Below are 230,686 nucleotides of genomic sequence, written 5' to 3'. Positions count from 1 at the left end.
TAAGACTCGCGCTATCATACACGCTCAAGTTATTGACGTGGCGTTAGACATGTTCCTGGAAAATGGTTTTGATAACACGACTATTGAACAGATAACAACAGCCGCGGGCATCTCAAAGCGATCATTCTTCAGATATTTTGGCACGAAAGAAGATCTCGTCCTTGGTGATATAGAAAACCAGGGGCGAATACTGGCTGAGGCGCTTATCGCTCGACCCATAGAGGAGGATCCCTGGATTGCTCTTGAGCGTGCATCTGCATCGTTACCTTCCTCGAAATATTCTGATGAACGAGCTTTCGCAATCGCGAAACTCGTACTTGAAACCCCTTCACTTCACGCAAGACATGCACAAAAACATGCCGAATGGCAACGGGTGCTTGTGCCAATTATCCAGGAAAGAATGGGTTATACTGGCTCACTACCTGATATCAAAGCTACTGCAATCGTTGCGTGCGCGATTGCATGCCTGGACGCGGCAAGGAACGTATGGGTTCGAGGTGATAGAAAAAAGAGTTTTCCTGATTTATATGCCGAAGCGATTGATACTGTACGTGGAAGGTGAAGTACTCACAGCCATAGCTCTGATTCTTACCCACATCTTTTTAAGATGGCTTGAGAAGCATTTCTCCATTGATGGACTTTCAAATAACTTCCATTGGCGGCAAGCCTCTAAGGCCATTCCATAACTCACGTTACAAAGAATTTCTTGACCACTTTTTAAAACAGACCATACCCCCTTGACCTAGAGCGCTCCAGGTAATGCATAATGCATCTATGCTATCTGGAGCACAAGTGTGTGTTCTGGAAAGCGATCCAACAAAGCGATGACGTGCAAGTGGAGGCGGTCGGTGAGATCACCTCTGGCCCAACTAATCGTTAAAGAAAATGGATATACTCTTTAGAAACGCAGGGTGCAAGGCGTCTTTGCCTTATGTGCATCTTATGCCACAAAACAGCTTTCCACGAAAGGATACGCTCATGACTAACTGGACAATCTCCGACATGCCTTCTCAGAATGGCCGTTCTGCTGTCATTACCGGCACCGGGGGGCTTGGATTCGAGGATGCCTTGTCCTTAGCGCGGGCTGGTGGCGAAGTCATCATTGCGGGCCGCAACCCTGAAAAGGGGGCGGAAGCGGTTGCGAGAATCCGCGCCAACGTGCCGTCTGCGGCTGTCTCATTTGAACAGGTCGATCTTGCCAGCCTCACGTCTGTAAAGGATTTCGGAGCGCGGATGCGGAAGCAAAGAGACCGTCTTGACTTGCTTATCAACAACGCCGCCGTTATGACGCCGCCAAAGCGGCAGGAAACCTCGGATGGCTTCGAGTTGCAGTTCGGCGTCAACTATCTCGGTCATTTTGCCCTCACGGCAGAACTTCTGCCGTTGTTACACGAGGGGAAGAATGCACGCGTGGTCACGCTGTCGAGTATTGCCAATCATGCAGGCAGGATAAACTTTGATGATTTGCAGGCGATGCGGGGCTATACCCCAATGCAGGCCTATGGTCAGTCGAAGCTTGCGTGCCTGATATTCGCCTTTGAGCTCCAGCGACGCAGCGATGCGGGTCAGTGGGGCATCACCAGCATTGCCGCACACCCCGGGATTTCGCGCACAGATCTGTTGCACAATGCTCCAGGTCGTCGCAGTGCTGCTAGCATGATGCGGACGTTTCTGTGGTTCCTGTTCCAACCCGCATCGCAGGGCGCGCTCCCAACGCTTTTTGCTGCAACTTCGCCCCAGGCGGAGGCTGGTGCCTATTACGGACCGGACAAGATGAACGAAGTGCGTGGTTTTCCGACATTGGCGAAGATTCCTCCACAGGCAACAGTCTTGTCCGACGCTGAACGACTCTGGCGCGTGTCTGAACAACTCACCCGGGTCTCTTTCCCAACAGAGGTGTCAATTCCAGAATGAAACAGTTTAGATTATGCACCTTGTTTGGTAAAGCGTGTTAAGAAATCGGCAATAGTTTCAAGCTCTTGATCCGAGGAGCTGGCCATGAGTTAAGGAGCCAATAAGCATTCGGATGAGCAAGGTATCTAGAATAACTTGTTGTCCTGAATACTTATTAGCAACTGATTGGAGATATTTTTATTAAAATTCGTCAGTGAGCGGTGGGCCAGTTACCACCATACCATACTTTTCCGCGATGGCCATCGCAGCGGGTAAGTCTAATTCCGGTGCCAGGTAGAGGGGGCGGATCTCTTCAAAAAATCCACGCAAGCCCCCTGGAATATAAGTAAGTAGAATCTTCCCGGCATTTTTTCCGATACAGCGCCAGGCATGTGATACTCCGGCTGGGACGCGTACGAAATCCCCGGCAGAAACTGTAAATACGTGATCGTCCAGCTTCATCTTATAGTCACCTGCCAGAAAATAGAATAATTCATCCTGGGTATGCGTGTGCTCTGGTGGTCCGGAGCGGGGTAATGTTACCAACTCTACCTGATCATACTTGCCATTGGTGGTTTCTCCTGTAGCTTTCCACGTCAAAAATTCGCCGCTAGCTAGAAAAATGGAATCGCCTTCAGCAGCCCGAATAAGCAGGCTGGAAGTATCGAGAGACATGTTTTTACCTCGCTTTGGTGATGTTACGATAAAACGACGTTGGCTCGTATCTGATGAAGAGTATTAGTCATTGGAGCCTTTCGTCTTTGCTTTGGTCTTGACGCAGGTATAATAGTTCATAGCCGGGAGACAAACTAGGAACATCTTGCTGTGTTGCGGTAACTTTTGGGTGTTATTAAAAAGTGGCGTTTAAATTGCTGAGCGAAGTGGGATTGATCAAAAAAGCCAGTTTCGTTAGCCGCATAACCAACGGTACATCCTTGCGCCAGTAGTGCCTTGGCGTGTGCCAAGCGAAGTTGCGTTTGATAAGCGTGAGGAGGCAGACCAACAACCTGGCGAAACGTTCGGGCGAGATAAAATGGACTCAGGTGAGTCACCTTCGCCAAATCTTGGAGTGCAATCTCCTCTGCATAGTGAACGTGCAAATATTCTTTTGCACATTCGATAGCAGGATGTTGCCAAATTGTTTCCTGAGCTCTGCTGATATCCTGAGTGTAGGGAAGTAGTAGTCGCGTAAGCAAGTGCAGAAGTATTCCGTCTTGTTGCAGATGAGAAGTAGGAGCAAGCGACTGAACGGCGAGGTCACATAATGCCTGACTTAAGACTGGATCAAAGAGAATCTGGTCGGGAAAGTGGAGCAAATATGTATCTTGTTGGAAGAACTCTGTCACGTTTTGTTGTAACCAGTCGGGATCAATCGAGAGGTGGTGGAAGACAACACCTTTTGGCTGGCAGATCCAGGTTTCTCCGGGTTCGATGACGAGGAACATGCCATTGACTACTTGACCGCTTATATAGGCCTTGCGATATTTTAAGTCTACGGTCCCTGACTGTATCGAGATGATGGTATACTCTGGCGTAAAATGTTGTTGGCAGGGAGTAGAGAAGGCAACACCCTGGAAAAATTCAAGCTGCTTGAACTGCCATGGACGCCACACTTTAAGGCTGCCCTCGACTGGCCCAGAATACTTCCTCATTGTGTGATTCCTTTCATTTCTGGATGCTGAAGCTGTGCATACCAGCAGTCGTGCATGGTATTTGTATTGCCTTTATGCTTGATCACCTTCTTGATCGGTCGATATATATTTCGGTAGTTTTAATGCGTGGGCAATCGCTGTGGTGGTTCTTCCTATAGCCTCAACTTGCCGATCATCACCACTGTCAACAGCCTCCCAATATTCTATTTTGCTTTTCACATATTTGAGCCTGAGTTGCATATAGTGGACTTCTTTCGCAAGGTGTTGCTCTTGTCCTTTCAACAACTCAATTTGCTCACGAGCACCTTTGGCTCCAAGCTCTCGATTCTTCAAATACGTACGCATATCTTCGATAGACAAGCCGGTAGCATTGAGACAAGCGACGGCAACCACGAGGTTTACATCATCCTCGCTATACACACGATATTTGCTGCTACTATCTCGCTGTATAGGATCAATCAAGCCGATAGTTTCATAGTACCTGAGCGTACTTTCAGGAAGTCCAGAAATTTGCGCAGCTTCTTTGATGGTATAGGTTTTCGTCTTATTCATCTCAATGCTCATCCTCGTCTACTTTTTTGGATTTAGCCCAGGCGGCTGAATAACCTTTTTACGAAATCGGGATCTTCGTGATTAACAAGGTGCGTATTCGTATCAAGGCTGGCAATTTTACTCATGTCTTCTTCAGACAGCGCAAAATCAAAAATGTCAAAGTTCTCTGCGATGCGTTCTTTACGCACAGATTTGGGAATAGCCACAATACCTTGTTGAATATGCCAACGCAGCACTACCTGGCCGATACTCTTTCCGTAACCTTGAGCGATTTTCCCTAAAGTCTCATTAGTGAATATATCGTGATAGCCCTCTGCGAATGGTGCCCAGCCTTCGTGAGCTATACCGTATTCTACCATGATCTTTCTCGTTTCGACCTCCTGATTAAACGGATGTGTTTCAATTTGATTGACCATTGGAGCGGTGTCAATTCCGAGCACTTTACGATTGGTAAGCACAAAATTGGCTAGCTTAGCACTACTGAAGTTTGATACACCAATTGCTTTCACTTTGCCAGCTTCGTAGAGTTCAACTAAAGCCTTCCACGCGCCAAAGATATCTCCGAATGGCTGGTGCAAAAGATACAGGTCGAGATATGCCAGATCCAGTTTATCCAGTGACGTTTGATAAGCTTTTTTAGCTCCCTCGTAGGAAGCATCAGCAATCCAAAGCTTACTCGTGACAAAAATCTCATCCCTGGGCACGCCACTTTGTTTAATACCACGGCCTACCGCTTCTTCATTTTGATATGAAGCTGCCGTATCGATTGAACGGTAGCCTGTCTCTAATGCGGTAGCAACGCTGTATGTGGCCTCCTCGGCACTCATTTGAAAGACACCAAAACCTAAAGCGGGCATTGTATTCCCGTTGGATAACGTGACTGTCGGCACTTCTACCATGGTGACTCCTCTTAAAGGTATTAACTAAATTTGTATTCATACTAGTAGTCTAAAACCTTAAAGTGCTTTAATGCAATGCCTTGTCATGGAAGAAATCTTTTAAGAAAGGATCAGAGGTGGAGTGGTTGAAATTATGTCTATATTTGTGCAGAGGCTTGAAAAGGAGCTCCGTGAGAAAAGGGAAGGCTCAATTTTATATGTTCCTTCCCTCTTGATTAAGTGAAAATCGACTGGAGCATCTCCCGTTGTTACATGATAGCTCGGGGGGACTGTGAATCGTGATCACGATTGCTAAACAGTGGCTCTAGCATAACCCGGCATAAATGCTCTCTATCAGGTTTTAAAAAGAACCGATAGCACCTGAGGGGAAATCTTGCACTTTTGGTTCTAGAGCATCACGTCTGGCCAAATAATCATTATTTTGTGCATCGTATGCATTTCTTCTGTCTGATAAATCTTTGTGACGAGCTGTCAGGCCGTTTGTTTCGTCATGAACTTTCTGGTCCACGTTCCTATACTCTCTTGCTAATGCAGGCTCAAAATTCTCCAGAAGTGTCTGTGTATCGTATCTGCGATTTAAAGTATTTACCTTTGCATACTTTTTCTCAGGATCAGATGCACGCCAATCATCGCGCAGACGCATAAGATCCCTATGACAATCTACGTCTATCTGACGCTGGGATTCCCGTGCATTTTCGCGATGTTCAGCTCGCTCAGTACCAGTGGCAGTCTGGAGCTGTCGCAAGGCACTATTACGATCTGCAACATGCCCTGCAACAGTGTTTTGAATCTCATCAAGCCGGGTTCTATAACTTGTCAGTGTCTCTAATCTCTGGGGATAATAACTACTGTCCTTGGTATACTTTGCCTGATCTCTGTCCAACTTGGTTTTAGTTTCTCTTAGATTGTTGCGGATAGCTTTGAGATCAGCAGCTTCTCTTCTCAAGCTTGAGAGTGATTCTCCTCTCTCCTCGGCACGTGGGGGGGAATCGTAATAACTTGTTTGGTGAGAGTCTCCTCTTCCTTGAATAGGTATAGCTCCGAACCGTGAGGGGGATTCAAAACTTGGAGGGTTTATTCCCATATCTGTATAACCTGGAAGGACACCTCGGTCCGAAGGTGAAGGGGTGAAGTTCAAATCCTCTTCGCTAAATCCGCCCTGGTGTCTTCCTGCCGTTTGTCGTAAGATGTTATTATCTCGGCTTGTGCCATATCCGTGCTCCACATGCTGATTATCGTTTGTTCCGGTATGTTCTCTGTTCCTTGGCATTTATTGCTCCAAATTCCCATTCTTTGTAGGCATAGATCAATTTAGCTTGTAGGAAACTTTACTTGATCAGACCGCTTTACAAGTCTGGGGATCTTTTGTTCTGTTTTGTCTAACCGTCAATTAAAGTAGTTATATATTGAATTCCACTTTTCTGTAATGTATAGATGGAATTATTGTTATTATATCAATATAGGTCAAGTTTAGTAGAAAAAAGTCCCTATTCTGTCATTAAGCAAATCACATACCAATTATCAGAGATGGCGATGTCCCCTTATCATATTAACTTTTAGGAGAAAAATATAATTGTGTTGAAGAAGATGCCTACAGTTGCCGTTGAGGGAAGAGGAGCAACGTGTCAAGAGCGAAGGATGAGAAGTACCCTATCTGGAGATCACTACGACTCTATTCCTACAAGGTGTCGCTCTGGAGTGGAGCAGGAGCCTCTGGAGGTAACGATGGCAATAAAGGAGTGAGCTGCAGGCGAGTTGCTTTGGTCCTGGGATGGTCTGGTCCAAGCACCTGTTCATAGATGGTAAGGGCCTGGTGATAGAGCTCAAGCGCTTTCTGGTGGTTTCCCTGTTGCTCCTGAAACGTGGCAAGATCACGCAGCGTCTCTGCTGTATCAGGATGCGTCGCTCCCAATCCTTGTTCTCGAAGCAGCAGGGCTCGTTGGAAGAGAGATCCCGCGTCGTCATACTTGCCAAGCTCTTTGTACAGGTTTGCCAATCCATGAAGTGGATGCGCCACTTGTGGATGCTCGGAACCCAGGCTTTGCTCCCAGATGAGCAGTGCTCGCAGGTAAAGAGGTTCGGCGTCGCCATACTTGCCAAGCTCTCTGTACAGGTCTGCCAATCCATGGAGCGGATAGGCTACATCTGGATGGTCAGGGCCGAGGCTCTGCTCCCTGATTCGCAATACGCGCAGGTAAAGAGGTTCGGCGTCGTCATACTTACCCAGCTCTCTGTACAGGTCTGCCAGATTGGTGAGTGGAAGTGTGACCTGTTGATGGTCAGGGCCGAGGCTCTGCTCCCAGATGCGTATGGCTCGCAGATAGAGAGGTTCAGCGTTTCTATACTTGCCCAGTCCTTGATAGAGGTTTGCCAGGTTGGTGAGTGGATATGCTATCTGGGGATGGTCAGGGCCAAGGCTCTGCTCCCAGATGCGTATGGCCTGCAGGTAGAGAGGTTCGGCGTTTCTATACTTGCCCTGCTCAAAATAGATATTTGCTAATCCACTGAGCGGATATACCACCTGGGGATGGTCAGGACCGAGGCTCTGCTTCCTGATCTGCAACGCTCGCTGGAAGAGAGGTTCGGCGTCACCATACTTGCCCTGTTGAGCGTACAGAGTCGCCAGATTGGTGAGTGGAGTTGCCACCTGGGGATGGTCAGGACCGAGGCTCTGCTCCCAGATGTGTACGGCCCGCAGGTAGAGAGGTTCAGCGTCACCATACTTGCCGAGCTCTCGATAGGTGTTTGCCAATCCATTGAGTGGGGCTGCCACTTGTGGATGATCAGGACCCAGGATCTGTTCCCAGATGCGTAAGGTTTGCTGATAGAGAGGTTCGGCTTCCCCATATCTGCCGAGCTCTCTGTACAGGTTTGCCAATCCATAAAGTGCTTCCGCCACTTGTGAATGGTCAGGATCAAGGCTCTGCTCCCAGATATCTACAGCTCGCAGGTACAGCGATTCCGCGTCGCCATACTTACCCTGCTTGTGGTAAAGCTCAGCCAGATTATTCAAGTTTTTTATGAGTGGCGCTGGCTTGTTCACTCCCATGAGTTCTCGAATGGATAAGGCTTGCAGAAGCAGGGGCTCGGCCAGAAGATAGGAGGCTCGTTCCCTTAGATAACTCCCGGCCCATTCGAGGACATCGGCCGCCTCAGCAAACAAAAAATGATGCTGCTGTATCTGTTTCTCGCACGCCAGTGCTTGCTCCAGGTAACGCTGGCACTGTGACCAGGTAGTGGCGTCACTGCCGTTACCCTCGGGCAAGATTATCTGCACCGCACGGATCATCTGTTCTGCCCATTGCTGCTGCTCCTGAGGGGACATACGCAGCGCTTGTACCAACTGTACGAGGCGATGAATACTGAGCATCTGCTCGTGCGGCAATCGCTTTACGAGCGAAAAACGCAAGAGGTCTTCTAAAATGTGATTCAAATGAATGGGGTTAACGACGGCATCATGGAGCGCTGGGGGCCACTGATCTGCGCCTTCGCTGAGCAGTTCCAGAGGGATATGATCAGGGGCAAGCAAAGCACACAAACGTAAGACATCAGCGGCCGCAGGATTCATCTGTTCAATACGCTGAAAGGAGAGTGACCAGGTGGTCATCACCGACTCGGGATAGTCAGTCGCCTGTATGCCTCGGCGCGCCAGCAACGTATACTGATCCTGCTGATAGAGATGAAGATATTCCTGTATCTGACACCCTGTCTCCTCAAGATAGGCTCCCGCTTGATCAAGTGCCAGAGGAAACTGTCCAAGCATTTGAACCAATGCGCTGGCCTCCCGGCGATCGCGCTCGGAACTCTGGCGCTGTGCTCGTCGTAGCAGGAAATCGACGCATTCCTCGACCTCCATCGTATCAACTCTGATGGAGGTGGCCAGAGAGCCTACTGCTGTGGATCGGGTGGTGAGGAGAACATGTCCATTCCCATGATGCGGAAGATAGGGGACAAGAAAAGAAAGGTCATCGATATTGTCAAAGACCAGCAGCCAGGGCCGTTCAGACTGCTCAAGCCAGCGGATAATAGCCGTGGCAAGACTGTGCTGATCTGTCTGTTTCCGCTCTCGAAAGGCGGGTAAGCGCTCGGCAAGCACCGAGAATTCTGAGAGAAGTGCTTCTTCGTTGGCCGCCGTTATCCAGATAATTGACTGATAGCGGCCCTGAACAGAAGCCCGATATGCATATTCAATCGCGATCTGCGTTTTACCAATACCTCCCAGTCCTGTCAATGCCCAGGCGTGTGTCGAGGCAAAGGAAAACGCGTTCCCTGATTGGTTGACCGATAACGCCTGTTCAAGCCGCATCAATATGTCAGCACGTCCAGTAAAATGAGGATTACGGATATAAGGTACTGTCCAGAGGAGTGTATCCTCAGAGCGCTTATCAGAGAGCAAGGTCACATTTTCTCCATGCTCACTTTGTTGGGGGGAAGGTACTTCCTCCATGTCAAAGCCAAGCTCGTCAGCTTCGAGCCCAAAGAGTTCACAGAGCTTGATGCGGTAATACATACTGGGCTGCTGGCTACCTCGTTCCCAGCGTTTGACTGTGGTTATCGTTGTGTCAAGCTTATCAGCGAGATCGGCCATGCGCCAATTACGCAAGATACGGTGTCGTCGCAACGCTTCATTCCGTGGCATACCACCTCCCAATCAATAGGCATATATATCAAGCCAGGATTTTTATCAGGATTTTTATAAGGAATCGCTTTTTCCCTCACTGTACCAGATCAGCGTTTTATTTGCAATTCAGCTCCAGATAAACAAACATGTCCATTACTCTCTTCGTTGAATCTCGTGATCGCTGTTCTCAATGCAGTCCTATGCTCCTTAAAAAGCCCCAGATGCAGCCACGTGAGTCTGGACAACAAGCTAGAAAAGGCTCCTTTCTCGTGACGGATGCAGGTCTGTCAGGTAGGTCGTACGGTACTCCCCCGGAGTTTGACCCGTCCAGCTCCGAAATGCCCGGAGAAATGAGTTACTATCCTGGAAACCGAGTAAATAGGCAATTTCAGCAAGCGAGATAGAAGAGCGCAACAGGTAGGAATATGCCAGTTCTCGTCTAGTGGCATTTAAGACCTCCTGGTAATTGAATGACTCCTTCGCGAGCCTACGTTGCAGGGACCGCTTGCTCATGCCCAGACGGTTAGCGGCCTCCTCTATCGAACTGCGACCTGCTGGCAGCATTTCTGAGAGCGCACTTCTGACCCGCTCTTGCATGCTGGCCTGGATATCCAGGTCAGACAGTTTCTTTGAGAATCCAGCCTCGAAGAAGCCCCATATAGCGACATTCTCGGTCAGAAACGGATAAGCGGCATCATGAGCGGAAAAGGTCAGGCGATTGGTCGAACCTTGCGAGAGCGGCACACCGAAGAACTCCTGATACGCTCCTGGCTCATCAGGCAATTGTATCAACTCTGCCTGCAATGGCACAATGTGCTTACGCGTTCCCAATCGTGCCAGTTGTGTGAAAAGTATCAGTTCTGCCGCTGCCAGACTGCGAGGAATCAGTTTGGTATTTCCTGCACAGTCGAGCACGGCATTTGTCTGATGCGCCGTGATCTCGACATGAAGGGTCAAGGGACCAATCAACTGTTTGAACTGCGAGAGCCGCTGGAGTGCGGTGTTTAGGTCTGCGCTACAGAGGCTCGCAAAGATCGGCGGATCAAACGCTTCCACAGAAAGGTGCTGGCCGATTTTCAGGGGCAACACATCAATTCCCACTGCTTGCTCCAGGCCGTGCCAGAGGCGGAAGTAGTCAGCCGAACTCAAAGAGGAATCCTTGCGGGCAAACAGGTCGGCGGGCAGCCGCGCAAGCTTCAGAACAAGCGTAGGGCTGGCACCTAGATCCGTGATCATCACTTTCCAGCTTGGCTGTACACTAAAACGGGTAGCCTGCTTCATCGTTTCCTCCTTGAAGGTAGTGTAACATAACCGCCGAGGACATGGAGAGCGGTGGAGATAGGCCAGTCGATTATGACGGCACGCCACTGGCTCGGAGGATGAAGGCATCGAACCAGCGGTTGGGTAGGACATTGTGCAGAAAGATGATAGGTTTGGCACCATATCCGACAGCGTAGCGGGTTCTGGGGTGCCGTGCGGTAACAGCCTTGACAATGGTTGTAGCGATCAGTTTGGGCGGCGATGAGCGACGTTGACCAGTTTCGGAACCGAGTGATGTGGCCACGGCGTTGCCTTGTAAAGCGTAAGGACTGGCGTTGGAGACAGCACGGAGCTTTTCCGCAGCGATGCGCCCCCACGCGGTTTGAATGATGCCGGGTTCGATCACCACGACATTGATATTGAAGGGCTTGAGTTCCATACGCAGGCAGTCGCTGATCGCTTCGAGGGCAAATTTGGTGGCATGATACCAGGAGCCAAGTGGTGTGTAGATCTTGCCACCCATGGAGGTGATATTGACAATGGTGCCCGCACGCTGCTGACGCATCTGAGGCAGGACGAGTTGGGTGAGCCTGGATGCGCCAAAGACATTCACCTCGAATTGAGAGCGGGCTTCAGACAGAGGTACATCTTCCAGTGCTCCGTAAGAACCATAACCAGCGTTGTTGACCAGAATGTCGATGCGGCCTTGCTCTGCCACGATCTGAGAAACGGCAGATTGCACGGATTCCTCATTGGTAACATCCAACACGAGTGGTCGAATCCCATGCTCTTTAAGATGTTGCATCCTCTCAACTCGTCGTGCGCCAGCGTACACTATATACCCTGTTTGGGCGAGAGCCAGGGCAGTTGCTTCACCGATACCGGATGAGCCCCCCGTGACGAGGGCAATGGTTGTCGTCATTATTGTGGCCTCCTTGTGCTTCGTTCTTGCAGAAAAACATCTAGCGACATCATAGAGCACCACATCCCAGGCGTCACTAGCAATTGGCGCCATTTTCTCTGCAATTGACGCCATTGGGAGCGCTGAAGACGACAGAAGAGTGGCAAGTAAGCGATGGAATTTTAATCGTCATTTCAAACGACCTTGAAACGACCCCTGATGATCTATCTAACATGAACCGTCGACGATATCATTAATCTATCTAAAGGATTCGCATTTGGTCAATGTGCGAGGTTCGATTGGAAGAGAAAGCTTCCGGGCATACTGAGAAAACAATTGCCTGTGATTGGCGTGAGGCAATATAAGACGATCTACTCACTTATTTAGGCTTATAAGCGTTAAATAAATGAAAATCGTTCTATGATAGAAAAGAGACTTTATGAAAAAAATTGAACGCACTACTAGCAATGATGTTCCAGCCTCTTCCCAGGCTCAGCGATCGGCAGGTGGCCCTTCTGATGTTCTCCGTCGTCCAGAACTTCGGGGCGACAGAGATAGTCAGAGCCAGCGCGGCTCAAACTCCAGTTCGGACCCCTTTTATTACGATTCCGCCAAACAAGCAGCGCCAGCAAGAGGATCTGAGGCGATTCAGAGAGACCAGCTTAACCGCCGGATGAAGAGCGAACGTCGTTCTGCTTTTATTCCGGATAGTTACGATCCTGCCAGACAAGCAGGAGGATCTGGAAAGATTTATGGAGAAGAGTTTAATCGCCAGAGGCTGGAGGAGCACCGTGCTGCGACACTGAGCCGATTGGAAGGGGACGACCTATCGCCTCTGCAAATTCAAGCGAAATTAAAAGCATTTCATGAGATACAGACTGATACAACTAAGAGGGATTTCGCAAAGATAGATGCCTTGCGAGCGAGGCAGCAAGAGCGAGAAGCTGCACAACAAAACAGTAACAATAGGCAACGATTGGAACAGAGATCACCTGAGCCCCAACCTGAGGGTAGCCGTTTCAGTGATTAGGAGATCGAAGAAGGTTCTGCCACTGCTGTTGATCTCACTTGTTCATGTCTAATTTTTACTTGCCTATGAGATGGGCAGTAAGATGATCGTAAACTGGCCGCAAGAAAAACAGGAGTCTTACTTAGATGATTCTAAAACGACTCAATACGATTTTTCTATTGGTCATAATGAAAGAGTATACTTACTGTAGATTATAGAACTCTTCTTTTGCATATGGCTCGACCTATTGTAAAAGCAAGCGATTATCATACAAAAAACTGAGAAGAAAGTAGTTCACCGAATGGCTATAACATATAATTCAAGCGTATTCCAACTTGAAAAGATTCAGTTAGCGCAGAGTGAAGAGTATATTTTGCGTGGTGGTCGGCATCTTTTCCCATTGCTTCCCAAGGCATTTAAGGAAATTAAGCAGATCGCAATCATTGGGTGGTCATCGCAAGGGCCGGCTCAGGCACAAAATATACGGGACTCATTGCAGGGAACAGATATCAAGGTCGTGGTTGGCCTGCGTGAAGGTTCCAGCTCTTTTGCTCGCGCCGAGCAAGCTGGCTTTACACGCGAGAATGGGACACTGGGTGAGATGTATGCGGTGATCGCCGCTGCCGATATGGTTCTCTTGCTCATTTCTGATGCTGCACAAACAGAAAATTACCAGCACATCTTTGCGTCCCTCAAGCCAGGTGCCACACTAGGTCTCTCACATGGCTTCCTTGTGGGTCACCTCAAAAACGTCGGAGCCACGTTCCCCGAGCATATCAACGTCATTGGCGTCTGCCCCAAGGGAATGGGTCCTTCGGTACGGCGTTTGTACGAGCAGGGACGTGAAGTCAATGGAGCCGGTATTAATTCCAGTGTCGCGGTCGAACAGGATGTTGACGGTCATGCGCTCGATTATGCATTGGGCTGGGCCGTTGCATTAGGATCTCCATTCACCTTCTTTACGACGCTTGAGTCGGAATATCGCTCTGATCTCTTTGGAGAACGAGGTATTCTGTTAGGCGCTATCTACGGCATCGTCGAGAGCACCAATCGCTGGTTTCTTCAGCATGGCGTGTCAAAGGAACAAGCATTCATCCGGTCGACAGAATCGCTCACCGGGCCAATCAGCTCTCTTATCTCAAAGCACGGTATGGTCGCTGTCTATGAGCAGTTGGATGCACAAGGCAAAGAGGCCTTTCAGAAAGCATACTCAGCTGCATACCATCCAGTCTTTGAGATTTTACTGGAAATCTATGATGAGATCTTATCCGGTAATGAGATTCGCAGTGTGATCGACGCCGTTACTCGTCACAAACGTTATCCCATGGGAAAGATTGATGGAACTGAAATGTGGCAGGTTGGTAAGATTGTCCGTGCTCAGCGCGATGACAAGCGTATTCCCATTGATCCTACCACTGCTGGTATCTATATTGCAGCCATCATGGCCCAGGTTGACCTCCTAAAGGAGAAGGGACATCCCTACTCTGAAATTGCCAATGAATCGATCATAGAGGCGGTCGACTCATTGAATCCGTATATGCATCATAAAGGCGTCTCCCATATGGTCGATAACTGCTCGACCACCGCTCGCTTAGGTACACGCAAGTGGGCTCCACGTTTCGACTACATATTGACCCAGCTTGCATTCACGGCATTAGATCACAATATCCCTGCCGACCACGAGATCATCGAAAACTTTTTGCAGAACGATATCCACGAAGTCCTCAGTGTGTGTGCGACGCTACGCCCTTCCGTCGATATCGCAGTACTGGCTTAAACTCATTTGCCGAAGGATGGAGCGTTCCAATGTTTAAATTGATTGATCATGTAGGGATTGTTGTGCAAGATTTAGAAGCTGCCAGAAATTTTTTTCTGGCAGTCGGCTTTACGGTTGTTAGCGGAGGACCACTGCAAGGGCAATGGATCGATGATTTACTACAATTGCCGTCTGTCGATGCAGAATATCTGGCCATTCAGCTTCCTCACACACAAACTCACATTGATCTATTGAAATTCAATCACCCGGAAGGGTCATCGGGTAGTCCTGCTGGGGCGTCTAATCAGTTAGGCATTCGGCATATCTCTTTTGAAGTAAGCGATATAGAAAGCACGGTGGCTGAACTAAAAGGTATGGGGATCTCATTTTTTAGCGATATACAGACATATAGCAATCAAAAAAAGCTGTGCTACTTTACCGGGATCGAAGGCATTATTTTAGAATTAGATGAGTATCTTTGATTCTAGAATAGCATGATCTTTGTGTAATATTATTAGTGTTAAAGGACGTTTATCCTTTGACACTAATAATATGCTTATTACAGATTATCACGCTAAATGAGCGGATTATATTGAAAATTAAGTAATAAATGTTAAAGTATATGAAAAGGATCATTGAGACCTTCAAAAACGATTCTATACCTTCCGTAAATAAATCCATTTAATGAGATTTTGGGATATCCCGTTTCTAAAGCGACCCTTCGTTTCACGGCTATTGCCTTTTACTCCTCAAAGATGTAGTATAGCGGCAGATCATTACACTCTGCTGCTTTCACTACGATGTTACTACCAGGAATAGATATGCCACGAAATGAAGCGTTGCGACGACACCGTATCTTGCACAATTGGCGCATGGCCGACCTCGCTGATCAATTAGGGACGACTACAACCACAATCAAACGCTGGGAACGAGGGACCCAGCAGCCCAGTATGTATTACCGTGTCAAGCTCTGTGAGCTTTTTGACCTCAGTGCTCAGGAGCTTGGCTTTGAAGTTAAGCTTGAGCAGGAAGCTGTGGAACCACAGAATGATCTCGCCGAGCAGGTTGGGATCTGGACCGTTCCCTACATCCGCAATCCCCATTTCACCGGACGCCACGATCTCTTGTTGCTTCTGGAGCAATGGCTCCAGCCTGCAGAGATGGACCAGGTAAGTCGCCAGCGCCAGATACAAGCCCTCACCGGGCTGGGCGGCATCGGCAAGACACAGATTGCGGTTGAATATGCCTACCGCTCGTTCGCGCAAAAACGCTATCATTCGACTTTCTGGATCTCCGCAGCCACCGAAGAAGCTATCTTGATGAGCTTTGCTGCACTGGCTGAGTATTTACCAGATTTACCTTCCCGTGAAGAAACTGATCAGCACAAACAAGTGGCTGCAGTGATTCACTGGCTTGAGCAATCTATCCACCCCTGGTTGCTCATTTTTGACAATGTGGATGATCTTTCCGTGCTCCAGCCCTATCTTCCCAGATGTTGCAACGGAAGTATTCTCCTGACCACGCGGGTGCGAGCGGTGGGCTCGTTTGCTTCTGCCATCGAAGTCGGGGTCATGGATGCGCATGAAGGAACGCGCTTTTTGTTGCAAAGGGGGCAAGGCTCTGACTACGTGTCCACGCATGAGGCGGAGGATGCTCGCGCCCTGGCTCAGACACTTGGGCAACTGCCCCTGGCGCTCGATCAGGCTGGAGCATACATAGAAGAGACAGGATGCAGTGTGCATGAGTATCTTCAGCTTTACCAGGAACATCGTCTCGCGTTGCTAGAACGTCGAGGCGAACAGATCGTCGGGCATCCTGAATCAGTGGCGACGACCTGGTCCCTTTCGTTTCAGCAAATTCAACAGTGCCATCCAGCCGCCGCCGAGTTGTTACGGCTCTGCGCCTATCTCTCTCCCGATCATATCCCAGAAGAGTTGCTCACAGCAGGCGCATCGTGCTGGCCTCCCCTGTTGCAAAAGGCTGTGTCTGATCGCCTCGCCTTTAATCAGCTGTTAGAAGTCTTATTACAATTTTCTCTGGTGAAGCGTTTGACGAAGGATCGCCAGTTGAGCATCCATCGGCTGGTGCAGGCGGTGCAGATGGAGAGCATGAAACCAGGAGAGCAATGCCAGTGGGCTGAGCGGATCGTGCGGGCAGTCAACCAAGTATTTCCGGGTAATCCACGAGATACCGGGTGGTCGCAGTGCCTGCGCTATTTGGAACAGGCCCAGATGTGTACGATGCTGGTCCACAAGTACCATCTTCAGTTTCCGGAGGCAGCAGAACTCCTTGAGCGGATAGGAATATACCTGCATGAGCGGACATCATATAGCCTGGCAGAGCCTCTCTACCAGGAGGCTCTGCATTTCTGGGAACAGCAAGAGGAGCAGGACAATGCTCATATCGTTTCGGTCCTATCCAATCTTGGAGAACTCTGCAAGGCGCAAGGGAGGTATATAGAGGCCGAGTCGCTCTATCTGCGGGCAAATGTGATCTATGAACAAAGTGGGGAACAAGAAAATGGTCAGTTCGCGCTTTTGTTGCTCCGGCTGGCAATCCTCTATCGCTTGCAAGGGAAGTATAGAGAAGCCGAGTTGCTCTTGCAACGCGTGTTATATTTCCGAGAACAACAGTTGGAGCCAGAGCACGCCTATATAGGTTATCCACTCAATAGCCTGGCAAACCTCTATTTTGAACAAGAGAAGTATGCAGAGGCGGAGCAACTCTATCATCGTGTATTGCGCATCTGGGAACAACAGCTGGGACCAGAACATCCTCACGTAGCTATGGTCCTCTCTAATCTCGCCAATCTCTCCTTCAAGCAGGAGCAGTATACCCAGGCTGAGGAGCTTCATCTGCGAGCACAGTATATTAAGGAGCAGCAGTTAGGACCCGAGAATCCCACACTGATCAATTCTCTCCAAGGACTGGCCAACACCTATCAGAAGCAAGGACGGTATGTTCAGGCCGAGTCGCTCTATCGACGAGCGCTCTGTATTGGTGAGCAGCACCTGGGGCTGGAGCATCGCGATCTTTTTGAACCGCTCAACGATCTGGCATCCCTCTTCCTGCAACAAGAACAGTACGCACAAGCCGAGGTGTACTATCAGCGGGCCTTGCATATTCTGCAACAACTGGCGAGGCCAGGACAAGATCACCCCTATATGGTCTCTCCACTCTCTGGCTTGATTCGCATCTACACGGCTCAGGGAAATTGGAGTGAAGTGGAATGCCTTTCCCGGCGAGCCGAGTGTATCCATGAACGACGGGGAGAATACGCGCATCCGCAGATGGTTTATTGCCTCCACAGATGCGCATGCCTGGCTGCCCGGCAGGGGAAAGAGGCAGAAGCGGATGCTCTCTACCAGCGAGCACTTCAACTCTGCCAGGAGGTATTGGGAGCTGAAGATTGTGAGACCGCCGCGATTCTCTCCGATTTTGCCGAATTTCAGCAAGCTCGTGACTCTATCCTAGAAGCGATTGATCTCTCTCAACGTGCGTTGACGATTTACGAACGCGTGCTTGGAAAAGAGCATGAGCACACATGTACTATACTTACCCGCCTGGATAGCTTGCAATATCGCTCGATCCATCAGACAAAGCAAGCTTGAGAGACAAGCCTTACACGGCTTTAGTTACACGTAAATGCGGCCGTATTAACCGCGTAGTTTTGATCAGCAGCATTGTTGGGTGAGACGATCAGGTAATGAATCGGCTCAGGATCAGTCGCTTTGCTATATATAGTTGGTGGGACCTTGATATTGATCGCACAACTATTAGAGATATTACCGGTCCAAAGATCAATATGGTCCTGATGGCCTCGATCCAGGTCTTGCTGACAGGCTGCACAGGTATCTTCTGCATAGAAGTACTTTTCCAATTCAGGGATATAGATGATATTTCCTTGCTTGAATGTATGGCTATGCTGGGCGATAGCAAAGGTAATGGGATTTTTATAAGTTCCCGTTCCATGTGCATGCTTGTAATTATCGTATCCTGGTGGATCGTTACTCGCTGCGTTATACCAGGTATGTGTATCCGTTGGAAGTGTCTTGAACAGAGCCAGCGGCAGTGTTTTACTTTGCCCAGATGTCTCTCCCCCACCCGCAGGGACTTGATCTGATGGTGTTATCGTGGCAGACCTCAGGGTGGATAAAGAAGAAGTAATTACCACTGTGATTACGTGATCAATATAGGTATCTCGCAACTTCTTATCTGTGATGGCAGTGATAGTATTATATGCCTGTTGCGCTTTTTGTCCACTGTCGCTGGCTTGATGCGCCTGGAGATATGCTTTGATTTGGCTGTTATACTCATTTTCCACTATATTGACAGCATCAGTATATGCTGTCGATGGTTTTTTACCATTAGCTGTCTGTTCAGCATAGAGAATATCAACCAGAGTACCTGTGCCAAGACAACCGTAATACGCCTGCGTCAGCGTCGATGTGGATGATACGATATCGCAATTCGCACCATCTTTAGTATATGTCTTACTTTGGACGCTTGGCTTAAGATCTGTTTGGATCGCTCGAACTTCCATCTCATCTTGTTTCAAGAAATTAGCGATGAGCATAATTGTCGTATCGCTTTTTTCGGCATTCACATACGTTGCTTTTTGTGTGGATAGATCAACACTATACGTGACTAATGCCTCTTGCAAAAAAGGATTACTCTTCCACGTATTGATTGCATTTTGCTCTCTCCCTTTTTGGGCGGGATCGGTGCTAAGATGAGATTGAAAATATGTTGTGAGGGCATCTTCAACCTGTCTGATATCTCCTGCGGGCAGATTGTTGATATCAGTTCCTCGATCTGCTGGATGCGTGAGAACAACCAGATTGGTGGTCGGCCAATTTTTTTGTTGCTCCACCTCAGACGTACTCGTAGATGCATACGTTAATTTCGATGCTTGCAGATAGCCCTTTAGTTGGGGAATGAGTATCTGACAATCATTATACTGGGCAGCAGAGCCCGTTTGGAGGCTATTGGTTGGTACCTGATAAAAGGTGCGGCAAAAATCCGTCGCAGTGTCTCCATGCGTTGCCGTTCCTGACAATGTGGGAGTGGCTGATGGCTCAGGAGGAGCCGAGCCAGATGTACTATAGGCTCGCACGTAGTCAACTTTCATGGCCGCGCCTGACTGCGTTGATGATGTGGCGTTTCCTGGCCAGGAACCACCGATTGCTACATTTAGAATGATGAAAAAGCTATGATCAACGGCCTTCTTCCACGTCGTTGCATCCATCCCAGATGTATCCGAAGACACATGCCAGAACTCTTTACCGTCGAGATACCAGTGTATTTGCTCTGGTGAGGTACTACGATCAACGATGACCGTATAGGTGTGAAAATCAGCCTGACAGGTTGAGACAGTGCAGGGTGTGTGACCGCCAATGCCACCCTTTTCATGACAGGGACCACCAGATGCAATCCCACAGTGCAGCGTTCCATATTCCATGTTGGTGCCATTGGTATTTTCCATCACATCAATCTCACCAAACTTCGGCCAGGTTTCTCCACTGCGCTTATCTGCTCCCTCCATCCAGAATGCTGGCCAATAACCCTGGGCAGCCGCCCCTGACACATCTGGTAATTGAATAGAGGCAGTCACTTGTAACTCCCCGCCAACCGGGGCGGCAAGACTATCATTGGTCGTTTCAATGCGTCCAGAGGTCCAGCCATTATCATGAATAGCTTTAATTACAAGGTGGCCCGTACCATCTTGATAGATATTGCGTGTACTGTTGGTATCCTCTTCTTGCTGCTTGTTTCCCCAACCAGTCCCCAGATCAAATTTCCACTGAGAACTATCTACCGGGCTATTTGATATACCATTGAATTCGTCTCCCCATATTTGCTTCCAGGAGGCTGGATTCGCCGCTTGTGTCGAGGGGATTTTCCATTTTACGACGGCGGCAAGAATACCCGCAAGAATAATGAAGCTTGCTAATAGCACAAGAGCAAGCTTGTATGAAATTTTCAATACATTTCTCCATAAAATTCATGAACCGTAGAAAGAAGATAAAATTCCTACGCGAAGAAAAGAGTTGCCATAGTAGGAAAGCTAAATAAAAAAAGTGTGATACTCATGGAACAAAAAGTGCTCACAGTTCCTAAAGACCTAAAAAGAGCATACATTGATGCCTTCTGTTTTCATAGGTCGGCAGGGATCGTTAGAGGGTCGTTTTGAGCTTGACCCATGCTTCTCCCTTCGTTCATCATCTAGTAATCTTAATAAAACGACCCCTTGACGATCCTCAACGATCTTTCAGCCTGCTTGCGCTAGAAGTACACTTTGGAAAGTCATACTTTTACCTTTTTTTGTATCGATAGATTCGTAAGCGCATTCTCGCCTGTCTGTATCAAGTGTTGATACGTGCACATGTCTATAAATATCAATATTTTCTAATTAAGAGTGAGGTTTATTATGAGTACCGAGAAAATTACTGCTGCGCCAATTGATGAAATGCCGGTAGCCGTTTCATTATCTCCACCTGCCAATGTTGATGATGAGCATACTACAGAGCGTGAAATGGAGGCCGCCTGGAAAGTGTGGCTGCGGGCGACCAAAACGATTCTGCCAGTCTATCTGGCTATTCATCTGTCAGCTCTGGTGTGCAGTTGTCTGGTAAAGCTTTTTACTGTGGGTGATTATTCGACACGGAACTTTCCTATCAATACTATCTGGCAGCAGTGGAATCAATGGGATACGATGCACTTTATCTATATTGCGAATAATGGCTATTCCTTTCGCCGTACAGCATTTTTCCCTCTCTATCCTATCTTGATACGGATTGGCACGTTTTTTACTCATGGGAATGCTTTGATCTCTGGCCTGCTGATCAGTAACATCGCGGGTCTGGTGATGCTGGTGGTTCTGTACCAGCTGGTGGCTGAGGATTTCGGGGTAGAGCAAGCCCGCCGCGCTGTGTATTATATCTCTATATTTCCATCTGCTTTGTTCTTGATTGCGGCCTACAACGAATCTTTATATCTGTGTCTGGCTCTGCTCTTTTTCTATGCGATACGGCATCAATCCTGGTGGCTGGCTGGTATCGTGGGCTTTTTGGCTATGTTGTCTCGTTCCGCCAGTATTCTACTGATTCTGCCATTTCTGTATGAATATTGCAGGCAGCGTCAATTTCGGGTGCGCGAAATACGTGTCAATATCCTTGCTATCGTCTTGATTCCTGTCGCGTTGGCGCTTTATGCATGGTATTGTTATCATCGTTTCGGAGATCCGCTGGCTTTTTCGGATACACAAAAATACTGGAGTCGCTTTTTATCTGTTCCCGGCTATAATCTGCTGCTGGCTCTTAAGACGATTAAGCATAGCCCTGGTTTGTTAAGTTTCGCCTCGCTCCGTACCTGGTTGGATTTCATTCCTGACGTTATAGCCTTCGTCGCACTTATGCTCTTTCTGGTTGGGCCGTGGCGTTTGCGACGCTCCCAGATGGTGTATGTGATCTATGGGTTGAGTGTCTATATTTACGCGCAGATCTATCCTGTGATCGGGACCGGCCAGATGCCATTGGAGGCTCTGTCTCGATATATACTGGAGGTCTTCCCCGTCTTTATTATGCTGGCTATTCTGGGAAAAAATCAGATGCTTCATTACAGCTATGTCTTTCTCTCCAGTGGACTCTTCTTCTTTCTGTTGGCGCAGTTCTTGCTTGGCCACTGGGTCATCTAAACTTTTTCCTATGAAAAGGGGTTGAGGAAGAGGAGTGCTGAAAGCTCCTACCTTCAAAGCGAAGGTAGGAGCTTCTGTGTTCTCATTGTGTATTGGTCACAACTATTTGATTTGGGCGGCGACAGGTGTTGGAGACTCAGTGATATCAACGATTTTCAAAGCGTGAACGGCTGCCTCAAGCAGGGTATTTAAGGTCGTTGGAGTGACTGAGACTCCCGCGTCCTTGAGTAGCTGCGAGATAAGCACTTCGGCTTGTTTTTTCTTATCGGTTCCAGGCATCCCTGCAGCGGTCTGTTCAACGGCAGTGACGACCTCTCCGATGATCTCCTTGGCGGTGTCGCGTTGTGCGGCTGGCAGTTTCGTGAATAGATGTTTTGCGGCTACGGCGACAATTCCACTGACCACTGGGAACACTAAAATGACGATTTGTGTAATGGTATCTGCTGACATGGTATTACCTCCTTCATAATGGTGTGTAGTAAATTCTATGTGTTTTAATATGGGTAATTATTTTCCACATAGGTAAAATTCTTATAATCTAATGCAATCTTATTGTTTGGATGTAATGACGGACATTAGAAACGAGTCAAGTATAGCAATTTCTGCCTCATTCATCTTTGCCGCACCTGTAGAGAATAAAACTGTATGTATTGCTTCATCTCTTTTAGTCCTGTTGTACAATGTGAATGTTTCTCCTGAATCCTTAATTGGAAGCATTATGGAAGGATATGGCTTATCTAACCAGAGTGGACCAGTTACAATCGAGCCGCCCACCCCTATCGTTCCTGCGCCTGGACCACTCACGTCAATTTCTTTCGCATTGTTTCCAAAGCCAGAGAAAGAGAGGTATGCCTGGGTATAACTTACAAACATGCTTGCGCCAAAGTTTACATACCTAACCCAATTGCCATCAAAATCTTCGAAGTCTACTGGGGCGTCTGTTGAGAATCCTGTAGCGCTTCCCAAAGATATACCAGTACCTATAGACGCTTTTGGACCACCACCAAAGGCAAAGACCTTTCCTGTCATAGTCTGTTCCGATGTATCATTTGTTAGTGTTAGAAAGATCAAGTTTCCGGCAAAGCCCAATGCTCCTCCAGCTGTTTGATCGATGCTTACATGCCAGAACCTGGACTCTGTTGGCCGTTTAAGTAACGGTCGTGAAGCGCTAGCCTGGCCTTCAATAAACTGGCGTGAGTCGATGATCACATTGACTCTTCGTCGTTGTGGGGCATTATCGAAGCGGTCTCCTTTTGCCTCCAAGCGTGTATCGCTGCTCCCTCTGGCCTCAGTAGCAACTCCAACTGTATCATCTTGCTCTTCGTCTATAGCATCAATGTCTACGCTTGCCCCTGCAATCATATGTTGAGCCAGCAGTTTTTCAACCTCTGCACGAACAGCGTCAGCACGTTGTTGTGAGAGTTCGAAATTGCGATGATCTGCATCAGCAGTATTGTGGGCACCGCGCCATCGTGGGCTGGCATGAGCGATAATCCGCACACGAAAGCTCGGCACATGTGCTGTCTCTTCATGACCTGATTTCGTTTGAGGAGGAGCAGGCGTTGGAGATGGTGCTGGTACAGATGGGCTTCGTTGTACCATGGACGCAGCTTCTCCAGAGACAGAGCCATGCTGTTGAACGACATGTACTAGCTCATGTGCGAGCAACGCCCTGCCACTCTGTTCATGAGGTGCATATTGTCCTGCACCAAACACGATAGCTTGATCCACTGTATAAGCAAGGGCATTCATCTCCTTTGCTGATTGTTCAGCAAGTGCACTGGTATGCACTTGCACGTGGCTGAAATCATATCCAAAGCGTGGCTGCATAAAAGCGAGCGTCTCTGCATCGAGAGGTTGACCAGGCGAAGCCAATACGTCGTTGACGCTAGATGGAGCTTCACCTGACCCTTTGTTGCCTGTGTCGACACGCTTCATCTGTACCTGCTCCGTTTGTTCAGCTTGACAATCAGAACAGGTGCCTCCACAGGTGCATGTACGCTGGAGTTGTAGATCGGGCATGCGCATAACCTGTTCGGCGATGTGATCCGCCTCCTGCTCATACACATCTCCTGGCTGATTGATGGTCAGTTTCGTCTGCAACACTCCGGGATCTGCATGGGTCTCGACCATCCGTTGCACCGCTTGATTCCCAATTGTGTGCTGCAAATGGTGCAGAGGGTGCTCACGCTGTCCCGACTCACCTGTCGTCGGGTGAGGTCGGGCAGCGTTTACGAATAGAGGTTTCTGCATGGACTGATCTTTTTTGTGTATCTTATGCATACATACTCTTTTATGGCTAGCTAATCCATGTGATGAACTATTCAACACCGTGACATTAAGATTAGACTTTCGCCGTTTGCTCAATAAGATTCAGCTTATTCATCAGTGTCTCGATTGTTTGAGCGGCGGCTGTCGCTTGTAATTGCTTGACCTGCGTCTCCAGAGCGGCGACCTGTGATTGCAGCGGACTGAGCAATGGAGCGGCTCGACGGGCTAATACTTCTCCACCTTCGATGTGTGCTGGATAGACGCGTTTTTCTGGCTGCTGGCTATCGACGGGGGGATGGTCGTAAACTTTGTTAGGATCATAGCGGTTGGTGCAGCGCTCGTAGTCGACATCAACGACCTCTGGATGATGTTCTTTATCGACATGGATCTCTGCAGTCAGTGGGAGACCATGTGTAGAGACTCCACCGTTCCAGCGGAAGTATGTCAGATGCGCTCCGCCTAAAACGACTCCATTTTGTTTGCACTTCCAGGCATCGTCTCTGCCCGGAGCGACGCTCGTAAACCATGTCGATTGCTCTGCCAACGAGAGAAAATGATACATTTCTGTTGTTCCTTTCAAGTAGGCCCATAAATCATCCCAGGGATAATTTCCGGGACAGCGGGCGCGTGATTGAGGGTCAAGACTAAAGTGTCCGGCGATGCCACCATTGGCGTCAGCAGGCCTCATTGGGATCTGCCAGCGCTGGCAGAGGTCGTGGATGAGCTGAAAACTGGCTTGTTTTTGAGCCTGAGGTACCGGTGTACTGTTGTCAGTGGTAGGATCAACGTGTTCAATGGAGAACGTTACCAGATTCAGGTTGATGTCTGTGGGCCAGAATGCATCATGACCGGCTTCCAGCAGCCCATTGCCGCCGGCTCCGTCTGTCTCACGTACGCACTGGACGACGGTCCCATCGAGGCCAACCACGTAATGGACACTGGTTCTGGCAAATGTCCCATCTGCTTGTGGTGCGCCAGCTTGAAAGTAGCTGGCGACGTCTTGTGCTGTATGAAAGCCTGCCGTTTTGTGTAGGACCAGCCAGCGGCGAGTCTGTCCCTCACTGTCAGAAAAGACAACCTCGTCAGGCACCAGCATTTGTATGATATTCATTCCTTCTTCCTTTGAGATTCCTTCGAAGTATTTGCACTTCTCTTCGATAGATGTATTTACTATTGAGTATATAAGAATAGAAAGAAGAAGACATCTGTAAAATTACCTGCTTTCATTATCTATCGCTGGTAATTATGTTGTATGCTATTATTTGCAAAATCTGGTATTTTTACCAGATCATTGCAATCTTCTTTCACCAGGTTTAGCGATTACGATAAGCTGCAACGCCTAGCAAGCCCTGCGTACGTATGTTTGCGTTGATGATGCCCAGGTCATTCTCGAGTAGTTCCACGTGCTCTTTGAGTTGCACATCGAGATCCTGGACGAGCTCTAAGATCTGTTCGAAATCCTGGTAAGCCATAAAGAGATCTTCCATAGTCACTTTAGGCATCAGGGGGACCATTTCAGCAATCGCCAGCGAGGCCAGCATCTCATCACTTGCCATGACAGACTTGATAAGTTTGACTCCGAGTCGCCCATTTGTGACTATCTCATTCACCATGCTACTCAGTTGCCGTGAATAATCCAATTGGGTGGATACTGTGGTATAGGCATCTATGCAGAAATCCGAAAACTCATCGCTACCGGCCCCGGTCTGTGACTCCAAATCAAGCACAATTGCGTCGTTAAACATCTCCTCGAGTATCTGATGTTGACCGGCGTAGTCCTTGATAAGCGTATTGGCTGCATTGCGGATCTCTCTGGCAGACCTTACCTGCTCACTGAAAATCCAGCCATCTCCCGCAAGCTTCGAGAGGGTCTGGTTCATCTTTTGTAGTGCGTTCATTAACTCAAGTGCCGCGCTGATTGGAATCGCCACGGCTTTTGAGATAGTGGCAATACTGCTGATAATCTTGAGTCCCCTTGTGCGAAGGTTCCCTATTTTCGCCCGGACTTTGGCGAGATCTGGCTCAGGTCCGCCATGTTCTGTGGTACTTCTCAATTTCGGGGGGAGCTTTTTAGCGGACTCCCCCACTTTCGGGGTAATGGGCTTCTGCTCCTCGTCGCCAGATTTTACCTCTGGCGTGCTCTTTTTATTCTGGGTGGACTTTGGAGTTGCGCTCTTCCCACTGGGATCTGATGCACCTCCGGTCCCACCGCCGCCTCCCGGGGGGACTGATCCACGAGGTGGTCCTCCTGTCGAAGAAGCAGGGGTAAGTTTGAGGACCAGGCGAAAGTACTTAATTGGAATTGCATCTTTTGTGACAAATTCGGAATAAGCTCCTCGTGTTCCAGTGTTTCTAAAATGCTTTTCAAAGTATGCAAGATCAATCTTTAATTCGTATTTGTTAATGAGTTTACTATGGATCGGAGTACCCGTGTATTTTGTCACTTCCGCTTGTGTCGTAGCGATGTCACAGTCTGTGAGCCTTGGATAGCCAGGAGGTGAATTAAATGTTGCTCTTCCTTCAAGATCTCCATAATGGTACAAGACAACCGTTTCAGAAGTAGATGCAGATGCTCCAAGTACCTCCGTATTGGTCGGTGGTTCATCAGTACCTGCTGGCGAGCGTTGTATCATGTGAGCTTGTGAACCGGATTGCTGTACGACATGGGTCAGTTCGTGAGCAAGCAAGCTCCGTCCTTCACCTGTTTCAGGTGCGTGCCATCCCTTACCAAAAACCATGTCATGTCCAACAGTATAAGCACGAGCATTCACGTCCCGCGCTGATTGCTCGGCTGCTGTATCTGAATGCACGCGGACTGCGGAAAAGTCGTGACCAAAGCGTGGCTCCATAAAGGCCCGCGTTGTTGGATCGAGTGGTTGACCGGGCGAGCGCAAGACCTCGTTAACACTGGGCGGCGCAGTGGACTGTCCGGAGCCGCTGGCCTGGATGCTTTTCATTTGCAGATGGGTGTGTTCGTGCTCATCCTGTTCTCCCTGGCATTTTGAGCATGTTCCTCCGCAGGCACACGTGCGCTGTAATTGAGACTCGGGCATGCTCATAACCTGTTCGGCGACGTGATCCGCTTCCTGCTCATATACATCTCCTGGCTGATTGATGGTCAGTTTCGTCTGTAGCACTCCTGTTGCTGCATGAGCCTGCACCATCCGCTGCACAGCTTGATTGCCGAGCGTGCGCTGCAAGCGTTGGAGTGGATGTTCATGCCGATCCGGTCCACGTGTTGCCTGCTGAGGCTGAGCGGTGGATGACGGGCCTGGTGCCTGATGATGCATTTGTGTCATAGTTGGCAAGTCCTCCTTGCTTCACTCTCTGGTTGTATCGGTATGGCGAGCGTCTCTCCCAACCGGGAGAGACGCTCGCGTGACTTATATCTTGTCCTCGATGGGCTGATAGTTTTCATAGCCTGCTCGAATCCCCTGGACAAAGTAATCAAATTCGCCACTTTTGCCCTGGACTTCACGCACGACAATATGTGTTGTATCAACTTCTACGGCGTACAATTGTAACCATTCTCCACGCGGAGTCAGCTGAATCGTTAGATCTTGCTGATTGGTGACAAGTCGGAAATGCTCGGGGAGCTCAACCGTTGCTTTGCCGTCGACAAGTGTACCTTTTCCTCGAATGTAGGTACCCGATTCTCCTCCTTCCAGTGAGACATAGGCTATCTGCTTGTTCTCATTATCTGGATGTTGATGGACAAACTTTTTCTGGCCGGTAACGGAAAAGTTGCCTGTGATCACGACATTTCTAGACTGGTCGATGCTCATGACTTCGTTGTCGCCTGGATTACCGCCAAAGGAGAAGCGTAAGCGTCCCAGTGTGCGACCAGCTGGCCCGTTATCGATGTGGAACCAGGCGAATCCATCCGGCGGGAAGAAGGTGATTGCTCCAGCCGACGTGAAGTCAAGTCCGGTGGCGATGCGTCCCAGGACATGTAACGGTGTGCGTGGACTTGAGAGCCCTACGGCAAGCGTATTGGCGTTCAGGGTATTTGTCGCGATAGAGTTGCTGGCTGAGAGACTGCTCGCGGAGACAGAGCCACTGGCGAAGAGGCTGCCCGTCGAGACGGAACTGGTCGCTGAGAGACTGCTCGCGGAGACGGAGCTGGTCGCCGAGAGGCTACTGGCTTTGACGGAGCCGGTAGCCGAGAGGCTGCTGGCTGTAATTGTACCCGTGGTCGAGAGACTGCCAGCGGAGACAGCACCGGTAGTGGTAAGACTGTTGGCTGTAATGGGACCTGTACTGGAGAGACTGCCGACGGAGACGGAGCCGGTGGTTGCGAGACTGCCAGCGGAGACAGAGCCAGTAGTCGTAAGGCTATTGGCAGAGACAGAGCCGCTGGCTGAGAGCGTACTCGCAGAGACAGAACCGCTGCTTGAGAGGCTGCCAGCGGAGATGGGGCCGGTAGTCGTAAGGCTATTGGCCGTAATGGAACCTGTACTGGAGAGGCTATTGGCTGCAATTGCACCCGTAGCGGTAATGCTGCCTGCTTCACTATCGATAGTCACCGTCTCGTTCTTTGCCGCATTTCGTGCCACGATGTGCTCGGCTGCCAGTGAGACTTTGGCAAAATTCCCGCCGCCGTCACGCTCCATATGAACTTCGTCGCTGGGGTTGGGGACGGTGATGGAAAGCCCGCCGATTGTGCCGCTAATGACACCTGCTTCTCTGGTATCAACAACTTCAGATGAGCCGTTGGTGGCTGAGGAGAAACTCTTAAGCACATGGATACTACCAATGCCCATATCTGTCGTCTGTCGCTTATCTTGTGTGATGTTGGTAACTGACCCGTTGCTATCCAGCGAGATCGTTGCCAGAATGAGGCTCAGATTGTCACTGGTAAAATTTGCGACGTCTACCAGCCGTAGCCAGGGAGTGGAGATGAAACGAAACGAGGCTACTGGCTGAAGCGTTGATGGCTGCGAAGGCAGGGATGGTAGTGAGACCGGGATAGGGGTTTCCCATGCCTGGATAATGAGGTATTTGTTGCCACTGAGACCCGTGGTGGAAAGGTTGACACCGCCAGGACCCACGTTGACAAGCGACGCGGACGATGTTCCTGGTACGGCTGCGGTTTCAACGATCCCACCATCGCTCACAGAGATGTACTGACCGGTCGCATCAAGCGCTAGCCCTGGCAATACCGTGATGCCAGCACTTCCAACGGTGGCATTGACGCCTAATCCTGTGGCCACGCCGGGACCATGTACACTGACCTCTTGCGTCTTCTCAACGTGTCCGTTGGCTCGCTGGCGCATATCCTGTGTCAGAGAGAGGACCTGTCCGGCGTTAGGACCGCCATCGCTGGCGTTGGGATCTCCATCAAGGGTCACCTTTGCCAGAATAATACTGTTTCCGTCCTGAGGGAGATCGGCGGCCTTGACGAAGTGTAGCCAGGGAGAGTGCGTATAGAAGAAGGTGGTGCCATCGGTACCGAAGTCTTCGCTGAATTGCATGATCAAGAATTGATCGCCAATCAAGCCTGTGGTTGGCACGATGACTCCATTGGCACCAACCGTCTGAGGCTGAAGGTCGTCGGCATCGCCCACCTTGGCTGATCCATCGGGAACGATTAAGATGTGCAGCCCATTGCTATCGAGGGCAATACCCGGCTGCACTGTGACATCAGGACTGTGCAGCGTCGCTTGTACATGTAGACCAGCGGCGATGCCCGAACCATGCAAGGTTGCTCCGTGGAAGCGCTCCAGGGGTTGATAATACTGTTCCATATCCTGCCTGCTCTCCGCATGGAGCGCATTGCCTGTACGCGGTGTTCCGGAATTGGTGCGATAGTCCGTGCGTTGCAGGGGGACGGTCTGGCTTAAGAGTTGGGCGTCTGTTTGGCTGACGGGTTGATCAATCATTATCGATATCCTTTACTTTCTTTTGTGCATTTTTTCTATTTATTGCGATATACATAATCAGTCCCTCCACCATAACTGGGAGAGATGCTACATGGCTACAGCTTGTCCTGGATCGGCTGGTGATTCTCATGACCAGCTTGAAGCCCCTGGATCAGGTAATCAAATTCGCCATTTTTGCCCTGGGCTTCATGCACTACGACATGTGCTGTATCTAATTCCACGACATACAATTGCAGCCACTCGCCACGTGGCGTGAGCTGGATGGTCAGTCCTTGTTTGTGAGTTACGAGCCTGAAATGTTCCGGTAGCTCGACGGTGGCTTTGCCATCGCTGAGCGTACCAGTGCCACGAATATAGGTACCGGCCTCACCTCCTTCCAGTGAAATATAGGCGATCTGCTTGCTTGAATCATTGGGATGATCGCGCACAAATTGCTTCTGACCAGTGACGGATAAGTTCCCGGAGACCTTAACACTATTGGCGTTGAGGGTGATTTGAGCAATAGTTCCTACAGTGTCGCCACCTACGTTGAGTCCCAATTGGATCGTGCCGCTTGGATCGGGAACCCCAAGATGCAGGCTATTGTGCGTGGAACTGATGATAGCGTTGATGGCGTCTGGCTGCGAACTTCGGAAATCAGTCGCGAGGTAAAGAAAAGATGCCTGGACATACCCGGATTTGACGCCCAGCGCATTGAGAACAGATGTGGTGATTTGATTGTTGACGGTGATATTGTTGGACGCTGTGAGATTTGCCGTTATGATATTGTTATTTGATGTGATAGTTTCAGTCGTGAGACTGGTGACTGTTGTGATGCTATTGGCTTTGAGGATATTTGTTGCTACCACATTGCCAGTTATAGTACCTTCATTGTCGATAATCACATTCATAGCGGCAACCGGCCCTGGAATGACAACTTTGTTGGCGGCTAATAAAATTTGGGCACAATCACCACCTCCTTCAAGCTCCAGATGTATCTCATTGCTGGCATTGGGAACGGTCAGGGCCATCCCGGTAGCTGAGGAGTGTAGCGCTCCCGCTACGGTGCCTGCGTGGTTTAAAGAGATTGCGCCTGTCGCTAGAGAGGAACTGGTGATGGCGCCTTTCTGGCTATCAATAACCACACTCTCAGAACCATTCGCCTGTTGAGCCACTACTTTCGCTGCGCCAAGCAAGATTTTAGAACAATTGCCACCTCCGTCGCTGCCCAGGTGGATCTCGCTGTTTTGGTCAACGATCAGCGCCACGCCGTTGTCCAGGGAGCTGATCGTTCCCATCTCCTGCGTAGAGACTTCCTGACTGCTCGTCCAGTCTGAGAAGATGCTCTTTTTGAGATGGATACTGCCGACGGTCTGACCAGTTGTCTGTCGCTGCTCTTGTGTGATACTGGTGACTAATCCATTGGCGTCCAGCAGAACTGTTGCCAGCACAACACTGAGATTGTCGCTGAAAAAGTTATCGGCGTCTACCAGGCGTAGCCAGGGAGTAGAGGTGAAGCGAAAAGGAGCAATCGGCTGCAGCGTTGATGTTTGGAAGGGTATAGATGGCAGCTCAATCGGAATGGGTGTTTCCCAGGATTGGATGGTGAGGCATTTCTTTCCTGTGAGACCTGTTGTAGAAAGATCCACGCCAAGATAGCTCAGGCTTACCAGAGAATCGGGCGTGGCACCCGGTACAACTCCCGTCTCGACCGTATCTCCACCGATGAGTGCGATGTACTGACCGGTGCCATCAAGAGCCAGTCCCGGCGCTATCGAGAGATTGGCACTTCCAGGTATGGCAGAGACCTCCAGCCCCGTGATTACTCCGGGTCCACGCTCACTGACAGCGTGCGCCTGCTCCGCATGCCCGTCGGCTCGTTGTCGCATATCTTGCTGAAAATCTCTGACAATTCCTCCCTGGCTGGAATCCACGAGAATCCGCGCCAGAATGAGATTGCTCCCATCAAATGAAACATCGTCTTCTGTGACAAAATGGAGCCAGGGAGTGTGCGTAAAGAAAGCTACCGTACCATTGCTGCCAAAGTCTTCGCTGAACTGGATTACCAGATATTGATAGCCCTCCACGTTCGCGGTTGGTACGGTGACTCCATTGGTATCGACCGGCAGGGTTTGAAGGTTATCTGGATCGCCTACTTTGGCTGATCCACCGGGGATGAGCAAGATGTGCAGTCCGTTGCTATCGAGCGCAATACCGGGCTGCACAACGACATCGGGACTGCCGAGTGTGGCAAGCACATGTAAGCCTGCTGCGATACCCCAACCATGCAGTCCTGAGCCGTGGAAACGTTCCAGGGGCTGATAATACTGTTCCATATCTTGCCTGCTCTCCGCACGGAGCGCACTGCTATCGCGGGGTATTCCGTCCTTGGTACGATAGACCGTGCGTTGCAGTGGAATGGTCTGGCTGAGTGGTTGGATGTCTGTCGAGCTTGATTGTTGCTGATCTGTCATGATGTGATACTGCTACTTTCTGCTTGATGTTAATCCTGGACGCTATAGAGCATGGTCCAGGCGCTATGAGCTGGTTTTTCCTGGTTGACGATGTCGCTGATGTTTTGATAGATCTGGCGCTGATCCTGTGGGGTCGTCGAGCGCTGCGAAGAGAAATGGACTGCGACGCCAAATTCGTGCGGCTGTGTGCGCCAGGCACGTCGCATGACCGCAAGCAATTCGTCGGCCGACTCTCCATGGTCTGCGATATAAAGAGCTCCTTGCTTGTCCTGCACCATGCCGGTTGGATGCACTAGTGCTCCCTGGGTGGTCGCACGGAGGATCTTCTTTTGTGACAGGTCGACACTATAGATGACCGCTGCTTCAGCCATCTGACGTATGTATGGAAGTGACTGTGTCTGGTCCAGAGAGACGATGTATGGCTTGAGTCCCAGATCCAATACGAAAAGATGTGTATCGTCCTGACAGATGATTCCTACCGGCGTGATTAGTGGATTTCGAGCGCTGGCCTGCGAGTCTGTATTTAACAGTGGCGTTGCAACCCAGTTGGTGTTATTGCTGCGATCAACCAGGATAAGATCGGCTGGCGTGACGCTATCTTGTTCTCGTCCATCTCCGATGAGCAGATTCCCGTTGCTCAGGAGCGCCATCGAGAGCGGCTCGATGATGGTGTGAAGGGCATGCGTCCCGCTGAGGGTAACTGGGCCACCTGATGGGTCAATCTGTACATCAATAACGCTGGGCGAGGCTGGCGAATCAACGAAGGCTCCTCGGTCAAGAATGAGCAGATGCCCATTGATTAGCACCATGGCGATCGGGTAAACGAGACTCAATGCTCCTTTCGTGGCGATTGCCGTGACTGTTGTGAGTGCTGGCGCAGCGATACTATAGAGCACATTGGTTTTTGCCGTCGTGTTTGAAGTGAATGCGACGTTGTCAAGGACGTAGATGTGCCAGTTGTTCTGGGCTGTATCGGTGACAACAGCGGCCGGATTACTAAAGCTTGTGGTGCCGATACGCTTTGGTTTCCCCGTCGAGGCGTCTGGCGTGTAATTGCCGGATGGAGAGATACGCCAGATGCCTGCTCCGATTACAGGCGTCCACTTATCCGGCGTGCCGCTATCACCGACAATCAGGCTACCGTCTGGCGCAAGTGCAATACAATTGGGCGCGATGAGTCCATCGAGTATGACCGATGTGTCGCGTTTGTATGGCCCCTGGCTGACTAACGTCGTTATTTGCGCAAAGCGATCGGGTTGTGGGCGCGTGAAGAGTATTCTACTGCCATCATCTACGGCGATGCGCGGCCGCTTGTCGGCCAGCGTGTAAAGATTGAGGTACTGATTTAATCCTTCTTTGACGCCGCGTTGGTGATAGATTTGCATGATCTGGGCGATGGCTTTGCGCCTGAGGTATTCGTCCCAGGCCTGGATCGTTTGACCCTGTTGCGCGTTTCCGATTTTAGGAAAGGTCAGGTCCACGCAGGAAGCCAACCAATCCAGAAATTGGGTGGGCGTATGCCACGGATCAAAAAGCTGATACAGGTGGGCAATGACCTGCTCGATGGCCTGATACGTCTGGTCGCCACGCTGGATGACCTGTCCATCGTCGATGCCCGTCAGAATCTTTTCAAAGACACGTAGCATCTGTCCGAGAAGCGGGAACTCACCGGCCCAGAGTACAGGTGGTAGGTGACTGAGATAGCTGCTTACAGTGTTGTCGTCGCTCATGGTTTGCTCCTGATGCCTCCTTACTATACCGTTGAGGAGGCAAGTGTAATGCTGCTGCTTACCCCATAACAGACCAACTCATATTCCGCGACGTTCACCCAGACTGGTGAGATAGCGCCTGCTTGCGTTTGTTGCAAAGGACGTGTCGCCGGGGTGTAGAGTGGCGTATCGGCTGCTATGCTCAGCGATGTAATGAAGCCAAGATTTTCGTCGGGCATAATTGCCTTGAAGAGATCGGCAATGAATACGCTTTGTCCCACCTGCCATCCCTTGCCGTCCAGACCTCCATAAATGGGATGGAGGTAGCGCTGAAGCTTATTCTGCATCGTGGCTCTGACCTCCTCTGGATCACTGATCAATCCTTGCTTGGCAGCACGCTCCCACACACTCACGACCCCTGTGACCTTGATGGGCAGATAGTAAGGCCCACTGACGCGCAGGGCAGAGGTAAGAGGACGGCGCATATCGAGGTAGCTCTGCACCTGCTGGACCAGATCCTTACTGGGCCTGGGCTGAGGGATGGCGACTCCCTGGTTGGGTACGATGATCACGTTGACGTTACCCGGTGCACGGTTGATGCCCGCATAGGGCCAGGGATCTCCAACGCCAATGTGCACGTTCGGATCACCAACCTCAGCCAGATGCGGTGGCAGACAGCGTACGATGGCGACTTCATTGCTCGCCTCACTGGTCAGCATCTCATAATCCTCTACTGTCACGGCGCGATCGCGGCTCTTCAGCTCTAATGGGGCGCGCTGGAGTGTATCCTCGATCGGCTCTTCATTGACGGCATCAAAAGAAGCGGATAGATTGGTAACACCAGCGATACCAGCAATAGCCGTTGTTAGTGCATTGACGTTGCCGACTCCAACGTTCCCGGTCAGTCCGGCAGCTACGTAGCGGTATGTTGTGGCCGTGATCTGCGCACCTTTGCCCGGAATTGTGCCGTGCGTGTCGGGTTGCGCACGCGATGGGTCGTAGTTGCCAAAGTTGATCTCGCCAGTTACGGGATTGAGTCGGTAGACAGTGCCAGGCCCGGCGGGGAAGTCATCGGCTTGCGTCCAGGTCACGCCATCGACCTGAATCTCCAGATGGTTATAGGGTGTGTCGCTGTTGGGACGCTTGAAGAGAGGAAAGTTTTTGAGCTGGAAAACCTGCCAGGGAGTGCTTCCATCGCTCTGTCCCAACGGCTCTGGCTTGGGGATCGTCAGGGCGTTGTAGGCTGACACCGAGTTAAACAGGAGGTAGTTAAAACTGATCTGCACAGCTGGCGCTGTAGCACTGGGTGCGAGCACGTTGCGTAACGTGATGCCAATCCAGTTAAACGTAGCGGTGATCTGGTTGCCGGAAGGCGTTTGATTAAGAGTTGCCCATCCGGAGGGAGCCTGACTGCTCCAATCGGATGGAATGGTCACCGTGGCGATGCCATCATGTAGCAGGCCACTGGTGCGATCGATGACTTGCGGATTTGGCCAGTTGATTGGCTCGCTGGTGCCTTTTGAATAGGACCAGGTGACAGCTACCTGCGCCTGATCGGTTGCGTCTGTGGTCGTCATCTGTACCGGTTGCGAGAGGTGAATGCGCAACTGGATGGCCTGTGTCGTGGGCTTGTCGAATCCGAGCAGGAGCTGGACTGGCTGCGTCGATGGTGTACTGCCGGGTAATGTGACCTGATACCCACTCTCCAGCGAGCTTGCCAGCGTCGCAGTGATATCTGTGTATATGTAGGTGGTGACAGGGTTTCCTGCTGCGTTTGTGTTGGTCACCTGCTGCACCAGCAGTACGCTTTTTAAATTTATTGGCAGGATGCTCACGTCTTCGTCGGTCTCAAAGACAATGGCCGCTTCAGTCTCGCTGCCCTGGGTGTGTGCTTGCGTCTTCTGTGGTATCAGGATCGGCGTGTTGACCGCAGGCAGGGTGGTAAAGGTCAAAAAGGTATGCGCCGGTACCGCTGGATTACGGGTGATGCCCAGGAGATTCAAGAATGCGATATAGTTTTTTTCAGGGACACGATTGAGCCGATAGGTGAGTCCTTCAACGAGCCAGGCAAACAACTCAATGAGCGTTCTGCCTGGATCGCCAGGGCTATAATCGGTCCACTGCGGTGCATATTTAGGGATCAGAGCCACGGTCTGATCGACAAGATCCTGCCAGGTGCGGTCGTCGAGATCCGGTGGCTGGATACGGCCTCGATTAGATGTTAACATAGCTTATAATGCCTCCAGAGAAAATGGAATGGTGATGCCGAATACTTCTTGCGTTGCTCGCAGGCGATAGTGGATCTCGATCAGGAGCAGGCTATTCTGGTTGTCGTTCTCAACGAGTACCTCAAACACCTCGATCCGCGGCTCCCATTGCGTCAGGCCCTGTTGGACGTAGTAGCGAGCCAGATTAGCGGTCGCCTCGTTGTTGGGAGCAAACACCAGGCTCTTCAGGTTGCAGCCGAAGCGCGGACGCATCACACGCTCTCCATACTGCGTTCCCAGGATAATTCGGATGGATTGCTCGATCCTCTGCACACCTTCCGATTTGCGAATGCCGCCGCTGGTGCTGATCTGCACGGGATAGCCGACGCCGCTCCCAAAAAAGTTGCTGTTCACTCGATGTTCCTCTTTCTTTACACCGCAGTTAATTTGCTCTGTACTGTGCCGATGGTGATCATGTTCTTTCCCGCGGGGAATGCTGGTGAAAAACCATCGGTGAAGCCGGCGGTTGTGCCCTTGAGCATCACAGGGACGCCGCCGACCTTCAGTTTTGTTGCTCCTCCGGAGGTGATACTTTTTACTTGTGTGCACTGTTGCGAGGGAATGTTGGTGTTGGTGGTGATGGAGCAATTCTCCATCTTCCCTTGCTCGATGTCACCTTCCAACAGGACTGGAATTCCCTGTACTGTAAGTTTGTGTGTCACTCCTGTAATCGTTAACTGCCCTGAGTGGGGGCAATTGATGACACTACCGGTCGTCAATACATTCGAACCTACCATTGTTCATCTCTCTTTTCTTGTTATTGGACATCAACTCCCTGTGCTTTCAGGGTGATGTTTCCTTGCTTGGCCTCGATACTGATCGAACCGTTTTGTGAGGCCAGCGTGAGATCCGCCGAGGCGTTGATCGTGATACTTCCATCCTTATTCGAGGTATTGATTGTGATACTTCCATTATTGTTCATGGTAATTTGACTGCCACCCTTCGCACTGATGACGATCTTCTCGTTGTTTGCGGTATCGTCTAAGGTGATTGCATGTCCTGAGCGCGTTTTGATGAGGCGTATAGCATTCTGCCCATCGCTATTCGTGATGGGTGGGCGCTTTTTTCCGTTCCACAGGCTGCCAATGATAATAGGATTCGTCAGGTTGCCTTGTTCAAAGGCGACCAGCACTTCGTCGCCCACTTCGGGCAGAAAGAACATGCCGGCGTCTGCTCCGGCCATGGGCGTGGCGCAGCGTGCCCAGCTACTTTTGGCTTGCTCTGAGAACCAGGGATAGGAGACCTGAACGCGTCCCAGCGGGACGTCCCGCTGGCTATCATTGTTATCTATCACGATGCCTATCGCGACCCCATAGAAGCGCTCAGGCGTGTTGGGTGACGGAGACTCCTGGAGCGATTTGCGCAATAATGGCAATAGGTTGGCGTTGCTCTTCTGTGTGACCTCAAATTGAGTGCGATAGCCGCTCTCATCGATCGTGTGGGTGGCCTTGCGGATGCGATAGGTGCCGCTGAAACGCTTGCCGATCCCCTGAATAATGATATATTGTCCTGCTTGCAATGCAGGCATACCGATACAACTGCCAGATCCTTCATACATGCCATCCAGGATCTCCTGCATGAGGGATTGGGCGATGGTGAGCGCATCGCTGGTAGATGTGACCTTTTCACTGCGCTGAATGCGACGACCCAATGAGAGCAGGAGATTCTGACCCGCACTCCCCAGTTTGTCTAACTGATTGGCAGGATCGAAGTTGTCCGCTGTGGCAAAGGCGACAATGGTCTGTGCCAGTTCTTCGTTATAACTGCGCACAACCTGAGAGCCGGCCAGACCCGCGTTCGAGATGCGTGGCTCAAAGCTTGAAAGGTTCTTGCCCCATTCCAGTACGATCGCCTCCGTCTGTGGGCGCGGCGACTGAAAATAGAGCTTATCCCATTGCACATAGACCTCGAAGAAGTTGGCCTGGGCTAACGTCTTGAGCACTGCCATGTCACTGCTGGATTGCGGTACCGGATCTTTGTGAAAGAAGGATGATGCCTCTATCACTGGGATCAAGTTGGCTTCTCGGGCAATCGTTGTGACGATATCGCCATCGGTGTCGTTATCGAAAGTGCGACTGAGCTGATTATTGCGCATCTTATAAGAAAGGTCATAGCCAGAGATCCTGAGCGTCGGCACGCCTCCTTCAGGAAAGGATGGTTCGAGGGCTGTAATTTCTCCTAACATCATAGGGCTCAGATCGTTGCCGTAGCCCATGTAGACTTCAACCCTGGTGCCCAGATCGAAAAGCGCTGAATCCAGAAACTGGTTGTCGGGATTATACATGGTAATCGTGAACATCGAGGCCATATCCAGATCGCTCTCGAAGGTCAGGCTGATGATCTGGCTACTGACATCGGCAGTGAGTGTCAGGCCTGTCATACGGATATCGAAGCGCGGTGCGTAAAACATATCGATCATGACTAGCTCCCTCCTGGAATGCTGAGTGGTGTGCCGGAAGGGATATTTAATGGGTCATCGATGTTGTTGGCCTCGGCGATCTGTCGCCATTTGCCTGGATCACCCAGATAATTCGCCGCTAGCCCGCTTAATGTCTGTCCCTGGATGAATGTATGCAGTGCCGGTGGCCCGAGAAAGAGTCCCTGCTGCACGGCGATATCGATGCGCACATATTCCTGGAAGCGCACTGAGAGCATGGCACGTACAGGAGTGCCTTCGCGTGTGAACATCGTGAAACGTTGTCCCGCGTCGACCAGGACGCATTCGAAGGTGAAGCGACCCATGGTGAAAAGCAGCACTGGTGGTGCCTTCGTCTGTGGCAGCGTATTGAGCAGGTTGACAATCTGACCGGTGAAAACGCGTACGTCATCTCCACTATTGTAGGTATCAAAGAAGAGATCCATGCTCAGCATACGCGATTTTCCACGCACGTACTGAATAGGGGACGCATTTAGTCCAGGAATGCCCACCTCTGAAAAGTTGTTGCCTTGATCAAGTTTGAATTCTTCGGGATTATACATCACTGTAATCTTGTCGTTGGTTACGGTATTGATAATAATCGCCTTTGCCAGATTTGTAAGTGCCACAGTATTTTTTATCCTCCTCTCTCCTGATCCATCTTGATCTGCCGCATCAGATCGCGGTAGACTGCTCGCTTCAATGCCTGCATATCTGGCTGCACCAACGATGGAGTGTCATTTTCAAGGGTGCGATCGCTTGCCGCTCTCATGGGACGTTCCAGCAGCGCTGATCCTGTGGATGCGGCAGGTGATGTCGCAGGGCTGGTGCCTCTCTGAGGCACCGATGGTTTTGTGCTTCTCGGCAACGTCGATACTGGTGCGGATAATGGCGAGCGAGCTGATCCAGGTGGCGGGCCATTTTCCCATGATGCATTGCGTCTGGTTGCCAGTGCTCTCCTTTCAACATTGATGGCTTGCTGCTCTTCCTCCTGCATTCCGGTTTGTGTCGAGCGTCTCCACGAGCTTCCGGGAAGCATCGCTTGCACTACATGCGATGCCTCATGGGTTAGCAGCGCAAACCCATCTTCGTCCTGGGGACGAAAACGATTCTGGGCGAAAAAGACCTGTTGCCCTATTGTGACGGCATCGGCATTGTGAGCCTGGGCAAAGGCATGGCTTTCCGCGTCGTCGTGGATACGCATCTGCTCGCTTCCTATCCCCACGAAGTCCTGTACCCTCTGCTGGAGATGCGGTGCGAGTATGGCTCCGGTAGAACTGGCCTCCGATGATTGCGCTTGTGTCCTTGAATCTCCCATCTCAGTTGAGCGTATCGGTAATGATGGATTTATTTTGGCTGTGGGCCTCCTGTGTTCAGTGCTCCAGTTTGCAGATGACCACTTCTCTGCGTTGTCAGGGAGACGCATTTGCTCGCTCCCACTCCCTGTCAAGTTCTGGAGGTGCGGCTCGAACGTTGTTGCGCTGGATGCGCTAACTGCTCTCATCTCATTGGTTCCTGCTCGATACGGCTGTGTGTCAGCCTCTGCCTGGGTCTGAGCCAGGAAGAACGAGCGCTCTGGCTCAGATGTGAGATGTTCCCACGCCGGGTCGCTGACGGCGACTGGCAAGGTGCTGTTTCCTACCTGACCCTGCCGGTACGGTGCCAGCGATTGATTATCCAATGCCGTCCAGCCTGTCAGTGATGACCTCTGAAAGTGCTCATTCCTCTGTGTCGATGGACGTGTATCTGCAGGATATCCAGAGGACACAGAGTCGATGCGTTGAAAGCGCTTCTGTGTGGGCACTGGCAGAGCATTTAGATGTTCGATGGTTGCCTCCAGTGGTCGCAGCCAGGGAAAGACAGGCATTTTGCGACTCGCATTCTGGCGAGCCTCGCGTACCAGGCGTGCTCCTAGCGTAGGGAATGTCTGCCTCAAAAAAGGTCGTGCCGTCGTATCAACTGCTCCCTGCTCTTCTGTGTCCCGTTCGTCCATTATGACTCCTCTAATTGCGTGACGTGCTGAAGCCAGCGTTGTCGTTCAATATGGTCCAGATTGAGTAACTCTTCATGCGTCCAATGCAGGCGCGTGCCAAGGTAGGCTACCTCCTGGTAGACCCGTTCCAGAGGGTAGCCTACGATCCCCCCAGATAGGGAACCTCGACTTCAAAGGAATGGTCGCAATGAGGGCAGCGCAGCGTGGCTTGCTGCGCTCCCAGTCCGTTGACGCGATTGTAGAGATCTTGCAAGAAGGCCAGATCTTCGGCAAAGAGACCTTCAATCACAGCGGGATTGATCTGTGTCAGCTTCCCGAGCTTAATCACTACACGCGAGAGCAGGATCACGATCAGATAGGCCGGGAGGTTTTGCACCCGCGGATCTCTCATCGGAAAGATCTCATCGGCGGCCGTCGCCAGGCGCATGACTCCCTGCTGATGCAGATTGCCCTCCTTATCAACGTACCCTTTGGGCAATGTAAACTCGTGCTCGACACTAAACATCTTTATACCCTTATAATCCCTTCATGTGATAACGTTAAGGTGTTGATCGCGATGTCATTGCCCTTGGCATTGAAGGCAGGTCCTTCCATTTTGGAAGGCCATGCTCTGAAGAAGTTCCAGCGTCCAACCTCGGTGCTGTTGGCCAGGTCGTAGATGACAATTGAGCCATTTTTGTACACCACGTTGCCATCGATGATCTGCTGACGCCAATCCCATAATTCAGTGGCATTGGTCATGCCCCACTTGAGCACAATATCGCTATAGGTTGTTTTGCCCGCCAGCTTGACGACAGTGGTATTGTTGCCGCCCTCGCGTGTCTCGATTACCTCGGTGGTGGTGCCCAATCCAGAGCATTCAATAAAACTTGCCTGAGCGATGCCATCAAGCTCTACCAGAAAGTTAAAAATGCGGAATGGATCAACCCTTTGTCCTGTCTGTGTCATGAATGAATCTCCTTTTTATGTTGCTTATGCTTCGCTGGTCTGAGATGCTCCATCCCACATCGCGATACGTACAATTACAAATTCTGCGGGCCGTACGGGAGCGATACCGATCTCAATGATGACCTGTCCCAGTTGTCGCACGGCATCGGTATTTTGTTCTTCCGAAATGTTGACATAGAAAGCATCGCTGGCTTTCTTCCCGAAGAGAGCTCCAGAGCTCCAGACACGGGTGAGGAACTCGGTCGCGGTGCGCTCGAGTTTCTTCCAGAGCGTCGGATTGTTGGGCTCGAAGACGGCCCAGCGCATTCCCTGGATGAGCGATTGCTCAACGAAGATGAAGAGGCGTCGGACATTCACGTAACGCCAGGCGACTTGATCAGGCGTGGCGGTTGTACGCGCTCCCCATACAATGGGCGGCTGACCAGGGAAGATACGCAGTACGTTGATGCCAGAGGCGTTGAGTAGACCCTGGTCCGTATCGCTGAGCAGAGTTTCCAGTCCCTGGGCACCCGTGATGAACTCGTTGGCGGGAGCCTTGTGAACTCCACGCTGGCTGTCGCTGCGAGCATAGAGGCCAGCCAGATGTCCCGAAGGTGGAACAAGTAGGGTCTCGTTGCCAGTGGGTCCCGCTGGATCGTTGACGAGAATCCAGGGATAGTAGAAGGCGGCAAAACCGCGTGAGGAGACAAGCGAGCTAACCTGCGTCGTGAGATTATTGCTGCCAAGGATGGTTGATCCCTGCGCTGCATCGAGGATCGCAAAACGGTCTCCCATTGTCTCGCAGTGGCTGACGGCGTTGGCCTGAATTGCGCTGAGCACCGTTGGAGACATCCCATCGCGTACAGAGAGGCAGACCAGCTCGACATCGTTGATGGCGGTGAGGGCGTTCAGCGCGTTCTGGTATTGTGCGGCGCTAAATGAACTCGCCTGGTCGTCAGTGCCACCTGAGAGATTGGTAGGGCTGAGCGTGGCAGGCATATTATTGGGTGGTGCCTGCGTGTTTGGTGTGGATGGCAGGGTGATATTGACCAGTGCTGAGTTGATGACACGTCCAAAGTAGTGACTGTGTCTGGAGTCCATCGAGAGATTTGAAAACTGCTCGGAGATTGATTGTTGCACGACGGTCAGCGAGAACTCGGTCGTGGTGATATTGATGGCAGTCGCTGCCGCATAGGCTTTGGTGAGCCCACTACCACTCAATGTGACAAAACTGTTGGATAGGCTATCGACAACATAGGTATCTGTAGTTGGTGGTGTCGTCTGCACGACGAAATTGATGACACTCCCTGGCTCGATACCTGTGCTATTCACAATACGGAGGGTTTTCTGATTCGCGACCAGATCGGCGATGCGCACAAATGCGGTTGATTGGTATGTGCTGCTTAGATTGCTCGCGAGGGTGATCGTGGTGCCCTGTATCTGCACGATTTGCGTTCTCTCTGTCGTCCCAGCGGAGGCGGTGTCGATGGTGATGACGTCTCCAACGCGGAATTGGTTGCCGTCACTGGCCGTTTGCAAGGTGACGGTATTGCCGGATGCAGAGGCAATACTGACACGCGCTTTCGCGACACTGGCGTTTTTTGTGCTATCGACAATCTGAGCAGCCAGCACTCCTACCTGTATATTGTTCCCGGCAGCGCTGGAGCGTTGCGCCGTCACCTGCAACGTCGCTTTTGATCCGGAGCTGGCACGATCATTGAGACTGAGCGCGGCAGTCTGGGCTGTGCCAACGCGTACCATGTAGGCGGTCGTGCCTCCATTGCTGAAGAAACCACGTACGGCGTAGGGCGTAAAGAATCTTTGGGTCGGATCGAGCGGATAATCGCCAAAGATTGTTTTAAATTGTGTCCAGTTTGTGATTCTAGTTGGCACGTTGATTGGCCCAAACAGGGCAGGTCCGATAAAGGCCGCTGTGCTGGTACCAACCCCTGCGATTGGTCCGGTGGCCGGAATCTCTTCGATAAAAACGCCTGGTGTCGTATAATTAGGCATGTTTTTCTCCTCTTAGTAATGACTTATTGCGCTATAAGGTGTATGTCATGTCTGTACTGGATCATAATGATGCAAGATGTACGTCGTAGGAACCACTTTGTGTCGGCACGTTGATGCTACTGCTTCCTTCCCGAAAACCGATTGCGCGAACCGTCAACGTGTAATTGCCCGCTGCGATATGCTCAATCAGGAAGTATCCACGCTCATCGCTGACATTGATCTGCCCGGTTTGATCTAGCCGTACCCATGCAGAGGCAATGGGGTTTGGCGGTGTATTTGCATCCCAGATTCTCCCTCCAATGCTATAGAATGGTTGATCCCCGACCAGACCAAGGCTCAATGTGGTAACCATGGGACCACTTACGATTGGCTGGTAAGGTAGTGCAATCGTGACCTTGTATTCCAATGATGGCCTGAGCTGTCCTCCGATGGCGCTCCAGAAATCGCTGGTCGCTTTACTGCTATCAGGTAGGATAGCCGTGGTATACGGCAGAGGTTCCTGTCCCGCCAGCGAGCCCTGGAGCGTTGAGATGGGCAGCAAGGGATACTTTAAGAAGACTTGCAGCGCCAGGCTGAGCAGGCTATGCTCGTCGATGGCTGGCCCTCCGCCAGGAGATTCCTGGGCTGGACTCCAGGCTGTGACGCAATAGGATAACTTGACACGCGTTGGTGCAGGGAGCCGATCAATCGTGCCGTCGACATTGCGACGCAGGATCGGCTCCAGGTTGCGTAGCTCGCGATCTTCATTGATCTCGTAGAGATAACAGTTTAATGTGCTCCTGGTCTGGGAAAGCGGCTTAAAGTTCCTATCTGGGAGCGCAAAGCTGAGATCAAAGCTGAGCGGGTTCCCAAACTCAAGCAGGAACAACTCCTCCAGCGTTTTATCGAGATCACTGATAACCGTCAGATTGTTTATAACCATTGGTCTGCTCCGGCTGGCGCGGCTCGGTCGTGCAAAGCTGAATGACCTCCGCATACAGGGCTTATCCTGTGGATTGTCCCTTTATTGTGCCAGTTCAATTCATAAGTAAAAGTTGTTGCTGCACTACAGGATCAATAGTATGTTTGAAGCAGAGGGAAATATTCTCCAAAGATCGCTTCGGTACAGGTCTTGCCCGTTTTTTGGAACTCGCGTCTGGCGGCCAGGATGAGGTGTCGCATATGGATGCACTGATCCTGATCGGCGGCGGCCAGAAATGACGCGTTCAGGACGATATTTTTGATGTTGCCTCCCGCCAGCTTGAACTGTCGGGCTAGAAAGGTAAAATCGATGTCGTCGCTGAGCGGTGCGGCGGCCGGAAAATGTCCACGCCAGATGCGGTAGCGGTAGGATTCATCCGGGAAAGGGAGCTCAATACTGAACTGCAGGCGGCGTATAAATGCTTCATCCATATTGTTGCGCAGGTTTGTCGCCAGGATGGTTATGCCTTCGTACTCCTCCATTTTCTGTAGGAGGTAACCTACCTCAATGTTGGCATAGCGATCATGTGCGTCCTGCACCTGGGAGCGCTTCCCGAAGAGGGCGTCAGCCTCGTCAAAGAAGAGGATGGCATGAGCACTTTCGGCTGCGCTGAAGATGCGGTCAAGATTTTTTTCGGTCTCTCCAATATACTTGCTCACCATTTGTGACAGGTCGATTTTGTAGAGGTCGATGGCCAGGGTGTGCGCGATGACTTCGGCGGCCATGGTTTTGCCGGTGCCGGGAAGCCCGGAGAATAACACGTTGAGCGCTTTCCCCTGGGATAGCTTGCTCTCGAAGCCCCAGCGGTCGTAGACGATATGACGGTATTGGGCCTGGTCGCAGATCTCTTTCAATTGAGCCTGTTGATCGGGCGGCAAGACGAGATCATCCCAGGTGGAGCGTGGCTCAATTTTGCGAGCCAGCGTTCCTATCTCATGGTCGGATTGCTCACGAGCGGCGCTAAACAGATCCTCTGCTGTAAGCTGTCCTCCCCGCCGGATGGCTCCGGGTGGCATGGATGCACGTGCCGCTCTCCAGTGAGTCGTCTGCCGTGCTGCCACAACGGCATTGCGGATTTGCCCTGCCGTGAGCTGATAGCGTGTCGCTAATGTATCTAATAGCCCGCTTTCTTGTACCAGCGCGTCATCACCCAACTGGAGCTGCCAGAAGCGGCGGCGCTGTGTGAACGTGGGCAGCGAAAATGGCACCGGAAGCACATCAGCAGCCCTGTAGCGACTGTGTGCTGGCAGCGGGAGGCGCGACTGAGTACCCGCGAGAATAGTTATAATCTTGCTTTCTGAGAGAGCGGTCAGCAGACTTTGCAGGCCATCTTCATGGCTATGCAGTCCATCGAGGTTCTCCAGATAGAGCATGGCATCTTGCAACCATGCCTCGCGGAATAGGCTTTTGAAGAGCTCTGTACTTTCATGAGTAGCGTTGTAGGCAGCTGGCACATCGACGATCAACAAAGGCTTGTGCAGGCGTTCAGCTAATTTCTTTGCCACATGCAACTTGCCGGTACCATGTGGTCCATGGAAAAAGAAGCGTAAGGGAGATCCTTCCCGGCGTGGCTGGCGCACGCGTGTTGTGAGCGTGTCCACTAATGCATCCGGAATGCTATCATTTGTCTGCTCGGGCCGGTGCAGTCTGGCAAAAGGAGCCAGCGCTGCTGTCACTCCTCCCTGATCCAGCAGTAGATGCACGACTTGCTCGTTGATCTTCACATAATGCGAGAGGAGCGGCGATTGAGCTTGGGAGGCATCGGGTATGAGATGTAACAGACCATACCCGATGAGAGGCTCATCCAGATCAAAGCGTGAACGATAGGCCATTCGGATTTCCGGAGTAGCACACAAGAGGTTGAGTATCAGATCAATACTCGGTCGCTTGCGGCTTACATCATCCTGCAAATACGCATACAAGCGTTCATAGCGTAGATCGATATCGGGTGCCAGAGCAATCATCAGCACGTCGATATCAAAGGAGGAGAGGTCGCACTGCTCGATAAGCCATGGCAACGATCCCAGGGAATCCTCTGGCTCCAGGCGTGATGAGCGCTGGGAGTCCTTTACGTAGAGGAGAGAGGATGCCGGTGGCGTGGTCAATAACTGCTCTACCTCGACCGGGCTGATATGCAGACCTCGAAAAAGATCTGTCGTTCTCTCTGGTCCATAGACCACTTGCGCAATCAGGCACGCCTGTTCCAGGAGATTATTCAGCCGTTGTAATGCCTTGAGGAGAGAACTCCAATCGGCCCTTTGTTTATCGTTTTGCGTCATAGCAGGAAGCGTATCCATAAGGCAACTATTTTCTTTTCCGCATGTTCTTATTTTTTATGATTTTTGTGTTGTCACACTCGTATCAAGAAAAATATGTGTATGCATAGAATATTTTTATAAACTGGTTAATGTTTGATACGTTTAGAGCAGGGATAGATCAATGTGAAAGGCTCCATTAGAAAAATTCTTCTGGAAATGTTTCTGATGTGAGTATATCTGAGAAGAGGAAGAAGTATATCCGTAGAATTACTAGAATCTACTACCTATTGCTGAGGAGTAATATTAAGCCAGAAATGAAAAGAACCTGGTAAAACTACCAGGCGACCAGGATGGCAGGCTCAAAAAACCTGTGAGATGGTCATATGACATAAACAATTCCGGGTCGGCACTCGCGGAAAAGAACGAGCAGGTGAGCGCGATATAGATCTGCCAGCGAAGGGTTTGAGGGATGGTCCAAAGCTATCCCCCAACCCTTCTTACTCATCTCGTATGAAATGAGTGTGAGTACTCCTGTTATTAGATAAGATCTTCCTGTATCATCTTTGTGCGTTCTTTCACGTTATTTGTAAAGCGTGTTAAGAAATCAGTAATAGTTTCAAGCTCTTGATCTGAGTAACCGGCGATGAGCTCACGATGCGCCTGCTGAAGACCTGCAACAAATGGCCCCGCTGTCTTTGTATATTGCTTGTCGATCTCAATCACTACGCCGCGCCTGTCATGCGGATTGGGCACACGCCTGATGAAATTGGCTTTTTCCAATCTATCAAGCATCGCCGTTGTCGAGCCAGTGGTTAGACCAGTATAACGAGCCAGTTCGGTCGGAGTAGAGGTGCCTTTGATAGATAGAAGGCTAAGGCACTCAGAATCGGTAACATTTAGTTCTAGCTTTCTGCCCATGGCGTTGCGAAATAAAATGGCGCTGATGCCATTCTCGCGAGCAGCATTCATAACTTGTTTTTCTAAATCCTGCTTTGAATTCATGATCTTACCCTCTTGACAATAGCTTTAAAATCAAGTAACTTGATTATATAACAATATTGTTGATATGGCAATTGCATGGAGCCTTGTATACAAGCAAGCGACAAGGAGCTAACGAAGGAGGTATATGAATCCTGAACTTCGGCGGATGAGTATAGTCTTTCGTTTATCTTAAGTAGCCTTCAGGCTAATAATGTCTAATTGAGGAGGAGATATTATGTCCAGTACTATTCAACTCGTGGTTTTCCCGGTCAAGGATGTAAATCAAGCTAAAAAATTTTATAATGCGTTTTTAGGAACTGAACCGTATGTCGATAGTGCATACTATGTAGGTTATAAGGTGGGTGATCAGGAAGTCGGCCTGGACCCTAACTCTACTCTAGGGCCGATTGCGTATGTAGAGGTTGAGGATATTAAGCGTAGCGTCCAGGCAATGACTGAAGCCGGTGCTGAGGTTGTTAAGGACGTTCAGGACGTTGGCAGGGGGCTGTTGATTGCACAGGTTAAAGACGCTGTCGGTAATGTGGTTGGATTCAGACAACAGCCAAAGTAGCTTTTTATACTCCGCAAGAGGCTGAGCACGTTCGCGTGCGATGTTCCTGTAACTCGTATGAGACAGCAGCATCTTGGCGAGCCACGCGAGCGTGCCTGATCATACGTCGAGTGGGACATCGCACGCGAGCGTGCGACGCTACGGTGTCCTCGCTACGCTTGACACTTGTCGCGGCGTTACCCGTTGACAGTTGTCTGCTTGATGGGTAAAATAGAGGTAGGCGGCTCATAAGATATTAACTAACGAGGAACATGAGATTTGTATCCTCAAAAAAGTCTTGATGAGCTGCCACCCAAGCCTTCTTACCTGTGCTTCCCAGCTTGCTCTTTTTCACGTGATCACTGATAGGGTCTGCTTGTAACTCAGTTGTTTAAGAGCTGCATTACGTAGCGAGGTGCATCTGCACCAAAGTACTCGGGATCGGAACGATATCTGGTATATCCTAATTTTTCGTAGAATTGTATCACGTAATGTTTATCAGGATGTACGGTAAGCAAGATTTCCTGGCAATCATGAGTATAAAGCTGCGTATGAATAGTCGTCATTAACTGCTTGCCAATTCCTCTGGACTGATATTCTTTCCTTACTCCCAGGCTTAATACCCATCCTATATGATCATTGACTGATGTGATACCTGCCAGGGCATATCCTACCACTTCTTTATCTTCTGTTTCTGCTAAATAAAATAAATTTCTGAAGAGATCGTAATATTGACGCATATTGGCAAACGTATAGCCCTGACCAAATGCACTTCTTTCGACTTCTACCAGTGCTGCAATGTCATCTACGCGTGCCAGGCGGATGATAAATTCCGGCAATTTCTAATCCTTTAGTTTTAAATACATACAGGAGTCGCATGTAATCCAGCGGTCTCTTTTAAAGAAAGAGGCCTCTAAAATAGTAAATTTCCAGGATGTCTTCCAGGAGAGATATACATTATATAGTATCTATTGGAAAGTATAAATATCATCCTGTCAACGATCATTGCACCTCACGGAGGAGGAAATCAAGCGTAGTGTTGGACGCTATGACCGTTGACAGGATGATATTAGTTACACGTATTGCTCTGTCAAAACACAGAAGGACGTTGCGTGGCAAAGGAGGATGGCCCCTTGAACCAGGCGCTCAGGCTCGCCGACGTAGCGGCGCGGCTCCGCCGTGCTGTCACTTCCCGCACGAACACGTCCCATGTGCATCTGAAAGCAACGCAGACGAGACGATCCACGGTGGGAAGATCCCGCAATGGAACCCCATGGGGAGCGTGGTCGGACGAGTCACAGACAGCACGGCGGAGCCGCGCCGCTACGTCGGTGAGCCTCTCACCCCATCGACTTCTGGAGCTGTTTTGGACACACATCACCGATACCGCATCGGCGCGATGACCGTTGACCGAGTAGTATTCATGTCACACCAGGCTTATACTAATACTTTCGGAGGGGCAGAATGTAAGGTAGCATCAGGCTTCTCCAACAATGGTGCGTTCCCCCCAATAGCCAGAGGCTCGGCCACGTACGTAAATGATCCTTTTCCATCGGGAGTTGTTCCTTTGGCCCAGCGCCCCTGTCCACTTGTTGACTCGCTGGGTTGATCGGCGTAACTCAAAAAGGCAAAGGCATACTTACCATTTTCCTTATCTTGCGGAAAGTCAGCCGGTACAGGAAGTACGTCGGTCATCTTGCCAAATTCTTCAATCGCGGCCAGCCACTGGATCTGATGCATGTGGTCACGGGCAATCATAAACGAGAGCATATCACGTACGCCGCTATCTTTCGTCATCTCATACATGCGGCAGGCCTGAAGGCGGCCCTGCATCTCGGACATGGCGTTGGCATAAAGATCTGCAACGATATTTCCGCTGGCCGTTGGATAGGCTCCACTCCAGGGATTTCCATTACTGTCAGCAGGCATGGCACTGAGTCCGGAAGCAATCAAGTGTTGTGGATTCAATCCTCCACCCAGGGCAGCATGTACGGCTGGATTGCCTTTGGCCGCTTCCTCCTGTTGTTCCGGGGACGATCCGGTAAGCAGTAGCGCGATACATGTGGATAGCATTTCAACATGGGCAATCTCTTCTGTCCCCGTTTCAAGTAGCATATCTTTCACGCGGATTAAGCGCGCATCGCCTCCATCACCACGCATCCCCCATCCCTGGAAGAGATACTGGATCATGACCGTCATTTCTCCATATTTGCCACCGAGTAATTCCTGAAGCTGACGGGCATAGACTGGATCAGGTCGATCCACACGAACCGGATATTGCAGTTTTTTGCTGATGGTGAACATATGTGCTCCTCTTTTTCGTTGTATGAAGATTGCACGCATGATGCTGGCTTGAGAAGCAAGCTGTACGTGTAATCGTGTGGTAGGGATATACCAGCGTGATATCTCCTTCCTTGCCACGGCTGCCAGGATGAAAAGTTTCATGCACCCGCTTGAGGTAAGTTAACAAGGAAGATGATTTTTTTCTGCAAACTGTTACATCGATGTAGCCAGGATGTTACATCGATGTAACCTTTTTTTGCCTTAAATCCTCTATACTCCCTATGTAAGTTGAAACTTCCCCTACGGGAAGCGCGAAAAACTATTTTTAATCAACATGAAGGAGTCCTCAAAATGGCACAATCTATCGAGCAGGTCCGCGAGGCCGCATCAAAGATCGTCACCCGCATCAGTGCAGATCCAGAATTCCGTGCGCAGGTTGTCAGTGATCCAGAAAGCACCCTTGTCGCTGCCGGGCTCCCAACCGAGGCCGTAGCCGACTTCCTGGCCGAGGAGAATGCTGCTGAAGTGAGTGGCTATTTGCTCGTCGGTGACTGCACAGTGACATGTATTCTCACCAGCTGCACCATCACCTCACTTTAAGCGTAGTAGTATCATCCGACGCACATTTGATCATCATGTTTATCGTTACATATTTTCAATTACGATGAAGGAGTTCTCACATGTCACAATCCATCGAACAGGTCCGCGAGGCCGCATCAAAGATCGTTACCCGCATCAGTGCAGATCCAGAATTCCGTGCGCAGGTTGTCAGTGATCCGGAGAATAGCCTGGTTGCAGCAGGTCTGCCAGCCGAGGCCGTGGCAGACTTCCTGGCCGAGGAAAATGCTGGTGAAGTAAGCGGTTACTTGCTGAAAGACTGTACCGTGACGTGTATTCTCACTTCGTGCACGGTCACCTCTCTTTAAGTGCGGTAACACTGTGCTACAGAAGATTTACCATGTTTATGATTGGCTGTTTTTAACGACTACGAAGGAGTCCTGACATGGCACAATCTGTTGTACTGGCCCGTGAAGCCGCAGCAAAGATTGTCACGCACATCAACGCAGATCCTCTGTTGCGCGTGCAGGTGATGCGTGATCCAGAGAAGAGCCTGGTTGCAGTTGGTCTCCCTGCGGCGGTCGCCGACTTTCTCGATGCAGAGAAAGCTGCTGAAGCGAGTAACTACCTGCTCGGCGGTCGTTGTACCGTGACTTGCATTCTCTCGTGTCTATCTTCCGCTCTCTAAGCCCAGCGGGAAACGCCTTGCTTTGGGACAGTATGTCATAGAGAGCTATCACATCTGTCCCAAAGGCACCTGGGATACACAGTTCCCTTCAAACGAAGGATAAACGGTCCTTGAAAAAGGACAATCCATAACGCGATGTCTCTCCAATCAGTTGTAAAGGCAGGGCAGAAAGAGTATGCAAGTAGAATCTCCTCCCCAGTTCCTTACCGAGCTAGCTTTGTCGTTGGACGATCCTCTGGTCCAGGTTGTCCAGGATGCCTTCCTGGATGGTTTGCTCGATCTCGATCGTTATGAGGTGACCATTAATCCAGAACAAAGAATGTGGTTGCGCTTCCGCCTACGAGGAATTGATCTGCCGGCCCAGGGATGGAAATTACATGTGTCAGCCGATCAACTCTCGGCCGAGACGGTCCTACGCAGAGTACTTCCTGTGCTGCTGAGAGAGACGATTACTTTCAAGTGTACGGAGTCGCTCCTCAAACTCGATCTCTTGAATAAAGGAGATGCCGGAGAAAGTCAGATCGGCAAGTTTATCACCATCTATCCGCGCAGCGATCAGGAAGCGGTGGAACTGGCGAGCAAGCTGGATCAGTTGACGGACGCTCTATCAGGTCCCTGTGTTCCCTCCGACCAGATGCTCCGTCCGGGTAGCCTGGTCTTTTATCGCTATGGAGGCTTTGATCAAAAGGCACACGTTCAGGAAAGCAATGGACGTGTCTGGCCAGCGATCCGGACGGCGGATCTGCAACTGATCCCCGACACACGAGCGCTGAAGTATCACGCTCCCAAGCATGTCAACGATCCCTTTCTGGCGGCGGGCGTGGCGACCAATCTGCCCAGAGCTTCACGGGTCTTAGCGCAGCGTTATCTGATTATCAGCGTGATCTCGTCGGCTATCAACCATACTATCTCGATGGCCGTCGACGTGCAGGAGCAGCGCACGTGCATCATTAAAGGATTAGGCCATGCCTGGCAAAAAGTCTTACCCGCGCATGTACGCGCCGATTTCTATCGAGAAGCGACGGCGCTGCGTGAACTGGCCCCAAATCCGCGTATCCCCAGCCTGTTCAATCTGATAGAGCAGGGCAGCGATATGGCTCTGGTGATCAGTGATGTGCCGGGCGCAACGCTGATGGAAACGATCAGCAAGCAGCGCACCTGGGGGATGCATTCGATACCACAGGTTATCAGTTGGGCACGCGATCTGGCTGCGATCCTGGAGGCGATCCATGCTAAAGGATTTGTGTATGCCGATCTGAAGCCGACCAATATCATTATCGGTCCCGATGAGAAGCTGTATTTGATCGATTTTGAGCTGGCTGATCGCCAGGGCGCTCCAGGCTTTGCCACACGCGGGACTCGTGGCTATATCTCGCCACAGCAATATGCAGGCCAGCCGCGTAGCGTCACCGATGATGTCCATAGTTTTGGAGCGCTGCTTTATTTTCTGGTGACTGGAGCCGAGTCGTCGAATGCGCCCGACGCTACTAATCTCCTGGCGCGACCGCTCGAAGTATTCTGTTCCGACATCCCCGCTGCGCTGCACGCGCTCATCATTCGCTGTCTGCAAGAAGAGCCAGCCAAACGTTATCCCACGATGCGTGCGATCCTGGCGGAGCTCGACACTATCGGCGATGATGCTGAACCTTTTGTTCCTGTACATAAAGTGGGAGTCCTGACGGATAAGGATGTCTGTACCGTGCAGGCGCGTTCCATCGCCGTAGATCTGCTGCATACCTTGAGTGCGACCGCACAGGTAGCGCATGATGGTCAGGGCGTGATCTGGAAGACAGCGCATCCTCTGGCGAACAACTTTGCTTTGCGAGACGTCAATGTCGGACAGGCTGGAACCGTGCTGGCATTTGCTGGACTGCTCTCTCAGCTTGATGAGCCTGGGATGCACGAGCGTCTGGCGAGGAGCGCGACTAGCTTACGCTTGATGCCTCCTCATAGTGATCCTCCTCTGCCGGGGCTCTATGTCGGCGAGGCGGGCGTCGGAGCTGCTCTGCTGTTCGCGGGCCAGGTGCTCGATGATGCGGCGTTGATTGCCGCCGCTGCTGAGCGCGGACACTGTATCGCCTCACTGCCTCATTCATCACCCGATATCATGCACGGCACGGCTGGTCGGCTGGTCTTTCATCTGCTCCTCTGGGATGAGACGCATGAGCTGGAGCATCTCAATGCCGCTCTGGCCTGTGGTGAGCATCTGTTGCATACGGCTCAGGAGCGTGAGCCCGGCGAGTTTTGCTGGACTATCCCTGATAGCTATGAAGGTTTCAGTCAGCAAGCCTATCCAGGCTACGCGCACGGTGTGGCGGGCATCGCCGATGCGTTGCTCGATCTTTTTGAGGCGACCGGTGATGAGCGTTTCGTGCCGCTGATCCAGGGAGCCGCACGCTGGCTACAGCGCTTGGCGATTCCCGTGCTGGCCGATAAAAGTGGACTAAGCTGGCCCGCTAACGAAGATCAAGACAGTCCCTTTTTTGCCTTCTGGTGTCACGGCTCGACAGGCATTGGACGCTTCTTCCTCCATGCGAGTCGACATGCCTGGCTAGCGGGAACACGCGAGACGGCATTACGTGCGGCCAGTGCGGTCATTCAATTGACGAAGTATGGTGGACCGACGCTGTGTCATGGCCTGGCCGGCAGTATCGATTTCTTGCTGGATGTGTATCAGGAGACGCATGATCCATTTTATCTGGCGGAGGCGCGCATCTTCGGCAAGCTGCTGGAAGCCTTCTCAACCGAGCAGACAGGGAAGCGGGTCTTTTATTCGGATCAGTTGGGGATTGTTTCTCCCGACTATCAGGTAGGCTACGCAGGCATCGCGATCACCTTCTTGCGCCTGAGCGCTCCCGATCGCCTGCCGAGTCAGTTAAGTCGAGCGGGTTTTCGTGCGTACAAAATGTAGAGAGCGGCAATGAGTAGTGACAATCACTGTGATTATCAGACGCGCATAGCAGGAGAGGAGACGTATGGATTCATCATCCCCACAAGATCAGAACACATCTGATTCCGTGCTGCAAGAACTGCTTGGACAACAAAAGAGAGAAATTGAGCAGTTGCACCATCAGTTAAAACAGGAGCAGTTTGCCGAGGATCTACGGAAATTGCTCATGAGCTCAGCGGCGATTGGATTGGTGCTATCGCCTTTTAGTCGCTCGCACCTGTTGGAAATGATTGTACAGACGGCGGCCCAGTTCATTGGAGCGCGTTCCAGTTCGCTCTTCCTGATCGATGAAGCGGCAGGCGATCTTGTCTTTGAGGTAGCGATTGGACCGGCCTCCAAGGATGTGAAGAAGTTTCGTGTCCCGCTTGGACACGGTATCGCCGGCCTGGTCGCGGTGACCGGGCAGCCGATGGCGATTACCAATGCCCAGCAGGATGCCCGTCTGGCAACCGATATCGCCTTTGCAGTGAACTACGTCCCTGAAAGTATCCTCTGTGTGCCGCTCTTCTACGACGATCGGGTGATTGGCGTGCTCGAATTGCTGGATAAAGAGGCCAGCACTTCCTTCAGTCCCGACGATATGGATATCTCAGGACAATTTGCCAATATCGCTGCCGTGGCCATTGCGCAATCGAGCGCCTTCCTTGATCAGCAGACGTTTTTCCAGTCGATGATCCGCTCGTTTGGCGAGGATGATAACGAGCGTCGACAAACGCTCTATCGGGACGCCGCGATCTTTACCAATTGGGCCGATACGACCGATATGTTGAGCACGAAAGCGCGTGAGTTAGCGCTCTCGGTCCACGAGTTGATCCTGGATGGCGAGCAGAGCTGTGATCTCTGCCTCAATGCCCTCCAAGGGATGATCTCCCGCGTGCGCGAGCGCAAGAAATTACAGGCCAGTCTCACCGATTTCAGTTCGTTGTCGCTGGCATCGAGATAGTGAGAAGTTGTAGATAGCAAGCCGATAGATGTCATGCATAGCAAGAGAGTAGGAAAGAGAACAAGGATATGGGTACGCAAAAGCCCGCCTGGAGCTGGCAATTTACCTCCGATGCGCGGGTCATGCTGCCACCCAGCGCTCTCATCGATGCTATCACCTGGAGCCGCGCCTGTGGCGAGGGGACAGGGAAGGGAGTAAAAGTAGCGATCATCGATAGCGGTATCGACGAGACGCATCCCGGCGTCCTGGGACCGATCCAGGGCCAGGTCGCCATCGATGAACAACCCGAGGGTTTCGTCTATGCGACGGAACCTCATAGCGATATTTCGGGACATGGGACAGCATGCGCCAGCGTGATCCGTGCTCTGGCTCCAGAGTGCGAACTGTATAGTGTCCGCGTGCTCGGCAAATGGTCGATGGGACGCGGCGCGATCTTTCTCGCTGGTCTGCGCTGGGCGATCGAGAATGGGATGCATGTCTGCAATTTGAGCCTGGGCACCACCAAAAAGGAGTTCTTTGGTACGCTCCATGAGTTGGTCGATATGGCGTATTTTCAGCGTATCCCGCTGGTCACCGCCGCCAACAACATGCCTATCCCAAGTTTTCCATCGATGTATGCGTCGGTCATCTCGGTTGCGGCACATGAAGGAACCGATCCGCACTGCTTCTACTATAATCCCAATCCGCCGGTAGAATTTGGCGCGCCGGGCATCGACGTCAAAGTAGCGTGGCTCAATCAGCAGTGGATTACGGCGACCGGGAACAGTTTTGCTGCACCGCATATTACAGGGATCATCGCAAAAATTCTATCCTGTCATCCGGAGTTGACACCCTTTCAGGTCAAAACGGTCCTGCGAGCGCTTGCAAGTAATCAGGAGGTTTCACATGGATAGCCTGGCACAAAAGTTGAGTACTCTTCGCGTTGCCTATATGACCGGTCGGACGAAACCAGCTGTTTGGACCTCCGATCTGGATGCGCAGCAAAACCTTGAGCTGGAATGGACATCGGCGGTTACGGCCGAGGATGAGGTTGTGTTGCAGCAATGTAATCGCTATCGTGCGGCGGCACTCAAGGCGGCACGCGAGGGCAAGCTGGCGATCGCTGATTATCTATTTACCACGATCGATAACATCCTCGACACGCAGGAACTTTCTCCTGTTGCCACCTTGATTGCTCAATCGGCACATCAGGCGGCGGTCGCCTATTTTGATTATCGACGCCAGGACTTTGAGCGTGGAACGGCTCGCATCTATCGAGCTTTAGCCATCGATGAGACCCTGGAAAACACGTATGGATATACACAGTATCATATCCATCGTATTCGCCTGCTGCTCAATCTCGTGCGACTCAAAAGACGTCAGGGAGAACATGCAGAGGCGTTGCAGATGAGTATCGCTCTGATCGATTATCTGGAACAACATATTTCAGTCCTACCTTTTCCTACCGCCTGGGATGCCAGTCGCCTGGCATCGCTCCCGCCACTTCCCAGAAATTTCTTGTTTGAATTAACCATCGTTGAAATTATTTTTCTGGTTGCCGGTCAGGATGATCCATCTCATCGGCTCACCTATGATCTCAGCGCACACGTATCTGAGCGGGAGGACGAGCACTGCTCGCTTAGCCCGCGTGCGCACCGCTGGCTCCAGACGCGACAGGCTCTGCAAGCCGGCGATATGGCTCGTTATCTGGATCTCGTCCAGCCGATGCTGGCAGAGGGGGCGGGCGATATTGTCTTCCTCTGGTACGGGATCTTGATTGATCTGGTCAGTGTCTGCCAGCAACTGGCGCTGCCCGAAGCCGCTTATCTGATGCAGGATATCAGCGCCGATATGGCAAGCTGGCAATGGTCACGACTGCCGGCTAGCTGGCAACACATCTTTGAAATGCTCAAGCACGAAATGATCGTAATGTAGCACAGGAGATATGCCTTCGCCGTAGGTGCTTATGCCAGCCGACGTAGCGGCGCGGCTCCACCGTGCTGTCAGTAGCTCGTATGAAACGGCTCATGTTCGTCTCTCGAGGGAAGGCCGTCGCAATGGTGCCCCATGAGGAGCATGATCGTGCGGGACGTGACAGCACGGCGGAGCCGCGCCGCTACGTCGGCAAGCATTTGCGCCGGGGGGGAAGGGCATTTCATGCGTCTGTTTGTATTATTTCGCACAGGATATAAAAATCCTGTGCTACAGGAAGGATGACTCTCATTGAGCACGGTTGTCGCAGAGAAGCCACTTGTCGATAAAAAGAAAGTGCCTTTTTATATTAATCGCAACTACGCCTTTTTATGGGGTGGGCAAGCCATCTCCAATCTGGGTGATTTAATCTTTGATACTACGCTCACCCTTTGGATTGCTACCGTGATTGCCAGAGAACAATCCTGGGCTCCATTGGCGATCGGTGCCGCTGTCCTATGCATGTCGCTGCCTACGTTTGTCGTTGGGCCGCTGGCCGGTGTCTTTGTCGATCGCTGGGATAAGCGCAAGACGATGATCTCTATGGATATCATTCGTGCTGTGCTGGTGGGATTTTTGATCCTTGTTGCTGTGCCGCTACCTTTCCTGGCTGGAGGGCATGTGCCAGTTCTGGGACAACTCATCGCGATCTATGTGGTGATTGTGCTGACTACTACCTGCTCCCTGTTCTTTAATCCTGCGCGTATGACGATTATCCAGGATGTGGTCGAAGGACCCGAGTTGGAGCGGGCGAGCGGCGTGGCTTTGTTCACGCAAAACATTTCGCGCATCATTGGACCATCCATCGCGGCTCCATTGCTCTTTGTGCTCGGACTCCAATGGGCGCTGCTGATCAATGCGCTCTCATTTGTTGTCTCGGCCTACGCGGTGAAGTGGGTGCGCATCTCGGAGCAGAAGAAGACTGCTCAAGAGCAGAAGCGGGGCGGCTTCTGGCATGAGATGAATGAGGGATTACTCTTTTTGCTCAAGAACCGTCTTCTGCTGGTGATCCTGATCGCGCTCTCACTGATCCTGATCGGCGAATCGGCGGAACAGACGCTGGGCGTCTTCTTTATGCTCTCCAATTTGCATATTCCAACGGAGTTCTATGGTCTGATCGGGACGGTCGGTGGGGTCGGAGGGATTCTGGGAGCGTTGGGAGCATCCTATGCCGCCAGGAAACTTGGGGCTGTGCGCTCCTTCTGGATCGGCGTGACTCTCTTCGGTATCCTGTTCTTTTTCTTTTCGCGCATGACATCGTTTATTCCAGCGCTGGGGATTATCTTCCTGGTTGGCTTCCCTGTCGCGATTGCGAATATCGCTCTGGGTCCGTTGCTGTTGCGCACGATTCCACGCGAATTGCTGGGACGCGTGATCGCTGTCTTTACGACCTGCACCAGCGTAATCTCGATCATCGCTGTCAGTGCCGTTAGCACGCTGGCGAGTGCGCTGAATACCTTCCATGCTAACCTGTGGGGCGTTGCGTTTGGACCGTATGACACGATCTTTGCGGTCTGCGGCTTGCTCACCACGATTGTGGGACTTGGTGTCGCGCTGGCTATGCGAGGAGTCACCGTCAGTGTGCCCGGGAGTCAAGAACAAAGTTGAATGCCATACAAAAGAGGATGGGTGTCTGATGTCAGAATTGCCCGATGGAACTATCACGTTTCTATTTACTGATATAGAAGGTAGCACGATCCGCTGGGAGCGCTTCCCAGAGGAGATGCGCGCAACATTAGCTCGCCATGATGCTCTTTTACGAGCTATCATGGACGAGCATCATGGCGTTGTCTTCAAAACGGTCGGCGATGCTTTCTATGTCGCCTTTGCCTCCGCTGGCGAAGCCTTGTTGGCCGCTGTGAAGGCGCAACAGGCGCTAGCCGCTGAAGAGTGGTCCGAAAAGATCCGGCCGCTACGCGTGCGGATGGCTTTGCATACCGGCGAGGCGGAGCAGCGTGGCTACGATTATTTTGGACAGGCGCTTAATCGCGTGGCGCGTATCCTGTCCACCGGACACGGCGGACAGGTCTTGCTCTCGCAGACGACGCTGGATCTGGTGCATGGAGATCTCGCGGAGAGCGTCACATTTCGCGATCTGGGGAGACATCGCCTGAAGGATATCCAGTATCCGGTGCAGATCTTTCAGCTTATCATCGCGGATCTGCCCGAGCATTTCTCGCCGCTCAAGAGCCTGGATCTACGTCCCCACAATCTGCCGGCGCAGTTGACGGCCTGTGTCGGACGCGAAAACGAGTTGGCTGCGGTGCGCACGCTGCTGATGAGTCAGTCGCCACGCATGCTGACATTGATCGGCCCCGGTGGGATCGGCAAGACACGCTTTGGCTTACATGTCGCGACCAGCGTGATTGAAACATTTCCCGATGGCATCTGGTTTGTCGAGCTCGCTACGATCCGCGACGTAAACGCGATCGTTCCAGCTATTTTCCAGGCTATGGGCATCTACGAGAAGACGCAGCAGCTATCTATGGAGCAGCTTCAGGAGCGCCTGGATGGCAAAACACTGCTCTTCCTCGATAGCGTTGAGCAGGTCAGCGGCGCGGAGACCTTTATCGCTGAACTGCTTCAGGTATGCCCGCATCTCAAGCTGCTGGTCACCAGTCGCAGCGCACTCAAGTTGAAGCTGGAATATGTGTATCAGATCTTGCCGCTGGCTCTCCCGGATGCTCGGCAGGAGCGGCGGCGCACATTGGAACCAGAAGCTCTGCTCGCATATGGAGCCATCGCGCTCTTTGTCCAGCAGGCACAGATCGCCAAGCCAGGCTTCACCATGAATCGCTCCAATGCGTCGACCATCATGAAGATCTGTAAGCGTCTGGATGGTCTGCCACTTGCTATCGAGCTAGCGGCCGCCCGCATTAAGATCCTCTCGCTTCAGACCATGCTCAAGCGCCTGGATCGTCAGCTACAACTCTTAACAGGGAGCGGTCAGCAGCAAGCGCATCAGCAACAGACGCTCAGAGGAACTATCGCGTGGAGCTACAATCTGCTGAGCTCTGACGAGAAAGCTCTGCTGAGTCAGCTCGCGATCTTTCGTAGCGGCTGCACATTTGAAGCCATCGAAACCATCTGTACCGCCGTCGCTGAGATCGAGACAGATCTCCTCGATCTGCTCCGCTCCCTGCTCGATAAAAGCTTGCTTCGGCAGCAAGAGGGCGCAAGTGGCGAGCCACGTTTCCGTATCATGTATATCATTCGCGAATATGCGCTGGAGCAGTTGCGTAAATTCGATGAGACGGAAGATCTGACAGAACGTCACGCAGACTACTATTTGTCGCTTGTCGAGCAGATCGCTCCCACGCTGACCGGCGGCGAGCAGAGATCCGCGCTGGCAACGCTGGAAGAGGAGCAGGAAAATATCCAGGCGGCGCTGACCTGGTTCCTGGAGGAGGGTTCTCTCACCGGGGCGTTTCGGATGGTGGAGGCTCTCTGGCGCTTCTGGTGGATGCATGGTCATATTAATGAGGGCCTGCGCTGGCTGGATCTGCTCCTGAATGCCGATCAGATCGAGACTGTCGCTTCCACACTGCATAGTCGCGGATTGGTGATTGCCAGCCGTCTGGCCTCCAGCCAGAACGATCATGAGCAGGCCGCTCTGTTTGCCGCGCAGGCCCTGACGCTGAGTCAGAAAGCGGGCGATCAGCGCAGTCTGAGCTCTGTGTATACGACGCTGGCCGAAGTGGCCTTTCATAAAGGCGATTATGCTCAGGCAACCGGGCTGCTGGAGCAAAGTCTGGCGATCCAACGTGCCCTCGGCGAACGGCGCGATACCGCTAGCTTGCTTAACAATCTCGGTAACGTCGCGCTCCAGCAAGGCGATCTGACACGCGCCGCCACGCTGCAAGAGGAGAGCCTCCAGATCTTTCGGCGCATCAAGGATCAATGGGCGATTGCTACTGTGCTGAATAGTCTGGGAGAAGTCGAACGGCGCAAAGGAAATTATAAACGGTCAGCGATCCTCTATAAAGAAGCGCTCAAGCTCTGTCAGGCACTCGATTATACAGAAGGTAGCGCCGCCGCACTTGTCAGCCTGGGGGATATTGCACGGTATCAGGGCGATTTCGAGCAAGCCTCCGCGCTCTATAAGGAGAGTCTGACGCTTTTTCGCGAGCTGAAGAGCCGCGTCGGGATCACTGTCTGCCTGCAAGGACTGGCCGAGCTCGCCTACATCCAGGAGCAGCTCGAACTGGCGACGCGCTTATTCGCTCAGGCTGAGGTGACCGCCTATGGTATTGGTACATCTGTACTGCAATACGAACAGGAGACGCACAACGCTACCCTTGATCAACTGCGCCTCGCTCTCGATCGGGACTCCTTCGAAGGCTTCTGGACTACCGGGCAGTCGATGACTCTGGAGCAGGTTACGATGGAAGTGCTCGATGAGGACAACGATCAAGCGTGATAGCTCCAGCAACCATGCGGAGCCCGAAAGGAGGTGGTGATTTTTTGTCCATTGCCTGATCCTCTGCGAAAGGAGGTGAGATAAGTGCAACAACATGATCTTGAACAAGCGCGTGCGATTGCGCAACAGCTGGCGGAACGTGTCAGAACCGACGACGCGTTTAAAGAGCAGGTGCGTGAGAATCCCCAACTCCTGCTCGATGAAGGTCTGCCCGAGCTGGCGATGACGGATTTTCTGAATAGTACCGATCTACTTGACGTCTCCGGCTATCTCGGATGCGTTACGATCAGCTCTATTTAGCCGGTCGATTGTCAGAATGCCCATCAAACATTACAGCTTGATGGGCATTCTCTGCCTGGCTCACGGTATTCCATAAGGGCAAAAATTCTGCCTGTATCATCTCGTTTTTTTAAACGCCTTAATCAAATACGGATCAAAATGCCGTTCAACCAACTCGGTCATTTCTTCCCGAGAACGGCTGCCATCCACCTCATGCACTGTGAGTGAGAGTTTTTCCGCTTGCTGCTTCACATAGCGCGCTAACTGACAATCGCGTGCGATAATGTTGCTCTGACGCTGTTCAGGATCGTTTCCCTCATCGTAAACGCCATGGCGTTTTTGGCGCTGCGCCAGTTCAGCCCAACGGGCGCGCCTGCCCTGCTCACAAAAAGTGTCTGTCGGTACCAGCCAGATGGCCTGGTCTGGACTGGAGAGATACGGAGCAACACATGCTGGGAAAAAATTGCCTTCTGCGATGATGAACGTGTCCTTTGGTAGCGCCAGAAGATCTTCGATGACCAGAGAAAATGTTCTGGTCCACGATACAATGACCTCCTGGGCCAGTTCCTCAACTGAACGCTCTATCCAGCGTCGATTCATGCTCATCTTCAGAAAGGCTTCAGCCTCGGCATCTCCTGCGGCCACACGCCGGTTAAAATGATTGCGTGCCCAGGCATCGGCATGATAATCGATGAACACGTAGATGCGCGCAATCGTATGGCTAATAGTGGATTTGCCGGAGCAAGGGGAGCCGCCAATCCAGAGCACATGCGGAAGCGCTTGCGCCAGATGTTGCTGATCGAGCATTGTATCCTCCACGTGTACGGTTTGAGAGAAACAACTTCGCTTGAAAGTTCCTCGGCCTCTTAGAAAAATCCAAGAGGCCGATGGTGGTCCCTGAAGAGATCAGGGTCAGCTCACGGTATCCCATAAGGGCAAAAATTCCGCCTGTGGATTATCGACCACCTGCGAAACATCATTCAAGAGCATCGTCGTCCGATGGGTCAGGTCGTAGCGCGGCCAGTCGGCAGAGGCTGCGCTATTGGGATTGCCGCTGCGAATAAATGTGGCCCAGATCGTATGGACGCGATTGATCAGTGGTTGAATCTCTGTAATGGCATCACCAAGCAAGAATTGGGTCAGAGGGGTGTGAAGGTTATTCCATACAAACGGCATCTCAAGGCCGTGACAGGCACCAAGTTGTTCTCCCAAAGCGGGCGAAGCCCAATCAAAGCGATACATCCAGACTGGCGCGCCTTGTTTGATCTGTGCTTCCGCCTGACGAATAGCTGGAATACGGAAGACGCTATCTCCTTGCATATCGATCCAGGCAAGGTCCGGCGATGTATCTGCCCGACTTTTGGTGTAGATCTCGTGAACATGCTCAGTTGACGTGCCAAATAGCTGGCTCAGGTTCGCCTCTATCCTTTCTATGTTCCCTCCTAGCAGGACGGTGAAAAGACGCCATTCATCACGATTGCTGCCAATCAAAAGCGGAACCGGAGGACTTGCTCCTTCCGCAATCAGTTCCAGTGGATGTTTCGGTAGTGTGACTCCATCTATTACAGGTACGAACGCTCCAATTCCTCCCCATTCACGGTCAACCTCTTCCTGGACAGTGAGTAGCGTCTCTGCGGGCACCTCCGTGAGAGATAGGACTTGTGAGGTATGCAGATTAAGCTTCTTCAAAACGGTCTGAGCGATACTGGTTGCCTGCTCTCGTGTCAGCAGAATACTGCTGCAGGCTCCACTTTCCAGGATGGCACCATGAAAGAGTCCCCTGGCAGCAGGCATGGCCAGGAGGTTTCCGATAGACATTGCTCCTGCCGACTCACCCATGATGGTTACCCGGTTAGGATCACCACCGAAGGCGGCAATATTGTCATGCACCCATTGTAGCGCGGCGATCTGATCCAGTAAGGCGGCGTTTCCCTGGGCATAGGCGTTGCCTGCGAGATCGCCGAGATAGAGCCAGCCAAGCAGGCCCAGGCGATAGTTGCAGGTTACCACGACAAGATCGTGCTGTGTGGCGAAGGATGTTCCATCGTACGTTGACTCTGAACCAGAGCCGATGACAAAACCTCCACCATGGATATATACCATGACGGGTCGTTTCTGCTGGTCCGCTCCTGGCGACCAGATGTTCAGGCTCAGACAGTCCTCGCTGGGACTCCCATTGTCGGTGGAAGCATTCCCCAGGCGTGTGGATTGGAGTGAAGCTGGTCCGAACTGTGTGGCATCGAGTACGCCTGACCAGGGCTGGAGAGGCTGCGGTGGGAGAAAGCGACGGTGCGCGACTGGAGGCTCCGCGAATGGAATGCCTTTCCAGACCGTGATGGCTCCTTGTTCAAGTCCCTGTACTTTTCCAGTGGTTGTTTCAACGAGGGTTGTACTCACGCTTCATTGCTCCATAGGTGTTTATCAATTTTACGTCATCAATTCTTCTCTCTATTTTTGCATATTTTGCTGCTGCAGGTAAAGGGCCGTGCCAGCAATTTAACCAGTTGATTATGATGGTGCCCATCAAACATTTACAAACTGATGGGCATTATGATGGCCTTGACAATGCTTTAAGCGTTCCTCAGATGTAGTGACTGAAAAAGGTCTACGCGATCGTATCAAAAGTCGCATATTGAGCGAGGCAATTCCATTATAAACGTCGACTGTCAAAAGTCATCGCGCCGATGTGGTATCGGTGATGTATGTCCAAAACAACTCCGGAAGGCGATGGGGTGAGACGCTCACCGACGTAGCGGCGCGGCTCCGCCGTGCTGTCTGTGACTCGTACGACAACGTTGCCCATAGCGTTGCATTGAGAGACGCACCCAGGCCGAATCATACGAGTCACAGACAGCACGGCGGAGCCGCGCCGCTACGACTGTGGGCGTTTGTACTGTGAGTGAAGGGATCTCCCCCTCACTGAGTTTTGTTCGAGCGCTACTGTAAAGAAATTGCGTGCGTGGGCAGCGATGTTGCTCGGCTCTGATAGGCCGGGTTGCTAATCTGTTTTTCCATCTCGATGAGGCGGGCGATGGTGAGTGTAGCTTCTTGAAAGCGGCCTCGTTCGAGCATATATTCAGCGATTTTGAGTAGAAGGGTGGCGCTGACTATGTAGATTTGCTCCTGCGCTTGTCCCCTTATGTGACGCTCGACGTAGTCGATGCAGCAGAGGATGTGCGGGAGGAGTTGTTCACAGAGGGGCCAGGTGATGACTTGCTGCGCTGGGGTGTGTGGAAAGAGTTGTTCAAGTGTGTCGAGGGCGCGCGCAAGCCATAGATGTTTGGTGGGCAGGTCGAGTTGGTCGCGGATGATGCTCTGGACAAGGGGGTGCAGGGCGAGTTGATGCTTTTCAGGGTTGCGCTGGAGGATGGCTGAGGTGTTGAGGATGGCAAAGGCTTCATCCAGGTTCAGGAGGTCGATGGCGTCCGCGCCTGGCTGCCTGGTGCCTGCGATGATGAGTTGTTCGGGGATGCTGTGCGCCTGCATGAAGAGGCAGAGGTGGATGATGTCTCTGGCAAGCGGCGAGCGCTGTTGGATCTGCTTGAAGGTCTGTTGGACGTTGGTGGTGATGGCGCTGGACGATGTCCCGGGGACGTGTCCGCGTCGGCTGAGCAGATCCATGCGGCGCTCCTTGAAGCGTTCGAGGTAACCCGCCAGACTGCATCCTGTCTCTTCGATGTACGCGCCGGCCTGATCAAGTGCCAGGGTGAGTCCTCCGAGCTGTTCACAGAGTTCCGCCGCTCGCGTGCGCTGTTCGTCCGCCGCCTGCTCAAGTGTCTGCTGAGGAGTGAGCAGGCGGGCGCGGCGTAAGATGAAGAGCGCTCCTTCGGCGGTCGTCATGGCGTCGAGGTTGATGGGCCAGCCGTGATGGCCGGTGGTGCGCGATCTCGTCGTGATGAGGACGTGCCCGTTGGTCTCCTGTGCTGGCAGGAGGTCGCTGATGATGCTGATGTCTTCAACGTGATCAAAGATCAGGAGCCAGTTGTGGTTCTGGCTGAGCCAGTTTGTGAATGCCTGGATGCTCTGTTGCTCGCTCGACACCCCAGTGAGGTGTAAGAGTATGGCGTGGCGTGCGATCTCTGCATAGAGCATCTGGGGAGTAGCAGCGTGTAGCCAGAGTATCGAGGTGTATTCTGCGCGAAAGCGATGCGCATATTCAAGCGCAAGTTGCGTCTTGCCAATGCCTCCGATGCCGTTGATGATTAGGGGATGAAATGTCTGTACGGGATCATTGGTTTGTAGGGAGGTGTGGATCTGTTCCAGACTCGACGTTCGGCCCGTAAAAAAGAGGTTGCGTTTTTCCGGCAGCGACCAGATGGGTTGAGCTGGCGTTTCAACTTCACTATCTGTCGTCTCCAGCCCTAACTCCAGGCTGCTCATGCCGAAGGCTTCGCATAATAGTTCGCGATAATAGAGGCTGGGAAGCGTCTGCCCTTGCTCCCAACGCGCTACGGTGATCCGCGATGTGTTTAGACGGATGGCTAACGCGCTTTGTGTCCAGTTGCGTTGGACTCTTGCTTTGCGTAGAGCATCATTTGCCATCTCATGGCCTCTCTTTCTCTCTCAGCTTGCTTGTGATCTGCTACTTGTTTGTCTCTCAATGCGTGCTTTATGCCGAGCGAAGCGAAGACATCATGTCCCACTCGACGTATGATCAGGCGCCCCCACGTGGCGCGCCGAGCTCCAACCGTCTCGTACGAGTCTCTGGGACATCGCACGCGAGCGTGCGACGCTACGATGTTAACACTCCTTTGTCCTGGATGCTCAGAGCTCTGAAATATCAAGTCGGCCAATGAGATCCTGACAAAAGGCCGCAAGATCCTCGCTGCTGGAGGCACAGAGGGTCTCTCGCTCCTCATCGGTCAACTCGAAGCCATGTTGTTGGATGAGGCGTAAAGGATCGAGTTGAAATTCTTGCCAGAAAACTGGATCGGTCAGCGCAATCCCAAGAATCTGATTGATGGTTTTCCAGGACATGCTCCTACCTTTATCTACTTCATGTCTATCAATACCGCTTGGTTGTATTTTTACCTGTGGAGTGCCTGTTGCACGCTTTCGCTAACAGGCCGGCTAAAAGCATCAAGCTTATTCCGATGTTGGCCAGAGATCGATGGGGTCGTTTGATGTATATATATGAGTGTGCGGAAAGAGGTTGCTTTGCTGGTTTAATTGTTGCATCATAAGTTCAATCTCCTGTCAGTGATTATACAAAAAATTGCAAAAACACTTTGTGCGTGAGGCACTTTCTGCATCCCCAAAGCCTCTAGGTTTGTTCACTATAGCTACTAAGAACAGTATAAATGGAGCTTCTCAACAACTTCTCAGCAGCGTCTCAGCAGTATTCTGAGCTTTCGGGATGGGAATTTGACAGGAGGAGATACGCTCTTCTGGAACTGCATTCTGACTGTATTACTGTGATGCTTTACCCCTTCCAATAGTAGAAAAAGGCCTGTATAATAGAGTAGTTAGTTACTTTTATGGTAAGTAACTCACATACATTTATTCAAGCCAGGGTTGATTCTGCATCTCTTTTCTGTGCTCAAATCCAATTTTTGATGAGGAAGAGCAGTGCTTGCCCAGAAGGGATAAAACCGTGCCAGATACTTATGGGTTTAAAAAGTTTGTTAGTCCGGTCTTACCTCCAGTCTATTTTCACCGGGCTGCATTGGTCGAGAGACTCAACACTATCATTACTGGTACTTCGGGGGCTACTCATACCAACCTATCTGATCACAAACTTGTCTTACTTTATGCGCCCGCTGGATATGGTAAAACCGTTCTCCTGGTTGATCTTGCTCAACACTCAGATGTCCCTTTTTGCTGGTACACATTGGATGCCAGCCATGCTGACACTTCACTGTTTTTGAGATCGCTGATCGAGTGTTTAGGTCATCAGTTTGCGCAGCAGGAAGCTGATTTTTTGTCGTTGCTTGAGCAGATTGCTCTCGCTGCTCAGGGGCAAGCGCTGGCTAACGCGGCTTGCGATCTGCTACTCGATCGATTACTTGAGCTTATTAATACCCTGTCCATCAGGCGTTTTGCTCTCGTTTTGCGCGATTATCAACATGTGAACGAACAGCCTGCGATCGCGAGAATCGTCAACCGACTCTTGCGCTATCTTCCCTCCAACTGTATGCTGGTGATCGAGAGTAGAGTGATCCCCGAGCTCAACTTCGTGCATCTGCTGGCACAACGTGAAGTGTTTAGTCTGAACAGCAAAGATCTGCGCTTTACGGCCGATGAGGTGTACAATCTGGCGCACCTGCAAAGCGTCGATCCGCTTGACTATAGCGAAGCGGAACAGATCACACATGCTTTCGATGGCTGGATTGCAGGCATCCTGTTAGGGACACGTGTAGGAGGGGCGCAGTTTCTGCTGGATACACAGGTGGGAAAAAACAATCTTTCCCAGTATATCGAGAGCACCGTATTTAATCACGAAGAAGCTATGTATCATTTTCTCGCCGAAGCCTCGATCTTCCAACGCATTATTCCCCCGATCTGTGCGCAAGTGCTGGAGTGCGCAGATACAGCGCAACGATTGATGTATCTTGAGCGCCAGGGACTCTTTGTCACGCGTCGTGAAAAAGAGCAACACGTATTTTATCTCTGCCATCCCATCTTACGTGATATTTTTTATAAACATCTTCAAGAAGACTCGCCAGAACGTTTCATGCAGTTACATGCTCGCGCTCGCCAGATTTTTTTTGCGTCTCATGACTACGAACAGGCTATTTATCATGCATTGGAGGGTCGGGACTACGATATTGCCGTAGAACTGATCCTTGAGATTCGCGAGAATATTTATACTGAGGGACAGATCAAGATGCTCAAGGGATGGCTTGAAAAGCTGCCCGCTGCCAGCAAGAATCGGCACCCTCGTTTGCTGCTCATGCAGGCCAATACTGCTCTGATGCAAAACGATCACACGGTAGCCTTTGCATTGCTTGACCGGGCGGCTCAGATTGTATCCGAGCAGGCAGCAGTTGACCAGGATAGTTTATTTCAGCGCGAACTCGATCTGGCATGCAGCAAGGCACTTTTTCAGGCGGGGAACTATGCACAGGCGAGAGATCTGTGTCAGAGCGTAGTTGCTCATCTGCCGGCCAAAGAAGCGTCGATCCGCGCCGAGGCGTATATGCGTCTGGGCATCTGCTTAAATTTGTTGGGGGATATCTCGACGGGTATTACACATATGCAGAAGGCACTGCAACTCTGGGGAAGACATACGCTCAATCGTCATACGGCTGAGGCCCATAGTGCTCTCGCCAGTGCCTATAGCCTTCAGGGAGATTTCACGCTGGCTGAACATCATCTATCGCGCAGCATTGTGTGCCGAGAAAATCTGCACGATGAGTGGGGCAAGGTCACAAGTCTGATCCAGCGGGGAGCGATTAAGCAGCGTCAGGGCATCCTGGCGGAGGCCGAGCACGATTTGAAGGAGGCGCTCTCTATTGCTCGTGGACCCCTCCATTTCCAGCGCGGCGAAGCATATGCGCTTGCCAATCTTGCCGATCTTTTTCTCGATCAGAATCAATATGATCAGTGTCTCACCTTTGCTGAAGATGGTCTGGTACTGGCTCGCCAGTTGAAGGATAATCGTCTTGCTGTCTATAGCCTCTACAAGCTGGCGATGGCTTATCTGCTGCGTGGCGATGCCTCAACGGCACTCCTGTGTATCTCAGAGATCAGTTCTCCTGAAGATCACACGATCATCGATAGCTACGAATATAACGTCTACACTATCGCATATGGAACAGTTCTCCTGTATCAGCAGCGTTACGAGGAGGCGTGTGTCTTTTTCACCGAGAAGCAGACCGCCTTCGACGCTTTGAATGCACATCGTGAGCAGATCCAGATTCAGATCTCTCTGGCCTACTGTCGTCTGGCACTGGCTCAGACTGAGGAGTTCATCGCTTGTCTGGACGAACTCACAATATTTCTTAGCAAGCATGAAGGATATAAAAATTCGGCCCTGGTCGAGATTCGTCGCCATGCAGCTCTGCTCTCAGCTGTCGAGACTCTCCCGGAGGCACAGGCACTCAGGATATTACTCAACCTGGAAAAAGCCTCTCCGCCAACTGTAGTGGTTATGCCGTATAGTACGCAGGTTGTTACGCCGCCAGTGGAAGAGCATTTAACCTTAAAAATTACTGCCTTAGGTGAACCATCCATCATGATTCAGGGCAAGCCAGTCTCTCACTGGCGCATGGCACGAGCGATGGAACTCTTTTTCTTCTTTCTCCACGCTGGTCGTCCCCTGCGTAAAGAACAGATCCTTACGGCACTCTGGCCTGCGGTCGACGAGCAAACTGATCATACCTTGCACACCACTATTTATTATCTGCGCAAAACACTGGGTGACAATAAATGTATCACTACACGTGGCGGCACCTACGCACTGAATCTGTCTGCCTGCTATGGCGAATTTGTCTGGTACGATGTTGATGAATTTCAGCAGTATTACACGCACGCGCAGCAGGCTCTAATGCAGAAAAATATCCCTGCGGCCCGCTCCTCATTGCTTGCTATGATCAACCTCTATCAGGGGGACTACGTGCCCTCGATTTATAGCGATTGGTGCAACACGCGCCGCGATGAATTGCGTACGATCTATCTGGATGCCCGGCGTTCTCTCGGCCAGATCGCTCTGCGTGAGAAGACGTACGATGAGAGTATTATTCATTGGCAGCATATGCTTGCTCTGGATATTGCACAAGAGGAGGCTCACTACGGTCTGATGTATTGCTATACCCAGCAGGAGAAGCGTGGATTGGCTATTCGACAATATCAGCAGTGCAAAGAGATACTCTGGCAAGAGCTTGGGATCGAGCCAGGCGTAGCCGTAAAAAATCTTTATCAACGCCTGACCGCCATGTGAGTGCGATGAGCAACATGAACTGTGCTGGATCAAGCGTCTTGTCTCACTACTCGCTTGATCGATCAAGTGAGTAGTGAGATCGCATTTTAAGTATCAGGCCAAAGAGAACGATTATTCTGCTTGAGAAAATAGGGGCCGTAGTATGTGGGCCAGCAATTGATAAGAAGCATCAAGATCGAATGCGGGGTCCATAATCTTCTGCAAGGCTAATCCATCGTAAAGCGCGAGGAGCAGACCAGCCAGAACCGTTGGATCAAGATTGGCGCTTTCCGTTCCTTTCTGATTCTCTAATATCTTTGCCATGACTGAGCCAATTTCCTGTCGTCGTTGGGCCAGCCGTTCTCGCACCTCGGGTGCAATCACTGGATTGTGTAAGCCCAGCGAGAAAGATTCGTAGCGTAGGCGATAGACATCAGCTTCCTGCCCAACCCGTTCATGGATCAAAGCCAAGACGGCGTCGAGCGATTGCTCGCCAGGCACGTGCTGGACAAGATGGGTCATCTTTTGGTGGAACTGCTGGCCGGCAGTTTTCAGGGCCTCAACGAGTAACGCGTCCTTACCGCCAAAGTAATAATGCACCAGCCCCGGGCCAGCCTGGGCTTCACGTGCAATTTCCCGTAGCGTGGTCGCCTCATATCCCTTCTCCGCCAGGATCTTTGAGGCTGCGGCGATAATCCGCTCTCGTGTTTTCTGATTGTCCTCTGTTTTGTCAGAGGTGTTATATTGCTTGCTCATGCAAGCAATATAACATTTTTCATGAAAAATTGCAAGCCAATGATTATTATAGAGGATAACATTGCATGAGTGTTGGATTCAATGGCCCGAGGGCACGACGTTACTGTGTCCTCGCTTCGCTCGACAATTTTGTTCTTGTGCCAAAGAGTGGGTATATAATAAGTCAATTGGCATCGTTGCACTATAATTGGCATTGCAGCTCATCCCTTTTCAGTCCAGAGCTGCAATGCGCAAACCATGATGGTATAGTTATCCATCGAAAGGAAAACTTATTATGCATGCACCGTCTATCGGCTTTTTACTCCGTCGTGAGCATCCACCTGAGTCTGTATTGGACTATGCCCGCAGGGTGGAGGCGGCTGGCTTTGATGAGCTCTGGGTGGTTGAGGATTGCTTTTTCGCCAGCGGTATTGCTTCTGCCGCTACTATTTTGGCGGCCACAAAGAGTATCATGGTCGGATTGGGTATTGTACCGGCGGTCGTGCGTAATCCGGCCTTTCTGGCAATGGAGATCGCAACTCTGGCCCGTTTTCATCCCGAGCGTTTTATTGCTGGCATTGGACACGGCGTCACCGAGTGGATGCAACAGGTTGGAGCACTACCAGCTTCTCAACTGACGGCACTCGAAGAGGTGGTCGTGGCGGTGAGGGCGCTGCTACAGGGCGAGATGTATAGTGTTCAGGGGAAATATGTCTCGCTCCAAGATGTCCAGCTGTCATATCCGCCGGCGCAAGTTCCTCCGCTTGTTTTAGGTGTGCGCGGAGCTCGCTCACTCCAACTGGCAGGTCGCGTGGCTGATGGTACTGTCCTGGCCGAAGGAACGGCTCCCGCGTATGTTGCATGGACGCGAGAGCAGATTGCACGCGGTATGACTGCCGCAGGCCATGATGGACCGCACCATGTGACTGTCTTTGCCTGGTGTTGCCTGGATGATGATAGCGCTGTGGCAAGGCAGACACTGCGTCCGGCGATTGCATCTATGCTCGCTTCCGGCTCGGTACAGGTGCAGACAAAGCCATTAGGTATCAATGCGGAGATTGAGCGTCTGCTCCAGAGTGGTGGCGTTCAGCATCTGCAAGAAGCGATGCCCGATGAGTGGTTGGATCAACTGGCCATCGTTGGGAACGCTGAAGAATGTATCAACGCGATCAAACGACTTTCCGAGGCCGGAGCTGATTCGATCGTGCTCTTTCCTCTTGTTGAGCAATCATCGCAGCAACTGGACGCGTTTGCCCGGCAGATACTGCCACGCCTTTGATGATAAAATGCTACTTTTTTACTCTTCTCGTCTCTTTTGTTGTCCGGCAGCTTCAAATTCCAGTATATGTCCATCGGGATCCTGGACGGTGAAGTCAAACTCTCCCCATTTTTTCTGGGCCGGGAGCTTCACATGATCCAATCCCGAGGCGCGCAACTGCCGGGCAAATGTTTCCAGTTCGTCCGACGTTTCCAGCTCGAGATGAAATGGGGGCGCTGACGCCTGTTGGAGCAATCCCAGGCGGCCATCTCCAATTTTGAGCATCGCAAAGAGGCCAGGACGATGGACTATCACTTGCACTCCAGGCAGTTTGGTATAAAATTCCAAAGAGCGCTCTATGCTCTGTACTCTTAGTGTCATGCCAGCCAGCGAAAGCTGATGAGCGGTTTCTTGTGATGTAGACATTGTATGGTTCTCTTTCTTCTTTTTGTCTGAATAGTTAATGGTACCTGAGATGGTATGTTTCTCTTCATCTTACTTTACTCCTCAAGATGTGAGGTGAAGAGTTTGATGAGAAGAGTGTGCAGAGCTGTCTGCTCCTGGTCGTCAAGGGCAAGAAAGAACTCGTGATCTAGCGTGTCTCCTGCCTGTTGCATCTGCTGAATTGCCTCCCTCCCGGACGATGTGAGTGAGACCACATGACGCCGTCGATCACGCGGGTCCGCAGCCCGTTCAACGAAGCCTCGCTTTTCGAGTATATCGAGCACGTCGACCATATTGGAACGGTCGATGTTGAGCCGATTGGCTAGCTGCTGTTGGGAGAGCTGACCTCCTTCATTGAGAAGAAGGAGTACACCGTAGTGCGATGGATTCAGGTTCCATGAGGCAAGGATCTGGGTGAAGCGACGACGCACTTCGCGTCCAAGACGGCCCAGCACGTACGTTTTACTGCTGAGCTGCTGCGAGATAAGAGGGCGCATAGGCTCAGTATCCGTGAGACCCTGGGGAGATGAGTATTGTGCTGAGTCTTGATCATCTGTAAGCGAATGAGCCATTGGCGTGTCTCCCATCCCTTTTGTGTATGTATCAACGTACATACATTTTCCATCTGAGCCTTCCTACGAGCGGAAAGTTCAGATGGAAGCTCTTAATTCATTGGTATAAACAACAATTGTCTATACCAATGAATATAGCTCAAAGAATCCACGTTGTCAAGAGGCGATGGGGAATTTCGCTTCGGTTTTTCCTGGCGGGATCACTTATGATTTTTAGCCGCTGTGACCCTGGAGGTTTTTCTTGAGTGGAATTGTATACGACAAAGATTTACTCTAAAGGGATGGGAACATGGATTGATTTGCTATGACTTTTTGGATAGCCAGGACATCCTGAAAGAGTTTTTTCCCTCGAGTATCAAGTGAACATGAAACATCAGGGCTCGTTTGTAGCTCGAAACTAATGATGGTTGTGGTGGAAAAACTGGCACTTTTTAAGCAACCATGATTCACAGGCAAGCTGTTAAGCGCGTCCAGAGTATTCACATCGTTGAAAAAGATCTTAGTGAGACCGAGAAGAATATGTCGTTGGCCATAGAAATGACAATTGAAGAGTATGATTTCCCCTGTCGAGCTAACAACTAAAATTGATCCGCAAGCATTTGTGCTTGCTGAGATAGAAATGATAATCGTTTTTTGTGCATTAGGTGAAGGCAGTGCATGTCCTGTGTATAGTGGTATGCTCTGCTGATCTATTGCGTGTACAGCATGAACTTTCGAGCTTCCTATCGTAATGAGCTCGAAACATGCAAAAGCAAAAATTAGTATGATGTGTATGGTTTTATTCTTCAAGTGCTTCTTCTCTCAGTGATATAAAACGCGTATGGTTTTATTCTATATATAATTATTGTATAATCAGATAGAAATTGTACAATTAAATGTATATCTTTGATGTAATTGCCAACGGGATGGGACAATGAAACCTCATTTCTGAAGGATACATTGGCCACCATTGGTTTGCTCTCATGAGGCAGCGCTACCTCTTAGACGAGCAATTGTTTGTCAGTTATCTCCCAGAGTTCTTGAGCCACTTTTTCATTATAAGAACGGTGGGATGAGCGTCTGGATTTTTTTTTGTCAAAGTATTTGCCGCTGACCCCATCTACCTCTGATGATGTTGCCAGAAAGATTGTTGTTTGCGCGCCCTGATCTACATCGAGCGTAAACGGTTTCATCAGTCTGGCACCGACATCTACCCAACTACCCAGATTACTGTCGAAGGTGTCACGCAAAAGTCGCCTCTTGTACCTTAGTTCATTACCGTCACAGACAACACTCATGTAAACGGAGTTGAAATTCCTGGTTAATGTTGATGTCTGATCTTTTTTCTTAGAACAGGCGATGCTCAAACACATAGTATGTGGCTGCGCTACGCGATGAGACTTGAAGCTTGCGATAAATAGATGTCAGATGAAAGTTGACGGTACGATAGCTGATGACGAGCTGTTCGGCGATCTGAGCGTCACTGAGTCCTTGTGATGTCAGGCGGAGCACTTCGAGCTCGCGGTTCGTTAAATTTTCTCTTCTTCTCTGCTTGTGAGAAAGATGACTGGCTGGCTCAGAACCGGGCTGTTCCGGCTTGCCCTTTTCCATCCAGGCCGGATCGTATGCAATGCTCTGATACGTATGTATGGCCTCGCTTTGCTTCAGGTGCTCCTGAGCGAAGATACGGATCATTTCAGGCAGCATAAAACATGGCTCATCTAGCTCCTCGTCCCAGTGTACCTGTAACAAGTGCTGGTCAACCAGCGCGTGCACAATATCCCATAACGGTACAGACGAAGTCCCCTGCTGACTAGCAGGATAAACATGCTCAATTGCCGTGAAGGGAAAGTTATCCGCAACCGTGCTGAGCGCCTGGATGACCTGTCGCTCTGGTTCCGTCAGGAGGGAGAAGCTCCACTCCAGGCTTTGGGCGAGCGTTTGATGGCGTTGCGGCACATTGCGCATCTCATTTGTCAATGTGGATAGCCAGTCCGAGCTCTCGCGCAGGCGCTGGAGGAGTTCTTTGGGCGAGAGAAGCTTGCTGCGTGTGGCTGCAAGTTCCAGGGCGAGAGGCAGTCCCGCCAGACGTACACAGATCTCCGCTATCACTGCCATATTATTTGGGGTGATGTGAAAATTGGGATGAAGAGCATGTATGCTCTGCACAAAAAGTGCAATTGCTGTATACTGTAAAAGGTTCTCATGTGCGATTTGCGAGCTAAGATCAGGAAGTGTCAGAGGCGCAACAGAAAACGTATATTCCTCTTGAAGGCCCAGGCGCCTGCGGCTGGTGACTAAACATGTCAGATAGGGGCAGGCTTCGATTAAATGAGCTAAGTCTAGCGCCGCTGATATGACATGCTCCATGGTGTCGATGAGCAACAAAGCATGTTTCGTTTGCAAGGCAGATTGTAGCGTTTCCAGTAATGGTTGATCGTCTCTCTTTTCAATAGATAAAGCCAGAGCGATAGCTTCAAGCATTTGCTCCGGCTGGAGGATTGCAGCTAAAGAGATAAAGTAGATGCCGTCAATAAAGGTATCGCGCAACTGCGTCGCGGCGTGTAAAGCCAGTCGGGTTTTACCGACTCCTCCCATGCCAATCAAGGTCACTAATCTGGTCGCTGGCGCACATAGGATGCGTGAGAGAGTCTGAAGGTCTTGCTCGCGGCCAACAAGTGTTCCTGCATAGGTGGGCAAAGACAAAGGGCCTGGAGCTGTGATCATGTGCTGCCTGGTTGCCGCATACAGCGATGAAAAGTTCTCTGTCCCTACTTGATCAAGAGTGTCTTTGGATACCTGGATACTGGTATTTTCATGAGCAAAAAGTTTTTTGAGATGAGTTGTAGATGTTCGTTTTAACATGTATATCTCCTATTTAGAGAATTTAATCCTTTGCCACTGGGACATATATTTCTGGCTAGCTCTTATTAAGAGAATACTTGCATCTAAGGGCGAAATATATAGCACCGACCTATCATTCATCTATCAACTGTGTATGAAGGCGTCTCGATGAGAGAGCCTGACTAGAAAGAGGCGATTGTGGTTAAAAAGGCAATCCAGGCAAATCCCAACAATCTATTGAGAACAGCTCGCAAGGAGCGCGGTTGGACCCAGCAGTACGTTGCCGATCAGATAGGGGCGCCATTGTCGCTGAATGTGACGCGCTGGGAGAGAGGTACCGCTGCTCCCAGCGCCTACTATGCACAAAAGCTCAGCCAGCTTTTTGGAAAGTCGCTGCAGGAATTGGGGCTATGGGAGGAGGAACGGATTCCCTCTAACTCGGCGGGAGAGGAAGCCATCGAAGTTAGCGGACCTCTCTGGAACGTTCCCTATCGCCGCAATCCCTTCTTTACGGGGCGTGAGGATTTACTCGCGTTTCTCCAGCAACAGTTTTTCACGAACGCTACGGGAGCCCTGACGCAATCCTATGCGCTGCATGGTCTGGGAGGTATTGGCAAGACCCAACTCGCCATCGAGTATGTCTATCGGTACCGAGAAGCCTATCAGGCTATTTTCTGGATACGTGCGGCTAGTTATGAGACGTTGATTGCAGACTTCGTGCAACTGGCCATCTTCCTGCGTCTTCCTGGTTCAGACATCCAGGACCAGATGAGCATTGTTGACACTGTCAAACGCTGGCTGCATCAGCAGGATGGCTGGTTGCTGATCCTGGATAATGCGGATGAACTGGCTGAACTGGCTGATTTCTTGCCTATGAGCACGAGGGGACATCTGCTGCTCACAACACGAGCTTCAGCGACCGGGACAATTGCTCCCAGCCTGGCTATAGAGAAGATAAGCGAAGAAGATGGCTGTTTACTCCTGCTGCGACGAGCAAATCTGTTACCACCGACCGCTTCATTAACGGATATTCCCACTGAGATGCTGACTCAGGCTCGGGAACTTGTCAGGGCTCTTGATGGGCTGCCGCTGGCGCTTGATCAGGCGGCCGCGTACATTGAGGAGACTGGCTGTGGACTGATTGGCTACCTGGAACTGTATCAGCAATATTGTCTGGATCTGCTCCAATGGCAACGTAACGGACCATCCGAGTATCCGTATAGCGTTGCGAGTAGCTGGTTGCTCTCGTTTCGACAGGTCGAGGAGGCCGACCCTGCTGCTGCTGACCTGTTACGCTTATGTGCCTTCTTAGATCCAGATGCGATCTCGGAGGCGATGCTGATGGCCGGAGCCGATGCACTTGGCCCATTGCTGCGCTCGGCAATGACAAATCTCTTTCAGATGAATCGCATGATCGGCGTGCTGCGCCGTTTCTCTCTGGTCCAGCGTGATACCGAGTCCAGAGCCTTGAGCGTGCATCGGCTGGTGCAGGCAGTGCTCAAAGGCAGGATGGATGAGAGTACGCGGCGACAGTGGGCGGAGTATACAGTATGTATGGTGAATGCCGCTTTTCCTGAGGTTGAGTTGCAGACATGGTTCCTCTATGAGCGATGTCTTCCACATGTGATGAGCTGTGCCGCATTGATAAAACAATATCAATTAATCTCACGTGAAGCCGGGCGGCTACTTACGCACGCCGGTTGGTATCTGGGTGAACGGGGAAGGTATCCGCAAGCTCAGGTATTATTGTCCCAGGCGCTCACGCTGCGAGAGCAACTGTTTGGTCCTGAAGATCTTGAGACAATCACGACGCTGCTCTATCTGGGAGAACTGTATCAGCATCAGGGACACTATCAACAAGCCGAGTCACATCTGCAACGCGCTCTGGAGGTGCGTGAACGGGTGCTGGGACCAGAGCATGCCGATGTGGCTTTGGTGTTGCATCTGCTGGGTACTAATTCTCTCTTTGTTGAACACTACATGCAAGCGGAAACGCTCTTGCAACGAGCATTGTTGATTCGGGAGCAGACAGCAGGACCAGAAAGCCGTGAGGCCGCTTCTACCCGGCTCGCGCTGGCGCAGAACAATGTTCGTTGGGGACGCTACGCCGCTGCCGAAGCGCTTTTTACGCGTGTGTTGCCGATGTATGAACGGCTATTTGGTCTGGATCATCCTAACTCCGCCACCGTGCTGGGAATGATGGGTCTCCTGTACAATTATCAAGGGAAATATCTATTGGCCAAGGAGTATATCCAGCGTTCACTACACTATAGCGAGAAAGTGTTGGGGCTGGAGCATCCTGAGACGGCGACGAAAATGGGAAATCTTGGGCTGATCTATTCCAAACTGGGCGATCTGGAGGCGGCAGCCGATCTCTATCGTCGCGTACTTCCCATTCATGAAAAGGTGCAGGGAGAGGAGCATCCGTATACCGGCGGCACATTGAGCAATCTGGCGAATATCTATACCCTTCAGGGGAAGTACGAACAGGCCGAACCACTCCATTTACGCTCCCTGACTATCTATGAAAAGGCCGTGGGAAAGGAGAGCGTTGATGTGGCCATCACGCTGCGTAGTCTGGGATATCACTATTATTGCCAGGGGAAGTATGCACAGGCCGAGTCGCTCGGTCTGCACGCACTGGAGATCTTTGAGCATATGCTCGATCCCGAAAATGCTCGTACCGCCTCCGCCTTGCATCTGCTGGCAGGCGTCTATGCAGGGCAGGAGCGCGTGCCAGAGGCTCATGAATTCTATCGGCGAGCGATCTCCATGCGAGAACATGTGCTTGGTTCGGAGCATCCAGATACCAGCGCTGTGGTGCAAGAGTATTCCTCCTTTCAAGCCAAACACAAAGGGAAGTAGTCTATGGAGCGCTTCATGGGGAGACAGGTAGAATGAGGTCGAGCGAAGCGAAGACACGTAGCGTCGCACGCTTGCGTGCGATGTCCCTGTGACTCGTACGAAATAGTGGGAGCTCGGCGCGCCATGATCATACGTCGAGTGGGACATCGTGCCCGAGGGCACGACGCTACGGTGTCTTCGCTTCGCTCGACACTGATTATGGGAACACTGCTTGCTTCGGCCAGCCAATTCATACGAGAGCCAATTCTGCTCAGGAATGCATCTCGCCAATGATCTGGCGGATTTCTTGGACGAGGCTTGTCATTGCCTCTTCGCTCTTGCTCCATTGGGTCAGGGGGATGCCATTGCCGGGCAATGCCTGGAGCGTTCCAAGCGCGGTTTGCTGCCAGTTGACAGGACTCAGGAGAATGGGAATGGTACGAGCTTTTCCTCTTTCGTGTTGCTCAATGGCTCGTGGCATTTCTACGGTAGAACAGTATCGCGAGGCGAGGTAGTGCTTACTGAGAAGTAGAAGGATTAGATCAGAGGTAGAGATATGGTAGTTGATCAACGACATGATCTCTGTTCCCGGTGGAACGGCGCTTTCATCCCATGTAGTAATATATCCTTGCTGCTTGAAGGCTTCCAGATGGCTGGTGAGCTTCTCCAACCATCCTATGTCGTCACGATTATATGAGTAAAAAATCTTGATGGATCTTTTCATCAGCAGACCTTTCCTTCTTTTTGCCTCTCTTTTTTCGTCAAGAGCCGGTGATGTATGCCAACTCTTCTCTGTGCATTCAATATATATAGACGAAGATTCGGCCAACTTTGAGAATTGATGCCATTCTATGGGTGCACTTTACTTTTTTGCAGGGGGAACGCTATATCCAGTAGCGCTTCCATGACCAGTGTCAAGCGAAGCGAGGACAGTGTGGCGTCGCTTGACAGCTTTTTGCTGGCCTCCCAGGACAAAACGGAGCAGCTTGTCGGTCTGAAGCAACGCATATGTTGCTTTAAGGTGTGAAGTTAAGGTTACTTCTGAAGACCTGAGGACGTTACCGAATGCTGCCTGCCGATCAGGGAGGGTGGTGTTGGGGATCCGAGGCGCTTGCTATGCCCCTTCTCTGCTTGCAAGCATACAACCTAGAGTGTGCTCTAGGTCAAGTGTATTAAAAAGACCACTCTCATGGCAGCTTTTTCCGCAGAAAGACCCGGCGATAGCCGTTTTGCTCCTGTCGTCCTTCTTCCTCAAATCCCAGCTTGTGATAAAAAAGGAGATTTTCTGTCATCATTTCATGGGTGTAGAGGCAAACTTCATCCAATTGCTCCGCTTGGGCTTGCTTTTCAACAAATGCCATGAGCATATGTCCCAACCCTTGTCCTTGAAAGTGTGGATCAACTGCGATATTCTCGACAAATATGCCCTTGCCCTGTGGCTTCATCACCAGTACCCCTAGAATCCCTTTTTCGCCTGCAAGTACGTAGACAATTCCCTGCTCGATGAGAGCTTTGTAATCAGCGAGCATTGGTGCGGGCTTTCCTCCGATCCGTTCGATATACCTGGCGTAGGCTGCCTGAACGCAATTTACAAGAGCGTCTTGATCTTCCTGTCTGGCCTGTCGAATGATGCGATCCATATGGCTTCCCTCCTTTTTAGCAATCAGACTCAGTGTAGCATACGCTGGCGAAGCAGATATCTTTTTGCGTTTTTTCATAAAGTGTGACTTATTAATATCAATACCGGTTGTGCAAACTCTTGATTGCAAAAAGGCTGACAAGATAAAGGAATAATGGAATGACACGTTCGATTACCATTGATGATCTGTATAGCTTGAAGGTTGTGGGTAGCCCCACTATTTCTCCAGATGGGAGACATATTGCGTATGTCGTGACTTCCATTGATGAAAAGAAGCATAAATATCTCTCATCTATCAGAGTGGCCTCTCTGGAGAGCGGAGAGATACGCTATTTTACGGCGAGTTCGACGAATGCGAGTAGTCCGGCCTGGTCTCCCGATGGACGCTGGTTGGCGTTCGTCTCGAATCGCGCCAGTGAGCGTCCCGCTGAGAAGTCGCAGAAGCCCAAGGATAAAGATAAAGCGCAGATCTGGATTATGCCGACCGATGGCGGTGAAGCCTATCAATTGACCTTTATGGAGCTGGGAGCATCATCTCCCGCCTGGTCTCCAAACGGGCAGCAAGTACTTTTTAGCGCTCAGGTCAAAGTGGTGGAAGAAGAGGCCGATGAGGATAATGATGTGCCAAAGATACATGTCGTGGAACAGCTCTTCTATCGTATGAACGGTGTGGGCTTTACCAATGAGACGCGCTCGCATCTGTATCTGGTGGATCGTACTGGCGGGGATGTGAAGCAGATAACTGATGGCGATTGGAACGATAGTCAACCAGCCTGGTCGCCCGATGGTACACAGATTGCCTATCTCTCTAATCATGATGAGGAGCGCTGGAGTATCCCGAGAAGTGATCTGTATGTCTTGTCGCTGCCGGATGGTAATCCGCGTCGCGTTACCGATGGCTCATTGAGCTGTGGCTCTCCTTCCTGGTCGCCCGACGGAGAAACGATCGCTATGCTGACTGCTCCGGTCGCTGCTGCATCAGGATATGCCTATTTGAGTCGTATCGGGTCCCGCGAAGAAAACGCCAGCCCCATTGTGCTCACAAAAAACAATGAATTTACTCTCGCAGAAAAGACCAATGCAGATGTCATGGCAGAGGTTGCGAATCAGACCGCAGCCTGGTCAGCTGACGGACAAACACTTTTTGCCCTGGTCTCTCTGCGGGGAGCTGGAATCGTCTATGCTATCTCCGCTTTTGGGGAAGAACAACGATCTGTCGCGATTACAAGTGATCAGAACATGCATGTGCGCGGTTTTAGCGTCGATGCTGCCAAGCAAACGCTGGCCTTACTCGTTGGTGATGCCACGCATCCTCATGAAATCTATACCTGTGCCATAAATCAAGCTGGTAGTGAGCTGCAACGTGTCTCACACGAGAATGATGAGTTTCTGACGGAGCTACAGATAGCGGATCTGGAGGTCATTCGCTATCCAGGTGCAGACGGCTGGCCCATAGAAGGGTGGATACTCAAGCCGTATGACTTTGATCCGACCCAAAAGTATCCATTGGTGACAGAGGTTCATGGTGGACCTAATACACAGTATGGGTATACGTTTTTTCATGAGATGCAGGTATTGGCGGCACAGGGCTATGTGGTCTTTTTCTGCAATCCGCGCGGGAGCGTCGGGTATGGCTATGAATTTGCCGATGCAGTACGCCTTGCCTGGGGCGAAAAAGATTCTGTGGATATTCTGTTGGGTATCGATGAGGTGATTAAACGAGGCTATATCGATGAGCAACGTTTGGCTATCACAGGGGGTAGCTACGGTGGCTTTATGACAAATTGGCTGATAACGCACTCTGATCGCTTTAAAGTTGCTATCACGGATCGCTGTGTCAGCAATATGGCCACCATGTTTGGTGTGAGCGATATTGGTTGGCATTTCGTCGAGGATCACGTGGGGACAACTCCCTGGGAAGATCTTGATACATATATGCAGCGATCACCAATAGCTCTGGTAAATAATATCCACACGCCACTGCTCATCATCCATAGCGAGCAAGATCTGCGCTGTAACATTGAGCAGGCAGAACAACTCTTCGTGGCTCTAAAATATCTGGGGCGCGAAGTGAAATTCGTACGCTTTGAGGGCCAGAATCACGAGCTTTCACGGAGTGGACATCCCAAGCTGCGTAAAGCACGACTTCAATATATGCTTGATTGGTTTGCTCAACATATATAGCGGCGTACATATCTATCCTTAATCTGCAAGGTACTGAAATTCCTACGACTGGAGTGGAGTAATGCTGAGAACTATTGCCTCAGCATTGCTCCACTTTTGAGTTGCTTAGTTGTTTATTTGATAATCAAGTAGTTCAGACCGATGGGACGTTTATGCGCATTGGCGATATGCAGTCCAGCATAGTGCAGGCGCATTCTTGAGCAAATGTTCATCGATATGAAGAATGTTTTCCTCTGCGATGCCAATGATCTGCAAGGAACTATCTTCAAGAGCGTACGAAAAGATTTAGAGACTGTTCCCTGCTCCAAGCTCCAAATGAAGTAGGAAACAGTCAAATGATCATCAATAGGCGTAGTAGCCAAGAAAGCCTGATACGTCACTGACATTGTTTGTCTGGACATAGGTACCTGTCTCATATGCGTTGATCATCTTACCATTTCCAATGTAGATGCCAACATGTTCAGTGTCCGTTGTACTCGTTCCAAAGAATGCCAGATTGCCAGGCTGAGCCGCACTGGCGCTCACCTGATGCATGTGAGCAAGCTCACTGTCGGTATTGCCGCTACCCAACACGTCATCACCATACGACAAAGCATAGACCCAGCGGGCAAGCCCGAGCAATCCAGGCCAACGGTGGTATCAGCAGGACATGGCTGAATGGAGCCCGTATAGCCATCGCAGCTTCCCAGAGTCGGTCCAGGTTTGCTGCCATGTCCACCGGCCCAGGAATAGGGAATATCGCCACCGCTCCAGCCTGGCTCAGCGTTGCCGTTCTGGATCGCTTGTGCGTATGAGACAATTTTTGCGAGTGTCGCACTACTTGTCCCAACGAGCGCTTGCCAGGTAGCAACATTTGCCTGACCATTAGCGGTCAACCCCTGGTTGGTTTGGAAACTCTTCACAGCCGCAGTGGTGTTCGCGCCATCATTACCATCAAGGGTTAAATTAGCGCCGTGGGCATTAAGCTGTCGTTGTAATGCCAGCACCTGATCGCCCTGATCACCCTGGCTGGAACTGACAATGAGTGCAGACCAGGTCTGAGGACCAACTTCACCATCAACTCCCAGGCCATTTGCGGATTGAAAACTCTCTACCGCACTTGCAGTCAAAGGTCCAAAATCGCCATCCGCGCTGATCGAATATCCACGCGCTCGGAGCATATACTGAATAGAATAGACGTTTTCTCCAATATTACCTTGTTGGGTAGTCGGCCAACTTGTAGCTGCACTTGCCGAGGGAATATGCAGCATAAAAGTCAGACCGAGTGCGAGCAGTACGCTGAGTATAGGTAGCACATATTTTTTACTCATTACCATTTTTCTTTCTTACTTCTCTTGTTGAAGGACTTTCGAGGAATCATCATGAGACAGTGGAGTTTGAATTCCTATGCAATGCATCGTCTTTTGACAACTATAAGGGTAATATACGTGAAGCGATAGATTTATGAAATAGCATTTAGGGGACACTTTTGATACATTGTTACAAATTGACATAGTTGATATTGAAGTGGTAAGATACGATTATAAATAATAGCTGGCTATTGAAAGGGCTCCTATGGAAAACCCTCGTAATCCTGTCTTCTGGTTGAAGCGTGCCTATCTTTCTACCAGAAAGCATCTTGACGACTCGTTGCAGGCAGATGGTCTGACGGCGGCTCAACTTGAGGTGTTGATGTACTTGTGGGAAGAGGATGGCATGGAGCATCGGGTCCTACAAGAGCATCTGGGCGTGAGTTCTCCAAGCCTGACAAGTGTCATTGACGTGATGGTGCAGCGTGGTTTTGTCGAGAGGCGTATCAGTGCAGAAGATGCGCGCGTTAAGCAGTTGTTCCTGACGGCAAAAGGGCATGCTCTCAGTCAGGAGCAGCAAGCGACCGGTCAGCGTTTCATCAAAGAGATGCTGGCGGGCTTTTCCGAAGGCGAGGCTGCTCTGTTTTTAGAATGGCTCCAGCAGGTAGCCAGGAATATGGGTGATACCTATCATAATCCTTCGTAGTCATTTTTAGAGATGTATATGTGTATAAGCGTAAAATTTTTTGTTCTAAACGGTAGCCAGCTATCTTTTAGATGACTACCGTTTTTTTATGACGAGCGAGAAAAAAGCTTCTATGGAACTTGAAAAGAAAGTGAGAGATGATGAAAGCTATTCGTGTACATCAAGCAGGCGGACCAGAAGTGCTTCAGATTGATGAACTTCCTCGCCCACAACCTCGTTCTGGCTGGGTCCTGATACGTGTGAAAGCCTTTGGTTTGAATCGTTCCGAAATGTATACGCGGCAAGGTTTCTCACCTAACGTCCAGTTCCCACGCGTGTTGGGCATCGAATGTGTCGGCATCGTCGAAGAAGCTCCCGACACAGATTTTATCCCTGGTCAGACGGTCGCGGCGCTGATGGGCGAGATGGGACGGACTTATGATGGTGGATACGCTGAATATACGCTTGTGCCAGCTCAACATGTGATTGTACTCAATACACAGCTTCCATGGGAAACGCTTGCCGCAATCCCTGAAACGTTTATGACGGCCTGGGGATCACTGGTCGATGCCATGGAGATAGCGTCCGGCCAGACACTCTTAATACGTGGCGCGACCTCCGCGCTTGGCCTGGCTTCACTTTCTCTAGCACGGGATAAAGGGTTACGCGTGATTGCGACGACGCGCACTGCTGCCAAAGCTCCTCTGTTGCAACAAAATGGTGCTGAACATGTGGTGATTGATACTGGTCAGATTGCTGATCAGGTGAGAGATCTTGTTCCTGGTGGTGTCAACCGTGTGCTGGAACTGGTGGGCGTGACTACATTGCGTGACTCATTAAAGGCCGTCGCGCCTCGTGGCATCGTATGCAATAGCGGCATCCTGGGGAACGCCTGGATCTTTGATGGCTTTGAGCCGCTCGTTGATATTCCTTCAACGGTGCGTTTGACAGTTTATACCAGCGAAGATCTGGTTGGTCCTTCAGCCAGCACAGCCCTCCAGCACATCGTTGAGGGCGTTGAGCAGAAGCGCTACGCTGCCCATATTGATCGCGTATTCCACTTTGGGCAAATTGTGGAAGCACATCGCTATATGGAAGAGAGCCACGCCACTGGAAAACTTGTGGTGCTTGTTGATGAATAATGTATTCAGGCAACGTAATGCTTTGTCAACAGTCATCGCGCCATGGTTCAAACTGCCAGGATGACTCCTTGCACTAGGCGTCCTGGCCAGCCAACGTAGCGGCGCGGCTCCGCCGTGCTGTCACTTCCCGCACGAACACGTCCCACGTGCAGATGGAAGCAACGCAGACGAGACAATCCACGGCGGGAAGATGTCTCAATGGAACCCTATGAGGAGCGTTTTCGTACGAGTTGGTAAATGACCTATGAAGTGAGACAATCTGGCCCGTAAACGTGAAACATTGCCCTCAATCGCGGAACACTGGGACAAAAATTCCTGGAAAAACCGCTCCCCATCAGGTATACTTGCTTCAAAAGCAGTAAATTGCACTCCTCATCGGGGGAACTGACAAAACATTGGTAGTGCGGAAGACGGACGCATCTATCAGGCGAGGATGTGAATGCGTGCACCAGCAGAGCTGCTGGTCCTGCGCCATGATACGCTCAAGCTCATTGATGGAGCAGGCACAGAGGCTCTCCCCCAAGATCAGAAGCAGGCAGATGTGCCAGGTGTGAATGGAAAGGAACCCGAAGAGCAGCAAACCGTCCCGGAACACGCCACGTTGAACGCTCCGAGCACACCAGAGGAACAGCGCGAAACGGTGAAAGAACAGGAGCCGTCGTCCAAAACTGCCAACTGCACGTTCTCTGGAGTGGTTCGTATCGATCTGCAACGGTTTACCAACAGTGGAATGTCCTCTTTGTGGAAGAATGCGTTCGCTTACCCCAGTCAAAAGGGTCCTCCGGTTCAAAGCGCATCCCCCACTCAAGCAGCAGACGAAACATCCCGCGAAACACTGGTCCAAAGCAGGAAGAACCGACTGGGAGGTGGTTGGAGGGGAATGAACAGCAAGACAAAGCCAATGGGACACCAACTTGAGCAGCTTCGACAAGAAGCGTTTCGCCTGTGTGAGCAGGTAGAGCAAACCGTGACAGACACAACGTTCTTACGTCTCCAATGCATGAATGAAGGTGGGCTATTGCCATGACCGGAATCGAAGCTTCGACCTCTCCCCCTGCCTTGCCGCGCTGGTTCGGACCGAGAGCCAGCCCCGATGATCCGGCCGTCTCGGCCCTGATCGACCGCGTCGCGTGCGGGGCCGGATGGGCAGACATTGGCGGTTCGTTCAACCTCAACGTGCGAATAGACGCTGAGCCACCGGTTGTCCTCCGGGTTCATAGGCCGTGGGTAACGCGCGGCCGAGTGGCTGGACTGCGACGCCTGCGCGAGCGGCTCCAGCACACCCACGTCCGAGTCGCTCGGCCGATTCGGATGTTGGGCTCCGACCTCGTGAGGGTCGCTGATCGTTGGGCTGAGCTTGAGGAGTTCATCGATCACGTGCAGCCGCCGGCAACCCAGGACTCCTACATCCGCCTCTTCGAGGAGCTCGGACGTCTTCACGCGGCGCTCAAAGCAGTCTGGGAGCCCAGTCCGCCCGAACCTCTCGACGACCACAGGACATTGGGCCAACTGCGTTCCTCGGTCGGTTTCACACGCTGCCGGCTCGGACCCCGTAGCGAGCCAGTCGTGCGTCGGATGCGCCAACTGACTGGCGAGCTGTCCAAGCTCCGCAAGGGTGTCGAACTGCCATTCGCGCCGATTCACGGTGACTACCGCTTGGGCAACGCGGTCGAACTGTCAGACGGCTCATGGGTCACCCTGGACCTGGATTTTGTGAGGGTCAGGGAGCGGCTCTACGACATCGCGGGCGCTCTGAGCCTGATGCGCGACCTTCCCAGCATCGCCACCAGCCTGAACCCCGGTGCACAGAGCGGCGAATGGCTCGAACCGCGACGACTGCTTGACGCCTATGAGCGCACCGCTCCGGAACCCCTGACTCCCGACGAGCACCGTTGGCTTCCCGGGGCTCTGGCCCTTGTCCCCTTGCACTGGGCTGCCACCGCCGGACTCAGAGGAGACGGCGTCGAGGAGGCGGAGAGCGCAATGACCGCCGCCGAGGCCTGGTGGTCGCGCCGCGCTGAACTGTCGTCGTAGTCCGGCGCCGCGCTCGGGGACTGAGTTCTCTCGGCCCGGGCCTGTGGGACACCGGTTCGTGTTGGCCCAATCAAGTGAGGTGATGTCTCCGAATACGAACCGCGGCCCACCGTAGCCGGCGGTTGGGTACGGCTTGGCGGCCGGTTGCGTCGAACATTCAGGTCAATTATCCTTCCCGAAGGGGTGCAGATGCGTGGGCGTGTCCAAGATAGCACCAACCTGATCTTCCTTGAGAAGCCATTTGAGATAGATACTTTGCTGGATCTGATCAGACACCACCTCCAGGACTAACATCAACCTTTCTTTTCCCCTCCAATTTACAAAATGAAAGTCGAAAGAAGCCTGATGGGGAGCGGTTTTGTCCAGGAACTTTGTCCCAGTGTTCCGCGATTGAGGGCAATGTTCCACGTTTACGGGCCAGATTGTCTCACTTCGTAGGTCATTTACCACGAGTCACAGACAGCACGGCGGAGCCGCGCCGCTAGGTCGGTGAGCCTCTCACTCCATCGCCTTTCGGATCTGTTTTGGATACCACATCTCCGCACCACATCATCTTTGCCAAATGTGGTGCGGATAAACAAGAAGCCAGAGCTATGAGATGTGCGCGAAGAGTGGTTTGAGTGCTTCGTATGTGGCCTTGTAGCGCGCATAGCCTTCCTGGTAGATAGCCGAAGTGGAAGCATCGGGTTCTATGGTCTTGCCCGCGTGAACCATGGCTTGTGCTGCAGTGCGCAGATCGGGAAAGGCTCCGGCTCCGACAGCGCCGCAGATGGCACTTCCGAGCGTGACTGCATCGGGCTCGGTGGTTAACGTGATCGGTAAGCCTGCGACATCTGCCAGAATTTGTAGCCACAAGGCGCTACGTGTTCCACCTCCGCAGGCAGTGATATGCTGCGTTGGCACGTTCAGTTGCGCAAATTTTTCGAGGATGTGTCGATTCCCATAGGCGGTCCCTTCATAGACTGCGCGTAGCAGGTGCCCTGACGTATGGGCAGGCGTCAGACCCCAGATGGTTCCACGTGCCGCAGGATCTTTGATCGGTGTACGGCTCCCCTGCCAGAAATCGAGGACGGTTAAACCGTCGGCACCAGGATGAATCGCAGCCGCGGCGGCATCTGCTGCGCGATAGCGCTCCTCTCCTATGGGAAGATCGCCGCTGAGCGTATCGAGCAACCAACGCACCGTTCCTCCCGTACTTGCCTGTCCGGCTTCGATGGTCCACTCACCATCGATAACGGCGTTCTCAAATGGTCCCCAGAGGCCCGAGTCGATAACGGGATCGGCGGATTGTATCAGTTGACACGTGGATGTCCCGGTGATCAGTGCCAATGTGCCCGGTGCCAGGACGTTCATTCCTACCATACCCACGTGGGCATCGATGCCGCTCATGGAGACAGCGATGCCGGCTCGTAATCCCAGTTGTTGTGCGATGTTAGCTTTTAATGCACCTGCTGGAACCCCCATTGGGAGCACCTTGCCGGGAATTTTCGCGACCATATCGCTCAAGCCAACCGCGTCAAGCAGATGGGTGGGCCAACCGGCGGGATTTTGCTTATCCGCCGTCGCTCGATAATGCCACTTGGCGGCGGCGCAATTGAGTGGCATAGCCCACTCGCCAGTCAGCTTCCATGTCAGCCAGCCCATCTGATCGACAAGATAGCTTTGTTGATGCCAGAGGTCGGGCTCGTGTTCTTTTAACCAGAGCACTTTTGGCACAGGCCATTCTGCCGGTACGTCGGTGCCACAATAGCGCAATACCGGATCGTGGGTTTCTGTTAACTTACGTGCCTGACTGGTCGCGCGGAGATCCATCCACATGAGGCCCTCGGTGAGGGGAGTGCCATCCTGACTCGTGAGCAGAATATCGCATGGAGCATCAATGGCTAATCCGATCACCTGTTTGCCATCGACTCCATGCTCTTGTATGCACTGCTGTACTGCGGTCACCAGCGCCTGCCACCAATCCATCGGATGTTGGGTCGCCCAACCAGGGTGTGGATAGGATGTTTGATAGTTTTGCCCATAAAAGCCCACAGACTGTCCTTGTAGATCAAAAAGACCTGCTCGCAGTCCTGTGGTCCCGGCATCGATTCCGAGTACCAGCTCTCTCTCCATTGAGTTTGTCCTTTCTACTTTTCGGCGTAGACGTGCGCCTCAATCCCGAGCAATTCAGCGACGGTACGGAGTTCTGTCACCCAATCACCGTAGACGGCATGAATATGATTGCTCGCATATGTGGAGATAAACTCGTCGGCCGAGCACGTAAAACGTGTGAACGCATGTGGCCATGCCAGATCGGTCTGCTTCATCAAGCTCATATTTTTGGCCTCATCATATTGTACAAACTCGCCGCGCAGAATTGCCAGCCAGTAGGTCCCGTTGCGACGGGTTAAGCGTGCGAATGTCGCCTCACCAGGAGATGCGAGGTGATGTACACTGGCTCCTCCTGCCGGGAAGTAGAAGCTCTCGGGATAGAAGTGGACATTTGGCAGGTTGTCCTTGGGATCGAACGAGTGTCCGGCGAAGTATGTGGCATGTTCACCCGAATTGACCAGATCCCAGATGCCCAGGTCAGCGTGATAATGGCGCACATCGGCGAAGAGTACAGGCGTATGCGCGAGATACTTGAAGATTTGCATCGTCAGAGCAGCATCCATATCGGCTTCGGTGGCGCAGACGTGTGGCTCGTGTGGTCCATCCCAGTCATAGGGATCGTTCAAGAAGGCTTCTGTGACATCCATCGTACAGAAATTATTGGTCAGTTCTGGTTGAGCTTTAATGCCTGAGAAATCCAGACGATATTCCTCAATCAGGCGCTTAACCGCATAGGTGGCGCGGATCTGGGTTTTGAGCTTGTCTGGCGTGAGTTGCTTGCCGTCATAATGGATATGTCCAATATTCTCCTCCAACCATTTGAAGGCGGGCTCGACTTTGGCGGCCGGTACTTCGGCGGCCAGACGAATGATCTCTCCCTGGTCGATATGCTCGACGTCGACTCCAAAGAGCGAGAGCCATGTCGCAGGATCAGCTGTCGCCGTGTACATGCCCATAGGACGACCACCAAACAAGCCAAAGGTTTGTCCACGTATACTGGAGACGGCTCCAGCCGCACGAATAAAGCTACGAATTTTGGCATAGATGGCGTCATCCCCGATGTCGCCATACGCCCGAGCATAAGGGGTGCCAGCCTGATTGAGCGAACCAGCGCTGGCAAGCATGCCGACCAGTCCTGGATATTGAGGATTGATATTGCTGAAGAGCATAAATGGACCTGGGGCAAAGCGCGATGCCAGTGCAGGCAAATTAGGAAAGACCCAGACCGCAAAATTGAAAATGGTACAATCGCAGTGCATTGAGGCGAGGCGTTTGGCTTCGCGGACTGCCTGTTCGTTGGTGCAAATGATGGTCTCACTGGCTACAACGTCGTATCCATCTGCTTCTAAGCGCTGCTTGAGTCGGTTCTGGGATTGATGATTCAGCTCATCGACTTCCTCTGCCACGAAGGATCTTCCGTCGGAGAAGGTGAGTATACCAATAGTAGTCATTGAAGATGAACTCCTTTCAAAGACGATGCGGTTACAAATCAATGGTTTTTAGTGCGCGAATGAAATCAGGAGCGTAGTATCCGCGTGCAGGATCACAGGCGTTGTGAATGTGAGCGAACATAGATCTCGGTCCTTGTTGATAGTGATATCAAGCTGTTGATTGTCGGCAGTGACCGTGATATCGGTGGCGCTGCCGGGCAGCGTCAATTGACGTACATGAAGCTCACCAAACGAGCAGGTCAGCCGGGCCTGAGCCGCAGTTGTATCTGTCGCTGGCTGTTGCTCAAAGACTCCCCAACCATCGCGTACAATAAAGGGGGCGCGGAAAACAGTATCATCGGCAACTGGCTGAAACGATAGCGCATCGAGATGGGCATCATAGTGGAATCCACTCATTGCTTCCAGTATAGACCAGCCAGCCATAGCTCGTGCATAGTGGTCGCCACACTCGATCTCGTTATAGGGATTGCGTCTGGTTCCGTCGTAGCGAGCGCGCAGAGCCGACAGGATCTTCATGCCTTCTTTGACGAATCCTTCTGTAATGCAATGAGCTCCAACCTGATATTCGATCCCTGTCCATACCTCATCGCAATAGCGGACCGGAATTTCGGGTCGCCCCCCGTGTGGCCATGTACATACGAGCAGGCCGGCATCGTCTTGATCAGCAAAAACGCGGTAGCCATGAGAAAAACCACGGAAGCCCTCACGAAAGTTATAGCGCACAATTGATTGGAGCGTCTGTCTGACGTGTTCACGTGGCAAGATATATCCCAGTCCTAATTGTTGTGCCCACCATTGGCCGAATAGTTGATCCGCCAGACAGCCCTCGCCGAACTGATTTTCGAGTGGCACTGTGTGATCAATGAGTTGAATGTAATATTCGCCATTCCATAACAACTCGTCGTACTTCTGTTTGCCACGTTCAAACAGTTGTCGATATGTCTCGGCCAGAGCTGTTTGTCCCTGCAACTTACTCAACTCTTCAGCCGCACGCAGAGCTGCGAGCCAGAGTCCACCAATATACATATTGGGGCCATAAAACTCGATGTCATACGTATTGGGCTGCTCACCTTCGAGAACGCCATCCTCATTCTGATCCCAGTTTTTGATGATATAGTCCATCAGGCGCTCAATATGCGGCCACATTTCATCCAACCAGATCGAACCGGCTCCCTGACGAAATTCACGATACGTTTTTAAAACGGTGCCGAGCATTCCATCCAGGGCTGGATGGGTTGGTCCACCAATTGGCTCGTCCCATAATTGTTTGAGGTAGAGTGGCAGAATCGTCCGATGGGGAATATAGCCTTCGGGAGCCTGGATCTGCTTGAGATCGGTCTCACGCATACTCCGCTCCAGTGGCGGGAATAGGCGCGAAAGCGCTTGCTCATAATTCCAGACATGGGTACAGTTGAGTGGACAGGACCCTCCGAAATCGCCGCTCCACATGGAGGTCGATGCCCCCAGTGAGCCCTCAAAACCGTAAAATCTTCCATCCTCAGTCCAAAAGCAGGTAGGGCTACGCATTAAAGATCCCTGAGCAGCCAGAGCTTCGTTGATCCAGGAGGGTAATGTACTGCCATAGATATTCTGCGACCAGCGTCGTGAAGTATCTTTTAACCAGGATTGGTGCTCGATGACATATGTGGCTACATCCATCGCATCAGCGAAACGTGTGTTGTATGCGTTTCCCAGCCAGAAGCGACTACGGCCATAATTGCGCAGGGGACCAAATTGATCAAAATTGACGTAGCGATTGGGAAAATACCAGCTGAGAATGAAGGTGGCCTGGATGGTTTCACCAGGAGCCAGCCAGAATGGCAAGAGAAGTCCTCCATTCCAGGTTTCGCCGGGAGCACTTGCTCCACTGGTGATATGGGCTGTGCTTCTATGTCCACGTTGCTGATTGGCATCTTGCCCACGTACAGGATGGTGGTCCGGATGATAACTTTCCATGATGCGGATGAACTGTTCTGGACTGGTCCAGCGTTCGTAGGCCAGCGTTTCATCTCCCAGGCTGGTCAGAACCATCTGTCCCGCGCCAGGATGATCATCTGGTAGGCTGGGATTCTCCATGATCAGCGCTGTCCGCCCTTTTTTTTCGTATAAACGGTTGACGTTTCCACCATAGAGGGGATTGCGATTTCCACTGCCTGGCGTGATACCATCCCAGCCGACGGCATTCTGTAAGGTTGATCCCAGTACGCCGCATATCTCTCGTTGATCAGGATTATGGAGCGTAAAGGTAAAAATAATCGCAGGGAGACCACTTGCATGCGCGTCTAAAGGGATAAACGGTGAATAAGCCTCTAGTTCAACCTCAATGGGAAGCTCTTTATCTTCATAGCGGATATGCCCAAAGGGATATGAGCCCGTAAATGTTGTATGTTCAACCCCTGTAAATTGACGTAGCAATGATATTTGATCCGCCGGGATCATATCGTCATTCACCAGAGGTGTCTGTTCATGCTCACGTTGCAGCGTTTCGCGCGACTGCAAAATACGTATGGTGTTTAATGGCGGTTCAACGCGGGACGTTCGAATAGCGAAGAAGCTATCCGGCACGAAACCGCGATGATTTACCTGATTCGTGATCTGCCATTGTCTGAGTCCCCCATCACCTCCCAGCGCAATCTGGCCGCTACCCAGGCCACCAAGCGGCATGACAACATGGCGAAGAGCATTCCCCTGATAGCGAGTACCAGACAGGCGTTGTGTAGTACCGGCATGTTTCGAAATCAGATCTGTCATGAATTCTCCCCTACACCAGCAAACGCACAAAGGTATACATTTGCTACTGATACAATTTTAATAAAGTCAGGATAACTTAAAAAATTTTTAAAGTCAAGGGTAGTTTATAAAAACAAATTTAAAATTAAACTAAAATTGGATTGACTTTTAAAAAAACGCATGTTATATTTCGTTTGTCAGTACAGCGCAGCTCGTTGGTGAGCGAAAGAAAGCATTGAATTATTTCAAAGGGGATACCGATGGATAGCAACCGCATTTTTTCATTACTGGATGAAAACTCTCTGTTGGGACGGCGTGGTTTCCTGAAAGGGGCCGGATATACAGGGCTTAGCCTGGCAGCTGGAAGTAGTTTGCTTGCTGCATGTGGCAGTGATCAATCATCATCCACCTCCTCTCAGATTGCGCCTAGAGGTTCAAAAATTTCTGGCAAGCTCAGTATTGCGTATCTGGGCGCTGCCGACCAACAAAAAACCTGGAATGCACTCTTTTCACTTTTCAAAAAACAGTATCCAGACATCGAACTTACCGCGCTACCAAATGCCTCCAATAACTGGGCCGTTTTCTTCAATAGTATTTCTACCCAGATCGCTGGTGGCAAGATTCCTGATGTGGTGCAGGTGGCGACCGAGGGACAACGACTCTTTGCCAGCCGTGGTCTGGTTGAACCTATTGATGCCTATTTAAAACGTGACCAGGCAGATCTAACCGATTTCTTTTCTGACAGCAACCAGAGCATACAGAATATGACGAAACGTAGTTCTCCCGATGGTAACACCTACTATCTACCGGGGGATTTCAACCCGATGTGTATCTGGTACAACACAGAAATGTTTCAGCAGGCAGGTGTGGCTGAGCCGAGCGATAATTGGACCTGGGATGAATTTCTGGCGACAGCGAAAAAGTTAACGAAAGCTGGCGTCTATGGTATGCAAGCGCAGGCTACCTATTTTACTGGTATTATGCCCTGGGTACTTACCAATGGTGGCAACCTCATGAACGCCGATCTGAGCAAATCAACGGCAAATACACCTGCGGTGATTGAGGCACTCACATTTATGCGCGAACTTGTCAGTCAAAAGATTAGTCCAGCGCCAGGCGGTACGTTTGACCCAAATACAGCCATGTCGCAGAATAAACTGGCTATGTTTGGTGGTGGCTGCTGGCCGATTATCAATATACGTGATCTCAATATGGTGAAAAAAGTAAAAATTGCGAAATGGCCACAAAACAAAGCCTCAGGCTCTCCCATCGGCTTTAATGCATATCCTATTATGAAGGCGTCTCCCAATAAAGAAGCCGCCTGGGCTTTCGTGAAATTTATGACTTCCAAGGCTGCTGGACAGTATTTCGTCGAGCAGGGGGCGACGGTGGTCCCTGTACGACGCTCATTGGCGACGAGCAGTTCGTTCTTAAATAATACTCCTCAAGGTATGGATAAACTCTATGCTGCACTCGACTACGGTACACTGCTACCAGCTCCGAATAAAGAAAATGTCATAGAACTGGCTATTGATAATATCCTGGCGCAGGTTCTGAACGGCAATATTACTCCAGCACAAGGGGCTGCTCAGATCGATCAGCAAATTACTTCGGCCCTGAGCTAATGCTACAAGAGGGGAGGATACATGTATCGTGGCGAGCCGTGTATGCTGAATTGATTTCATCATTGAGCAGTTAACGCTTCGTTACGATACATGTTTCAGCGTCTATGAGTATACATTCAAGTGTGTCGCAGGCCGTTCCTGGCTCTGGCATACGAAAAGAAAGTGCCACGCGCACCATCGCAAAAAGCAGCAGGCCAAAAAGAACAAAACAGCAAAAACAGGAAATTTTAGCTGCTTACCTTTTTCTGGCTCCCGCGCTTTTACTGTTTGTCGTCTTTATCGCTGGTCCCTTTGTCGGTGCCCTCGGACTCAGTTTCTATAGCTGGGATATGTTTACGCCTGCGCGCTTTGTAGGATTGGCAAATTATGCCAAGCTGTTGGCAGATAACTCTGTCCATACAGCCCTCTTAAATACGGCGGTATTTACGATAAGTTCACTGGTTTTGCATCTTTTCTTCGGTATGCTACTGGCTCTGGCGGTAAATCGTGCCATTTCAGGCGTACTTAAATACTTCTTGCGTACAGTTTACTTCTTTCCATTTATTATGTCCTGGGCATCCGTCTCGTTAATGTGGCTCTATCTGCTTGATCCTAATTTTGGGATTGTCAATTACTACCTGGGTCATCTGGGCCTGCCAACGCCTAATTGGCTGCAAACCGCTTCTCTGGCGCTTCCAGCCCTGATTATGGTGGATCTCTGGCGCACGCTGGGCTTTACCTTTATGATTCTGCTGGCCGGCTTATCAAGCGTGCCACCGCACTATTACGAGGCGGCTCGCCTGGATGGCGCGGGTGCATGGCAGCGCTTCTGGCATGTTACTGTGCCGCTGATGTCACCTACGCTCTTGTTTGCCAGTGTCGTGACGATTGTTGGCGCTTTCCAGATCTTTGATCCGATGTTCGTGATGACGCTCGGTGGTCCTGGAACGTCAACGTTGAGTATTGTGCTGTACATCTATCAGACAGGCTTCCAATCATTTGAGATGGGATATGCCTCGACCCTGGCCTTGCTGGTCTTCGTTGTTATTCTGCTTGTGACCATTTTACAGTTAAGGATCAGTCGTTACTGGGTATTTTACGAATAAAGGAGGTTACAAAGAATGGCACAAGTTCAAGTGGAACAGGTGAAAACGCGCCGGGCATCACGTACCTGGTTTAAATTAGGAAACTGGGGACTGAATGCTCTCCTCATACTGCTTGGAGTGCTGATGGTCGCACCGTTTGTGTGGCTACTGATCAACTCTTTTTTACCACAAACTTACTCGCTTACCTTGCCTCCCAAGTGGTGGCCTTCACCATTTACGCTAAGTAACTATCAGCAAGTGTTCTCGTTAATTCCCTTCGGATTACTTGTCCTCAATAGCCTTGAGATCACTGGTATCGTGACGATCGGTGGTTTGATTACCAGCTCGCTGGCTGCCTACGCGCTGGCTCGGCTAGATTTTCCCGGACGGAATTTCATTTTTGTGATGTTCCTGTCCGCGCTGATGGTGCCCACTCAGGTGATCGCGATTCCTACCTTTATTCTGATTCGTTCGCTTGGCCTGCTGGATACTCATGAGGCTGTTTATCTCCCGGCCTTGATCAATGTGCTGGGAATTTTTCTGTTACGCCAGTTCTTTCTGACGATCCCGAAAGAATTAGAGGAGGCAGCTCGTCTGGAGGGGGCGGGCTATTTTCGTATCCTGGTGCAGATCATTATACCGCTGGCAAGACCTGCTCTGGCTTCGTTGGCAATTTTTATCTTCCAGACGACCTGGAACGATTTCTTTTGGCCCAATCTTTTCCTCTCATCGCCAAGCAAGATGACGATCCCTCTGGGACTGGTCACATTGCAAAATCCATATGGAGGTGGTGCACCACCCACCGTCGTATTTGCGGGCATCTCAATGGTTCTGGTTCCGATCTTCCTGATCTTTCTATTCGCACAGCGCTCAATCACTGAAAGTATCGCCGCGACCGGCTTGAAAGGATAATGGGATGAAAATGCATCTGTCTCATGGCTTTCAATCGTATGATCTGCCGCAACCGCTCCGTCTGGTGAAGATGATGTTTGACCATCTGCCATTCATCTTACTCGCCAATATCGCACTCTGTATGGCGACACTTCCTGCCGCTCTGGCCTGGATTGCGGGCATGCCCGTGCTGGCTCTCTGGCTGGCGGTGATCATCGTGGCACCCGTGTGGGCCTGGACGAGTATGGCCTCAAATACGCTGCTACTTGGACAAAGTATCCGCTGGCGTGTCAGTCCATTGACACTGCTACGGGGTTGGTATGCGGCTGTGCGTATTGGATGCATTCCCGCATTGATTGCGACTATCTTTATCGTAACGTGGCGTATTATAGGAATGTACCATCAAGCCATGTGGCTGTATCTGCCGCTCTTTATTGATGGCTGTATCGCAACGCTGGTTCTGCTCGCATCTCTATCGGCCTTCTCCCTGGCGGCATCGCACTCACTGCGCGGTTGGCGCTTATGGAAGACTGCTCTGGCAATCAGTCGGTTACAACTGGGAAAACTCCTTGGTAGCTTGATTGTCTTTCTCATCCTGGTATGGCTCTGTATCGCATTCAATGCAAGTCTTGTCTCGCTGCTGGGTGCACCGCTGGCTTTTTATTTAGCGAGCGTCACACAGCAGACTTGTACGTCTTTACAAAATCAAGCGAAAGACGTGGAAGATTTATGGACAGAAAATGGTGGTGTCTGATATGTTTATAGCAGAGAGTTTATCTTTATTGACTTGCAGTGTAAACTCTAGAAAAGCGTATCGTCATGGATAGAGAGATCGGGAAAGTATCTGTGGAAGTAGAGAAACAAATAGAGCAGGAGCCAGGAAATAGCCATCATGTCGTAACCTTACGCGATATCGCTGAGCAAGCAGGGGTGTCGGTAGGGACGGTATCGCTGGTGCTGAATGAGAAAAAAGGAATTGCGTCAGCAACGCGGCAACGTGTCTTCGAGGCAGCACAACTTCTGGGGTACGAACAAACTGTACGCCGTAGCTCAACGAACCAGCCGACGATTAATATTATTATTGAACGCTTGCCGGTTGTACCGACCTCTGATCCATTTAACAAAGCTATTTTGATGGGGATTGATGAGGTTGCTCGGCGCGAGAATTATCGCGTCGTCTTCGAATTTGTTTCACCGACAGATATTCCTCAGGCAAGCCATTGGGAACGCAATACGATTGCCGGCCTGATCGTTTTAGGGGGAGGCGATCTGAGTCACGAATGGGTGCAAGGTGCTCTAGAGAGTCATTTGCCGGTCGTCATGGTTGATCACTTTATTCCACAATTAGAATTACCTGCCATTGTCCCCGATAACTTCGCGGGCGCGTATGCCGCCACACAGTATCTGATCGAGATGGGACATGAACGCATCGGTTTTATTCGCGGTCCCTCGAAATATTGGACCCTTGGTGAAAGACAAGCCGGGTATATGCTGGCCATGCAGCGAGCTGGCTTCGGACCAGATCCTCAACTCGTTCCACCACGGGTCTCACATAAAGAGATTAAAGGCTATGGCGAGACGCAATTATTGCTAGATCTACCTGAGCCGCCCACCGCTATTTTTGCTGTGAGCGATAAAGCGGCCATCGGTGCGTATCGAGCTGCCTCCGAACGTGGCCTATCGATACCGAAGGATCTCTCTGTCATCGGCTTTGACGACATTGATGAAGCACAAATGCTCCATCCCGCGCTGACATCGGTACAGGTACCAGGAGCCACCATGGGTCACGTCGCCGTTGAGCGCCTCCTTAATTTGATAGAAGTGCCCGATCAGGATGCAAGTATCTCATCCATCAAATGGACCATTCCTACAAAACTGATTAAACGTGGTTCGGTGCGCAGTCTTCGAGAAGATTGAATCAGGACAGGACATCAATGCGTCTCCTTCTTATAGACATCAAATGAAGGATAGAGGTGAATGCGGGTGTTCTGAATAATAATCTCCTGTTGTGCGAATGGTGGGTGAGAGAGCGTCAAAGGTGTATCTTTGCGCAGCTTGTTGTAGAGTGATTGGATCGGGTTGGCGTCGTCAGCTCCGAATGCGTACGCGTTCGTCAGGCGCAATACTTGTGCCCAGGTGCCCCAGGCCGCACGCGTATCGAATTCGGGTCCGTCAAAGAAGTGTGCAAGATAGCGTCCAAGCACGAAGATGTAGACGTTCTGCGCTCTGAGATGCTTGACTTGCCTGGCTTCAAGACGATTGAGCAGGGCGTTGGCTCCATTGCGTTTTATCCATTCAGACGAGGCCAGTACCTGCTTCTTTGCTCCATAGAAGTAATCGCGCTGGCGCGTCCGTTCCTGTGACGAGTACGTAAAGGGATCTTGCGACTTGAGTTCGAACAAGGCCAAGGCTCCAGTTTTGCGATCGAAAATGAGCGCATCGATATCCGTGGCGGGCGAGCCTTTTGCGCCTCGCAATCCTACGGGACCAACGCTTTTCACGAAGCGTTTATCCGCAAAGAGGGCGTAGACGTCCTGGCGAAAGACTTCTTCGCGCAGGTAGGATGCCGTGTGATAGTCATAAGAGGATCTCCGCTTCAATTCACGCTTGAGAAAGAAAAGCGGCTCGGTCAGCAATCCCGCCAGCGACCAGACGCGATGTTCGTCGTCGAGGCGGAGCAATGGAGGTGCGGGAACATCAATTGCCGAACAGTGATATGAGACGTTTTCAGCATCGAGCGTATAGACGTCCAGTGCGAGACGTACGGTGCTGCGGTCCAGATTAAGAGCGGTAGCCAGAGCCTCTATCAGCGACGCGTCACGTTGTGGCATGGCCAGATACCCTCTGGGCGCAAGCTCGGGATGACGTATCCGCATGGTTGTACATATATCGCTGTATTTCAATGCATATCCAATCAGAGTACTCAGTACCTCGCGGTATGCAGCAAATGTGCCGCCACCAATTGTGGTTACAGGCGGATATTCAGCGGAGCCGATCATCATCTCGACAGAGAGTACGCCGAGACGCTGATAATAGTTGTCGAGTGTGCGCGTCGTCTGGTAGATGTCTGCTATATCGCCATCCCATTGCTCGGTCCAGATGTCTAATTGCGGCTGTATCAACTGCTTTTCCTGCTGAAGCGCCTGCCATGCGGTATCAAAGATCTGTGCACGCTGTTGGGTCCACCAGTTCAGATCGGCGCGTTCGCGCCACTCCGTCGGCATTTTCTGGCGCGCAATCCAGGCATGATAAGCAGTGTCGCTGCCCTGCTGTATGCGTAGAAAGCCAGCTTGGCTGTAGTTCAACACTCGCTCACCTGCGGCCAGACGATTACATGTTTGTAGGAGCATATCGGCCCAGCTATCGGATATGTTATCAGGTTTCAGAGGCGAACTGTGGAAAGTCGTGTCAGCAAAGCAGAGGGAAAGTGCTTGCTGCCAACCATCTGTATGACAGGATGTGGCGTGTCGCTCGCTGCTCCTTGACTCAAGGAAATGCCAATTGTGGGCGCGAGTAAGAGCCAGCAGGCTGCTTTGTCTGTCAGAGGGAAAAGTGCGTTGTAGCGATGCATATTGTGCGTCGAGCAGTTGGTGTAACTGTTCTTGTGTGGGAGATAAACTCATCTTTGCTCCTTCGTTTGTGTCGCAAAAAGAAACAACCAGGTAGAAGCGATAGCCGAACGGCGATCACTGCATGATGTGAAATGTAGGTATCCTGATTATTCCCTAGCACACCGGCGAAGAAGACATTGGCCTGAGTACCTCCTGGTTTTTGATGCTCTGACTATATCATACGCTGTGGCCTGGGACAAGCAGAAAGAGGTCGAGCGTAGCGAAGACGTGGATGTCCCACTCGACCGTACAGATCAGGTGTCCCCAGCGTGGCGTGCCGCAATCCCGCTGTCTCGTACGAGCCACTGGGACATCGGACGCAAGCGTCCGACGCTACAGGTGTCTTCGCTGCGCTCGACACTGATGCACCCTTGTCCTTCGTCTTCTGAGATCCATGCTGGCTGGTGAGCTTGCGCGTTAGCAGTAACCCAGAGAATGCCAGGTGAGTGGACCTACCTGTCCATCGACTTCGAGACCCTTGGCACTTTGATAGTCTTTGACCGCCGATTGCGTTAATGTGCCGAAATCTCCATCCACTTGAAGAGGCGGAGAAAAGTTGAAGGGCGAGTTGGTGAAATCGTGCGCGGCATAATGGTTCTTGAGTGCCGCTTGCAACGTTGTCACCCATGATCCCTTGGAGCCATACTGAATCTGCGCGGGACAGGGTACAGGCGTCGGCGTTGGCGTCGGTTTGGGAGCAGGTTTCGGTGTTGGTGTTGGTGCCGATTTTGGAGGTATCACCACTTGCGGCGCCGTCGATTGTACGACTAGCGGTGGCGTGGTGGGTTGGACGCTGGAAGTTGTCGGATGCGCGGTGGCGCGATGTGTGGGTGTGGCTTTGACTGCGTGCTTCGCTGTCGGCGACGGTGTTGTCTTGACGATGCTTGTACTTGCGCTTGTGCTTGTCGCGGCTATTTGAGCTGTGGGCGTCGTGGCGATCGTGGCGATGCTCCCGCGTTGATTCGCATAGACAAGCGTGCTCGCGATGATGAGCAGGACAATTAAAGCGATCATGACCATACTAATCCTTTTGCTCCAGGAGTAGCGTGTCGGTGCCTTCACGCTGGTCGGCTGAATTGTCAGAGGATCGTCGGGAATTGTATCTGAGATCACATGGAATGATTGTGCCTCTTCGTCTGGATCAGTAGTATCCGCTGCATGAGAGGCTTGTCCATTGGTGGCGATTTGTGGCTGACTACTCTCTTTCGCTACACTTGGTGTGGACGCAAGCAGTACGCCGTTGGCGGCAAGCGGGGCGATGTGTTCAGGCTGACTTGCTGCCTCTAAGGCGGTTGCGAATGCGTGTATGCTTGCGAAGCGTTGTTTAGGGTCCTTGGCCAGCGCGATCATGACGACCTGCTCTACCTCCGGTGGCAGATCGGGGACGTATTGACTCATGGGTGCAGGTACCGCCGACTGGTGTTGAGCCCACATCTCGATGACCGTTCCATGAAAGGGACGTTCTCCACAGAGCCATTCATAGACCATGATGCCCAGGGCATATTGATCGCTGGCCAGTTGTGGCTTTCCCTGTAGTTGTTCCGGTGCGACGTAGGCGACGGTTCCGGCTACGGAATTGGCCAAGCTCTGAGAATAGGACGTTTGAGCGATCAAGGCCACTCCGAAATCGCTCAGTAGCAAGTTGTCTTTCTGGCCGATGAGGATGTTGCTAGGCTTGAGATCACGATGGATGAAGTTTTGATCGTGCGCACCCTGCAAGCCCTCGGCGATCTGGTTGACATAATCAACGACGGTGGCGAGCGGTAATTTCGTTTGAGCTGGATGACGTTGTCGCAGGTTGCCGTGGGGAGCGTACTCCATGATCAAGAAGGGTGTACCGTCTTCGACGCCAAAGTCGAGCAGGCGGATAATGTGAGGATAGGAAAGGCTGGCTAAGGTACGCGCTTCGTTGAGGAAGTTCTCACGATGCTCGTCGATCATGCGGGCATACAGGATTTTGACGGCCGCAGAGCTGCCCAGATGCACGTGCTCTCCCAGATAGACATCGGCAAAGCCTCCCTGACCGATTAAACGCAGGAGGCGATACGATCCAAATTGTTGTCCAACATAGTCTGTCATCGCTCAAACTCTTTTCTTCTCAGGTGCTAGAGCACTTCTGTATTTGTTATCTGTACCTGCATGGCTGGTGCACCACGGCGCACGAGATAAGCGCGTCCAGTCGGTAACTTGTCGGAGGCACTCTGTTTATGCAATACCTGACGTCCCTCGACTGGATCTCCGCGCATGATGAGCCCGGGGCTTTCCATATTTTTGATGCTGCGATAGATAGGATCATAGCTGGCACGTCCGATTTCTACGATGCGACGCGCCAGAATCACATGAAAGCCAATCTCTTTTGCGGGCTGTAGTAAGGCTTCAAGTGGATTAAGGGGATTCCCCGATTGTGGGGTCTGGGTGGCGACCATTTCGTAGTCGTCAACGAAAAGATAGTAGTGGGTGCCATCCCATGTCCTTGAGCCCTCATCAGTCGGTGCTGCGTTTTTTGTCTGACGCCGTTCACACTCTGCATTGAGCATTTGGACGCATTCTTTGATCTTGTCGAGCGAGGAGGCGTACGCAAGCACGTGTTTGCTCTCTGCGAGACTGAACAAGGATTTGCGATAATCGATAATCATAATTTGTGCCTGCTCCGGTGTGTAGTAGCGTTGTATCCCGGTAATCCAGGTGCGGAGCAGCGTCGTTTTTCCACACTCGCGGTCGCCCAGGATTAAGAAGTGTGGATCGTCGTGTACCATGTCGGCAAAGACTGGACTGATATTGGCCTCTTCTAAACCCAGTGGTATCCCTTGTGTTAGCGCGTTCACCGTTGCAGGCATATCTCCCCAGCGCACTTCCGGCGGCAAGACCCGGATTTTTGGTGCCGCTGGCCCTTTCCAGGATGCCCGCACTTTTTGGATAAATGTCTCCAGTTGCTTTTGCATGGCAAAGAGTGAGACATCATGAGTACTTTGCTCTCCGACCAGCGGCAACGCCGTCTGGAAGTGTAATTTTTCTGGCAATAAACCTCGTCCTGGTGTCTCCATCGGAATCATTGCCGCACTTTTGCGATCAAATTCCGAATCATTGGTATCATTTAAGCGCAGCTCCAGGCGCGTGCCGATGTTGCTGCGCAAGCGTGTGCGAATGTCTGTCCACTGATTGGCCGTTAAGATTACATGCACGCCATAGGTGAGTCCGCTGGCGATCAGCGATGTCACTTCTGCAATGCTGGCAGGATCGTTGGTCTCGCACTCGTTCTGAAACTGTCCAAAGTTGTCTATAATGAGAAAGACGTCGCCATAGCGCTCCTGTGAAAATTTTCCTTGTCGACGTAATTGCCGATAGCTTGCCATGCCATCGATCTCGTACTGCGCAAATAACGTCTCACGCTCGACGACGATCCGCTGGATGCGTCTCAGCACGCGCTGCTGCTTATCTCTGTCCGCTCGGCTACAGATAGCTCCCACATGGGGGGCATGCTCAAAGAGGCGCAGCAAACCGCCTCCAAAGTCAATCCCGTAGATCTGCACCTCTTGTGGCGTATGAGTCACCATCAAGGAGGTCATCAAGGTACGCAGTAAAGTGCTTTTGCCCGCCTGAGGCGCTCCGATCACGACGAGATGGCCACCCAGGCCAGCGAAATCGAGGATTAAGGGATCTTGCACCTGTTCCGCAGGTCGATCAATCATGCCGATCGGGACGCAGAGAGGTCCAAACGGGGCGCGTGCGGGAAACGAAGAGCCATCCAGTTTGCCCTGACCACTGCGCCGGAGCACCTCGGCGAGGAGGATGCGCTCACTTAAAGGAGTCTGCCAGACCGCATGGACTCGCCAACCGTTGGTCGGCGCTGGCGCTTGACTGATCTTCTCTATTACCATCTGGAGCTCGGTGCGTGTTTCTGCCGCTGCTTGCTTTGTCTGTCTGGCATGCTCGGTCTGGGCAATGGGAGGAAGCAACTGGCCGGTCTCTGTAAAGGTGCGAAAGAGCATGATAGGATCGATATTGCGCTGGCTGAGTGGGATATAAGGTAAAGAAATGAGGGCCGTTTTAAAGCTGGTATAGATATCCTCATCCACTTTAAAGTAGCCACTGCCTGGCGATGGCGGCAGGTAGTAGGCATCAGGGGTACCGATCACGGCGCTACTTTCATCAGCTTTAAAGGTGCGTAAGGCGATGCGATAACGTAAGTGACCTTCCAGGGTCCTGATACGTCCCTCGTCGACGCGCTGCGTGGCAAGCATCATATGCATTCCCAGACTGCGTCCAACCTGACCAAACTTGGTGAAGAGCGCCAGGAAATCTTCATAGTGCGCGATCAATTGAGCGAACTCGTCGACAATGATAATCAAGTAGGGCATTGGCTCCAGCACGGGATTCTGACGCCATTTTTTCTGATACTGCGCGATGTTCGGTAGGTTGCCGGCCTGGCTGAGTAGATTCTGGCGGCGCTGTTGCTCGCCTTGCAGTGAGGCATACATGCGGCTGATCAAGAGTGGATCGTTCTCCAGGTTGGTGATGATCCCCGCGACGTGGGGGAGATGCTCAAATTCGGCAAAGGCAGCACCAGCTTTGAAATCGATCAGCACAAAGTTAACCGTGTAAGGATCGTGGGCCAGCGCCAGGCTGGTGACAACTGTTCGTAACAATTCGCTTTTGCCTGATCCTGTAGCCCCAATCACCAGCCCGTGAGGTCCAAAACCGCCTGAAGCCATCTCTTTGAAGTCAAGCAAGAGAGGTCCATTTTTCTGCAAGCCAATCGGAACGCGTAGCAGTTGCTGCTCGGTGCGCTTGCGCCAGAGTTCCGCCACCTGGAGCGTCTCGATGGCCTCGATGTTGTGCGTCTGTAAGAGCCCGACGTTTTGTGAGAAGTCCAGATTGGCCTCTCCATCAACGAGATGAAGCGGCGCTAAGCTGCGCGCAATGCGGGCGCATTGGCTCACATCGATGGCGTCCGGCGTGATGAACTCGATATCGGAGCCGCCGAGAAACGTTTCCTGGTAGGAGAGATAGGCGTCACGGAAGGTGGTCGCAATGGAAAGGCGGCTTCGGAGTATCGGTGGCTCCTGCTCTTTGGCTGTGACCAGGCAGAGGATGGTAATCCCGAGCTGAACGGCGTCGCGCATGATCGGTTCAAGTTCGGGCACGCGGGCGAGCAACCTGGGCGTAAAGTCGTCAAATATGAAGACGAGATGCTTGAACTTGAGTGGCTGATCACGCATCTCCTGCTTTTTTTCTTTGAGCAGCTTGTAGCGGAGCTCTAGCTCTGGCTTGATCTGTGTCTCGAAGAGCTCTTGCACCTGCTCGACGTTATCGGCTAGCAAGCATAAAGGGTCCGTGTCTGTTGGATGCTCCAGGCTGACCTGGCGCAAGCGATGCGTATGCGGGAGCCACTTGAGCCAGCTCCATTCCGCTGCGGCAGCAGAGGGGAAATAGGCGAGCAGGCCTACTTCATCGGGAGCATGGAACGTCATCAGCTGGCCGACGATGCTGCGCACCAGAGGACGGGTCGCCGCATGTGGTCCGACTACCGAGATTGATCCCTGGGTTTTGAGCGAGATGACCAGCGGCTGGCTATCAAGATGGCTGTTCCGATTGACCAGATCGCGTACTTCTTGCAGGATGGCAGGATCAGCCTGTGTCTTATAGTCTTCTTTGAAGCTCAGTGTACAACAGTGGGCCACCGGCGCGACTCCGATGCGCACCGAGAGGAAATCCTCATCCGTGGGACGACGCTCCCAGAGCACCTGTCGCTGTTCAACGAGCAGCGATAAGTTGGACTGTTCTGGATAGAGGCGCGTATTGTGCTGTACCTGGAGCTTACTGAGTTCGGTGATTCGGCGCTGGATACTATCAAGGTAGCCTCGATAGGCTTCGTTGCTCGCTTTCTGCTGCTTTTTCTGCGTCCTCTGCTGAAAATACATGGAAAGGAACATCAGGCCAATCGACAATGGCATGATGCAGATCTCGGCAATGATGATCAGTGGGTTGGGAGAACCTCTTTCAACGCTTAAGTAAGATATCATCGAGACGAGCATCATCAACATGCCAGAGACCGGATAGAGATATTGAACCATTGAAGCCGCTTTTCCGTTCTGGTTTTGGAGTGTTTGTGGCGGCGCTTCAATTTGGATCTGTTCGTTGGGTAGGGGAACTGGATAATTTCTGACCGGTCGGTAGAATGTCGTTTGTGTCATAAATGCTCTCTACTTTGCATTAGTCATTATCGATACATACGGCTCGATTTTATAATGGGTCTTTAGCGTATATTCCAGCGCACCCCGATATTGCCTGTCTGCTCTCCGGGCTCGATATCGACCGGCTGAAATGTCGGCTGAGACTCTGGCGTCGCTTGCGATCGCGGCGGTGAAGAGGCATCCTGTAAGAGTAAGATGCTCCCATCGACAACGCCAGCATCAAGGAGCGAAGCCAACACTGGTAATGTGGTATTCGAGTGCGCGACGGAGAGTGTCCATCTGGCTCTGCCGGATGGCGACGTCGATGAGGCTTGGAAATTACAAACTTTCAAGACCAGCGGAATGAAATTCCCAACTGGTATCTCGGCCGGCACCTGAAGATCGAAGCTCTGCTCAAATCCAATAATTGTCACAAGTAATGTCTGCATCGCCTTATTCTTTAATATAGCCATGAGCAATTTATACAAAATATAGATATATATCGTAAGAGATCACGCTCGCCAACGTAGCGCCGTGGTCTTGTGCCCGGCGGCCAGTTCACTTACGAAAACGTCCCCCATCGCCGATCGTCCATATCATCTTGCAGCATTGGACGGCAAAAAGGAACGTTACGTACGTCACGAGGCCGCCGGGCACAAGACCACGGCGTTACGTTGGCTGGCTTGACCTTTTCAGAGGAATGGTAAGGATGGCTAAAATCTGAATGCTCGCTGGATCTGGCCATCCAAATCGTCGTATCCCAGGCCGGCGCTGTGGACTTTGCTGGCAATGGTCTCAAGGACCTGTTTGATATCGTTAACGTCTTTACTCCACTCGCTCATCAAATCCACAAACTGAGAAGCGGCTGGACCTGTCCATAGTGATTGAAGTTCATCGATGGTGCCGCTGACAGTCGTGAGCAGATCTCCCAGTTCAACTGACTGCTGCGAAAACTTGGCGGCACCGCTCTGTATTCCTGCTGTATCCGCGTGAATATCGGGCATAGTAAACTCCTCTCATATAAGAAAAAATGTTCAGGATTAAAAGTATATCAGGATAAGTCTACTAGAACAAGACTATCACCTATTTTTACCACGCGCCTATATTGATGTTCCTCAAGCAAAGGAGAGAAAAGGTCGATCAAACATTTTCTACTAAAAAAGCTTTATGTAAAAGCTCGATGTAAGATCAGCTTTAGGGATTGGGATTGTCTGAGCTCCAGACTTTCGCGTATTTGAAGGCTACCTGCGTGGTGAAATCCTGGTTGGGACCGCTGGCGACGACGCCGATACTGCCGGCTGTCCGATTATGGCTGTCCTGTATGGACACAATATGTTGCAGGTTCACATAGAAATCCAATGTCTGCTGATTGGCATTTACGCTGATCAGATTGGCCTGATGTAAGCCTTGTTTAATCGCCGGACTAAAGCCGCCGGCGATCTGATAATCCAGATTGTTATTGTCGTTGCGTGTTATGACGTAGTTCCCATTCACGGTAATTTCGAATTTGAAATAGCTATGTTGTGCGATACTGGCACGAATAATCAGTCCTCCGGCCTGTCCTTGCTCAAGCGTCATCTGTACCTGGTAGGTCAGATTGGCATAGCTGGTCTTAGTTGCCAGGCAGCTGCCAGGACCATTTGATTGCAGGAGGTAGGCTTGATGGGCAAAGTGACAGCTCATGGACTGCGCGTTTGTGAGATTGTCCCAGCCATAATCGCCTGCCGTGGAGTTACCGTCGAGAGTATCGTTGACGACCAGCTTATTCGAGGTGCCATAGGGATTTTGTTGCGATTGCGTGGCCGAAAGGATCTCCGTATTCAGCTGATTGGTAAAGGCTGATGGAAGTACCGAGGGGGTGGGCTGAATGATGGCACTCGTTGTTTGGCTCTCTCTTCCCCAGATAAGTACGACAAGCGCCAGGATGATTGTAATGACCTGGATAGCCGAGAAAATAATAATCCATACGGGCGGTATGTGATACTTTGAGATAAGTGGGGCTGGCCGATCTATCTGTGCCTGCTTAGATTTGCTGTTCTGGGATCTCGCTTTCGGCTCTTGCGGTTGCTTCGCTGGTGCGATCTTCGTAGCAGGCCAGCGAGGCTGTTGCTGATCCAGAGTGGGAGAGAGATGCTCCTCCAATAATGGATCGATATTGGATGAAGCAGCGGTCCGCTGCGGCTGTCTGGGTACGATGGAAGCCGTTTTGGCCGTGACATCATCTGTTTTTGTTGGTCCCGCTTGATTGAATGAGCGGCGTATTTCTGCGGGCGCGACAAAAGTCTCATCTGGATCTTTCTCAAGCGTAAACAGGTCGAGGTCCAGTAAGAGCTTATCCCTGGCTCTCAAGTAATCCTGAGAAGCGTCGAAGCTGCGAAGCCTGCTTACGTTACGGGGCTCTTCATCCGCTGCGGAAGAGGCGATGATGAAGCGCAGTACTTCTTTGACGCGTCCTTGCGCGACCAGGGTCAGGGCAAGGTTAACGGTGGATTGGACGCGTGGAGATTGGAGCGCTTCTGCATTCTGTACGATGACGATGTATTGGCATAGTGGCAGTTCCTTATAGAGGAATTGCATAAAGTTTTCGTCAAAAATGCTCTCACTGGCAATGACCACCTCTACTTTGGCAGCTTGTAGATCCAGGATAAGCTTTGCTGCCATGTCTTTTTCCTGGCGCGATGATTTTGCGGTCGCATAACTGACAAAGATACGCGTTGACGTCATATGATCTCCTCGAAAAAAGTCTAATAATTTCTTGCCCGCGTGTCCTATTACTGGTACAATGGGGGTCAAAAACGGCTCAAGCATGTCTTGCCTATCCCAGTATAAATCCTATGTCCAGAAAAAGGCGGCCTACGCTGCGCTCGTGCTCGAAGGTACTAATGAGGAGTCAGTTGAAAAGCGATGGAACACTATTTACAGCCAGCAACGAGGCTTACGCCAGCTCTCGTTATCTATCTCATTGACGCAAGCGCATCTATGAATGATGCCTGCGGACACGGGTTAACAACGAGCAAAATAGATCTGGTTAACGCAACCTTGCGAGAGGGCATCAAGGCGATGGTTTTCCGCTCTATGAGAGATAACAAAGTACAGCCGCGCTATCATATAGCCATATTGGCTTACAGCACGACGGTGCTCGATATTCTGCAAGGTATTCGTACTCTGCCAGAGCTGATGCGGGTTGGTGGTCCACCGGAGCTATTGGCCGGTGGCGAGGATACAGATACGGCGGCCGGCTTCAGTGCGGTAGAGGATCTTCTGCAACAGCATCTGGAGACCTATCGCGGTAGTCCGGCTCCACTTGTGTGTCATCTGACGGATGCATTACGCACGACGCAAGATCCAGCTCCCATCGTGCAGCGTATTCAGAAGATGCGCGTTGATGATGGTCCTGTACTGGTGGAGAATGTGTTGATGACGACGAAGCTGTTGCGCAAGCCGGTGGAGAATTGGCAGCAGTGGGAGGGCGTCCTGCGAGCGAAAGATATTGCGGATAATTATGCTCGCCTCTTATTCTCGCTCTCATCGACCTTACCAGAGACGTATCGTCAAAATATCAATCGATCGGCAGGCTATCAACTTCAGAAGGGGGCGGCACTTTTTTTCCCTGGCACGCAAGCGGAACTGATGCGTTTAGCTATCGCTGCCTCTTCGGCCACGCAGTTATAGGTCAGTCTATGCCTGATAAGGAGTCTTTACTGTGCTCGATGCCAATACGCACCAGCGGAAAGATTTTTCTGTGATTGAGACCTCGCTTCGTACTGATACCTCTGTGTACAGTCCATTTGAGCCGCTGCTCTCCATTCGCTGCCTCTCGACACGCTGCCTCGAATCTCAATTGGAGGGATTGCCCAATCAGGATTTCGTGCGGCTTGTGATCTCTTGGCGTACAGCATCGCTCTGCTTTTGCGTATGCGATGGCATTGGAAGTTCCTATCAGGGACACTTCGCTGCACGCTACTTTGCTCGTCGTATGGTTAAGTGGCTCCAGACCTTGCCGCACATTCCTCAAGATCCGCTGATCTTGCAGCCCGCGCTGCGTGCAAGCTTTTCGCTCTGGGCCGAGAGCGGTCAGAGGACGCTCTCGCGTTTGAGGCTGCCCACCGAACTCTCCGCCTGGGAGCGTGAGATTGTCAATGAGCAACGCGATCGCTATGGCAGCGGGACGGTGTTTCTCGCTGGACGCATCGATTACGCCACCACAACCACGACGCCAGCATATATGCCTGCGCTCTTTTGCTGGATGGGAAACGTGACCGGTTATTCCTTCATCGGACAGAATCAGTATCGAGAGTTGGGCGATCGTGGCGATGATACACAACGCTGGTCGACGAAGCAGGGGAGCCAGGGACAGACGACCGTGTGTACCAGTACGCTGTATCGGGCCGATCCGTTGGTTATTCATACTGATGGACTCGATCCAATCGGGCCGGATCTACTCCATCTGGACGAAGCAGAGCTACAAGCGCGGATGCACTCTTTGTTGCAGCAACCTCGCAATGATGATATGACCTTACTTAAATTGTGCTGGAATAACGTATAAGCGCAAGAGCTAAAAAAAGATAGGCGATCAATGAATGTGTTTGGTCCGGAGCTTCATACAAAGCTGGTGATTGGAAAACAGAGCTATCGATATTTGCCTCATCCGATCATCTCGGATGAGGTAAATAAAATTGTACGCATGCAGACAACCACATATCAGCTTCAAAACGAGGCTGATAAAACTCTCTGGGCCTTAAAGGTGCCAAATCCCGGAGCCGTTGATGCATCGATTGAGCAAGCGGTCGTCCGACAGAATCCCTTTGGCTCTCTGCCGGGATTGGCGGTAGCGAAGCGTGTCTGCCTGCTGAAAGCGACCTTTCCGGAATTGATTGCAGCGTATCCGGGGCTGGAGTACAGTATTCTGATGCCCTGGGTGTCAGGTCGCACATGGGCGGGCTTTATGGATGATGGAGCTCTTTCCGCGCAGTATTCTCTCGCACAGGCCAAAGAGTTAGCTCTTACGATGGGCTATGTGTTATGGAATCTGGAGCTACATGGGCTGACTCATACCGATATTGCAGGCGATAACGTCATCGTGGTGGGCTACAAGCATGTCGAATTGATAGATCTTGAGGGTCTGTATCTCAAAGGGATGCCACCTGTCGCGCGACCGGCTAAGGGATGGAATGGCTATCAACATCCACGCCTTGACGCTCAGGGTCAGAGTTGCCTCGAAGGCGATCGTTTTGCCGGCGCGATGTTGCTGGTGGAGATGTTGACATGGTGGAATCCATTGATTCGTGCGTTAACGGATGGCGAGTCCCTCTTCCAATTCAAACAGGCTCGCGCTCGCGAGGAGATGACTCAGCGCTTGAGGGCAGTACGTCAGATACTGCGAGGTATCAATCCGGTCCTGCACGAGCTGTTTGAACAAGCCTGGTATTCATCGAATCTGGCGCGCTGCCCGGATTTTCAAACCTGGATTATGTGCCTGCTGCGTGTCCGCTGGGATGGTTAAATTCGGCTACGTTGACCAAACGTCTCTTGTTTATCGACAGGAAGCTATGGTACAATCTTTGCATCTTTGCATGTATAATTGATATTTGAATCAAATAGCCTTACCGGAACTTTCCACAAAGTTTTGCCAGCAGATAGAAATAGTTTGAGCGCAGCTAGTTGCGTAAGGAGGATGCGACCGTGGCATTAGAAGAATTTCAAATCGATACCATTTCGATCGAGGATCTGGGCAATTCGATTATTAATAGCGCGAAGAACGAGCAAACTTCGACGGAACCTACCTCAATTAATAACCTTCAAAGAGATCTAAAAGGTATCATCCCTGACATGCCACATATCCTTGAAAGCGTCCTCACGCAATTCAGTACCAATTTCTGTCAGGGCTACAGTGATGTGCTGGATCAGCGCATCGCGATTGGCCATATTCTCCTCTCGACCGCCACGGCAACAGAGAAGCAGGAAGTAGCGACGGTCAATGCGTTTACGGATACTCCCCCGCAGACTTTGATCCCCTAGCCGTATAACCACAAAACGTATCAGGTATCACGAATAGAGTGGGGCAGTATCCGGGTTGTTTCTTTTCCGATCCGTCGGTAGGATACTGCAATTAGAGGAAGGACACGTGTGTCATGACTTCATTTAAGGATGTAATCAGGCCATTGACGGAGCAGCTGGAGCTCTTGAGTCAAAAAACTGGCACGGCTGTCAACACGTATAAAACAGATACAACCCAGTTTCAGCGCTATGTCACCTCGAATATAGCTGGCGTCTCCGGTCGCATCTCGTTTCTGGGGCAAGGTGCCGATGCATGTGTCGCTGCGGTCGGACGCAACGTCTCGCGAGCGCAGCATGTGATTACAAAGTTGCAGGATTTCCAGCTAGCTTGTGATCAAACCAATAAAGGGCTGGAGGAGATGTCCACACCTTTCGATAGCGAATCTTACTATCATCTGGGTGCCCACGATCTCTATGGGAGCGTCGATTTCGAGAATGCGGATCGCTATATGACCTTTCTGCCACAGTATTTTCGTGACGCTCAGGGCTATGGCGCATACGATAGCACTGATATCAATACGACCGTCATCTGGCGCATTCGCGAAGATACCTTGCCGGGCTTGAGTTCTCAATTAAATGATCTGCTCACTCCTGGCAAAGGACAGGGGATCATGGAAGATAATATTAACTATGCCGTTTCCTGTATTCAAGGAAATTTTCAGCAATATCGCTCTCAACGCCATAGTGATATGCAGAATTACTTGACCAACAAGGATCTGAGCCATGAACAATATGTCTATTATGATTCAGTTGTCGATAGCACGTATGAACTGGCAATGCATTATGTGAACGTGATTGCAAATAAGATGAAGAGTGGCTATACAGAGTGGGTGACAGAGTTCCAGGCGATTGTGGGACAGTTCCAGGTCGACGTGCTGGCCGCGTCAGAGGTTAACGAGCCGGGCGTTGGAGATTTGATCGCCGATGTTACCGCTCCTGGTATGACCGGGAAAGTCTATCTGTGGCAGACAAAGAATGGGCTGGTCGTCGTGGTTAAAGGTGGCACGACCAGCGCAGCTGTAGAGGCAGCCATCCAACAATACCTGCACAGCCATGGCCTCGACAAGAGTAACACCGCAATCACAGTGCTTGGTTATCAGGAAGGTGGAGCGGTGGCTCAGCAGATGGTTCTGGATGAGGGTGGGAAGAACTATCACGTCACCAACCTGGTCCTGGTGGGGTCCGAGTTGCAGGATAACATACCAGCCAATCTCAACACCTTTGTGTATAATGCTCCCACGAAAGAGGAGACTGAGAAGGAGTTCACAATCCTTGGACTCAAGCCGGACCAGATCGCGATTCCGGTCGCGGCGGTGGCCCTGGGTTTCCTGACCGATGGCGCTACTGATGTTGCTCTGTTGGATGTGACGAAAGAGGCAAGTTGGGATGTGGGCAAAGAATGGATTCTGGCTGAGGCCTGGAATCAGGCTGCAAATATGGGGAAGGAGCACACGCAGGAAAAGCTGACTGTAACTCCTCCTACGCCCATTTATATAGACCTCGGCGACGGTAGTGGGGTTCATCCAATCTCGCCGACCGAGGCGACTCTGCTTGCCAATAATCAATTGCCTAAAACGGCGAAGATCTACTTTGAGCAGTCCAACGTCGTGCCAGAAGAAGCAGGGGCCAACCTCAGCAACTTCACTGGTAGTTCCTATCTGAACTCGCAGCCTGTCCCTGATCCCGGCTCCGATACGCTGCCACACGGAGGGGCGCTTCCGCTCAAACCATGATCGGCTCGCGCCGCTGTCGCATTGGAGACGCCGACCAGTCGCTCGTACGGAACGCTCCCCAGGGCACGTCATTGAAGCGCTCTTAAGCCAGCTTGATCGGGCGGGAAATGGTCGGCGTGGCCAAGCCGACGCCGCTACGTTGGCTGGCCTGTCACCTAGTGCAAGGGATTATCCTGGCTGGTTTAGATGATGGGGACGAGGTGCTGGGCAAACCAGGCGCTACTCAGACGTGCTACCTCGTCAAATCCGTGCTGGCTGTCGAAAAGGGATGCTTCTCCTGCGACAATCTCGCTCTGTTTCTCTGAGGAAAAGAGGTCCAATACCTTTTGCTGACTGTTGACGGCTTCGGTGTCTTTTTCTGCGGCCAATAATAACGTTGGAGCAAGTACCCGTTGCGCATATTCCTGGACGAGATTGATCTCGCTTCCTCCCGCGACAACCGCTACGGCGATGTCTGGACGGCTTGCTGCGGCTGCTATGGCGGCTGCTCCTAAAATATTGAGGCCAAAATAGCCAATGGAGAGATTTTTCGCCGCTGATTTTTCTAAGCACCATTCGGCGGCACCAACCAGGCGTTGCTGCATAATGCCAATATTTTGTCGGAAAAAGGTTGTGCGCTGATCGAAGGCCAATTCATCGCTGGAAAAGAGATCCAGGAGCAATGTCGCGAGGCCGGATTGATAAAAGGTTCGTGTTAGTGCCACCATATTTTTGTGGTTAGTGGTACCAACGTCATCGATGCCGTGAGGTAGGATGACTAATCCACGAGCGCCCTCTGGAATGTTTAAAATGCCGGTGAGATGCACTGCCTCCGCTGCGACCTGCACCAGTTGTCCCGTATTCTCAGGCGGCGGCGTACTGTCGTTCTCTGTCATGATGTTCCTCTTTTCACAAAATATGGGTGAATGAATATATCTCTATACTGATACTACGCATACAAGTGCATAAACGACGAAAAGATTGCCTGAATATAGTCGCAGATTATGTTTAATGGTGGATTTGATCATCTCACGTGGATAACTCCTCTGCCTCCAGCGGATGTTGTGGTAGACTTTGTGTTCGTGCTACGATAGAGGGGCATATTACTGATTGCATGCGACATCTACATAAGAGTCAGGGGAAATCATGAGTTCATCTTTTGAGTCCAGCCAGACGGAGGATACACGTATCAATAATCCAATCCAGGCAAAAGAGCTTAAAGAGCAGCCAGGAAGCTGGCAGAATTTCACGCATAAGGTGCCGGCGCAGTTGCTGGCGTTGCTGGCGATTATTTCTGTCCAGCTAGGTGCGGCTGTCGGTAAGGGGCTCTTTTCCACGATTGGACCACTGGGCACGACGTTTTTACGTTTGGGCTTTGCCGCGGTCTTGCTCATGCTCCTCTGGCGACCACAGGTGCGCGGGCTGACGCGAGCGCAGTATATCAATGTTATTCTATTTGGCGTTGTACTGGCGGGCCTGAATGGAGCATTCTACGTGGCGATTAGGTTTATCCCATTGGGTGTTGCAGTGACGTTAGAATTTGTTGGGCCGCTGGGCCTGGCCCTGGTACAGTCGCGTCGCGTCAAAGATATTATCTGGGCTCTGCTGGCGGTTGGAGGTATTCTTCTGCTCGCGCCACTTGGGCAAGGGGCGGTTAATCCTGTAGGGGTGGGACTGGCTCTGCTGGCAGGTATCTTGTGGGCGGCCTATATCCTCTGTAGCGCCAGAGTGGGCAGATCTTTTACCGGTGGGCGGGGGTTGGCACTGGCGGTGGCTATTGCTACTGTGGTCATCGCACCGCTAGGGATTAATGAGGGTGGTGTCGCACTGCTCAGTCCCCAGGTCCTTTTAGTCGGAGCAGGCGTTGCTGTGCTCTCCAGCATTGTCCCCTTCTCGCTGGAATTAGAAGCACTCAGGCGGCTCCCCTCACGGGTCTTTGGGGTCCTGATGAGTATTGAGCCCGCCGCGGCTACCTTGATCGGCTTCGTCGTGCTGCGAGAAACGATCGGGATACGCGAAATACTGGCCATCGTGCTTATCATCTCTGCCTCAGTAGGCGTGTCACTTGATGGCGCGGCACAGCATCAATGAAGTACCCTATGTATACATGTAAGGGCTTCTCAGGAAATTCTGTGGTAGGCTTGACACAGGTAAGGAGACCTGATATGTTGAATCCGATCTACGCATATGATAAGGAGGGGGAGGAGTGTGTCCAACCATCCATATTCAACTATTGGGCGGTTTCCATTTATCTGCTGACGGAATTCCTATCGTCACTGCCGAAACTGCACGCTTTCCATCGCTCCTGGCCTATCTTCTTCTTCATCGTGACGCTCCCCAACCACGCTCACAGATTGCTTTTTTGCTCTGGCCGGAATCGACGCAAGAGCAGGCGTATACAAATTTACGCAACCTGGTCTTCAAACTGCGTCAGATATTGCCGGACGCTGATTTCTTCGTGCGTCGGACACGTTATACCTTGCAGTGGTATGCTCACGAGAACTGGCGGCTTGATGTCCAATCATTTCTTGATGCTCTGACCATCGCGGAACACGCATCAGATCCAACGCAGCAACGGCAGGCACTTGAGCAGGCGGTGATACTGTATCAGGGGGATCTGCTTCCGACTAGCTCGGACGAATGGCTACTTCCAGAACGAGATCATCTCCGTGAGCTTTTTTATCAAGCGCTGAAGCGTCTCATCGACGTTTATGAGCAGGAACGGGCGTATGACGCGGCGATCACGACTGCCTGGAAGCTTTTGCGCTTTGATCCTTTTGACGAAGCCATGTATCGTCAGTTGATGCAGCTCTATGCCGTCAGTGGCAAGCGAGCGGAGGCCATCCGTACGTATCATACCTGCGCCTCGACGTTGGAGCGTGAGCTTGGCGTGGAGCCAGATGCACTGACCCATGCTCTGTACGAACGTTTATTGCGCCCTCTTCCGACACTCGATACTCAGAGTGCCAGCCTCCTCACTCAGACGCCATTTGTGGGGCGCAAGCGCGAATGGACAGAACTCCAGCAAGCCTGGCAACATGCGCTCAGTGGGCAATCATCACTTGTCGTCGTATCCGGGGATGCTGGCATTGGGAAATCGCGTCTGGCCGAAGAAGTACGTATCTGGGTGCAGGGGCAAGGGATATCAAATGCGAGTGCCCGCGGTTATGCAGTGGAAGGCGAGATTGCCTATACTCCGATCATCGGCTGGCTCAAACATGAGGCGTTAAAAGCGAGCCTTGAAACCTTGTCTGATCTCTGGTTAGTCGAGATTGCCCGTCTGATGCCTGAACTTCTGCTTCAGTATCCAGAGCTCCCCCATCCAGCGCCCATCACTGAAGGCTGGCAGCAACAACGCCTGTTTGAAGCACTGACCCAGATTATCCTGCACACGCGCAAGCCCCTCCTGCTGGTGCTTGATGATCTGCAATGGGTCGATGGTGAGACACTCACATGGCTGCACTATCTGTTTCGTACCAACCCATCCCTGCCTCTGCTGCTGATTTGTACGGTGCGTAGCGAAGAGAGCGCATCTGACATCCTCCGGACATGGCTCACCAGCCTGCAACGTGAGATCCCTCTGATCTCGATCACGCTTGATCCCCTGGATAGTAGTGATACAGCTCTGCTGGCAGAACACATCGCGGGCAAAGCGCTTACTCAGACGATCAAATACCATCTCTACGAGGAAACCGAAGGCAATCCTCTTTTTGTGGTCGAAACCATGCTGGCGGACTCCTTTGGCGCATCAGAGCCAGAGGAACGTGGTAAACGCTCTTTTTTGCAGCTCTCCTCAAAGGTCCGCTCAATACTCACCACGCGGCTCGCGCAACTTTCACCTACGGCACACGAACTGGTCAGCATTGCCGCTGTGATTGGCCGCTCTTTCACGTTCAATATGCTGGTCCGAGCCAGTGGCTATCCTGAAAAGACCGTTGTGCAGAGCCTGGATGAGCTCTGGCAACGCCGGATTGTTTATGAGCAGGGAGAGGATGGCTACGACTTTAGCCATGATAAATTGCGCGAGGCGGCCTATACTGCTCTGAGTGCCGTCAAACGCCGTCTGCTGCATCAACGCGTAGCCGAGGCTCTGGCAGAGGTGTATGCTCAACAATTGGAGGCCGTGAGCGGGCAGATTGCGGTTCACTATGAGCAGGCAGGTTTGAGCGAACAAGCGATCCCATATTATGAGCAAACCGGGGAGGTTGCGCTCAATATTTATGCCAATCAGGAGGCCATCGTTTCCTTTCAACGTGCTATCGAACTCTATCAAGCGAGGCCGCAACCGCAACTGATAGAGCTTGCTCGTTTACGTGAACGCCTCGGCGATATCTTCTATTTTAATGCTCAGTATGAAGATTGCTTGCTCATCTTGCGAGATATCCTGTCACAAATTCCAGCAGACAACTATCGCTGGCACGCTCGCCTGCATCGTAAAATTGCCCGTGTCTGGAACAATACTACGAATCCCACTGAAGGGCTTTCATCTTTTCAAGAAGCCGAGCGCCTGTTACAACTCATTGCTGTGAGCGAACGGGATCTCCACTGGCAGCAGGAATGGCTACAGATCGAAATTGAGCAGCTCTGGGGACTATATTTTCTCAATCGTCCTCATGAGATGACAGCCATCCTGGAGCAGATTCAATATCCCGTGCTGCAATTTGGCACGCTCACGCAGCAGGCGCACTATTTTCAGTGCTTGTGCCATCGAGACCTGCGTTTATATCGCTACCAGATATCAGAGGACACAGTAAAAGCAGCGCGCATAGCCCTCTCTATCAGTCAAAAAGCGGATGCCGCAGGTGCTATCGGCAACGTGATGTACACTCTGGGTGGCTGCCTGATGTGGACCGGCCACCTCGAGGCTGCTGAGGAAACGATGCAGACTGCTCTGGCTCTCGAAGAACAGGCGGGAGATATCTCGCTTCAATTATTTGGGCTTTTTATGATGACGATGCTGTTTCGCAGGCAAAAACAGCCGGAAAAAGTCAGGCAATGTATTGATCGACTCTTACAGGTACCTGACCTTGGCTACGAGGCCGCTGGAGATGCTGGCCGGTCCTGGCTTGCCTGGTGTGCCGGCGAGTATCATGAAGCACAGGCACTTGCCGAACGTGCTGTGGCAGATTGGGCAAAAGCTTCCATCGCCTATCCCTTCCAATGGACTGCTCTCTGGCCTCTACTCGACATCGCTCTGCGTCAAGAACGTTTGACGGATGCGATCGTCTATGTGCATCAGCTGCTCGCGCCCACCCAGGAGGCTTACCCTGCTCCTTTGACTGATACTCTAGAATTGGCTATCAATGCATGGGATCAGCAGCAAAGTGCACAAACCATAATCTCCTTACAAAAAGCTATCGCTCTTGCTCAGGTGTATGGCTACTTATAGGCTGGACGCTACGGGTACAGTCCCAAGAAACGCTTCGATAACGGAACGCAATCTATACTCTCCCCATGAGCAATTAGAACTGGTAAAGAAAGGAAAAGTTTTCGTACAGAGAGATCTCTGTGAAAATTATTCAGGGAGAAATATATGTGGCTTATTTATGCGATTCAGTGGATACATGTTTTATGTGGCATCTTTTGGTTTGGTGGGGCACTTTATGGAAATTTTGTTGTCATCCCGGCCATCTCTACTTTGCCACTGGAGCAGCAACGGAGCGTCGCAAAGTTGTTAGGGGCACGTGGCGATAAAGTGATGACCGTCGCGGCATTATTTGTGATTGTATTTGGGCTCATACGCGGGATTGTGTTTGGTCCTGTGCGCAGCCTTAGTTTTTTGTTGGGGACTGCTTATGGCGTGACATTTCTGGTGGCTTTTTTGATCGCCACGGCAACCATGGCCTGGGGAACCCTGGTAATGAGTCGGACTTTTCGCCGTTTATTCGATGTCCCTTTAAAGGATATCTTGACGGCTGACGGTACCCTTAAACCCTCCTTTACTATCCTGCTTCAGAGAGCTAAACTGTTCGCTCTACTGGAATTAAGTGGCTTTGTAGTGGTTTTCAGTTGTATGATACTGATGGGCTTTGGTCTGTAATGAGAAAGAGATGTTTTCTCACGCTCTTATAGGATAGGAAGAAATAAGTAACCTGTATGAAACTCTTTAACACACTTACTCAGGATCTTGAGTCATTTAAGCCAGTTGATACAACTGTACGTATCTATGTCTGTGGGATTACTCCTTATGATACGACCCATCTGGGTCATGCTTTTGTTTATGTCTCTTTTGATGTGCTGATTCGTTATCTGCTCTATCAAGGCTATCAGGTGCGTTATGTACAAAATCTAACGGATATCGATAACAGCATTTTGCGGCGTGCTCGTCAGGTTGATATTCCCTGGGATCAACTTGGACAAAGTCAGACTGAACGTTTCTTGCGCGATCTGGATGCCTTGAATATTCGTCGTCCCGATGCATATCCAAAGGCAACGGAGGAGATCCCTTATCTGATGAGCATTATCCAGTCACTTCTTGAGCAGGGATTGGCTTATGAGCAGGAGGGCTGGATCTACTATAGTGTGAAGCGTGATGCTGATTTCGGCTCCTTAGCGGATAAGGTTGGCCTGAAGGACTATCACTCGCTGCTGACCATCGCGAATAGCCGTGGTAGCTCTCCCGATGATCCTCGCAAACATGATCCACTCGATTTTGTGTTGTGGCAAGCCCAGGCTCCCGGTGAGCCCGCGTGGGAAAGCCCCTGGGGTCTCGGTCGTCCTGGTTGGCATATCGAGTGTAGCTCGATGGCGATGCGCTTCCTGGGCGAGCAGATAGATATTCACGGTGGCGGCTCGGATCTGGCTTTTCCTCACCATTCCTGTGAGATTGCTCAATCTGAGCATTACACGCATAAATCGCCCTTTAGCCGTTTTTGGATGCATATCGGTATGGTCTATCAAGATGGCGAGAAGATGAGTAAGTCACTTGGCAATATGACAATGATCGACGATCTCTTGCAAACATATAGCGCGGATGCTATTCGTCTGGTTTTGCTGAATCATCACTATCGTTATCCCTGGGAATGTTTCTCGCGGGATCTTGGTCTTGCTGCGGAGAGCGCCGCTTACCTCAAGCAGGTACGTGTGCTGGCCGATAGCGTCAATGTCGATGGCGAAGACACGCAGTTGCGTCATCGTTTTATGGCTGCGATGGATGACGATCTTAATACGCCCGTAGCAACAGCGTTGCTGCGCGAGGCGGCCAAAAAAACTTTGCATGATCAGAATATTCAGTCCGCCTTTGAGATTGTGCGGTTGTCACGCTTGCTTGGACTGGCATTATAAGCATGTTTCTTGCTGCACATATGTGCATGATAACAAATAGAAAGAATAGATGCACATGGATTATGTTCTCGCTGTGGATGGTGGAAATACCAAAACTATTGCTCTGATTGCATCGCTTGATGGCACGATTCTTGGCGTCGGTCGTTCTGGATGTACCGATCTCTATAATGCCGGGGTCGATGAAAAAGGATTTCCTTTCACAGCCCTGAATGAGGCAGAGCTGGCTATTATGCAGTCTCTGCAAACAGCTCAGATCACCTCAGAGAATCTGGCCGTGGGCGTGTTTGGCATGGCCGGCGCTGATTGGTCGGAGGACTTTGAGTTGCTGCAAACGGAGATGCAAGCTCGCGGGTTTGGGCGCAACATTGTGGTTCAAAACGATGCACTTAATCCTTTGCATGCGGGATTAAGTAGCACCGCTGGTTGCGCGGTTATCTGCGGGACAGGAGCCGCTATTGGGGCACGAGGTACCAATGATCAAATCTGGCACACAAGCTTCTGGCAGGTTGATGCCGATGGAAGTGAGGATCTGACAAAACGGATGCTTCATGCTCTCTATCTGGCTGAGCTTGGCATCGCTCCGCAAACCTCTTTGAAAGAATGTGTCCTTAAATTTTTTGGCCTGAAGAGTATTGAAGCAGTGCAGCATCACCTGACCTGTCGTGAAAACCAAAACTTTTATCGGCAGAAGATCAACGGTCTAACTCCTATCCTTTTAGATCAGGCAGAAGCTGGTGATCCCGTTGCTCGTGAGATTGTGGTCAGAAATGGACATGCGCTTGGTCGTTACGTCAATATTGCCACGCACAAAGTCGGTCTGTCTGGCACAGAATTTCCTCTGGTGCTCGCAGGTGGAGTTTTTCGCCACTCCTCGATGCTGCTGGCGAATATGATCCTTGAGGAAGTCCACAAAGTCTCTCCGGTGAAAAAGACGGTGCATTCCCTCTTTGAGCCTGTGGTGGGAGTTCTTTGTCTGGCGTTGGAAAAGGCAGGCGTGACCGTCGATGACACGGTCTTAGCTCGCATTGAAAATACGCTCCCGGATAGTATCTTATTTGAAACCCTGCCCTGATTGCAGATATAATAGGACAAGAAGCCAATTATCAAACGAATTGGCTTCTTGTCCTATTATATCTTTCATTAACTATTGTGGCCGATCAGGTAGAAATAGCTTGCTTCGCTATCGTTCACGCAGGACGAAACGGCAGAGATTGGAAAGTGGTGTGCTCATTGCGTTCTCTCTAGTAGATATGATAAATAACCTCTTGCAAAAAACATACAAAAAGTATGTAACAAGGAGAAAATAGAGATGTTTTCAATGATCTTTCTGCTCATCGCCTGCTGCATTGGCCTCGTTGGGGTCCTGGGATCGATCTTCTGGCTCTGGATGATTATCGACTGTGCCACTAATGAGCCTTCGGCTACAAATGATAAGCTTATCTGGTTACTTGTGATTATCTTCACGCATTTTATTGGAGCGCTCATCTATTTCCTGGTGAGGCGTCCTGAACGAATTAGAATAACGGGGCGTTGATGGTCATGGATAGAGTGAAAAAGAGAGGAGCGCTTCATTATGCAGTGTTCCCAGCATCCGTGTCGAGCGAAGCGAGGACACCGTAGCGTCGCACGCTCGCGTGCGATGTCCCACTCGACGTACGATCAGGCCCCAGGCGTGGTGCGCCGAGATCCTGTTGGCTTGTACGAGTCACTGGGACATCGCACGCGAGCGTGCGACGCTACATGGTCTTCGCTTCGCTCGACCTCTAAAAAGAGGTAAAAAGAATGTCTCGAACAAGGTTGGCGCTTGCGCAAAGTATCGATGAGAGTAGTTTTAGCGTACGCACGGGGAGTGGACATACCATTATCCTGAGCGGCGGGACGGAGCATCAGGGGACGAGTCCGATGGAGGCGTTGCTGGTGGCGCTGGCTGGCTGTACGGGTGTGGGTATTCGTTCCATTTTGAGTAAGATGCATCAGGATGTGACAGATTATCAGGTGAGTGTGCAGGGAGAGCTGTCCGAGGAGACGCCAAGGGTGTTCACTTCGATTGTGGTTGAACATATCTTCACAGGCACAAATTTGCAAGCGAGCAGTATTCGGCGAGCGATCGATCTGGATACACAACACTATTGTGGCGTTCATGCTATGCTCAGTCAGACCGCCGATATCAAGCATATTTTTCAACTACGCGAAGCTTCTCAGTCCTCCTGATAAATACAGATGTGGTGATTTATGTCACTACGGCTATTTCCATTTTTCTGATCAGCGATGAGAACAGGCTAGTAGAGGCTGAGAGATGCTAATAGTGCAAGTCTTTCACGGCAAGCAGGCTCCCAGCAGAAGGAAAATAAGTAGTATGTGCCGAAACATTAAGACCCTGTTCAATTTTGATCCTCCGGCTACCGATGAGGAGATCAAGGAAGCGTCACTCCAATTTGTGAGAAAACTATCGGGTTTCAATACACCTTCGAAAGCGAACGAGGAGCTATTCAATCAGGCCGTTGAGGAGGTAGGTGTGATTGCCCGGCATCTGCTGGATGGGCTGGTCACGAACGCTGAGCCACGTAATCGCGAGGTTGAGGCCGAACGTGCTCGCATCAGAACAGAGAAAAGGTTTGGGGTGCATGAGCCCTCAATTGTCGGAGAAGATTAATCTGGTCTGGCCTGATTGACATTCTTCGATACTACAATAACCAGGCGTGAAAAAGAGACAAAGTAAACTAAATTTGTATAAATTGTTTACTTTGTCTCTTTTTTGTGCTATAGTGAGAGGAGTTCAGAGCTATACGAGCAGCAACGCTTTGAACCCTGTAACGTATTTTCGAGGAGACACTTTATGATGAGCAGACAAATCAGGAGGTCAATAATATGAGCGGTGAGTTAGTACTTGTTACTGGCGGGTCGGGATTCATTGGTTCGTACTGTATCTTGCAACTCTTAGAGGCAGGGTATCGCGTGCGGACGACGGTGCGTTCGCTGAAGAGTGAAGCTACCGTGCGTGCGATGCTCAAGGTTGGTGGTAGCGAACCTGGAGAAGCGCTCACGTTTGCCGTCGCTGATCTGACGTCGGATGCTGGTTGGTCAGAAGCCGTGACTGGTTGTGACTTTGTGCTGCATGTTGCTTCGCCCTTCCCTTTGCATGAGCCAAAACATGAGGATGAGCTGATTATACCCGCACGTGAGGGGGCGTTACGTGTGCTGCGGGCAGCGCGGGATATGGGAGTCAAACGTGTCGTGCTGACCTCTTCTTTTGCGGCGGTCGGCTATGGTCTGGAGCCTAGAGATCGGCCCTTTTCTGAGGAGGACTGGACTAACGTGGAGGGCGGTCATATGAGCACGTACGTAAAATCGAAGACCCTGGCGGAGCGTGCGGCATGGGATTTCATCTCCCGTGAGGGTGGAGCACTGGAACTTGCCGTTGTCAATCCAGTCGGTGTGTTTGGACCGGTGCTGGGGCCGGATTACTCGACCTCGATCCAGATCGTGCAGCGCTTGATGGATGGGGCATTGCCAGGTACGCCGCGTTTGTCGATGGGAGTCGTCGATGTGCGGGACGTTGCCGATTTGCACTTGCGAGCCATGATCAATCCCGCCGCTAAGGGAGAGCGCTTTCTGGCTGTCTCTGGTAACTGCATGACAATACATGAGATGGCCCAGGTATTGAGAGCTCGCCTGGGTGACTCCGCGAGGCGCGTCCCGACGAGGATTCTGCCTAACTGGGTCGTGCGGCTTGCCGCGCGGTTCGACTCAACACTGGTACAAATTGCCCCCGAGTTGGATAGGGTCAGGGATGCGACCAGCGAGAAGGCCAGAAGCGTGCTGGGTTGGATGCCACGCTCGAACGAAGATGCTATTATTGCGACTGCTGAGAGTCTGATACGGCTTGGTTTGCTGCGGGATGCCAGAAAGGCGGCTTAAGCCGTCGAAATCCTCTCTATAGATAAATGTCCTCTCTAGAAGATGTGAAAGCGCTGCTTGGAGAGGGCGTTTGCTATGTATTTAGATAAAAATATATGGATGTATAGATAATGATAAGAATATGTTGACAATAATCAAATTGCCCATTTATAATTATTACATCTTCTTTAGTGCTTTGATAAACCTTATAGTGTAAATGCAGAAAATTAAACATAATCATGGAGATTTATAAAAAGGGATAGGGTGGATGGGTTGGATAAGATGTATAGGACATATCAAAAATTCTTCATCTGCGGAGTCGTGCTTTTTTCTCTTCTCTTCATACCTTTTTCACATGTGATAGCTTCCCCGGAAAGGATACTTCCTTTTCCTGCGATACAGGCGGTGATTGAGAATTCAGGTTCGACCAATAGCTGTTCGTATACAATTAATGTTATGCTCAATAGTGTTGCCAACTACACGTCGTGTCATCGAAAAGGTAATGGGACTCTGTCCTCGTTACTCACAATTCAATTTTTTGAGCATATTGCAAAGGCGATGGCAGTTAGCACTCCTTCCCATCCTCTCTGCCTCAAGCCAATAAGTTTTGGCACGCGAACCTTTGTTCATTATGCGGGACGTAGTACTCCTGACATTTCTTGTCCCAACATAGATAGATCACTGGTAGAGCTCTTTTCTGATGCCAAATTAGTTCAGATGATGTTAGGTTTTTCTCTACAACGATGATAATGAGGCTCTCGCTGTGAGAAAAAGCAAGGGGGGATTGTGAAGAAAAAAATTTCTGTATCAATACTACACGTTGTGACGCCGATTGTCTGTGGCCTTTTGATGATGTTCATGTCCTCAAAGGTACTCATAAGCGTTGTACCGGCATTCGCCATGTCGTCATCAGGGCCAATTCAACGTCATACCTTGCCGGGTCATCTCGTGCCCTTGCTGACGAAAGTGCCACCGATTGGGCAAGCTCCAAAGTCAACCGTGATTCAACTCTCGATCGGTCTGGCTCTCCAGCATCAAGAAACGCTCAATGCTCTGCTGAAAGCACAGATCAACCCGGCTTCAACGCTTTATCACACGTATGTGACCCCCCAGGAATTTGCTCTCCTCTTTGGACCAGACCATACAACGGTTGAACAGGTTATCGCCTATCTTCATGGAGAGAATCTTCATATTGAAGCCATCAGCTCTAATAATCTCTTTATTGATGCTTCTGGTTCCGCAGCCACCGTCGAAAAAGCCTTTCATGTTAGTTTAAAGCAGTATCGACTGAATGGTCGTGTAGTCTATGCACCCTCGGTTGACCCCTCAGTACCTTCATCTATTGCATCCTCGATTCAAACTATTGGAGGTCTGGATAATGTTGCCCATTATCATCCGTTGGGATTGCAGCGACAGGCTCTCCGACATGGGGTATCGCGCCTGCCGAGTTCGCCCAATCCGGGCTATACGCCAGGTGAGATCGGGGCGGCTTATCACCTTCCACCTCTCTTCCACATGGGAGCTAATGGCCTGGGGCAAACGATTGCGCTCTTCGAATTGGATGGATATAATCCTGACGATATTACGACCTATCTCAAAAAATATAACCTGGGGGCAGGAAAATACTCGAACGTCCTGATTGGTGGCGCCTCTAATGTGCAGGGAAATGGCTCGATCGAGGTGTCCCTGGATATGGAGATGCTCTCGGCGCTTGCTCCTGCCGCCAAACAGAAGATCTATATTGGCCCAAACTCAGTGGCAGGCGTCAATGAAACCTATAATCGGATTGTGACGGATAATGTCGCAAGCATCGTGAGCACCAGCTGGGGCGAGTGTGAAGAGGCTTCAGGAAATGCCGAGCTACGGGCTCTCGATAACATTTTTAAACAAGGAATGGCACAGGGGCAAACGTTTTTTGCCGCGAGCGGTGACGCGGGTGCCTATGATTGCCTGAACAAGGATCTCGCCGTTGATACGCCAGCGGATGATCCCAATGTGATTGGTGTTGGAGGGACCACACTCCATATGGGAAGCGATGGCATGTATGGGAGTGAAATCGCCTGGAGCAAGCGTAGCGAGCAGGAGAATGTTGGGAGTGGGGGAGGAATCAGCGTGTATTTTTCCCGTCCCGGGTATCAAAGCGATCTTGCTCCGAACAATCCCTATCGTATGGTACCAGATGTGTCGGCGAATGCGGATCCCGAGACAGGTTATCAGGTCTATTGTACAGGTGTGACCGATTCGTGTACCGGCTGGTTGAAGATTGGTGGGACAAGTGCAGCTGCTCCCCTATGGGCTGCGATGATGGCTGACCTTAATCAATATCTGGTTATACAACATGGGGTCTCTCTAGGCAATGTCAATGCAATCCTCTATGTGCTCGCGACGAGGGTATTTCCTTTACCTGCCTTTCATGATATCACCACAGGCAATAATCTCCATTATCCAGCACATATAGGATATGACATGGCTACGGGTCTGGGGACACCGGATGTTTGGAATATGGCGCAGGATATGAAAATCCTTTTCAGCTTGCCAGGTAGTTCCACACGGCGTTTTTCACCATGAAGATCCACTGTGGCAGATGAGCAGCCATCAGGAATAAAGAAACGTTTCCCTGTCAGATGCATCTGGCAAGAGGACGTTTCTTAGAGGAGGTCTATGACGTTTTTTGTGGCTGATGGAACAGGGTTACGTTCAGTGTAAGTAGCAAATATATACTATAGACTTGGTTTATAAGTAGATCTATACTAATTTTTGAGTAAGTATTTTTGAGATATTTTTACTATAAAGATTCTATACTAATGAATCGCGAGGAATTATTTATGCAGCAAGGAAACAAGTATATTTTTGTGAGGAATTATTTTCTCCTGCTTGGCCTTCTACTCGTATTGCTTTCAGGATGTAGCTCTTCGTCCTCAAACACCAAGCCGAAGGTGACACCGAAGGCGACACCGACAGCCGTACCTGATTATGGAGATCGCTTTTACCTCAATAACGGCAATACGATCACGCAGTATCGTACGTCAGATGGGCATCAGTCGTGGTCCTGGGCCAGCAAAACTCAGGGGAGCAGTACGAATGGTTCATCTGCTAATCTGACGCCGGGTAATGGAATGTTATATATGAATGTATCGGCGTCGAGTGCATATTATATTAGTGGCTTTGATGCAAAAACGGGAAAAATGGTGTGGCAGACGCCTTTTGATTATGTGACGACGTTTGTCTTGGATGGCAATAATATGTATGTGGGTAGTGGTAATACCATCTATGGTGTAGATGCCAGTAAAGGTCAGGCGACCTGGGAACTCAATGTGGAAGGTAATAACGGTATTAATTTTGTGACCTTGTATGGAAGTACCCTCTACGTCTCAAATAAATATTCTATTTTTGCCATTGATGTGCGAACTCATCAGCAGATCTGGAGCTACAATATGAGTCAAAATCATTCGATTGATTCCATCGGTCAGATGTGGATCGATGGAGATGTTCTGATGGTGGCGACAGGACAAAATATTAGTGGCCTTACTGCTAATACAGGCACATTTCTGTGGATAAAGAACATGACTATCGTCGGTTATGCTGCAGACACTCAGACACATACTGTACAGGTTGTCACATCATCTTTTAACGAAACGGTAGATAATGGTAAAGCAGGCTTGCTCACCATCCATACCGACGATTCAGCTGGGAAAGTCACCTGGTTGGTACAGTTCCCCGTGAATGGGATAGAAAGAATGATCTTTACAAAGGACGTTGCCTTTATTGCGCAAAATAATGGCATGGCCACTCAGATCATTGCATACGGGCTGAATGATGGAAAGAAAAAATGGACTGCTGATGCGGCTGCACCAGTCAGTGGAATACGGACCACAGCCTCTACGCAGCATGTTGCATTATTGAGAATGAGCTCCAGCGCAATCTATGCGGTGATGGGTGATGGATTTATCTATGCATTTGATCTCACAAACGGAAAACTCCTGTGGAATAAAGCTCTCTTAGCCATGGATATTGTGCCAGCCACATCATCGATGCAAAACCAGCCAGAATTATTTATCTTTGGCGGTATTCCCACCAAGAATAGTGATCAGATTGTCAATCGTGGCTATGTAGCAGAAGTAGATCCTAAGACAGGTAAGAGTATCTGGAGCTCAGATAGTCCCATCCGGGTGGATTTCCCTATTCAGACGGGGTTCAGTTACATCCCAAGCGTATTTGGTACCGTGATAGATACTGTGACCGGGAATGTGAGTCATGCGTAATTAGCGCATCACCACACTTGTGCTGGTGTGCTTCTTTTTAACGCCAGATGGATCATAGCAACCCACCATAGTGCCCTCGTGGCGCGACGGTGGGTTTTCTTCTTGATGAGAGATGATAAACCTTGACTGAATAGGATGTTTGGTCTTGTTTTGTGAGTTCTTTTTAATAAATTTTGCTGCTCCTGTGATATGGACGAGCTATACTCTTTAGATAAAGCGAATGATTTTGAAAGGAAGTAGTAACAATCAGACTGGATAAGATAAGGCAGCGTGACGATAAAAGAGGTTATCAGTCCAGATGAGAATGAAAGGGTCAATGCTATGTTTCAACGTATTCTTGTTCCTCTCGATGGGTCTTCGCGTGCAGAACAGGCGTTGCCTGTTGCCGCACGTCTTGCTCATGCGTCTCATGGCACGGTCGTACTCTTGCGGGTTGTCACGCCTTTAATGTCGGTGGTTCCTCAGTATCCCGAGACTGTAGAGGTAGTACAGGCAGCGATCGAGAGTGATTTTGAGATAGCCAGGGATTATTTGCAAGGTGTAGTAAGTAGAAATAGCAGTTTGACTAATGTCCATATAGAGACGGAAGTGCTTGAAGGTCAGGCGGCACAGATCATCATTTCTCTTACGGAAGGACAGCAGATTGATCTGATCGTGCTCTGTAGCCATGGGTATACCGGGGTCAAACGCTGGATATTAGGGAGTGTGGCAGAGAAAGTCTCACATCACGCATCGGTTCCAGTTTTTCTGCTTCATGAAAACAGCACGGCGCTTGTAGAAATTCCGCCGCAGGTGGACACATCGCTCCATGTGCTTGTCCCTGTGGATGGGTCCCTACGAGCTCAGGAAGCGATTATTCCTGCAATACAGCTCCTCGTCTCATTTGCTGCGTCCCGATCTGCTACGCTACGCCTTACCTTGCTTATGATTCTTCCAACCGAGAAGGGTCTGGATGCTAATGCCAATCCATCGATGGTGACACAGGCAACCAGTTATCTCAATCACACCATAGAACTGACGCGTAAACGTCTGGGGTCTGAGCACCCTGAGAACCCTGATTTAGCGCTTACATGGTCTGTGATGCGGCAGGACGATATCGCTGAAGGCATCATTCATGCCGCTCAGGAGTGCGAATATATGGACATGCCTGCCCCACAGATCATCGCTATGACAACGCATGGGTACAGCGGACTACAGCGCTGGGCTCTGGGGAGCATTACTGAACGGGTGCTGCATGCGACAAGACTTCCTCTGCTCATTGTGCGCTCAACCGATACGCTTAGCGATGAAGAAGCCTCGATCCTGTAATATATGTCCCAGTGACTCGTACGAGACCGTTGGCACGGTGGCCTGCCTGATCGTACGTCGAGTGGGACATCGCACGCGAGCGTGCGACGCTACTACTCTGTCAAAAGTCATCGCGCCGATGCGGTATTGGTGATGTGTGTCCAAAACAGCTCCAGAAGGCGATGGGGTGAGAGGCTCACCGACGTAGCGGCGCGGCTCCGCCGTGCTGTCACGTCCCGTACGACCACGCTCCCCATGGGGTTCCATTGCGTGATCTTCCCACCGTGGATCGTCTCGTCTGCGTTGCTTTCAGATGCACATGGGACGTGTTCGTGCGGGACGTGACAGCACGGCGGAGCCGCGCCGCTACGTCGGCGAGCCTGAGCGCCTGGTTCAAGGGGCCATCCTCCTTTGCCACGCAACGTCCTTCTGTGTTTTGACAGAGCACTACGGTGTCCTCGCTTCGCTTGACACTGGTCATGGGGGCGCGCGTTCCCATTGCAAAAAAATGAAGCGTACCCCGAGGCGAGCGGATGCTTGACATAGTCTCGCTCAGGTGATAGTCTATGAACGTGACGTTGACGTAATATTGAGGAGTGCGCGATGAATGAGCGTATGCGTATAGGTGATTTGACAGAACGAGCAGAGGTAACTCCGCGCACCGTGCGTTATTATGAGAGCATTGGACTGCTTCCTCCAGGTGAGCGTGAGGGCCATGGTCAGCACTACTATACCGAGGAGACGCTTGCCCGCCTGCGAAAAATTGATCAGTTAAAGAAGTTAGGGCTCAGCCTGGATGAGATACGCGATGTCATCGATCTCTATTTTACTGATCCGAGTGGGATACAACCAAAGCAGAAAGTTCTCGTCATCCTGCGCCGGCACCTTGCTGAGGTGGATCAGAAGGTAGGGGAACTCCAGCAATTTCGTGCCGATGTCCAGTCCCATATCGAGCGCTTCGAGCGTTGGTTGGAGGAAACAGAACAGGGCTAGTTTTTTTTGTGGGAAACATGACGTTGACGTCAACATCATGTTTTTGTGGCGATCTGCATCAGGAGAATAGATAATAATGAGTGAAACAATTGGATTTATTGGGCTTGGTCGTCTGGGCCTCCCCATTGCGGAAAATCTCTCTAAGGCCGGATATGCTCTCAAAGTGTATAACCGCACTGTAAGTAAGGCGGCAACTCTGGTGGCTCAGGGGGCGCAGCTGGCCTTGTCTCCAGCCGATGCGGTGCCGAACGGGGGAATTGTTGTGACTATCGTATGGGATGATGCGTCTCTGGAACGCATCGTTATGAGCGATGGTTTTTTGGAACGCCTGGGAGCAGGTGGTATCCATCTTTCGATGAGTACGGTACTGCCCGAAACGTCGAAGAAACTGGCGGCGCTGCATGCTCAATATGGTAGTGTCTATCTTGAGGCTCCCATCTTTGGTCGACCTGAGGCAGCTGTTGAGCAAAAACTCTGGATCTCTATTGCTGGTCCACAGAGCGCTAAAGCACGCGTCCAGGCGCTCCTGAAGGCGATGGGGGGACAGGGTATTTTCGATTTTGGCGAAGTAGTTGGTGCGGCAAATATTGTCAAGATTGTTGGAAACTTCCTGATTTTTTCGGCCGTCTCCTCCCTACAGGAAGCGCTCTCGCTAGCCGAGAAAAATGGTGCCGAGCCAAAGGCTGTGGTTGATATGCTGACACAGACGTTATTTCCCTCTCCCATCTATCAGAGCTATGGCAAGATGATTGCTGAGAAAACTGCCAGATTCAGCCAGAAAGAGATAATTTTGAAGGATATTGATCTTTTTCAACAGACTGCACAGCAGGTGGAGTCTGCCACGCCGATTGCGCATCTTTTGGACGATCTCTTGAGGAGCGACGAACAAAGAGCGTAGACTGTTTTCACCAGCCAATGATATACTGTCGCCAGTGGTGAGGCGGTCATCTCTGAGATTTTTCTGGCTGCTTAAGACTTAGACCTCCTTATCTGAACTGTTTCTTCTTCAATTCGCCGATAGGATGCTGCAATAATAGAGGAGGTTTTGATGAAAATCCACGCGCTGGCACAAAAGGTCGGTTTGACGGCCCCCACTATTCGCTTTTATGAGCAGCAGGGGTTACTGGATGCACGACACGTGCGACGCGGAGAGAATAATTATCGCGACTATGATGAGGAGTCAGTTGAACATCTTCTGATGCTCAAAAGAGTTCAGGCAGCAGGCTTTACGTTAGCTGAGCTCAAAGTAATGGTGCAGGCAGGAGCGGCAAATGAGCTTCCTCTGCGGAAACAGATTGAGTTTATGGGCGTCAAGATGCAGCAGATCGAGAGAAAAAAAGCTGAATTGGAGCAGACTCAAACATATCTTGCTCTATTGTTAGCGCATAAGAGAGCCTGGTTAGAGGCGGAAGAAAGAGGCGATGGGTCAGGGCTTAATGAGACATAGCACAGAATCAGACGGCTCTCCAGGGGATGTGCATTAGCACGTGCCGATCGAGGTCCAGACGCCAGCGGCACCACCAGGAACATCGTTCTCGGTCCACCATTTGGCTTGCCAGAGTGATCCATTGTAGGTCGCTTTGTTGCCACCAGTGTAGGCAACGCCGGATTTCCAGGCTGCAATACCTGTACATGCGCTAGTAGGGACTGGCGTGGGGGTGGGAGCGACCTTTGTAGGCGTGGGAGCCACTTTGGTGGGTGTGGCCGTTTTGATTGGAGCTGTGGTTGGCTGAGGTGGTAGTACGGTCTGCGTCGCGGTTGATTGAGGCTGTGGTGTCTTTGATGATGTTGGTCTGGCTGTAGGGGTAACGCGTGGTGAGGGAATTGGTGATGCGGGTGGCGTGGGCTGACTTTTCCTGGTCGGCTGAGCTTGTGGAGCTATGGAGATGATAGAGGTCGCTGTTGCACTATGCTGAGCACTCGATGTGGATGCATCTGACTCTGAGGAGTTTTTGAGTGCCTGGGCGATGGGTGGATCAGTCATAGGCGAGATAAAGGCGCTAAGAATAACGCATAGGAGTGCCAGCGCTAAAAGTAGCCACGTTTGCTTTTTAAGAGAGGATGGAAAGGTTGGACGATTGTGCCTGCCTGTATCGTGAGTCTGTGCCTGATCGCTGTGGCTGGCTGGTAATGATCTGTTGACGAGCGTTGCCTGTGCTTGCTCTGAAGCACTTTCCAGGGGAAGGGTGAATGGGAGCTGATCAGCGATCTCAGATATGTTTTCAGGCTGAGCAGGTTGATGATGAGTTAGATCGAGCTCAAAAGGCGCTGTTTGTATATCAAATATATCCTCTTCGTGCATGTCGGATATAGCATCAGCAGATACGTGGTCGGTAGCGGACGCGTGAGGCATGAGGGCGAGATCCTCTTCGTCCTGTAAATCGTCGGTGAATGAATGTGGCGGGAATGATATTTGTGCAGCAAGGGCTTCACTTTCTATGCGGGATGGTTGGTGCTCTCCTGGCGCAGTGAGATGGGCAAATGGGAACGAGGGGGGCTTTCGTTGTTGCGCTGACTTCAACGCATGAAGAAATTCCACGACGCTCTGATAGCGCTCCTCAGGCTTGCTGGCAAGCGCACGCAAGATTACCGTCTCGACGCTTTTGGGTAGCGTCGTAACCAGCATTGTGGGCGCCACTGGCACCGCAGCGCGTCTCGCCTCCTTTTTTTCTTGTGCAGTGAGAGCGTTGTGCGAAAAGGGTAAAGTACCTGTGGTCAACTCATAGAGCAGACAACCTAACGCATACTGATCAACTGCTGGCTGTATCACGCCAGCGGATTGTTCTGGTGCCTGATAGTTCGTTATGCGATCAAGGCTGTTATCTACCTGAAGGTCCTCATGAATGAGATGAGATAAGCGAAAATCTGTTAGAAGCGTGTTGCCCATCGCGTCAAAGAAGATATTTTCTGGTCGGAGATCTTGATGGATGATTTGTTGGCTGTGAGCGAATGCGATGGCATCTCCCACTTGCTTAATGATGTCTACTGCGTCATTGATGGAGAGCCGTGGAGAGCGATCAAGGTAGATTCGTAGTGATTCACCGGATATGTAGTCGCTTACGATATATGGTTTGTTCTGCTCTATCCCCAATGCATAGAAAGGAAGAATCGATGGATGTGTCAGGTGGTGTAACTTCATTGACATAGCTGTGAAATCGTGGGGCGTAGTCTCGGGCATGAGGCATGAAGCATCAAAGACTTTAAGTGCCACACGTTGTTTTGGCGTGTCCAGATGATACGCGAGATACACATCGTGCTGGTTCTTGCGTGCTATATGATTGATCAAATAATAGCGGCCAAATAGAGTAGACATGTGATACCTTGAACTATCTCTTAACAATATTATGGTGTAATTCTATAATAACTGATAAAAACTTTTAGGGCCTAATTGCTCTACATAAAGTACTAATCGCTCTATGGAAGTCCTATTCTGAGGGGGTAACTGATCGGGGAAGGCCTTTGAACTCAAAATGGCGTCCGACGCTCGCGTCAGATGCCATTTTGATGGCTAATGTCTTTTTTGATATACATTGACATAATAATATATAGCGGCGAAAACATTCAGGAAAAGAAAGGCTATCTGCCAGGCAAATTTCTCTTTAGCGGACAAGCGATCATTTCCACCTAAATCCCAGGCCATCCAAAGTAAAAACGCTACCAAGGGTAGAATAATCAATAATGGAAGCACAAAAAGCTTATCCATTGCTGGCTCCTTTAAGGCAATGCCATCATAAGAAAGAGATGTTTCACAATGAGGAAATTCAGATCTCTAACTCTTCTTACATTACGACAAGGTGCAACTTTTGTCAATTGTTATCCATTTCTTACATAATGTTTACTCTCTAATTTCAGGATATAGTTGTGCGCTTATAAGGATAGTTGTACCTCTTCTCTTGCTATGTGGCTGGAATGTGCTCGTGCCTGCTGACAAGCCTACCTGCTTAAGCTGTGATGATGCGGAGTACGCTGAGAATGAGTAGCCCGGTGAAAATAATTACAGAGCAGATATGGCTTGTTCGTCATGAAAAAGAAGACACTCGAAGTTTGCTTTTACTGTCCCGCTTGTTGCTCGTAGATGGCCAGTGCTCGCTCATAGAATGGCTCCGCTTGCTCATACTTTCCCTGTGCATAGTAGAGTCCGGCCAGATTGTTGAGGGTTTGGGCAATATTCGGGTGCATGAATGGTAGCCGCTCTTCCTGGATGGCCAGAGCTCTCCTGTAGAAATTTTCTGCTTTTGTGGACTTATTTTGCCTCTGATAGAGCTCGGCCAGATTGTTTAAGCTGCTGGCGGTCTCGGGATGCCCTGGTCCCAGGCGTTGTTCGCGGATGGCGAGGGTTCTCCAATATAACTCCTCCGCTGCTGCATACTTTCCCTGTATCTGATAGAGTCCGGCAATACTTTCCAGGCTCGTGGCTGTACTGGGATGGTAGGGTCCCAACTGCTGCTCGCGGATGGTGAGGGCTCTCTGATAGAATGCTTCCGCTTCTGAGTACTTTTCCTGCCTCTGATAGAGGTCCGCTAGATTGTTGAGGCTGCTGGCCGTGTCTGGATGTGATGGTCCCAATTGCTGCTCGTGGATCGCTAAGGCTCGCTGGTATAATGGCTCGGCTTCGACATATTTTCCCTGCGCGTAATACAGCCTCGCCAGATTATTCAGGCTGGTGGCGGTCTTGAGATGCTCTGGTCCCAGTCGTTGTTCGCGGATCGCCAGGGCTCTCTGATGTAATCGTTTTGCTTCCAGGTACTTGCCTTGCGTTTTATAGAGGACAGCAAGATTATTCAGGCTGGTGGCGGTCTCTGGATCATATGGTCCTGATTGCTCCTCTCGGATCTCTAAGGCGCGCTTGTATAATATTTCTGCTTCCAGGTACTTGCCTTGCATTTTATAGAGAACAGCAAGATTATTCAGGCTGCTTGCGATATCGGGATGAAACGCATCTAAATGCTGTTCGCGGATCTCTAGCGCTCGCGTGTACAACGCTTCAGCTTCCGTGTATTGCGCCTGGATATAATATAATTTTGCCAGGTGGTTGAGGCTGCTGATGAGCGCGCTATGTGTGCGTCCCGATTGCTGCTCGCGCATGGCCAGTACCTCCTCATAGAGCTGTTTGGCTTCTGTGTATCTATTTTGTTTTGTGTAGATAGCTGCGAGAGCGTCCAGGGTAGCTGCTAGCTCGGGTGAGGAGGCTTGCAACTGCCTGGCGCGTATACGCTCGTACATCAGCTCTGCCTCGGTATACTTGCTCGCGCGCGTATACAGTACCGCGAGGCTGTTGAGGCCGCTGACGATCTCTGGATGATCAGGGCTCAGCTGCTGCTCGTTGAGCGTTAATGCTTGCTGGTATAACGGTTCAGCCGCTGCATAGTTGTCCTCTAGCATGTAAAGGTCGGCGAGGCTGTTGAGGCTGCTGACGATAAAGTGACGGAATGCTTGCGCTTGTTCATTGATGGTAAGGACCCGTCGATATAATGACTCCGCTTCGGCATATTTGTCATCTAACGTATAGAGTTTTGCGAGGTTATTGAGGCTGTTTACAATCAAGTATTGGGATGGCTCCGTCTGCTGTTGATAGATTTCTAATGCACGCTTGTATAGCTCCTCAGCCTCGCCATGCTTGCTATCCTGCACTTCATAGAGGCCCGCCAGGCTATAGAGGCTGTGGGCAAATTCTGGATAAGGAGGATCTGATCTCTCTTTATCGATAACGATGACACGCTCGTATAATTCCTCGGCCTCGCCATCTTTGAACTGCGCCTTGGACAGCTCGGCCAGCTTGTAGAGGAGTCTGGCTACGTCAGGATGATTGAGTCCCATCTGTCGCTCCCGGATCGCCAGTTCTCGCCAGTAGAGAGATGCCGCCTCCTCGTGCCACTCCACCTGCTCATAGAACCGCTCCAGTTTCTGCAAGCTGTTTATCGTTCGAGGATGCGTAGGACCTAACTTCTCTGTCTGGATCTCTAAGGCCCGCTCGTATAATGGGTCAGCTTGCCAGAGTCGCCCAAGCTCCTCGTAGAGGTGGGCCAGATTATTGAGGCTGGTGGCGGTCTCGGGATGCGTAGGACCTGATTGCTCTTCGCGGATTGCAAGCGCTTGCTCGTATAGCGCTTCCGCTTTTGGATATTCTCCCTGTCTGTGATATAAGAGGGCCAGATGGTTGAGACTGGTGGCGGTCTCGGGATGCGAGAATCCCAACAATGCTGTGCGAATTGAAAGTGCTCGCTCGCAGAGGGATGCCGACATAAGGTATTTGTTGGGCTGACCCTGTAGACCTTCGACGTAATAAAGAAGAGAGAGATTGTTAAGGCTGGTGGCAGTTTCAAGGTCAAAGGGACTTAACAGCTCTTCTCGAATCGAGAGAGCTCGCTGATAGAACCTTTCTGCCAACTCGTACTGCTTCTGTGTAAAGGCATATAAGCCCACCAGATTAAAAAGGCGTGCGGCGCTCAGGTACTGTTGCGCGGTGAGAGAGACGGATGCCAGGAGATGGAGCATATGAGGGAGCCAGAGTACCAGCATGATCTGATCATCCTGATCGCCGTGAGCCAGATAAGTAGCCAGAGTCGTTAAGCAACGCTCCCGCCATGTGTCAACGGTGGCGGTAGAGGGCGATGAAGTGGCATGCACCTGGGATGAGAGATATTCTGTCACAAAGGTATGCACGAGAGGATGGCTCACCTCATAACCTGGATCATGGCGTCGCAGCATGGTCAGATTGATGAGAGCGTCTATGGCTGGCTTGACGATCTCTTCCGGCAGCTCCAGGATCTCTTGTATGAGCTCTGATGGAAAAGGCGCTGGTGCGAACAGGCCCACCACCAGAAAAACATGTCGCTCGTGAGTCGCTAATGAGTCATAGGTGCTCTGCATCTCTCGCAGCGTATGGCCGCTTTGATCCTGCGGTAACGGCAGCTCTACAGGTATCTTGGGGAGTGGAGGAGCCGCGTCATAGTCATCTGCCAGGATGTCCAGGGAGGCGTTGCCAGCGTTGGGGACGGTACATTTCAGCCGTGGCTCTATGTATGGCGATATGGCTTGAGGTTCGGGCGTGTCCATACTTTTTTCTTTCTCATCTGTGATTGGTAATATATAGTCGATGACATAGTAGCACATTGCCAGCATCTGCCTGCTTTGCTGGTCAATGTTTGAGAATATTTCTGCTATTAGCTCTTTTTTTACTTACCACCCCTTTTTTGTTAAATCTTTTCGCCATTTTACTTTTCATCTTGCCTCTTTTTTTTCTGAATACTTTACTTTATCACTTGGAAATCCTTCAATACCAAGCTATACTACTCCGCATAATACATTTCCAGACACGTATTGGCAGCAAGATTTTGGAAATACTTTTCTGTTAGAAAAAATTCTTCACCATTTGGTGTTAAATAGAAAGATTTATATGTATAAAAGACATGGAGGTCTGGCAAAGCCGCAGAAACAGAGGCATACTGGTTCTTCCTCACCGTTAGAAAAAGGATGGAGTCCACTTCAACCTGCCAGGAAGCGATCAGATTCTGGGCGACAGAACGGACCACCTCTCCGTTCTGGACAGAGACAACAATCTTTACAGTCTGATCGCCATCCATCCCGGGCACAACCAGATACTCTCTCCCAGAGAGGTAGCACAGGGAGTCAGGGCAATAGCTCTTCACCTAATGCTATGAGGCAATCGGCAGCTCCAGGACAACGCTTGAAGCGGACATCTAATGATACTTATCACTCTGAGAGAGTAAGTCTTCGTCCATCTCATACTTCCTGGGAGCATGGTGGTCCTAAACCGAAAGCACCAATGGAAGTGCATGAAGGGATTCGGCAGCAATTTGGACCATATACAATGCAGGATCTTACACGAAGCCTTTTGGGGGACGTAAACCAAAAAGTCCGCGGCGGTAATTTTAACTATGTCCAGGTGGATGCGATTAAGAGGGCCGGTGGTTTTAATAAGGCCGAGATACGTCACCTGTCTCGGGAGATAAAAAAAGCATTTCCCGATGAAGCAGGGACGTATGGAGCACGAGAACTATACGAGAATATTGTAAAGAAAAATAGTGCAAGTAGTTATGCAAGAGATGCAAGGATACAAGAAATGAGACGCATGATCAGGCTATTGCAGCTCCATTTATAAATGGAGCTTGCGATTCACACGTGAAGATGCAAGGAATGGAAAAATTTACGGGTGGGCGGGCTGTAATTCAGATTCGGCAGTCACCTCTTGCCTGATGGTCTCTGTAACCAATCCTTGCATGCGTTGAGTTTCATTGCGGGCCATTGAGCGGTAGTGCTTCAGGATCGCCGCACTGGTGATGATCCCGATGACGCGTTCTTCGGGTGAGAGTGGTTCAGCTGCAATCACTGGTGCCCATTGGAGATGGTTACTGGTCAGGATTTCAAGGGCATTGTCCAGTGTTTCATCGGGAAGAATTGTCAGGGGATGCTGTAGCATGACCGCACTGACCGTGCCAGTGGCTCTTTCAGACGCCGGAACTGTCCGGATGTGCTCCAGGTTGAGAATGCCCAGAAGATTATTCTGCGCGTTGACGACTGGCAACGCATGCTGGTCTACCTGCTCAAGTAGTGTCGTCGCTTCCTCCAGCGATTGATGGGGTGAGAGCATCGTCTCAATGGTGATGAGTGCCTGCTGAACAGTCAGAGTTGAGAGCAACGGGAATGTGAATTGAAGGCGGTGCGCCGGTGAGGCTGCCCGATTTTTTAATTGACTGGTGTAGATTGTTTTCTGCCCAACGATCAAGTAGGAAAGTCCAACAGCGAGCATGGCGGGGGCCAGCAGTGAGAGATTGCCGGTCATTTCTGCAACCATGAGCATGACGGCGATGGGAGCATGCGCGATGCCGCCGAAGAGTGCCATCATACCGATAATCACAAAAGGAGCAGGGGTAGCAGGCATCCAGGGGAGGACATGATAACAAAGTCTCCACATGGCAGCTCCCGTAATGCCACCAATCACCATGCCCGGGCCAAAGATACCTCCTGATCCACCTGAGCCGATGGAAAGTCCAGTGGTGATGATTTTTACGAAAGGGAGGATGAGAATAATCCATAAGGGGATGCTCATGATACCCTGGTCCATGCTGACTTGCACCCAACCGTATCCCATCCCGAGCGCTTGTGGAATGATCAGGCCGATGAGGCCGACGAGCAGGCCACCAATAGCTGGTTTGAGCCATTTGGGTAGGTGGATAGCGTGGAATATATCTGTGATGCCGTAAAAGCCACGTGCATAGAGACGTCCGATGAAGCCGCAGAGGACTCCAAGTACCACATAGTAGAGAAGTTGTGGCGGCGTATTGAATGTCAGATTGGAGGGCGTGGAAAAAATAGGGTGCCAGCCGGACCAGGCTCCAAAGATGCTGTAGCCGATGATCGAGGCGATCAGTGCCGGTATCAGAGCCTCGATTTCCAGATCATCTTTGTAGAGGATCTCCGCAGCCAGGATTGCACCTCCCAATGGGGCACCGAAGATAGCACCAATCCCAGCTCCCATGCCAGTTGCCAGGGCGATACGACGATCTTGCACATCCAAATGCAGCAAGGTTGCCAGAATAGAACCGAAGCCAGCACTGATTTGCGCGGCTGGACCCTCACGTCCGGCTGATCCTCCCGTTCCGATGGTGATGGCCGAGGCGATGAGCTTGATGATGGGAATGCGAGCACGTATCGCTTTCCCCTGATGAAAGGCGGCAATTGCCGCATCGGTTCCATGTCCTTCCGCCTCGGGTGCCAGCGTAAAGACAATAATGCCAGCAATCAGACCACCAAGGCTGGTGACGAGTGGAAGCAACCAGGGATGAGCGGAACTCCAGAACGACATGACGGTCGCTGAGCCCTCACCTGTGGGACTGGGCGGTGTGTAGCCGACCAGCCCCACTAGAAAGAGTGTATTGGCCAGATGAATTGCAGCAAAAAAAGCAATCGCGCCCAGGCCAGCGATAATGCCGATCAGGGTGCTCATCAGGAACCATTTGACGAGGTAGCGTGGATTTTCAACACTGCGCGTGAGGCGTTGAAGCGAAAAACGAGACGGTCCAGACGGGAAAGATTTCATCGATACGTACTCCTAAAAATGTTATATACTGGTTTTTCTTGCTATGAGTGGGCGGTCACTCATAATAAATCCCAAAAAAAAAGCTGCTACGGTGTGGACGCTTCGCTCCCATGCATAATAAATGAGGCGATAAATGATGCCTGTTGCGAGATACTTTGTTCCGATTGTCCTAATACTTTGGCTGATAGGATATAGGATTCTGTGAGTGAAAGTACGGTTAAGGCCGTGGCGTCGATGTTGGTGATGCGAATCTCGCCAGACGCTCGGCTTTCTTCCAGCACAAGCGAGATCACAGCTAAATAGTCACGTAGCAGTCTGGTTGCTTCTGTCTGGAAGGCTCGATTGACGCCATAAAGAGCGCTCATATAGACATTGAAGCTGTCGCTATCTTCTGCTGCCAGGCGAGAAAAAGTCAGGAAGAGTTTCTCCAGGCGTTGCTGTAATGGACCTTTTGAGGCCAGCGTGGCACGGATTGCAGTGATCTGTGCCTGGGCGATATGACGCAGCATCTCCAGGAACAGCTCACGTTTGTTGGCAAAATAGAGATAAATGGTTCCTTTGCCAATGCCGGCCAGCTCTGCAATGATATTAATATTTGCTTGATCAAAGCCCAGGCGGGCGAACTCACCCGCCGCCACATGGATGATGCGTTGCCGTGTGGCCTCACGTGTTTGTTCATCAACAATTTTTGGCATCTCTTCTCCTCGGATTTAGTATAGCAGATAAATGGGTGACTGGTCAATATCCTGTCTTGTGACGTCGCGACAAAAATAGACTGGAGATGTGGATCTGGCGATGTCAGGCTTCCTTTTCTTTTTTGCTCCAAAATGGTAACAGGACGCGCAGGCCAATGCCCTGTCCTAACAATGTCACGAGCACGACACCGTACACGATATCTTCCAGCAGTCCCCGGTAAGGCAGCGTAGCGGGTAAGCTTAGCACTAAGGCGACCGAGAGCGCTCCACGTAATCCCGAGAGCAGCAGTACGGGCCGCCAGCGACGAGGAAGTGGCTCCATGAGCGAGAAAAGAGCAGATGTCGTGGCTGTTTTGGTGCGAGCGATCCTGCGGGCGAGGGCGTCGTGGAGAGGGAGCAGGGTATAGATCATGATGGCTCGACCAATGATCACTCCGACTAAAGCCAGGCCGATGCCGGCAAGGGCCTGGAAGAGTGAGCTTTCGCCAATCTGGATGCCGAGAAAGAGAAAGAGAAGCGAGTTGGCGACGTAGCCAAGAAATTCCCAGACATCATGCGAGGCTTGCAATGCCCGCTCAGAGAGTCCGATGCGGCGTCCATAACTGCCTAAAACGAGTCCAGCGCCCACCACGGCCAGCAATCCAGATGTTTGAAGCAAGTCGGCTAACAGATAGGCACCGTAGGCAACACTGACGGTGACCGTCATTTCAATCAGATGATCGTCGACCAATCTCAACAGGCGCGTTGCAAGGATACCGAGGCCAATACCGAGTATCAGCCCGCCGAGCATCAGCCAGACAGCTTCTAGTAGAAGCATCCAGGAAGAAGGAGCGTGAACTGCCTCCACACCTCCCAGAGAGACAAGCAGCAGGCCAAGCACGATCTCAAAGATAGCAGCTCCAACGCCATCGTTGAAGAGGCTTTCTCCTTCGATCACGGTTCTCAGGCGATCTGATAGACCCATCTGGCGCAGGAGGGCCAGCACGGCAATCGGATCGGTCGGCGAAATGATGGCTCCCAGCAGTATCACGAGTAACCAGGGCAGGCCCAAGGTCCAATGGAGCAGCGCGGCTACAACAAGGATGGAGATAAGCAGGCCTGGAAATGCCAGCAGAAGGACGGATAGCCAGTTGGCTTTCAGTTGATCCACATCGACACTCCAGGCTCCCTCAAAGAGTAATGCTGGCAGGAAAAGGAAGAGCACTGTATCCGGGTTCAAGCGGATATTTGGCAGGAGCGGCGATATGCCAATCACAAGTCCAACGATCACCAGGACAAGCGTATAGGGTAGACGTAGTGGCCGCGAGATCAAGGCCACTACGAGTGTGATAACTAACAGGAGTAATAAGAGCTGCACATTTTCTTGCGTCGTATCCTGGATAGTTGCCTGGTTGAGCATATGAAAAAGAGCTAATAATCGCACAGAGACTCCTTTTAGAACACGAAAAGCATGTCAGCCTGCCAAGCAGGCCCGTTTAGTTCTATCTGGAGAGTGTACACGGAATGATTTGTCGCTGCAAGAGTGTCGATGGTTTATGCTCCTTATTTGGGCATGGCTCCTTCAAGGAGATCCCAATTCGGGGTGAGCAGTTGTGCTTTTTGTCTTAAAGCATCAAATGCATGATGGAGCGCAACCATCTCATCCAATTGCGTCAGAGGATCTATCAGCCTGCTAAGTGGCGTGATGGCGTAGAATTGTAAGATGAGGGAGACGAAAAACTGCCGGTTGCGTACAAAGCGTGCCTGGATGGCAGGAGTTATGCTATAACCGAGAGCTTCTAATACCTTGAATCCCTCATCCAGAGCGCCAAGCATATGCTTTAGCTGCTTTTTGTCTCTGGTTACCTTGCGTAAATCTCCACCAGCGACGTAGGTGGCGTAGAACAAGACGAGAACAAGGACGATGTGGCTTTTGAGCCATGGGTCAATCGTGTCATAGAAAGTAAGCGTATAGCGAGTATGAGCAAAGGCTTTTTCTAATAGGGATTGCCATGCGAGGGGACCATCCAGGCCACCCAGATCCATCCTTCCACCGGCACGCAAACAGACGACGCGACCTTTTTCCCTCCGTCCGCCAGTGGATTGGAAGCCGAATGCGACCTGCTTTTCACTGGCACTGTTCTCCTCAAGATACTTTTGCATGCTACTGGCATCCGCATTATTCCCTACCAGAACGATATGGCTGCTCTGATTATCCGCCAGAATAGGTAGTATCGCCTGGAAATCTGAATATTGCATCATGACAAAGATGAGGTCGTAGACATCATCGGGCCGCAAGTTAGCGGTGACATTAACCGGGTCAACCGTCGTTTTGAACTGGAGATAATGGCGAATGACAATGCCATCTTGCTTCAGTTCCTGAATGCGCTTTCCTCTGGCAAGCATCGTCACATCATTGCCTCCACGCACCAGCACGTGAGCAAGATAGCTCCCCTGAACACCCGCACCATAAACTAGAATCTTCATATAGTCTAACTCCTGTATCATAATTGGACATGTGTTGATTTATTCACATTTGTTCACTATAATGATCCTACTATGGCTATGTGTTCACTTCAATGGGTAAAATAGTCGTATATGTTTATTAATCAACAAAAAATAACTGATTGTTCATAAATAAGAGCATATACGTAGTACATAGCTGGTCACGCTGCTCTGCGCCAGCGATTGGCACAGCAGTCAAAAGGGAGCAAGCATGGATCGACGCATCCGCAAAACACGGGAAGCTATTCTAGAGGCTTTTATCGGGCTGATGTCCGAGAAAAATTTTGAGCACATTACGATGAATGAAATTGCAGATCGGGCGGACGTGAATCGGGGCACCGTTTATCTGCATTATAGCGACAAGTTTGATCTACTGGATCAATGTATGGAGATTTATGTGGACAGGTTGTGCGATAGCTGTCTCGATAGTGGCGTGGCTGGTGATATGAATGGTTTTCCTTCGAAGGCTTCGTTGCAGAAGGCCTTTGTATATTTGGAACAGCATGCTGCTATTTATGTCACGCTGCTGACCAACAAAGGCGTCCCCGCTTTCAGGAGTCGCTTGATGGATGTGATACTGCGGATTCTCGGCGCATATCTTGAAATGAGTGGTGGTAAGCGGGAGATGGATAATGAGGTGACGGCACAATTTCTGGCGTCGGCTATCGTTGGCGTATTGGAATGGTGGATTACACACGCGCTGCCCTGTTCTGCGGCTGATATGGTGGATCAACTGTGGTCGCTGCTGGAAGGTATGCTAGCGTTCCAGACCGAGGCAAAACTTGTCTAGTGATTTCAGCGGGCTATGTATATCGTTCAACGACTCAAGGAGGCTTCCTTGAGTCGTTGGAATAAGGGATGTCTTAAATGACCTTACAGGCTGTTCCGTTCAGGCTAAACGCAGTAGGAGAGGGATTGCTTCCGTTCCAGGAACCATTGAAGCCTGGTGTGACTGAAGCACCTGCGGATAATGAGCCGTTATAGCTGGCATTCGCGATTACTACGTTGGCCCCTGATTGCGAAAAGACACCATTCCATCCCTGGGTGACGTGTTGATTTCCTGGAAATGTGAAGGTCAATTTCCAGCCATTGAGTGTGTTTGTACCGGTATTTGTGATCGTTATATTCGCTGTGAAGCCTCCCGACCACTGATTTGTTGTATAGTGCACCTGGCAGATGTCTGATGGTGTGGCTGTCGACGTTGGTGTCGGTGTGGCTATCGATGTTGGCGTTGGCGTTGGCGTTGTAGAAGCTCCTGGATGCATTAAGATGAGTGTTAGAGAATAGGGAGCAATTTGCTGCGTGATGAACGATGAAGAATTTGTCTGCTGTGTCGAGGTAATCGTACTGCTGTTTTCACCATAGGTGTAGACAGTTGTGTTCGTTGCAGGCGTATAGCCGTTGAGAGCAAGCGAGACGTTGTAGGTCGTGCCAGGATCTTTGTTGACAAGTAACGTTGCCAGATCGCCGTTGGCTTGCTTGACTGTATGCACTGATACCAGACTCTGATTGGATGAAGATGAGACCATGGTGTCACCGGCATGGCCTAGAATATTGAGCATTTGCAGACCATAGTATGCCGGAAGGGGCGTATCGAGAGGCGGTTCGCAGATGCTTGCATTGGTAGCAGTACAGAGGCCAGTGGAAAAAACTCCATAACTGCCATATTTGGCGCTACCATACAGCGAATCACTATTGTTTGTGTTACTGAGTGGGCTATCATGTATATCCCACCAATCCACATTCGTAACCCCATTTTCGAGCCAGCCCATATAGTCGTCGGTCAGGAATAACGTATTGACCAATCCTACGGTTTGTTTGCCTGGATTGGAGGAGACCGAGTTGGTCTCTGTGACTAAGATCTGTATTGCACTGGCACGTGAGCCACAATATTGATTGATTTCAGAATGTAGTGTGGAGACCATGCTGGTAATCTGGCTGCTCGAAGCCAGTAAGCCGGCATCTGTTTCGTTTCCTGGATTCTGGGGATACCAGTGGGCGATCACAAAATCGATAGAAGAGCAGGCAGTTGATAATACGGTGGTGTTCCAGGGTTGCGGGGATGAGGCACCGGTTAGTCCATCGGGCCAATTGCCAGGTGCAGTGAGTACAGCTCCTAATTTGATGCTCGGGTCGACTGCTTTCATCGCCTGGCTATAGGCGACAACATTATTCGCATAGGTCGCTGGACCCTGCGCATGGGTATCATATTCCCAGGAAGCGCCATAGGTTCCGTTTCCATAGACTTCATTGCCGACTTCCCAATACTTAATGCCATAGGTGTGGCCGGTCTTAATTCCTCCTGAATAGGTAGGGATAGGGCCAGTATAGCTGCTGCCACCCTTATTGGCGTATTGGACCCAGTTTGCCGCTTCTTGTGGCGTGCCCGAGCCGTAGTTCACAGTAATGATGGGCTGAGCCCCTAGAGGCAGAACATCTGTATTCATGAATGCGTCGAAGGTATTGGCGGGATTGGCATAGCTCTGTCCGGCTTCGGTGGTATTTGATTGCCAATGATATACATCAGAAGTGGAACCGCCGGGATAGCGTATCGTCCTGACATTCGTGTTTTTGAGGGCCGCTGTGGGTGCACTATCAAGCATATCGGCGTCCCAGACAGAATCATTGATACCCTGGCTGATGCTGGTAAGAGCCCCTAAAGACTGATTGGCATTGATGGTAACTTGAGCACTATTGGCTGCCAACACATGAAGTGGATTAGCAACCATCAGTGCAGCTAACAAGAGGGTGGCACAGAGAGAAGTACAACTCCACATGCGCCACGTCTGAGGCCAACGCAAACTGGTGAACATCCTTGTCATAGCAAAGCTCCTTTGGGCAACATGTCTTCCTGACAACGGGAGGAATTCCATAGATACGTATCTGTAGAACCTTTTTATTGTCAGCGATGCATATTACAAATATAGCATGCATTTGATATTTTAAGCGCAGTAAGCAATGGTATATTTGTATCTACTGCCAACAGGGTACTTGATAGTAGGAATGCCGTCAAGGCTTAAAATTTCCAATAATTCGTCAGTTTTAAGGCTGGGTCAGGTATGGTGGAAGCACTTCTGGTATTGACACTCCAAGAGATCTGTGTTATCGTTTGTTCAACGTACGTTGAGTGAATTTCTGGCGCATGATTGTGTTGACGAAGGGAAGAGCCACGATGGCTGAAGCGAAATCTGCAAAGAGAGTGACAAGTCGGGATATTAAGGCCCAGGAGAGAAGAGAGCAAATCCTCGCGATTGCGAAAAAGCTGTTTGCCGAAGGAGGCTATCATGCTACGTCTATGAGAGCTCTGAATAAAGAACTGGGCGTAGCTGAGGCACTCACCTATCACTATTTCCCCGGGGGGAAATTGGAGATTCTGCAAACCATCATACGAGAAGGTCGGGAAAAGAGAATCGCTGAGATTGAGGCGTTGGTTCCTCTCCTGAGGGATGATCTACCGCTTAGGGAGGCACTTGTGCTGGCGGCTCGCATGGGAACTGACTTCCTCTCAACCGATAAGGAGTTGCTTCAGATTGTGATACGGGAGAGAAAGTGGCTCCTTCAGGAGGAATGGATCGTTTCGAGCAGTGCAATTGAGCCTCCGACACAGTTTCTGCTGGACTTCTTCGCTCGTCGGATGGCACAGGGCGAGATCCGTGAGATGGATCTCTCATTTGCGATCTCGCAGTTTTTCTCCAGTATCGTCGTTCGGTTTCTCTTTAATGACGATCTTGTGGAGAAGAATGACAGGCTGTACCTCGAAAAACTGATCGATTTCACCATTCGTTTGTGGTCAAAATAAGGCCACAAAAAATTTTAGGCTTTTAATTCAACGAACGATCAATGAATTAATAAGGAGTGATACAATTATGACACATACATCGAGCATCGATGTCCTGATCGTTGGGGCTGGACCAGTGGGCTTGACCCTGGCTATTAGCCTGGCTCGTTCTGGCATCTCCTGTCGTATCATCGACAAAATTGTAACGCATCAGAGCGAGGTGCGGGCAAAGGGGCTTACGCCGCGCACGGAGGAAATCTTTGAGGATCTGGGTGTGCTTGAGCAGATCCATGCACGTGGTCAGCGCAATCAGGTCATACGTTTCTACGAGCGGGAACGCTTCGTGCGTGAGGTTGATCCCACCTCCGATTCTGGCACGCATTCGACTCCTGATATGCCCTATCGTGGCGTCTTCTGGATCGGCCAGAATCATACACAGGCGGTGTTGCGTGAGCGTCTGGCTGAGCTTGATGTCCAGGTGGAACTGGGCAGCCAGCTGAATGAAGTAACTCAGTCCGCTGATCATGTGCTTGTGCGGGTGATGCGGTCAGGCGAGCATGAAACCATCCACGCTCGCTATCTGGTGGGCTGCGATGGAGGACGTAGTACGATCCGTCATAGCGGCGGCTTCACGTTTCTGGGCGAGACGCTGGAAGGAGAACGTTATCTGAACGCTGGCGTGCGCGTTGAGGGGCTGGAACCCAGATCCGCGCATTATTGGATGAATGCGCCAGAGGGATTTGTCGGCTTCACACATCTACGCTATGATAATCTCTGGGTGTATCAAGCACTCTTGTCGTCTGATGAGGATGAACCCTCGTTGGAGACCTGCCAACGTATCTTCAACGAACGAGCAGGATTGCCAGGAGTGCAGATAAGTGGACTTCTCTGGGCCTCCACACATCAGCCGAATGTCCGCATGGTCAACCAGTATCGTAATGGCCGTCTCTTCCTCGCCGGGGATGCTGCTCATGTCCACTCTGCCGCCGGGGGACAGGGGATGAATACGGGTATTGGGGACGCCTACAATCTTGGCTGGAAACTGGCTCTCGTGTTACGAGGAGCCTCTGATACCTTACTGGATACCTATCACACTGAGCGTTTCCCGCTGGCTCAGACCGTTTTAGCTTCGACAACCAGCCGCCATCAAGCGTATCTGCATCGTGGGAATGATGATCCTGCTGGCCGTATGCAGTCCGTTCTTCATACCACAACGGGCAAAGATCCTATCGCCGATACGACGCAACTGAGTATCAGCTATCGAGGCGGCCCACTGGCTTATGATCTCGATGATACGACAGGCATTCGCGCTGGAGATCGTGCCCCCGACTCTCCCTACATCTTTGCCTCCGATGGGAAGAGAGGCCGTCTCTTTGAAGCGTTGCGGGGTCCACATTTTACCTTGCTTGCCTTTGGTGAGCAACCTGCTCCACGTTTCCCCGATGCCTATCAGAGTATGCTACAGACGTATACGATTACCCGTGGAGGTCATGCACCAGCATCCTCAGATCACGCTCTCCTGGATATCGATGGATACGCGCACCATTTCTATGGTATTACGGACGATGCCCTGATTCTGGTGCGCCCTGACGGCTATATTGGTTTCACTGGCAGTAACCATGGTCCTCAGCCTATCATAGACTATCTGCACAGGATTACTGCCAGATGACGCTTTTTGGGGAATATTGATACATTTTGACACAATGTACCTTTTTATTCTGTCGTAATATAAAGAGTGTTTGTAATAAAGTGTGGAAGGATTACATATGCTCTTTGAAAAATTACATGGGGAATTCGATCTGCTGCATAATAATGGCCTGTATAGTACTACGGGATATGCCAACATTTGTCATGCAGATCGAAACTATCAGGTCCGACGTTTGACGCCTGCGGATAGAAATCGCAACGCCGAATACCAACGCATGCGAACGGAGATTTTTGTCAATACGCTCAACTGGCCACTCCCGGTTGATGATGAAGGGCGAGAAAAAGACCAGTATGATACTGATTATTCAGCGGCAGTAAGTATCCACGGAGTCTACGACTATGACTCCCTACAACAAAAGTACTCTCTGATAGGGGGTATCCGTATTCATGAACTTACCAGGTGGGCAGATTCCATGTTGTGGAATGAGTTTCAAAAAGCTAACATGCTACCTCCTGACATACTCCAGCTAATCCGAGAAAAGTATAATCCGCGTCTCACACTTGAATTGACACGTTTCTGTACAAGGAGATCTACTGGAAGAGAGAAAACATTTGATTTCTCTGTTGCAAGAGATTATACTTATGCATCAGTATATGCATATGCAGAGCGTTTGAGTCGTCCTTATGCGCTCGCACTTGTCCATCATTCATATTTTTTGGCGTTAAAGCGCTACCATTATGTTTTCGAGACGCTCCATACTCATTTTGAAGGTCGCAGCAAAGTAAATAAATACGCAATCATCATGCTTCATCTTCCGCAAACTCTGCGCTCGATGGCAAAATTTAAGCAAGAGGAAAGAGTTTATCGAATGATGTCGCTTTGTAATCAGCGTAGTTGGATGTATAGTTTCAAGGAAGAGTAAAAATTATTTATGGACACACAACAAATCATGCCTGAAAATCGTTCGTGGTGGTTACGACTTACCTCCCCACGCGGAACAGAAATGTATGCTATGGTGCTTGATCGTCAGCAACGCGATCGGTTGAGAAAAGCAGGGCTTATCAGTGGCATTATCCCCTTTGTATTCTTTGCTCCTCTGCTCCTTTCGGGACAAGCCACTGATCCTGGAACCATGATTGCGATTGTTGTTTCTATGATTAGTGCGATTATTGCACTCGTTCTCAATCGATCAGGATATCAAGCGGCGGCGGCGCTTTTGCTTATTTTTTCGATGGATGCAGTGATTGAAAATGGACTCGTACGTGCTCCCGGAGGACTCGGGAATGCCTGGCTTCTCACCTTTGATCTGTTTTTGATTCCATCCTTTCTCAGTGGGATGCTGCTTTCCCGGCGAGCCATCTGGTACTTTCTCGCGCTGCATGTGGTGTTGATTCTGGGCGATTACTTTTTGCTGCCCCATACCGCAGATCTTGTCCAGCTTACCCAGCAATGGGGCTTGACGGTTGGCATTGCACGTCCTATCATTCTTCAACTTGGTCTGGCACTGCTCTCCTATTTTCAGATTCGCAGTACCGATCAGGCAGTGGCACGAGCGGACAAAGCGGAAGAGATTGCGAAATTGGAGCATCAGATCGCGGAAAAAAACAAAGAGGTCGAGATTGGCATTCGGGAACTCTCTGGAGTCCTGACCCACGCGGCCAACGGGCAATTTAATGTACAGGCCAATATTAAGCAGGGACAGGTGCTGTGGCAGTTAGCCTCCCAGGTCAACAATCTGCTTGCACGACTCAAAACGTCACGTCAGTTGGATGCCACACTCAGGCAAACAGATGTCGAGGTAGCCAGACTGACACAAGCCATACAAGCTACACAGGCAGGGAAAGCAGTTGTATGGCCCCTCCCCAGTGGTAGTATCCTTGATCCATTGATAACAGAGCTCCGTAATCTCTTCTCATCCAAACCAAAAACAACGATGCCTGATCCATCCCAGATGCCACCATCAACAGAAACCAAGAAGCGCTTTTGATGAGCCGTCTATAGTCAGGATGGTTGATAGAACCTAATCAACCATCCTGACTCCTTTTATATGGATCGTCGGCAGTCCAATCTGAGTATTGTGAGGCAATACAGAATTGTCTGCCAATGTAAAAGGAGGCTACTTCACCGCAATAAGCCTTGTTGCCATGCGAAGACTGCGGCCTGCGTGCGGTCTGTGATATGTAATTTGCTTAAAATATTGCTAACATGTCCCTTCACAGTCTTTTCGCTCAGGACTAGCTTTTGGGCAATGATCGCGTTTGATTCACCCTCCGCAATGAGGCGTAGAACGTCGAGTTCGCGTTCGGTGAGCTCGGCAAAGGCAGCGGGAACAGCAGCCTTGGATGTGCGTACCTCTTGAACGACACGCGAGGCGACGCGCGGATGCAGTACCGATTCGCCTCGTGCTGCTTTCCTGACTGCCTCGACAAGTTCGGTGGGATGGATGTCTTTCAGCGTGTAGGAGATAGCTCCTGCGCGTAGCGCCGGGAAAATATTTTCGTCCTCGTAGTACGAGGTGAGAACGATCACTTGCGAGCCCGGACTTACTTGCTTGACGCGTCTCGTAGCCTCGACGCCGTTGATACCAGACATTACCAGGTCCATCAAGACAACATCGGGCGTGTACTTCTGAGCCAGTTGAACCGCCTGTTCTCCCGATTCTGCCTCGCCGATGACCGAGAGGTCTACCTGCGCCTCAAGGAAGGCGCGTACTCCCTGCCGCACAACACTGTGATCGTCGACGATGAGGATGCTGATACGTCGTGACGGTTGTGTCATCGTGTCGCCTCCTGCTCGGGAAGGGGATGAGGAGCGGCAATGTAAACCTCTTGATGATTTTTGTCATGATTTGGGTAAGGACAATGTGCAATGATGCGTGTTCCTTTTCCCGGTCCACTGTCTATTTGGAGCGTTCCGTGAAAGGCCTCAATACGTTCACGCATGGACTGCAAGCCGACTCCCTGTTGCAGCCCAGGTGCCGGATGGTCTGGAGCAAAGCCACTACCGTTGTCCTCAATTTTGAGTGTGACCTGATCTTGCACATATGCCAGGTCGAGGATAACGGCGGATGCCTGGCTGTGACGCGCAATATTCGAGAGAGCCTCCTGCGTAATCCGCAACAATGCCTCTTCCATGAGCGGTGGCAAGGTGCATGTATGCAGGTGTTGTTGAACGGGAATCTGTTGCTGTTGACTCCACGTCGTCGCATACTCTTGTAACGCTGCCGCCAGATCTTTTTGGCTCAGGACGGATGGACGAGATGATTGAATCAGCACAGTTAACTCCTGTTGCATCTGGTAGGCTAACGTTTCAGAATGTTGGAGGTGGCTATGTGCCGCCTCCGGTCGGGTATCCAGCAGGGTAAGGGCCGCGCTGATCTGCATAGTGAGCGCGAAGGCTTGCTGCTTGACGCCATCATGGAGGTCGCGGAAGATGCGGGCACGCTCGGCGAGGCGGGCATTCTGTTCTGTGAGTATATGTTGCTGCTCCAGGCTCTCCACCAACTGCTCCCCAATGAGGTTAAACTGCCGCTCCAGCAGCCCAAATTCATCATCGCGCGTGACCCGGACACGCTGTGTGTAGTGACCTGCTACAAATTGCGTGGTCGCGTCGACTAGACGCTGCATGCGACCAAGCATCATACTTGTCGTCACGAAACTGGATCCCGCACCTACAGGTATGGAGATGAGCAGTATGAGGATCGCGATGGGTAGAAAGCTTCCTGCGAAATTTGTCAGGAAGGAGCCGGCCGAAACTTCAGGAGGGAGTTGGACATAGGTCGCTCCAATGATCTGCCGTCTCTGGTTGAAGATGGGTACCGCTACCTGACCGCTCCGACCGATCGCTGTTGCTACGATCTGCTTCTCTTCCTGGCCTTCCAGGGCATGCGTGACGAGCGTATCGCGTGAAGAGAGGACTGTAGCGGCCGGAACGTGGATTGGATACTCTCCTGGATCGGAACTGGCAAGGATAGAGCCATCAAGAGAAATGAGTAGCGCGAAGGGGACAGGCTGTTCATTTGTATATGGGGAAGAAATATAGGGGACGTTGTTCATCGTGTCCGGATTCTGCGTATTCGATCCTATCTGTGTCAAAGTGGCTGGTTGATCGGGCACAAATGTAATCTCTGGATTGAGCGAGGGCTCTATGCCAGCTTGCTTGCTTACTTGCTGGGCATACGTATGGGCGATATGTTCTGCGTTTCCCAATGCTGTCGTGTCAAGTCTGGTTGAGAAGACGACGACGAACAGGAGCGCGAACGTACAGAGTATCTCTAAGAAGAGCACAACTGAAAAGAACATGATTGTATGCGAGAGCATCATTCGTGTTCGGAGCATTGACTTCCATCTGAGCATAGCGTCAAATCCTATTCGTTTAGTGTACGTACCTATTATACACCGTTCTGTCAGACAATCCTGCTCCGTTTTGCCCTGGAAGGCAAGCAGAAGGAGGTTGAGCGCTGCGAGAACACCGGTCATGAGAATGCTGTTTTAGTTGGTATCTGGTGTATCTGCTGGTTCTTCGATGGTGATCCTGCCTGCTGCGCCATCGACGGTGATTTGCTGACCAGTGGTGATGCGCTCGATGGCTCCAGCAACGCCGACGACTGCCGGGATACCATACTCACGAGCTACAACCGCGCCGTGGGAAATGGCCCCACCCATTTCCATCACCAGTCCGCCAGCCGTCAGGAAGAGAGGTGTCCAGCCAGGGTCGGTGGAGGGCACAACCAGGATTTCGCCAGGGGCCAAATGTGCTCCAGTTGGATCGAGAATGACTCTGGCCTTTGCTGTGACCCGTCCGGGCGATGCTGGTGTTCCTCGTAGCACCCCTGGAGCCTCATTAACCTCATCAATAACGAGAGAGTTGGGTTCAGTGCCGTCCGAGAGCAGCACACGTGGTATGTGGCGACGACGTAGCTCAAAATCGTAATTGTTACGATGGTCACGTACGACATCGTGCATATCCTGTCCTGATAGTGCCCTATGCATCTCGCGCCAAGTGAGGAAGAATACATCCTCAGTAGCTTCCAGACGGCCGTCCTGCCTCAACTCTTCTCCAATCGTCCATAGCAACTCACGTATACGCGTCATCATCAAGATGATAGTGAACTTGGGCATCTCACGCAAGCCAACCAGATCACGTGTCCTGCTCAGGAAGAAGTGAAGCAGTCGACCGTATAGCCAACCCTTGCTCCTTCCTCTCTGGACCAGTTCGGCAAGCATACTTTCGGCCTCTTGCGTTCCTCGCTGGAACTGCACATCGGGAGCCAGATTGGCGTCTTTCAAATGCAGGTAGTTGGAAAGTGCACCGAGGATATGGGTCGGATCTTCTGACCAACGTGACAGGCCAAGGTCGATTTCGGCCACGCCACGATGCCCGTAGAGAGCGAGAAAGGCCGCCAAGCCTTGCTGAAGCTGAGATGGCAAGGAGCCTGTCCGATACTCCTGTGCCAGTTGCTCAGGTGCGGATGCGTGTATCCGCTCAACGATGTCGGGATAGCTGGCCAGCCGTTGCGCCAGGTGCCAGAGCTCCAGATCCATTTCTGTTGTTGGATTATGCGGGAGGCCACGCAGTACTACTTGCCTTTCTCCTGGTTTTGCAAGATTGCCCAATAATCTGCCCGCAATAGCTTGACTTCCCAACCCAACGAGCAGCACCGGTGCTAATCCACCGATGATCTTTACGAAATTTCCTGCAAAACGCTCTGTTCCTCGCAGGCGTTCTTCGCTCGTGAGGCCGGGAGTGATGAAGTTTGTCTCTCGTACACGCTCAGCGGTTTGCTGCACCCGTTTCACAGCAGCCTTGGGCCAGAACAACGCCTGAAGGGCGTAGAGCGGTGCCCGAGTTTTCTCGAACACAGAGCCCAATGCACGTAGCAGTTGCCAGCGTTTCGTTGGAACGAGCGAGAGGCGGGGGTCGCTGGCTACTTGCTTGAGAAGTGGTGCTGAACGAGCCTCACCGACGCTCGCCGCACCTATAAGCAGACGGCGTCCTATCTTGTTACGTAGCAGTTGCGTTACATCGAGATAGAGACGTTGACCGGCATCAAGCACTATGGGAGGACCAGCCAGAGGATCGGGCAGCAGATAGCCTGCTCCAGCGGCAATCCCAGATCCAATCAAATGGATGAACGATCCTCCTGCCGGAGTGAAGGGGCGATAGACACCCTGGAAGACGTTGAGCGAGAAATAGACCCGCAGCACGTCGTCGCTGGTCGAGGCGTTGTCAGGCAGGGGATAGAGTGTGGTGATCGGACGCGATTGAGTGAGCCAGAACACTCCCGAAGGGTCAATGGCCCACTCGATATCTTGTGGTGCGCCATAATAAGCTTCGACCTTTGCTCCTAGTGCGCCCAGGGTGCAAATCTGGTCGTCGGTGAGACAAGCTTCTTTGTTGTCATTGGGGGATTCGCTACGCAGAGTACCACCACCTGCCTTCCCGCTGATGGCAACGCGCTTATCGCCGAGCCGGCGCTCGATGATCTCGCATGTAGCAGTGTTGACGACAAAATGATCGGGATTGGTCGCGCCGGAGACGACCGCTTCTCCCAGGCCGGGATTGGCGTCGATGACAGCTTGACGGCGCTTGCCCGTGACAGGATTGGCGGTGAAAAGGACGCCTGCGACTTCGGATTGGATCATACGTTGTACGACGACGGCAAGCCTGGTCGTACTCTGGTTGAGATCCAGGCTCTCTCGATAGCTTACCGCACGATCGGTCCAGAGAGAGACCCAACAGCGTTGCACGGCATCTAGCAGGGCATCGCTACCGACGATATTAAGGTAGGTATCTTGCTGGCCTGCGAAGCTTGCGAAGGGCAGGTCTTCGGTGGTGGCCGAGGAACGCACAGCCACAGGGATAGGTTCTCCTGCGCCCAAAACGTGATATGCTGTGACGATAGCGTTAGCAATCTCTTTGGGCATAGTTGCAGCAAGCAGGTGGGTGCGGGCGGTCTGCGCCATGTTTGTCAGGCTTTCAGTCTCTCTTTTTTTTTCTGTGGAATATTGGTCCAGAACAACGTGCAGATCAGCATCCTCTGCAACCTGCGTGTAGGCGGCGGTGGTGACGCAGAATCCAGGTGGCACGGGGAGTTGTGCGTTGGTAAGCTCTCCAAGATTGGCGGCTTTGCCACCAACCAATGCCAGCATATCTCGATTGAGGGCACTAAAAGGGAGTACGTAATCGCTAGAGCTAAGATGTTTTTGGTGTTCCTGTTCTTGTTGTGGGAGACCCATGTTGTTCTCTCCTTCTCTGTGCGGCTTCAGCGAGCAATATCATGCCACGGGTCACAGCGACTCGTTCTTCCGGCAAGAGATAACCCATCACGGATATTTGCGCCTCTGCGCGCCGTTGTTCTAGTGTCGCAATGAGCGCTCGCCCCTGTTCGGTAATGGCTACCAACTTGGCCCGCCGATCTCGCTCATCTCCGCGACGATGAATCATGCCACGCACGACGAGTTGATTGAGCAGGCGACTTGTCGCCGATACTGAGCGTCCCAACACCTCAGCGACCTGTTTGATTGTCAATTCGCCCTGCTCATCCAGGAATAGCAAAGTTGCCATTTGAGGCAGCGAATAGTCAAAATCCTCAAAGGCTTGAACCATCCCGTATATGAAATCGCTCAGAATGGTTCTACGGAATTGTCTGATACTCCTGACGAGCAACTCGTTATCATCATTATTAATAATTGTCTGGCTCCAATATTTGTGTGCATGCATGCAATTAAATTCTCTATGAAAATCATAGCTCCCATGACCAGAAAATGTCAAGGTCGATGCTGTTATGCTTCAGAGAGGGTGGCAGGACGGATTGTTTTTCCATCTATATCCACAAATCCATACTCCCGAGCCAGTTGTGCTGTCAAGAGGACGGTGCCAGAACGTTGTAATTTGGCTGGATCATTGGCTAAGGCGGCAACAGCACGTCCGACGAATTGAGGTGATTCTGAGTTGTTAAGATCTAGCCACTGGGCATTAGCCATGACGGCTTCTGTCCGCACGAGACCGGGATATAACGCGACACTGGTGATATTATAGGGACGTAACTCTTCAGCGCTGTCCGCTGCGAATTTATCGGTTGCCGCTTTTGCCATCCCATAGAGAAGATTACCCATATGCTTTTGGGCCGCCCAAAAGGAGATAGTGACGATGAGCCCGCTCCGTTGTTTGATCATGAAAGGGGCTGCCAGACGACTCGCCACAAAATGAGCTCGTACTCCACTATGAAACATTGCCTCCCAACGCCATAGCGGTTGTTCCCAAAAAGGGAGTTCCCATGTCCACTTGCCATTTTCGCTCATTTGTTCGTATCCTCCCCAGATATTATTTACCAGGAGATCCAGCCTTCCATGTTTTGCCTGGATGTGTGCAAAGAGCGCTTCCACTTCATGATCATTGCCATGGTCGCAGTGAACAGGGATGCCATGACCACCAAGGCGTGTGACCTCAGCGGCTGTTATTTCAATGCTTCCGGGGAACTGGCTGGGATGTTGGCTGCTGGTGCGCCCGGTGACATAAACAGTTGCGCCCGCTTCGCCTAAGCCTTGAGCTATGCCTTTGCCCACACCACGGCTGGCCCCGGTAACTAAGGCAATGGTATTCGTTAAGGATGGCATCCTTTTCTCCTCTATGAATCTTGAATGGGTATTACTCTATTGAGAGGTTTAAAATTCAAGAGCAGCATATGGTGCTGCATACTATAATGGGTGTGATGATTATAATCGATGGATGTAACAATTACAATCAAGGAAGCTGATAGGCTTGAAAAAATTGCCAGCTAAGAGTGGTTGCAGAGATCGTTTTTGTCGTTGAGCCGAGGCGTGAAACGGCTAGCGTGGCTCCTGGCCATGTATGACCGCCGTTATCGATGCGATAGTGCTCGACTGCCACATTCTGCTGGCAAGCGCTCCACTTGAGTCCAGTGACATCATCTTTCTGAAAAAAAGTTGTTGGATTGCTCTGACAACCATCAAGCGTGGCCCAGTCTTGTACGATCTGCAGTGCTGCCGTCAGGCTAAAAGCTTTGCCGCCATTATAATGTACAATAGGATCTTTTGTCCCGTGGAACTCCAGATAGGAGACTGGACGTGCTGGATGGCATCCTCCGGGGATAGGATAGACGGCTGCGGCAATCGCTGCGAATGCGCTGATGCGTCCAGCCATCTGACAGGCGAGCAGATTGGTCATCCCTCCGCCATTAGAGATACCCGTCGCGTAGATGCGATGGGCATCCACGCATAGACGTTGCTGTAATGTCGTTAACAGGTCGCTGAAAAACAAAACATCGTTAACTTTGGGATCAACTTTTCCATATGTGGACCATCCGACCTTGCCATCCGGCCCGACTACTCCCTGCGGATAGACAACCAGAAAGTGCTGTTGATCAGCCAGGGTTGAATACTGGGAATACAGCTCTTGCTCTTGTGATGTTTCATTCAGACCATGAATATTTAGCACGAGCGGTGTCATCTGCTGCGTATTATAACCGGCTGGAATGTGTAGCAGATATGTGCGTTTAATCCCGCTGGAGGTGATGGTAAAGGTCGCACTTTTTCCTTGCTCGACAGGCGCCGCTTTTCCACAGCCTGTCGTTGTCACAGGTGTGGCAACGATCTGCTCACTGGCAGATGCGATGGTCGTGGGCGTCGCATTACTGACGCCAGTGGTGGTCTTGCCTCCACATGCACTAAGAAGGAGCATGAGCAGAGTGGTAGCGCTCCACCACTTAGCTGCGTTCCGTTTCATCATTTTTCGCATCCTTTCCTGGAGCCTCCTGGTCCGTAAGCAGGACATTGGTGAGGCCCGCAATGATGAATTTTGTGACTGTTGTACTGACAACTTCGAGGGATTGAAGCTCCTTACCGTTTTCCATGTGCGATTGACGTAGCCACCATATGGCTGTGCGATTTAACATCGCTACGACCATCGCTGTCAGGAGGTTGAGCGGATAGGCTATGGCAGGCGTGCCGGGGCTACTTGCAGTGAAATCAAAGGGAGAGGTATCTTCCGAGGAGGTTGGCTGAATTCCTTTTAATAGCTGCACGATCCGCCAGGCGAAGCGTAAGAAGATCTGCCATTCGGCTTGCTGAACGCGCACCTGTTCGTTAAACATGATCTGCATCAAATCGCGATTATCATGTGCAAAGCTTAAGTAGGCAATCACGATATTTTTCAATGTATCTTCCCAGGGCATGTGCTGAGCATGACCTTGTTGCTGGATCGCATCAACCTCTGTATTGAGAGGTGCAAAACCTTCCACAAGGACAGCATGTAAGGCTTCATCTTTGGTCTTGAAGTAGAGATAAAAGGTGCCAAAGCCAACATCTGCTTCTGTAGTGATCTGTGCAATCGTAGCTTGAGACACTCCTACCTGTGCAAAGACGATGCGGGCACCTTCAATCAGTCGCAGACGTGTTTGCCATTGGCGTTGGCCGCGTCGTCCCTGGGGCTGCACAGCAGGGGGGACTGTATTGTCTGGCGACTCCGAACCATTTTCTGGAGCTGTCATTTTAAATTCCCTTCGGTAATTGATATACTTATCATAATTGATAGCATCATCAACAATGATAAGTATATCAATTATAGTCAGGGCAAGATCGGTTGTCAACTTCAGGTTACCAGATCAGCTCTCATCTCATAGAACCGCTTTGGTACACCAGAAAAAGAATACCTTCTCAAATCGAGAGAGGTTCTCGGATTTTCATGCGCTTATGTCATTTGGAGGTGTATAGATGGATACATTGTTGCGTACCGCTCTCTGGCAGCAGTTTGGCGCGACTATCGACATGCTTGAAAATGCCCTGCTTGCCTGCCCTGACACATACTGGCATGGACGCCTCTGGCATAGCCAATCAGACCGCTCGGAATCCGCAGAATTCTGGCGTATCACCTATCACGTACTCTACTGGCTTGACTTGTATCTTGCAGACTCTCCTGAAGGATTCACGCCCTCTCTGCCATTCACACAGGATGAACTGGACCCAAAGAAATTTCGTCCCGCACGGCCATATACCAAAGACGAGCTACACTCCTATCTGATGAAGCTACGCCAGAAGTATCAGACAACGATTGGCGAGTTGTCTGACGAGAAAGCATATCAACTGCTCACGTTCTCCTGGATTGATGGAGGTCCAATTAGCTTTTTAGAGTTGCTCTTGTACAATATGCGGCACGTGCAGGAGCATGCTGCCCAGTTGAATCTGTTTCTAGGACAGAACGCGGTTGATGTTGCCTCTGATTGGGTTGGCCGAGCGCAAACCGTTGAGGAAGGCGTATAAGTGCTTTCGGCGGAGCAGAGTGACCTTTTATTCTCATCTTGCAAGTGAGGAAATCTTTTGAATAGGTAGGTACATAAAAATGTTATTGCAAGACAAAAGCGCAGTCGTTTATGGTGCAGCAGGCTCAATATAACTGGAGCTATTGCTAACCTGACCTGCGGCTCAGTCATGGACTAAATGGGAAAAATGAGGCGAAATTGGCACACAATCGCTGATATTCTTATAGTTGCGATTGTGTGCCAATTTCAGCAGTGGTAGAAGCGCCAGCTTTCAGCAAGGATGAGCTAGATTTAGATCCTCTTGCTGGTGTCGAATGATCGCTATTTGCGCACCAGTTCAACTACTGGAATCTTCCGGCTTGTCTTGGCCTGATATTCTGCGAAATTACTGGCCAGTTCAGCTTGCTTGGCATAGATCTGATCTCGTTCCTCGTCTTGCAGTACCACAGCGGTAGCGGGAAACTTTTCACTACCCAATTCAACCGTCACCTCGGGATGCGCGACAATGTTGTGATACCAATCAGGATTGGTCGGAGCCCCAGCTTTGGATGCGAAGATAAAAATACGTCCATTTTCACTATAATATGCTAAAGGATTGATACGCGGCTGCCCACTTTTTGCACCGATGGAGTTGAGCAAAAGCAATGGTGGAGTTCCTTCTCCAACTTTTCCGTTGTTGGCGCGAAAATCAGCAATAATCTGGCGGTTCCAATCATTGAAATTCTGTGTCATGTATGCAACAAGTCTTTCTTATAGTAATTGATCTGTTTGCTCTTCGACCGGGATAGTCTCAGACGTCAAAATCTTTGTAGCCCATGTATGTGCTAATATTATCTTAGCCCCTGAATTAAAGAATGTCAACATGCCCGGATGAGAGCGAGTAGGGGCAGACGAGCATCTATGTGCTTTAGTTGGCGAGTATCTCAATCCCATTGATCTGAGCATTATCAATCACGGCAGTAAATTGAAGCGTGATGGTCCCGTCACTGGCTGGTTCTGTCACAAACTGCTCCACAACGGCTTTATTGTTGCCACCGGCTGCTGCTACAATATCAAAACTGCTTAAGATTTGTTGCCCATTGAGAAAAACGTTAAAGGTGCGCTGTCCGGCAGACGTCCAATACGTCTCCGCGAAATGGAGGCGTATCGTATAGGATGCGCCTGGCGTGAAATGGGGGATGCGATAGATACTATCGCCCACACGACTGGATTGATAAACACTCTCTGGCGCTGGATTCACCACTCCACTGGTACTGATGACATTGCTAACAACATCTGGTCGCGATGGACGCGGTGGATCTTGCGCTCTATCTGAGAAGTCTTGATCGGCGACAAATGAGCCCGTAGCGCCTCCGCCGTTGTTAATCTGGATCGAGCCACTTCCATGGACGGTGGCTGGGGTAGGGGTCGCAACCGGAGCTTTTGTGGGTGTGTTATGGGGATTCGTTTGTATGGCTGGTGTGGTAGGTGTCGGAATGACCTTGTGGGTGTCTCCTGGCGTTGCCGTGGCGACTGGCGTAGACCTTTTTGTTGATGCGGTAGGCTTCTGGGTAGGATGTACGGGTATGGCACTATTCGTTGTGGCTCCGCTGCTGGTCGCATGAACCGTTGCCGGGATTGCTGGATATTTCACGCCGGCCTGAGTTTTATGCGCGGGGTTGGCAAGGCTTAAAAGAGAAGGTGTAAAAATTCCCAGAAGGACTAATACTACTGAGATGACACTTATCCAGAATAAAAAGAGCTTTCTGCTTTGACGAGGCGGCGCTGCTGGCGCTGCTGACACTGCGCTGTTGGGGAGAAGCTGATCAGGGCTGCTTTGTTCCAGAAAGAGTTTATTTTGAGGTGCAGTTACCCGGTTGGAAATCTGTATTAACTGGCCGTAAGGTGGGACTGGATCACTCAGTTCCACTTCTGGTAATGGACGCGTCGCTTGTTCGGAGGGGGTGCTCTCAGGAAGACTGCTCACGTTATTAGAGGCGGTACTCTCGGGAAGAAGGTCCAGATCATCGTAGGAGGAGCTCTCAGGAAGAATGACCACGGCATCGTGGGAGGCGCTCTCGGGAAAAGTGTTCTCTGTATCAGAGGATATGCCAGACTGTGAATTCAATTTGCGTGCAGTATTACGCAGTCTCATGCCCATCACTGGTGGAAGATCGCTAGTAAGTGGCTTTTTGGGCTCCTGTATGGCGGTCTCTTCTGGCACTTCGGATGAATTTGAGCTACCAGCTGGCTTCGGGACATCCGGAAAAGGGGTAAATCCGAAAGGTTTGGTGACAGATCCCTTTTTGAGGAGGTCGGGGATTCCAGGCAATGACAAGTTAAGCGTCGACGGTAATTCAGGTGTTTGTATGGTTAAGCCATTCTCTAGCGTGCTTAAAAACGCGTCAATATCTTCATAACGATCTGCACTTTTTTTTGACAGCGCCTTGAGGATCGCCATGTCGATCGGCATTGGTATCTTTGGTACATGCTTGGATAGAGGTGCTGCATAGCTTGTCGTGTGCATTCCCCACATAGAGGAAAAGCTCTGCGCGTCAAAGGGGACATGACCTGTGATCAACTCGTAGGCCAGACAAGCTAATGAATACTGATCACTGGCCTTTTCGATTTTCCCAATAAATTGTTCGGGGGCCATATATCTCGTTGTAGCTAGATCTGTTTTATGTCCAAGTTTGGTGATATCAATAAACGGCGACAGATTAAAATCAGTTAATTGTACTGTTCCAGTATCGGTGTAAAAGACATTCTCAGGTTTGAGGTTGCCATGGATAAGTTCCTGGTCGTGCGCGTAACTGAGTGCATGACCAATTTGCATCACAATACTTAAGGCTTCGTGCCAATCCATTGGCTCCTGACCCAGCTTTTCCAGGCGCTGATGCAGTGAGCCATAGGTACGATATTCACTGATAAGATAAGCCTTATCTTGTTCCAGTCCGATACCTAGTATGGGGACAATGTGAGGATGCTCCAGAAACGTCAGAGAACCGAGCTGAAGTAAATGCTGTTCTTCATCTGGATTGACACATTCTTTATCAAAGAGCTTGATGATGACTTTCTTTTGGATATTTTGTCGTAGATGAGCTAAATAGGTTTTTCTAAGTGTTTTATCTGCTAATTCTTCAATGAGGCGATACTGAAGAAAGTCCTTTTGCATAAATACTGTCCGTTCATATAAAGATTGGATTTTCGAATATCTGGCTTTCTAAATACATTATACGTTGATAAGCGATGCGAATCAACGATTTTCGATTTTTTTGAGACTTAATCATATCTGTCGATTTCGAGCTATATCTCTTCTCACGCTTACCTTTCCGCAGTGGATTTTTGGTGCAAAAGAACGCCAGGTGTGATCGGATGGTGCTAGAATGTCTCTATCGTCAAACGTTAAAATGATCGTTTGAATAATTCTCTTGCCTACGTTTTATTCACCCTGCTAATCTGTAAGAGGAGGACCTGCATGAGTGTTTTGGATGCTTTTAAATTGACTGGGAAAGTGGCAATTGTCACCGGTGGCAATCGGGGATTAGGCGAGGCCTTTGTAAATGCCTTGGCTGACGTAGGAGCGGCCGTCGTTATTGCTGCTCCCACTGGTTCCCACGAGCGTAGCGAAGCGGTCGCCGCAGCAGTGCAAGCGGAGGGAAAAAAGGCGATTGTGGTAGATGTCGATGTTTCGAAGCCTGATCAGGTAGATAAAATGCTGGAAGAAGTAAACAGCAGGTTAGGGCCAGTTGATGTGCTGGTCAACAATGCGGGTATTTGCTATCATACAGATGCTCTGGACGTGACCGTCGAGGAATGGCAGCAGGTCATGGATGTCAATGTGAATGGGCTGTGGTTCTGTTGTCAGACTGTGGGGCGTCAGATGGTAGAGCGTAAAAGTGGTAGCATTATCAATATAGGGTCAATGTCGGGATTCATCGTTAATCGCCCACAGATGCAGCCGCACTATAACGCATCCAAAGCGGCGGTCCATCATATTACGAAATCGCTGGCTGCGGAATGGGCGCAATTTCACGTCCGGGTCAACGCGATTGCTCCCGGGTATATCAAGACACCAATGTCTCCGGTCGATCGACCAGAGCTGCGACAGAACTGGATTGAGGATGCTCCCATGGTTCGTTATGGTCAACCGGAAGAACTGGGTCCACTGGCTGTCTACCTCGCATCGAATGCCTCTAGCTTTATGACTGGCTCCGTGATTGTTATCGATGGCGGCTATACTCTTTGGTAAAATCTAACTGGTTCGCTCCCGTATGAGAATGCTTTTGCCAGAGGCGTTGTGAAAAGTATCAACAATCTGGTACATGTGCGTCTTGTGCCCGCACTTTTACGCCTCCACCCTACGATGACAAAATCGAAAAATCTTGTCATCGTAGGGTGGAGGCTGACTTTCGTACATTTTCTGTTAATGTTAAGAATAGCAATCGTTTTATAAACTGAACAATATGAATGTTTGCCACTGTAAAAAGAAATGGTAATCAGTAACAAATTTCCTTTTCTATTGATGGCTATGTTCTGTTCATCTAGCAATTATGATATGTGCGCTATACTAATATTATATACCTTTTTTTTCTTTTTTGCACTCTCTTGATAGAAAAGAGGATGCTTATCATTGTAAACAGGTAGAATGTATGTTTTCTTTAAATTATTATGAGGCAAGTAGAGAAATACTTCAGCCTCTTTGCGAAATGCTATCCCTTCGCGAGGAGTCCAATCAATCTTTTAGAAAGGTTGAGGACGCAGATTATATAATCAATTATGTACGAAAATCTGAATCAGCCTGGATTCTTTTTGTACATAGCCGGCCTGGAAACGAACAACTGGTTGTGAAAATACTCTGTCCATATCAGGATGCAAGATATCAGTTAGGTTCCTCCGAAGAACGCCAGAATTGCCAGCTTGAAGCGCTGCTCTGGAATAGAACCTTTACGCCCTCTGCTTACTATGGCCTTGCGTGTGTCTATGGCCTCAATCCAGGAACACGCACTCTTACATTAGGCCAGGTTGTGGAGCAGCCGGAACGAGATCGATTCGAGCGTTATGCAAATTATGCCTTAGTGATGCGTTATTTGTCAGAATGTGACCATTTAGAAACACTTTTGGATAACTACAAAGATGATGAAGATGCTCTGTTTGCTTTGCTGATGCCCTTGACGCGACGGATTATCCAACTCCATGGAGCGCAACCAGCATTATCCAATGAAGATGCTTATAGATGGGGATCTGTTGCTCAGGTGCAAAGGAAATTGGAGCATAATCTTTCACTGGCCGAGCCGTTTATCCAGAGAGATAATGCCTCACTGTCCCCACAACTTGTGTCAGCCAAAGACGGCTTTATAAAACTACGTTGTGCTATGAAAGAAAAATTTCCCTGGACAGATTACGAAAACCTTTTTGGGCAAAGGCTGAAGCGGAACTACATAAAACGCTGTCATGGAGATTTGAAGGCACCGAATATCTGGATCGAAGCAGAAAATGCACCTTCTGATAAACATGGCGTTGAGAAAGTCTCTATTCTGGATGCCATTGATTTTAATCCGATGTACTCGCACATTGACGTACTCAGCGACTTTGCAACCTTTGTGATTGATATACAGGCGCGTACAGAGTTGAAGTTTCCGTCGCTCACCGAAAAAATTATTGCCCATTATCTGAATGAAATGCCTGAGGAAGATTGTACAGATGCACGTAAAGTATTAAATTACTACCTATTTGAAAAGGCATACGTTTGCGCCGCTATTAGCATCATCTATGACAACCTTCCTGATTTAGGGCAGGCATATTTAAAGGTGGCGGACCAATGGCTGAGTGATGTACTAATCGCCATGTAATCTAGCCTGCTACGAATATGTGTTGGAACTATCTCTACGTAACATATAGCCCTGACCACGGATGGCGATAAGGGAACGCGGATTATCTGGTTCTGGTTCTATCTTTGTACGAATGCGCTCGATAATTTTTTGTAGTGCGCTATCGGTGGGTTGATCCAGCTTCCAGATGGCCGCCTTGATCTCTGCACGAGAACAGATCTTTCCTGCGTGTGCCTGTAGATATTCATATACCATGCCTTCAAGATACGTAAAAGCTCTGTTTTCGGCAGGCAGAACCTTTTCGTTTTCAGGCAGTGAGGATGAAGAGGTGGGTTGATGGGCGTCTGGCCATGTTTGTACAGATGAGGCGCTTTGCTTAAGGATAAACTGGCGCATGATTTCGCAGAATGGTTGCCAGCGTTCATTTTTTCGCTCGATGATCCCACGTTGTTCCAGCGTAAAGAGTATTTCTTTAATCGGAATTGATTGATTCTTCAATTGTGTGAGCTCAGCAAGGTTCTCATCGCAGGCGATTGCCAGCATGGCGTGTTGATAATAGGAGAGCTTGCCGTTCTCTTCGTGGCGGCTTGCGTGGGTTCCGGGCTCTCCTTGCAACTCGGCGTCGCCAAGACTGTGCCAGAGCCAATCACAGATCGGGCTGGCATCCATTGAGATACGATAGGTAAGGGTGTCATATTCGCCTTTGGCTGTATCTTTGCGCAGTTCAAAGAGATGAAAACAAGCAATGCGTAACAGTGCAGGATGGCGTCCAGCGATCTGTTTAAGAAAGGCAAGATCTTCTTCTACCCAGATGCTTTTTTTCCTTCCGGCCTCATCGCGTGCCTCAATCAGGCGATCATGTACCTCATGCCTTTTCAGTAAACCCAGATAGATAGGATCAGCAAAAAGATTCCATAATGGCGAGGGGGTGAAAAAATTTTCAGGATGATAATGATATAACAGGTAGAGTAAATAGCGACTTGCGACGACATAGGCACTGCGATGCTGTTGAACTATGGCACGCAACCATTCGCTATCCCGTTTGGGGAGACTGGCGACTCCTTCAAAATTGTCGAAGATCAAGATAACTGGAACTGGATGTTTGCGAATAAGATCTTCAACAGCGCTTTTGATTTCATAGGCATCGTACTTTGTGATGGTATCAAGATCAGGCTTCGACAATTCAGGCGGTTGTGATGGCTGTAGAACCAGCTGTGCACTCATATAGAGTCCCCACCAGAACTCGGTAGAGGCCAGATAATCCATATTTGCCAGCGGAATGTAAACAGCACAGTCAAGATAGATAAAAGCTAAATGCCTGTGGGCATGAGGTAGATTATCTCCTAGCAGCTGGCGCTGTGGATCAGATAGAGCACGTAAAAGGGTCGTTTTTCCGCTAAACGTCTCGCCAATCACCACACAACTTTGTGGAGGGTCGCTGAGGAGATAGCGGTCTATCTCTTGTAGCTCTTGTTGCCTCCCCCAAAAGGACCAACGCGTGAAGGGATTGTGGTGGTACTGTTGCGTCTGTGATAGGCTAGCCGACTGATTCATTGTAAATCTGCCTCCTTTAAGACTAATTCGAGTGGCCAATGCTGCCGCAACCAGCGGGAGAATAGTTCGACTGCGATGGCATAGCGCATGCTGTTATGTTTTAGAATACCTAGCGTTGTGAGATCTTCGAGTGCTCGTACAAGATCACCTTCCGTCACCACCATACGAATCAGGTGGGCCAGTTGATTGAACTCGACCTCACTAATGTTGCTGCTCAGCTGGGCGATGGCACTCAGGATAATCTTATTGCGTTGCGAAGCTATGGCTGTATCGGCTCCCCATAAGTGTAAAAAGCGGCTACTATCGGCTGTATTTAACCATTCATTAATAAATGAAATGGTGTGTTCAAGCGTGATATGTTTTTCTTTCTCTTGAGCTACCTCATAGAGTCGCCAGCAGATGAGCTGGAGATAAAACGGGTGACCAGCAGTGGTAAAAAGTAAATGTTGTACTGCTTCATCAGTAATGGTGCCTACCGTGTTCAAGCCATCTCTAATCAATAGAGAAGCGGCTTCCAGGTCGAGACAATCAAGTTTGATGTCATAGGCGGCGTTGAAAAGTGGAGCGATGGTTGCCTGCTGCTGTAGTTGACTGAGTAATCCACCACCACTCAAGATGAGATGCACATTTTTTCCATGTTGAGAGGTGCTGCGCAGTCGGCTAAAAATGGCCTCCAAAGTGACATCGGACTCGTGTAAGTTCCATAGACATTGAAATTCGTCCAGGATCAAGACCATATGATGAGCATGAAAATAGTGCTGAATCGTAGCAAAAAAGGCATCAAAGAGTGTTAATGGGTCTTTGCGCAGTTCTCGCAGGGGAGGGATCGTTAATTCGTCGACCGGTTGCGGCAACTTTTCTTTAATGCGTGACATCAGATGATGCAGAAAATGGCTGGTCGTACTATCACTCACGCTTTGTACATCAATGAACACCGGGATGAAATCCTGGAGGGGTTGTTCGTTGAGATGCAAGAGGAGGGAAGATTTTCCAATGCGTTTCTGCCCCCATAAAAGAATAACGGTATTTTGTGTTTGTTGATATAAAAGAGATAAAATGCGTTGACATTCGCCGTCACGGCCGTAAAAGCGAGGGCCGAGTGCAAGTTTTGGGCCGTATGGGTTGGCTTTAGGAACGAAGCGTTGGGTGAATTGCTGCTGTACCGGTGAGGGGAGTTGGGTAGAGGGCATCATCTCAACATGAGTAACATAAGGTATTTTTGTTAAATCGCTCTCCAGATGTTGGCGCTGATGGCTGGTTGTTTTTCCCAGTAATATCTGTACATCAGCCATAGTGCCATCGGGACGACCAGTGGCCTTAAAATCCTGAATATAGCATTCGAGCGAGGTGACTATTTTAGTGATATCAGCGGCTAACCCTTTACGATCAAGTGCCTCTATCACAACGACATAATTTGGCTCGGCAGGCTCATCGCCCTTGACAGGAACGATACTATCCTTATTCTTTTTGACCTGTGCACAGTCAGCTTGATGAATGACAAGGACCTGTCCTTTGGGGCGCATCTCAACGCAGCCAATGATATCATCTGTTGTGGTGGGAGTGCAGCATTTAGCGTACATCTTAGTGAGCCTATCTATATCTGGAGAGAGAGCATGGACTGTGACGTTTGGTGTCGGTTGTTCAGTCATAAATGAGCGTAATTGGCCGACAATTTTGTCTGGTTTGTGTCTACCAACGCTAATGGATATCAGTAAATCCTCCCAGCTTTTGGACTGTTCTCGAAAAGCCAGTTGTGTCAGGAGTTGTCGAAGGTGACTATCGCTGATGTTTAAGTCACTGCGGCGTAGCTGTTGGTCTAACAAGTCACCTCCACGTTTGACCATCTCCTTACGTTTATATTGTGTAAACCATTGGCGAATACGGTTGGCCGCCTGTGATGTCTTGACATAGTTTAAAGACTCCAGGCTTGGTTGTGTTTCCGATCCACCTAAAATGAGCTCAATTCGGTCACTCATTTTCAAGGAGTGATCTAGTGCAACATGTACTCCATTGACGAGGCCACCGATACAGCGATGCCCGATGTCGGTATGAATTTCATAGGCAAAATCGAGCAAGGTAGCCTCTGCGGGCATGTTTTTAATTTCTCCTATTGAGGTCAGGACTTGAATCTCGTTTGCATCTGGCAATACCTGCTGCGAGAAGGTAGGAAGAAGATGTTCTGGCACGCCCCACCAGCGGGCTATGATGCCCTGCTCGGCGACGACGTGCATTGATCGCGTACGAATGCTGATGTTGAGGATATGACCGCTGGGATGCCTGATCTGAGTATGAAGGGCTCGATATCCATTGTTTTTATGGGCGCCAATAAAGTCGCGAAATTTTCGTTCGATTGGTTGATAATACGTATGTAGTAAACCAAGTATGCGGTAACAGTCGATTTCGTCATCGGTTTGTAGGATGAACATGCCAGCATCTTCGAGTTTATAGGATGGCAGTTCGCTATGGATTGGCTTGCCCAAACGTGCGTTATACTCGATTTGCTGGCGATAGAGCGTATAGAGTGGTTTCGGCAACCAGGAGGGGGCGCAGACTTGTGCAGGTATTGTTTGTAAATCGGTTAATAGTTGCTCAAGTAGCGCGGGGTTAATTTGTGCGCGGCCCCTTTTTAAGGTTTCGTACGATATGGGATGGCTGATAGCAAAACAGGCATCCTCAATTTGATTTTTTATCATGAACATGCCGAGTTTTTCAGTCATTGGAACCAGCAAGTTGAAGCCAACGCGTGCTACGCGCTCCTGAAAATCACGCGTAAGCGAAGCGATAGTTTGTAAGTTGTGCGCACGATCTGCGATTTTGATAGCGAGAATATCGTGTTGCTGTTGGAGTAGCGTGGTGATGCCTTGTCCGATGTTACCCACTTCTGAGGAACGTAAAAAATTTCCTTCGGTGGTGCGAAACAGGCGATTCATGGAGATGGTTGCTTTCAACAATTGACAGATATCCGTTCCCAGGTGTAGTTCAATTTTTCCAAGATCATAGACGCAAGAGTATTCAAGGCTTTGAATATCGTGAAGCAATCCGGTAATGACAATAGAAGGGGGGGCGTGCCAATCAGCTAGCATAGATGCGACAGAGAAGACATGGCTTAGATAGGGATCACCCGTCACGCGATAGAACCCCTGATGCGCCTCTGTGGCAATTGTATATGCCTCATAGAGTTGTTGCCGCTCGGTGGAAAAGGATGGCGTGTACGCTTCAACCTTTCGCATGATTTCTTCAATGTTCATATTTCTTCTCTCTGGCTACTCTTGTTGCTTGTTTCAAACTAGAGAAGACATGCACTACTTAAATGTATAACATACATGGACTAGAGCTGTCAACTTCCTGACAATAAAAGAGCCTCAAGATGAAAAAAATTGCATTTAATATGCCTCACAATTTATTTTTACATGAATGATATCAAATAGCTTGACAAATTTAGGCTGGCTGACTATCATAAAGACATAGAGATATCTTTATATGTCTTTAATGGGATCATAAAAAGAGTATATATCCTTATTTATGACGAAGCGTGGGAAAGTGTTGTGGGATGGATGCTGGACTCATCTATTTCTTTTCAGGCTAGTAGTTCGCATAGACCGGAACAAAAGAACGAGGCGTTTTGAAAAGGAGATAAGGATATGTCACTCACAATCTTTGGGAACGCTGATCCGCAGAAGTTGAAAGGGCTTGAAAAAGTCAAGCACCTGAGCTCCTCATTCGTCCGACTTGAAACCATATGGTGCCTACCGAGGATTATTCCAGAAATATTTCTACGAGGTACCTGTGTCCCTGATGTCATCCTCCTCTATGCTCGTACTCTTCTTGTTGGATGTCCAATTGAATACCACTCCTGTTTTATTTGTTATACAAGCAAAGATCAGGCCTTTGCTACCAGGCTTCATGCCGATCTGCGACGAAAAGGAGTACGTTGCTGGTTTGCTTTGGAGAATATAAAGATTGGTGATCACTATCAGCAGCGGATTGATGAAGCGATTCGCAGCTATGATAAGCTAATCTTGATTCTTTCTGAGCAAGCGCTTGAGAGTGTCTGGGTTGAACGTGAGGTGGTGGCAGCGCGTGAGAAAGAGGATTGTGAGCATCGATCGGTGCTTATCCCCTTACGACTGGATAATACGGTAATGAATACTACTAATGCCTGGGCAGCTGATGTGCGTCGTCGTTGGCATATTGGTGACTTTACATGGTGGAAAGATCATGATACGTACCAACGAGCCTTTGAACGGCTCTTGCGTGATCTCAAAATCGAAGAGAAGTCATGATGTGTTTATCTTTCTGGCTGGAAGTCATTCTGTATGTGCGTGAATGAAAGCCTTTGCATACAAGGGAGAATATGACAAGAAGGGAGCAACCAATGATGCAGGATGCATCACGCCCGATTGAGCTTTTTTACAGCTATGCGCATCGTGATGAGAGACTTTGTAAAGGTCTGGAGAACCATTTGAGCATACTTCGACAGCAGGGAGTGATAGCTGAATGGCACGAGCGCAAGATCATAGCTGGCAGCGACTGGAAGCAATCTATCGATATACATCTCATGAGAGCGGAGATTATTCTCCTGCTGATTAGTCCTGATTTCCTGGCCTCAGATTATTGCTACGGTGTGGAAATGCAACGTGCATTCACGCGTCATGCGGCTGGCGAGGCAATCGTTATTCCTGTTATCCTGCGTCCTGTCGATTGGCATGGAACGCCGTTTGCCCATCTGCAACCTGTTCCAACTGGCGCGAAGCCTGTTACTCTCTGGCCCAATCGTGACGAAGCATTTCGTGATGTTGCCGTGGCTATTCGAAAAGCCATTGAATTTCTTCATCCTGTGCCATCTCCATCGCACCACACGAATGAGCCTTTTGCATCTTATCCAGAAATGGACTTGTATCAGCATGCTTCCTCAGATTATTATCGCTGTTGCTTGAGTTATGCGCCGGAAGATCAACTCTTTGCGGAAAAATTGTATACAGATCTGCAAAGCAAAAATGTCTCTTGCTGGTTTGCACCTCATGATCTCAAAATTGGGGATAAAATTCGTACCCAGATGTACGATGCTATCAGGATGCACGAGAAACTCCTTTTGATCCTCTCCGAACATGCGGTTACAAGCGATTGGGTCGAACGAGAAGTGGAGGTGGCTTTTGAGCAAGAACGTCGGATACCAAAAAATCTGGTTCTTTTTCCGATCCGGCTCGATGATGCCGTGATGCAGACTACCGCAGCCTGGGCTGGAGATACCCGCCGGATACGCTTTATTGGCGATTTTCGATGCTGGCAGGATGATGCGATGTATCAGCGGTCATTGCAACGGCTGTTGCGTGATTTACATGTGGAGAAGAGCTGAAAATTATTGCAATATATAGGGGGAATATATAAAATCCCCCATTTTATGTTAGCAACATACCACAAAATATGATAAGCTATCAGCAGTAAATTTTTGTGAAGATATACTGCTATTCAGGTGTAGAGATATCACAGGATTTCTACATAGCCTTCTGTCCCATTGACCCGGATTCTTTGTCCGTCTTGGATTAGCCTGGTGGCATTACCTACGTTTACGACTGCAGGTAAACCATATTCACGTGCGATAACTGCTCCATGGGTCATCAGCCCGCCAACTTCGGTGACCAGTCCTTTGATGGAGACAAACAATGGCGTCCAGCTCGGGTCCGTAAATGAGGTGACCAAGATATCTCCATCTTCTAGATTGGCCTCTTCCATGTTGAAGATGACACGTGCTCGTCCCTCTACAACTCCGGAAGAAACAGGTAGACCTATAAGAGCTTCGGCCGGGAGATTGTCTCGTTTGTATTTCCCTGTGATGATTTCTCCCTCCGATGTAATGACACGTGGGGGCGTGAGTTTTTGATAGGATGCGTACTCGTCTTTTCGCTTGCTGATGATCTGGTGATCCAGCGTATGGGTGCGTACGACTTCGCGCAGCTCTTTAAAATTGAGGTAATAGATATCTTCTTTATCAGAAAGAACGCCGGCCTGGAGAAGTTGCTCAGCTTCTTTCTGTAAAGCCTGCTTATACACGAAGTAGCGATTAATCTGGTGGTATTTGGGATATTCACGATAACCAGCGAAATTCCGGACCAGACTGATCATCCTTGCTGTCTCGCTAGCCTTTTCATCACCATCAGGTAATTGCTTCAATCGATCCAACAACTCTTGTTCTTTCTCCCAGGCTTCCTGTCGTCCTTGCTCAAACTTCCGCTTGCTCTCATGGGGCTCGAAGTTTTTGATATGGCTGAGAAGCATGGGAACAAGTATCATTGGCTTTTCGCTCCAACGGGTTCTCGTGATATCGATTTCCCCGGCACAGCGCATGCCGTATTTGTCGAGGTAGGCATGGATCGCGTCTTGAACTTCCTGTCCACCAGCAAACTTTACCAATTCATCCAGAAAGGTATCGTCTTTGACGTGGTGTAAATACTCAATGACTTCTGGATAAGGACGAATCACATCTGCGACATCCAATAGCTCCAGCCCCATCTCCGAAGTGATATTGTTTGGGACAGATTGAGAAAGCGTGTCTGCGACGTTTTTTTCACCTAACCATGCCAGCATGTTTTCATTGAGCCATGATGAGGCATCAATAACAGCCAGAATCACATTCAAACTTTGTGGATTAAATAGACTCATCCTTAATTGCGGGATATCTTCTTGAATAAAATCAAATAAATCCACGCCTGATTTCGTGGGGATCGTTCGTTTTAACTCTGCTAGCGATGCTTGACTTCGCTCAATCATATGAGAAACGATGGTCGGGTCGTTTTCGATTTGTGTACGAGAGCCCGCACTCGATATAACTTTATTGCTTTTACCAGGATGCTGTTCTGTCTTGTCCTCTGGTAACAATTTGACAAAATCTCCTCGTTCTATGAGGGTCGTGAGTGCATCTTTTAAGAGCGGATCGGATTGTCCCAGGGTGGTGATTACCGCATTCCTGCTAGCAGGAGAAGCCAGCATAGGTGTCACATCAACAAATAATCTTCCGCCAGCTGTACGCATGAGTGCAGTTGTTGTTAACAAGAAAAAAGCCAGTCCCAGGGGTCTCATGGGATCGGTCATCATCTGTTGATGACCAACAGAGACGTACACGTGATTTTCGTCATCGTTTACTTCAGGGATCGGGTATAAGGTAGTGATTGGCCGGCTCTGGAGAATATAAAATGTATTAGCAAGCAGGCACCATTCGATATCTTGTGGGTAACCAAAGTACGCTTCGATCTGTCTTCCTATGCGGGCAAGGTGTACAATCTGTTGGTCGGTAAGTGTTTGAGTCTTTTGTTGATCAGGAGCGATCTGCCGGGTCTCTGTTCCGCCCTCTTTTCGTCCATAGATAGCCAACGTTTTGGTGGCGATCATCTTCGCGACGATTTCCTCTTCCTGCACTTTGTAACAATCAGCAGAGACCAGGCCGGAAACCAGCGCTTCTCCAAGTCCAAAACTGGCATCGATTGAGAGCAGTTTGCGGTTAGAAGTGATCGGATCAGCTGTGAACATGATCCCCGCAGCCTCCGGGTAGACCATTTTTTGGATGACCACAGATAGACGGACCTTTTTATGGTCGAATCCATGCTGTATGCGGTAAATCACCGCACGATCCGTAAAGAGCGACGCCCAGCACTTGCTGATATGCTTGAGGATGGCCTCCTTTCCAATCATGTTCAAATATGTATCCTGCTGACCAGCAAAGGAAGCTGTCGGTAAATCCTCGGCGGTGGCGCTGGATCGTACGGCATAGGCATTTTTTTCACCCAGTCTGGAAAGATGGCCGATGATCTCTGCTTGAATGTCTGGAGGGATGGCTATCCCTTCGATAACTCTGCGCATCTCGCCGCTAAGTTTACTGATTTTATCCTGGTCTTCTACCTGTAGTTGCGCAAGCTGATCAAGTAGTGCGTTAATCGATGGCGTTTCCCCAATGACTCTTGTAAAGACGTTTGTAGAAATACAAAAGCCATCCGGTACGTGCATTCCAGCAATCCTGGAAAGTTCTCCCAGGTTCGTGCCTTTTCCTCCGACAACCATGAGTTTTGTTTTGTCAATATCCTGAAAATCAAGGACAAAGGAACTCATATGTCTCTCTCCTTTAATAGAACAGATTTCATGCAGTCGCGATGATCTTTGACTGGCACCTGCGTCGCTTTCTCCAGAGTATAGGGGAAAGAACGCAAAAAAAAATCGTCCAAAAAGGCAGTGCGCTGGTAGACAGGAGGTGATACAATAAAAGTGAGGAAGAACGAAAAAAAGAGAGATGGTAGATTTTAACAGCATTGGAAATAAGGGTCGTGTGGGACCGAGAAAGAAAGACCCCATCTGAACGACGAGGTCTTGCTGCTTAACTCGATGCTGCGGCCTGCTGAGCTTCGCGCCAACTGATGATGCTGAGCCAGATCATAAAAAAGGCTGGCACAAGGGGTAATGATGGGATCTCCGCTTGCGCATTATTGTTCCAGACCCCTTTTTTACGCACATAACCGATCTCTTGACCATTTTGCAAGACGCTAAAATTACTACTCCACATGGAAGAGCGCTTTAAACTAAAATGTCCTTCGGCACAATCGATCTCATAATTGCGCCGCCACATACTTTTTGTGGCCGAGATGAGCACAGTGGAATTCATATCGGCTAGCTGATATTCCATACTGGCGAAACCATTGTGATACATAGTATAACTGGTTCCTTCAATGAATAATGTGCCTTTTTCTCTCCACGCGCTTCCTTCAATACTCCCAACGTCATTGCCGTTATTGAGCAACGTGAATGTGTTTGCCTGGAACCATCCCAGTCTATTGACCTCTAGCATACAATCTTTTACCTCTAGTCTTTATCTTCAATTAGTGAAGCATCCCATGCATAGTATTCATCTAAATAGCATAGACGTTCGCTGCCTGGGATTTTAAAATTGTATTCGATATAGGGTCGTTTCTGACCGCTTTCGCTGCTACCATAGCGAAAGTGATATATGAGCAGAAAGGAATGTCATATGCCAGACACTACACAGATGCAGAGTGGTTATGCAGAGATAAATGGAACCACAATCTATTATGAGGTTGCAGGAGCAGGGCATCCGTTCGTTCTTATCCATGGGCATCTTCTGGATAGAAGATCGTGGGATGATCAGTTTGCGGATTTTGCTCAGCATTACAGAGCTATCCGCTACGATCAGCGAGGCTTTGGCGATTCAGGGCTGATTACCAGGGGAGTGGCGTATTCCGATCGTCAGGATCTCTACGAATTGATGAAATTTCTGGGTATCGGGAGCGCCTATCTGATGGGCGTTTCTGGAGGAGGAGCGCTGGCGATCGATTTTACTCTTGAACATCCGGAGATGGTTGATACATTGATCCCGGTCACCGCAGGAGTCAGCGGATTTCGACCATCAGATGAAATGAAGCAACAGTATCCCGATGTGACTCGTCTCTATACACGTTTGACAGAAGCGTTTGAGCAGCATGATATCGCGCAAGCAGTAGAAGTCTCGCTCGAATTGTGGACCGATGGGCCGGGTCGACTTCCTGGGCGGGCGGCTTCTGACGTGCGTGAGCGCGTCCGTGCGATGACGATGCACAATTGGGAACGCCCGGATGATGAGGCACAGTTTGAGACGCCACCTCAGCCGTTAGAGCCTCCGGCCATCGGACGTCTGTCAGAGATTGGCGTGCCGACGCTTGTGATTCTAGGAGCATGGGACGGACCAAATCCACTGGAGCACCTGACCGCAGAGATTCCTGGTGCGAAAAAGGTGATGATGGCGGAGACTGCGCATCATCCTTTTATGGAGAAGCCAGCGGAGTTCAATCAGATCGTGCTGGATTTTCTGGGATCGTTTTTATAAGCGGTCCAGACCAGGAGCCTGCTTTGGAGTGAGCTGTAATGATTCTGCATGGCCAAAAGAGTAAGATTGGAGAAGTTTTCTGCGTTGTAAGGCGGTAGAATGTCCTCTATACAATTGGGAGCTCAATACCTTTCGACTCCCTTATATTGGCAAGGAGAGGTAAAATGAAATTACTGCTCACTTCTGGCGGTATCAGAAACGATAGCATTCGTACCGCCCTGGTTGATCTGCTGGGTAAACCCATTGCTGAGTCCAGCGCCCTGTGCATTCCCACCGCACTACATGCCCACCCCAATGCCCCGACGATGATTGCCCGACAGATCCGCGGAGAGACCGAAAGCTCCATGTGCGAATTGGGGTGGAAGTCGTTGGGGGTGCTGGAGCTTACCGCGTTGCCCAGTATCGATAAAGAACGTTGGCTCTCGTGGGTCCAGGAGACGGACGCCCTGCTGGTGGAAGGAGGCGATCCTCTGTATCTCTACTACTGGATGCGGCAATCTGGACTGGCCGACCTCTTGCCGGAGCTTCCGCGCGAAATGGTCTATGTGGGACTGAGCGCCGGGAGCATGGTGATGACTCCCAGCATCGGGGAGGACTTCGTCCGCTGGAGGCCGCCCGCCGGCGACGATAGCACGCTGGGAATGGTCGATTTTGCGATATTTCCACATCTGGATCACCCCTCTCTGCCGGATAATTGCATGGCCAACGCTGAAAAATGGGCCGCAGGCATGCCGGTGCCGTCGTACTTGATGGATGATGAGACTGCTATTCAGGTAGTTGATGGAGTTGTCAAAGTTGTCTCCGAAGGTCAGTGGAAACGATTTACGCCCTGATCGATTCTATCGGACCTCGATCCAGAGTGGTGAGCCTCTCAATGATTACTGACCAGGAGGTGAAGTAGTCGGTAAGAAAGTCGAAGTTATCATTGAGGGGCACTATGCACTCGCTTCCAGCTCCACTTTGTGCGGGCGTAAGGAGGGCATGATCATTATCACCGCACTGATGGCGAGCAGGAAAATGCAGGCGTTGACCGCGTAGGTTTGAAAGGGTCCCCATTGCGCGCTGCTTTAAAGCTCAAAGCGTGTCCCAACGCTACTTTGGATAAAAGCATCGGGGAGGCGAGTGGCAAGTTGATGAATGGCTCTAAATCCAGTGCAGTGGGTGGGAACAATAATCTGAGGCGCAAAAGCTGCCAGCATGTCACAGGTTTGATCAATGATGGGCTCAAATGCTGCGCCGCTGAGGTGGAAGCCACCCAGAATCGCATAGATTTTGGAAATCCCCGTCAGTTTCTGTGCATAGCGGACAATATTGATAATCCCGGAGTGTCCACAACCAGTGAGCACAACAAGTCCTTTATCCTCTACGTTGAGTATCAATGCCTGGTCATCAAGAATGAGGGGATCAGCTACCCATTCGCCACCATGAAATGCTTGTTGACCAGGCATTCCATGCTCAAATGAGGTGGTTCGATCAACTTCTCCCGTGACAAGAAGCGAATCGTTGAGTAAGAACGAGGGCTGACAATCCTCAAGCACATCAAAGCCGACTCCTTGCAGAGCAGATTTGCTGGTCGTGGGTATCTCAAGGGGATCTCGCCCTGGAATCATCAGGCGGCGTCGATTCCAGAATTCAGGATGGATCATGAGTGGCAGGTTCGTTCGTCCCAGTACACGGGTTAATCCATCCAGACCAGTTGTGTGATCAAAATGCCCATGACTCAACACGACGGTCTCAATATCTTTGGGCGAGAGATCCAATATGTTCATATTATCAACCAGACCATTGGGCGTTGATCCCGTGTCGAAAAGGATGTGATGGGTGTGGCCAGCAATGGGGAGCGAGACAAGTGCACCAAAACCATGTTGTGCTTGCAGACTGTCGAACGTCTTTCCCTCTTCCATCGTCGTTATCGGCAGACGCATAAGCTGCGAACCCAGACTGGCTCGCTTGGCGACTCCCTGGCTGGTGAGTAAGGCATCAAAAAGATTATCAAGTAGAATGGTAATCGTTACAGATGGGACTGGATGGAGTGCAATTGGATGCATGATTGAAGCGCTCCTTATGCTCTATGTTCTTCTGACGTTATCGTAAGGTATTGTTTTACCATCATATCACAATTAGTCTTTTTCGATGGATTTTACCTGGCCCCTGGTGCCTGGAGCAAAGAAATATATTCTTGACAAAAATCTTTTGCTGTCCTACGATCTCGAATATGAATTCGACTTCGGTTTTATGGCTCATCATAAGATTGTCCTTTTCGTAAGGGGAGATAGGTTTATGGGATCGACCGTCTGTGGGGCGGCCCAACGTGCCCTGTTATGGATGGCAAGAGGGATCTTCCTCTGCATTGTCTGAACATGCATCTGGGGCAGCCACAGGGACGGCTGAGAGGTGTTTATTGCCAAATTTTTCTAGTGCGGCGATTACCTCACCTAATTCCTGTCCTTTTTCGGTAATATTGTACTCGACACGTGGAGGAATCTCTAAAAACGCCACACGCTGCACGAATCCCAGCTCTTCCAGCAATTTGAGCCGGCTAGATAAGGTCTTTGAGCTGATATGTCCTAATGCTGCTCGCAAGGTGTTAAAGCGCATGGAACCTGGCAGGAGATTCATCACGATCAGCAATACCCAGCTATCTCCGAGCAGGTGAATCGCACGACCTAAAGGTGTTTCGGTGCACTCATTATCCTGATGTATTGCATTAGTTTGTTCAGATACTTTCATTCCACAACTATACCATTTTTTTGACTAGAAAACAACATCCTTGACAACCCTAAGTATTTGTTGTAGTCTTAGTTCCATAAGGAAAGCAATAGGAATAACGCACTTATTTGGAAACAGTCTGTATCGTTGACAAGAATGGAGTATCTCAAACATGTTTATTGTGTATATCGTCTTAGCGGTTGTACTGTCATTTATGCTTGTAGGATCGGCCATCGCCAAATTACGACGTTCTCCACAACTTGTACATACCCTTCACGAGGTTGTTCAGGTGCCATTGAGTTGGTTTCTCTGGCTGGCGGTTTGTGAGATTGCAGGTGCCGTGGGATTATTGGTCGGTATCGTTTGGTGGCCACTGGGTGTCGCTGCCGCTATTGGCGTCATTCTCTACTTTGTGGGCGCCTGCATCTCGCACATACGTGTGAAAGACTTCAAGGGCGTAGGGGCACCGGCTGTGATCGAGATTATCGCTATTGTGACTCTGGTGGTTCTACTCCTGAGCCGATAATACGGTTCAAAGAAGGAAACATCTCCCCTAAAGAGATCAATGCTCCCCAACGTAGCGGCGCGGCTCCGCCGTGCTGTCTGTGACTCGTACGACACCGTTGCCCATGGGGTTCCCTTGAGAGGCGCCCCCAGGCCGAATCATACGAGTCGCAGACAGCACGGCGGAGCCGCGCCGCTACGTTGGGGAGCATTGATGCCGTGGCGAATGGTTTTTTCTGCGTGCTGGTTCTTCGATATTTTACGAAAATAATCTGCTGTTTTCTCGACTGTGAATCCCCCTGTTTTTATCCATTGACCGGATGAAGCGGGGATTTTCTGATTTTTGGAGCCAAGGAAGGACGAATTTCCTGGTTTTATGCACGTACTCCTTGACAATTAGGGAAAAATTCACTATATTCATAATAGCTATTCCGACATTGATTTCGGAAAGTGTCGAAAAGATCAGGTTGCAGCGATGCCCTGTTTCATCGAACTCTTTTCTTTCTGTCAGTATCCTGGTATGACCACCAGGAAGGAGATGTCATGGATGCACCTATAGCTGGCGCTCCGCTGCGCCGGAAATCGCTTCAACGGCTGATCGGGATGATTATACTCCTCAGTTGTATAATCGTATCTTTCGCTGTTTCTCCCCTCTTCACAAATGCTTTTGTTGCTCATGCGGCAGGAAACGTACAAATCAACGCAGGTGGCCCGGCGGCCTCCCCGTTTATTGCCGATGCGGACTTTAGCGGTGGCTCAACTGCAAGCGTCAGCAATACGATTACTACCACAGGAGTAACGAATCCAGCCCCGGCGGCGGTCTATCAAAGCAATCGCTATGGCAACTTTACGTATACCATTCCTGGTCTGACGGCCAACGGCGCCTATACGGTGCGGCTACACTTCGCCGAGGAATACTGGACACAGGCCGGTCAGCGTGTCTTCAATGCCAGTATTAATGGTCAGCAGGTACTGACTAACTTTGATATTGTAGCCACAACGGGTGCGGAGTATAAAGCTGTCGTCGAGCAGTTTAATGCAACGGCGACGAGCAGTGGAAGCATCGCAATCCAATTTACGACCGTGGTGGACAATGCTCAGGTCAACGGTATTGAGGTTCTTGGGAGCAGTTCAGCCACCCCAACTCCAGCACCGACCTTGACCCCAACTCCGACCTCCGGCACTCCCAACTTTGGCACCAATACCTATATCTTTACTCCCAGCACACCACTGAGCCAGATCCAATCAACAGTCAATTCCATTGCGGCGCAGCAGGTCTCCAACGAGTTCGGCACGCAGCGCTATGCATTGCTGTTCGCTCCTGGCACGTATGGCTCCAGTGCTACCCCTCTCAACTTCCAGGTGGGGTATTATACCAGCATCGCTGGCCTGGGACGTGCCCCAACCGACGTTGTCATTAACGGGTCCATTGATGTCTACAACCAGTGCTCAGGTACTGTCTGCAACGCGACGACAAATTTCTGGCGCTCGGTGTCTAATTTAACCATCAATGTCACCAATTCGAACGCGGGCTGCTATAACAATGAATTCTGGGCTGTCTCGCAAGCTGCGCCATTGCGTCGGGTTTCGATCAATGGATCAGTTACGCTTCAGGACTATTGCACGAATCCAAACTATGCCAGTGGTGGTTTTATCTCCGACTCAAGAATCACGGGCAGCAATATCTTAAGCGGTTCACAGCAACAGTGGGTCATCAGGAATAGCCAGATTACTGGCTGGAGCAACGGCGTCTGGAATCAGGTATTCTCAGGTGTTGCTGGCGCGCCCGCCCAATGCTTCCCGGCGGCCTCATCCTGTGGTGGCCCGTACACCACTCTGGCAACCAGTCCAGTGACTCGTGAGGAGCCCTACCTGTATCTGGATGCAAGTGGGAACTACAACGTCTTCGTTCCTTCAGTGCAGACAAATAGCTCTGGTACCACCTGGGCTAACGGTGCGACTCCAGGGACGTCACTTCCGATCAGCTCGTTCTTCATCGCGCAGCCAGGTAGCTCTGCGGCGAGCATCAATAGCGCGTTGGCGAGCGGTAAGAATCTGATCGTGACGCCTGGCATCTATAATCTGAGCCAGACGATCAACGTGACGAATCCTGATACTGTGGTGCTGGGTCTTGGTTTCGCAACGCTGATTCCTCAAAACGGAAACGTGACGATGCAAGTTGCCAATGCGGCGGGCGTCATGATCTCAGGACTGATGTTCGACGCTGGTACAGTGACCTCACCGGTGCTGCTCCAGGTTGGCAGTAGCGCCATGCACAATAGCCAGTACGCCGCCGATCCGCCAACGATTCAAGATGTCTTCTTCCGTATCGGTGGTGCGCAGGCAGGTAGCGCCACGACCAGTCTGGTCGTCAACAGCGCCAATACCATCCTTGACGACATCTGGGCCTGGCGAGCCGACCACGGAAATGGAGTCGGTTGGACCACGAATACAGCCAATACAGGTCTCATTGTCAATAGTGATAATGTGACTGCGTATGGCCTGTTCGTGGAGCATTATCAGCAATACGAAGTGATCTGGAACGGGAATGGAGGCAAAGTCATCTTCTTTCAGAATGAGATGCCCTACGATCCACCGAGTCAGGCGGCATGGATGGAAGCATCCGGTGTCAATGGCTGGGCGGCCTTCAAGGTTGCCAATACGGTGACCAGCTTCCAGGGATATGGTATGGGTAGTTACAGCTTCTTTAATCAGGGCGTGAACATCTATGCGGCTAACGCCTTTGAAGTTCCTACCACACTCCCGGCGGGAAGTCTCCATGATCTGTTGACCATCTTCCTCTCCACGGGCGGATCTGGTGGTATCCAGAATGTGATCAACAACATTGGCGGATCATCGACCATTACCAATCCAGATGTGGCAGTTACGGTGACCAGCTATCCCTAATGTCCCCTGGTCTCTCAATGATAAGTGTGTAACATAATGTTTGCGACCAGCGTAGTGAAAGATCTATGCTGGTCGCAAACTTTTTTCTGGTATCTAGCTGGCAATTTACTGTGTGGCAGGCCCTATTTTACTTCAGCTTTCAAATCCTGGCGGTAGTCTTTCAAGAGCTTTTTAATTTTTGGGTCTATAACGATCCTGCAATAACCCTGCCCACGATTCTGGTCGTAGTAGTCATCGTGATAGTTCTCGGCCGGATAGAAGTTGGTAAATGGAGTAATCTCGGTGACGATGGGATGGCGATAGACTTTTTCCTGTTCCTGATGCTCTTTGGAGGCTAACGCGATGCGTTTCTGCTCCTCGTTCTGAAAGTAGATAGCCGAGCGATATTGCGTACCAACGTCGTTCCCCTGCCGATTTAATGTGGTTGGATCATGCATATGCCAGAAAACATCCAACAATTTCTCGTATGAGATGATCGATGGATCGTACGTTATCTGTATGGCTTCGGCGGCACCCGTCTGCCCGGTACAGACCGCCTGATACGTGGGATTCGCTACCTGAGAGTCGGCATAACCAGATTTAACGCTCTGCACACCATTTAATCTTTTGTAGACCGCTTCCAGACACCAGAAACATCCACCTGCCACTATCGCTGTCTCATATTGAGCCATGATTTTTGTCCCCTCACTTTTATATGTCATGTAATGTTATTTTTTATACTTGGTTTGATGCTCCTATAAAAAACATCTTTCATAGTATTAAAAGGATAAATGACGCCTATTTATTCCCTCCCAATAAAATAACAAGTGTGACAATCCTGACACGCATCTTTATCTTTTGGCTTTGTGGGCAAGAGAGAATAATGATGCCTGTTATACTTGATTGAGAAGCTGAAATGGAAAAGAATAGATACAATAGGAGAGTAATCTATGCTAAGGCGCATCTTTGCGGGTAGTCGCTATCTTATCCTGATTGCAGTGCTGGGTAATTTCCTGGCGGCAGTTGGCGTTATGATCTATGGAGGATTGCTGGTCCTCAATATGCTGATCGGGGTCGTGTCACATGGCTCTTTTACTGCGGATGGGGCGAAACATCTCTCGGTCGAGTGCGTAGAGATCATCGATCTCTTTCTGCTGGGAACCGTTCTCTATATTATCGCGCTGGGACTCTATGACCTCTTTATCGATGATCAATTACCGCTCCCCAGCTGGCTCATCATTCGGACCCTGGAAGATTTAAAGGAGAAGTTGATCGGGGTGATTATTGTTCTGCTTGCGGTGACCTTTCTTGGCGATACTGTGTTGTGGAATGGAGATACCTCGATCCTTGCTCTTGGCGTAGCTGTTGGCCTGGTGCTCTTCGCGCTTGGCTTTATCATCCATCGCGTTTTTGCTCCCCACCGTCAGGCATCAGCAGAGACGCAGGATGATCCTTTGAGCCCCCTAACGTAATGACTTCGCAGTGGGTATCCTTTGCAAGGAAATATTTATGCCTTGTTTATATTGGCAGAGGGGACGTTTACGCGTTGTTTATGCCTGGTCGACTACACTCTGATTATATTCTTTCTTTAACTTGATAGTTATTGTATGCAATGCGTACGACGCTAGACGAAGGAAGCATCGATGATGACAGATGATGTTTCGAACCGACTTACTTCAGCCATCGAATTGCGCAATGTCACCAAACGCTTTGGAACACCGACCGGAGAGGTCTATACAGCGCTACGCAATCTCACCATCAAAGTGGCACCAGGAGAGTTTTGTGCCGTGGTTGGTCCAACGGGTTGCGGCAAATCGACGACTCTGGGACTGATTTCTGGCCTGGAGCGACCAAGTGCCGGTGAGGTGATGCTTATGGGCAAACATGTCGAGGGGATTGATCCTAATATTGGGTATGTTTTCCAGGCTGATGCAGTCTTTCCCTGGAAGAATGTCCTGCATAACGTTGCGACAGGCCCGCTGTTTCGGGGGATGCGGAAACCTGAAGCATTAGCACGCGCCCGCGATTGGATTGCACGTGTGGGTCTGCGTGGCTTCGAGGATCGTTATCCTCATCAGCTTTCGGGTGGCATGCGCAAACGTGTAGCGTTGGCTCAGACCTTTATCAACGATCCGAAGATATTGCTGATGGATGAGCCGTTTAGTGCCCTCGATGTACAGACGCGTATCTTGATGGAAGATGAGCTGCTTCAATTATGGTCATCCAGCGAGACTTCGGTGGTTTTTGTGACACACGATCTTGAGGAGGCTATCTCTCTGGCGGATCGTGTCTGTGTCCTTACGGCTGGGCCAGCGACGGTGAAAGGCATCTATCACATAGATTTGCCACGACCGCGCCATGTGACCGAGATTCGTTTTGATCCACGTTTCGTTAAATTGTACCAGGAGATCTGGGAAGATCTCCGCGATGAGGTGGTGATTAGCTATGAACGTAACAAGCAGCGCGCCTGATGAGTCGATGACCACTTCAGAGAGCCAGGAAACACAAGCAGCTAGAGCGACGCTGCGTCGTCGTCGTCTACTCGTGAATTGCTTGCGCGTCTCGCTTCTGGTCGTGATTATTGGAGGTTGGGAACTCTGCGCACGCGTCGGTCTGGTGGATGCTTTTTTCTGGGGCCAGCCCTCCGGCATCTGGAGCCAGCTTGTGACGTGGGTTGTGGATGGAACGGCTCAGGGACCACTATGGCAACAGATCCTGACCACGTTAGAAGAGGCGGTGATCGGCTTCATTATCGGAGTTGTACTCGGGATAGTTTTTGGGATTGTATTGGGCCGCAATCGGTTCCTTGCCGACGTAATGGGACCCTATATCAAAGCAGGCAATGCGCTTCCGCGCGTCGTGCTTGGCTCTATTTTTGCCATCGGACTAGGGCTAGGGATACAATCCAAGATCGCTTTGGCGATAGTCCTCGTCTTCTTTATTGTCTTTTTTAATGCATTCCAGGGCGTGCGCGAGGTTGACCGTAATTTGTTAGCCAACGCCCGCATATTGGGCGCGAACGAGCGGAAGCTCTCTACAGAAGTGATTATCCCTTCGGCACTGACATGGATCATTGCGAGCTTGCATACGAGTTTTAGCTTTGCATTGGTTGGTGCCGTGGTTGGAGAGTTTCTGGGAGCAACTGCGGGCCTGGGTCTGATGATCCAGACGGCACAGGCTAATTTTAATGCGAATGGCGTCTTTGCGGCCATGACGATTCTCGCTGTAGTGGCTCTGATTATGGAGGCGCTGATTACCACGCTGGAGAATCGTCTGATCACCTGGCGACCCAATGCCAATAGAGATGTGGCTATCTAGATGCGATCTGGTATCTAAAGGAGAATAGAGATGAACTCTTGGAATCGGCAATGTCGACGATTAAGCCTGCTCACAGGCATCGTATTGGTTCTTCTTCTCAGTGCGTGTGGCAGTAGCTCGACAAGCAATGGGGGAGGCACAACGCATCTCTCGATTATGGTTGGCGGATTGAGCAAGCAGATTTACTTGCCAAACATGTTGACTCAGAAGCTGGGATATTTTTCACAGCAGGGTCTCGATGTGACACTGATCGACGAGGGATCAGGACAGTCGGCTGAGGATGAAACGCTCGCTGGTCAGGTAGAGGCAGGATCAGGGTCGTATAACCATACGATTGAGCTGCAAGCGGCAGGCAAGCAAATGGAGTGTGTGGTCCAGCTGGGTATCGCACCGGGTGAGGCCGAAGTGGTTTCGACGAAGAGTCAGATCAAGTCAGTCAAAGATCTCACGGGCAAAAATCTGGGTGTGACCGAACTCGGCTCGGGCACACAAACGCTAACCACTTCGATTTTGAATAATGTTGGAGTCCCTGCAAGTCAGGTTCATTTCATTCCCGTGGGTGCGGGCTCAACATTTATTGCCGCGATGCAGCAGGGTCGCATAGATGCTGGCATGACAACCGAGCCCACAATTTCACAGCTTGTCTCTTCTGGACAGGGAAGAGTTCTGGTAGATATGCGCACACCACAGGCGACGCAGGCTGCTCTTGGCGGGTCTTATCCTTTCATTTGTGTCTTCATGAACAATAGTTATGTCAAGAGCCATCAGGCGACAGTCCAAAAAGTGGTCAATGCGTACGTTGCAACTCTGAAGTGGATGCATGCACATACGGCGGCAGAGATTGCAGCCAAAATGCCCGCTGATTATTATGCAGGCAATCAAGCGCTTTACGTCATGGCGCTACAGCATCAGTTATCCATCTTTAGTCCTGACGGAGCGATGCCGACAGATGGTCCTGCGTCGGTGCTCAAAACGGAGTATCAAAATAAGCTGATTCCACAAAGTAAAGCGATCGATCTGAGTAGTACATTTACGAATACTTTTGTCAGTAAAGCTCCGTAGCATCGGACGCTCGCGTCCAATACTGTGAAGTGAAGGAGTCATCTCCCCCACAGAGATCAAGCAAGCTGACGTAGGCGAGCGTACGATGTCCCTGTGTCATCGTTACGCTCGACACTCATGGTGTAGCTATGCGGTATCCAATGCCAGGTTCAGTGAGGAGGTAGCGTGGATGAGCGGGATTGGCTTCGAGTTTGTGGCGCAACCTATTGATATACACCCTCAGATATTCAGCCTCGCCGCCGTATTCAGGTCCCCAGACGCTTTGTAGCAGTTGGCGATGTGTGAGAACCTTATCTGCATTGCAAGCAAGTTGTTCCAGCAGGGCGAATTCTGTTGGCGATAAACGCACTTCTGTTTTCTGAAGCCGTACAATATGAGCAGCAAGATCAATCTCGATGTCCCCAAATTGTTTGATGCCGCTGGTCAGCGGCCCAACCTCCCAGACAGTGCGGCGCAAGCGGGCGCGAACACGCGCCAGCAGTTCTTCAACTCCAAAGGGCTTGGTCAGGTAATCGTCGGCCCCGAGATCGAGTGCCGCCACCTTATCCTTCTCAGCATCCAGGGCAGTCAGGACAATGATTGGAACTACAGAGTGCTCACGAACCCGCCGGCAGACTTCGAGACCGTCCATGCGGGGCATCATGATATCAAGGATGAGTAAATGGGGATTTTCACGCTCCCAGAGAGCCATCGCCTCCAGGCCATTGCTCGCCTCAAATACCTCAAAGCCGCGTGCTTGCAAGTTTCGGCTAATGAAGTCGCGCAGGACCACTTCATCTTCAGCGAGTAGAATACGCTTAGCTTTTACTGTCATCAGTTCCTCCGGAGCTTTATTTCTCAGCTGAGCATGGTGTTATTGGGGGTCCCAGTGTGGACAGCTGAAACGGTCGGTAAGGAAAGCGGTAATGTGAACAGGATCGTGGTAGTTTGTGGGTCGCTTTCTACCCAGATGGTGCAAGCATGAGCTTCAACGAATGCTTTGCTTATAGTCAAACCAAGCCCCGTCCCGCCGGAATGTTGCTGGCGACCATGGCGTGCTCGATAGAATCTCTCAAATACATGTGGAAAATCCTTGGGGTCAATGCCTGGTCCATTATTGGCGATTGCTACAACGACTGTATTATCTTGTCTGCTGGCGCTGATGCTGACCTCTCCCTCGCTATAGATTAAGGCGTTGGTCACGAGATTGTGGAGCACAACCTCAATCCGTGCACGATCCACATTGACAAGAGGAAGATCGTCAGGAATCGCAAGGGATATTCTGGCATGTGAGTGCTTTTGGAGCGCGATCGTCTTTTGTACCATATCCTGCAAGCTGACAGGCGCACAACTGATGAGAAGCAGGCCCGCTTCCTGGCGGGAGAGATCAAGGAGATTATTGACAAGCAGAGCCAGACGATCCGCTTCGCTGCTAATCGTTTGTAAGAAATGGCGCTGGTCTGCCTGTGACCAGATGACATCTTCTTGAAGTAGAGTCGATGCGTACCCTTTGATGGCTGCTAATGGTGTACGTACCTCGTGCCCAACCGCTGCCAACAAGGTTGATTTAAACTCATCAAGTTCATACTCCCTCGTCACGTCGCGCAGTAATAAGCCACGCCCAATGATACCACTGATCTCACTCCCTACCTCGAAGAGTCGCAAGTGAATGGCACGGCGCTCGTTATCGTGTGTGATCTCGACGGTAAGTTCTGAGATCTCAGCTGACTCAGCCCGAGCAAACTTGCGTTCATATTCCTCCCTGTCTATGACGATCTCGCGTAGTGCGTCATAGAGTGTATGCATAGAATATGCTTCCATGACCTCACGCGAGAGACCAACAATCGTACTTGTTCCTTGATTCGCGTAGAGGATTTTTCCATCAATTCCAGTGAGAACCAGTCCATCGCTCATACTTTCCATGATGGCTTCCAGCGTCTGTTTTTCCTCGGCTGCCTGTTGATATAACTGCTCGTTCTCTTGAGCAATCTCACGAAGCCGCTCATCACTTCTCTCGTATAGGATGGCATGTTCCCAGGCAAGCGTTGCGTAGTTGGCAAATGTGAGCAGCAAGTTGATCTCGCTCTGATTGAAAAGATGGGGCTCGCTACGATGCACGAGCAGAACGACACTTCCCGCATGTCGACTGATGATGGGAATTGCCAGTACAGCGCGAAAGCCATCGTCATAGGAGAATGACGTCAATGCTGACTCTGAGGTCAAGAGCTTTTGAATTGGTTCCCCAGAATCTAGCGCCTGGACGGCCGATGAACCAACGTTCTCTGGAGAGAGAGCAAGCACATGATCGTAGCGCTCACTATGTCCATCACTAACCAGCACATGGAGTATTCCTTGCTCATCAGGAATCAAGACCGCTGCGGCTTGCATATCCACCAGTCGTCGCGCCTCGCCAATGATTTTGCGGACGACTGCATGTGGTTCGAGCGATCTGACAACCTCATTTGACGTTTCTAACAGTGTACGCAATTCGCTGAGTTTTTTTAGACCATCGAGTTCCAGGCGTACAAGTGAGCGTGCAAGAGCACCGATCTCGTCATCACGAGCGGCGAGGACTGTAACGTGGGTGGGAATGGATTGCTCCGAGACAGGGAGAGTCTGATGCTGGAGCGCAAGAATGTGGAGTGGGCGAATGACACGGTTGAGCAGGAGCAGCCAGAATAATAGTCCACAGATGGCGAAGAGCAACGCTGCAATCTGCAACCAGAATTGGAACTGCGTAACTACGGCGAGCGCTTCGCTTGTCGGTCTCTGTACAACAACTGCCCAGTTGACATCAGGTATCGGCACGGAACTAAAAAGCCAATCCTGCCCATCGATGCCAGAACCAATGCGTGAGACCGTATGGCCCTGGAGCGCTTGATTCGCACCGGGTAGCTCATCTAGCACTGTTTGCAGTATCCGCTGATGATCTGGAGTGGCAATGAGTATACCTTGATTGTCGATGATGCTGATTATGAGTTGTCGCTTCTGGCGTTGTTGCGCCTGGATAACAGTACTCACTGGTTCACTGAGTTCGACCAGCGAGAGGTTAGCTGCAAGCATGCCGACCAATTTTCCAGTTGCATCACGTACGGGCTGAGCAATAATAAGCCCAGGCTCGATAGAAGATTGTGTCGAAATGCCTACAATACCTACCTCAAAGACTGGACCGTTGGCAAGAAGTGCTCTCTGAATAATGTTGGGGGGCGAGAACTCTGCTACTTTCCCGATTGGCGGTGAGGAGATAAGTACACCTCCCCAGGGATCTAGCCAGTAGACTTGATCTATATCGCCGCGAGCAGCCTGGAAGGTATGAAAGAGGTTGGTGATTGTAGCAAGCGTCCGTGACTGTTCTGCAAGAGTTCCTAAAGCTGTAAGTGCGTGCTCAGTATCGCGCAGTTGAATGCTTGTCTCAAGTGCGATCGTCTGTGCTAATGCCTGATCAGAAGCCTGAGTATCATCACGTAAACGCTGCTCAATAAGTGCATTAACTCCAGTTCCGCCCATGAGTACAATGATGGCAAAAAGCAAATAGATACTTAATAATTGTATCAGCAGGGATCGATGCGCCAGGTGCAACATAAACGAGTACTCCTCAATGAGTTTCGTTAGATACATGCTCCATGAAGAAAAATAAGTGAGCTGTATTGCAGCCCCAATGCGTCATTGATTGTATTCTATCATTACAGCGTCGGCCAGAATCTGAAATTCTCGCCTGGCTCGCGTAGATGGTCGCCAGGCAGCAATTGCAGATGCCAATGGTTTAAGGCGTCGGGCGTTGCGTAACTTCTTTCTGCCAGGTTGGATTGGCCTTGATCGAGTTCGCGTTTTGATGGGAGTAACGCTTTGTGTCATCACGTACACGGGGGTTGTACGATGCCCAGTTATCAAGGTGCCCGATCAGCAGATGATGCGTGCGACCTCTGATTTCACAGAGAGTGATTAAGTTGTTCGGGTCGAGTTCAAGGTTCGGAAAGAGATGGAATGGTTTGATATGGTGGACCTGTAATCCCTTTCCCGTATGACCACAGACGACACAGCCTGGTTCTTTGCTGAGATGCTCATGTGCAACCCGGGGCCATTCGGGGCTGCGAGCCTTGCCATACTGATTGGCAATTTTGGCACCGGGATCTCTTTGCCAGGATGGAATGCGTCCATTGACCTTCGGAATGTCTTTTCGGCTGATCGTGGCGCGTTTCCGGGCAGGTGCTTGACTGCTGGCTGAGCTACCGCTGCTCCTACGTCGGGTAGGTTGTCTCGCATGGATAATTGCAAGTATAAGAATGAGTAATAGAACGATGACGAGCACCGCTGCCAAAAGTGGATTCTCTATCGAGATATTCATAGGTGTCTTTCTCCGCGCTAGGCAAGAACATTCCAGGTAGGCGTACAACAAATGTTCTCTGTTAATAAGTTCTTTTATAAGAATATATGATTTTTAAAGAAAATACAATCCGCTTGTAAGAAACAATCTAGCCGCGCCCAATGTCATAGGACGTTTTCAGGTGCGCAATGCCAGGAGACATATGACAACTGTTGCCTGGTGCGCTTTCAAGGGAACATGGGTAAACCCAATCGCTCTGGTATCTTAGGTTTAACTCTAGAGGCGAAGCGTAATTCCTGGTATACTGGCACTAGCGCTATTGATATTAGAGCTGCACAATGCGGCAGCAGCGGAAATACTACGCTTGTGTGCGTTCTTGCCATCCTAAAATCAATATCTTGAAATTTGTTTGTCGAGATAAGTTCTGCTATTTGTGAAAATAACTTATTGCTGACTTTGAGTATTGTTCAAGTGATGGGCTATAATCAAGAGGTTCAGTAATAGTACTGTTTGCTTGCTACGAAAAATAACAGGCGGATAGCTATTTGTTGGTTTCTCTATTTTTCACAAGCGATCTTTTTGGAAGAGGTTTTAGATGAAATTCAGCGTTGATATTCCGAATGGTTGGAAGATGAGCCTTGTCAATGTCAAAGATCCGGTTGAGGCCTTTGAGACAATGGTGAATGTGGCGAAGGCCGCAGATGAAGATGGCTATGAGGCCATATGGCTGGTTGATCATTTTCATACGATTCCGACACCTACGCAAGAGGTGACGTTTGAGTGCTGGATGTCATTGGCCGCGATGGCGCGTGATACCAAGCGCGTCCGCATCGGACAAATCGTGACCTGCAATAGCTATCGCAATCCGGCCTTGCTGGCAAAAATGGCGAGTACGCTCGATGTGTTAAGTCACGGCCGCTTGAACTTTGGTATTGGTGCCGGTTGGTATGAGCATGAATATCGCGCTTATGGGTATCCTTTCCCCGATGCTCCTGAACGTTTGCGCCAGCTGCGTGAAGCTCTTCAGGTCATCCATGCGATGTGGGAGCAAGAAGAGGCTACATTTGAGGGCAAGTATTATCAGGTACGTGGTGCTATCAATCAGCCCAAGGGCGTGCAGAAGCCGCATATTCCGATCCTCATCGGCGGCGGTGGCGAGAAAGTGACCCTGAAGTTGGTGGCGCAGTACGGCGATGCCTGTAATGTGGGTGGTGGCTCGGAGATGGTGGCGCATAAGCTCGCTGTTCTCAAACAACACTGCGAGAACGTCGGCCGAGATTTTAAGGAGATCCATTGCACCATGGGCGCGGTCTGCTCGATCGCTGATACCGATGAGGCTGCGCTGGCTTTAGTGCCGGATACAGTGAGAAAAAATATCAATGACACCTCTCTGGTTGGGAGTCCTGCTACGATTCGACAACGTATTGAGGCTATCGAGGCTCTTGGCATACACGAGCTGATCCTTGATTTTCCAAGCGCGACCGATCTGGCGCCTCTCCATCGCTTCGCACAAGAATTTCTCGCATAACAATCATCGCAGATACGTACGTTGCTGCTCATGTGCCCTGGGGAGGGTGTCATACGAGGTATGTGAAGGGATTCACACACCTCGATTGAAAGGGGGATCGCCGTTGCCACTTCATACGAGCAATCAGTGGTTGTAAAACTCCAGGATATTTTTGTCTTCTGGTTATTCCTTCTTGCTTGCCTCCCAGCCTCCCATTTGTTACATCGGGGATGACGCATGTTTAGCCGGCTGTGGTCGCGTTGTGGTGCATGAACGTGTTAAAGATAGCCTTAAGGCCAATACTAGCCCCTTGAAATTGAGCAGTGTCAGATAACTGCCCTATAGTAAGTGGGAAGTATTTATAGACCGGACGAGCAACCGCAGAATATTCTAGATTTGATATAAGATTTGGTAAATTAAAATCTTTCTCTATATACGAAGTGTAGGCGGTCCCCATCAATGCTTGCACACCGATAAATGCCAGATTGCCTGAGCGTGTATTCGTTAGCCCGGCAAGCGGTTGATTGGCTTGATAGAGCATTTTACGCATAGAACCACCCCATGTTCTCGTATCAATTTTACTCGTGGTATGCTGGTTCCTCCAGGAGGCCTCATACCAATCTATGGAGTCTGTTCTCGGGTTCACCAACGAACGTAGCCGGGACCGTTTTGGGGCCAGTTCCAAAATTGCATTCTTTGCATCGTTAAATTCTTTATCTTGGCCATCGGTCCTTATCACACGAACCATGGTTAGTGCGTGTTTCATGGCCTCCGAGTAATTGTTTGAGCCAAGATCATCATTCCTGATGCCCATTGCATTGACCAATGTTTCGGCGTCTCTATGGTTTACCTGGTCGCGCTCTCGCGATATTTGAGTACTTTTTGTCCTTAAACGCTCCAAAAGGTCTCGTTCATTTCCCCCAGTCCTTACTGCATCCATGATTATTTGTCCGTATTCCCTTGCTTCTGCCATTGAAAGGGGACGATCCTCTGTGAGGTTCAACGCACTGAGAAATGGATCGCGGTCGTTTGTCTGGTTACTTCCTCGTTCACTCATACTGTCTCTGGACAATATTTCGAGCCTGGTAGAGCGCACTGTGGGAGTGGTCTCATTTGGCCTGCGTAAATCTAAACTGCTGTCTCCATAGATTTGTGGCGTACGTCCATCTATAAAGGATGAAGCAGAACGGTTCGGTAAGTGAATAATGTCGCCTCTTTGTGGGGATGTCCAAATTTCTGCTGAACCGGTACTGTGTGAAGAACGTTTGCCGGGTACTACAGGAGTGATCTCTGCCGCATATAAATCCAAACTGCGGTTTCCATAGATTTGCGGTGTACGTTCATCTATAAAAGATGAAGTGGAACGGCCCGATAAGTGGATAGCGTCGCCTTTTTGTGGAGGAGTCCCAGCTTCTGCTGAATCGGTAAGGTGTGAAGGACGTTTGCTGCGGAGTGGTTGAAAACTCGAAGGTTCGGTCAAGCGAATGGGTGTAACATCCGGTCTACTCTCTGGTTGGACAAAGCGTGAAGCGAGTTCATCTGCTGACTGAGAGCGGTAAAGGGAACGGGTAAAGTCTTGTGAATTACGCCCGGGGATGGGCGTCGTTGAGCGATCCAATGATTGCCTATGAAGGGATTGGGTATCGTGTGGTCTGCTCTCTAATACGGGCATGATTGCTGATGACCCAGATTGGTAGAGGGCGCGGTCACGAAGCATATCTGGTCGTTGATTACTCTCTGATGTGAAGTTACGTTGATCAAGTTGGTCCAGTGAGAGTGATCGAGACCGGGTACGGTCAAAGTTTGGTTGTTGGTGGTTTCCCGCTGCGGTAGTGTGTGCAGAGGACTCAAGCGAGCGGCCTTTTTTCATAGCACGGTTTCCCCCTATAAAGATTTTTCAGACACTTTTGACAAGGGCTTGAAGGGTGAAACTCTGCTCACGAACTCTTTGAGTCTGATCAGGTGTTAGTTTGGAGACACTTTTAAGAAGGTCCTCAAAATTATATTGCATCGCTATGTCCTTTCCCGACAGTTTACTGCACATCAAAAGCGTGCTTATTTTATCTTCAAAAGAGCTTAATATGATTTTGTTGATTAACTAAATCATGTTCATTGTATAGCATAGAAAAACACGATGTCAATCCATGCCAACGCGCCGTTGGCATGGATTGACATCGTGTCCGAGAACCATTAACTCTGCTTGTAAGCATCGTTGGGAAGGCATGTAGGATGCATCGTGGCGGTATCGATCCGGTCAATGTGGATCTGAGAATGCTTTTTTGCTTTGTGGCGATCAAGCGACCCGCAAGGTTGCGATCTCAGCCTGATCTGCGGTGAGCGAACGCTGCCTCTGTTCGTCGTCCATATTGGTACCTTCCACGCGCACAAACGTGATGTCACGTGCCCCAATGAAGTTCAAGATAGTTGTAAGATAACTCTCCTGATGATCCAATGAGGCAAAAGGGGAAGATTCGTTATAGATAGCACCACGAGACGAGGCAATGATGAATTTTTTGTCTGCACAGAAGCCCTGTACGCCCTGCGGCGTGTAGCGGAAGGTCTGTCCGCTAATGACAATACTGTCGATCCACGTTTTGAGTTGGCTTGGAATGGTGAAATTGTACATCGGAGCACCGAGCACAATGATGTCGGCATCCAGGAACTCACGGAGTACTGCCTCGATGGCTAAAAAATCCTGCTCAAGTTGGAGGGCCTCTGCTTGATTGTCTGGTGCGAATGTGCCTTGAATCCGCCTGGCTGTGACGATCAATGACTTATCCGCTAATACTGTTTGAAGTCTGCGTTCCCAGAGCGCAGGCGTGAGCTGGGGAACAGGCGTCGCTACAAGATCTCTATAGGTGATTTCAAGATCAGGTGTGGTGCGCTTCAGTTGAGCGACGATACTGGCCGTTAGCTGTCGACTTACAGACTGCTCACGGTAAATGCTCGCATCGAGATGTAAAAGTTTCATGTATTACTGTCCTCCTGACAACAGTTTGTACTGTAGACATAGTTGACGATCACCATCCTCTGATTGATGGGTCGTTAGTAACTTTTTGTTCGTTATGCTAAAATAATAATCTACAAAGAAAGATCGCACAAGGAGGCACTATTTTGAGCGATACGCACATTCATGTTCGTGTTGAGAGTTCTTCTCACGAGGAGAATTGCCTCACGTTGGCGCAGGCGGATAATCTTCTGGCGCGCATTGGCGACAAGTGGACGGTGAAGGTAGCCATCGCGCTCTCGCAGGGGCCAATGCGCTACAATCAGCTCTTCAGGCAGATTGGCAGTGTCTCACAACGCATGCTTACACTGACGCTCAAAAACCTGGAGCGTGATGGTCTGGTCTCGCGAACAGTGTACCCGACGACTCCGCCTCGGGTAGATTATGAACTGACCGAGCGAGGGCATACACTGATCGAGCCACTATCAGCTCTCTGGAACTGGGTTCAAGTTAATCAGGCCGCGATTGAAAATGATCGCCTTGCATTTGATACACGCAGCCAGAAAGTGGAAGAGTAGTAACTGTTCCATCTTAATTGTCAGTGTCATGGGTGATGATATGGTCTTGCAAAATTCTTTCAGGTATGGTATATTGCTTGCATGAGCAAGCAATATGATAAAGCGAAGCCTTTAGAGGAACAACAAAAAACGAAAGAGCGTATTATCGCCGCAGCCTCCAGGGTGTTGGCTGAGAGAGGCTATGAGGCAACCACGCTCCGTGAAATCTCACGCGAAGCCCAGACTGCTCCTGGACTGGTGCATTATTACTTTGGGGGCAAGGATGAACTGCTCGCCCAGGTGTTGCAAGCGACTGGCCGGCGTTTCCACCAGAGAATGGAATACCTGGCTCAGCAGATGTCGACTGATTGGTCTCTCGATGTGCTTTTGACGGAACTGCGTGAGCGGGTCGACCTGGAGCCAGACGTGTATCGCTTGCGCTACGAATCGTTTGCGCTTGGCCTGCACAATCCCATTCTTGCGCCTAAAGTACGAGAACGACTGGCCCGGCGGCGCAGTGAGATTAGCTCGGTTATTACAATCGCACTGGAGAATATACACAAGAGCGAGAGTGTAGAACGTTTCTCGCTTGATCCAACGCTTCTGGCAGCGCTGCTGCTCGCTCTCTTTGATGGGCTGGCTCTGCAAAAGATCATGGAACCAACCTTTGATCTGGAAGCCGCCTATCGCTTGCTTGCTCAGGTACTACATGATTTGCTGAATGGAGCTTCTTTGGGGCACGAAGCCCAGGCGGTTGTCGATCTGCCGGAGAGTGACGTTCTGGAAACAGAACAGAGATCAGTGTCGTGATCGGAATAGCTTTGAAGAACGTTGCTTTTTTTTGAGTTTTATTGCTTGTGCGAGCAAGCAATAAAAGAAAGGATACTGTTATGAGTGTCGTTGTACTGAAGCCGGGTGAAGGACGGATAATCTCTCTTGGTTCTATTCAAATGATCGTTCAGGAGGACGGAACCCATACGCGGGAAACATTGGGCGTCGCGGAATTTGCCGTGCCACCGCATGCTCCCACGCCGCCACCCCATATCCATCACGCACATGAAGAGGTTTTTTATGTCCTCGAGGGGACACTGGAGTTTCTGGCAGGCGCGGAGACTGTACGGGCTGGTGCGGGAACGTTTGTGATGGTGCCGATTGGAGCCCTCCATACCTTCAGCAACCCAACGGACCAGCCTGCTCGTTTCCTCAATACATTTACGCCTCCGCGCTACATCCATTACTTTGAAGAGATGAGCGCACTTCTCCAGGAAGGTGTGGCCCCCAATGCACCAGAGATGACTGATCTGATGGCTCGCTACGATACGGAGGTAGTGTTGTAACCTTTTTATTCTGGATTGCTTACCAACGGGTGACTAAGAGTAGTGTTGGACACTGGCGTCCAACACTGCTGACAATCGATCGAGGAAGTTTCTCGCTACTTTGCGCGGTATGGATAGTGCGATGTTTTGTCGCCTTCCCAGTTTTCGCGCAAGCCGGGCGTGGATGGATCCCAGTCCGGTCGTATCTTACTCATCACGGCGCGTAAATCGAGGCGGAGCTCGTCGGGCGAGGGACGTCCCCAGAACCAGTAGCCATTGTAGATTTTGTTGACTATCAGTCCAGGCTCAAGCACCAGGGTATGAGGGATCATTGGATTATGGAAGGGGTCTGTGTATTCCTGGATCTCCAGATCCTGTTGCACCTTACGCCCGCTGTCTGACAGAAACGTCCACTGTGCGCCGACCGCATCGCGAAACTCATTCGTCTCCAGGATGTTATCTGTGGAAATAGTGACAATCTTTGTGTACGCGACGGCAATCTTGGAGTAAAATGCAGCGAGCTCCAGGTGCTGCTGATGGTCTTTGGGGCAAAAATGTCCACGCGAGAGAATCAGGATCAGCGGATCAATTCCTTGCAGTTCGCTCAGACGACGACGCGTTTTTGTATGATCGGTTAACTCATAGTCAGGGAATTTTGCCCCAGGCACGATATCTGCACGCATAAGCTATCTCCTTTACGACTCCGTGATACTACCAACATGTTGTATAAGAAAATACATTATAACCATAACAACAACAAGATTATTCGCTAATATTCCATTCATTTTTTGTAATAGGACCAGCTCTCTACAAAAATGTAGAGTCTTTTCGCTTAACCAGCAGATTTCTCATCTTATTGTCAATCCGGCTACTCATGCCAGAGCTGTTTGATACGTAAATTATTAATAATTAGAATATAGTTTAAAATGATATAATAGTGTCTATATAAATTAAATGCTGAGCCTAATCCCTTCAAATGCACTCTGGCAGAAAGTTGGCATTCTGCACCCGGCGGCTAGAGAGAGCCTCCGTCGGTTTCTGGCGCAATGAGGTATGAAAAAATAATGGAGAAAAGTTCAACAAGAGACTATGCTATTCACAAGCGTTTGCTTATCGTGTTTCTCTTTGGCCTGCTCCTTGGGAGCATTCTATTCATCACGCTGACTTCTTTATCTCCCTTCGGGTCGATTTGGAGTGTTTACAGGTCGGTTCCGGACCCCACGACTGCACGACACTTCTCGTATCAATACTACTACCAAATAGTGCCCTATGTGATAATACTGCTCACCCTTCTAGGTTTGGGCTGCATTGCGGCATTGATTCGTGGGAGAAAAAGCTCGCATATCATTGTGTCGGCCTTGAAGGCTGGCGTGTTCACGTGGCTTGGTGCAAGTTGCTATCCATTCTTTTTCGCCTATCAATCTGACTTTGAGGCAAGTACCGCGTGTGCACAGCAGCACTACTGTCACGGAGGAGCGGGAGTAATCTCCCTTCTGATCACCGTCGTGCTGTTGATTGGACTTCTTCCTATAATTCTCGGTGCTCTGATTACGGGCTTGATCATGAAACGTCAGCTGAGGGAGAGCGAAAGGCCGCTTGAGGGAGGACGAGGAGAGAGAAAGAGCACTCTGTCTGTCTCTGTTCTGCGTTTGCTACTCGCCTTCCTTTTTGGCTTGCTTCTCTACTTTATTGCAGCAATAGCGACTTCTCTTTTCGTCTACTATAATACGACGGATATCTTTTATCTTTTTCCATTTTGTATTGGAGTCGCCGCCGCACTCCTGGAAGGGAGACGAGGCAACGCTCGTGTTTTCCGGGCTCTGGCGATGGGCCTGGCTACCTGGTTGGGCATCGGTTGCTATTATGTGTATCACGCACATATAGAAGATGTTGCGCACGAAGCCTCTTGTATACTACATTACTGCTACCCTCCTTTCGAGGCAGGAAGTGGTGTGGCCATCGCAGTGATGGATCTCACGACTGGAATGGTTTTTGTTATCATCGGGACGCTGATAGTGATATTTCTGATGAACGTGTGGGTGAGGTTCAATCTTCTTCGGTAGCTGCCTCCGCAACCTGTTGCAAGTAGCTATTGCGAACGCGCAACAGCCCTTTCATATAGCGTTTGAGAAACAGTACCTCTGCCATTCTCCCAAGAATGCCTAGAGGAGCAGCGAATGTGAACAGGTCAATCATGAGAGTTTCAGATGACTGAGGAATAAATTCATGAATATGTATGATTTCTTGAAAAGCTCCCTGGATCATTTCATCTGTGAAACGATATGGTCGTTCATAGGTGGTAATCTTTGAGGTGAGATGTTGCTTGATGCCAAAATGTACCGCTTCCCAGGTTACGGTATCACCAAGTTTCATCATACCTGATGTTACACCCGCAATTGGTCGCTCATGGGTGTGTGCAACCGAGTGACTGTGCAAGTCGACGTTGAGCGATAGATCGAAACATCGCTCAGGCGAAGCTTTGATAGATGTTTCTAGTCGAATAGTAGTCATCTTTTAAAATCTTTCTGGCAATTTTCTCTGGTAAGAGCGCAAAATAACGTATCATGAAAATCATCATCTTAAGATGATTATAGGAGCTTTGGAGCATTTTGTGCAAAGTGCCAGAAGTGTTTCATGATACTGCTATATTTGATGGACTCGGGCAAACTGAAAGATGGCGTTGGTTGCTTGAACAGAGCCTCCCGCATTCCGCGATGGTGGTATCGTTGGCGACCCGTGCAATGGCATCCTGGAGGAGACGAACCGTCAGGGTTTCTTTGCTTAAGATGATCCCGAGCCCCATGTCTGCGAGCCGTTGACCGGTCATGGCTTGCTCTGGCGTTTGTGCGATGGTGATTGTGGGGACTCCGTAATAAAAACTTTAATATCTTGACTCGCAGCGTGCAGGAAGGTGTTCATCTGGATGAAATGTTCGTTGATGCGTCTCTTCCTCGCTTTATGCTATGGGGCGCTTTTCTTTTAGTATGGCACATAGCTCTGCCGATTTCAAGCACGTTTATTGATGAAACAGAGCTTTCCTAATCTCAGAGATCTTAGAAGCAAACGAGAGTAAAAGGTGTTGATTGATGAGCCATAAACCACCATTTCGTGCGTCCGAGAACCGTGGACCTTTTCAAGAGATGGAGGGGATGCCACCCGGGCAGATTGTTATTTTGAATGGGACGCCGCGATCAGGGAAATCCAGTATTGCGCAGGCGATTCAGAACACATTTGAGGGGGTGTGGATGAATCTGGGCGTAGATGGTTTCAAGCAGATGACTCCAGAGCGTTACCAGCCTGGGATCGGGTTACGGCCTGGGGGTGAACGCCCTGATCTGGAGCCTCTGATTGTGATTCTGTATCGCGGCATGTATGAGTCCATTGCGGTACATAGCCGCCTGGGGCTTAATGTTGTGGTGGATGTCGGGCATCATGATGCCTATGCCGTTCCACGAGAGATTCTCCCCATGTGTGCGAGGATGCTGGCGGATCTGCCCGTGCTGGTGGTGGGAGTGCGTTGCCCTCTGGAAGTAGTTGTGCAGCGGCGGCGTGCGACCTGGTCAGTTGATCTCTCCAAAGATGGCTCTGTGCCAGAACCGGTACGTTTATGGCAGCAAGCTGTCCATGTGCCGGGAATCTATGATCTAGAGATTGATACATCGGCACTCAACCCAGAGCAGTGTGCAAACATCATCCGGCAGAGACTCGAAGAAGGTCCTACGCCATCGGCGATCCAGCGCCTTGCGGCGCGTTCATAAATTCGGTAGGCTTGTTGGTAAGCGATCCGCATTAGATGTAGCCTGGGCGTGCATACCGATCTTTTTGATATCATAGAAGTAGTGAAACATCCTTCAGAAAATCCTGAAGGATGTTTTTGATGATGAGGTCGTTGATATCGTGTGCCGAGGTCACCTGTTATTATTCACTGATGACCATCTGAGGTTCTGGCGTGACATCTTCACCTCGTGCCTTTGCCAGTTTGTAGGCTTCGATCGAGGGATCACGCCCAAGGAAGGCGGCCAGGAGCATACAGATGATGCAGACGATGGCGATGACCAGGAAGGTATTGTCCAGGCTACTGGTAATCGCATGCTGCGTGACACAGGTGCGTATGAGTGTTTGGTTGAATGTTGAACCACCTGCTTGTACACATGTGGCTGCGACACCACTTAACTGATGACTGGCGACTCCTGTTTTTATCTCATTTCCAATCGTGGTTCCATAGTTGGTGGATTGCTGGGTGAGATAGGTGGTCAATAAGGCGACACCGATGGCTCCTGCAACCTGGCGGGCGACGCTGACCAGGGATGACGCTTTGGCCATGGCTCTGTTACTGACAACTGAGAGCGCCAGGGTTTGTAATGGTGTGTTCAGCAAGCCAAGCCCAAACCCACGGAAGATAAGCCAGATCTGAAGGGATGCACCAGTGGTGCCGATCGTGAGCTGTGTCAGGCCGAACGTGCCTACGATGGTGACGATGAAACCTATGATCACCAGGATGCGTGGTCCAGCTCGATTGTATAGCGCACCAGAGAGCGCCATACCGACACCGGTTGCCAATCCCTGACTGATTAAAATCTCGCCTGCGGTGAGGGCACTGTCTCCTTGCACATTCTCAAAGAAGAGTGGGAGCAGGAACAAGCCACCAAAGAGGACGGCCGTGACAATCCACATCAGGACATTTGAGATGGCAAATGTATAATTCTGGAAGAGGCGTACATCGATCACAGGATCGCTGGCGCGTAGTTCTGCGATGACGAAGATGATTAAGATAATGACGCCGCTGATGATAGAACCTACGACCAGTGAGCTTCCCCAGCCTTTTGAACTGGCTTCGGTGATGCCATAGGTGAGGATGGTGAAACCAACCATGGAGAGGATGAGGCCGATAAAGTCAAAGTTACCTTGAAGCCCCTTGGAAATGGTGCGTTCCTGACTGGCAAATTCGGCCGCTCGTCCTGGCAAGACAAGGAAGCCCAGAATGAGGGCAATGATCCCGATCGGAATATTAATGGTAAAGATGGCGCTCCAATCAAATGTGGTGCTTAAATAGCCACCAATGGTCGGCCCGAAAGCTGGAGCCATAATGACTGGGATGCCAATGACCGCCGTGACTTGTCCACGTTCAGCTGGCGGGAAAATGCGATAGATGATGGCGAATGTGACTGGCAACAATGCACCACCACCAATGCCCTGAAAGACACGTGCCGCAATCAACAACTCTTTGGTAGGAGATAAGGCACAGAGCACAGAGCCAAGCGTAAAGAGCAGCAATGAGACCATGAAGACTAGCTTGGTCCCGATACGGTCTGAGAGGTATCCAATAATGGGAATCACAGCCGCTTGCGAGAGGAAATATGCTGTTGCGACCCAGGTAATCGTATCATAGTCCGTGTGAAAGGCGTTTTCCATTTGTGGTAACGTCACGCTTACAATGCTGTTATCGAGAATGGCCATAAATAGACCAAGCGAAACGACTGCGGTAATACGCCATCGTGTGCCATTGTTCATATTGGTTTTCCTTCGGGTGAATTGAGAATTCCATAGAGTACTAAATGCGTGATTTGCTGACGCATGAAGGCGAGCTGCTCTGTACTATCAGAGGTCTCACCCGCAAAAAGCCAGGCGTAACGTGGGCGGTTGAGCAGGTGGGTCGTAAACATGTCGCCAATCAGGCTGATCAGAAAATGTATGTCTAGCTGTGGGTTGATAATACCCGCTTTTTGTCCGCAACGGAGGAAATCGCCCATGCAGTGTATAGATGACCTTTGCTGTATCATCTCATCATCAATGATGCTGAGAAATGTCTGCCAGTGCCCGGCGGCTTCCCAGGCCATAATATGGAGCATGCGGGGATTTTCAGTAAGAAATGAGTGGTAACATTCAAAACTCATTTCGAGAAACAGGCGGATGCGCTCAACATTCATTTCGTTGCTACTGTGCATGAAATGAAGCATTGGCTCTGAAAACATGACGTACATGCGTGCCTTCAGACGTTTGATAATGGCTCGATAAAGTTCGTGTTTATCGCCAAAGTAGTGAAAGATCAGACTTTTGTTGTAGCCTGCTTTGGCGGCAATGGCGTCCACACGTGCGCCCGCAAAACCTTCCTCAGCGAATATGGCTTCAGCCGCTTCCATAATGGCTTCACGTGCGACTTCGGCGTCGCGCTCACGTATGACTTTTTTCATCTCTCTCTGTTGCCTCGTTGCCTTCTAACTGATTGGTGTGTTTAATCAACTAACTGGTTAGATAATAACAAAGAGATATGCACATGTCAAGCGCAGTACTCTGTCAAGATACATAAGGACGTTGCCAGGCAAAGAAGGATGTCCCCTTGCAATTCGCTTGATTAGGCGCTCAGGCTAGCCGACGTAGCGGCGCGGCTCCGCCGTGCTGTCACTGGACGCACGAAAACGTCCCACCGTGGGGAGGTTATCTCGATGGAACCCCCATGTGGAGCGTAGTCGTACGAGTCACAGACAGCACGGCGGAGCCGCGCCGCTACGTCGGTGAGCGTCTCACCCCATTGGGATGCTCATCTCCAATGCAACATCGGTGGCAATGACCTTTGATGTCCCACTCGACGTACGCTCAGGCACGCGAGCGTTGCTCGCCAAGATTGTGCAGTCTCGTACGTCGAGTGGGACATCGCACGCGAGCGTGCGACGCTACGGTGTCCTCGCTGCGCTTAACACTGGTCAGGCTTGTTCAGACGACAGAGAGGTATTGGATGCTGAAGAAGTGAAGAGGATCAAGCCAGACATCTTCAACATGAAAACCCGCTTCACTTGCCAGCTGCGCAAAATCATCCAGGGTGAACTTATAAGAGCTCTCGGTCCAGATGCTTTCTCCTTGTTTAAACGTGATGGTCTTCTCTCCAAGATGGACCTGTTGCTTTTGTAAGCTTCCCAGGTGCATCTCGATACGACCAAGCACAGGATTGTAGAAGGCATAGTGGCAGAACCGGTCAAGTTGAAAATCTGCCGATAATTCTTGATTGATGCGCGTCAAGAGATGAAGGTTGAATTGTGCAGTGATACCCTCACGATCGTTATAGGCGCGATGTAAGATGTTAAAATCTTTTTTAAGGTCCACGCCGATCAGCAATCCGCCTCCCTTGCCACACTGCTGAGCGATGGAAGCAAGAAAGCGAATAGCGGCGTGTGGATCAAAATTTCCAATCGTTGATCCGGGATAGTAAGCGACACGGCGTGCTACAAATCCTTGCGGAGATGGCAGCGCAAAATTGCTCGTATAATCTGCGCAAACTGGAAGTATCTCTATCTGAGGATACGTGGTCGCCAGCTCCTGAGCAGTATTGAGCAGGTGTTGTTTAGAGATGTCGATTGGTACATAGGCTGTCAGGTTCTCCATGTGATCGAGCAGTTGGCGTGTCTTGACGCTGCTTCCACTGCCATACTCAACGAGCATACACTGTGGACCTAACTTTGTCGCAATCTGCTGCATGTTGCTTTGCATGATGGAAAGTTCGGTGCGCGTTGGATAATATTCCTCAAGCTCGGTAATCTGATCGAATAAAAGCGAGCCAGTTTCATCGTAAAAGTATTTACTGGCGATCTCTTTGAGCGGTCTTTGTAGTCCCTCTAAGATATCGGAGCGGAACGTATTCAATCTGGGCGCGAAATCATAGAGTTTCGGTTGCTGTGGTGGGAATGATTGAGATGACACGCTGATTATACCTCCCGCGCCAGGCGAATACCTGAAAATTGCCAGCGCGCATCGGGAGGAAAGAAATTGCGATATGTGGAGCGGATGTGCGTGTTGGACGTTGCACATGAGCCACCGCGCAACACAAACTGATTACACATGAACTTCCCATTATACTCACCAATCGCGCCTGGAGCCGGCTTATAGCCAGGATATGCGAGATAGGCGCTTTGTGTCCATTCCCAGACATCTCCATACATCTGTGCCGGCTTGCTTGCCTCAGAAGTGTCCTGTAATGCAAGCGGATGGAATTGGGCATTCTCGACGAAGTTGCCCACCATAGGAACATCCTGCGCGGCAATTTCCCACTCAGCCTCGGTAGCGAGTCGAGCGTTCGCCCAACGCGCATATGCATCGGCTTCGAAGTAACTGATATGGGTTACAGGCTCATCTGGAGAGACTTCGCGAAAACCACTTAAGGTCATCTCATACCAGCGATCAGCTTGTTTTTCCCAGTAAAGTGGCGCTTGCCAGTCTTCGGTTTGTACCGTACTCCAGCCACTGGAGAGCCAGAGCAAAGGATTCTGATAACCTCCGTCTGCAATAAAATCAAGATACTCTTGATTGGTAATCAGGCGCGAACCAAGCTGATAGGCCTCGACGAATTCACGATGCTTTGGACCTTCGTTGTCGTAAGCAAACGCATCGCCTTCATGGCCAATCCTGAAAATGCCTTCGCGATAATTTATCCATTGCAGGGCAGGTATCGCTCCTGTCTCTACGGTCCTGGCTTTGTAAACAGGATGCAATGGATTACTTGCAAGCATGTGTTTGATGTCTGTGAGCAGCAATTCTTGATGCTGTTGCTCGTGATGGATCCCCAGCGTGATAATAGGTGCAATCTGTTGTAGTTGCTGATCATCACAGTGTTCCAGCAAGTGATGAATGTGCTCGTTGACGTACTGGCGATAGGCGTATGTTTCCTTGACAGTGGGACGCGTAATGAGGCCGCGTTTCGCACGGCTGTGGCGTTCACCAATCGAGTTGTAGTAAGAGTTAAAAAGATAGTTGTATTGAGGATGCAATGATTTGTATGATGGGAGGGCCGGCTCTAAGACAAAGGCTTCAAAAAACCAGGTGGTATGAGCTAAATGCCATTTCGTGGGGCTAGCATCAGGCATTGATTGCACGACGTAATCTTCGATTTCCAGCGGCTCACTAAGCTGTTCTGAAAAAAGACGGACGGTATGAAAACGTTGCAGCAGTTCCTGACGCGGTGACAACTGCGTGAACGACATCTGTTCCTGGATATCTTTAACCATGATTGATCTCCTCATTGCTAGTTCTCTCTACGGTTTACTGTGGAGTATCATCTCGTGATGGCTCCTGTTTACAATAACCTCCTATCAACGACGCTCGATTGCTTTTTCAGCCATAAAAAACATCCTATGCGCTTACATAGGATCTCCGTTTATCATTGTACATCATTACAGCTCTATTCAGCTATTGCAATTTCCGGGGAATGAGCGTACAGGTAGCCGAAAACCGTGTAAGTGAAGGTTCCCTAAGCCAGATGGAATTGAAGAGGGTGGCATGGAGCCAGCAACGTTCTGGTCTGATCCGTGCATTTTGCACGGATATTCTTGACTTAAGGCAGCTTTTCTGGTAAGTTAAATACGTGTAAAATGCACGCATTTAGTAGAAGCATCAATATGTTGCCACGGAACATACTATGGAAGCTGCTTTTATCCTGAGAACCGGTGATAAATAAGAAGCTGTACGAAAACGAGGAGAGAAACAGATGAGTCTTGAGAAGAATCCTACTACCGGTCAGGTCCTTGAACACTTTGGCCCAACCTTAGAGTTTCTGACAGCGCCGCAAGATGATCACACTGATTTTTGTGTATTAAAGGGAGTATTTCCTCCGGGTACGAGTATTCCACTTCATGCTCATCCTGACACCGAGGACTTTTTCTTGCTGGCTGGCGAGATCGAGGCTTTGAAGCAGGATGAGCAAGGCTACACATGGGTGACGGCGCAGGCGGGTGATTATATCCATGTACCTGTGAATTCACCACACGCTTTGCGTAATGTTGGTAGCCTGCCGGTGATTTGTTTAATCATCACGACCAGAAGGCTCGGGGAATTCTTTCAGGAGACGGGGAGATCTATGACTGAGGCACTTCAACCTCCGAATCCCGAAGCGATGGCGCGTATCGCGGTTGCAGCGGCTAAATATGGTCACTGGCTGGCAACGCCTGAGGAGAACGCTGCGGTTGGCATTAATGTGAGCGTCTAGCGGACCAGCTTAGCGGGCTACCGGGCGGTTTCCAGGCTGTGTATCCTCAGCCTTGTAGACCGCTCCCATCCTGCTCCTTCCTATTACTATACTCAACGTTTGAAATCTATCTTTTTTTGTATATGGCTGTCTATGATTCGTTTTATAATTGTGGCGTAAGAAAGAAAAAGTATAGTATGCCACAGTGAAAGGATTCATAGATGAATGAGGAAGCTATCTCCCCTATAAATGAGCGATTACGGCAAGAACGTCTTCGACATGGATGGTCGCAACAGTATATTGCGGATCGTCTGGGTATAGGTGTCGTCACAGTTAATCGTTGGGAACGAGGCAAGCAACGACCAACAGCCTACTATCGTCTGAAACTGAGTGCTCTTTTTGAGAAAAATGAGGAGACTCTGGGTTTTACGGAAGAGCTATCTGAGCAAGCTCCAAATAGTGATGATGCAGAAAAGATTAATGATGCATATGATGATACATATATAGTAGATAATGTACCCCTGTTAGTACAAGAAAATCTTCCCTTATTCCATTTCTCTTCTCTCCGTACACAATTGTGGCAAGGGAGAAGAACCGTTTTTTTCCTGCTCTTAGTCCTTGCCCTTATGCTGATAGGAACGCCTATCGTTTTTTTTATCACGCACTCTATGGCGACGCAATCGAATATCTCTCCTCAGGAACGCTCATCGCTGGCAACTCGGCCAGGAACCGTGCTTCTGAATGATCCACTCACAAAAGCTGGCGGAGGAAGCAAATGGCAGGAAGAAGATAAGGTCTGCTATTTCAGTCAGCAGGCTCTCTATATTGACTCAACCGGACCTAATTATTGCTCGGCAAATGTGCAACCATTTAACAATGTGGCCTATCAAATCGAGATGGTCATAGTGCAAGGAACGTGGGCAGGGGTGAATTTTCGAGCCAATGATAGCACAGATATGTATTACTTTGCGATTAATGTCCATGGAGGGTACGAAGTGGATATCCTTGGGCCGGGTGCATCACATTCGATACTGGATCAGGGGAGCAGTTCAGCGATCAATGCGGCCTATGGGAGAATCAATCTCTTAAAGATCGAGGGGAATCAGTCTTTATTACGCTTTTTTGTCAATGGCCACCTTATTATGTCGAAATACGACACAACTTTTACGGAGGGCTATCTGGGAATATGCGCAGGCTACTATAACGATGCCTTAATGGATATTGTGACCAGGGCTTTCTTTCGAAATGCGCTTGTATGGCAGCTTTGAGAATTGAGCTTGACTCGCTTTCGTGGGTCAAGCTCAGATCCAATCAGAGGCATCGCCCATGGCTCTCAAAAAGTGGGGAGGCGGAGAGCGTTGGGGGTCGAGCTGCGCACCACGGTTAAAATCCCCGAATCCATTTCACACACGGTATCACAAAGCATCTCGATGTCCTGGGCGTTGTGGCTGGCAAGTAGAATGGTCTTCCCTTGATGACGTAGATGCAGGATCAGCGCTCTCATGTCTGCGCAGCTTTGCTTGTCCAGACCATTGAAGGGCTCATCTAAAATCAAAAGGCGAGGATTCTCCATGATCGCCTGGGCTATTCCCAGTCGTTGACGCATCCCAAGTGAGTATTTGCTGACTGGCTTTTTGGCGTTGGGATCGAGTCCTACCAGGGTCATGGCATGTCGAACGTCCGCATCTGTAATCCTGCGGCGGAGCGATGCTAATATTTGCAGGTTTTTTCTGCCTGATAGTCCCGGCAAGAAACCAGGCGTTTCGATAATGAGTCCGAGATCGTCTGGAAAGTCGATATCCTTGCCGACGTGTTTATTGTAGACAAGCACCTTTCCTGTCGTGGGGAGTAGAAAGCCACAGATACACTTCATGAGTACCGTCTTCCCGCTCCCGTTATTGCCGACAATCCCATGAATCTGGCCTTCCTCAAACTGATGGCAGACATCATTGAGAATACGATCCTGTCCAAAAATTTTGGAAACATGCTCGATGTGAATGGCGATGTTCATGGCTTTAATTCTCCGTTCCAGTGAAATGAAAATTATAGGTACGCATGGCACGAAATGCTATCCAGTAGCAGAGAAGTATCAATACCAGAAAGATGACGCAACTTTGCCACAGGAGAGGGAGTAGATCATATCCAAAATTGTGCATGTCATAGGTGGCTTGATTGAGTGGAGAGAGCCAGCCTACCGCTACGTTCGCTTTGTACATGAGCTCATCTGGCAAGTCAAACAGCGCTTTGATAAATTGTGGGCTGAGTAGGAAGCCATATAAGCTGAAGATGAAATTTCCTGCGACTCCCCAGAATGATCCTTTGATGATGTTGAGTACCAGCATCAGAAAAGCGGTGAGGAGCGTATAGAGGAGCATTAATAAGAAAATAACTCCCATGCAGGCGTATGGTGTGGACATCTCTAATGTTTTCACGGATACAGGTAGCAGGAGCGCTTTACCAGCGTCCGAGTAGCCGAGGATTGCCGCTGTCTCACTCCATATATTGCCAACAAAAGAATTTTGTAGGGACAATAGCACAGTGACACAGAGGATGAAGAAGAGGTAAATGCATGTTGCCAGTATGACATAGCACGCCTGTCCGAGTAGCCAGATGTTACGATCAATGCGCGCCAGGTAAAAGGGAACACTCGCGTTCAGAAAAGGGATATCTACGAACAGTAGCACCAATAGCAATGAGGACAGCAAGATGGAATTGCTATCGCTAAATGTCCAAACGAACGCCTCTACCAGTTGTGTGGTCGTTTTATACTCATTCGCAAACACGACCATTTTGTTTGAGAGTAAAAAGCAGAGAATGAAGGCCAGCGCGAAGGTAATGAGAATGCGCGGATTTTTGTGCCATCCAAGAAAGTTAGATGTGGCAATGGTACCAACTTGTCTGATTTTATGCATGTGAGAGTTTTTTCCTTGCAAAGATAGTGAACGCTACACTGATAAGGAGGGCGACTCCTGATAAAAACAGCGTGAGTCCCCAATCACCGAGTATCCAAAAGTGGGAGGGATTTAACCATTCTTTTGGATACATAAAGTAAAATGTGTCAATGTATCGTTCATAAATGATGATAAGAAGGTAATAAAGAATAAAAGGTGAGGCATAGGCCATATAGCGGCTCTTTGTGACGCTCGCTACGGTAAAGCCAAGCAGGGACCAGAGCATGCCAGAGAAAAAGAAGACAGATGCTTTTTCAAGCAGGGCAATGGAAAATGATCCGACTTGTGTGAATGTCGTTTCCATGGGCATGAAGAGGAGCGTGAAGAGAAGATAGGCGAGAAGTATGCCGGTGAATAGCACAAGTCCACCAGAGATTGCACAGGCGATAAGCTTTCCCTGGATATAGGTACTTTTGCCAGTACGAGGCAAAAATTGTTTGATAAAGCCGCTCTGTACGTCATCTACAAAAGCCGGAGTAAAGGGAAGGGTGCAAAGAATCGGTACGGCTAATACCACCGAATCTGAGAGGAGCGTATTGAGCATGAGCTGTACATGGTAGCTGTCCGGTAGTTGTGGACTCTTTGCCAGGGTTGTCAGGATGTTTTCGAGCGAGGCAAGCGCGATTACCGCTGTCATGCCAAGCACACCAGCCAGAAATCCTCTGGAAAGAATGGCGCGTCGAATATCGGAACGAATGGTATAGAGCATAAGAAGCCTTCCTTATTGCATTGCATGTGAGTTTGAATATCTAGCATATAATCCGCTTGCTTCATCCCTGCATAAAAGTTGTATCAGAGTTGTAATCTGGAAATCCGTGCTCGCAGTACGTAAGTCCAGGTACATCGCAGGGAGATACAACTTTGTTACAATTGAGAGGCAAAATAGATGCTGTTGCGGGAAGGCTCTGTTTTGGACAAGTCACAGCCGCGTAATGAAATAATGGTGGGAGACACACTCATGAAAATGTTGATTGTAGAGGATGATATCGCTGTCAATGATTTGATTCGCATGAATTTCCATGATGCAGGATTTCTCTGTACGTGTGTCCATGACGGATTGGCTGCTGCCGATATGTTGGAAACTGATCGTTTTGATCTTGTCTTGCTTGATATTATGTTACCTCATGTCGATGGGTATGAACTCCTGGAATATATTCGTCCACTGGGTATCCCTGTAATTTTTATCACAGCCAAAAGCGCGGTCCCCGATAGGGTCAAAGGATTAAATCTGGGTGCGGATGATTATATTATGAAGCCCTTTGCGTTGGCCGAGCTGACTGCCAGGATAGAGGCTGTATTACGACGCTATAACAAGGATCAAAAGATCTTGATTGTAGAGGATGTGGTGATTAATACGGAGGCACGCGTTGTGACGAAGCAAGGAGAACCGGTGGAACTTACCTTTAAAGAATATGAATTGCTTGTGATGCTGGTGCGCAATAAGAATATTGCACTCTTTCGGGAGACTCTCTTTGAACGTATATGGGGATCAAGCTTTATGGGCGATACAAGAACGCTGGATTTGCATATCCAACGTTTGCGTAAAAAATTGGGTTGGGAAGATAAAGTAAAGACGGTGTATAAGATTGGTTATCGACTGGAAGTGTAATCGTGTTTTTTGCGCTTAAAATTTTTATCTGCACGGTTGTGGCGGTAGCGCTTTCCTTTGCAGCTGGCGGGTACTTATTCATTTCCTCGAACTTTACAGCGGCGAAGGATCGAGAGGTGCGTCTGGCACTTGATGAACATCTTTCGCTGCAATATATGCTTGAGTCGGCCCTTATCACGCAAGAGGTGCAGGGGAAAAAGATTACAACTGATGTGATGCTTAGCGCTGTGCAAAGTGTTGCATTAAACTTTCGACAAAGCTGGCAGGGTGGGAGAGGCATTGTTGTCTACAACAGTAATGGTGTAGAAATCTATCCTGAGCCAGGAAAGCAAGCGCCACATCTCAGGGAATTGGCATCCTTGCGGTCTGGCCAGGCCGTGTATGCGATTGAGCAGGATGATGAGATAGAGACTCTCTCGGTGACTGGATTGTTTCCGTATGGATCGGATAGAATTTATCTGAGTTATGATCAGGATATCAGCGATGTCTTCAGGCAAAGAGATGAGCAAGTGCACGCGTTTATGCTCTATCAGGGGATCAATATCCTGATGAGCGCCGCACTGGCTTTTCTGATCGCATGGCTGCTGACGCGCCCGGTGCGTGGACTGATCCAAACCAGTCGTAGAATTACAACGGGAGATTATGAGCAGCGTGTAGATATTCGCTCCTCTGATGAAATTGGAGAGCTTGCTAATAGTTTCAACATCATGGCAGCATCCGTAGAAAATAAGATCAAAGAACTGCAACAATCCTCCCGCGTCAAGGACGATTTTATTGCCAATTTTACTCACGAACTCAAGACGCCGATGACGTCCATTGTTGGTTATGCCGATATGCTACGCTCCAGGCAATTGGACCCGACCACGGCGTTTAAGGCCGCTCACTATATTTATAGCGAAGCCAACCGTTTAGAATCGCTCTCACTGAAAATGCTGCATCTCCTGCTATTGGATCAACATACGTTTCCTTTTGTTCCACTCGATAGTGTGGAACTGGTAGAGTATATTGTGCAGATTGCTTCGCCCTCCTGTCAACAAGCTGGTATTACGCTCAAGGCTGTGGCTGAGGACGGTTTTATTCTGGCAGAGCCTGATCTCCTGAAGACCTTGCTGTTTAATCTGGTGGACAATGCACGCAAAGCATCTCCCACAGGGAGTACTGTCGAGTTGTCAGGCTGTCGGGATGGTGAACGATATACGATTACCGTGATTGATTATGGCCGAGGGATACCGCAAGCAGAACTGAGCAAAATCACTGAGGCATTTTATATGGTAGATAAGTCTCGTTCCAGAGCACAGAATGGCGTGGGATTGGGGCTAACCATTGCCAATCGCATTGCCTCAGTGCATGATACGGTGTTGCAATTTGATAGTCATGTGGGAGCTGGTACCAGTGTCACTATCAGTTTGCCGTTTTACCATGTGCAGGAGGGGGACGATGAAGAAGAATAGAATGGTCAGGTACATGTGCGCGCTGCTCGCCGCTGGCGTCCTGGTCGCCTTCATTGCGTTGATGCCTGGTGTACTGCTCAATCAGATAGGAAGTAGTACGTTAGGTGTCCCCTATACGGTGAGTAATGTGAACTATACCTCGCAGACCGAGGGAACTGATATTGTGAGCCAGTCGTCACCGCAGACGGTCAGATCCATGCGACAATTGACAGAAAGAGTGCAGCTGTTTCAAGAAAATATATCAAAAAGTACACTCTCCCGAGAATATGCCGATGGAAGTATGGGGATGAGGGAGGCAGTCGATGCCAGTATCAAACAGATAACTAATCTTTTAAAGAAGAATGCATTTTTGCCGCTGGATGACTTTCCTCAGGCATATACTGTGAGTGCCGAACCAAAAACGGTGACGAATGGCTCTGGAAATCTGATCCTCCACTACTGGAATATTGACTTTGCGATCAAAGCTGAGCTGTCGACTGTTCAGCAGGAAGTTACTGTTTTATTGGATGCTCAAACGGGTATGATGCTGTCTATTGAGGCAAATAAAGCCAGCGGTGATCCGACAGTCGATCTGGTGAATAGCGCTGAGACGGTCGCACAGGGAATGTCTCTGCCAGGTAGGCTGCTTTCGGTGGAGCAGCAAGAGAATCCTCAGACGGCTCTCTGGGGTGTGAACGCTTCATCGTTGATTATTCGCTTGCTGATAGCGAAGCGTACTCAATGGACAGTCTTTGAAATGGCGATGGGTATATATGATGGGACACCGTTGTCGCCATTGCCAGTGCCTCTTCTCACCTAACCTCTTGTCAAAACATTGCAGGACGCGTCGGTTCATCCGACGCTACGTTTGGTATCAGGTTGGGGGAGATTGGAGGAGTCCTGCAATGAGTAGCCCGACCATGCGGCGGGCATTGTAACGCGGGTCTCTGTCAGCGCCCGCGCAGAGGTTGCCAATGCCATACATCAGTTCACGAGCCTCAATATCGGTGCTGATCTCGCCAGCTGCAATGGCGGCGTTGAGCAACTGAGCACAAACAGGCACAAGGCGGTCAAGGAAGTAGGTGTGCAACGCGCCGAAGCCAACGGTGTCGGATCGCAGGACTGCGGCGAGTCCATGCTTCGTGACGAGAAAATCAACAAAGAGGTTGACCCACTGAGAGAGGGCTGCGTGCGGCGAGCTACTATTTGCTAGCAGGGCCGGACCAGCTTCGGCGCAGGCCTCAACCTGATGACGGTACACAGCAACAACGAGATCTGCTCGCGTTGGGAAGTGGCGGTAAATTGTTCCCATCCCGACGCCAGCCGCCGCTGCGATGTCACGCACAGGTGCCTCAACACCGGATTTAACAAACACGGCGGCTGCGGCGGTGAGCAATGCCTGCTCATTGCGCTGCGCATCGGCCCGCTTCTGCCGGGTTGGTTGCTCTGCTTCCTCGTCGATGGTGCTCATCGCTTCATTCCCCTCCTTAGACAACAAAAAAGCTCCTTGACAAACGGAACATCGTTCCGTATAATTGGTATTGGAGCAGTGCTCCGCTTCTCTATTGTACCATATCACTATTCCTTAAAGGAAGATCTTTTTATGAACAAATCAGATAGAGCGAAGATAGATGTGGCTATGAGCACATCAACTCCCGTCATCTCGATGAAGCCAGTCGTGTTATCTGCTCCAGATCGTGGCGAGGATTTGCAGGTGAGAGTGTCTGCACCCGCCGTTGGGAGCGCATTACCTGTGATCATTTTCTCTCACGGCTTTAGCGGGTCGCTGGATAGCTATGGACCGTTGGTCGACTTCTGGACAGCTCACGGCTTCGTGGTCATACAGCCCACGCATCTTGACTCAAGAACACTCAACCTTCCACCTGACGATCCTCGTACACCACTGATCTGGCGTTTCCGCGTCGAGGACATGAAGCGCATTCTCGATGAGCTTGATCTGCTTGAATCTTCTGTCCCCGGCCTTAGTGGGCGCCTCGATCGAAGCCGTATCGCCGTAGCGGGGCACTCCTGGGGAGCTCAGACGGCGAGCATGCTGCTGGGGGCGCGCGTCCTCGATATCAATGGCGGAACGGAAGTCAACCTGTTCGACGCACGAGTCAAAGCTGGCGTGCTGCTTGCCGTGCCTGGTCTGGGCAGAAACGATCTGACCCCGTTCGCTGCCGAGAACTTCCCGTTCATGCATCCGAGCTTTGCAGACATGAGCACGACAACCCTCGTCGTTGCGGGAGATCAAGATCAGTCACTCCTGTCTGTGCGAGGACCGGACTGGTTTACTGACTCATACTTTTTAAGTCCAGGAGCCGAGAGCCTCCTGACGCTATTCGGGGCAGAACACTCGCTTGGTGGAATCACAGGGTACAACGTCAGGGAAACAACAGACGAGAATCCCGAACGCGTTGCGCTGATCCAAAGGCTCACGTGGGCTTACCTGCGCAGTGCGCTCGATCCTGAAGATTCCAGTTGGGCAGCAGTACGTACGGCTTTGATGGAGGGCTCCAATCCACTGGGTCGCATTGAGTCAAAGTGAAGCTTTAAAAAGCCAGATTATGCTTTACCGCTTTCTTCCGGGAAACGATCAAGTATTCAGAAAAAGAGGAAAAGAGAAGTAAATGAGTAAATCAGTACATTTCGGTATTCAAACTGCGCAACAGCATGTCAGCTACCAACGATTGCTTGAGATCTGGTCAGAAGCAGACGGCGAACCCTTGATTGAGCATATGTGGCTCTTTGACCATTTTATGCCTTTGAGCGGAGATACAAATGGTCCCTGTTTTGAAAGCTGGACCATGCTCGCAGCACTTGCCGCACGGACAAAGAGGGTACGTCTGGGGCATCTGATGACGGGCAATACCTATCGCCATCCCGCTATTCTGGCCAGACAAGCCGTCACGGTGGACCATATCTCGAATGGAAGGCTCAATTTTGGTATTGGGGCTGCCTGGCATGAAGAAGAACATCGGGGTTATGGCCTGGACTTTCCTAGCGCAGGTGAGCGAGTTAGACGGCTCGATGAAGCCTGCCAGGTCATTCGGCAGTTGTGGACGGAGGCTACTCCGAACTTTGATGGTCGTTATTATCAATTACACGATGCTCATAGTGAACCGAAGCCCCAGCAAAGCCCGTTTCCTCCGATCTTTATTGCCGCTTCAGGCGATAATATGCTGCGGGTCGTTGCCAAACATGCAAATGTGTGGGTTTCTATGGCCCGAACGCCCGAGGATTTTCGTGAGAAGAGTGCTCTCCTGACGCAGCACTGTGAAGCGATTGGACGTGATCCCGGCACGCTTGAAAGCCTGGCCTCCTTTTTGATCAATCCTGCTGATACGGATTTTCATCAAGCACGTGAGACGGCACAAAGCTTTATTGAGGCCGGAGCAACCCATATTGTCGTGAATATCGGTGCATTCTACCAACAAGAAGAGATCATCCCACATGTACTTCAAGAAATCATCAAGCCACTCACGCAGAGCGATGAACGTATATCAGCTTGAAACGATTTTGATCTCCTCATTCTCCCCTGGATGATCCAGGAACGCTTCCGGGCGGCTTTCCAATCAAAGCCGCCCGGAAGCGTTTGTCAAAGACGAGCAGTGGCGATCCACCGATCTCCTGAAAAGCAATAGGTACAGGGGAGACCAGATGAGCAAGCTATGTGAACTCTGCATGAAGATCGGCTAAGGATTTACAAATTTGATACAACTTGTGTACTCGCGTGATGCAACATCCCGTTATCGTTTGATTTGACGTTTGGAGATAGATGTCATGTAAAAATCGAATGACCTACAGGGTGTTTTTTACTCTGATGTAAAAGAGGGACAAGATGAAACAAGATTTTGTGAATAAATATATGTTGGGAGGCTCCTTTTTAGCAAGGCGTATGACGTTGCTGCTGGTGCTCATCTCTATGATAGGATCGCTGGCCGCTTGCCAGAGTACACCTGCAACGCCACCAGTTATCGATAAGCAACAGAACATCAAAGAAAGTGTGAAAGACAATACCACTGGCACAAATTTCCTGGCTGGATCTCCGCAAACTGTGAAAGAGACGCTCACAAAAGGCGCGGTTACCTTGAATATCGATGCTACATTGCAACTTCCCCAGACCTCAAAGATACCGGTGGTGACGGTGCAACCAGTTCAATTCAAACAGGATACGGTGAATAAGATCATCCAGGTACTCATGAAAGGAAAACAATTATACAAGCCAGAGGAGCTTGAAACGAAAGAAGAAATCCAAAAACAATATATCCTTCATAATGCATTGCAGTTGCAGGGTTCGGGTGATAGTCAAGCAGCGACGGGCGATAGAAACACGTCTGGCGCGGGAGGAAGTGATGATGCGAATTGGCAGCAAGCGATTGACAGTGCTCCAGAAACGGTTCAACGAGAACCAACAACAGGATTGTTGACGCATGTGGATGAGGGTGACCTCGTGCAGAATGGTCAGACGTATAAAGGCTTTCATGGACAGTCGTTGAATGTGACGACTGATCTGGAAAAGGATTATGATGCGAACCTCCTCATCTCCTCATCTGACTCGGCAAAGGATTGTACTGTTCGGTTTACCAACCATGACATCACGAGTGTTTATAATTACTCCGCGTTGACAGGCAATGCCCGAGGGATGAAAACGTCCCTTGATCAAGTGAAGACGTTCGCACAGCAGACGTTAAGTGCGATTGGGGCCACCGATCTGAAACTCACCGATGTGCAGTTGGGAACATTAATACCTCTGACGAAAGATGATGATCCAAATACGATGAATCAAGCCTACGCGTTGTGGTTCACGCGTGACGTTTCCGGGGTAGCGACGACCTTGGATCTGCATGAAGCGCGTCCCCCAGATGCCGAATCATATGCATATGAGCGGGCGTTCATGTTGGTTGACGATACAGGTATTGTTGACTTTTCCTGGACATCCCCGATGCAGGTAGCGGGAACGGTGTCATCGAATGTCCAGGTGAAGTCTTTTAATGACGCCATGAAGATTTTTAAAGACCAATTTTTTATCCATTATGCACAGAACGATACAAGTAAAGGGAAAATCACCTATACAATCAATCGCATTACGTTGGGTATGATGAGAGTGCAAGTGAAGGATAAAAGCAATGAATATGTCATGGCACCTGTGTGGGATTTCTATGGGAGCGCCAGCAGCAAAATCAGCGGCACTACGACGACGACTTCTTCTGATCTCACCCTGCAAAACTTTTTTAGCGTCCCAAATTTACAAAGCCTCTTAACCGCCAATGCGATGGATGGGTCCATCATAGATCGCAGTCTGGGATATTAATTATCTTTGTAATCACTATACCGGACTCTTCAGACGACTCCAAAGCGACACGCAACGATCTATACAAGGTGAACCATTTACGATAACCTATCTCAGATAGCAGCATGTAACCAAATGATCAGGTCCGCTTGACAGGGGAAACCTCTATTTGGTCTCACATGCCTGCTATTTCTTTCATACTTTCAATGATTGGATTGGATCATGCTGTACAAAAGAAGCCATGAGTATCTCCTTCATGGAGATATTCTTCCTTACCATCGATTATATAAGACTATTTCTGGAACAATTCTGTTACACGATCGTTGTTCTGTATCATTAATAGATCGTCTTCATGCTGATCAAGGGCTGACCGCTTTTACCCATCGCTCTGAGCGAGAATATGCTTTGTTACGTTCTCTTACAATGCGCGATGATTGTTCGGTGACACTGGCCTATACCTCTGCTGGCACTATTGTCGGGCAAGTCACGCTGGCACCTGCGGATGAGTGGTGGGGGAATGAACCTCATCTGAACGAAATTGCGCTTGAGGTTGCGGCCGGTTGGCGTCAATTGGGTATTGCGCAGCAAATGCTGAAGCTTGTCTTCACAAATCAAGCGATAGAAGAGAAAATTCTTCTCGGCATGGGCTTTTGTGCTAACTGGGATCTCAAGCGGCTTGGCCTTTCACCGATGCAATATCGCGCAATGCTGATCAAGGGAGCTGAACTGCACGGATTTAAAGAATACCTGACTTCTGAACCAAATATTCGTGAGCATATGGCGAATGTTTTACTTGTGCGTCTGGGTCATATGGTGGATATGCATACCATTAATCAGTTTTATAGTTGCCTCCTGCGCTCGGATACACTTCCCGGCTTCTAGCTCCTGTAGGATAGGGCATGTGGATACGCTTTATGGAGGACAAGGCGGCATGAGTGTCTTTGCTTCGCTCGACCTCTGTCAAAGATGTGCCTTGACAAGAGGCATCTTTTGCTTATAATTAATAGTAAGATCGTCTGTTTATTAATTTGTGGAGATGCAATGGCACGAACAGTTAGACCTGAACAATATGCAGCCAAGCGTGCGGAGATTCTTGATGCGGCCCAACGGTTGATGTTTAGCAAGGGGTATGAGCGTATGTCGATCCAGGATATTCTGGAGGAGGTGCAAATCTCAAGTGGAGCTTTCCATCATTACTTCACTTCACGTGGAGCTTTGTTAGAAGCCTTTATTGAGCAGATCGAGGAAGAGTCGGGGAAGCCGCTACGGCAGCTTATCAATGATCCTACGCTGAGTGCCCACGAGAAATTCCAGGGTTTCTTCGATGTACTGGATCGTTTGAGAATGGAGCGCAAGGTCGAAGTGGTCAAGCTTGGACGTGTCTGGTACTCCGAAAGCAATGCTGTGGTGCGACTGAGAGTGAATGAGGCGATTGCCAGACAGCGAGCGCAATTGTTGAGCGAGATCATCTGGCAAGGTATTCAGGAAGGTAGCTTTGCTGTGGCGTTCCCTGACAAAACAGGGGAAGTGGTTGTGACTCTGTTACAAGGAATGGGCGACAGACATGCAGAATTACTGTTCGCCTTAGACAAGTCGTCTGACCATGATCAGGATCTTATTGAAGAGGTTGTTACTATCCATGCTGCCTATATGGATGCTATTGAGCGCGTATTAGGTGTCCCATCGCATACCTTCTATCGCACCAATGCCCAAGAAGTGCAACGCTGGGTTGAGGCGATCCGAGAAGACGATCGGCAGTAAGATCCAGGACAAGTCTTTTACAGAAGCGCAAGGACAAGATCCTTAACAGGATCATATCCTGTCCTCCACGTCCAATTGGCAAGCGAGGGAGCTAAGGGAACGCGTGACGAGAAAAGTGAGATGGATATCGTCAGGAACCCCACGTCTGAATGACGGGGGCTTGTTTCGGCAAGCCCACTCTTGACCAGACTTGGCCTCGCGAGAGGCTCCGTTCGGGAAGAAATAGGTACGTCTGAGTGCTTTCCAGCTCAGACCACTACGGCCAGCGATTAAACAGGACGACAGGGTATATCCAGTGTCGTTGGCGCCAAACCTTCCACAGAACATTGTCGAGGAACACATCACCTACGCAAGTAGAGGCTCTGCAAAGGGCAAAGGAGAAACAATGTCACACGTCTTCGTACTCGATACCGCCAAGAGGCCACTGAATCCGGTGCATCCAGGCCGGGCACGGCTCTTGCTCAAAGAGGGAAAGGCCGCCGTCTATAGGCACTATCCTTTCTGCATTATTCTGAAGGTCACCTGTCAGGAGCCAGACGTGCACCCGTTACGCATCAAGCTCGATCCAGGTTCGCGCACGACAGGGATTGCCGTCGTCAACGACGCGACAGGTGTAGTGATGTTCGCAGCAGAACTCTCCCATCGGGGACAGAAGATCACAGCAGCCCTCGATGATCGGCGTGCCCATCGTCGCTCTCGCCGGCAACGGAAAACCCGGTACCGTCAGCCCCGCTTCAACAATCGCAAGAACAAGAAGTCGGGCTGGTTGCCACCATCCTTGGAGAGCAGAATAGCCAATGTGCTCACATGGGTCAAGCGCCTGTCACGCTACGCTCCCATCGCAGCGATCAGCATGGAGTTGGTCAAGTTTGATCTCCAACTCATGGAGCATGCTGAGATCAGCGGCCGAGAATATCAGCAGGGGACGCTTGCGGGATATGAGCTGCGTGCCTATTTGCTGGAGAAGTGGAACCGCACGTGTGCCTATTGCAACGCCACGAACACGCCGTTACAAGTAGAGCACATCGTGTGCAAGAAAAAAGGTGGCTCCGATCGCGTGTCGAACTTGTGCCTGGCCTGCGAGTCGTGCAATATCGCGAAAGGCACGCTTGATATTGCGGTGTTTCTGAAGAAGAAACCGGAGGTGTTGAAGCGTATTCAAGCGCAACGCAGAGCCCCTCTCAAGGACGCGGCAGCGGTTAACGCAACGCGCTGGGCACTCTTCGAGCAACTCAACACGCTGGGTCTCCCCATCGAATGCGGAAGTGGCGGCTTGACCAAGTGGAACCGGACAAGACGAGATCTCCCCAAGACCCATTGGCTCGATGCCTGCTGTGTGGGTGCATCGAGCCCCGAGACACTCATCACGAAAGATGTCGTGCCGCTGCTGATGACAGCGACTGGGTATGGCTCACGACAGATGTGCCTGATGGATCGCTACGGCTTCGTGCGCACCAAAGCCAAAGGGAGCAAGGCCGTCAAAGGGTTTCAAACAGGCGACATCATTAAAGCCATCGTCACGACTGGCACAAAGCGAGGCACGTACACCGGGCGAGTCGCGGTTCGCTCGACGGGATCATTCAATATCGTGACAAAGACGCAAACGGTGCAGGGCATCAATCATCGTTTTTGCCGGATGCTGCAACGCAGTGATGGCTATCGTTATGAAAAAGGAGGCGTGCTCCTCCCCATGCATGAATGCAGGGGTATCCGCACGATTGAAATGTGATGAAAACTGGCATTCGAGCAGTAGGAACAGGGCTGATTGGTCTGGTGGCTTTTGGGTTGATGTTGTTTTTGCCCGCATGGACGTTGAATTACTGGCAAGCATGGGTTTTTATCGCCGTCTTTACCATTTCAACGACTATCCCGAGCATCTATCTGGGTCTGAAGAACCCCGCTGCCCTTGAGCGACGTATGCATGCCGGGCCAACGGCGGAAACCAGAACTGTGCAGAAAATTATCATCTCTGGGGCGATGTTGTCGTTGCCAGCAGTGATGATCTTTAGTGCCTTTGACTATCGGTTTGGCTGGTCGCCAGTGCCAACGGCAGTGTCGGTGATAGGGGATGCTCTGGTCGCGATTGGACTGGGTATCGCTATGCTTGTCGTGATACAGAATAGTTATGCCGCTGCCAATATCACAGTAGAGGCGGGCCAGAAAGTCATCTCTACAGGCCTCTATGGGCTCGTGCGGCATCCGATGTATGTGGGGACACTGATTATGATGGTCGGCATCCCGCTTGCGCTCGGCTCCTGGTGGGGATTGGTGATCCTTATCCCGGGTGTGATTGGGCTCGCCTTCCGTATCCTAGATGAAGAAAAGCTGCTCACACAAGAGTTAGATGGATACGACGCATATAGACAGAAAATACATTATCGATTGGTGCCATATGTCTGGTAGAAGAGGATGTATGTCGTTGTTTGCCTGAGTGTACCGTGGTTTCAATGTATCAGGCCAGATTATCAATGAATATTGCTGTTCATGAAGACATTTTGATTCTGAGCATAAATAGTGAGCGCAATAAAAGTAAAGGAAAAGAATCTCATTTCCAGGAACTGAGGACAACTTTGAGCTCGTCAAGTGACTCTCGGATGAGCTGTGACATCGTTCGCGGACCTGTTTCACTGATCCAGCGGATGTATGCCACCTTCGAGACGGCACTTCCTGTTTTTCAACTCTCCCTTCATGACAGTACTTGACATCACTTTTATTATACCACTACTGCGCCTGGTCGGGAACTCCTTTATCAAACAAGCTATAGCGGTCTGTTGGAATCTTATGAAGCGCCGCCGAAGCTGATCTCGTTTCCGTCGTCATCGCGGTATGTGATCTTGCGTACGCCATTGGGGTAGGTTTCCTGCTCTACAGGGTCGATGCCACGATCGGCTATCTGCGCGATGAGTGCATCGAGGTCATCGACGAAGCTCAAGTGTACTGCGTGACCAGCGTGCTCCGGCCGTAGCACAATGTATATGAAGCGATGCTCTGCAAGCTCCCATACAGCCTCTTTATCGTTCGGAAAGAATGAGGGCTCTGAGCCTAGCAGCTGTTTGTACCACGAGAGCGCCGCCGCATAGTCGGTGACTGGAATCCCCGCGAACAGGTCGAGATTTGTCGTAGGAATCATAAGATGTATCTTTTGCCTGTTTCGACAGACATCCTTTCTCTATCTTTAGTTAATCTGAGATGGTCATCTTATCTGTATTTCTATGCTCAGGATTTTGTACCATTATACTCCACATACTATTAAACTGTGAAGCTGATATGTGCGCTTTAAGGCTCTTTGAATACAGATATTGATAGGTATCATATGATCCGCTTGTTTGAATCTATTTCCAATATCCCAAAAGTGGTTGTTGCTGGAGAGTTGTGACATCGTTTGTGGAGATCGTATGTATATTATTCATGTTTTATATAATGTCCTGTTAGGAACGGTGATTTCTAAGTATGCTATCTCTTAACAGGTAGTCTTCTAGCAAGAGATAGCAGGATATATTAGGAAGGAGAATATGCGTGAATTTAGATGAATTTGATCTAGATTATCTCTCTCGTCAACTCAAATACTATCGCGAAAAAGTAGGATTAACGCAAGAAGGATTGGCTGAACTGCTTCATACTGATCCAAGAAACATTCGTCGTTGGGAAAATAGAGAAGTGCGACCTCGATCGGCCACAATACAAAAGTTATTACATTTTTTTAAAAAAAGTGAGCAAGATATGAAGCGACGCGACTTACTCCATCATTGTTGTCAATTTATTTCTATCAACCTCCTGCTTCAAGGAAATTATTCCTCTTTAATCCAGGATATTCTCTCGATGAAATCGGTACTTTCTTATGAGGAGGAAAGTGAGGCAATTGAAGCGATGGTAGAAACCTGTTGGAAGCAGCTTCCCCACTTTTCAGATGTGGTGAGTGCCAATCGCCTCGACTTTGTGCAACAATTCGTTGATGTCATGTCTATGAGTATGTGTGAGGCACCACGCGATGAACGTTTTAGCAAAGCGCTTATCCAGGCAAAACTGGTAGAAGGATGGCTTCTCTATTTAATGAGGCGTCTTGAAAATGCAGACGATGCATATACCTATGCGATTGAGCTAGCTCGAGAGAAATCGTATTCTTTATTGGCGTCTGCTGGTTGTTGCTGGTATGCGAATTTTCTTATAGACAGTGGGGCGCCAATCAAGGCATTGGCCTCACTCAGGGAAGCTCGCAAGTTGGCTAATCAGGAGCATACATCTCCCATGTTTCGCTCCTGGATTTATGCCACAGAAGCGGATGCTTGGTCCAACCTCTGCTTTAATTCTCGTGCGAATCAATATGAAGCTAGTCAAAGTAGACGTTCTCTAGAATTTGCGCGGAAGTATGTGGGTGAAGAAAGTGGAAAATTTCCTTATACACGTTTGGCTTTTCGTATTCCATATGATAAAGATTGGTGGTATGGATACGAAGGAACAGTATTTGCACATATTAAGGAAAGCCAGAAGGCCGAAGAAGCACTCAAGGAAGGATTGAGCAAACTGAGTTCGCAAAAGAAAGTTCTCCGGCAATGGGGCCTTTATAAGGATTTGGTTTGTAGTCAGAGTCAAGAGAACAAGCTTGAAGAAGCCTATGTTTCTTCTCGGGAGATGTTGACTATAGCCATACAGACAGAGTCTCCAATGGAGCTCTATCTCTCCATTAAAACGGTAAAAGATGCTTTTGGTTCCTGGAACGATCAGCGTCTAGTGAAAAATCTTTGGGAAGAATTTCACCTATCTGAGACAGCTTTCAATGTCTAAAG

The 230,686-nt window shown here is 50.3% G+C and carries 190 protein-coding genes and 1 pseudogene (1 of these 191 running past the window's edge); 93 read left to right on the top strand and 98 right to left on the bottom strand.

The features are described 5' to 3' along the window. Positions 1–562, top strand: partial view of a TetR family transcriptional regulator gene (locus AC27N8_RS02495; protein ID WP_487063617.1) — the 3' portion only. It extends 35 nt beyond the left edge of the window; only the last 562 of its 597 coding nucleotides appear in the window; its start codon lies beyond the left edge, outside the window; the stop codon is at positions 560–562. Between the two features lie 416 nt (positions 563–978). Continuing rightward, the gene (locus tag AC27N8_RS02490) at positions 979–1,914 is read left to right on the top strand and encodes an SDR family oxidoreductase (RefSeq protein ID WP_487063615.1); all 936 of its coding nucleotides are present in this window, start codon (positions 979–981) and stop codon (positions 1,912–1,914) included. Between the two features lie 180 nt (positions 1,915–2,094). Here the strand turns inward: AC27N8_RS02490 and AC27N8_RS02485 are convergent, their stop codons facing one another. From AC27N8_RS02485 to AC27N8_RS02450, 8 genes are all read right to left on the bottom strand, one after another. Next, complete coding sequence (locus tag AC27N8_RS02485; protein WP_487063613.1) at positions 2,095–2,568, bottom strand: cupin domain-containing protein; 474 nt, start codon at positions 2,566–2,568, stop codon at positions 2,095–2,097. Positions 2,569–2,702: 134 nt separating this feature from the next. Continuing rightward, positions 2,703–3,545, bottom strand: a complete 843-nt coding sequence (locus AC27N8_RS02480; protein WP_487063611.1) for a helix-turn-helix transcriptional regulator — start codon at positions 3,543–3,545, stop codon at positions 2,703–2,705. A gap of 72 nt (positions 3,546–3,617) precedes the next feature. Then, complete coding sequence (locus AC27N8_RS02475; RefSeq protein ID WP_487063609.1) at positions 3,618–4,109, bottom strand: MerR family transcriptional regulator; 492 nt, start codon at positions 4,107–4,109, stop codon at positions 3,618–3,620. A 20-nt stretch (positions 4,110–4,129) separates the two neighbouring features. Beyond that, the gene (locus AC27N8_RS02470) at positions 4,130–4,996 is read right to left on the bottom strand and encodes an aldo/keto reductase (RefSeq protein WP_487063607.1); all 867 of its coding nucleotides are present in this window, start codon (positions 4,994–4,996) and stop codon (positions 4,130–4,132) included. Positions 4,997–5,336: 340 nt separating this feature from the next. Further along, on the bottom strand, positions 5,337–6,266 hold the full coding sequence (locus AC27N8_RS02465; RefSeq protein WP_487063605.1) for a hypothetical protein: 930 nt from the start codon (positions 6,264–6,266) through the stop codon (positions 5,337–5,339). Between the two features lie 408 nt (positions 6,267–6,674). Beyond that, positions 6,675–9,635, bottom strand: a complete 2,961-nt coding sequence (locus AC27N8_RS02460; protein ID WP_487063603.1) for a tetratricopeptide repeat protein — start codon at positions 9,633–9,635, stop codon at positions 6,675–6,677. Positions 9,636–9,866: 231 nt separating this feature from the next. Beyond that, on the bottom strand, positions 9,867–10,898 hold the full coding sequence (locus tag AC27N8_RS02455) for an AraC family transcriptional regulator ligand-binding domain-containing protein (RefSeq protein ID WP_487063601.1): 1,032 nt from the start codon (positions 10,896–10,898) through the stop codon (positions 9,867–9,869). 70 nt (positions 10,899–10,968) lie between these two features. Then, the gene (locus AC27N8_RS02450) at positions 10,969–11,799 is read right to left on the bottom strand and encodes an oxidoreductase (RefSeq protein ID WP_487063599.1); all 831 of its coding nucleotides are present in this window, start codon (positions 11,797–11,799) and stop codon (positions 10,969–10,971) included. Positions 11,800–12,217: 418 nt separating this feature from the next. On the opposite strand from AC27N8_RS02450, the gene AC27N8_RS02445 reads away from it, so the two are divergent. From AC27N8_RS02445 to fxsT, 4 genes are all read left to right on the top strand, one after another. Beyond that, positions 12,218–12,808: a hypothetical protein gene (locus tag AC27N8_RS02445; protein WP_487063597.1), complete on the top strand. Its 591-nt coding sequence runs from the start codon at positions 12,218–12,220 to the stop codon at positions 12,806–12,808. Between the two features lie 280 nt (positions 12,809–13,088). Then, positions 13,089–14,564, top strand: a complete 1,476-nt coding sequence (locus AC27N8_RS02440; protein WP_487063595.1) for a ketol-acid reductoisomerase — start codon at positions 13,089–13,091, stop codon at positions 14,562–14,564. A gap of 29 nt (positions 14,565–14,593) precedes the next feature. Next, a complete protein-coding gene (locus AC27N8_RS02435; RefSeq protein ID WP_487063593.1) occupies positions 14,594–15,025 on the top strand; it encodes a VOC family protein in 432 nt (143 codons plus the stop codon). 339 nt (positions 15,026–15,364) lie between these two features. Continuing rightward, a complete protein-coding gene (gene fxsT, locus AC27N8_RS02430) occupies positions 15,365–18,154 on the top strand; it encodes an FxSxx-COOH system tetratricopeptide repeat protein (protein ID WP_487063591.1) in 2,790 nt (929 codons plus the stop codon). 20 nt (positions 18,155–18,174) lie between these two features. Here fxsT and AC27N8_RS02425 read toward each other — a convergent pair whose 3' ends face one another. Beyond that, complete coding sequence (locus tag AC27N8_RS02425) at positions 18,175–20,529, bottom strand: glycoside hydrolase family 16 protein (RefSeq protein ID WP_487063589.1); 2,355 nt, start codon at positions 20,527–20,529, stop codon at positions 18,175–18,177. A 444-nt stretch (positions 20,530–20,973) separates the two neighbouring features. On the opposite strand from AC27N8_RS02425, the gene AC27N8_RS02420 reads away from it, so the two are divergent. After that, positions 20,974–22,239, top strand: a complete 1,266-nt coding sequence (locus AC27N8_RS02420; RefSeq protein ID WP_487063587.1) for a glycosyltransferase family 39 protein — start codon at positions 20,974–20,976, stop codon at positions 22,237–22,239. A gap of 102 nt (positions 22,240–22,341) precedes the next feature. Here the strand turns inward: AC27N8_RS02420 and AC27N8_RS02415 are convergent, their stop codons facing one another. From AC27N8_RS02415 to AC27N8_RS02320, 20 genes are all read right to left on the bottom strand, one after another. Next, entirely contained in the window at positions 22,342–22,689 is a 348-nt protein-coding gene (locus tag AC27N8_RS02415) for a phage holin, LLH family (RefSeq protein WP_487063585.1), read from the bottom strand. Positions 22,690–22,788: 99 nt separating this feature from the next. Next, positions 22,789–24,522: an eCIS core domain-containing protein gene (locus AC27N8_RS02410; RefSeq protein ID WP_487063583.1), complete on the bottom strand. Its 1,734-nt coding sequence runs from the start codon at positions 24,520–24,522 to the stop codon at positions 22,789–22,791. Between the two features lie 61 nt (positions 24,523–24,583). Continuing rightward, the gene (locus AC27N8_RS02405; RefSeq protein WP_487063581.1) at positions 24,584–25,621 is read right to left on the bottom strand and encodes an N-acetylmuramoyl-L-alanine amidase; all 1,038 of its coding nucleotides are present in this window, start codon (positions 25,619–25,621) and stop codon (positions 24,584–24,586) included. 202 nt (positions 25,622–25,823) lie between these two features. Beyond that, positions 25,824–27,809, bottom strand: coding sequence for an eCIS core domain-containing protein (locus tag AC27N8_RS02400; protein WP_487063579.1), 1,986 nt, complete (start codon positions 27,807–27,809; stop codon positions 25,824–25,826). Between the two features lie 84 nt (positions 27,810–27,893). Continuing rightward, positions 27,894–30,392 (bottom strand): hypothetical protein, encoded by a 2,499-nt coding sequence (locus tag AC27N8_RS02395; protein ID WP_487063577.1) that lies wholly within the window; start codon positions 30,390–30,392, stop codon positions 27,894–27,896. Between the two features lie 95 nt (positions 30,393–30,487). Beyond that, a complete protein-coding gene (locus AC27N8_RS02390; protein WP_487063575.1) occupies positions 30,488–32,845 on the bottom strand; it encodes a hypothetical protein in 2,358 nt (785 codons plus the stop codon). A 29-nt stretch (positions 32,846–32,874) separates the two neighbouring features. Further along, positions 32,875–34,575 carry a phage tail protein gene (locus AC27N8_RS02385; RefSeq protein WP_487063573.1) on the bottom strand — a complete coding sequence of 567 codons (1,701 nt, stop codon included), beginning with the start codon at positions 34,573–34,575 and terminating at the stop codon, positions 32,875–32,877. 23 nt (positions 34,576–34,598) lie between these two features. Further along, on the bottom strand, positions 34,599–36,782 hold the full coding sequence (locus tag AC27N8_RS02380; RefSeq protein ID WP_487063571.1) for a putative baseplate assembly protein: 2,184 nt from the start codon (positions 36,780–36,782) through the stop codon (positions 34,599–34,601). A gap of 3 nt (positions 36,783–36,785) precedes the next feature. Further along, positions 36,786–37,175 (bottom strand): GPW/gp25 family protein, encoded by a 390-nt coding sequence (locus AC27N8_RS02375; RefSeq protein ID WP_487063569.1) that lies wholly within the window; start codon positions 37,173–37,175, stop codon positions 36,786–36,788. A 17-nt stretch (positions 37,176–37,192) separates the two neighbouring features. Continuing rightward, a complete protein-coding gene (locus tag AC27N8_RS02370; RefSeq protein WP_487063567.1) occupies positions 37,193–37,558 on the bottom strand; it encodes a hypothetical protein in 366 nt (121 codons plus the stop codon). A 20-nt stretch (positions 37,559–37,578) separates the two neighbouring features. Next, a complete protein-coding gene (locus AC27N8_RS02365; protein WP_487063565.1) occupies positions 37,579–39,240 on the bottom strand; it encodes a phage baseplate assembly protein V in 1,662 nt (553 codons plus the stop codon). Between the two features lie 2 nt (positions 39,241–39,242). Then, entirely contained in the window at positions 39,243–39,866 is a 624-nt protein-coding gene (locus AC27N8_RS02360; RefSeq protein WP_487063563.1) for a CIS tube protein, read from the bottom strand. Between the two features lie 8 nt (positions 39,867–39,874). Beyond that, positions 39,875–41,230 carry an eCIS core domain-containing protein gene (locus AC27N8_RS02355; protein ID WP_487063561.1) on the bottom strand — a complete coding sequence of 452 codons (1,356 nt, stop codon included), beginning with the start codon at positions 41,228–41,230 and terminating at the stop codon, positions 39,875–39,877. Then, positions 41,230–41,361 carry a DUF6760 family protein gene (locus AC27N8_RS02350; protein ID WP_487067891.1) on the bottom strand — a complete coding sequence of 44 codons (132 nt, stop codon included), beginning with the start codon at positions 41,359–41,361 and terminating at the stop codon, positions 41,230–41,232. Before AC27N8_RS02350 ends, AC27N8_RS02355 begins: the two co-directional genes overlap by 1 nt. 8 nt (positions 41,362–41,369) lie before the next feature. Further along, positions 41,370–41,735 carry a phage tail assembly protein gene (locus AC27N8_RS02345; protein ID WP_487063559.1) on the bottom strand — a complete coding sequence of 122 codons (366 nt, stop codon included), beginning with the start codon at positions 41,733–41,735 and terminating at the stop codon, positions 41,370–41,372. Positions 41,736–41,737: 2 nt separating this feature from the next. Beyond that, a complete protein-coding gene (locus tag AC27N8_RS02340; RefSeq protein WP_487063557.1) occupies positions 41,738–42,178 on the bottom strand; it encodes a phage tail protein in 441 nt (146 codons plus the stop codon). A 24-nt stretch (positions 42,179–42,202) separates the two neighbouring features. Continuing rightward, complete coding sequence (locus AC27N8_RS02335; protein WP_487063556.1) at positions 42,203–44,170, bottom strand: phage tail sheath subtilisin-like domain-containing protein; 1,968 nt, start codon at positions 44,168–44,170, stop codon at positions 42,203–42,205. 61 nt (positions 44,171–44,231) lie between these two features. Continuing rightward, a complete protein-coding gene (locus AC27N8_RS02330; protein WP_487063554.1) occupies positions 44,232–45,092 on the bottom strand; it encodes a Pvc16 family protein in 861 nt (286 codons plus the stop codon). A 131-nt stretch (positions 45,093–45,223) separates the two neighbouring features. Further along, on the bottom strand, positions 45,224–47,410 hold the full coding sequence (locus AC27N8_RS02325) for an AAA family ATPase (RefSeq protein ID WP_487063552.1): 2,187 nt from the start codon (positions 47,408–47,410) through the stop codon (positions 45,224–45,226). Between the two features lie 516 nt (positions 47,411–47,926). Next, positions 47,927–48,391: a MarR family winged helix-turn-helix transcriptional regulator gene (locus AC27N8_RS02320; protein WP_487063550.1), complete on the bottom strand. Its 465-nt coding sequence runs from the start codon at positions 48,389–48,391 to the stop codon at positions 47,927–47,929. 214 nt (positions 48,392–48,605) lie between these two features. Between AC27N8_RS02320 and AC27N8_RS02315 the strand changes: the two genes are divergently transcribed. Continuing rightward, positions 48,606–48,941 (top strand): VOC family protein, encoded by a 336-nt coding sequence (locus AC27N8_RS02315; RefSeq protein ID WP_487063548.1) that lies wholly within the window; start codon positions 48,606–48,608, stop codon positions 48,939–48,941. A 362-nt stretch (positions 48,942–49,303) separates the two neighbouring features. Here the strand turns inward: AC27N8_RS02315 and AC27N8_RS02310 are convergent, their stop codons facing one another. Next, positions 49,304–49,759, bottom strand: a complete 456-nt coding sequence (locus tag AC27N8_RS02310; protein WP_487063546.1) for a GNAT family N-acetyltransferase — start codon at positions 49,757–49,759, stop codon at positions 49,304–49,306. Positions 49,760–50,032: 273 nt separating this feature from the next. Between AC27N8_RS02310 and AC27N8_RS02305 the strand changes: the two genes are divergently transcribed. After that, positions 50,033–50,323 (top strand): hypothetical protein, encoded by a 291-nt coding sequence (locus AC27N8_RS02305; protein ID WP_487063544.1) that lies wholly within the window; start codon positions 50,033–50,035, stop codon positions 50,321–50,323. Positions 50,324–50,357: 34 nt separating this feature from the next. Here the strand turns inward: AC27N8_RS02305 and AC27N8_RS02300 are convergent, their stop codons facing one another. Further along, a complete protein-coding gene (locus AC27N8_RS02300; protein WP_487063542.1) occupies positions 50,358–51,224 on the bottom strand; it encodes a manganese catalase family protein in 867 nt (288 codons plus the stop codon). A gap of 330 nt (positions 51,225–51,554) precedes the next feature. Between AC27N8_RS02300 and AC27N8_RS02295 the strand changes: the two genes are divergently transcribed. The 10 genes from AC27N8_RS02295 to AC27N8_RS02250 all read left to right on the top strand — a co-directional run bounded on the left by AC27N8_RS02295 (position 51,555) and on the right by AC27N8_RS02250 (position 63,012). After that, positions 51,555–51,803, top strand: coding sequence for a hypothetical protein (locus AC27N8_RS02295; protein WP_487063540.1), 249 nt, complete (start codon positions 51,555–51,557; stop codon positions 51,801–51,803). A gap of 80 nt (positions 51,804–51,883) precedes the next feature. Then, positions 51,884–52,129, top strand: a complete 246-nt coding sequence (locus AC27N8_RS02290; protein WP_487063538.1) for a hypothetical protein — start codon at positions 51,884–51,886, stop codon at positions 52,127–52,129. Positions 52,130–52,206: 77 nt separating this feature from the next. Beyond that, the gene (locus tag AC27N8_RS02285) at positions 52,207–52,449 is read left to right on the top strand and encodes a hypothetical protein (protein ID WP_487063536.1); all 243 of its coding nucleotides are present in this window, start codon (positions 52,207–52,209) and stop codon (positions 52,447–52,449) included. Positions 52,450–52,624: 175 nt separating this feature from the next. Continuing rightward, positions 52,625–55,360, top strand: a complete 2,736-nt coding sequence (locus tag AC27N8_RS02280) for a class III lanthionine synthetase LanKC N-terminal domain-containing protein (RefSeq protein ID WP_487063534.1) — start codon at positions 52,625–52,627, stop codon at positions 55,358–55,360. Positions 55,361–55,424: 64 nt separating this feature from the next. Next, a complete protein-coding gene (locus tag AC27N8_RS02275) occupies positions 55,425–56,342 on the top strand; it encodes a GAF domain-containing protein (protein WP_487063532.1) in 918 nt (305 codons plus the stop codon). 68 nt (positions 56,343–56,410) lie between these two features. Further along, positions 56,411–57,235 carry a S8 family serine peptidase gene (locus AC27N8_RS02270; RefSeq protein ID WP_487063530.1) on the top strand — a complete coding sequence of 275 codons (825 nt, stop codon included), beginning with the start codon at positions 56,411–56,413 and terminating at the stop codon, positions 57,233–57,235. Beyond that, positions 57,228–58,256 carry a hypothetical protein gene (locus AC27N8_RS02265; protein WP_487063527.1) on the top strand — a complete coding sequence of 343 codons (1,029 nt, stop codon included), beginning with the start codon at positions 57,228–57,230 and terminating at the stop codon, positions 58,254–58,256. The genes AC27N8_RS02270 and AC27N8_RS02265 overlap by 8 nt, the downstream gene beginning before the upstream one ends. 288 nt (positions 58,257–58,544) lie before the next feature. Then, complete coding sequence (locus tag AC27N8_RS02260) at positions 58,545–59,900, top strand: MFS transporter (protein ID WP_487063525.1); 1,356 nt, start codon at positions 58,545–58,547, stop codon at positions 59,898–59,900. A 28-nt stretch (positions 59,901–59,928) separates the two neighbouring features. Continuing rightward, complete coding sequence (locus AC27N8_RS02255; RefSeq protein WP_487063523.1) at positions 59,929–62,712, top strand: ATP-binding protein; 2,784 nt, start codon at positions 59,929–59,931, stop codon at positions 62,710–62,712. A gap of 84 nt (positions 62,713–62,796) precedes the next feature. Next, positions 62,797–63,012, top strand: coding sequence for a hypothetical protein (locus AC27N8_RS02250; RefSeq protein WP_487063521.1), 216 nt, complete (start codon positions 62,797–62,799; stop codon positions 63,010–63,012). Between the two features lie 96 nt (positions 63,013–63,108). Here AC27N8_RS02250 and AC27N8_RS02245 read toward each other — a convergent pair whose 3' ends face one another. Both AC27N8_RS02245 and AC27N8_RS02240 read right to left on the bottom strand, forming a co-directional pair. Further along, complete coding sequence (locus AC27N8_RS02245; RefSeq protein WP_487063519.1) at positions 63,109–63,798, bottom strand: hypothetical protein; 690 nt, start codon at positions 63,796–63,798, stop codon at positions 63,109–63,111. A gap of 105 nt (positions 63,799–63,903) precedes the next feature. After that, a complete protein-coding gene (locus AC27N8_RS02240; protein ID WP_487063517.1) occupies positions 63,904–65,388 on the bottom strand; it encodes a carboxylesterase/lipase family protein in 1,485 nt (494 codons plus the stop codon). A gap of 301 nt (positions 65,389–65,689) precedes the next feature. Between AC27N8_RS02240 and AC27N8_RS02235 the strand changes: the two genes are divergently transcribed. Then, complete coding sequence (locus AC27N8_RS02235; RefSeq protein ID WP_487063515.1) at positions 65,690–65,890, top strand: hypothetical protein; 201 nt, start codon at positions 65,690–65,692, stop codon at positions 65,888–65,890. A gap of 38 nt (positions 65,891–65,928) precedes the next feature. Here AC27N8_RS02235 and AC27N8_RS02230 read toward each other — a convergent pair whose 3' ends face one another. Beyond that, positions 65,929–67,533 carry a helix-turn-helix domain-containing protein gene (locus AC27N8_RS02230; RefSeq protein ID WP_487063513.1) on the bottom strand — a complete coding sequence of 535 codons (1,605 nt, stop codon included), beginning with the start codon at positions 67,531–67,533 and terminating at the stop codon, positions 65,929–65,931. A 222-nt stretch (positions 67,534–67,755) separates the two neighbouring features. After that, entirely contained in the window at positions 67,756–67,968 is a 213-nt protein-coding gene (locus AC27N8_RS02225) for an Os1348 family NHLP clan protein (RefSeq protein ID WP_487063511.1), read from the bottom strand. Positions 67,969–68,584: 616 nt separating this feature from the next. On the opposite strand from AC27N8_RS02225, the gene AC27N8_RS02220 reads away from it, so the two are divergent. Then, positions 68,585–71,872, top strand: a complete 3,288-nt coding sequence (locus AC27N8_RS02220) for an ATP-binding protein (protein WP_487063509.1) — start codon at positions 68,585–68,587, stop codon at positions 71,870–71,872. A 111-nt stretch (positions 71,873–71,983) separates the two neighbouring features. Here the strand turns inward: AC27N8_RS02220 and AC27N8_RS02215 are convergent, their stop codons facing one another. Next, entirely contained in the window at positions 71,984–72,607 is a 624-nt protein-coding gene (locus AC27N8_RS02215; RefSeq protein ID WP_487063507.1) for a TetR/AcrR family transcriptional regulator, read from the bottom strand. Between the two features lie 274 nt (positions 72,608–72,881). Here AC27N8_RS02215 and AC27N8_RS02210 point away from each other — a divergent pair, with 274 nt between their 5' ends. Then, positions 72,882–73,865: an LLM class flavin-dependent oxidoreductase gene (locus AC27N8_RS02210; protein WP_487063505.1), complete on the top strand. Its 984-nt coding sequence runs from the start codon at positions 72,882–72,884 to the stop codon at positions 73,863–73,865. A gap of 18 nt (positions 73,866–73,883) precedes the next feature. Here the strand turns inward: AC27N8_RS02210 and AC27N8_RS02205 are convergent, their stop codons facing one another. The 4 genes from AC27N8_RS02205 to AC27N8_RS02190 form a co-directional block, all read right to left on the bottom strand. Then, positions 73,884–74,270 carry a VOC family protein gene (locus AC27N8_RS02205; protein WP_487063503.1) on the bottom strand — a complete coding sequence of 129 codons (387 nt, stop codon included), beginning with the start codon at positions 74,268–74,270 and terminating at the stop codon, positions 73,884–73,886. Positions 74,271–74,344: 74 nt separating this feature from the next. Further along, positions 74,345–74,902, bottom strand: coding sequence for a MarR family winged helix-turn-helix transcriptional regulator (locus tag AC27N8_RS02200; protein ID WP_487063501.1), 558 nt, complete (start codon positions 74,900–74,902; stop codon positions 74,345–74,347). A gap of 938 nt (positions 74,903–75,840) precedes the next feature. Next, on the bottom strand, positions 75,841–76,089 hold the full coding sequence (locus AC27N8_RS02195; protein WP_487063499.1) for a hypothetical protein: 249 nt from the start codon (positions 76,087–76,089) through the stop codon (positions 75,841–75,843). A 97-nt stretch (positions 76,090–76,186) separates the two neighbouring features. Next, a complete protein-coding gene (locus AC27N8_RS02190; protein WP_487063497.1) occupies positions 76,187–77,704 on the bottom strand; it encodes a LuxR C-terminal-related transcriptional regulator in 1,518 nt (505 codons plus the stop codon). A 177-nt stretch (positions 77,705–77,881) separates the two neighbouring features. Between AC27N8_RS02190 and AC27N8_RS02185 the strand changes: the two genes are divergently transcribed. Continuing rightward, positions 77,882–80,548, top strand: a complete 2,667-nt coding sequence (locus AC27N8_RS02185; RefSeq protein ID WP_487063495.1) for a tetratricopeptide repeat protein — start codon at positions 77,882–77,884, stop codon at positions 80,546–80,548. Positions 80,549–80,798: 250 nt separating this feature from the next. On the opposite strand, the gene AC27N8_RS02180 is transcribed toward AC27N8_RS02185, so the two are convergent. Together AC27N8_RS02180 and AC27N8_RS02175 are read right to left on the bottom strand one after the other, a co-directional pair. Continuing rightward, positions 80,799–81,251, bottom strand: a complete 453-nt coding sequence (locus tag AC27N8_RS02180; RefSeq protein ID WP_487063493.1) for a toll/interleukin-1 receptor domain-containing protein — start codon at positions 81,249–81,251, stop codon at positions 80,799–80,801. A gap of 463 nt (positions 81,252–81,714) precedes the next feature. Further along, positions 81,715–82,167 carry a GNAT family N-acetyltransferase gene (locus tag AC27N8_RS02175; protein ID WP_487063491.1) on the bottom strand — a complete coding sequence of 151 codons (453 nt, stop codon included), beginning with the start codon at positions 82,165–82,167 and terminating at the stop codon, positions 81,715–81,717. A 158-nt stretch (positions 82,168–82,325) separates the two neighbouring features. Between AC27N8_RS02175 and AC27N8_RS02170 the strand changes: the two genes are divergently transcribed. Then, entirely contained in the window at positions 82,326–84,350 is a 2,025-nt protein-coding gene (locus tag AC27N8_RS02170) for a S9 family peptidase (RefSeq protein ID WP_487063489.1), read from the top strand. A gap of 342 nt (positions 84,351–84,692) precedes the next feature. Here AC27N8_RS02170 and AC27N8_RS02165 read toward each other — a convergent pair whose 3' ends face one another. Beyond that, positions 84,693–84,923 (bottom strand): NlpC/P60 family protein, encoded by a 231-nt coding sequence (locus AC27N8_RS02165; RefSeq protein WP_487063487.1) that lies wholly within the window; start codon positions 84,921–84,923, stop codon positions 84,693–84,695. Next, entirely contained in the window at positions 84,872–85,660 is a 789-nt protein-coding gene (locus tag AC27N8_RS02160) for a peptidoglycan-binding domain-containing protein (protein ID WP_487063485.1), read from the bottom strand. Before AC27N8_RS02160 ends, AC27N8_RS02165 begins: the two co-directional genes overlap by 52 nt. Before the next feature lie 244 nt (positions 85,661–85,904). Here AC27N8_RS02160 and AC27N8_RS02155 point away from each other — a divergent pair, with 244 nt between their 5' ends. The 4 genes from AC27N8_RS02155 to AC27N8_RS02140 all read left to right on the top strand — a co-directional run bounded on the left by AC27N8_RS02155 (position 85,905) and on the right by AC27N8_RS02140 (position 89,500). Then, positions 85,905–86,345 carry a MarR family winged helix-turn-helix transcriptional regulator gene (locus AC27N8_RS02155; RefSeq protein WP_487063483.1) on the top strand — a complete coding sequence of 147 codons (441 nt, stop codon included), beginning with the start codon at positions 85,905–85,907 and terminating at the stop codon, positions 86,343–86,345. Between the two features lie 137 nt (positions 86,346–86,482). Beyond that, positions 86,483–87,466, top strand: a complete 984-nt coding sequence (locus AC27N8_RS02150; RefSeq protein ID WP_487063481.1) for a zinc-binding alcohol dehydrogenase family protein — start codon at positions 86,483–86,485, stop codon at positions 87,464–87,466. Between the two features lie 439 nt (positions 87,467–87,905). Then, entirely contained in the window at positions 87,906–88,493 is a 588-nt protein-coding gene (locus AC27N8_RS02145; RefSeq protein WP_487063479.1) for a hypothetical protein, read from the top strand. Further along, the gene (locus AC27N8_RS02140) at positions 88,490–89,500 is read left to right on the top strand and encodes a phosphotransferase enzyme family protein (protein ID WP_487063477.1); all 1,011 of its coding nucleotides are present in this window, start codon (positions 88,490–88,492) and stop codon (positions 89,498–89,500) included. The genes AC27N8_RS02145 and AC27N8_RS02140 overlap by 4 nt, the downstream gene beginning before the upstream one ends. Positions 89,501–90,091: 591 nt before the next feature. Here the strand turns inward: AC27N8_RS02140 and AC27N8_RS02135 are convergent. From AC27N8_RS02135 to AC27N8_RS02125, 3 genes are read right to left on the bottom strand one after another with little or no spacing between them, the layout of a single operon-like run. Then, positions 90,092–91,615, bottom strand: coding sequence for an FGGY-family carbohydrate kinase (locus AC27N8_RS02135; protein ID WP_487063475.1), 1,524 nt, complete (start codon positions 91,613–91,615; stop codon positions 90,092–90,094). Positions 91,616–91,629: 14 nt separating this feature from the next. Then, a complete protein-coding gene (locus tag AC27N8_RS02130) occupies positions 91,630–93,045 on the bottom strand; it encodes an L-fucose/L-arabinose isomerase family protein (protein WP_487063473.1) in 1,416 nt (471 codons plus the stop codon). A 48-nt stretch (positions 93,046–93,093) separates the two neighbouring features. Then, positions 93,094–95,796, bottom strand: coding sequence for a GH116 family glycosyl hydrolase (locus tag AC27N8_RS02125; RefSeq protein ID WP_487063471.1), 2,703 nt, complete (start codon positions 95,794–95,796; stop codon positions 93,094–93,096). 239 nt (positions 95,797–96,035) lie between these two features. On the opposite strand from AC27N8_RS02125, the gene AC27N8_RS02120 reads away from it, so the two are divergent. The 5 genes from AC27N8_RS02120 to AC27N8_RS02100 all read left to right on the top strand — a co-directional run bounded on the left by AC27N8_RS02120 (position 96,036) and on the right by AC27N8_RS02100 (position 101,272). After that, complete coding sequence (locus AC27N8_RS02120) at positions 96,036–97,400, top strand: ABC transporter substrate-binding protein (protein WP_487063469.1); 1,365 nt, start codon at positions 96,036–96,038, stop codon at positions 97,398–97,400. A 104-nt stretch (positions 97,401–97,504) separates the two neighbouring features. After that, positions 97,505–98,485, top strand: a complete 981-nt coding sequence (locus tag AC27N8_RS02115) for a carbohydrate ABC transporter permease (protein ID WP_487063467.1) — start codon at positions 97,505–97,507, stop codon at positions 98,483–98,485. Between the two features lie 15 nt (positions 98,486–98,500). Next, entirely contained in the window at positions 98,501–99,376 is an 876-nt protein-coding gene (locus tag AC27N8_RS02110) for a carbohydrate ABC transporter permease (RefSeq protein WP_487063465.1), read from the top strand. A gap of 4 nt (positions 99,377–99,380) precedes the next feature. After that, positions 99,381–100,109, top strand: coding sequence for a hypothetical protein (locus tag AC27N8_RS02105; protein ID WP_487063463.1), 729 nt, complete (start codon positions 99,381–99,383; stop codon positions 100,107–100,109). Positions 100,110–100,174: 65 nt separating this feature from the next. Beyond that, positions 100,175–101,272, top strand: a complete 1,098-nt coding sequence (locus tag AC27N8_RS02100) for a LacI family DNA-binding transcriptional regulator (protein WP_487063460.1) — start codon at positions 100,175–100,177, stop codon at positions 101,270–101,272. A 14-nt stretch (positions 101,273–101,286) separates the two neighbouring features. Here the strand turns inward: AC27N8_RS02100 and AC27N8_RS02095 are convergent, their stop codons facing one another. From AC27N8_RS02095 to AC27N8_RS02070, 6 genes are all read right to left on the bottom strand, one after another. Then, the gene (locus tag AC27N8_RS02095; protein ID WP_487063458.1) at positions 101,287–102,978 is read right to left on the bottom strand and encodes a hypothetical protein; all 1,692 of its coding nucleotides are present in this window, start codon (positions 102,976–102,978) and stop codon (positions 101,287–101,289) included. Positions 102,979–103,383: 405 nt separating this feature from the next. Continuing rightward, complete coding sequence (locus AC27N8_RS02090; RefSeq protein ID WP_487063456.1) at positions 103,384–105,045, bottom strand: protein kinase domain-containing protein; 1,662 nt, start codon at positions 105,043–105,045, stop codon at positions 103,384–103,386. Between the two features lie 26 nt (positions 105,046–105,071). Next, on the bottom strand, positions 105,072–109,160 hold the full coding sequence (gene eccCa / locus AC27N8_RS02085) for a type VII secretion protein EccCa (protein WP_487063454.1): 4,089 nt from the start codon (positions 109,158–109,160) through the stop codon (positions 105,072–105,074). A gap of 62 nt (positions 109,161–109,222) precedes the next feature. After that, positions 109,223–109,588, bottom strand: coding sequence for an EsaB/YukD family protein (locus AC27N8_RS02080; protein ID WP_487063452.1), 366 nt, complete (start codon positions 109,586–109,588; stop codon positions 109,223–109,225). Between the two features lie 264 nt (positions 109,589–109,852). Beyond that, a complete protein-coding gene (locus tag AC27N8_RS02075) occupies positions 109,853–110,143 on the bottom strand; it encodes a WXG100 family type VII secretion target (RefSeq protein ID WP_487063450.1) in 291 nt (96 codons plus the stop codon). A gap of 190 nt (positions 110,144–110,333) precedes the next feature. Continuing rightward, entirely contained in the window at positions 110,334–111,863 is a 1,530-nt protein-coding gene (locus AC27N8_RS02070) for a TIR domain-containing protein (RefSeq protein ID WP_487063448.1), read from the bottom strand. Positions 111,864–112,043: 180 nt separating this feature from the next. On the opposite strand from AC27N8_RS02070, the gene AC27N8_RS02065 reads away from it, so the two are divergent. The 5 genes from AC27N8_RS02065 (at position 112,044) to AC27N8_RS02045 (ending at position 116,929) form a co-directional block, all read left to right on the top strand. Beyond that, positions 112,044–112,811: a hypothetical protein gene (locus tag AC27N8_RS02065; protein ID WP_487063446.1), complete on the top strand. Its 768-nt coding sequence runs from the start codon at positions 112,044–112,046 to the stop codon at positions 112,809–112,811. A 31-nt stretch (positions 112,812–112,842) separates the two neighbouring features. Next, the gene (locus tag AC27N8_RS02060; RefSeq protein ID WP_487063444.1) at positions 112,843–113,685 is read left to right on the top strand and encodes a protein phosphatase 2C domain-containing protein; all 843 of its coding nucleotides are present in this window, start codon (positions 112,843–112,845) and stop codon (positions 113,683–113,685) included. A 30-nt stretch (positions 113,686–113,715) separates the two neighbouring features. Then, entirely contained in the window at positions 113,716–114,642 is a 927-nt protein-coding gene (locus AC27N8_RS02055) for a hypothetical protein (RefSeq protein WP_487063442.1), read from the top strand. Positions 114,643–114,821: 179 nt separating this feature from the next. Next, positions 114,822–115,157, top strand: coding sequence for a hypothetical protein (locus AC27N8_RS02050; protein ID WP_487063440.1), 336 nt, complete (start codon positions 114,822–114,824; stop codon positions 115,155–115,157). A 113-nt stretch (positions 115,158–115,270) separates the two neighbouring features. Next, on the top strand, positions 115,271–116,929 hold the full coding sequence (locus tag AC27N8_RS02045; RefSeq protein WP_487063438.1) for a hypothetical protein: 1,659 nt from the start codon (positions 115,271–115,273) through the stop codon (positions 116,927–116,929). 182 nt (positions 116,930–117,111) lie between these two features. On the opposite strand, the gene AC27N8_RS02040 is transcribed toward AC27N8_RS02045, so the two are convergent. Continuing rightward, positions 117,112–117,804: a dienelactone hydrolase family protein gene (locus AC27N8_RS02040; protein WP_487063436.1), complete on the bottom strand. Its 693-nt coding sequence runs from the start codon at positions 117,802–117,804 to the stop codon at positions 117,112–117,114. 250 nt (positions 117,805–118,054) lie between these two features. On the opposite strand from AC27N8_RS02040, the gene AC27N8_RS02035 reads away from it, so the two are divergent. From AC27N8_RS02035 to AC27N8_RS01975, 13 genes are all read left to right on the top strand, one after another. Further along, complete coding sequence (locus AC27N8_RS02035) at positions 118,055–118,999, top strand: EamA family transporter (RefSeq protein WP_487063434.1); 945 nt, start codon at positions 118,055–118,057, stop codon at positions 118,997–118,999. Between the two features lie 115 nt (positions 119,000–119,114). Next, a complete protein-coding gene (locus tag AC27N8_RS02030; protein WP_487063432.1) occupies positions 119,115–122,297 on the top strand; it encodes an ATP-binding protein in 3,183 nt (1,060 codons plus the stop codon). 144 nt (positions 122,298–122,441) lie between these two features. After that, positions 122,442–122,948 carry a hypothetical protein gene (locus AC27N8_RS02025; RefSeq protein ID WP_487063430.1) on the top strand — a complete coding sequence of 169 codons (507 nt, stop codon included), beginning with the start codon at positions 122,442–122,444 and terminating at the stop codon, positions 122,946–122,948. Positions 122,949–123,004: 56 nt separating this feature from the next. Beyond that, on the top strand, positions 123,005–124,192 hold the full coding sequence (gene cysS / locus AC27N8_RS02020) for a cysteine--tRNA ligase (RefSeq protein ID WP_487063428.1): 1,188 nt from the start codon (positions 123,005–123,007) through the stop codon (positions 124,190–124,192). 55 nt (positions 124,193–124,247) lie between these two features. Next, positions 124,248–125,264, top strand: coding sequence for an N-acetylglucosamine kinase (locus tag AC27N8_RS02015; protein ID WP_487063426.1), 1,017 nt, complete (start codon positions 124,248–124,250; stop codon positions 125,262–125,264). Positions 125,265–125,501: 237 nt separating this feature from the next. Then, positions 125,502–125,726: a PLDc N-terminal domain-containing protein gene (locus AC27N8_RS02010; protein ID WP_487063424.1), complete on the top strand. Its 225-nt coding sequence runs from the start codon at positions 125,502–125,504 to the stop codon at positions 125,724–125,726. A gap of 39 nt (positions 125,727–125,765) precedes the next feature. Then, positions 125,766–125,969, top strand: coding sequence for a hypothetical protein (locus tag AC27N8_RS02005; protein ID WP_487063422.1), 204 nt, complete (start codon positions 125,766–125,768; stop codon positions 125,967–125,969). Between the two features lie 5 nt (positions 125,970–125,974). Next, positions 125,975–126,403: an OsmC family protein gene (locus tag AC27N8_RS02000; protein WP_487063420.1), complete on the top strand. Its 429-nt coding sequence runs from the start codon at positions 125,975–125,977 to the stop codon at positions 126,401–126,403. A gap of 145 nt (positions 126,404–126,548) precedes the next feature. Continuing rightward, entirely contained in the window at positions 126,549–126,845 is a 297-nt protein-coding gene (locus AC27N8_RS01995; RefSeq protein WP_487063418.1) for a DUF2277 domain-containing protein, read from the top strand. Positions 126,846–127,060: 215 nt separating this feature from the next. After that, positions 127,061–128,110: an SDR family oxidoreductase gene (locus AC27N8_RS01990; RefSeq protein WP_487063416.1), complete on the top strand. Its 1,050-nt coding sequence runs from the start codon at positions 127,061–127,063 to the stop codon at positions 128,108–128,110. A 765-nt stretch (positions 128,111–128,875) separates the two neighbouring features. After that, positions 128,876–130,657 carry a S53 family peptidase gene (locus AC27N8_RS01985; protein ID WP_487063414.1) on the top strand — a complete coding sequence of 594 codons (1,782 nt, stop codon included), beginning with the start codon at positions 128,876–128,878 and terminating at the stop codon, positions 130,655–130,657. 257 nt (positions 130,658–130,914) lie between these two features. Then, positions 130,915–132,351 (top strand): outer membrane protein assembly factor BamB family protein, encoded by a 1,437-nt coding sequence (locus AC27N8_RS01980; RefSeq protein ID WP_487063412.1) that lies wholly within the window; start codon positions 130,915–130,917, stop codon positions 132,349–132,351. 321 nt (positions 132,352–132,672) lie between these two features. Beyond that, positions 132,673–133,659, top strand: a complete 987-nt coding sequence (locus AC27N8_RS01975; RefSeq protein WP_487063410.1) for a universal stress protein — start codon at positions 132,673–132,675, stop codon at positions 133,657–133,659. Here the strand turns inward: AC27N8_RS01975 and AC27N8_RS01970 are convergent. Next, positions 133,618–133,905, bottom strand: coding sequence for a hypothetical protein (locus tag AC27N8_RS01970; protein WP_487063408.1), 288 nt, complete (start codon positions 133,903–133,905; stop codon positions 133,618–133,620). The two genes, AC27N8_RS01975 and AC27N8_RS01970, sit on opposite strands and share 42 nt — an antisense overlap. After that, positions 133,868–134,056, bottom strand: coding sequence for a hypothetical protein (locus AC27N8_RS01965; protein WP_487063406.1), 189 nt, complete (start codon positions 134,054–134,056; stop codon positions 133,868–133,870). The genes AC27N8_RS01970 and AC27N8_RS01965 overlap by 38 nt, the downstream gene beginning before the upstream one ends. A gap of 185 nt (positions 134,057–134,241) precedes the next feature. Between AC27N8_RS01965 and AC27N8_RS01960 the strand changes: the two genes are divergently transcribed. From AC27N8_RS01960 to AC27N8_RS01950, 3 genes are all read left to right on the top strand, one after another. Continuing rightward, positions 134,242–134,631, top strand: a complete 390-nt coding sequence (locus AC27N8_RS01960; RefSeq protein WP_487063404.1) for a MerR family transcriptional regulator — start codon at positions 134,242–134,244, stop codon at positions 134,629–134,631. Between the two features lie 76 nt (positions 134,632–134,707). Continuing rightward, the gene (locus AC27N8_RS01955) at positions 134,708–135,529 is read left to right on the top strand and encodes an NAD(P)-dependent oxidoreductase (RefSeq protein WP_487063402.1); all 822 of its coding nucleotides are present in this window, start codon (positions 134,708–134,710) and stop codon (positions 135,527–135,529) included. A gap of 150 nt (positions 135,530–135,679) precedes the next feature. Next, on the top strand, positions 135,680–136,078 hold the full coding sequence (locus tag AC27N8_RS01950; protein WP_487063400.1) for a MerR family transcriptional regulator: 399 nt from the start codon (positions 135,680–135,682) through the stop codon (positions 136,076–136,078). Between the two features lie 33 nt (positions 136,079–136,111). Here the strand turns inward: AC27N8_RS01950 and AC27N8_RS01945 are convergent, their stop codons facing one another. The 3 genes from AC27N8_RS01945 to AC27N8_RS01935 all read right to left on the bottom strand — a co-directional run bounded on the left by AC27N8_RS01945 (position 136,112) and on the right by AC27N8_RS01935 (position 141,687). Beyond that, complete coding sequence (locus AC27N8_RS01945; protein WP_487063398.1) at positions 136,112–137,944, bottom strand: protein kinase domain-containing protein; 1,833 nt, start codon at positions 137,942–137,944, stop codon at positions 136,112–136,114. A gap of 195 nt (positions 137,945–138,139) precedes the next feature. Next, positions 138,140–138,334 (bottom strand): hypothetical protein, encoded by a 195-nt coding sequence (locus AC27N8_RS01940; RefSeq protein ID WP_487063396.1) that lies wholly within the window; start codon positions 138,332–138,334, stop codon positions 138,140–138,142. A gap of 347 nt (positions 138,335–138,681) precedes the next feature. Further along, a complete protein-coding gene (locus AC27N8_RS01935; protein WP_487063394.1) occupies positions 138,682–141,687 on the bottom strand; it encodes a tetratricopeptide repeat protein in 3,006 nt (1,001 codons plus the stop codon). An 85-nt stretch (positions 141,688–141,772) separates the two neighbouring features. Here AC27N8_RS01935 and AC27N8_RS01930 point away from each other — a divergent pair, with 85 nt between their 5' ends. Further along, on the top strand, positions 141,773–142,753 hold the full coding sequence (locus AC27N8_RS01930; protein ID WP_487063392.1) for a hypothetical protein: 981 nt from the start codon (positions 141,773–141,775) through the stop codon (positions 142,751–142,753). A gap of 45 nt (positions 142,754–142,798) precedes the next feature. On the opposite strand, the gene AC27N8_RS01925 is transcribed toward AC27N8_RS01930, so the two are convergent. The 4 genes from AC27N8_RS01925 to AC27N8_RS01910 form a co-directional block, all read right to left on the bottom strand. Then, positions 142,799–144,691 carry a chloride channel protein gene (locus AC27N8_RS01925; protein WP_487063390.1) on the bottom strand — a complete coding sequence of 631 codons (1,893 nt, stop codon included), beginning with the start codon at positions 144,689–144,691 and terminating at the stop codon, positions 142,799–142,801. A gap of 86 nt (positions 144,692–144,777) precedes the next feature. After that, positions 144,778–145,386 (bottom strand): TetR/AcrR family transcriptional regulator, encoded by a 609-nt coding sequence (locus AC27N8_RS01920; protein WP_487063388.1) that lies wholly within the window; start codon positions 145,384–145,386, stop codon positions 144,778–144,780. A gap of 103 nt (positions 145,387–145,489) precedes the next feature. Continuing rightward, positions 145,490–146,809 carry a cation:proton antiporter gene (locus AC27N8_RS01915; protein WP_487063386.1) on the bottom strand — a complete coding sequence of 440 codons (1,320 nt, stop codon included), beginning with the start codon at positions 146,807–146,809 and terminating at the stop codon, positions 145,490–145,492. A gap of 119 nt (positions 146,810–146,928) precedes the next feature. Then, positions 146,929–147,852, bottom strand: a complete 924-nt coding sequence (locus tag AC27N8_RS01910) for a ketopantoate reductase family protein (protein WP_487063384.1) — start codon at positions 147,850–147,852, stop codon at positions 146,929–146,931. A gap of 229 nt (positions 147,853–148,081) precedes the next feature. On the opposite strand from AC27N8_RS01910, the gene AC27N8_RS01905 reads away from it, so the two are divergent. Continuing rightward, entirely contained in the window at positions 148,082–148,660 is a 579-nt protein-coding gene (locus tag AC27N8_RS01905) for a TetR/AcrR family transcriptional regulator (RefSeq protein WP_487063382.1), read from the top strand. Between the two features lie 73 nt (positions 148,661–148,733). On the opposite strand, the gene AC27N8_RS01900 is transcribed toward AC27N8_RS01905, so the two are convergent. Continuing rightward, complete coding sequence (locus AC27N8_RS01900; RefSeq protein WP_487063380.1) at positions 148,734–150,692, bottom strand: cellulose binding domain-containing protein; 1,959 nt, start codon at positions 150,690–150,692, stop codon at positions 148,734–148,736. A gap of 350 nt (positions 150,693–151,042) precedes the next feature. On the opposite strand from AC27N8_RS01900, the gene AC27N8_RS01895 reads away from it, so the two are divergent. The 4 genes from AC27N8_RS01895 to AC27N8_RS01880 all read left to right on the top strand — a co-directional run bounded on the left by AC27N8_RS01895 (position 151,043) and on the right by AC27N8_RS01880 (position 155,283). Continuing rightward, complete coding sequence (locus AC27N8_RS01895) at positions 151,043–151,669, top strand: TetR/AcrR family transcriptional regulator (protein ID WP_487063378.1); 627 nt, start codon at positions 151,043–151,045, stop codon at positions 151,667–151,669. A 67-nt stretch (positions 151,670–151,736) separates the two neighbouring features. After that, positions 151,737–153,317 (top strand): FAD-dependent monooxygenase, encoded by a 1,581-nt coding sequence (locus AC27N8_RS01890; protein WP_487063376.1) that lies wholly within the window; start codon positions 151,737–151,739, stop codon positions 153,315–153,317. 97 nt (positions 153,318–153,414) lie between these two features. Continuing rightward, positions 153,415–154,218, top strand: coding sequence for a hypothetical protein (locus tag AC27N8_RS01885; RefSeq protein WP_487063374.1), 804 nt, complete (start codon positions 153,415–153,417; stop codon positions 154,216–154,218). Between the two features lie 9 nt (positions 154,219–154,227). Next, positions 154,228–155,283: a hypothetical protein gene (locus tag AC27N8_RS01880; protein WP_487063372.1), complete on the top strand. Its 1,056-nt coding sequence runs from the start codon at positions 154,228–154,230 to the stop codon at positions 155,281–155,283. A 134-nt stretch (positions 155,284–155,417) separates the two neighbouring features. On the opposite strand, the gene AC27N8_RS01875 is transcribed toward AC27N8_RS01880, so the two are convergent. The 7 genes from AC27N8_RS01875 to AC27N8_RS01845 all read right to left on the bottom strand — a co-directional run bounded on the left by AC27N8_RS01875 (position 155,418) and on the right by AC27N8_RS01845 (position 163,806). Further along, positions 155,418–156,074 (bottom strand): response regulator, encoded by a 657-nt coding sequence (locus AC27N8_RS01875; RefSeq protein WP_487063370.1) that lies wholly within the window; start codon positions 156,072–156,074, stop codon positions 155,418–155,420. Next, positions 156,071–157,633 (bottom strand): HAMP domain-containing sensor histidine kinase, encoded by a 1,563-nt coding sequence (locus AC27N8_RS01870; RefSeq protein WP_487063368.1) that lies wholly within the window; start codon positions 157,631–157,633, stop codon positions 156,071–156,073. The genes AC27N8_RS01875 and AC27N8_RS01870 overlap by 4 nt, the downstream gene beginning before the upstream one ends. A gap of 153 nt (positions 157,634–157,786) precedes the next feature. Then, a complete protein-coding gene (locus tag AC27N8_RS01865; protein ID WP_487063366.1) occupies positions 157,787–160,534 on the bottom strand; it encodes a PEP/pyruvate-binding domain-containing protein in 2,748 nt (915 codons plus the stop codon). Next, the gene (locus AC27N8_RS01860; RefSeq protein ID WP_487063364.1) at positions 160,491–161,018 is read right to left on the bottom strand and encodes a MarR family winged helix-turn-helix transcriptional regulator; all 528 of its coding nucleotides are present in this window, start codon (positions 161,016–161,018) and stop codon (positions 160,491–160,493) included. The genes AC27N8_RS01865 and AC27N8_RS01860 overlap by 44 nt, the downstream gene beginning before the upstream one ends. Positions 161,019–161,080: 62 nt before the next feature. Beyond that, positions 161,081–161,914 (bottom strand): SDR family NAD(P)-dependent oxidoreductase, encoded by an 834-nt coding sequence (locus tag AC27N8_RS01855; RefSeq protein WP_487063362.1) that lies wholly within the window; start codon positions 161,912–161,914, stop codon positions 161,081–161,083. A gap of 127 nt (positions 161,915–162,041) precedes the next feature. Further along, on the bottom strand, positions 162,042–163,046 hold the full coding sequence (locus AC27N8_RS01850; protein ID WP_487063360.1) for an extracellular catalytic domain type 1 short-chain-length polyhydroxyalkanoate depolymerase: 1,005 nt from the start codon (positions 163,044–163,046) through the stop codon (positions 162,042–162,044). Continuing rightward, on the bottom strand, positions 163,024–163,806 hold the full coding sequence (locus AC27N8_RS01845; protein WP_487063358.1) for a TetR/AcrR family transcriptional regulator: 783 nt from the start codon (positions 163,804–163,806) through the stop codon (positions 163,024–163,026). The genes AC27N8_RS01850 and AC27N8_RS01845 overlap by 23 nt, the downstream gene beginning before the upstream one ends. A 223-nt stretch (positions 163,807–164,029) precedes the next feature. Between AC27N8_RS01845 and AC27N8_RS01840 the strand changes: the two genes are divergently transcribed. After that, positions 164,030–164,575, top strand: coding sequence for a DinB family protein (locus AC27N8_RS01840; protein ID WP_487063356.1), 546 nt, complete (start codon positions 164,030–164,032; stop codon positions 164,573–164,575). 320 nt (positions 164,576–164,895) lie between these two features. Here AC27N8_RS01840 and AC27N8_RS01835 read toward each other — a convergent pair whose 3' ends face one another. Both AC27N8_RS01835 and AC27N8_RS01830 read right to left on the bottom strand, forming a co-directional pair. Then, positions 164,896–165,306, bottom strand: a complete 411-nt coding sequence (locus AC27N8_RS01835; RefSeq protein WP_487063354.1) for a nitroreductase family deazaflavin-dependent oxidoreductase — start codon at positions 165,304–165,306, stop codon at positions 164,896–164,898. Between the two features lie 175 nt (positions 165,307–165,481). After that, positions 165,482–167,728 (bottom strand): protein kinase domain-containing protein, encoded by a 2,247-nt coding sequence (locus tag AC27N8_RS01830; RefSeq protein WP_487063352.1) that lies wholly within the window; start codon positions 167,726–167,728, stop codon positions 165,482–165,484. A 303-nt stretch (positions 167,729–168,031) separates the two neighbouring features. Between AC27N8_RS01830 and AC27N8_RS01825 the strand changes: the two genes are divergently transcribed. Together AC27N8_RS01825 and AC27N8_RS01820 are read left to right on the top strand one after the other, a co-directional pair. Further along, complete coding sequence (locus tag AC27N8_RS01825) at positions 168,032–168,805, top strand: glucose 1-dehydrogenase (RefSeq protein WP_487063350.1); 774 nt, start codon at positions 168,032–168,034, stop codon at positions 168,803–168,805. Between the two features lie 400 nt (positions 168,806–169,205). After that, positions 169,206–170,405, top strand: a complete 1,200-nt coding sequence (locus tag AC27N8_RS01820; RefSeq protein WP_487063348.1) for a hypothetical protein — start codon at positions 169,206–169,208, stop codon at positions 170,403–170,405. 9 nt (positions 170,406–170,414) lie between these two features. Here AC27N8_RS01820 and AC27N8_RS01815 read toward each other — a convergent pair whose 3' ends face one another. Further along, positions 170,415–171,938, bottom strand: a complete 1,524-nt coding sequence (locus AC27N8_RS01815) for a winged helix-turn-helix domain-containing protein (RefSeq protein WP_487063346.1) — start codon at positions 171,936–171,938, stop codon at positions 170,415–170,417. Next, the gene (locus AC27N8_RS01810; RefSeq protein WP_487063344.1) at positions 171,935–175,186 is read right to left on the bottom strand and encodes an HD domain-containing protein; all 3,252 of its coding nucleotides are present in this window, start codon (positions 175,184–175,186) and stop codon (positions 171,935–171,937) included. Before AC27N8_RS01810 ends, AC27N8_RS01815 begins: the two co-directional genes overlap by 4 nt. Before the next feature lie 393 nt (positions 175,187–175,579). Between AC27N8_RS01810 and AC27N8_RS01805 the strand changes: the two genes are divergently transcribed. Continuing rightward, positions 175,580–176,221, top strand: a complete 642-nt coding sequence (locus AC27N8_RS01805) for a toll/interleukin-1 receptor domain-containing protein (RefSeq protein WP_487063342.1) — start codon at positions 175,580–175,582, stop codon at positions 176,219–176,221. 92 nt (positions 176,222–176,313) lie between these two features. Then, on the top strand, positions 176,314–177,294 hold the full coding sequence (locus tag AC27N8_RS01800; protein WP_487063340.1) for a toll/interleukin-1 receptor domain-containing protein: 981 nt from the start codon (positions 176,314–176,316) through the stop codon (positions 177,292–177,294). A 128-nt stretch (positions 177,295–177,422) separates the two neighbouring features. On the opposite strand, the gene ppsA is transcribed toward AC27N8_RS01800, so the two are convergent. Both ppsA and AC27N8_RS01790 read right to left on the bottom strand, forming a co-directional pair. Further along, the gene (gene ppsA / locus AC27N8_RS01795; protein WP_487063338.1) at positions 177,423–180,038 is read right to left on the bottom strand and encodes a phosphoenolpyruvate synthase; all 2,616 of its coding nucleotides are present in this window, start codon (positions 180,036–180,038) and stop codon (positions 177,423–177,425) included. A gap of 262 nt (positions 180,039–180,300) precedes the next feature. Then, complete coding sequence (locus AC27N8_RS01790; RefSeq protein WP_487063336.1) at positions 180,301–180,768, bottom strand: hypothetical protein; 468 nt, start codon at positions 180,766–180,768, stop codon at positions 180,301–180,303. A 180-nt stretch (positions 180,769–180,948) separates the two neighbouring features. Between AC27N8_RS01790 and AC27N8_RS01785 the strand changes: the two genes are divergently transcribed. Further along, entirely contained in the window at positions 180,949–181,800 is an 852-nt protein-coding gene (locus AC27N8_RS01785) for an alpha/beta fold hydrolase (RefSeq protein ID WP_487063334.1), read from the top strand. Positions 181,801–181,964: 164 nt separating this feature from the next. After that, positions 181,965–182,633 (top strand): Type 1 glutamine amidotransferase-like domain-containing protein, encoded by a 669-nt coding sequence (locus tag AC27N8_RS01780; protein ID WP_487063332.1) that lies wholly within the window; start codon positions 181,965–181,967, stop codon positions 182,631–182,633. Here the strand turns inward: AC27N8_RS01780 and AC27N8_RS01775 are convergent. The 3 genes from AC27N8_RS01775 to AC27N8_RS01765 all read right to left on the bottom strand — a co-directional run bounded on the left by AC27N8_RS01775 (position 182,623) and on the right by AC27N8_RS01765 (position 184,530). Continuing rightward, positions 182,623–182,856 carry a hypothetical protein gene (locus AC27N8_RS01775; RefSeq protein WP_487063330.1) on the bottom strand — a complete coding sequence of 78 codons (234 nt, stop codon included), beginning with the start codon at positions 182,854–182,856 and terminating at the stop codon, positions 182,623–182,625. The two genes, AC27N8_RS01780 and AC27N8_RS01775, sit on opposite strands and share 11 nt — an antisense overlap. Positions 182,857–182,867: 11 nt before the next feature. Beyond that, the gene (locus AC27N8_RS01770) at positions 182,868–183,848 is read right to left on the bottom strand and encodes an MBL fold metallo-hydrolase (RefSeq protein ID WP_487063328.1); all 981 of its coding nucleotides are present in this window, start codon (positions 183,846–183,848) and stop codon (positions 182,868–182,870) included. A 271-nt stretch (positions 183,849–184,119) separates the two neighbouring features. Next, the gene (locus tag AC27N8_RS01765; RefSeq protein ID WP_487063326.1) at positions 184,120–184,530 is read right to left on the bottom strand and encodes a winged helix-turn-helix transcriptional regulator; all 411 of its coding nucleotides are present in this window, start codon (positions 184,528–184,530) and stop codon (positions 184,120–184,122) included. A 151-nt stretch (positions 184,531–184,681) separates the two neighbouring features. On the opposite strand from AC27N8_RS01765, the gene AC27N8_RS01760 reads away from it, so the two are divergent. The 3 genes from AC27N8_RS01760 (at position 184,682) to AC27N8_RS01750 (ending at position 187,920) form a co-directional block, all read left to right on the top strand. Beyond that, on the top strand, positions 184,682–185,035 hold the full coding sequence (locus AC27N8_RS01760) for a DoxX family protein (protein ID WP_487063324.1): 354 nt from the start codon (positions 184,682–184,684) through the stop codon (positions 185,033–185,035). Between the two features lie 39 nt (positions 185,036–185,074). After that, on the top strand, positions 185,075–185,284 hold the full coding sequence (locus AC27N8_RS01755; protein ID WP_487063322.1) for a hypothetical protein: 210 nt from the start codon (positions 185,075–185,077) through the stop codon (positions 185,282–185,284). Between the two features lie 272 nt (positions 185,285–185,556). Next, the gene (locus tag AC27N8_RS01750) at positions 185,557–187,920 is read left to right on the top strand and encodes a malectin domain-containing carbohydrate-binding protein (RefSeq protein ID WP_487063320.1); all 2,364 of its coding nucleotides are present in this window, start codon (positions 185,557–185,559) and stop codon (positions 187,918–187,920) included. A gap of 122 nt (positions 187,921–188,042) precedes the next feature. Here AC27N8_RS01750 and msrA read toward each other — a convergent pair whose 3' ends face one another. Next, positions 188,043–188,591, bottom strand: coding sequence for a peptide-methionine (S)-S-oxide reductase MsrA (gene msrA, locus AC27N8_RS01745; RefSeq protein WP_487063318.1), 549 nt, complete (start codon positions 188,589–188,591; stop codon positions 188,043–188,045). 258 nt (positions 188,592–188,849) lie between these two features. Here msrA and AC27N8_RS01740 point away from each other — a divergent pair, with 258 nt between their 5' ends. From AC27N8_RS01740 to AC27N8_RS01725, 4 genes are all read left to right on the top strand, one after another. After that, positions 188,850–189,371, top strand: coding sequence for a YqhA family protein (locus AC27N8_RS01740; protein WP_487063316.1), 522 nt, complete (start codon positions 188,850–188,852; stop codon positions 189,369–189,371). Positions 189,372–189,542: 171 nt separating this feature from the next. Then, on the top strand, positions 189,543–190,370 hold the full coding sequence (locus AC27N8_RS01735; protein WP_487063314.1) for an ABC transporter ATP-binding protein: 828 nt from the start codon (positions 189,543–189,545) through the stop codon (positions 190,368–190,370). Continuing rightward, positions 190,345–191,217 (top strand): ABC transporter permease, encoded by an 873-nt coding sequence (locus AC27N8_RS01730; protein WP_487063312.1) that lies wholly within the window; start codon positions 190,345–190,347, stop codon positions 191,215–191,217. The genes AC27N8_RS01735 and AC27N8_RS01730 overlap by 26 nt, the downstream gene beginning before the upstream one ends. A 30-nt stretch (positions 191,218–191,247) precedes the next feature. Then, complete coding sequence (locus AC27N8_RS01725; RefSeq protein WP_487063310.1) at positions 191,248–192,279, top strand: ABC transporter substrate-binding protein; 1,032 nt, start codon at positions 191,248–191,250, stop codon at positions 192,277–192,279. A gap of 115 nt (positions 192,280–192,394) precedes the next feature. On the opposite strand, the gene AC27N8_RS01720 is transcribed toward AC27N8_RS01725, so the two are convergent. The 3 genes from AC27N8_RS01720 to AC27N8_RS01710 all read right to left on the bottom strand — a co-directional run bounded on the left by AC27N8_RS01720 (position 192,395) and on the right by AC27N8_RS01710 (position 196,603). Beyond that, positions 192,395–193,093: a response regulator transcription factor gene (locus AC27N8_RS01720; protein ID WP_487063308.1), complete on the bottom strand. Its 699-nt coding sequence runs from the start codon at positions 193,091–193,093 to the stop codon at positions 192,395–192,397. Between the two features lie 23 nt (positions 193,094–193,116). Beyond that, positions 193,117–195,840 carry an ATP-binding protein gene (locus AC27N8_RS01715; RefSeq protein ID WP_487063306.1) on the bottom strand — a complete coding sequence of 908 codons (2,724 nt, stop codon included), beginning with the start codon at positions 195,838–195,840 and terminating at the stop codon, positions 193,117–193,119. Positions 195,841–196,021: 181 nt separating this feature from the next. Then, the gene (locus tag AC27N8_RS01710) at positions 196,022–196,603 is read right to left on the bottom strand and encodes an HNH endonuclease (protein WP_487063304.1); all 582 of its coding nucleotides are present in this window, start codon (positions 196,601–196,603) and stop codon (positions 196,022–196,024) included. A 574-nt stretch (positions 196,604–197,177) separates the two neighbouring features. On the opposite strand from AC27N8_RS01710, the gene AC27N8_RS01705 reads away from it, so the two are divergent. Continuing rightward, a complete protein-coding gene (locus AC27N8_RS01705) occupies positions 197,178–198,110 on the top strand; it encodes an LLM class F420-dependent oxidoreductase (protein ID WP_487063302.1) in 933 nt (310 codons plus the stop codon). Positions 198,111–198,330: 220 nt separating this feature from the next. On the opposite strand, the gene AC27N8_RS01700 is transcribed toward AC27N8_RS01705, so the two are convergent. Both AC27N8_RS01700 and AC27N8_RS01695 read right to left on the bottom strand, forming a co-directional pair. Beyond that, positions 198,331–199,959 (bottom strand): hypothetical protein, encoded by a 1,629-nt coding sequence (locus tag AC27N8_RS01700; RefSeq protein ID WP_487063300.1) that lies wholly within the window; start codon positions 199,957–199,959, stop codon positions 198,331–198,333. A 423-nt stretch (positions 199,960–200,382) separates the two neighbouring features. Beyond that, positions 200,383–201,060 (bottom strand): FMN-dependent NADH-azoreductase, encoded by a 678-nt coding sequence (locus AC27N8_RS01695; RefSeq protein ID WP_487063298.1) that lies wholly within the window; start codon positions 201,058–201,060, stop codon positions 200,383–200,385. A 143-nt stretch (positions 201,061–201,203) separates the two neighbouring features. Between AC27N8_RS01695 and AC27N8_RS01690 the strand changes: the two genes are divergently transcribed. The 3 genes from AC27N8_RS01690 to AC27N8_RS01680 all read left to right on the top strand — a co-directional run bounded on the left by AC27N8_RS01690 (position 201,204) and on the right by AC27N8_RS01680 (position 202,930). Continuing rightward, complete coding sequence (locus AC27N8_RS01690) at positions 201,204–201,614, top strand: winged helix-turn-helix transcriptional regulator (protein WP_487063296.1); 411 nt, start codon at positions 201,204–201,206, stop codon at positions 201,612–201,614. An 81-nt stretch (positions 201,615–201,695) separates the two neighbouring features. Next, on the top strand, positions 201,696–202,403 hold the full coding sequence (locus AC27N8_RS01685; protein WP_487063294.1) for a TetR/AcrR family transcriptional regulator: 708 nt from the start codon (positions 201,696–201,698) through the stop codon (positions 202,401–202,403). Between the two features lie 80 nt (positions 202,404–202,483). Further along, positions 202,484–202,930 (top strand): cupin domain-containing protein, encoded by a 447-nt coding sequence (locus AC27N8_RS01680; protein ID WP_487063292.1) that lies wholly within the window; start codon positions 202,484–202,486, stop codon positions 202,928–202,930. A 95-nt stretch (positions 202,931–203,025) separates the two neighbouring features. Here the strand turns inward: AC27N8_RS01680 and AC27N8_RS01675 are convergent, their stop codons facing one another. Further along, positions 203,026–203,592, bottom strand: a complete 567-nt coding sequence (locus AC27N8_RS01675; RefSeq protein ID WP_487063290.1) for a redoxin domain-containing protein — start codon at positions 203,590–203,592, stop codon at positions 203,026–203,028. 381 nt (positions 203,593–203,973) lie between these two features. Here AC27N8_RS01675 and AC27N8_RS01670 point away from each other — a divergent pair, with 381 nt between their 5' ends. Next, a complete protein-coding gene (locus AC27N8_RS01670) occupies positions 203,974–204,972 on the top strand; it encodes a hypothetical protein (RefSeq protein WP_487063288.1) in 999 nt (332 codons plus the stop codon). Here the strand turns inward: AC27N8_RS01670 and AC27N8_RS01665 are convergent. Continuing rightward, positions 204,956–205,420, bottom strand: coding sequence for an SRPBCC family protein (locus tag AC27N8_RS01665; RefSeq protein WP_487063286.1), 465 nt, complete (start codon positions 205,418–205,420; stop codon positions 204,956–204,958). The two genes, AC27N8_RS01670 and AC27N8_RS01665, sit on opposite strands and share 17 nt — an antisense overlap. Positions 205,421–205,541: 121 nt before the next feature. Then, positions 205,542–205,772, bottom strand: a pseudogene (locus AC27N8_RS01660) (hypothetical protein); the annotation flags it as partial. 286 nt (positions 205,773–206,058) lie between these two features. On the opposite strand from AC27N8_RS01660, the gene AC27N8_RS01655 reads away from it, so the two are divergent. Continuing rightward, positions 206,059–206,667: a chloramphenicol phosphotransferase CPT family protein gene (locus AC27N8_RS01655; RefSeq protein ID WP_487067890.1), complete on the top strand. Its 609-nt coding sequence runs from the start codon at positions 206,059–206,061 to the stop codon at positions 206,665–206,667. 160 nt (positions 206,668–206,827) lie between these two features. Here the strand turns inward: AC27N8_RS01655 and AC27N8_RS01650 are convergent, their stop codons facing one another. The 4 genes from AC27N8_RS01650 to egtB all read right to left on the bottom strand — a co-directional run bounded on the left by AC27N8_RS01650 (position 206,828) and on the right by egtB (position 211,902). Next, positions 206,828–208,420, bottom strand: coding sequence for a DHA2 family efflux MFS transporter permease subunit (locus tag AC27N8_RS01650; protein ID WP_487063284.1), 1,593 nt, complete (start codon positions 208,418–208,420; stop codon positions 206,828–206,830). Continuing rightward, positions 208,417–209,100: a TetR/AcrR family transcriptional regulator gene (locus AC27N8_RS01645; protein WP_487063282.1), complete on the bottom strand. Its 684-nt coding sequence runs from the start codon at positions 209,098–209,100 to the stop codon at positions 208,417–208,419. The genes AC27N8_RS01650 and AC27N8_RS01645 overlap by 4 nt, the downstream gene beginning before the upstream one ends. Before the next feature lie 520 nt (positions 209,101–209,620). Continuing rightward, positions 209,621–210,601 (bottom strand): L-histidine N(alpha)-methyltransferase, encoded by a 981-nt coding sequence (egtD, locus tag AC27N8_RS01640; RefSeq protein WP_487063280.1) that lies wholly within the window; start codon positions 210,599–210,601, stop codon positions 209,621–209,623. Between the two features lie 5 nt (positions 210,602–210,606). Next, positions 210,607–211,902 (bottom strand): ergothioneine biosynthesis protein EgtB, encoded by a 1,296-nt coding sequence (egtB, locus tag AC27N8_RS01635; RefSeq protein WP_487063278.1) that lies wholly within the window; start codon positions 211,900–211,902, stop codon positions 210,607–210,609. Positions 211,903–212,381: 479 nt separating this feature from the next. Between egtB and AC27N8_RS01630 the strand changes: the two genes are divergently transcribed. Together AC27N8_RS01630 and AC27N8_RS01625 are read left to right on the top strand one after the other, a co-directional pair. Beyond that, a complete protein-coding gene (locus AC27N8_RS01630) occupies positions 212,382–212,879 on the top strand; it encodes a cupin domain-containing protein (protein ID WP_487063276.1) in 498 nt (165 codons plus the stop codon). A 200-nt stretch (positions 212,880–213,079) separates the two neighbouring features. Next, complete coding sequence (locus tag AC27N8_RS01625) at positions 213,080–214,126, top strand: helix-turn-helix transcriptional regulator (RefSeq protein WP_487063274.1); 1,047 nt, start codon at positions 213,080–213,082, stop codon at positions 214,124–214,126. Positions 214,127–214,191: 65 nt separating this feature from the next. Here the strand turns inward: AC27N8_RS01625 and AC27N8_RS01620 are convergent, their stop codons facing one another. The 3 genes from AC27N8_RS01620 to AC27N8_RS01610 are packed head-to-tail and all read right to left on the bottom strand — an operon-like array spanning position 214,192 to position 216,518. After that, positions 214,192–214,869, bottom strand: a complete 678-nt coding sequence (locus AC27N8_RS01620) for an ABC transporter ATP-binding protein (RefSeq protein WP_487063272.1) — start codon at positions 214,867–214,869, stop codon at positions 214,192–214,194. A 4-nt stretch (positions 214,870–214,873) separates the two neighbouring features. After that, on the bottom strand, positions 214,874–215,770 hold the full coding sequence (locus tag AC27N8_RS01615; protein ID WP_487063270.1) for a hypothetical protein: 897 nt from the start codon (positions 215,768–215,770) through the stop codon (positions 214,874–214,876). After that, positions 215,763–216,518 carry a hypothetical protein gene (locus tag AC27N8_RS01610; protein ID WP_487063268.1) on the bottom strand — a complete coding sequence of 252 codons (756 nt, stop codon included), beginning with the start codon at positions 216,516–216,518 and terminating at the stop codon, positions 215,763–215,765. Before AC27N8_RS01610 ends, AC27N8_RS01615 begins: the two co-directional genes overlap by 8 nt. Before the next feature lie 249 nt (positions 216,519–216,767). On the opposite strand from AC27N8_RS01610, the gene AC27N8_RS01605 reads away from it, so the two are divergent. From AC27N8_RS01605 to AC27N8_RS01595, 3 genes are read left to right on the top strand one after another with little or no spacing between them, the layout of a single operon-like run. Next, positions 216,768–217,418, top strand: a complete 651-nt coding sequence (locus tag AC27N8_RS01605; protein ID WP_487063266.1) for a response regulator transcription factor — start codon at positions 216,768–216,770, stop codon at positions 217,416–217,418. A gap of 2 nt (positions 217,419–217,420) precedes the next feature. Next, positions 217,421–218,869: a sensor histidine kinase gene (locus AC27N8_RS01600; RefSeq protein ID WP_487063264.1), complete on the top strand. Its 1,449-nt coding sequence runs from the start codon at positions 217,421–217,423 to the stop codon at positions 218,867–218,869. Then, positions 218,856–219,668 carry a hypothetical protein gene (locus AC27N8_RS01595; protein ID WP_487063262.1) on the top strand — a complete coding sequence of 271 codons (813 nt, stop codon included), beginning with the start codon at positions 218,856–218,858 and terminating at the stop codon, positions 219,666–219,668. The genes AC27N8_RS01600 and AC27N8_RS01595 overlap by 14 nt, the downstream gene beginning before the upstream one ends. A 54-nt stretch (positions 219,669–219,722) precedes the next feature. On the opposite strand, the gene AC27N8_RS01590 is transcribed toward AC27N8_RS01595, so the two are convergent. Continuing rightward, positions 219,723–220,319: a TetR/AcrR family transcriptional regulator gene (locus AC27N8_RS01590; RefSeq protein ID WP_487067889.1), complete on the bottom strand. Its 597-nt coding sequence runs from the start codon at positions 220,317–220,319 to the stop codon at positions 219,723–219,725. Positions 220,320–220,451: 132 nt separating this feature from the next. Here AC27N8_RS01590 and AC27N8_RS01585 point away from each other — a divergent pair, with 132 nt between their 5' ends. The 7 genes from AC27N8_RS01585 to AC27N8_RS01555 all read left to right on the top strand — a co-directional run bounded on the left by AC27N8_RS01585 (position 220,452) and on the right by AC27N8_RS01555 (position 228,305). Continuing rightward, complete coding sequence (locus AC27N8_RS01585) at positions 220,452–221,396, top strand: alpha/beta hydrolase family protein (RefSeq protein WP_487063260.1); 945 nt, start codon at positions 220,452–220,454, stop codon at positions 221,394–221,396. Positions 221,397–221,478: 82 nt separating this feature from the next. Then, positions 221,479–222,360, top strand: coding sequence for a TIGR03560 family F420-dependent LLM class oxidoreductase (locus tag AC27N8_RS01580; RefSeq protein WP_487063258.1), 882 nt, complete (start codon positions 221,479–221,481; stop codon positions 222,358–222,360). A gap of 329 nt (positions 222,361–222,689) precedes the next feature. Then, positions 222,690–224,162 (top strand): DUF6034 family protein, encoded by a 1,473-nt coding sequence (locus tag AC27N8_RS01575; RefSeq protein ID WP_487063256.1) that lies wholly within the window; start codon positions 222,690–222,692, stop codon positions 224,160–224,162. Positions 224,163–224,363: 201 nt separating this feature from the next. Further along, the gene (locus AC27N8_RS01570) at positions 224,364–225,023 is read left to right on the top strand and encodes a GNAT family N-acetyltransferase (protein WP_487063254.1); all 660 of its coding nucleotides are present in this window, start codon (positions 224,364–224,366) and stop codon (positions 225,021–225,023) included. 159 nt (positions 225,024–225,182) lie between these two features. Continuing rightward, positions 225,183–225,902 carry a TetR/AcrR family transcriptional regulator gene (locus AC27N8_RS01565; RefSeq protein ID WP_487063252.1) on the top strand — a complete coding sequence of 240 codons (720 nt, stop codon included), beginning with the start codon at positions 225,183–225,185 and terminating at the stop codon, positions 225,900–225,902. Positions 225,903–226,287: 385 nt separating this feature from the next. After that, on the top strand, positions 226,288–227,631 hold the full coding sequence (iscB, locus tag AC27N8_RS01560) for an RNA-guided endonuclease IscB (RefSeq protein ID WP_487063250.1): 1,344 nt from the start codon (positions 226,288–226,290) through the stop codon (positions 227,629–227,631). Then, a complete protein-coding gene (locus tag AC27N8_RS01555) occupies positions 227,631–228,305 on the top strand; it encodes a methyltransferase family protein (protein ID WP_487063248.1) in 675 nt (224 codons plus the stop codon). Before iscB ends, AC27N8_RS01555 begins: the two co-directional genes overlap by 1 nt. Before the next feature lie 376 nt (positions 228,306–228,681). Here AC27N8_RS01555 and AC27N8_RS01550 read toward each other — a convergent pair whose 3' ends face one another. Beyond that, positions 228,682–229,032: a VOC family protein gene (locus tag AC27N8_RS01550; protein ID WP_487063246.1), complete on the bottom strand. Its 351-nt coding sequence runs from the start codon at positions 229,030–229,032 to the stop codon at positions 228,682–228,684. Positions 229,033–229,418: 386 nt separating this feature from the next. Here AC27N8_RS01550 and AC27N8_RS01545 point away from each other — a divergent pair, with 386 nt between their 5' ends. Further along, the gene (locus AC27N8_RS01545) at positions 229,419–230,684 is read left to right on the top strand and encodes a helix-turn-helix domain-containing protein (protein WP_487063244.1); all 1,266 of its coding nucleotides are present in this window, start codon (positions 229,419–229,421) and stop codon (positions 230,682–230,684) included. Positions 230,685–230,686 lie beyond the last annotated feature (2 nt).

Source organism: Dictyobacter sp. Z7_2 (assembly GCF_057551105.1).
This window is presented reverse-complemented; position numbering and strand designations above follow the sequence as displayed.

Bases quoted from the DNA above. Each gene is read 5' to 3' on its own strand.
- AC27N8_RS02490 (WP_487063615.1), top strand. From the start codon at position 979: ATGACTAACTGGACAATCTCCGACATGCCTTCTCAGAATGGCCGTTCT.
- AC27N8_RS02485 (WP_487063613.1), bottom strand. From the start codon at position 2,568: ATGTCTCTCGATACTTCCAGCCTGCTTATTCGGGCTGCTGAAGGCGAT.
- AC27N8_RS02480 (WP_487063611.1), bottom strand. From the start codon at position 3,545: ATGAGGAAGTATTCTGGGCCAGTCGAGGGCAGCCTTAAAGTGTGGCGT.
- AC27N8_RS02475 (WP_487063609.1), bottom strand. From the start codon at position 4,109: ATGAGCATTGAGATGAATAAGACGAAAACCTATACCATCAAAGAAGCT.
- AC27N8_RS02470 (WP_487063607.1), bottom strand. From the start codon at position 4,996: ATGGTAGAAGTGCCGACAGTCACGTTATCCAACGGGAATACAATGCCC.
- AC27N8_RS02465 (WP_487063605.1), bottom strand. From the start codon at position 6,266: ATGCCAAGGAACAGAGAACATACCGGAACAAACGATAATCAGCATGTG.
- AC27N8_RS02460 (WP_487063603.1), bottom strand. From the start codon at position 9,635: ATGCCACGGAATGAAGCGTTGCGACGACACCGTATCTTGCGTAATTGG.
- AC27N8_RS02455 (WP_487063601.1), bottom strand. From the start codon at position 10,898: ATGAAGCAGGCTACCCGTTTTAGTGTACAGCCAAGCTGGAAAGTGATG.
- AC27N8_RS02450 (WP_487063599.1), bottom strand. From the start codon at position 11,799: ATGACGACAACCATTGCCCTCGTCACGGGGGGCTCATCCGGTATCGGT.
- AC27N8_RS02445 (WP_487063597.1), top strand. From the start codon at position 12,218: ATGAAAAAAATTGAACGCACTACTAGCAATGATGTTCCAGCCTCTTCC.
- AC27N8_RS02440 (WP_487063595.1), top strand. From the start codon at position 13,089: ATGGCTATAACATATAATTCAAGCGTATTCCAACTTGAAAAGATTCAG.
- AC27N8_RS02435 (WP_487063593.1), top strand. From the start codon at position 14,594: ATGTTTAAATTGATTGATCATGTAGGGATTGTTGTGCAAGATTTAGAA.
- fxsT (WP_487063591.1), top strand. From the start codon at position 15,365: ATGCCACGAAATGAAGCGTTGCGACGACACCGTATCTTGCACAATTGG.
- AC27N8_RS02420 (WP_487063587.1), top strand. From the start codon at position 20,974: ATGAGTACCGAGAAAATTACTGCTGCGCCAATTGATGAAATGCCGGTA.
- AC27N8_RS02415 (WP_487063585.1), bottom strand. From the start codon at position 22,689: ATGTCAGCAGATACCATTACACAAATCGTCATTTTAGTGTTCCCAGTG.
- AC27N8_RS02410 (WP_487063583.1), bottom strand. From the start codon at position 24,522: ATGCATAAGATACACAAAAAAGATCAGTCCATGCAGAAACCTCTATTC.
- AC27N8_RS02405 (WP_487063581.1), bottom strand. From the start codon at position 25,621: ATGAATATCATACAAATGCTGGTGCCTGACGAGGTTGTCTTTTCTGAC.
- AC27N8_RS02400 (WP_487063579.1), bottom strand. From the start codon at position 27,809: ATGACACAAATGCATCATCAGGCACCAGGCCCGTCATCCACCGCTCAG.
- AC27N8_RS02395 (WP_487063577.1), bottom strand. From the start codon at position 30,392: ATGATTGATCAACCCGTCAGCCAAACAGACGCCCAACTCTTAAGCCAG.
- AC27N8_RS02390 (WP_487063575.1), bottom strand. From the start codon at position 32,845: ATGACAGATCAGCAACAATCAAGCTCGACAGACATCCAACCACTCAGC.
- AC27N8_RS02385 (WP_487063573.1), bottom strand. From the start codon at position 34,575: ATGAGCGACGACAACACTGTAAGCAGCTATCTCAGTCACCTACCACCT.
- AC27N8_RS02380 (WP_487063571.1), bottom strand. From the start codon at position 36,782: ATGTTAACATCTAATCGAGGCCGTATCCAGCCACCGGATCTCGACGAC.
- AC27N8_RS02370 (WP_487063567.1), bottom strand. From the start codon at position 37,558: ATGGTAGGTTCGAATGTATTGACGACCGGTAGTGTCATCAATTGCCCC.
- AC27N8_RS02365 (WP_487063565.1), bottom strand. From the start codon at position 39,240: ATGATCGATATGTTTTACGCACCGCGCTTCGATATCCGTATGACAGGC.
- AC27N8_RS02355 (WP_487063561.1), bottom strand. From the start codon at position 41,230: ATGGACGAACGGGACACAGAAGAGCAGGGAGCAGTTGATACGACGGCA.
- AC27N8_RS02345 (WP_487063559.1), bottom strand. From the start codon at position 41,735: ATGTTTAGTGTCGAGCACGAGTTTACATTGCCCAAAGGGTACGTTGAT.
- AC27N8_RS02340 (WP_487063557.1), bottom strand. From the start codon at position 42,178: ATGACACAGACAGGACAAAGGGTTGATCCATTCCGCATTTTTAACTTT.
- AC27N8_RS02335 (WP_487063556.1), bottom strand. From the start codon at position 44,170: ATGCCTAATTATACGACACCAGGCGTTTTTATCGAAGAGATTCCGGCC.
- AC27N8_RS02330 (WP_487063554.1), bottom strand. From the start codon at position 45,092: ATGGTTATAAACAATCTGACGGTTATCAGTGATCTCGATAAAACGCTG.
- AC27N8_RS02325 (WP_487063552.1), bottom strand. From the start codon at position 47,410: ATGACGCAAAACGATAAACAAAGGGCCGATTGGAGTTCTCTCCTCAAG.
- AC27N8_RS02320 (WP_487063550.1), bottom strand. From the start codon at position 48,391: ATGAATTCAAAGCAGGATTTAGAAAAACAAGTTATGAATGCTGCTCGC.
- AC27N8_RS02315 (WP_487063548.1), top strand. From the start codon at position 48,606: ATGTCCAGTACTATTCAACTCGTGGTTTTCCCGGTCAAGGATGTAAAT.
- AC27N8_RS02300 (WP_487063542.1), bottom strand. From the start codon at position 51,224: ATGTTCACCATCAGCAAAAAACTGCAATATCCGGTTCGTGTGGATCGA.
- AC27N8_RS02295 (WP_487063540.1), top strand. From the start codon at position 51,555: ATGGCACAATCTATCGAGCAGGTCCGCGAGGCCGCATCAAAGATCGTC.
- AC27N8_RS02290 (WP_487063538.1), top strand. From the start codon at position 51,884: ATGTCACAATCCATCGAACAGGTCCGCGAGGCCGCATCAAAGATCGTT.
- AC27N8_RS02285 (WP_487063536.1), top strand. From the start codon at position 52,207: ATGGCACAATCTGTTGTACTGGCCCGTGAAGCCGCAGCAAAGATTGTC.
- AC27N8_RS02280 (WP_487063534.1), top strand. From the start codon at position 52,625: ATGCAAGTAGAATCTCCTCCCCAGTTCCTTACCGAGCTAGCTTTGTCG.
- AC27N8_RS02275 (WP_487063532.1), top strand. From the start codon at position 55,425: ATGGATTCATCATCCCCACAAGATCAGAACACATCTGATTCCGTGCTG.
- AC27N8_RS02270 (WP_487063530.1), top strand. From the start codon at position 56,411: ATGGGTACGCAAAAGCCCGCCTGGAGCTGGCAATTTACCTCCGATGCG.
- AC27N8_RS02265 (WP_487063527.1), top strand. From the start codon at position 57,228: ATGGATAGCCTGGCACAAAAGTTGAGTACTCTTCGCGTTGCCTATATG.
- AC27N8_RS02255 (WP_487063523.1), top strand. From the start codon at position 59,929: ATGTCAGAATTGCCCGATGGAACTATCACGTTTCTATTTACTGATATA.
- AC27N8_RS02245 (WP_487063519.1), bottom strand. From the start codon at position 63,798: ATGCTCGATCAGCAACATCTGGCGCAAGCGCTTCCGCATGTGCTCTGG.
- AC27N8_RS02235 (WP_487063515.1), top strand. From the start codon at position 65,690: ATGTATGTCCAAAACAACTCCGGAAGGCGATGGGGTGAGACGCTCACC.
- AC27N8_RS02230 (WP_487063513.1), bottom strand. From the start codon at position 67,533: ATGGCAAATGATGCTCTACGCAAAGCAAGAGTCCAACGCAACTGGACA.
- AC27N8_RS02225 (WP_487063511.1), bottom strand. From the start codon at position 67,968: ATGTCCTGGAAAACCATCAATCAGATTCTTGGGATTGCGCTGACCGAT.
- AC27N8_RS02215 (WP_487063507.1), bottom strand. From the start codon at position 72,607: ATGAGCAAGCAATATAACACCTCTGACAAAACAGAGGACAATCAGAAA.
- AC27N8_RS02210 (WP_487063505.1), top strand. From the start codon at position 72,882: ATGCATGCACCGTCTATCGGCTTTTTACTCCGTCGTGAGCATCCACCT.
- AC27N8_RS02205 (WP_487063503.1), bottom strand. From the start codon at position 74,270: ATGTCTACATCACAAGAAACCGCTCATCAGCTTTCGCTGGCTGGCATG.
- AC27N8_RS02200 (WP_487063501.1), bottom strand. From the start codon at position 74,902: ATGTACGTTGATACATACACAAAAGGGATGGGAGACACGCCAATGGCT.
- AC27N8_RS02190 (WP_487063497.1), bottom strand. From the start codon at position 77,704: ATGTTAAAACGAACATCTACAACTCATCTCAAAAAACTTTTTGCTCAT.
- AC27N8_RS02180 (WP_487063493.1), bottom strand. From the start codon at position 81,251: ATGAAAAGATCCATCAAGATTTTTTACTCATATAATCGTGACGACATA.
- AC27N8_RS02175 (WP_487063491.1), bottom strand. From the start codon at position 82,167: ATGGATCGCATCATTCGACAGGCCAGACAGGAAGATCAAGACGCTCTT.
- AC27N8_RS02170 (WP_487063489.1), top strand. From the start codon at position 82,326: ATGACACGTTCGATTACCATTGATGATCTGTATAGCTTGAAGGTTGTG.
- AC27N8_RS02160 (WP_487063485.1), bottom strand. From the start codon at position 85,660: ATGAGTAAAAAATATGTGCTACCTATACTCAGCGTACTGCTCGCACTC.
- AC27N8_RS02155 (WP_487063483.1), top strand. From the start codon at position 85,905: ATGGAAAACCCTCGTAATCCTGTCTTCTGGTTGAAGCGTGCCTATCTT.
- AC27N8_RS02150 (WP_487063481.1), top strand. From the start codon at position 86,483: ATGATGAAAGCTATTCGTGTACATCAAGCAGGCGGACCAGAAGTGCTT.
- AC27N8_RS02145 (WP_487063479.1), top strand. From the start codon at position 87,906: ATGCGTGCACCAGCAGAGCTGCTGGTCCTGCGCCATGATACGCTCAAG.
- AC27N8_RS02140 (WP_487063477.1), top strand. From the start codon at position 88,490: ATGACCGGAATCGAAGCTTCGACCTCTCCCCCTGCCTTGCCGCGCTGG.
- AC27N8_RS02135 (WP_487063475.1), bottom strand. From the start codon at position 91,615: ATGGAGAGAGAGCTGGTACTCGGAATCGATGCCGGGACCACAGGACTG.
- AC27N8_RS02130 (WP_487063473.1), bottom strand. From the start codon at position 93,045: ATGACTACTATTGGTATACTCACCTTCTCCGACGGAAGATCCTTCGTG.
- AC27N8_RS02125 (WP_487063471.1), bottom strand. From the start codon at position 95,796: ATGACAGATCTGATTTCGAAACATGCCGGTACTACACAACGCCTGTCT.
- AC27N8_RS02120 (WP_487063469.1), top strand. From the start codon at position 96,036: ATGGATAGCAACCGCATTTTTTCATTACTGGATGAAAACTCTCTGTTG.
- AC27N8_RS02115 (WP_487063467.1), top strand. From the start codon at position 97,505: ATGAGTATACATTCAAGTGTGTCGCAGGCCGTTCCTGGCTCTGGCATA.
- AC27N8_RS02110 (WP_487063465.1), top strand. From the start codon at position 98,501: ATGGCACAAGTTCAAGTGGAACAGGTGAAAACGCGCCGGGCATCACGT.
- AC27N8_RS02105 (WP_487063463.1), top strand. From the start codon at position 99,381: ATGAAAATGCATCTGTCTCATGGCTTTCAATCGTATGATCTGCCGCAA.
- AC27N8_RS02100 (WP_487063460.1), top strand. From the start codon at position 100,175: ATGGATAGAGAGATCGGGAAAGTATCTGTGGAAGTAGAGAAACAAATA.
- AC27N8_RS02095 (WP_487063458.1), bottom strand. From the start codon at position 102,978: ATGAGTTTATCTCCCACACAAGAACAGTTACACCAACTGCTCGACGCA.
- AC27N8_RS02090 (WP_487063456.1), bottom strand. From the start codon at position 105,045: ATGACAGACTATGTTGGACAACAATTTGGATCGTATCGCCTCCTGCGT.
- eccCa (WP_487063454.1), bottom strand. From the start codon at position 109,160: ATGACACAAACGACATTCTACCGACCGGTCAGAAATTATCCAGTTCCC.
- AC27N8_RS02080 (WP_487063452.1), bottom strand. From the start codon at position 109,588: ATGCAGACATTACTTGTGACAATTATTGGATTTGAGCAGAGCTTCGAT.
- AC27N8_RS02075 (WP_487063450.1), bottom strand. From the start codon at position 110,143: ATGCCCGATATTCACGCGGATACAGCAGGAATACAGAGCGGTGCCGCC.
- AC27N8_RS02070 (WP_487063448.1), bottom strand. From the start codon at position 111,863: ATGACGTCAACGCGTATCTTTGTCAGTTATGCGACCGCAAAATCATCG.
- AC27N8_RS02065 (WP_487063446.1), top strand. From the start codon at position 112,044: ATGGAACACTATTTACAGCCAGCAACGAGGCTTACGCCAGCTCTCGTT.
- AC27N8_RS02055 (WP_487063442.1), top strand. From the start codon at position 113,716: ATGAATGTGTTTGGTCCGGAGCTTCATACAAAGCTGGTGATTGGAAAA.
- AC27N8_RS02045 (WP_487063438.1), top strand. From the start codon at position 115,271: ATGACTTCATTTAAGGATGTAATCAGGCCATTGACGGAGCAGCTGGAG.
- AC27N8_RS02040 (WP_487063436.1), bottom strand. From the start codon at position 117,804: ATGACAGAGAACGACAGTACGCCGCCGCCTGAGAATACGGGACAACTG.
- AC27N8_RS02035 (WP_487063434.1), top strand. From the start codon at position 118,055: ATGAGTTCATCTTTTGAGTCCAGCCAGACGGAGGATACACGTATCAAT.
- AC27N8_RS02025 (WP_487063430.1), top strand. From the start codon at position 122,442: ATGTGGCTTATTTATGCGATTCAGTGGATACATGTTTTATGTGGCATC.
- cysS (WP_487063428.1), top strand. From the start codon at position 123,005: ATGAAACTCTTTAACACACTTACTCAGGATCTTGAGTCATTTAAGCCA.
- AC27N8_RS02015 (WP_487063426.1), top strand. From the start codon at position 124,248: ATGGATTATGTTCTCGCTGTGGATGGTGGAAATACCAAAACTATTGCT.
- AC27N8_RS02010 (WP_487063424.1), top strand. From the start codon at position 125,502: ATGTTTTCAATGATCTTTCTGCTCATCGCCTGCTGCATTGGCCTCGTT.
- AC27N8_RS02005 (WP_487063422.1), top strand. From the start codon at position 125,766: ATGCAGTGTTCCCAGCATCCGTGTCGAGCGAAGCGAGGACACCGTAGC.
- AC27N8_RS02000 (WP_487063420.1), top strand. From the start codon at position 125,975: ATGTCTCGAACAAGGTTGGCGCTTGCGCAAAGTATCGATGAGAGTAGT.
- AC27N8_RS01995 (WP_487063418.1), top strand. From the start codon at position 126,549: ATGTGCCGAAACATTAAGACCCTGTTCAATTTTGATCCTCCGGCTACC.
- AC27N8_RS01990 (WP_487063416.1), top strand. From the start codon at position 127,061: ATGAGCGGTGAGTTAGTACTTGTTACTGGCGGGTCGGGATTCATTGGT.
- AC27N8_RS01980 (WP_487063412.1), top strand. From the start codon at position 130,915: ATGCAGCAAGGAAACAAGTATATTTTTGTGAGGAATTATTTTCTCCTG.
- AC27N8_RS01975 (WP_487063410.1), top strand. From the start codon at position 132,673: ATGTTTCAACGTATTCTTGTTCCTCTCGATGGGTCTTCGCGTGCAGAA.
- AC27N8_RS01970 (WP_487063408.1), bottom strand. From the start codon at position 133,905: ATGGAACCCCATGGGGAGCGTGGTCGTACGGGACGTGACAGCACGGCG.
- AC27N8_RS01960 (WP_487063404.1), top strand. From the start codon at position 134,242: ATGAATGAGCGTATGCGTATAGGTGATTTGACAGAACGAGCAGAGGTA.
- AC27N8_RS01955 (WP_487063402.1), top strand. From the start codon at position 134,708: ATGAGTGAAACAATTGGATTTATTGGGCTTGGTCGTCTGGGCCTCCCC.
- AC27N8_RS01950 (WP_487063400.1), top strand. From the start codon at position 135,680: ATGAAAATCCACGCGCTGGCACAAAAGGTCGGTTTGACGGCCCCCACT.
- AC27N8_RS01945 (WP_487063398.1), bottom strand. From the start codon at position 137,944: ATGTCTACTCTATTTGGCCGCTATTATTTGATCAATCATATAGCACGC.
- AC27N8_RS01940 (WP_487063396.1), bottom strand. From the start codon at position 138,334: ATGGATAAGCTTTTTGTGCTTCCATTATTGATTATTCTACCCTTGGTA.
- AC27N8_RS01935 (WP_487063394.1), bottom strand. From the start codon at position 141,687: ATGGACACGCCCGAACCTCAAGCCATATCGCCATACATAGAGCCACGG.
- AC27N8_RS01930 (WP_487063392.1), top strand. From the start codon at position 141,773: ATGTTTGAGAATATTTCTGCTATTAGCTCTTTTTTTACTTACCACCCC.
- AC27N8_RS01925 (WP_487063390.1), bottom strand. From the start codon at position 144,691: ATGAAATCTTTCCCGTCTGGACCGTCTCGTTTTTCGCTTCAACGCCTC.
- AC27N8_RS01920 (WP_487063388.1), bottom strand. From the start codon at position 145,386: ATGCCAAAAATTGTTGATGAACAAACACGTGAGGCCACACGGCAACGC.
- AC27N8_RS01910 (WP_487063384.1), bottom strand. From the start codon at position 147,852: ATGAAGATTCTAGTTTATGGTGCGGGTGTTCAGGGGAGCTATCTTGCT.
- AC27N8_RS01905 (WP_487063382.1), top strand. From the start codon at position 148,082: ATGGATCGACGCATCCGCAAAACACGGGAAGCTATTCTAGAGGCTTTT.
- AC27N8_RS01900 (WP_487063380.1), bottom strand. From the start codon at position 150,692: ATGACAAGGATGTTCACCAGTTTGCGTTGGCCTCAGACGTGGCGCATG.
- AC27N8_RS01895 (WP_487063378.1), top strand. From the start codon at position 151,043: ATGGCTGAAGCGAAATCTGCAAAGAGAGTGACAAGTCGGGATATTAAG.
- AC27N8_RS01890 (WP_487063376.1), top strand. From the start codon at position 151,737: ATGACACATACATCGAGCATCGATGTCCTGATCGTTGGGGCTGGACCA.
- AC27N8_RS01885 (WP_487063374.1), top strand. From the start codon at position 153,415: ATGCTCTTTGAAAAATTACATGGGGAATTCGATCTGCTGCATAATAAT.
- AC27N8_RS01880 (WP_487063372.1), top strand. From the start codon at position 154,228: ATGGACACACAACAAATCATGCCTGAAAATCGTTCGTGGTGGTTACGA.
- AC27N8_RS01875 (WP_487063370.1), bottom strand. From the start codon at position 156,074: ATGACACAACCGTCACGACGTATCAGCATCCTCATCGTCGACGATCAC.
- AC27N8_RS01870 (WP_487063368.1), bottom strand. From the start codon at position 157,633: ATGCTCCGAACACGAATGATGCTCTCGCATACAATCATGTTCTTTTCA.
- AC27N8_RS01865 (WP_487063366.1), bottom strand. From the start codon at position 160,534: ATGGGTCTCCCACAACAAGAACAGGAACACCAAAAACATCTTAGCTCT.
- AC27N8_RS01860 (WP_487063364.1), bottom strand. From the start codon at position 161,018: ATGCATGCACACAAATATTGGAGCCAGACAATTATTAATAATGATGAT.
- AC27N8_RS01855 (WP_487063362.1), bottom strand. From the start codon at position 161,914: ATGCCATCCTTAACGAATACCATTGCCTTAGTTACCGGGGCCAGCCGT.
- AC27N8_RS01850 (WP_487063360.1), bottom strand. From the start codon at position 163,046: ATGATGAAACGGAACGCAGCTAAGTGGTGGAGCGCTACCACTCTGCTC.
- AC27N8_RS01845 (WP_487063358.1), bottom strand. From the start codon at position 163,806: ATGACAGCTCCAGAAAATGGTTCGGAGTCGCCAGACAATACAGTCCCC.
- AC27N8_RS01840 (WP_487063356.1), top strand. From the start codon at position 164,030: ATGGATACATTGTTGCGTACCGCTCTCTGGCAGCAGTTTGGCGCGACT.
- AC27N8_RS01835 (WP_487063354.1), bottom strand. From the start codon at position 165,306: ATGACACAGAATTTCAATGATTGGAACCGCCAGATTATTGCTGATTTT.
- AC27N8_RS01830 (WP_487063352.1), bottom strand. From the start codon at position 167,728: ATGCAAAAGGACTTTCTTCAGTATCGCCTCATTGAAGAATTAGCAGAT.
- AC27N8_RS01825 (WP_487063350.1), top strand. From the start codon at position 168,032: ATGAGTGTTTTGGATGCTTTTAAATTGACTGGGAAAGTGGCAATTGTC.
- AC27N8_RS01820 (WP_487063348.1), top strand. From the start codon at position 169,206: ATGTTTTCTTTAAATTATTATGAGGCAAGTAGAGAAATACTTCAGCCT.
- AC27N8_RS01815 (WP_487063346.1), bottom strand. From the start codon at position 171,938: ATGAATCAGTCGGCTAGCCTATCACAGACGCAACAGTACCACCACAAT.
- AC27N8_RS01810 (WP_487063344.1), bottom strand. From the start codon at position 175,186: ATGAACATTGAAGAAATCATGCGAAAGGTTGAAGCGTACACGCCATCC.
- AC27N8_RS01805 (WP_487063342.1), top strand. From the start codon at position 175,580: ATGTCACTCACAATCTTTGGGAACGCTGATCCGCAGAAGTTGAAAGGG.
- AC27N8_RS01800 (WP_487063340.1), top strand. From the start codon at position 176,314: ATGATGCAGGATGCATCACGCCCGATTGAGCTTTTTTACAGCTATGCG.
- ppsA (WP_487063338.1), bottom strand. From the start codon at position 180,038: ATGAGTTCCTTTGTCCTTGATTTTCAGGATATTGACAAAACAAAACTC.
- AC27N8_RS01790 (WP_487063336.1), bottom strand. From the start codon at position 180,768: ATGCTAGAGGTCAATAGACTGGGATGGTTCCAGGCAAACACATTCACG.
- AC27N8_RS01785 (WP_487063334.1), top strand. From the start codon at position 180,949: ATGCCAGACACTACACAGATGCAGAGTGGTTATGCAGAGATAAATGGA.
- AC27N8_RS01780 (WP_487063332.1), top strand. From the start codon at position 181,965: ATGAAATTACTGCTCACTTCTGGCGGTATCAGAAACGATAGCATTCGT.
- AC27N8_RS01775 (WP_487063330.1), bottom strand. From the start codon at position 182,856: ATGGGGACCCTTTCAAACCTACGCGGTCAACGCCTGCATTTTCCTGCT.
- AC27N8_RS01770 (WP_487063328.1), bottom strand. From the start codon at position 183,848: ATGCATCCAATTGCACTCCATCCAGTCCCATCTGTAACGATTACCATT.
- AC27N8_RS01765 (WP_487063326.1), bottom strand. From the start codon at position 184,530: ATGAAAGTATCTGAACAAACTAATGCAATACATCAGGATAATGAGTGC.
- AC27N8_RS01760 (WP_487063324.1), top strand. From the start codon at position 184,682: ATGTTTATTGTGTATATCGTCTTAGCGGTTGTACTGTCATTTATGCTT.
- AC27N8_RS01755 (WP_487063322.1), top strand. From the start codon at position 185,075: ATGCTCCCCAACGTAGCGGCGCGGCTCCGCCGTGCTGTCTGTGACTCG.
- AC27N8_RS01750 (WP_487063320.1), top strand. From the start codon at position 185,557: ATGGATGCACCTATAGCTGGCGCTCCGCTGCGCCGGAAATCGCTTCAA.
- msrA (WP_487063318.1), bottom strand. From the start codon at position 188,591: ATGGCTCAATATGAGACAGCGATAGTGGCAGGTGGATGTTTCTGGTGT.
- AC27N8_RS01740 (WP_487063316.1), top strand. From the start codon at position 188,850: ATGCTAAGGCGCATCTTTGCGGGTAGTCGCTATCTTATCCTGATTGCA.
- AC27N8_RS01735 (WP_487063314.1), top strand. From the start codon at position 189,543: ATGATGACAGATGATGTTTCGAACCGACTTACTTCAGCCATCGAATTG.
- AC27N8_RS01730 (WP_487063312.1), top strand. From the start codon at position 190,345: ATGAACGTAACAAGCAGCGCGCCTGATGAGTCGATGACCACTTCAGAG.
- AC27N8_RS01725 (WP_487063310.1), top strand. From the start codon at position 191,248: ATGAACTCTTGGAATCGGCAATGTCGACGATTAAGCCTGCTCACAGGC.
- AC27N8_RS01720 (WP_487063308.1), bottom strand. From the start codon at position 193,093: ATGACAGTAAAAGCTAAGCGTATTCTACTCGCTGAAGATGAAGTGGTC.
- AC27N8_RS01715 (WP_487063306.1), bottom strand. From the start codon at position 195,840: ATGTTGCACCTGGCGCATCGATCCCTGCTGATACAATTATTAAGTATC.
- AC27N8_RS01710 (WP_487063304.1), bottom strand. From the start codon at position 196,603: ATGAATATCTCGATAGAGAATCCACTTTTGGCAGCGGTGCTCGTCATC.
- AC27N8_RS01705 (WP_487063302.1), top strand. From the start codon at position 197,178: ATGAAATTCAGCGTTGATATTCCGAATGGTTGGAAGATGAGCCTTGTC.
- AC27N8_RS01700 (WP_487063300.1), bottom strand. From the start codon at position 199,959: ATGAAAAAAGGCCGCTCGCTTGAGTCCTCTGCACACACTACCGCAGCG.
- AC27N8_RS01695 (WP_487063298.1), bottom strand. From the start codon at position 201,060: ATGAAACTTTTACATCTCGATGCGAGCATTTACCGTGAGCAGTCTGTA.
- AC27N8_RS01685 (WP_487063294.1), top strand. From the start codon at position 201,696: ATGAGCAAGCAATATGATAAAGCGAAGCCTTTAGAGGAACAACAAAAA.
- AC27N8_RS01680 (WP_487063292.1), top strand. From the start codon at position 202,484: ATGAGTGTCGTTGTACTGAAGCCGGGTGAAGGACGGATAATCTCTCTT.
- AC27N8_RS01675 (WP_487063290.1), bottom strand. From the start codon at position 203,592: ATGCGTGCAGATATCGTGCCTGGGGCAAAATTCCCTGACTATGAGTTA.
- AC27N8_RS01670 (WP_487063288.1), top strand. From the start codon at position 203,974: ATGGAGAAAAGTTCAACAAGAGACTATGCTATTCACAAGCGTTTGCTT.
- AC27N8_RS01665 (WP_487063286.1), bottom strand. From the start codon at position 205,420: ATGACTACTATTCGACTAGAAACATCTATCAAAGCTTCGCCTGAGCGA.
- AC27N8_RS01655 (WP_487067890.1), top strand. From the start codon at position 206,059: ATGCCACCCGGGCAGATTGTTATTTTGAATGGGACGCCGCGATCAGGG.
- AC27N8_RS01650 (WP_487063284.1), bottom strand. From the start codon at position 208,420: ATGAACAATGGCACACGATGGCGTATTACCGCAGTCGTTTCGCTTGGT.
- AC27N8_RS01645 (WP_487063282.1), bottom strand. From the start codon at position 209,100: ATGAAAAAAGTCATACGTGAGCGCGACGCCGAAGTCGCACGTGAAGCC.
- egtB (WP_487063278.1), bottom strand. From the start codon at position 211,902: ATGGTTAAAGATATCCAGGAACAGATGTCGTTCACGCAGTTGTCACCG.
- AC27N8_RS01630 (WP_487063276.1), top strand. From the start codon at position 212,382: ATGAGTCTTGAGAAGAATCCTACTACCGGTCAGGTCCTTGAACACTTT.
- AC27N8_RS01625 (WP_487063274.1), top strand. From the start codon at position 213,080: ATGAATGAGGAAGCTATCTCCCCTATAAATGAGCGATTACGGCAAGAA.
- AC27N8_RS01620 (WP_487063272.1), bottom strand. From the start codon at position 214,869: ATGAACATCGCCATTCACATCGAGCATGTTTCCAAAATTTTTGGACAG.
- AC27N8_RS01615 (WP_487063270.1), bottom strand. From the start codon at position 215,770: ATGCATAAAATCAGACAAGTTGGTACCATTGCCACATCTAACTTTCTT.
- AC27N8_RS01610 (WP_487063268.1), bottom strand. From the start codon at position 216,518: ATGCTCTATACCATTCGTTCCGATATTCGACGCGCCATTCTTTCCAGA.
- AC27N8_RS01605 (WP_487063266.1), top strand. From the start codon at position 216,768: ATGAAAATGTTGATTGTAGAGGATGATATCGCTGTCAATGATTTGATT.
- AC27N8_RS01595 (WP_487063262.1), top strand. From the start codon at position 218,856: ATGAAGAAGAATAGAATGGTCAGGTACATGTGCGCGCTGCTCGCCGCT.
- AC27N8_RS01590 (WP_487067889.1), bottom strand. From the start codon at position 220,319: ATGAGCACCATCGACGAGGAAGCAGAGCAACCAACCCGGCAGAAGCGG.
- AC27N8_RS01585 (WP_487063260.1), top strand. From the start codon at position 220,452: ATGAACAAATCAGATAGAGCGAAGATAGATGTGGCTATGAGCACATCA.
- AC27N8_RS01580 (WP_487063258.1), top strand. From the start codon at position 221,479: ATGAGTAAATCAGTACATTTCGGTATTCAAACTGCGCAACAGCATGTC.
- AC27N8_RS01575 (WP_487063256.1), top strand. From the start codon at position 222,690: ATGAAACAAGATTTTGTGAATAAATATATGTTGGGAGGCTCCTTTTTA.
- AC27N8_RS01570 (WP_487063254.1), top strand. From the start codon at position 224,364: ATGCTGTACAAAAGAAGCCATGAGTATCTCCTTCATGGAGATATTCTT.
- AC27N8_RS01565 (WP_487063252.1), top strand. From the start codon at position 225,183: ATGGCACGAACAGTTAGACCTGAACAATATGCAGCCAAGCGTGCGGAG.
- iscB (WP_487063250.1), top strand. From the start codon at position 226,288: ATGTCACACGTCTTCGTACTCGATACCGCCAAGAGGCCACTGAATCCG.
- AC27N8_RS01555 (WP_487063248.1), top strand. From the start codon at position 227,631: ATGAAAACTGGCATTCGAGCAGTAGGAACAGGGCTGATTGGTCTGGTG.
- AC27N8_RS01550 (WP_487063246.1), bottom strand. From the start codon at position 229,032: ATGATTCCTACGACAAATCTCGACCTGTTCGCGGGGATTCCAGTCACC.